This is a genomic window from Leuconostoc garlicum, from assembly GCF_001998805.1.
GTDB classification, from domain to species: Bacteria; Bacillota; Bacilli; order Lactobacillales; family Lactobacillaceae; genus Leuconostoc; species Leuconostoc lactis.
Genome location: NZ_CP016329.1, coordinates 425,344 through 620,000, shown reverse-complemented (window position 1 = coordinate 620,000; position 194,657 = coordinate 425,344). Strand labels below are relative to the sequence as shown.

Below are 194,657 nucleotides of genomic sequence, written 5' to 3'. Positions count from 1 at the left end.
CGCGATTACTAGCGATTCCGACTTCGTGCAGTCGAGTTGCAGACTGCAGTCCGAACTGAGACGTACTTTAAGAGATTAGCTCACCCTCGCGGGTTGGCAACTCGTTGTATACGCCATTGTAGCACGTGTGTAGCCCAGGTCATAAGGGGCATGATGATCTGACGTCGTCCCCGCCTTCCTCCGGTTTGTCACCGGCAGTCTCGCTAGAGTGCCCAACTGAATGCTGGCAACTAACAATAAGGGTTGCGCTCGTTGCGGGACTTAACCCAACATCTCACGACACGAGCTGACGACGACCATGCACCACCTGTCACTTTGTCTCCGAAGAGAACACTTCTATCTCTAGAAGCTTCAAAGGATGTCAAGACCTGGTAAGGTTCTTCGCGTTGCTTCGAATTAAACCACATGCTCCACCGCTTGTGCGGGTCCCCGTCAATTCCTTTGAGTTTCAACCTTGCGGTCGTACTCCCCAGGCGGAATACTTAATGCGTTAGCTTCGGCACTAAGAGGCGGAAACCTCCTAACACCTAGTATTCATCGTTTACGGTGTGGACTACCAGGGTATCTAATCCTGTTTGCTACCCACACTTTCGAGCCTCAACGTCAGTTGTTGTCCAGTAAGCCGCCTTCGCCACTGGTGTTCTTCCATATATCTACGCATTCCACCGCTACACATGGAGTTCCACTTACCTCTACAACACTCAAGTTAACCAGTTTCCAATGCCATTCCGGAGTTGAGCTCCGGGCTTTCACATCAGACTTAATCAACCGTCTGCGCTCGCTTTACGCCCAATAAATCCGGATAACGCTCGGGACATACGTATTACCGCGGCTGCTGGCACGTATTTAGCCGTCCCTTTCTGGTATGGTACCGTCGAACTAGAATCATTCCCTATTCTAGCATTTCTTCCCATACAACAGTGCTTTACGACCCTAAAGCCTTCATCACACACGCGGCGTTGCTCCATCAGGCTTTCGCCCATTGTGGAAGATTCCCTACTGCAGCCTCCCGTAGGAGTTTGGGCCGTGTCTCAGTCCCAATGTGGCCGATCAGTCTCTCAACTCGGCTATGCATCATTGTCTTGGTAGGCCTTTACCCCACCAACTAACTAATGCACCGCGGACCCATCTCTAGGTGACGCCGTAGCGCCTTTCAACTTTGTATCATGCGATACTAAGTTTTATTCGGTATTAGCATCTGTTTCCAAATGTTATCCCCAGCCTTGAGGCAGGTTATCCACGTGTTACTCACCCGTTCGCCACTCGCTTGAAAGGTGCAAGCACCTTTCGCTGCGCGTTCGACTTGCATGTATTAGGCACGCCGCCAGCGTTCATCCTGAGCCAGGATCAAACTCTCAATTTAAATGAATTAAATTCATCGTTTGAAGATGTACTCTTCGATTAAACTGACTAATTGCTATATCTCTATAACGACTATCCGTTTATTGTTTGTTACGAATTGACTTCGCAAATTTGTTTTAGTTATTACTGCTAATAACTAGTAACAGATTCGTTTGTTCAAAGTTTTGTTCAGTTTTCAATGTGCTACTTGTTGTCGCTGAGACAACTATACTATCTTATCACGTGGTTGATTACTTGTCAACACCTTTTTTCAAAATGTTTTTTTGTAATCATCCCCGCTGCGCTTTCGCACCGCTAAGACAACTTTATTATTCTACTACGTTGCGTCTCGCTTGTCAACTACTTCTTTCGAAATTTTATTTCAGAAATTTCTCACTGTAACCGCTTGCTTGTCCGCCGCCGTTAGAACATATACTAATATACCGCCTTTATCTCCCTGCGTCAACCCCTTTTTTACTTCTTTTTTACACGTTCGTTTTATCCCTTTCTTACCCTTTTTGTCGTTTTTTTCGTTCGCTTTTTATCCAGTATAAACTAATAAAACTATCTATAAGTTTGTCTTTGTATAAACGTTGACTAATAAAAAAACCGCCAAAGCGGTTTTACTTGGCGCGATGCCATCGCTGCCCTTGCGGTGTATCTTCTATGATAATACCTAATGTCTTAAGTTGCTCACGTAGCTCATCTGATGTTTGGTAGTCTTGCGATGTCCGCGCAATGGCACGGGCATCAATCAAGCGGCGTTGTTCAGCTGTCAGATCTGACGCTCCTGATAACCCATCAATTCCCAAAACACCCATTAGCGTCTCAATTGTCGTTAACAGTGTTGTCACCGTATCATCGTAAACAGTTGTCGCTTCTGCATACGTATTTGCTAATGTAATCAACTCAAAAATTGCAGCTACGGCATTTGGTACATTAAAGTCATCATCCATCGCTAACTCAAAGGCTTCGACCTGTTGTTGGATGGTTGTTTCTAGCACCGTATCTTGACCAGGGACAGCATCTGCTAAGCGGAATTGTAAATTACGGTATCCTGTCCGAATCCGTTCTAGCGCAGCACGTGCCTGTGCCAATGTGTCCGGCGCATAGTTAATTGGCCGCCGATAATGTGTTGTGGCAAGTAAATAGCGAATTGCCATCGGGTCATCGTAATCCGTCAGCATATCATGCAGGGTGGTAAAGTTCCCTAATGACTTGGACATCTTTTCATTATCAACATTCACAAAGCCGTTATGTAGCCAATAATTCACAAATTTTTGACCCGTCCGTGCCTCTGATTGGGCAATTTCATTTGTATGATGTGGAAACGCCAAATCAATGCCGCCACCATGAACATCAATCGTTTTGCCCAAATATTTTTGTGACATGACCGAGCACTCAATATGCCAACCTGGCCGACCATTGCCCCAAGGCGATGCCCAAGAAATCTCATCGGCATCACGACTAGCTTTCCAAACCGCAAAGTCAATCGGATCTTCTTTGCGAGTTTGTTCGTCATCATCTAAGCGGCCAGCAGCATTAGCAGTCATTTCGGTTAAGTCTTGATGGGCCAAAATACCATAACCCTTGAATTGCTTGGCACGGAAATAAACATCCCCTGCTGATTCATACGCATACCCTTTATCAATCAAATCTTGGACAAAGGTGATGATATCTGGGATGACTTCCGTTGCGCGCGAGCGAATCGTTGCAGGTTTAATGTTAAGTGGCAACGTATCGGCATGAAAAGCATCAGCATATTTGTTGGCAATCGTCATTTCATCAACGCCTTCTTCGCGTGCGCGCTTGATGATTTTATCGTCCACGTCGGTAAAATTCGAGACATATTTGACAGTGTAACCGCGATATTCAAAGTAACGACGAATCACATCAAAAGCAATCGCTGATCGCGCATTGCCAATATGGATGTAGTTATACACTGTCGGTCCGCAGACATACATACTCACTTTACCCGGTGTTAGCGGTTTGAAAACTTCTTTTTCTCGAGACAATGTATTATAAACCTGAATCATACGACACTCCTAAATCTTAGTTGACTTCGTTAGTCCTATTATACATGACATCGTCAAAATTATCCGAAGCCGACCTGATCAAAACCAACTAAAAAAACAGCCGTTTGGCTGTTTTAACGTTTACTTTTCTGTAATTGCGGCAATTCCTGGCAATTCCTTACCTTCAAGGTATTCCAATGAAGCACCACCACCAGTTGAGATGTGTGACAATTGGTCAGCAACACCTAATTGTTGTACGGCTGCAGTTGAATCACCACCACCAACAATTGTTGTACCACCGTTTTCAGTGACCTTCACTAATTCTTCGGCAATAGCCAAAGTTCCCTTAGCAAAGTTAGGCATTTCAAAGACACCCATTGGGCCGTTCCAAACAACTGTCTTAGCACCATCCAATGTGTCTTGGAACAACTTCACTGACTTTGGTCCAATGTCTAGTCCCATGTAACCATCAGGGATACCGGCTGCTGCATCAACAACTTCTGTCTTGGCATCATTTGAGAAAGCATCAGCGGCAACTGAATCAACTGGCAAAACAAGCTTGTCGCCAGCTTCCGCCATCAATTCCTTAGCCAATTCAACCTTATCTGCTTCAAACAATGAGTTGCCAATCTTGTAGCCCTTTGCAGCATCAAAAGTATAGGCCATCCCACCACCGACAATTACCTTGTCGGCCTTTTCAAGCAATGACTTGACGATTTCAATCTTATCTGAAACCTTGGCACCACCAATAATGGCAACAAACGGACGCACTGGGTTTGCCACAGCGTCACCCAAGAACTTGATTTCCTTTTCCATCAAGAAGCCAGCTGCTGCTTGTGACACATTTGCTGAAATACCAACGTTTGAGGCATGGGCACGGTGTGCTGTACCAAAGGCATCGTTGACGAAGATATCATCACCCAATGATGCCCAGTACTTACCAAGTTCATCATTGTTCTTTGATTCATGCTTTGTTTCTTGGCCGTCTGCAACGTCTTCAAAACGTGTATTTTCAACCATCAAAACTTCGCCATCCTTCAAATCTGCAACAGCAGCTTCAAGTTCAGCACCGCGTGTTTGTGGGACAAACTTCACTTCTTGACCCAACAATTCACCCAAACGCTTAGCAACTGGTGCCAATGACAAATCCTTCTTATCGTCTTCAGACTTGATACGACCCAAGTGTGAGAACAAGATCGCACGTCCACCATGCTCAAGTACGTACTTGATTGTTGGCAACGCTGCCACAATACGGTTATCGTTTCCGATAACGCCTGCCTTGATTGGCACGTTGAAGTCAACGCGCATCAATACTTTCTTACCTGAAAGTTCCAAATCTGAAACAGTCAATTTAGCCATGATAGCCTCCAAAATTTTATTCTTACATACCTATTATAGAACAAAATCCCAACGTTGTGTTGGGATATGTGAAAAGGTATTCAAATTGTGACGACTTGGACTTTTTGCAACGGTAATCCTAGGACTTGCAGTGCTTGGTAGTCCTGTTCTGCCACCCGTATCGTGGTCACTGGATGAGTATCATCACGTAAAATATCTGCTAATTGTGCCCGTAAACGCCCTTTGGCATCTAGTACCCCATCTACCAGTGTTAATGTCGTCTGTTTTGGGACAAACGCCAATGTGCGATCTAACTGCGTCACATTAAATTGTGCCTGTGGCCAACGCTGGCACACCGCAGCTAAATAACTAGCAGCAGACGCATATTTTTGATCATACGCATACACAAAATTACGGTGCCCTTCAAAGTAAAAATCACGCACCTGAACAGTTTGTTTGCCAAAATAAAAATCGGATTGTTGCAACTCACCCGCACTAAAATATTGTTTGGCAAATAACGCCCCATTACGCTGGTAGATTTCTTTATAGTCTACTTTACCCGCTAAATCTAGCCAAATCACCGCTTGGACAAACCGTTGCGCATCATTGAACCAACGCACCCGCGCACGATCATAACCGTGACTCACAATATGTTTGGTCCAATCACTATAAATCAAAAATTGCGCATCAGCTGGTACCGGAAAATCCGTCCACCAAATACCCGTCGTGTCATCAATAGCCGTTAAGTACCGTTGCGCATACATATCATAAACTTGCTCTGGCAACAGTCCTAATTTTTTCACAAGATGAACCGCGTCTTCATGCGGTGTTGCCAGCCACAAAGCGTCACTTTTCCCCGTACGTACACGCTCAATTTGCCAAGCAACGCCTGGTACATCACTATAAGTTAAGGCATTAATCATTTCAATCCTCATGTCAAAGCCTCCACTAAACGCCCCCACTGCCTGGCAATATCAGCATTGAGAAATGCACTTGATCGTCGACTAGCACCACGCGATAACGCATCATAGTTATCAAAAATGCGGCGCATGGCCGCAGCCAAATGTGTGATGTTCTGTGCTTCAGCCGTGGTTTGTGGCTCAAAGGCCGCCAAATAGCCGTTCTCGCCGTCACGCACTAAAGTTTGTGCCCCATAGCGATTCGCATAAGTTGCAATTGGCAGTCCTAAACTCATCGCCTCTAGGTAAGCCAGCCCAAAACCTTCGGAATAAGAAGCAGAAACAAACGCATCATACTGCTGCATGTCTGCTAACATATCCTGACTCAACCCTTTTAGCGTCACGACATCTGCTAACTGATGCGTTTGGATGAATTGTGCTAGGGGGGCATATTCTTGTCCCACACCATAAATTGCTAAAGTTAGGGGCATCCCCGCATCACGTAATTGTTTGACGGCCATTATGACATGCGTTAAATTCTTTTCGACGTGTAAACGTGCTGCGGTGACAAATTTAGCCGTGGACCCTTGCCAATGACGCGCCGGCGCAATCGCCGGCACCCCACCAACTGGTATCACCACGATTTTATCAGCAACATCCGACACACCTAGCGTTTGTAACTGCGATAGGATATCTTCACGCTGCTGATGCGTTGAGACAATAATGACATCGACGACAGCTAAATGATCAAATAAGTATTGATAATAAGTATTCCAAAGTGGATGGCCGTTAACAAAACCAACAAAATGCGCCGCATGAATGACCACCCCCAGCTGCAATGGCGAACCGGCCTGCTTCAAACTAATTAAGGCTGCTTCATGTGAGACACCACGATCAACAAAATAAACATTTTGGGTAAAATAACGTTGTAATTCCGCAAAGAAAAAGGTGAGCAACTCTTCCTGCGTTGTGAATAAGTAGTGCTGACCGCGAAAGTTATCGACATGGATATTGACAGGACGCTTACCATTTTCGCCATCATATTGATAATGCCAAGTCACACGATGTTGCTGATTTTCAAGTATCACGCGATCATCAACCACAATATATTCACCGTCTCGTGTCCGACGCTTTCGGCGTTGGATCGTTTCTGTATACCGACCAGTGGCTTGTCTAAACAGTAGTCGTTGTGTTTGCTCAGTATCCCAAAGCGATTCTTCATAATAGACTTGTGGCTGACGCGTCCCCTGTTGTAGATAATCATCTGGGTCATCACTTAACAAATAGTCATAAAGTCCAATAACTTCATGTTCAGCCAGTTGCCATTCTGACATATGTTGATGTAACTGTGGTAAATGGTCAGTAAACACCAACTTAAACGGCAAGCCTTGTTCACGAAAACGGGCCGCACGATAAAACTGGGCATGTTCGACACCACTATTGCTATGGCCAATGCCTTGATTGACAAAAAAATACATGCGTAAATTCACCCTCCTGTCGCTGACTGTGACCCGTACCATATCGGTACACTAGCCCATTATTTTCATTATCATAGCATAAAAGCGACAACCTCTAAAGTCGAAGTTGTCGCTTTTATTTGTGCTTATTGTGTAATTTGCAACACTTGTTTAATCTGATCAACCTGTGCGCGGGCGGCCCGATCTGGGTCTATCTTAGCCAAAGCAGCTAATTCCGCTTGCTTGGCCGCAGCACCAGCTTGTTCTTCTGGTGTCTTAGGTGCCATCTTGGCAGCCAATGACTTCGCCTGATCAGGCGTCATCGCAATCCAAGTTGCCGGCACTTGATAAATCACATGCTTGTGCTTCAACTGGTGATTATTATCTGCCCAACCAAACAAGAACTTGTAAGTGTTGTTACGGTAGACATAACGCGTTGTTTGCACAATTTTATAAGCCTTATCACCAGCAACGGCGACACGCTGAGAGGTCGTCTTCAAATCCGGTTTTGCCAATGTCGTTTTCTTGGCGTCCGGTGAAGCCTTGTAAATATAAACATTTTCTTTACCCGCAGTCCCAACACTTTGATACAAAAGTACCCCAAATTGTTGTTGCGGTGAACCTGCTGAGTAAATTTCAGTTTTAGTCGTTGTCACCACTGTTTTCATACCAAAATGGCTATGCATGTTGGCAACAATCGCAACAACACTCAAAGTCAAACCGATAAACATGACGGTTACCGTCACATAACGTGTCACAGTTGACTTAATCGTCATATTTGCCCAAAAGGCTAGAACAGCAAATACTGCCAGAATAATGATAATCATCTTATGCTGCCTCCTTTGCCGGTGTATTGACCTTACCACTGTGTAGGAAGAACGCAATTAAGATAGCCACAATCGCAAAGCCTGCAGCTAGGAAGAATGAGGCGTGGAAACCAGTTAGCGTAGCATCCAAGGCTTTCTTACCAAACAACAATGGGTCTGCGCCCTTCATAGTGGCTGCTGGCATGTGATTTTGTGTGACCGATTGCATCACTGAAGCCAACACCGCTGTTCCCAAAGAAGACGCCACTTGACGCATGGTATTGTTTGCAGCTGTCCCTTGGGCAGCTGTTTGTGGTGACAAGGCACCCATCGCTGACGCCGTTAATGGCATCATGGTCATGGCAATACCAAACATACGCAATGTATAGAGCGCTGTGATGTAAAGTGTTGGGGTATCAGCAGTTAAATAAACCAATGGTACTGTCCCAATAATTAGGATCGTAAAGCCGGTAATCGCTAAACGCTTGGCGCCATGTTTATCGTAAAATGCCCCAGCAATTGGTGACACAATACCCATCATCAAGGCACCTGGTAACAAGATCAAACCAGAGTGAAGTGGCGTTAAGCCACGGATGTTTTGCATGTAAATTGGCAAAACCATTTCCACACCGATCATGGCCATCATGGCAAGTGATACCAAGATTGTTGTAATCGTAAACTGTTTTGATTTAAAGACGGACATATCCAAAAACGGCTTGTCCATTTTTGATTGATGCCAGATAAATTCGATCACGGTCAAAAAGCCAATGATTAATGGCACAATGACTTGCGCACTACCCCAACCATTTGAGGCAACCATCGCAAAGCCATACAAAACCAACCCAAAACCAAAGGTTGATTCAATTAATGAGCGCACGTTCAACGTCACCTTTTGCGTTGGTAAGACATCATGGAAAATGAAGCATGACGCAATCATAACTACAATGACCACGGGTAGTACCACACCAAAGATAGAACGCCAAGAACTCACTAATGTGACGCCCAATAACGTATGATCCTCTTCAAGAATCCAACCAGATAACGTTGGTCCGATGGCTGGTGCCATACCGATAACCAAGCCACCAAGTCCCATGGCTTTACCACGTGATTCTGCATCAAATAATGATAGCGACACCACCTGCATTAAAGGCATCAAGATACCAACCGCCATGGCTTGCAAGACACGGGCCACCATCAACAGCCAAAAAGCATTAGTTGGCGTCACAAAAGCCACCAAGGTCCCGATAGTAAATAGTCCCAAAGACGAGAGGTACAAAGCCTTCGTTGGAACGCGTGTTGTCAAGTAAGCTGAAACTGGCACCATAATACCGTTTGCCATCAAGAAAATGGTTGTTAACCATTGGACGGTTGAGGCATTCACGTTAAAAGCGGTCATTAACGCAGGTAACGCAGTCCCTAACGCTGTTTGCATCAGCATCACTGAGAACACGCCGACAAGCAAGACCATCATCATCGCCATACGATTGACGGGTTTTCCATGCACGTCGAGAATTTTTTCACTCATATATAACTCCTTTTTTGATCATTATCACATTAATTAGCGTTTTCTAAACGAACGATCCATTTGATCATGTAGAATATCTTACCGCTAACTAAAAAAATTGTCAACAAAGTTGACAATTAATTACAATCATTTTATTGTTATACGGCGAATCTGATGTTCCGAATCCAGACTGACAACAGCATCAGCCTGTTGTTGTGTGGGTAAAATATAGCGATCCAGATTGACTTGATTCGTTTCATCCCAGGTGGTCATCGCTAATTCAGATAATTCAGCAACCGGCATTTGGGCAAATTGATACCGCCATGAGGTCGGATCGTCTTGCGCTTGCGCCGTCATGGCCAATGTTCGCGACAAATACCAAGATTTAATATCCGATAATGATGCATCGAGATAAATTTTAAAATCAAGTGCCGCCAATTGCAGCGCGACAACACCTTCAATAATTAAAATATCTGGACGCGAAATCGTTTGCTGAGCTTGGGCATCAATATCTGCAATATCTTGGCGATAAAGCGGTATTGTAACGGTTGATTGACCAGCTTTAAAAGCCGCAATCATCTGTGCCATTTTGTCCAACCCATACGTTTGCGGGAAGCCCTTTTGATCAAACAAGCCTTGCGCCATGAGCGTCGCGTTAGACATCAAAAAATCATCCGTGCTAACAACAGCGACGTTAACGGCTAATGCCTCAGCCAAATTGGCCGCAAACGTACTTTTCCCAACCGCCACCGATCCGGTAATCCCCACTGTCATGAAGTCACCCTGATAGCGTTGTTGAATCGCTTGCACTAACGTGTTCATGCCTTAACCTCATAGAGGTCTGCCGGCACATCATCCAACAAAACCGTGGCCTGGTCTTGCGCTAGCATCGTCAATTCGTGCATCGCACGGCTCGCTACTGTATATAACAGACGGCGTTCTGAATCATCCCCATAACGGGTATTATCCGCATGCCAAATCACCACTGAATCAAATTCCAATCCTTTAGCTAAGTAAGACGGCACAATAATGGCCCCTTGTGCCAGTCGCTGATTTTCAGACTGAATCAACGTCACCGAACGATCACCCAATTGACGCGCCAAGTTTTGGGCATCTTCCAGTGTTTTGGTGATAATGGCCGTCGATGTTTTCTGCTCAGCATCTACTGCTAACCGTTGACGGAGTTGCGCCAGCATCGCCTCCTCATCAGGTAACACGTACAATTCTGGCTTATTTCCTGCACGGTTAAAGGCATCAATATCCTCACCACCTCGCAAAATGTGCTTGGTAAAGTCAGTAATTTGCTGGGTTGACCGATACGTTTGGGTCAATTTAACCGTTTCAACGCGATCTGAATCAAATAAAGTCGCAAAGTCTTGTTGCAACGTTGTGGCATTATCTTTGGTAAAGATCGCTTGATTCAAATCACCTAGCACCGTGAATTTTGCGCGTGGGAAGCTAAACTTCAAAAAGGCCAGTTGGAAAGGCGTGTAATCTTGTATTTCATCAATAAATAAGAAGCGAATATCACGTTCCCCATTTTTTCCGGTAATCAAATCATAAAGATACAGGTAAATGGTCGTGTCAATTAATGATAATTGCTTATTTTTTAGGGCATCGATCACGCTGTCAACATGGGCTGTCCAGTCCGCCATGGATACCCCAAATTTTGACAAGTCAATATACTCATGAGCATGACGTAAGAAATCAACAAATTGCGCATTGATATTCAAAAAGTTACCCCGTCGAATTTGACGTGCTAATGGCTTTAAGGCACGCGTTACAATTTGTCGTGACAAGAATTGGCGTTCCGCTTTTTCACTCGCAAACTCGCGTTCTTTAGGGCCTTCACCCAGCTGTGCTAAGCGTGTTTTTGCAGCCGCATCTTGCTCTTGATCATCGCCCATCCGGACACGGCCGGCACCAACTAATTCGTCATATTCTTGCTTAGAGAGGTTTTCAATTTCAAGTTCAACCCAGTCTTTGCGCATTTCCGTCCCAATTCGCGCACTTAATAGCCGCATGAGACTATCACGTGTTGCTTCTAACCGTTGACCCAACTTATAGTTGTCGTTATATTGGTAATAAATTTCGGCAATCCGTTCTTTCGTTACCAATGGTTCACCGCGGAACATAATATTACGAATACGCATATCGGCACGGTTCAAATGTTCAGCATACGCAGTAACTGCGTCAAACATTGCCAAACTCCCCTTCGCTAAGTTAATTGCAGCAGAGGTGTGATCGTATTCAAAGCGTTCTTGCAGGGTTTCCACCGCAATCTTTGGTAAACGGCGTGACGCATACTGATAAAATGTCATCTGGACCATATTTTGTTCACCAAGTTCTGGCAAAACATTATCAATATAGTCATTAAACAATTGGTTTGGACTAAATAACACCACTTGCCCAGATGTCAACTTACCGCGGTAGCGGTACAACAAATAAGCAACGCGCTGCAAGACAGCCGCCGTTTTCCCCGATCCGGCAGCACCTTGGACAAATAACAAGTCGGCAGCCGTGTTACGAATGATTTTATTTTGTTCTTTTTGAATCGTTGTCACGATGGACTTCATTTTAGTTGATGATTCACCTGATAAGGCATTCATCAACATCGCATCCCCAATCGCTTCCTCTGTGTCAAAGAGTGTGACAATCACACCATCTTCAATCTGGAATTGTCGTTTCAACGTCACGTTTGCTTGTTGGGTACCATCTGGTGTCAGATAAGAGACGTCACCAATGCCGCCATCATAGTAAATCGACGCCACTGGCGCACGCCAATCATACACTAAAAACTTATGGTCTTCATCACTAAATGACCCAAGACCAATATAAATCGTTTCGGCTTCGCCAGAATCACTTGCTGACTCGCTAAAATCAATCCGCGCAAAGTACGGCCGTTCAATTTGCTTCGTCAACGTGGCAAAACGTTGTTCTGCCCGCGTCTTAGAATTTTCTCGTTCGGAAAGCATTTGTTGCTGTTGCCGAATTGAGGCGGCTGTCTCGACAATCCCAGAATAAGTGTCCGTCTTGAGGCGAACATCCCCCCAATTCTGGGCAACGCTGTTAATGTTTTTATTTGTCCGTTTAATTTCAGCCTCAGTGGTCTGCAATGCTTTGTTCATTGCTGTTAGCGTTTTGTTCAAGTATTTTGTTTCATCAGTTTTAATTTCGTTGGCCAAAATCCGTCTCGCTCTCTTCAAATTCAGTGCTTTAATTATACGCTTTATCCAGCCAGAACACAAAAAAGCACCAACCAACAATTGGTCAGTGCTTTTGGACACATAAAAAGCCGCAACCGAAGTTGCGACTTGATATAGCTCGTGAGAGAATCGAACTCTCGATTCCGCCGTGAAAGGGCAGCGTCTTAGCCACTTGACCAACGAGCCATGGTCAGTGATGTTTGATCTGTATCAAACAACTATATTAGTATAGCAAGAAATCAAAACGCCGTCAACACTTTTTATCAAAAAATGTCATCAATTTTTACAAATTAATTGCCCTCACATTGGTTTATTCAGATTGTGACGCTTTTGGCTTCATCGTTAAGAGTTGGGTTGGCTCAACTGGCCGTGGCGCATTCACAACGTTCTGCTTATAGTATTGCCATGGAACTTTGGGATCAAACTCCGGATCGGTTGTAATGGGCAAACCATTTCTAAAGCGTGTCAGTAACCACTTTTCTAATGGCTTTGGCACTCCTAACAACTCAAAATCAGCTGGTGAAACCGCATACCGAATGGCTTGTATATCATGTTGCGCCACCTTTTGTACCCAGTTTGGTTCTACAATCAATTCACGGCCTAAGGCGGCAAACGTCACCACTTCATCCATCAAACGTTCGACTTGTTCTGGTTGCTTCAATAGCCCAGCCACCATGATCGGAAAGTCTGCTGGTAATGCTTGCTTGTAGTGTGAAATAATCATGGCCGTATCTGTTTTATCTTTAAACGGTGTTTGAAACGCATCTTTCAATGATAAATGTAAATAGTCCACCGGCACTGCTGCAATTTTTTGAGCAAATGCTAACGAATCAGCTAGCGTAATCCCTGGTGTCATCGGTTCTTCCGGCGATTGTCGGTACCCTAACAAAAACGGCCGATCAGCATATTTATCAATCGTTTGTGCCACTTTAGCCGTCACGGCTAAGCCAAAACGCTCACGTTTTTCTAACGAGCCACCCCAAATATCATCCCGTCGGTTACTATCTGGTGAAAAAAACTGTTGCATCAAATATAAGTTCGCCCCATGCAACTCGACGCCATCAAAACCTGCTAAGATAGCACGCCGTGTGGCCTGTGCAAAATCATCAATCGTTTGCACAATTTCATCATGCGTTAATGCCCGTGGTGTTTCGTGATCACCTTTTGGATAAGGCTGCGCTGAAGCCGAAACAGGGGTTTCGCCACGTAAAATCGCACTTGTCGATTGGCGACCAGCAGAAAAAATTTGTAAAATGGCCTTCGCACCACCAGATTGAATCGCACTTGCTAAGCGGCGCAAACCAGGAATATTGTCATCATGCGCCGCTGAAAGGCCGCCCTCCCAACCACGGCCTAATTCGTTCACATAAGCCACTTCGGTCACAATCATCCCCGGCCCTTGTGCACGTAATTGATAAAAATGCAATTCATTATCTGATACACTACCATCTTCTAGTGACGAGCGTAATGTCGTTGGCGCCATCACCACGCGGTTACGCACCGTCATCGCTTTATTTTTAAAGGTATAGTTGTCTAAAAAATCATAATTTATTTGCATAAGTCTATTATACAAGAAAAAGCAATTATCGTACGGCATTGGTGACGAGAATTGCTTTTTCGAAATGGTCAAAATCATGGTACAGTAACTTTTCATAACTGAGCCATTGGTCTGCTGGTTGGATAAAATAAACCAACTCAATTAATTTACTGTACAGCATTTTGGCTGTAGCGGTCTGATCTTGTAAAATAGCTTGGATCACAGCGACAATTTTTTTAATGAATTGAGCATGCCAAGCCAATGCATCAGTTGAAACGGTCGTAATTTGTGTCACAAGTTGCATACTTGTGGTCATATCTTGCTGTTGCAGGGCTGCCATCAACATTTTGTATTGCATTTCAACTAAAAAATTCGTCAAATACGGTGCTACGTCATGACTGTCTGCCAGTCGCTGCGTTAGTGCCGCTTGGGCTTTAGGAAAATTCATTTGTAGTTGGTCATAAGTTAAATGTGGTATCACCACTAAAAAAAGCGCGAGTTCAGTTGCTGTACGGTACGTTGAGGCACACAAAATACCGGTTATTAATGGTAACAACGGCTGAATTTGTGCCCGTTCTTCGTCATAATCAACGGTTTGCTGTATTTGACGTAACACCTGCACCAATGGTGCATAATCATGCACTTGGGTCGCGACTTGTGCAGCTATTTGTAATTGTTCTGATCGTGACAAACCTTGCTGTGTCTGCTTTTTGCCTATTGTTTGGCAAGCTTCTTCTTGTAAGACACGGGCATACATCAAAAAATCAGTCAAATTAACGTGTAACACATTGAGGATAGATAACAACCGCGTCATCCCCAAATCACCCGCGCCGTTAAGATAAGCATAAAAACGACTACGTGAAATATTGGCTTCTGTCAAAATACGCTTAACCGGCACCCGTTTTTCATGCACAAAAAACTTTAATGCCTGATTATAGTATTGGCTCTCTAACATTGTCATCGTTCCCCTCCCCAAAGGCCCTCTTACGTTGATACAAGTATACCGACTTGCTCAAAAGGTGTCAAACAAGTTTAGCCAAAATGGCAACAAAAAAAGATCACCGTAATGATCTTTTAATGTATAAAGTCGGGCGTATTCACGCTAAATTTTAATACCAACCAGTTGCTTGTGAGTGTGCCCAAGCGTTTTCGGCTGTACCATAACGTGCTGCAATATAAGCCTTCATGGCGTTCAATTGGTCGTTATAGTCAGCTGAGTTACCACCGTAAACGGCACGTGCTTGTGCTGACAATTGACCGATACCATAGTATTGACCGTTACGTGCATGCACGTTACCACCAGATTCACGCGCAATCAAAGCGTTCAAAGCCGCTGAAGATGATACTTGTGGTGCAGCTTGGCGAACAGGCGCTGCAGCTGGTGCTTGTTGTACTGGCGCTTGTTGTACCGGTGCGGCAACAGGTGCTGCTGGTGCTTGAGCAACTGGTGCTTGTGCTGGGGCAGCAGTTGCTTGTGACGCAGCTGCTTCAGCAAAAGTCAAATGTTGACCAACAAAGATCAAGTTCACATCAGTGATGTTGTTCTTAGCAGCGATATCTTCAACTGTTGTGTTGTATTCACTTGACAACTTGTTCAATGTGTCGCCAGCCTTAACAACATAGTCTGTTGGGCGGTTTTGTGAATCTGTCGTGTCGGCGCTAGCATGTGATGCACCGAAAGCAAATGCGCTGGCTACACCAGCAGCAACTGTTAATGTCTTTTTAAAACTAAGCATGAAATATATACCTCTTATTGGATTGATTTAAGTTTTTCTTACGATATGTTACGTAGAGTATTCTATGCTTTAAATATAATAAGCAAACATCGAGATGATGTCAGTTATATTACGCACTGTTATTTACTAAACTTTAACAATCCAATTTGTTCAATATTTCAGGTTGAAGGCGAGTTTTGGGGCGGTTGGGAGCTGCTGATGCGTTTTAAAATAGGCCGTTAGCAATTCTTGTACGGACCGATCATCACTAAAAACAGTTGGTGCCTGTTGATAAGCCGCATAATTGCCACCACCAACAGCGCGATAACTATTCATGGCAACGGTTAAGGTATCCTCGTCCTGGACTGCTTGTCCGTTAAAACACATGGCAGTCACCCGTTGCCCAACTGGTTGCGTGACATCAAACGTGTATTGCAATCCATACACCAAATCATAGTTATAGTGTTCAACTTTAGGCTGAAGCCAAGCTGGATTGATCGCCAACTGGCCGTTTCCTTCTAATATAAAGTAGTCTGCGGTATGTTCTAAACTAGCCCGCAACGCACGACCCGTGACCCGCTTAGTGACTAAGGTGTTATCAAAGGGATAGTTTTGCAAAATTTGTCGTAACGTGACGTTGGCCGGTAAACTCATCGGATTGTTGTTTAAACTCACCAGTGTCACATCAGCTTGCGAAGCAGCGAGTTGCACGGCAGCAAGCCATTGCAAAATAGGATGACCAAATTGCGCTAATTCCAAAGGCGTCGCCGATGGTACTGGCGCATTTAATGTCGCAACCGGTTGGTCCAGCCACGCCTCAACTTGTTGTTGTAACGGCGCGAGAGCTGTAACGATGTCTGGGCGGGCGATGTCACCAACTGGTTTCGTTTCAGCAGCAAACTCCCATTGGTCTTGATGCTTTTGACCTGTTACCACTGCAAATTTTTTCGCTTGATTGGGTAGTTGTAGCGTTAACACCCCATTGATCACTTGCGGTTGCACGTCACCATGTTGGTGCGCGGTGAGTAAGATGTCTAAATCAAGCGCTTGCGTTAATGCCCACGCCATATTTTCTGTCGTGTCACTCAGTAATTGACCAGTGGCCAAATCGCGTTCATACCCCCCGTGATAAAGCCCAATCACCACATCAGCATGTGCCCGCAAGTAAGCAACGGTTTGTTGGGCTTGGTACAATGGTGCGGTAATTTTAATGCCATTTAAATGGGCTGGTTGTTCCCAAATATTGATATAATCCGTAACTAAGCCCATTAACCCAATCCGTGTCCCATCCCCTAGCGTTTTAATTTGTGCAGGGTACAGAGTGTGGCCGTTCAAATCCGTCACATTTTCGGCAATCACCGTCGCATCCAGACGCGCTAAATGTTGCTGGAGGGCATCATAACCAAAATTAAAATCATGATTCCCTAGCGTCACATAATCGTAACCCGCCAGATTCATGGCCGTCGTCACGGCATCTTGTGCCGGCTGTTGTTGTAAATATTGCAACATTGGTGAGCCTTGAAACATATCGCCGCCATCAATAATAAGCGTTTGGGCATCTTTTTGAAAATGAGTGGCCGCATTGGCTAAGCCTAACGGCTGCGCACCTGCTTGTATGTAGTCCGTTGGAAGTAAATAGCCATGGACGTCAGATGTATAATACAGTTTAAATTGTTTCATTGTCTCCTCCTAAAAAAAGACGACCTTGGTCGTCTAGGTGTCCTAGCCCCGTAAAATTTTTTGTCGTAATTTGTCCGACAAAATTTCCACAACAAAGACCAAAATGAAGAGTCCGATTAAAATAGCGCCCACTTGATGCCAATGATACGCACTCAAGGCAAAAATCATTGGCGCTCCAATACCACCAGCGCCGACAAGCCCTAAAATAGTCGCTTCCCGTAAATTCATATCAAACCGATACACTAAAATTGAAATAAAATCTGGCCCCAATTGTGGTAAGACGCCATAACGAATTTTCTGGAAAAAAGTTGACCCAAACGCATCCAACGATTCTAAAATACCAGGATCCAAATCTTCAATTGTTTCAATAAATAATTTCGAAATCATTCCAATTGAAACCACCGCCAATGTCATGACCCCCGCAAATGGCCCAGGCCCCGTGACACGAATAAACATCAAACCATAAACTAATGACGGAATGGTCCGAATGGCCATAATGATAAAACGGGTCACAATCACAACTGGTCGCGGCACAATATTCGTCGCTGATACAAATGATAGCGGCACCGCAATCACTGCCCCAACCAAAGTGCCAAGAAACGCAATAGCAATCGTTTGCAAAATTAAGTAGGCCACCCCACTGTCACCTAAGCCAAACAGCAATTGTGTATCTGGTGTGACAAGCCCCGTTAAAATGCTTTGACCAATGTCAAAACCTTTAGCGGTAATATCTGCCCCCTTTAATGCCGGTGACGATAACCCAACCAAAACAAGCAATACCAGCGCAATCAGGGTATATTGACGGCCACGGCGTGGTGCTTGATTGAGAACTGACGTTAATTTTTGATTCATCTGCTCTCTCCTTAACTCAAATAACGACGTAATTGTTGACTAACCATCTCAATCACAATCACAGCGACAAAGATTGCTAGCAAAATCATGCCCACACTTTGAAATTCCCGCCAGCCAATTTTTTCGTTCAAAATCATGCCAATACCACCAGCGCCAACATAGCCTAAAATAGCGGCATAACGCACATTACCTTCAAACGCAAATAACGACGTTGATAAATAAGTCGGTAAAATTTGTGGCAAGATGGTGGTCACAAACGCCCGCGGTGCACTGGCACCAGTAGCGATTAACGCTTCATAGGCCCCCATATTCACCGTTTCAATATATTCAAATAATTGTTTCCCGACAAATGAGAAACTAAAAAGGAAAATCGCCACGGTGCCGGCAAAGGTGCCCAACCCGAAAATATAAGTCGCAATCAAAGCGGCCACCAATGTCGGAATCGTTCGCACAACGGTTAAAATAAAGCGCACCACTAAATTGACTAGTCGATGATTCATCACGTTGTGCGCCGCTAAAATGGCAAACGGCAAAGCCAACGCTGCCCCAAAAAACGAGCCAAAAAATGACATTTGAATCGTGACCAACAACGGTGGCCACACTTGTGAAAAATAGGCCAAATTAGGCGGCCACATGCTCGCCAGAATTTGCCAAAAACCGACAAAATTGGTCACTAAGGTGACCAAACTAAACCCAGTTACCCACACCGAGATACTAATACCAATTAGCAATAACACGATAATGAGTGGCAATCGCGTAAATTTTTGTGAGACCACTTTACCATTAGCTAACTGATAGCTTTCGGCTTCAAATAATTTATCATACCAGCCCATTACTGTCCCTCATCTTTACTGTAGATTAAGTCCAGGGTGGCTTGATTGATGCCGCTAGCTGGGCCATCATAAACAATTCGCCCCGCACGAATTCCGATAATACGCTGCGTATATTCTAAGGCTAAGTCAACGTGATGAATGTTAATCAGCACCGTTTGGCCTAATTCTTGGTTGATCCGCTTAAAGTCATCCATGACTTCGTGCGCCGTCACCGGATCTAACGCTGCCACGGGTTCATCAGCCAAGAGGACGCTTGGGTTTTGCGTTAATGTCCGCGCTAATGACACCCGTTGTTGTTGACCACCAGACAATTGATCAGTCCGCACGAATGCTTTATCTAACATTGACATTCGATCTAGTGCCTCTAAGGCGCGAATCTTTTCTGTTTTGGAAAATACCCCAAACAACACGCGCCAAAATGGCATATCCGGCACCAACGAACTCATCACATTTTTGAGGACTGAGATACGTGGCACGAGATTATACGATTGGAAAATCATGCCTACTTTGCGCCGGTATTGTCGCAAGGCTTGGCCTTTCAAAGTCGAAATTTCAATCCCATCAACTGTGAGTTGGCCTTCGGTAATATTATTCAAGCGATTGATTGTCCGAATCAGCGTCGACTTCCCTGCCCCCGACATCCCAATAATGCCAATAAACTCACCGTCTTGAATTTCTAAATTAATATCTTGTAGCCCCTTAACCCCATTGGGATAGGTTTTTGAGACATGTTCAAATTTGATCATTTTTGCCGTCCTCATTTTCTGTGCCGTGCGCCAGTCTTGCTGTTCTAAAGCAAGAAAAGCGGCGCAAAATTGCGCTGCTTTTCTATGATAGCCACTCACTGTTCTAACACTTTGACTGATGACGCTGTTATCAGCGCCGCTTTATCTTGTGTGTTTACTTTTGTGTTGATTTCAGCAACTTTTGGGCAGCGCGTTCGCCATCATAGTTTGATGACTTCGCTGGCACATAACCTTCATGTGAGTAGATGGCAATCACTTTTTTACCTTCAGGCGTTTTAGCTAAATTAATGAAAGCTTGTGACAAAGCCTTTTGAAATGCCGGTGTCATAATCTTTGACTTCTTTGAAACAGAAATTGTATCGTTATAAATGTTTTGTGACACACCGATGACGTTTGTCTCGGCCCAGATTGATTTTGGTTGTTGGTAATCTGTTGTCCACATTTTCGCAAAGTCACTACGGGCATCGGCATAAGCTGGCAAAATATCAATTTGACCAGCAGCCAAACGTGCCATACCTGAGCCGTATGAATCAACTGTCACGGTATTTTTCAAATCCGCAACCGTTTTACCATAGCGCTTATCCAACCAGAGTGATGGATAAATGTAACCTGCTGATGACGTCGTTGATGACAAGCCCCACTTGGCTGAATTCAAATCATCCCAGGTCAACTTTTCACCAGCATTGACTTTTTTGGCCAACTCTTGGCCCTTAGCTGATGGCCCAGCAATCAAAATTGATCGGTACGTTGACACTTGCTTATCTGTCTTCTCGGTTGGCTTGCCATCATTCCACTTAGCTGCATCAGCAGAATCCTTGTTCAGACCAGCGCGTGTTGCAGTCAACAACGCTTGCGCACCATCTTGGTACATGACATAAGTTCCCCCAGGAATGAAGCCGACATCAGCCGTTCCTGAAGTCAAGGCTTCCCCAGCTGCTTCGTAACTTGTCCCAACTTTGATATCAACGTTTTTAACGTCATAACCTTCTTTTTTCAATTGCTCAATCAGCAAACCTTTTAACGGCTTGGTCATGGTAATGATTTGATCTGGTTGCTTTGATGGCACAAAGTAAACCTTGAGGTCTTGAATCGTCTTTTCTGACGTTGACTTTGACCCTGTATGTGTGAAACCAAAATAGGCTGCAATTGCAATTATCACAACAACAGCGATCCCTGCGAGCGTTTTCGCATTCTTACTCATGGTATTTCTCTCCTTATACCCATCGTGCAATTTGTGTCTCAAATATGACTGTCTTCAGCATACAGAAGCTGTGTCAAAAAACACGGCCTAGTTGCGTAAAGATGGTGTATATTTGCGTTCTTTACAATATAGCAGAAAAACATGGCAGTAATTCTGATTTCAAATTATAATCTTCTCATTTTAAAATGAAACATCCGGAACGTCATGAACATTAAACCAAAATATAGCACTCAATCCGAACGTTTGTATTTTGAACAACGTCTAACATTTAAAAAGACACAAAAAAACCGAACATTACTGTTCGGTTTTTCATGCTTTATCTTACAACACATTACTTGCCTTGCTTGACCGCCGCCACATGGATACGGTTAACGGCACGCATTAAGGCAACCCGTGCTCGTGCCAATTCGGCATCATTTTTATCATCTTGGGCATGCGCAATACGTGCTTCCGCACGTTCTTTGGCATTCTGCGCCCGAGACACATCAATGGTGTCAGAAGTTTCAGCACTGTCAGCAACAACTGTTAACAGGTCATTTGAAAATTCCGCAATACCACCATTCACCGCTAAAAATTCACGTTGATCGCCTTTTTTGATGATTAATTCATCAATGGTTAGCGCAGCGAGTAACGGCACATGCTTTTTCATGACACCAATTTGGCCGCCTTGTGTATTCACAATGGCCAAATCTACGTTTGGTTCATTATATACTTCACCAACAGGGGTCACAATTTGGACTGTAATGCCTGTTGCGGTCTTTTCATCTGCCATCTCTCAATACCCCCTTATTGGGCCATTGTCTTGGCTTTTTCAACAACTTGTTCAATCACACCAACGTTACGGAAAGCATCTTCTGGCAAGTCATCATACTTACCGGCCAAGATTTCCTTAAATGAACGCACTGTTTCTGAAACAGGGACATATTCACCCTTAATACCGGTGAATGTTTCCGCAACTGAGAATGGTTGTGACAAGAAGAATTGGATACGACGTGCACGGTTAACCGTTGTCTTTTCTTCGTCTGACAATTCATCCATTCCCAAAATTGAAATAATGTCTTGCAATTCACGATAGCGTTGCAAAGTCCGTTGTACTTCTGTCGCTACTTCATAGTGTTCTTGACCAACAACTTGTGGGTCAAGCGCTGAAGAAGTTGACGCCAATGGATCCACGGCTGGATAAATACCTTGTTGTGTTAGGGAACGTTCCAAGTTCGTTGTGGCATCCAAGTGCGCAAATGTTGTAGCTGGTGCCGGATCCGTATAATCATCGGCAGGCACATAAACGGCTTGAATAGATGTGACAGAACCCTTCTTGGTTGACGTGATTCGTTCTTGCAATTGACCCATTTCTGTGGCCAACGTTGGCTGATAACCAACGGCTGAAGGAATACGACCAAGCAAGGCTGACACTTCAGAACCGGCTTGCGTAAAGCGGAAAATGTTATCGATAAACAACAACACATCCTTACCTTCGTTATCACGGAAGCTTTCTGCCATTGTCAAACCAGTCAACGCAACACGCATACGCGCACCTGGTGGTTCGTTCATTTGACCATAAACCATGGCTGTTTGGCTCAAAACACCTGATTCAGCCATTTCATGATACATATCGTTACCTTCACGTGTGCGTTCACCGACACCCGTAAAGACAGAAATACCATTGTGACCTTGTGCAATATTATGAATCAATTCTTGAATTAGCACCGTCTTACCAACACCGGCACCACCGAACAACCCAATTTTTCCACCACGGATATAAGGCGCTAACAAATCAATCACCTTAATCCCGGTTTCCAAAATTTCTGTTGAACTTGCCAATTCATCATACTTAGGTGCAGCACGATGGATTGAATGACGTGGTGTATCAGGCGCCACCGGACCATTATTGTCCACTGGTTCACCCAAAACATTGAACACACGACCCAATGTCGCATCCCCAACTGGCACTTGAATTGCAGCGCCAGTGTCTGTTACTGACATACCGCGTTGGAGGCCATCAGTTGAGTCCATCGCAATGGTACGAACCACACCGTCGCCCAGTGCCAATGATACTTCAACTGTCAAAGTTTGACCATTGCCCTTATCGATTTTGAGCGCGTTATTGATTTCAGGGATGACATCTCCTGGTTCAAACGCAACATCGACGACCGGACCAATCACTTGTACGACTTTTCCAGTACTCATTGTCGTTTTCCTTTCAATTTAGCATATGACATCTTTAAATTTGTGCCACACATCACTGCAAACACGCAGCGTTTAATTTGATTAATGGTTACAGTTGGTCGCACCTTACTCAAGCGCTGCCATACCACCTGTAATTTCTGTAATTTCTGTCGTAATTGCTGCCTGACGCGCACGGTTAAACTGCAACTCCAAACCACTGATAAGATCTTTGGCGTTATCAGTAGCACTCTTCATCGCTGTCGATGAAGCTGCATGTTCAGCCGTCTTCGCATCCAGAACAGCCTCATACACGAGACTCTGTGCAAATTGCGGTAACACTACGTTTAAGACAGCCGTCGTATCTGGTTCGATTTCATACGCACTTTGAACGTCTAACTCTGCTTTCGCAGCATCTGTGCCACCCATCGCATCCAACGTATCACCGGTCAAAGGTAAGAGCTGGACATCACGATATTCACTCGTCAAACGGTTTACAAAGTGATTGTACACGACATGCAAAGCATCAAACACTTCTGTTTCATACAAGCTTGTCACCGTTCTAACGACCGAACGAATTTCATTAAATGATGGGATATCAGACACACCACGATGCTCTAAGATCACGTTGAAGCCACGCTTTTTATAGAAATCAGCCCCATTACCACCAACTGCCAAAATCACCGTGTTGTTTTGGTCCAAACCTAAACGCGCCAACAAGGCGTTGGTTTGTTTAATGATATTAGCGTTATAAGAACCCACCAATCCACGATCAGAGGTTACCACAAGAATCCCAGTCTTCTTAATTGGACGTTGTGCAATGAGTGGAATGTGCTTAGCATCAGCATTACGAAACAAGTTCGCTGATACTAAATGTTCGACAACCGCCTCTAACCGTGCAGCGTAGGCTTGATAGCCCGCACTGTAACGTTGAATTTGGTTGAGTTTAGCTGTTGAGACCATTTGCATGGCACTCGTAATTTGCCGCGTCTTTTTTGTGGATGAGATACGACGCTGAATATCTTGCAAAGAAGCCATTGCAGCGTCCTCCTATTATTCTGCTGCTGAACCAGCAAAACCAGCCTTAAAGGCTTCAATTGCTGAATTCATAACAGCTTCATCTGGCAAGTCCTTTGTTGCAACAATTGTCTTAAAGATATCGTCTGCATTGGCTGAGACATAAGCAATCAATTCATCTTGGAAACGTTGAATATCTGCAATTGCCACGTCATCCAAATAACCATGTGTCAAAGCATACAACACCAACACTTGTTGTTCAACCGGCATTGGATGGTGCAATGGTTGCTTCAAAACTTCAACCGTCCGACGACCACGCGCCAACTTAGCTTGGGTTGCCGCATCCAAATCAGAACCGAACTGCGCAAAGCTTTCAAGTTCTCGGAATGATGCCAAGTCCAAACGCAATGTGCCGGCAACCTTCTTCATCGCCTTAATTTGCGCATCACCACCAACACGTGACACAGAAGTTCCCGCATCAATGGCTGGTCGTACACCAGCATAGAATTGTTCAGCATCCAAGAAAATTTGACCATCCGTGATTGAAATCACGTTAGTTGGAATATAAGCAGAAACATCGCCAGCTTGTGTTTCAATGATTGGCAAGGCTGTCATTGAACCACCACCCAGTTCATCTGACAACTTGGCTGCACGTTCGAGCAAACGTGAGTGCAAATAGAAGACATCACCTGGATAGGCTTCACGACCTGGTGGCCGACGTAGAATCAATGACAGTTCACGGTAAGCCGTGGCTTGCTTTGATAGATCATCATACACAATCAACACGTTCTTGCCGTTATACATGAATTCTTCACCCATTGCTGCACCAACATAAGGGGCCAAATACAGCATTGGTGCTGGTTCTGAAGGACCAGCATTCACGACAATGGTATAATCCATCGCACCAAGTTGACGTAATGTTTCAACTTGTGTACGCACCGTTGAATCTTTTTGTCCGATCGCCACATAAATCACGATCATGTCTTGATCTTTTTGATTCAAAATTGTATCCATGGCCAAAGACGTCTTACCTGTCTTACGGTCACCGATAATCAATTCACGTTGGCCTCGACCAATTGGTACAAGGGCATCAATTGCTTTAATCCCTGTCTGTAATGGTTCAGAGACAGACTTACGTTCCATGACACCTGGTGCTTTAACTTCAACCGGACGTGTCTTATCTGTCTTGATTTCACCCATACCATCAATGGGTTGTCCCAACGCGTTCACAACACGCCCAATTAATTGTTCGCCGACCGGTACTTCCATGATGCGGCCAGTACGCTTAACTGTATCACCTTCGCGAATATCGTCATAATCACCAAGAATGATGATCCCGACTTCACTTGATTCGAGGTTTTGGGCCATACCGAACGTGCCATTAGCAAATTCGAGCAATTCACCAGCCATAACATTGGCCAAGCCAGTTGCACGGGCCACACCGTCACCAATATAAGTAACAGTTCCCACTTCTTCTACAGTTAGCGTTGTGTCGAACTTTTCGAGCTGTTGCTTAATTAAAGCAGAAATTTCTTCAGCTTGAATCGCCATTATTCTTCCTCACTAACCTAATAATTGTGCCTTCATTTTGGCAATTTTTGTTTGTAGACTACCATCAATCAAGGTTGACTGTGACTTCAAAATCACCCCACCAAGAATTGTTGTATCCACAACATTTGTCAGATTAACCTGCTTTGCGCCAGTTTTAGCGGCAAAGACATTGGCTAATTTTGATAAACGCGCGTCGTCCAATGCCACAGCTGTTGTTGCTGTCACATCCACGATGCCGTTGGCCTCGTTATAATACTGATTAAACGCATCAACCACTAAGGGCAATACGTTAAGACGTTGATTACGTGCTAATAGTTTCACCAAATTTTGCACGGGTTCAACTGCGCCTTGTGTCAACGTCTGTAACAAATTATCACGGACCTGTGCGTCAACATCATTCGATGTTGCAGCTTGAATAAAATCTGGGCTGTCTGCAAGCACGGCCTTAATCGCACGTAAATCTGCTAGTGTTTCATCAACTATTTGATGGTCACTAGACAAGTCAAAAATTGCTTTAGCGTATTGGTTAGCGACATCTTTAAGATTTTTTGCCATCCCAATACTCCTTATTTAGTTTCTAAATCTGAAATGTAAGCATCAATTAATGCTTGTTGATCATCTAACGAGAGTTCCTTTTGCATCAGCTTTGAAGCAATCGCTACTGAGAGCGCTGCTACATCGTCTTTTGCGTTAGAAATCGCGTCTTCCTTGAGCTTCTCAGCATCTGTTTGCGCTTGCTGATTAATTAAAGTTGCACGTTCAGAAGCAGCAGCAAGTAATGCTTCACTTTGCTTTTGTGCGCTAGCTTTGGCGTCAGCGACAACCTTGGTTGCCTGTTGACGCGTATCAGCTAATTCACTTTGCCGTTGTGCAGCTAATTTTTCGGCTTCTTGACGTGCTTTTTCCGCACTATCAATGTCCGACGAAATTTTCGCAGCACGTTCGTCAAGTACTTTAGTCAACGGCCCGTAAGCCACCTTCTTCAAAATAACCATCAGCACGAGGAATGAAATGATAATAAACAGCATATTACCGAGTGGCAATTGATGTGCTGCTAAGGTTGTTAAACCAAACATGATTTTCCTCCACTCATTCTATATGATTACTTACTCATCAACATAAAGGCGAAGACAATTGACAAAATTGGCATAACTTCGACCAACGCAACACCCAAGAACATACGAGACAACAAACGGCTTTCAAGTTCTGGTTGACGACTCATACCTGCTAAGAATTGTGAAATCAAAACACCGTTTCCAATACCACCACCAATAGCGGCTCCAGCGGCTGCAATACCCGCTGCGATTACACCAAGATTGTGCAAATCCATGAGATTACTCCTTATTCATATCGTGTCGACAGCAGACAATATCCGTCATGTGCCAACAGCAGTCTATTTTTATTAGATGAAACGCTCCCGCGTGTTGTTCGGTAAGAGCAGCGACTCTTACCGTGTACATTTATTCGTTACCTGACAACTGTGCGATAAATACGCCAGTCAAGATTACAAATACGTAGGCCTGTATTCCACCGATAAAGAGTGAAAAGCCTTGCCAGACCATTTCAATCGGCAATGCCAACACTGTCCAGAACCCATTAAAGTGTCCCGGCCAAGCGAGGCTTTTAGCCACGAGTGTCAATAACATTTCACCAGCGAAAATGTTACCAAACAAACGCAGTGATAACGTTAAGAAGTTAGCCAATTGTTCAATGACATTAAGGGGTAGCATCCAAGCATAAGGGGTCAACAACATATTTTTAAGGTAACCCTTAAAACCAAGTTGTTGGACACCCATACCGTGGGCTACCATCAATGTCATCACGGCTAACGTCATCGTCACGATCGGGTCCGCAGTCGGGGACTTAACATAAGTCACCCCATTTGCACCCTGCAATTGCAGCAGCATACCCATTTCGTTTGCCACAATGATGAAGAAAAACAACGTAAATGCGTACAAACCAAATTGGCGTGCCTGTTTCTGTGGCAATTGACCATCCACGATGTTGTTCGTAAAATCAAGTAAGTATTCAATCAAATTCTGTCGCTTACCTGGTCGTATCGACAACTGTCGTGTGAGCACAATTGATACAATCACAACGATTGCCATAGCCAGCAACGTTGAAATTATCGTACCCCAGTCAAACGTGAGGCCAAGAAACTCAAACGGTGCCGTAGGGTCATCCATGCGCCTTCTCCTTTCTCAATAAATTTGGCGAAATGGTCGTAAACGGCTATTCGTCATAACATATAAATCTATAATACGCTTTTCAAAATGAAATACAACCGTTTTACCCCACTTTTTCACAAAGAAAGCGTTTCATTTTTTGAAATCTAGAAAAAATATAATCTTGACGTGATTTGGAGAAGAATTATCAATTTTTTAACGGTATTATAACCCACAAAATAGAGTTATATCTAGGTATAGTCCTGCTCAACCAAAAAATTGCGCGTGGCCTCATAATTTCACCTGTCGGCTCATCATAACTTGACCCAGCGGTTTCTTCAACGCAACCCAGTCGCTATTTTGCATTAAATATCGCGTTTTTTGTGATAAAAAAAACAAGTGGTGACCCACTTGTTACTTTTCACTCGCCGCCACTTTTGGCAACGTTAAATTCAAAATAATACCTAATAATGTTGCAATCGCCACACCAGAAAAATCAACTTGTGGTCCAAGTTGCAAATGGAAATTACCAATTCCAATCACTAAGATTGGCGCTGCAATCATCAAATTGCGCTTCTGCGTGTAATCAATTTTGTTATCAACGATGACTTGCAAACCAGCTGCCGCAATGACACCATACAACACAAAGCCGACACCACCAGTTACCGCGCCTGGAATCGTTGAAATCAAAGCTGATAATTTACCAATGAAACTGAAAACAACAGCAAAGGCGGCAGCACCACCAATAACCCAAACGGAATAAACACGACTCAATTGCATCACGCCAATGTTTTCACCATAAGACGTGACCGCCGGTCCACCAACTAACCCCGCAACAATTGAGGCCGTTCCATCACCAGCTAAGGTACGCTTCAAGCCAGGGTTTTTAAAGAAATCATGTCCCGTCACTTTTGACAACACCATCAAGTGACCCAAATGTTCAGAAAAGGTGACTAAAGCAAGCGGTGCCATACTCAAAACGGCGGCAGGATAGAACTGAAAACCATCTTTGCCAATAAACGTTTCAAAATCTGGTAATTGGAACCAATGTGCGGCAGCAACTGGTGATAAATCAACCAACCCAAAGACCAACGCGACAATGTACCCAAAGATAATCCCTAACAGAACTGATAATAGGCCCAAAAAACCTTTAAGAAACATGTTAAAGGCAATTGTCCCAAGCAATGTGATCAACGCCACCACAAAGATTTTCCAATCATATTTCCCGTTTAACATCGTGGCTGAACTAGCCGCTGAACCAGCCAAACTCAACCCGATCACCACAATGATTGGGCCAACTAATTCCGCTGGGAACAAGCGATCAATCCACCGTGTCCCAATAAAAGTCACGATAGCTGCTACCACAAGGTAGACCAGACCAACAGAGATAATTCCCTGTGCGACCCCAGGATAACCCACTGTTTTCATCAATGACGTCATCGGAATAATGAAGGCAAAACTCGAACCCATATAGGCTGGGATATTCCCACGGGTAATCAGCATGTGGAGCAACGTGCCGACACCCGAGGTAAAGAGCGCAACCCCAGGATTTAAACCAACCAACAACGGCACGAGGACTGTCGCACCGAACATTGAGAATAAGTGTTGCAATGATAGTCCAAACCACGTCCAAAAAGGCGGCTTATCATGGACATCATAAATCGCATTATTTGCTTTTGTCGTCATAATCGTGTTTTGTCAACTCGCGTTAACACATCCTCCTAAATATTCTAAAACCCACAACCAGCGCGAGTTTCAACACTTCCATTATAAACCAAAGAACCTGACTCATGCTATGCATAATGTCAGGTTCTGTTGTATGTAATTATAAGGTTGCGCTGCAAACGCAGATTGAAGCTGAAACATTCACGTTCGGTCATCTTCTCGCTTCTTGCCAATTTATCACCCCTACATTACTTGTCACTATTGTCCAGAAAATATCATCTGCTGTTATGTCTATTTGACGTAGTGGATAAATTTTTATCACGCCGGTTAATGGTTCAAATCACGCTTTGATGTTATCCCTTAGGATGTTATTGTTATTAACCATTGTCTACAAGTTGATGCCCTAACGCTGCAATTTCTGATAAATTACTTTGCGTCATTAATGGCCTCCTCTTTATTTGTTATCTTTATTCTACCACACTATGTAAACGCTTACAATAGGATTATAAATAAAAACAATCACACGTTTTAACTGCGATTGTTTTTGGGATTACATCTTTTCTTCTAGGACAACATCTGGATACTTGTCGTGGAACCAGTTCATCGCAAACTTGTTTTCAAACAAGAAAACGGGTTGATCATAGCGATCCTTCACCAACAAGTTACGGCTAGATGCCATTTTTTCATCTAATTGTTCAGGGCCAATCCAACGCGCCACTTTTGAACCGATGGGTTCAAATTGAATTTCGACGTTATATTCATTTTCCATCCGGAATTGGAACACTTCAAACTGCAACTGACCCACGGCACCAATAATATATTCACTGCCCTGCCAAGACTTGTAGAGTTGAATCGTCCCTTCTTGCACCAATTGTTGAATGCCTTTATGATACGATTTTTGCTTCATCACATCTTTGGCAATCACACGGTTAAAGAGTTCTGGGGTAAACGTTGGCAAATCTGGGAATTGAACCACCTTCTTACCGGCATAAATCGTGTCACCGATTTGGAAATTCCCCGTATCATAAACACCAATAATATCACCAGGTACGGCCGTTTGAACGTTTTCACGTTCTTCCGCCATAAACTGTGTCACATTGGACAACTTCAACTTTTTATTGTTGCGTTGTAAGGTCACGTCCATACCACGGCTAAATTCACCAGACACAATCCGCACAAAGGCAATTCGGTCACGATGGCGTGGATCCATGTTCGCTTGGATTTTAAAGACGAAACCAGTAAATTGCGCCTCTTCTGGTGCAACAACTTGTTCGTCAACCGTCGTCACAGCAGCTGGCGCCGGCGCATAGGTCAAGTAATCACGCAAGAATTCGGTCACCCCAAAGTTAACCAAGGCTGAACCAAAGAAAACCGGTGTCAGGCGCCCATGCGCAATGGCGTCACGGTCAAAGGGATTCCCCGCATCACGCAACAATTCAATTTCATCCATGGTTTCATCCACCACTTCTGGATGTGATGTCGCATTTTTAAACGGTACCATCGTGTCACGTTGCAAGTCATAAATCCCTTGCAAAATCTGCCCTGAACCCACCGGCCAATTCATTGGGTAAGCTTGAATACCCAAAACCGATTCTAACTCATCTAACAAATCCAAGGCTGGTCGCGCATCACGATCAATTTTGTTAAAGAACGTAAAGACGGGAATGCCACGTTGTGCCACGATTTCAAACAGCTTCTTGGTTTGCGGCTCGATACCTTTTGCGGCATCGACCACCATGACAACCGAATCCACAGCCATCAACGTTCGATACGTGTCTTCAGAGAAGTCTTCGTGCCCTGGTGTATCTAAGATATTAATTCGCTTGCCATCATAATCAAACTGCAAGACCGAAGAAGTCACAGAAATTCCACGCTGCTGTTCAATAGCCATCCAGTCAGATGAGGCCAATTTATTTGAGCCACGTCCTTTAACAGTTCCCGCTTCACGAATCACGCCACCATGGAGCAATAGTTGTTCCGTCAACGTTGTTTTTCCGGCATCAGGGTGCGAAATGATCGCAAAAGTACGACGATTTTTTAATTGTTCTTGAAAGTTTTCCATAATCTCTAGTTTACCTGATACAGTGGTGTTTCACAACAAAAAAAGCACCGTCTACGGCGCTTAGTCTTGTCAAATATCACGACCACATAATTATTTTTTCCCAGATACAAATAAAATTTCACGACCAGCTAACGCTTGTACATCACGATAGTTTTCGGGATAGCGCGCATGCAACAAAGCAGTATCTGCGGCTGTCATGCCAATGGGTTGTGCCAAAACGAGCCACGTCACATCTTGACCTAACGGTGGTGTTGTCAAGGAACCCACATAGCGATAATACGCACGATCAGTGGGTAGTAACCCAACGAGTGTTTGTGCGGCCACCGGCCCGTTTAAAATGGCCTGAATAGGGGTTGATGTCACGTCACTTGCGACATCAGCTAAAACAGCTAAGACCAAGACGCGCTCACCTTGTCGACACACAAAATGAATTTCAGCATCATGCCGCTGACCATCAATCAAATGTTCTGCCCCATCATGAAAATGGAAACGTTCTAATTGCCAGGTCTCACCATCCAATTGCAATGTGCCATTCACTAAGAATTGTTCACCCACAATCCGATCATCATAGGTGGTTTGGCCTTGAAATTTTAAGGTCATGGCTGAGGCCATCACTGGCTTACTTTGCTGTTGATTGATATCAATCGGCGATTGAAATGGTGTATCGTCAGCTTGTCGCCAAGTATCTTGCTGACTGTAGTCAAGGTGTTGCATGTGCTGCCTCCAATATATTTACTACCTATTGTATCAAATAAAAAGACGAACATTAACAAGTCAAGGAAATCATATCCCACGATACGCGAATATCCTGTATAATAAAATGCAGATTGAGAAAGAAAAGTGACGCGCATGCAACTTGTAACAGCTGCAGAAATGCAGAAAATTGATAACTATACCGTAGAAACAATTGGGATGCCACAAGACGTACTCATTGAACGCGCTGCAATGGCAGTCCTTGACGTCATTGGCGCTGGCCATTTTAATTTAGATCATATCCTCGTCCTTGCCGGCTTAGGCAATAACGGCGCCGACGGTGTCGCGATTGCCCGCTTGCTTTACGCACAAGGTTTCAACGTTTCCCTACAATTTGTGGGTAACGTGGCACGCGCTAAAGATGCTGTTCATCGGCAACTCGCCATTATCGAAAAGTACGGGTTGGTACGGGCCGAAAAAAGTGACTTTAACCAAGCAACCTTAATTATTGATGCGATTTTTGGGACTGGTTTAAATAATATCCTCCCCGAAGGCTTGCAGAAAATGATTAAAGCAGCCAATCACATCGAAAAAACTGTTATTGCAGTTGATACGCCAACCGGTATTGATGCTTCAACCGGTGAAGTCCGCGGGGCGGCACTCAAAGCCCACACGACCGTCACGTTTGGCTATAACAAACTTGGTCTCACCCAAAAAGTGGGCGGCCATCTCTCTGGTCAGGTTGTTGTCAAAGACATTGGTCTACTGACACCCCCAGATATGACTTTTTCAGTACCTGAACGGCCATAATATGACATTGCTAGGCTAGCAGTCTAGCTTTTATTTACCACAACCAAGAACAAACGTTTGTTAAAACGAACACATGACCCAATAATTTTACAATGACAAGACCAAAATCTCACAAAGTTGCTCTCACCAAAGCACGACGCCAAGAAACGTGGCAACAATTAACCGCTGAACAAAAAGCCGTGCTGATACAACATATTCGCTACCGCCAGACCTCTTTGATGATGGATCGCCAACTTTTCGGTCGCGATGGCCAATGGCTTTTCAAAGCGTACCACTATAACGACGCCTATGATACGCCCACAGAAAAACAACTATACTGTGCATGTAGCCGCCGACTCAAGCATCAATATGTCTTAGAAAATGGCGAAGGCACAGAAATCCGGTTAGGCATCACCCATTTTGCCGATCATCTGGGTATTCCTGAAACCGTTATGCGGCAACTACAAACGCAAATTCATCATATTAACTTCGGCCTCGATGAAATTTTGCAACGTATCCGTCGCCACGCAGGCCTGAACCCCACCATGCAACAATGGTTTATCACCCATCATCACAACTACCCTGATTTACCACCTGATGCCCTTGATTTTGTCAGAGTGGGTTTACCGTTAGAAAAACCCGTTCAAGCCGACATTGTCCGTTACTACAAACAAGCTACCTATTAACCCAAACCACGCCGACCAAAACCGGCTAAACTCTCTCAAAAAGCCTGGGCGGCATTGTTTCAAGACATTTAAAAAAGCTTTCAAACCATCGTTTGAAAGCTTTTTTATTAGGCCATGTGGAGCAAACCAGCAGCACCCAAAATCAAGAAGACGATACCAATCACAATTCGGTACCAACCAAAGGCCTTGAAGTCATTGTTTTGGATATAACGCAACATAAACTTGATGGCAAACAAAGCAACAAGCCATGATACAACGAACCCAACAAAGAGAACGCCGAGCTGACCACCAGTAAATGAGCCACCATGTAGTAAGTACATCCCCACTTTCAAGATTGTCACCCCAAACATCACTGGAATTGACAAGAAGAATGAGAATTCAGCCGCAACAAATCGTGAGGCACCTAGCAAGATGGCACCCAGGATTGTTGCCCCAGAACGTGATGTTCCAGGTACTAGTGAAAGCAATTGGAACAAACCGATGAACAATGCCATTTGATACGTCACCTTGTTAACGTCAGTGACACGTGGCGCAATACCCTTTTGGCGATTTTCAATCACGATAAACGCAATACCGTAGATGATCAACGTCGCTGACACGACCCATGGATTAAGCAAATGCGCATCCATAAAGTCATTCAACAATAGTCCAAACACAATCGCTGGCAAAACACCAACAATCACCTTAATCCACAAACGCCAAGTTTGGAAACGTTCACGTGGCGTTTTTTGCGCTGAGAAAGGATTCAATTTATGGAAGTAAAGTTGAATCACGGCAAAGATTGCGCCGAGTTGAATGGCATAATCGAAAACAGCCGTAAAACTCTTAGTCCAAAGGGCACCACCAGGGATTTGCATTAACGATTCTGCCAAGATAATATGCCCAGTTGATGACACGGGCAAGAATTCAGTCATCCCTTCAACAATCCCAATGATCACTGATTTGATAAAGTCTAACATAGGTTAATCACTGTGTAGCTGATCACTTAACAACTACAATTCCTTCCAATTTAACTTTCTTTATTTTATACTATATTCTTGCAACTCGCCATAAAATGTCAATTTCAGCATTTTTTGCTAAAAAGTGTTGCACAAATTTTAATCCCATGATATTATATTATATGTTGTTTGAAACAATACAACGATATGGACAGTTAGCTCAGTTGGTAGAGCAACGGACTCTTAATCCGTGGGTCCAGGGTTCGAGCCCCTGACTGTCCACTACATTAACAGCACATCAGATCTGATGTGCTGTTTTTCTTTGCATTAAAGCAGCAAAAAAGCAATCATCAACTGATGATTGCTTTTTTCATAGACTGATATAAATACTAGCAAACATTAAGCCAGCGCCACCTAGCACAAAAACATGCCAGTAAACATGACCCATTGGAATTTTTGGTACGAGATAGAAAATTGTCCCTGCTGAATAAGTCAAGCCACCAGCCAGCAACAACCAAAAGGCTGTATGTGACAAAACGCCCCAAAGTACCGGCATCGCTAAGACAATCAACCAACCCATAACCAAATAAATCGTCACGGACACCCATGGCCAACGGCCAACAAAAAATAGGTCATAGATAAAGCCAGCAATGGTCATTGCCAAAATGGCACCCCAGATCGTCCAACCGACCCAACCTTTAATTAATAGCCAAGTATATGGTGTATAACTGCCCAAAATCACTAGGTAAATCCCGGCATGATCAAAGAATTGAAAGGTTTTAGCCGCGCGCGTAAAAACCAGCGAATGGAAAAGCGTGGAAGCTAGTAAGAAGAAGCCCACCGTAGACACATAGATGGCAATAGCCGTGATTTCCAGCCCCGTGACTGGACGCCGCAAGACATGAAAAATTAGCGCAATGCCTGCGCCAACGGCTAACAAAAATCCCAAGCCGTGCGTGACGGCATTTAATACCTCATACGTAATTTGGTATGCTTTCGATTGTTTCATTTAGTCGTCCCCATATATTAATTGTATCGTTCTATTATATCATGTCACACTAAGACACTATGCGCCACAAAAAAATAAAACAGCAGCCAAGGTTACCCTCGACCACTGTCATCATCAGTTATGATTAAATAATATTTTCCCAATCACGGGCCCATAAGACACCCATGGCGCCATCACCTGTATGAACCCCAATATAAGCCCCAATTTCACCACGTTCAAAGGTCACCATTGGATACTCGCTTTGCAAGTCCTTTAACCACTTATCCCCGAGCTTTTGATTATTCCCGTCAACCACAACAGCCCGAACTGGATAATCGACCTGGGTCAAATATTGATCCAATGCGGTTTTGATTTCTTTTAAGGCGCCGCTCATCTTGCGCGCCTTGCCAACGGCACCAATCTTACCTTCACTTTGGACATCCATTGATAAAATGGGCTTAATGTTTAACAAACCACCAACTAGCGCCGCTCCACGTGATAAACGGCCCGTCCGTTGCAAATGTGAAATGTCATTGACAGCAAAACGCACATCAAAAGTCTCACGTAACGTTGTCAAAGCAGCCCAAATGTCATCCATTGAGCGGCCCTTTTCAGCCATATCAGCAGCCATCACGGCTTGCATGCCTGAACCCATCACGGCAAACTTAGAATCCCATACGCGCACATCAGCCATACCATCATACCCAGCCGCCACGGCTTGCGCTGTTTGGAAAGCACCTGACAACCCAGAAGAAATCGGGATAATCAAAGCGGCATCATACCCGGCTGCTTTGGCATCGTTCAAAGCCTCTTCCCAATCGCCAGGTGCTGGTTGTGACGTTGAGGCAATCATTTTCTTGTCTTTCATCATCTTAACTAATTCGCCAAGACCCTGAACGTCAACTGTTTCTTTATACACTTCATCCCCGAAAATAATCGGATCATTCACTTGGAAAATATGATACCGATTACGCAAGGTAGTCGGTATTGTTGAAGCTGAATCACTAATAATTGCTATTTTAGACATTATTTTCTCCCAAACCAGTCGTTAATTAAGGGGACAACGGCCGGTATCTTATTGATTTATTTTAAAATGACAGCCAGTAAGCTACCTAAGACAAAGCTCAACAATCCCGTCGCAACCTGTACGATCAAATAAAGACTTTGTCGCCGTGGCCGTTGGGCACTTTGGGTCATCATGGTACTAAAAGTGGTTAAACCACCAAGCACACCGGTGGCTATTGCCCCATGCCAAACTTGTAAGGTATTAGTGGCAAACATGACACCCATAAAAAAGGCCCCTATCATGTTCACGGTAAAGACAGCGGTTAAATACGTCGTTTGCCACGGCCAAAACGTCAAACACACATAGCGTAACATTGTCCCGACAAAAGAACCGATAAAAATCGCCATTAGTATGGTCATTGCACACCACCTAACCGACGACCGCACCAATGCCCAAAGCGCAGAAAAATCAAGCCACCAACGATTGTCAGTAGCAAATAACCTACCGCCCAAACAAGCGCTATTGTCGTCAATTGGAAATATTGCAAGACCATCGTACTAAACGTGGTATACCCACCAATCACACCCGTACCGATAAACGTTTGCCAACTCGCGAGTCGACTCGCCCTTTGTGCTAGATAGGCACCCAGGCAAGCCAAAAGAAACGTACCCGACCAGTTAATCATCATAGTCATCACTGGTAGGGGGCCAATACCTGGAACAAAGTGCAACAGGTAGCGTAGGCTTCCGCCGATCCCACCACCAAAGCTCACAAGTGCCAGCTCTGTTAAATAATGCTGTTGTTTTTGCATACTCTCTATTCTAACAACTTTGTCGTCAATGAGCAAAAAAGCGACCGTTTACATTTTCAAATCATAGTTATTTTCAGCATTTTCAGCAAATTTTTCTGCTATCACACCACAAATAGTGATGATCCAACGACAGATTAAAAAAACGCCTCAAGAAAAATGTTAAAGTCACTATTGACAACTCATGCACTTCTTAGTATTCTTAAAGCCATAAACAACTCGGAGAAAAAATCATGCAAAATGTGTTAGCACAATTGAACAATGCCTGGTGGCGTCGGTAAGTCAGCTTTTCGGTAACGGATAAAGCTGATGTTTAAAACATTTGTTTTATCCATACCGACGCATTTTGTGTAACATTCGAGTCTGTATGGGAATATGCCATACAGACTTTTCTTTTGACCTTGGAAAGCCCTGTGTGGCCATCCAAGGTCAATTTTATTTTAGAGAGAAATTTGGAGAATTGAAGATGAATAAACGTTTACTAGCTACCATCACGGCCATTGTCGCCTTTCTCGCCGTGGCGTTTGTGACAACTAGTCACCCTAACAGTAGCGCAAAAAAGGCTGACACGGTCCCCACTATCGGGATCCTACAACTGGTAACCCACCCCGCCCTAGATGAGATTCATCGCGGGATTCTCGCTGGCTTAAAATCACAAGGTTATAGCGGGCAGAAAATCAAAATTGATTATCAAAATGCCCAAGCGAACCAGGCCAATTTAAAAACGATGTCACAAAAATTTGCCAATGAAAATGCCGCCCTCACCATTGGGATTGCGACACCAGCCGCTTTGTCATTAGCTAAAACAGCCAACGGTGATAACCCGGTTATTTTAGCCGGTATTACTGATCCGGCTGGCTCAGGATTAGTCAAAACAGCCCAACATCCTGGTAATAACGTGACCGGGACGACCGGTGACTCACCGCTATCACAACACCTCAGCGTAATCCAACAAGCTGTCCCCCACGCTAAAAAATTGGGAATCATTTATACCACGTCTGATCACGGTGGTGAATATAATGCCAAAAACATGGCCAAACTTGCGCAAGCAGCGGGTTACGACGTCAAGCTGTATACCATTTCAACAACTAATGATATGCAACAAGTTGCCGAAACCATGGCAAGTCAAGTGGATGTGGTTTATGCCCCACAAGACAACGGCGTGGCCAGTGCCATGAAGACGCTGATTAACGTGACCAATCAAAACAACATTCCAGTCATTCCAGCAGTTGATACCATGGTCAAAGATGGTGGCTTAGCGACTATTTCTGTGAGTCAATATGATATTGGGTATCAAGCCGGCATCATGGCCGCCAAGGTGCTCAAAGGTAAAGATCCTGCCACCTACCCCGTTAAAACCATTACCCAAGGGGATATGGTCGTGAACTTAAAGCAAGCGCAGCTATTAGGGATTCAACTCCCCGACAGCATGATTAAAGCAGCAGAAACCAAAGGAGAAGTCATCAAATGAGTATGATCGTATCAAGCATTGGCCAAGGGCTACTTTGGGCCGTTCTAGGCGTTGCCCTATTTCTTACCTTCCGAATTTTAAACTTCCCCGACATGACCGTTGAAGGGTCCTTTCCCCTCGGGGCCGCCACTGCCGTGACCATGATTGCGCACGGGTTTAATCCTTATTTAGCCACCCTTGCCGCTTTTGTCGTTGGCACGTTAGCTGGTTTAACCACTGGCTTACTTTACACCAAAGGCCGTATTCCAATCCTTTTGGCTGGTATCTTAGTCATGACAGCGTCATTATCAATCAATTTACGCATTATGGGGTCAGCCAATATTTCCTTACTCAACCAACAATCCATTTTCTCAGCATCCTTTCTCCAACACTTACCAAAATATTTTGATGGCGTTGTCGTCGGCTTTGTAATTATTACCGTCATCACGCTTGGCCTAATCTTCTTTTTGCAAACAGAGCTTGGGCAAGCTTTTATTGCTACAGGGGACAATGCCACAATGGCACAATCTATTGGTATTAAGACCGATCGGATGACCATTATGGGCTTGATGCTTTCCAATGGTTTAATCGCCTTTGGCGGGGCTGTCATCGCCCAAAATAATGGCTATGCCGACATCAACATGGGGATTGGTGTGATCGTTATCGCGCTGGCCTCGATTATCATTGGTGAAGTCGCCTTTGGTGAGTTGTCTTTGAACGAACGCCTCGTTGCCGTCATTGTCGGCTCAATTATTTACCGTCTGGTTCTACTAGCCGTTTTGCAACTTGGCTTCTCAACAAACGATTTGAATTTGATTTCAGCCATTGTCCTCGCTGTCGCCATGATGTTACCACAATTACGTCAGGCTTTACGCTTGGAACACGTCATCAAAAAAGGAGTCACACCACATGACTAAACCGGTATTTTCATTACAAGACATTGTTGTCACTGTTGGTGATAACGTCAAAATCCTTGATCATCTTAACTTTGATATTTATGACGGTGATTTCATTACCGTGCTTGGGACTAACGGTGCCGGAAAATCCACCTTATTTAACACCATTGCCGGTAATCTCCCCGTTGCGTCAGGTACTTTATTGCACAACGGGCAAGATATTACCCATACCACAGCCGTTTCCCGAACTGACACCATCGCACGCGTCTTCCAAGACCCTAAAATGGGGACAACGCCACGGATGACCGTCGCTGAAAATCTGTTATTAGCCGAAAAACGTGGCCAAAAACGGACATTGCGGCCACGCGGACTCACTAAAGAAAAACTTGCTGAATATGCCCAATTGACCAAGGTGATGGGGAACAATTTAGATACCCGCTTGCAAACTGCAACTGGTGATCTCTCAGGTGGGCAACGCCAAGCGTTGAGTTTCCTCATGGCTACCCGCGTCAAGCCGGAATTGTTACTACTTGATGAACACACCGCAGCGCTAGATCCTAAAACTTCTGAACAACTCATGCATGCCACAAACGACCAAGTAGTCAAAAATCACCTCACGGCTTTGATGATTACCCATAATTTAGCCGATGCTTTAAAGTATGGTAACCGATTAATTATTCTTAATGCTGGTCAAATTGTGCTCGATGTCCGTGACGACGAAAAAGCCGCTTTAGATGAAACTAAGATTTTAACTTATTTCATGGCTTAAAAAAACCGCCTTTCGGCGGTTTTTTTAGTTGTTTTTAACACGCAATATACTCAAAACAGTGAGTACAATAAACCATACAATAGCAAAAATAGTTGTCCCCATAGTTGCTGGTGAGCATAGTAAAATCACAAAAATGCCTAACATAAAGGCAATCGTCAAATAATTTGATACAGGTGCCCATGGCATCTTAAAATGTTGCTCGCCTTGTTTAAAATCAGCTGAGCGCCGGTATTTCAGATGCGTCACTAACAAGGCCACATAAATGCCAATAAATGTCGCTGATGCCGTTGACGTCACCAGACTGAACGCATCTTCTGGGAAGACATAGTTCAAACCGATGGCTAACGCAACCAAGATAGTCGATGCTGTGATCGCCCGTAAGGGGATCCAACGCCGATTAACTTGCGCCAAGTAACTTTTTTTCGGTGAAAGTGAGAAGAGCATACGCCCAGTTGTAAACAAAGCACTGTTCAATGACGAAGCCGCGGCCGTCAAAATGACAAAATTGATAATTCCGGCTGCCGTACTAATCCCAATATTTGAAAAGACTTGGACAAACGGTGAGTGATCAGCACTGTAATCTGTCCAGGGTTGAATAACCATAATGGCCAACAAAGCCCCAACATAAAAGATCAAAATACGAATAATAATGGAATTGATTGATTTTGGAATTGTTTTAATCGGATTTTGAGTTTCTGAAGCGGCAATCCCGACAAATTCAACGCCCAAGAAAGCAAAGAAGGCCATTTGGAAAGTTGTCAAGAGTTGACGCCCGTGATCAGCCACTAAACCGTGTGACCACAGTGTTGACAGTTGGGTCACGCCAACGCTTGTCCGGACATGGCCAACAACCATAATGATGCCTGTCAGAATCATGGCTATAATGGCCACAATCTTAATCAACGCGAACCAAAATTCTGCTTCGCCGAAGGCTTTCACCGCCACAATATTCATGGTGTACAATAGCCCCAAAAAGATTAGCTCCCACAGCCATGCAGGCGTTCCTGGCAGCCAAAACTGCATATATTGCCCAATAGCCGTTAGCTCAGCCATTGCAATAATGATCCAACCAATCCAATAAGTCCACCCCATCACGAAGCCAGCGCGTGGCCCGAGATATTTTTTGATAAAGCCAATAAAGGTTGTCTGATCATGATCAGACAGTAGTAATTCGCCAAGCGCCCGCATCATAGCAAAAACGAAGAAACCAGTAATGATATAGACCAATAAAATAGCTGGGCCGGCCTTTTGAATTGAGCCACCCGCACCTAAAAACAAACCGGTACCGATCGTTCCGCCCAGGGCAATCATGTTAATATGCCGGCCTGATAGCGTCCGTGCCAGCTGATGTTTTTGTGTCATGATGCTTTTCCCCTTAAATAACGTCTATATTTATCTTAGAGGATAAGCATCAAGAAATAAAACTAAACTTTTTCATCTTTAGATGAAAAATATTCACGTATCACCTCCCAACCGCAAGGCAATAAAAAAAGCCTGCCAAGACAGACTTTTAACCTAAAAATAGCGTCGTTAAATAAATTGCAATCAAACCGGTAATCACCGAAACCACCATAGAACGGCTCTTATAAGCAACCAAGAAGACGATGACCACCGTCACAACATATGGCCAACGCCATTCAAATGTTGTGCCTTTAATGAACACATCTTTTGCCACTAAAGCCGCAAACAAGGAAATGGGCACATACTTCATCCAGTCGTGGAACCAACTAGGAATTTGCCGTTTTGAAAAATAAAAAATTGGGAGCACCCGCGGTATGTACGCGGCTAAAAACAACCCGAAAATAAGACCGTAAATTGCTAAATCAGACATTCTTATTCCTCCACAGCAACCGCTGGATTAGCGAGCGCCCGGCGCTTATGCTGCCACTGTTCAAAACTATGTCCAGCATAAGACGCAACTAGGGTTGCTAACACAATCCCAAAGGTGTTTTTAATCGTGACCATAAAGAGTACGGCTAACACGGCAGAAACCACCGCGGCCACCAGACGCTTTTTATTTTTCACATGCATCACAAGCATGTAAACAAACATGGCAGTCAGCGCAAAATGCACTAAACTACTATCAATCTTGATAAATTGGGCCCCAAGCGTCCCCACCATGTTCGCTGAGGTCCAAGCGAACATCGACAACCAGTTGACCCAGAGAGCCTTTTGACCGTCCCAAGAACTATCGGTCATAAATTTCAAATGATTGACGGCATAATTTTCGTCATTCATCGATTGTGAAAAAATCGCTAAGAATCCGTTACTTTCATGCTTGAGATAACGTGACAAGGTTGCCCCCAAAAGCGCATAACGTAGTTCTAAAAAGAACACCATCATTAAGATTGTGCTGACACTACTTTGCGTTGCCAGTAGCGCCACCACTAAAAATTGGCCCCCACCTGAAAAAACAAGCACTGAAATCAAGAACGTCTGAAAGACGTTGAAATGTACCGACTGTAGTAAAATACCGCTCGCCAGTCCTAATGGTAAATAACTGACAAAAAGTGGTAGCGCAGCATACCACACTTTGCGGAAATCGGTTTTGGACATCAATGACATGATGAACTCCCTTAATATTTTTAAAGTATCACACAAGGTTCTATTTTATCACAAATCAAACCAATAATTATCACGCAATCGGTGCTTAATCCCACCTATTTCCCCAACTCATTTTTGCAATCAGCAACTTATGATGTTCCACGTGAAACATGAGCAAAATTTGGCGTTTTCCTATAAAAATGTGTATAATCTAATCAATAACACATTTTAAATTCATGAGGTGGTTTTATGCGAAAAATTGGCGTTGTTGGGATTGGTCACGTTGGTGCAACAGTTGCCCATCTGATTGTGAGCCAAGGTCTCGCAGATACATTGGTCCTTGTTGATAAAAACCCTGATAAGTTGGCATCAGAAGTACTTGATTTTCGTGATGCCGCGAGTTTATTACCTCAACACGTGACGGTGACAGCCGGTACAACGGCTGACTTAGGCGATGCTGATGTCGTTATTTCAGCACTGGGTCATATTGACCTCATCCAACCTGGCGGAGATCGTTTCACGGAATTACGCGCCAATACACCAGAAGTGCAACAAGTCGGAACTGACTTAAAACATGCAGGTTTTCAGGGGGTCTTAATCGTCATTTCCAATCCAGTTGACGTGATGACTGGCCTTTACCAACAAGTGACCGGTTTACCCACCCAACAAGTTTTTGGCACAGGGACTTATTTAGACACTGCCCGTTTGAAACGCGCCCTCGGTGACGCCCTGAATATTGATCCGCGCAGTGTCAGTGGCTATATGTTAGGCGAACATGGGGCGTCACAATTTGCCGCCTGGTCAACCGTTCGGGCACTTGGCCAAACCGCAACTGAACTGGCCGCTACCTACCAGCTTGATTTGAATCAAATTGCCGCTGATGCGCGCGATGGTGGCTTTACTGTCTTTGCTGGTAAAAAATATACCAACTTCGCCATTGCCCATGCTGCTGTGGCATTAGCCCAACTTGTGCTGTCAGATGCCCGCCAAGAAGCGATTGTGTCCCATTACGACCACCAATTTGACAGCTATATCTCGACACCCGCTATTATTGGTCGTGGCGGTATTGTCGGGGATTTTTCTTTAGCGCTTACGGCTGTCGAACAGGCCAGCCTCAAGCAATCTGCCGCTGCCATCGCCGAAAAAACAGCGGCCTATCTATAAAAAAAGCGCATTGCTGCGCTTTTTTTGCCTTATGACCAAACAAACAACCCAGCGGCTGCCGCTGAAACCAGTGAAACCAAAATACCCGCAAGCAACATATAAGGAACGCGTGCGCTAAGATAATCATTCTTTTCCTGACTGACCAATCCTTTAAAGGCGCCAATAATCATCCCCAATGTGCCAAAGTTGGCAAAACTCGTCAAGAACACAGTCAAGACAATTCGCGCATGCTCATTGGCAAATAGCCCTTTTTGCGCCATGATGTTCTTAGACACTTCACCCATCACCACAAATTCATTGGTCACTAATTTCGTGCCCATGAACTGGGCAATTTGAAAGGCTTCGTGGGCATTAAAGCCCAGGAGCCATGCAAACGGAAACATGACGACACCAAACATATTTTCTAATGTTAACCAGCGTAGGCCAGTTAAACTCAATAACTGGTCGATCATGGCAGCCAGTGAGACAAAGGCAATAACTGTTGCAGTGATAATCAAGATTAGCTTACCTGCCCCAAGAATCGAATCACCTAGAAATGAGAAGAAGGGCGCTTTTTTATTGTCGCCACCAGCAACACCAACAATCACGTCATCTTCGGGTGCCACTTTGGTTGGATTCAAGATGGCGGAAATAATGATTGCCCCCAAGATATTTAACGGAATCGCTGTTAACACATACTTACCTGGCACCATTTGCGTGTAAGAACCAATAATCGCTGAGGTCACACAGCTCATCGACATCATAGCCAACGTAAAGTTACGGCGGGCTGACATCTGATCAAGCTGCGTTTTTGATACGGCCAAGACTTCCGTGTTCCCCAAAAACATCATTTCAATGGAGAAAAAGGCTTCAAACTTAGGCTGTCCTGTAATCAAGGCCAACCCCTTACCAATCCATTTAATCAACCATGGCAAAAAACCAATATAAGTCAAAATATCAAATAATGGCACAACCAATAAAATTGGTAATAAGGCCGACGTCACAAAGTTAGGGCCACCATTATTAGCTGTCAACCAATCCGGCAAAGCAAAAGCTGTTCCCTCTGCGGCCACGGAAACTAACCAGTTAAAGCCGTCAGCTGCACCCTGAACGGCAATTTGACCCATTTTAAATTGCGTGAAAAACCACGCTAATATTAATTCAATGGCTAACACCGTCACTACTGATCGCCATTGGATATTTTTTTTATCGTTTGAAAACAAATACGCAATCCCAATAAATATGGGAATACTGAGTATGTTCATGATCACAAGCATTTTAATTACCTCTTAACTCTCTCGTATTTCTGCCATGTTGATGCGCCCATCACGCTTCATTAGAAAATTTATGTCTCTGTCTATTGTAACAGGACAGCGATATAACAACAAAAAATGATTATAAATTAAAATCTTATCGCTCACCTTCGGCAGTATATAACCTTATTTTCAGGCAAAAAAAATCCTAGCTGGATCCAGCTAGGATTTTTACCAGTCAGCTTATTTAAGCTGCCTTAATATAGTTGACACCATCTGCCTTTGGCGCACGTGTCTTACCAAAGAAGAAGACAAGCACGATAATCGTCAAGACGTACGGTGCGATTTGTAGCCAAATTGATGGGACGTTCTTCAAACCTGGCAATTGTGCCCCAACCACGGCAAGTGATTGTGACAAACCAAAGAAGAGCGAAGCGCCCAATGCGCCAATTGGATTCCAACGACCAAAGATCATCGCTGCCATCGCCATGAATCCCTGACCCACAATGGTGCTGGCTGAATAGTTCAATGAAATTGATTGTGCCACCACGGCACCACCAACGCCACCAAGCAAGCCTGAAAGCATCACGCCTGAATAGCGCAAACGGGCCACATTCAAGCCTAATGTATCAGCTGCTTGCGGATTTTCACCAACTGAACGCAAACGCAAACCAAACTTCGTCTTGAAAATCACGTACCAAGATAGCACTGCCACCACGATTGCTAGCCAAGCTGGCCCAGAAGTCTTGGCAAAGAAGAGGTCCCCAAGAATCGGAATGTGTGACAAAACTGGAATTGATGTATAACCAAAGTCTTGTGAAATTGGTACAGTTTGTCCCTTACCATAAAGAACTTTAATTAAGAAGACACCCAAGGCTGGGGCCATCAAGTTAATCACAGTACCCGAAATAATGTGGTCCGCACGCAATGTGATTGTGGCCACACCATGTAACAAAGAGAAGAGCAAACCAACCACAGCCCCGGCAAGCAAGCCAAACCAAGGTGTGGCTGAACCTAAAGTGCTAGCAAAAGTCAGGTTAAAGACAACCGCCGCAAACGCGCCCATGCCCATAATCCCTTCCAAACCAACGTTGACGACGCCGCCACGTTCTGAGAACGTGCCACCAATTGACGTGAAAATCAACGGCGTTGAGTAAACTAATGTACTAGAAATTACGAGTGATAACATCGCCATTAATGACATCTTTATTCACCGCCTTTCTGATTTTTACCGGCAACCGACTCGGCTTTGGCTGCCTTCTTAATTGCAGCTGCTTCAGCTGCCTTTTCGTCCATTTCATGGACACGCTTTTGAATCAATTGAATCAAATACTTTGCCCCAACGAAGAAGATAATTGACGCTGTCACAATATCAACCAATTCAAATGGTACACCGGATGACATTGGCATGCCTAGACCACCAATCTTCAACACTGAGAAGATTGCGGCTGATGCTAAGATACCAAGGTATGAGCCACTACCAAGCAACGCAACTGCCATCCCATCAAAACCAATGGCTGGCGAACCATTTTGCGTAAAGAAGTTCAAATAATTTCCAAGACCTTCAATGGTCCCAGCTAAACCGGCTAAACCACCAGAAATGGCCATAGCAATCACGGCATTACGCTTGTCTGACATCCCCGCGTACTTTGCCGCATCCGCATTCAAACCAACGGCACGAATTTCAAACCCAAGTGTCGTCTTAGTCATCACAAACCAGATCACAACAATCATGATCAGAGCAATGAAAATACCCGCTGAAATACTTGAGCCTTGCGTCAAATCAGTCAACCACTTCATTTGCAATGACGCATTGGCACCGACTTGCTTGGTTGTTTCGGCTGATTCTTTAATGCTCTTTGACATCGTATTTTGCAAAATGTTATTCCCTAAGAACAACAAAATATAGTTCATCATGATGGTCACGATCACTTCACTGGCACCAAACTGGGCGCGTAACCAACCCGGAATAGCGCCCGCGATCGCCCCTAACCCAACGCCAAGCAAGATAGAGCTTGGCATCATCAGATAAGCTGGCATATCTGGAAAACTCAACGCATACCAGACTGAACCGACCCAGCCGGCTAAGGCTTGACCAGATAACCCAATGTTAAAGAATCCAGCTGTTTGCGCCACAGCAAAACCAAGCGCTGTTAAAATCAATGGCGTCATTTGAGTCAAGACACCACCGATGTCTTGCATTGAACCAAAGGCTGAACCCAGTAACGCCACATAACCAGAAATCGGATTATACCCGAAAACCAGCATAATAACGGCCCCAATAATCAACCCAAAAAGGACTGAGAATAAGGCCACAGAAAATGAATTTTTTTGTGCTGCCATTAGGCGTGTACCTCTTCTTTAAGCGCTGCACGGGCGTCGGCTAGACTCATCCCTGTCATCAGCAATCCTAATTCTTGTTTATTTGTATCTTTTGCATCAACAATTCCGACAACTTTACCCGCATTAATCACGGCAATACGATCAGACAAATTCAAAATTTCATCTAATTCAAAGCTGACGACCAGCACTGCTTTACCGTCATTACGTTGGTCAATCAAACGTTGATGAATATATTCAATCGCTCCGACGTCAAGCCCACGTGTTGGTTGTGCCGCAATGACTAATTCGTTATCACGATTTAATTCACGGGCAATGACGGCTTTTTGTTGGTTACCACCAGACATCGACCCAGCCAAAACATGAATACCAGCTGAACGCACGTCAAATTCCTTGACCAACTCGTTGGCCAACTTGTCCATTGCATCAGCTTGTAACACACCATGTTGCGACAAAGGCGCCTTATAGTACGTTTGCAATGCCAAGTTTTCTGACAATGTCATATCAACTTCCATCCCAAACCGGAGACGATCTTCAGGAATATGCCCCACACCAGCTTCTGTGATTTGGCGTGGCTTCTTATTGGTAATGTCTTGTCCTTGCAAGACCACCTGACCTGACTGTACTTTGGTCAAGCCAGTAATCCCTTGGATTAATTCTGTTTGTCCATTGCCATCAATGCCGGCAATACCGACAATTTCACCAGCTTTAACATCCAGTGAAAAGTCTTTCACAGCAGCCACACCACGTGCATCATGTATTTCAAGCTTATCAAGGTGCAACACTGTTTCACCAGGTGTCGCATCAATCTTATCAGTCTTAAAGCTCACTTCACGGCCAACCATCAAATCAGCTAATTCTTGTGATGACACACCGGCTACTGGGAAAGTATCAATTGACTTACCGGCACGAATAACCGTCACCGTGTCAGCGGCTGCCCGAATTTCATCTAACTTGTGGGTAATCAAAATAATTGACTTCCCCTCTTTGGCCAAGTTATGCAAAATAGCAATTAATTCTTCGATTTCTTGTGGGGTCAAAACCGCTGTTGGTTCATCAAAAATCAAAATATCCGCCCCACGATAGAGCGTCTTCAAAATTTCAACACGTTGTTGCTGCCCCACGGAAATATCAGAAACCTTCGCATAAGGATCAACTTGCAATCCGTATTGTTCAGACAATGCCTGAATCTTTTTGGCTGCTGACTTGGTGTCAAGTGACAAACCTTTCGTCACTTCAGACCCCAAAATGATATTTTCAGTTACGGTAAACGCGTCAATGAGCATAAAGTGCTGATGCACCATGCCAATACCCAAAGCAGCTGCCTTTGAGGGTGAATCAACGGTAACTTGATTACCATTAATCAAGATTTCCCCTGACGTTGGTTGCAACAAGCCCGTGAGAATATTCATCAGAGTTGATTTCCCTGCACCGTTCTCACCAAGTAACGCGTGAATTTCACCTTGTTGGACTTTTAAATTAATGTCATCATTGGCTGCGAAATCACCAAATTTTTTGACGATGTGACGCATCTCAATGACTGGTAATGATTCGGTCATTTATTTTCTCAGCGCGCGGGAAATGGCAGTATTTGCACATTATCAACCGCGTTTCCACTTTCTGATATATTTTCAAAAAATTCCACGGACAAATGCTGTTCGTGGAAAATTCTTCAAATAATATTATACCATGTTTGCTATCGTGCAATTATTTCAATTGATTTACTATACACACCGCTGTTAAACGTTTTAAAAATCCGTATTGCTTTTGTTCCGCCGCCTCAAAATTACGCTATAATAGAGGCATGTCACGAAAAATTGAACTCCCCACTGCGGCGGAAATGAAAAAATTTCATAATCAATCGCTTCAACGGACATTCTGGTCACGTTTTTCGATGCCCCAACGGCTGACACTTGGCTTTCTATCCGTCATCACAGTCGGCGCACTGTTGTTGATGCTGCCCATTAGTCATTATGGCAATATGCGGCATAGTTTTCTCAATGCCCTATTTACCTCGACATCAGCTGCGTCGGTGACGGGACTCACAGTGGTTGATACGGCCACGCACTGGACACTCTTTGGCCAGATTGTCATTATGTGCTTGATTGAAGTTGGTGCGTTAGGGTTTATGTCTTTTTCTGTGCTATTGTTCACAGCAACCAAGCGACAGATGGACTTACGTAACCGGATGATGATTCAAGAAGTTTATAGTCTTGAAAATCTGTACGATACCCGCGCCGTTTTTGGTTACGTCATCAAGTTGTCCATTATCATTCAAATTGTCGGGGCACTCTGCCTGGCGCCATTCTTTATCAATGATTTCGGTTTCAAAAAAGGGAGTTTCTTTGCCCTCTTCCATGCCATTTCGGCCTTTGGAAATGCGGGGTTCACGACGCTACCTGGTAACGGGGTGGCGTATACAAGTCAGCCTTGGGTGATGTTCATTTTTGCCGCCTTAATTGTGGCCGGCTCGCTAGGATTTTTGGTTTGGCGAGATGTTTTGTTGTATCCACGGACTAAAAAATTAAGTCTCCATTCAAAACTCGCCTTAGTTATGACTGGTGCCCTGATTGTTGGTGGTTGGCTTTTATATGAAATTACGCAAAGTAATTTAGCTATCGCCCACACCCTGTCACCACTCAACCGCGCCTTCAATACGCTTTTTATGTCAATTTCTTATCGCACAGCTGGCTTTTCTCAATTCAGCTTTACCGATATGTCACAAGCCACAATCTTAGTCACGATGATCTTAATGTATGTTGGCGGTACCCCCGGTTCTACTGCGGGTGGGTTAAAAACAACCACTTTAGGTGTTTTATTGCTCAAAACACACGCTGCGTTGCGCGGTAAACAAGATGTGACCTTTGCACATCGCCGTCTTACTGATGAAAACATTACCCGTGCACTACTTCTTGTTTTTGTTTCAATGATATTCCTGGCTGGTCTATCATTTTTGCTCCTCCTCACACAAGGGACCGACGCCCACTTTGGTCTTGAATATATCGTCTTTGAAGTGGTCAGCGCGTTTGCCACTGCCGGATTATCCCTTGGCCTCACACCGCACCTCACGGACTTTGGCCAATGTGTCATCATGCTCACGATGTTTATTGGTCGTGTCGGCGTCTATACGGTGATGTTCTCTGTACTCAATGTGCACACCGAGCACGCCCCTTATCGCTACCCTGAAGAATCCGTCATTATCGGTTAATATTTATTTGAAAGGATAAAAAAATGCGTCAAACCTATGCTATTATTGGTCTGGGCCGCTTTGGCGGTGCCTTACTGGAAACGTTAGTGGCCAATGGCCAAGATGTGCTTGGCATTGATATTAACGAAGAACATGTTAACGATTATCGCGACATCGCCACTCAAGTCGTCATCGCTGACGCCCAAGAAGATGATGTCTTGCGCAAATTAGACATTGCCAGTTTTGACCACGTGATTATCGCCATTGGTCATAATATGCAGGCTAGTATCTTAGCCACCATCAACGCCAAAGATCTTGGGGCTAAAAACGTGATTGCCAAGGCTGAAAATCGGACCCATTTACGGGTATTAACGAAAATCGGGGCTGATTTTGTTGTTCAACCCGAACGTGAAATGGGTGAACGAATTGGCCGTAAGTTACTCGCGCCTAACATGTTAAACTTCATTGAACTATCAGATGATTATTCAATGGCCGAAGTCCAAATTGTGAATCCAGCCTTTGCTGGCAAGACCCTTTCTGAATTGAAAATTCGCAAAAAGTTCGGCTTAAACGTTATTGCTGTGCGCCACGATGGGGAAGTCATTGTGGCACCAGAAGCCAGTTATCGAGTGCATCACCTCGATATTCTCTCAGTTGTCGGACCAAAAGATATGGTGGACGACTTCGACCAAATGACGAATAAATAAAAAAAACACCGGTTCACCGGTGTTTTTTGATGCCCTTAGTCCATTATAAATTGCGCAACTTGTTGGGTCACGGCAGGATTATCTCGCACCTGACTATGTTGGGTTTTTGGCCCGCTAATGGTCACAGACTGATATACTTGCCCTTTTTTCAGCCAAAATTTTAACGCTGCCGAACTAAAATTCGTCACGACGCCATCACTGCCATCCCCAATATTACCCATCACATTTAATATTTTTGTCTGTTCAGGCATATTAGCCCGATGTTGATCAAAGTAACGATAACTCGCATCTTGCAACCGTGGGCGTTTTGTCGCTGAATCAATCGTATTGCGATCAAACGCACGGTCAAAACCACCTGATCCCAACCCAGAATTAAACGGTGCGGCAATGGTGACCAGATGCGTAACAGTTGGATACGTCGTATCTTGGATTGGGTGTGATAATAGCACGCGCAACGCAGCAGTCGCCCCCATCGAGTGCCCAACTAGGACGACTTGATTGACATGGCGCGCTTTGAACGTCTGTAACAAGCGCGCGAGGGCGGCACTCGCTTGCTGAGCAGTTGTTTGTTTATCGGTAAAATTCAATTGATAAATGCCACCTTGTTGTAGTTGGTGAGTCGTTCCCGACAATTTCACCATGCCTTGCGGTGACACGTTGACTTGTTGGCGCCGCTTCAAATGCGTTTGCGTCTGAATCGCGATCGCCAACGCCGTCGTTTCCCGTGCGCTACTCCCATAACCATGCAATAAAATAATGGTTTGACGGGAAGCGGGTCGGGCACGCTGTTGCATTGCAAACCACAAACCCACACTGGTCAATAATCCCAATATGACCGTCACAAGCACAATCCTTTTTACGTGGTACTTTGACATTTGACCACCTCATTTCGGCTAACTCAGGCACTTAATCGATCGGATCGCTTTCATCAATTTGATTAATTTTATCGAAGACACGGAACAAATTATCCATTTCGGTTAATTTATACTTACGTGAGTTACGATCATAGACAATTTCGGATTGAATCGGTTCCCCAATTTGCAGGTCATGCAAAAAATCACGAATTTCAGAGATATCCCGTTGCACAGTCTTGCGGCCAATAAAAAACATGTCTTCGATTTCTTCAATCGACAAGGCCCGATGACTAATTAAAGCCGAATAGAGCCTCAAAATACGCTGTTTATCGTTAAATACTGTTTTCCGTGCTGCCATAATTTTCCCCAGGTTTAAATGTTAAATTTATTGTACCAAATAAAACAGATGTTCGGTACAATAAAGATAAGCAATTTATCACGAAAGGTTGGCCTCATGTCTTTATTTGATTTCTTTAAAAAGAAAGCCACTAATGCGACACCCGAACCCGCCCCAGTCACCGACGACACGCCGATTACTTGGGAAAATACCACTGATCCAGGTGATTTTTTTGAAGGTTATCAGGCCGCTGTGCAAGCCCTAACTGACGCTGGCAAACACGCAGCTGCGGAAACTCTACGAGCTAATGAACCGGCACTTCAACTGGCCTTTATTGAACGATTTGAAGCCAAAACACGCGCTGACATCGCTAATATCAGCGACCTTGATGCACGCACAGCGGCTGTCATTGATGCCGTCAGCACGGTCCGTCGCTATAACCGGCACATGTCCGTCGCCGTTCGCGCCCGTTTGGCCCAAGCCAAGAAAAATTTAATTGGAGAATAACATGCAGCTCACTGTACCACTCGAAAATGGTCTCATTCCCGATAAGTATGCCAAGTTTGCGCCGGCAAAATATCGAACACAAGACATGCCGACCACAAACTTTCCCATCACCATCACGGATATCCCTGACGGCACACAATCACTGTCAATCAGTCTGATTGACTATGACGCCATCCCCGTTGGTGGTTTTCCTTGGATTCATTGGTTAGCCGCCAATGTCCCTGTTGGCAATGTGCCGGAAGACTTGCGCGCAACGGGTCAGGCTGTTTCGGGCACGAACTCAACGTGGCATTTTGTCCAAAAATGCCAACAACCGGCCAATCCAGCGATCAACCAAGCCTACATCGGCCCCATGCCACCAGATACAACGCACAACTACACGCTGACCATCTTTGCCCTGGATACACAACTGGATCTCCAAGACGGCTTCTTCTTAAACGAGCTTCGCACCAAAAGCCAAGGCCACGTATTGGATATGGCAATTGTAGAACTACCCGCCCGCGCTTAACACCTCATTGAGGTGTTTTTTTATGCACTAAATTAGGATTATTCACCGCTTGATTGCATATTTGTTGTATTTAAATTCATGACGCTTTATGATTTAAAGCAACGACTCGGGAGGAAATAGTATGACAGCAACTCAAATTAAAGTGGCCATCGTTGGCGTCACCGGCTATGCCGGAATGGAATTACTACGCTTACTTCACGCTCATCCATACGTGCAGGTCGTCTCAGTTCATCAAACAACTGCGACCCAGGAAACGCTTGACCAAACTTTCCCTCATTTGCAGTCACTGTATAAAATAACACCAACACCCGTTGACCCAGTGCATATTATGCAAAACGCCGATTTAGTTTTCTTCGCGACATCGAGTGGCGTCACCAAAACGCTCGCTGCGCCATTTATTGCGCAACACTTTCCAGTCATTGACTTGTCTGGCGACTTTCGTCTGAACGCCAAAGACTATGCGCAATGGTACCATCAACCCGCCGCACCACAAGCATTGTTGGACCAAGCCAGTTACAGTCTAGCCGACTTTTACACGAATGATAAATCTTATATTGCGAACCCCGGCTGCTACGCTACCGCCACCCTATTGGCTTTAGCACCACTGGCCCAAGCACAGTTACTTGATACGGACAGTATCGTCATCGATGCCAAAAGTGGTCTCTCCGGTGCTGGTAAATCACTCACAACGGCAAGCCATTTCGTCACCGTCAATGAAAATATGATGATGTACAAACCCAACCAACACCAACATTTACCAGAAATCATGCAACAGTTATAACGCTGGCAACCCAGTCTCGCGCATATTCAATTCACCACCTCACTGCTGCCGATTAACCGTGGCATTTTCGTCAGTGCGTATGTGAAATTAAAACAACCCCTCACACCCAAAGCTATTGACGCCCTTTATCACCAGACCTACGCGGACAAGCCGTTCGTCCGCTTGATGCCATTGGACACCTTCCCTGACATCAAACAAGTCGTTGGTACGAATTTCACCGATATTGGTCTTACCTATAATCCCATCACCCACTATCTCACGATTGTCAGCGTGATAGATAACATGATTAAAGGCGCGGCCGGCCAAGCCATTCAAAATATGAATCATCTGTACCATTTTGAGGAAACGACTGGCTTAAATTTGATTGCCCAATACGCCTAACCCAACAGCGAGGAAAAAACATGCCTCAAACACTGACCGCACCATTCACAACCTTATCTCATCCCAGCATTGCCGCGCCAAAAGGCTTTCACGCCGACGGGCAACATGTTGGTTTAAAACACAAAGCTAAAGATTTGGGCTGGCTGATCAGCGACGTGCCCGCTGCGGTGGCCGGCGTGTTTACAACCAACCAAGTCCAAGCCGCCCCCGTCCAAGTGACCAAACAAACCATTCAAAACGGCCAACTACAAGCGATCATCGTCAATTCTGGTAATGCCAATGCGGTAACTAGGCAAATTGGTTTGACGCACGCCAAAATGATGCAAACAACGACCGCGGACAAGTTGGGTATTGCGCCAAACTTGGTGGGAGTTGCATCAACTGGTGTTATCGGGCAAATACTTCCCATTGATACCGTGACTGCAGGTATCCACCAACTTCAGCATGACGGTGACCCCCAAGGGTTTGCCCACGCCATTATGACCACCGATACCAACGAGAAGGCCGTGACGATTCAAGGCACCATTGCAGGCAAGCTCATCACGATGAGTGGGGTTGCAAAAGGTTCGGGGATGATTCATCCCAACATGGCTACCATGCTTGGGTTTATCACCACGGATGCTAATATTACCAGTTCGCTATTGCAACAAGCCTTGTCAGAAGATGTCGAGACGAGTTTTAATCAAATCACCATTGATGGCGATACCAGCACCAACGACATGGTTTTAGTCATGGCCAATGGTCAAGCTGGCAATCCGCTAATTGCCCAAGACGACGCGGCCTACGAACAGTTTAAGGCGATGTTGCATCACGTGACTACGACGCTCGCCATTGCGATTGCCAACGATGGCGAAGGGGCAACGAAACTCATCACCGTCACGGTTTCACACGCCCAATCAGCGACTGCCGCCCGACTCATTGCCAAAAAAGTCGTCGGCTCATCATTGGTCAAAACCGCCATGTTTGGCAAAGACCCCAATTGGGGTCGGATTATTGCCGCCATTGGCGCTGCCGAAACGGCTATTTCCCCAGATACCATTGCCATCAGCATTAATGACTACCCAGTCATGCAAGCTGGCGCCCCTGTTGCCTTTAACCAGACAGCACTGGCAAATTCACTAGAAGACCCGCACATCACGATTCAAATCGACCTCAACAATGGGGCGGCCACCGGTCAAGCCTGGGGCTCAGATTTGACTTATGACTATGTGAAAATTAACGCCCTCTACACCACGTAAGTCACACCAAGGAGCGAAGCGATGACCCAAAAATACATCATTAAAATTGGCGGTAATGCCGCCCAACAGCTCACCCCTGCGTTTTTTGACACGATTAAACAATGGCAAAAACAACATATTCAAGTGGCCATTGTCCATGGCGGTGGCGATCAGATTTCTCATTTGATGACGCAATTCAATGAACCGGTGCAAAAGTTTAACGGTATTCGAGTCACCACCGCGCAAGGCCTTCATATCACACAAATGGCGCTTCTCGGCCAAGTGCAACCAGCGCTAACCGAAGCCTTTCGGCAACACGGCATCGCGGCCATCGGGCTTAATGCCGGTAGCAATCAGCTATTAACCGGCCATGTGTTGGATCAGGCACTTTATGGCTATGTGGGCGTTATTCACCAGGTCAACACCCAGCTCATCCAACAACTTTGGCAGCAAAATTTAATCCCAATTATTGCCCCCCCTTGCCATGACCAATGACGGCCAGTGGTTAAATGTCAACGCTGACCACGCAGCCACCGCCATTGCTAAACAACTCCACGCTGATGCGCTGTATTTACTCACTGACGTTGCCGGGGTGAAAGTCAGTGGTTGCTTATTACAAGTACTTACCCCAAAAACAGCGCAACAATTAACCGCTGATCACCTCGTCACTGGTGGTATGCTTCCAAAAATCAACAGTGCCTTAAGCGCAGTCAAACGCGGCGTCCATCATGTCCATATCACCAACACCGTCACCCAACCGGGCACGGTCGTCACACTTTAACAAGGAGTACCTTATGACCCTCTTTCCTAATTATCACCGTGCACCCGTGACTTTTACCCAAGCGCAAAATGCGACTTGGTTTGACGACCAAGGCCAAGCCTATAGTGACTTAACCAGTGGGATCGGTGTCTACAACATCGGCGCAACCCACCCCAAAGTCGTGGCCGCGCTGACCCAGCAGGCTGAGAAAATGTGGCATCTGCCCAATTTATACCAAAATCCTTTGCAAGAGGCCGTTGCCCAACAACTCGGTGGCAATGATTACACGACTTATTTTGCCAATTCTGGTGCCGAAGCCAATGAAGCGGCGATTAAACTCGCACGTCTGGTAACCGGTAAATCAACGATTATCTCGTTTACCAACTCGTTTCACGGTCGTACCTATGCGGCGATGTCAGCCACCGGACAGGACAGTATTCATGCTGGCCTACCCATGCTGACCGGCTTTACTTACGCGAAATTCAACGATATTACCAGCGTCAAAGCACTGATCACCGACGATACGGCGGCCATTATGTTAGAACTCGTTCAAGGTGAAGGTGGTGTTTTCCCCGCTGATCCAGCCTTTGTCGCTGAGTTAGTTAATTTGGCGAAAACAAATGGCATTTTGTTACTGGTTGATGAAGTCCAGACAGGCATGGGCCGGACTGGCACAAGATTTGCTTTTGAACAATATGGTTTCACGCCAGATATTTTTACCACCGCCAAAGGGTTGGCTAACGGTATTCCGGTCGGTGCCATGTTAGCGAAAAACGACTATGCCGAAGCCTTGGCCTATGGTACCCACGGTTCCACTTTTGGCGGCAATCCCTTAGTCATGTCCGCTGCACAAGCGACCCTGACTGTCTTAGATGAAGTACTCCCAACATTGCCAGAGAAAATCGCTTTATTTTGGGATAAGTTAGCTGAACTTAAAGCATTGAGCGTTGTTGATGACGTCCGCGGTTTGGGCATGATGGCTGGTATGTCACTCACTATACCCGTCGACCAAGTCGTTGCTGATCTTTTGCAAGATCACATCATTGTTTTATCTGCTGGCCACAATACATTACGCCTGCTACCACCGTTGACAATTCCCACCGCTCAACTTTTGGAAACGTTGGATAACATTAAAATTCAACTTGATAAAATTTAGTTGTTGACAATTAATTCTCATGTTGTTATACTTAAATAGTTGAGTAAACAACAAATTGCTCCATAGTTCAGCGGTAGAATAACGCACTGTTAATGCGCAGGTCCCTGGTTCGAATCCAGGTGGAGCAGTACAGAATTAACTTATATTAGAAAGCACATGGTTTAAATCATGTGCTTTTTCTTTTGCAAAATATACTCTCATATTGATTGTATTATTTTTCTAAACGATTATCAAAGTATGCTAGTTTAACACCTAGATGAACAAAAAGAGACTGAGCTAGTAGCTCAGTCTCTTTAAATTAAAATAATAGTAATTTAGCCATTATCTTATAGTGGCACGCAGTCGTGCTCAGAAGTCAATAAATTGGACTATTTTTATTCAGTTAATTAAGCAACATTTGAGATACGATTACTATTATAAAAATTGATATACCAACCAATGGCTGCTTGGACTTCAGTTAATGTTTGGTATGCCTTCAAATAAACCTCTTCACGCTTCAATATTGAATGAAACGCTTCCATACGGCCATTATCGTACGGATGGCCTTTGAGTGAATAAGAATGTTTCAAGCCATAATTTTGACATTTAATATTAAACTCAGCACTCGTGTATTGTGACCCCATATCTGAATGAATAATGAGTGGCTTTCGATGCTTATCTAACGCCATCTGTAAGGCACTTGTGGCTAGCTCGGCTGTCATTGTATCGCCAATTTTAGAGCCCAATACTTTTCTCTTCTCAGGATCCAAAACGGTCGCTAAATAGACCCATCTGTGATTAGTCAACTGAATATAAGTGATATCTGTTTGCCAAACACCGCTTAAATCATGCAAATGTCTAATCAGATTGGGTTTTTGATCAACCGTCACAACAGTTTTGGGTTTGCGATAACGTTTTTGCATGCGTGATCTAATCCCTAATTCACGCATTAATTTGAGTGTCATATATTCAGATATTTTTGGACAGTCATTGTTTAGTTGACTATAAGCAGCAATACGACGATAGCCATAAAATTTAAAGGTTTTCCAAACGTCTAAAATATAAGGTTTTAGGGATTCTCTACGCTTTTCTTGTCGACTGGGCTGCCAATGGCGCCAGTTGTAATAGGTACTAGGTTTGATTTTAAGTGCACTTAAAATACGCACAAGCGCGTAGCCTTGTGCTAAAAATTGATTAACTAGCGGCAATCCCACATTACGGACTATTTTTTGGCTAGTAAGATGGCCGCTCAATGCCTGTCAGGCTATGCGTGATAAAATTTCGTTTTCTTCCTCCAAAATAGCGAGGCGCTTCTCTAGTTGCTTAACGTCTTTTAAAGTCTTTGACTGACCCTTGATCATGATTGGGGTAGCTTGTTTAACCCAAATAGCAATAGAATCTTTTGATGGTCCAAATTCTTCTGCTAATGATTTGAGTGAACGGCCTTCTTGGTGAAGTTTAACCAGTGAATCTTTGAAATCTTGTGAATAACGAATTGACATAAAAATACTCCTATACTTTCATTTTACGGACTGAATAAAAATAGTCCATTTTTTTAGTATAAGAGCAGTCTCTGCCGCATTTATTTCTGCATTGTGGTCGTTCTCTGCCGTTGATATGTCAATCATTTTTCCCTTACTTTTAAGCTCATCATTCAGTCGTTGAATCTCGCTATCTTTTGCTTCAATTTTTTGCTTGACTTGAACCACATCAGAAGTTTGTAATTTCTCTTGTAAAACATTCTCAAGGCTAGCTCTTTGTTCTTTCAACACTTTTATTCGTCTTGCTAACTCGTCAATACTGTTCTGAATCTCACTCCTATGCTGCTTTCCTGTGGAATTTTGCCACAGCTTAAAATTTTCATAAGCGTACGCTGTTCCCCCAAACAAAACCATAGCAAATGCTAGGATTGCGCCAGGTAAAGCGATTTTAGTCACTAAGTTCTTCATAGTTTTACCCTCAACTCTCGATACATTTTTCTGTTTTTAGTTTGTGACATATCACGCAAAATTGTAATCATTCATCATAAATAGCAATAATTTCCCATATAAATAACAATAAATTTCCATAATATGCCATATTTTCAGTTAATATTTTACGCTCTTTTAAAATATTATCAATAATATTGTGTAATTATTTTTGTAATAAAAAGCAGTGACTCGTATCCGTACAGCCCTCAACAACTAAAAAAGCCATGCAGACTAGTCACAAAACTAGCCCACACGGCTCATACTTATTTCACGGCATAATGCGCAGCAGCAGCGCCAAGGTTGAAGCGTGAAATCGTCACCTTTTCAAATCCCACCTGTAATAATCGTTGCCCTAACGTGCGATAATCCATGAACTGTTCAGTGGTCTCATCCAGGTACTTATACTCTTGATACTTCCCTTTAGCAAATAACTTCCCAAACATTGGCATCACTTGTCCAAAATACAATTGCCAGAACGGCTTCACCAATGGGTTATCCGGTTGTGACGTTTCTAAAATCACCAATTGCCCCCCTGGCTTAAGGACACGATACATTTCCTGCAAACCCAGTACTGGATCGGGCAAGTTGCGTAGACCAAAGCCAATCGTCACAATATCAAACGTATCATCGTCAAACGGCAAGGCCATTGCATCCCCTTGCACTAACGTGATTTTATCAAAATAATCGCTGACGTCGACTTTCTTTTGCCCAACGGCCAACATTTCCTCACTAAAATCAAGGCCTGTCACATGGGCAGTTGAATCACTTTTTTCCGCCAAAGCTAACGCCCAGTCAGCAGTTCCAGTCGCTAAATCAATAATGTTGGCACCTTCTGGAAAGGTCATCCGTGCCATCACCTTTTGGCGCCACAACTTATGCGTGCCGAGTGAGATGATATTATTCATCTTGTCGTATTCAGGGGCAATCGTATTAAAAAGTGCCCGCACATCAGTATTTTTTGGTGATTGTGTCATCAGTTTTTATCCGCGAGCTGTATTACTCACGCCTACTCCTCTTTTATTGTAACGCTGTTAATGTCTCGAGTTCCGCTGCGAACAAACGTCGTTGTACCTTGCCACTCGCCGTAACATGCCAAGTATTGGCTTGGTAAAAACGTTGCGGCACCTTATAATGGGCCAACTGTTCGCGACCAAAACGCCGCATTGCGGCCGCAGATAAGTCCGTTCCCATCACAACAGCGACCGGCACTGCCCCCCATTTTTCATCAGGCACACCCACGACAACCATTTTCTGCAGGTCTGGCATGGTTGCATAGGCAGCTTCAACTTCATCGGGGAAAATATTTTCCCCACCAGAACTAATCATATCGCCCTCGCGCCCTTGAATATACAAAAAGCCGTCAGCATCAAGATACCCAAAATCCTCAGTGTTAAACCAGCCTGCCTGCATATTTTTAGCCAACAGTTCAGGTTGGTTTAAATAGCCTGGAGTTAGCGTTGGTGATTTGAGCCAAACAGCCCCAGACGTGCCTGGCGCTACTGGTTTCCCCGTTGCATCACGAATACTCAACGACACGGGAAATAACGGCTTCCCGACTGACCCTAATTTTACTTGGGCATCGGCCGCATCCAACGCCACTACTTGTGACGCCGTTTCCGTCATACCATAGGATTGAATAATAGGAAGTTGATGCGCCGCTGCTTGTTGCAATGTGGCCGCATCGGTTGGCCCGCCACCAAGCAGTAGCGTTCTAAAGTGCGGATTGTACGTCACGCCAGCTGGTAAATCCGCCAGTAATTGTTTAAGCATCACGGGGACGGCCGACATTGTGGTAATTGTATCATGAATCAGTAAGTCATTAATGTGATGCGGATCAAATTTCTCAACCAATACTACCCGCATCCCATAAATTAAACTCCGCATCAAAATGGCAAACCCACTAATATGGAAAATTGGCACCACGGCCAACCAAGCATCCTGACTGGTGAGCCCCAGATTAAGCGCACTGCCCATCGCTGACATCCAATGATTATAATACGTCTGCATCACGCCTTTTGGCTGGCGCGTCGTGCCCGACGTGTACATCACGCTCGTCACAAATTCGTCAAGATACTCAGCAACTGGTGTCACCGGTTTGCCGGCTGGCAATTGCGAAAATTTAACTTGTTGGGCTACGGCTAATTCAGCTGTGTAGGCGTCATCGGTCAATAATAACGAGACACCGGCATCCGCCAATTGGTAGTTAATTTCAGCAACAGACAAGCGCCGATTAATAAAAACAATGGTTTTGCCCAATTGTTGCAGGCCCATAATAACCAAATAACCTTGTAGACTATTGGTCATGATCACGGCCACGCGTGAATTGTCATCCCCTAATGCGGCGATCTGACCTGCGATTTTTTGTGCCGTTTGGGCCACTTCTTGAAATGTTAAGTGTTGTTGTCCAGCCGAAACGGCCACGCGGTTTGGGGTTAACCGGGCGCGTTTCACCAACCAATTTTCCATGTTTTAAACCTCTTTAATCACTATCTATCATACCACGCAGGCTTAAAATAACCTTGCATTTTTTAATTTACAGTTGTAGACTAACAGTATGATCAAACAAACACAAACAATGACAACAAGTGAATGGGAAATTATGCGCGTGATTTGGACGTTAGGAGAAGCGACCAGCCGCCAAATCATTCGAATAATGGCACAGAAAACGGATTGGTCGCCTTCGACGATCAAAACGCTCATTTCGCGCTTACAAGCCAAAGGTTATTTAACCGATAATGGCGCCAGTCGCGACCGCTTGTATCTGCCAACGGTTGCGGAACACGAGGCCATGACGGCAACTTTGCAGCGGACCATCCAGGCCATGTGCGCCATGTGCGTTGGTCACGCCTTGGCCGATGTGTTGGCCACCACGCCTCTGTCTCAAGACGACATCACGCGATTGCAGGCCGTCTTACAGGATAAATATACCCAAGCACCCGACCACATTGCTTGTGATTGCTTACCACATCAAGAAGAGGAGAAGACACCCCATGAGAGATGAACATGAACATCAACACGACCATGAACATCACCAACATCAAGACCATACAGCGATGTCTGGTCACAATATGCATCACGAACACCATGAAATGGCGATGACCCATGATGACCATGGCGCATCATCATATGCACATGTCAGATGATCCTGGCATGGCGCATATGGATATGACCGATATGGCCCGCCGCTTTTGGTGGTCTTTGGCGTTGATGGTACCCATTATTATCATTACACCACTGATGGGCATGACTTTCCCCTTCACCTTGCAATTCCCAGGTGATACTTGGGTCACGGCTATTTTAGCCACGATCTTATATATTGTCGGCACAAAGCCCTTTTTTGTTGGGGCTAAAGCCGAGTTAAAAGCTAAAAGACCAGCAATGATGAGTTTGGTGAGTCTCAGTCTGCTCGTGACATTTTGGTACTCGATTTATGCCTTAGTGGTCAACACTTTTTGGCCAACGGCCCATGTAATGGACTTTTTCTGGGAATTTGCAACCCTGACCGTCATTATGTTGTTGGGTCACCGCATTGAAATGGCGGCTACGATGGAAGCTGGTGATGCCACTGCCAAGTTGCGCGCCCTATTGCCCAACACCGCACACGTGCAGCACGGGGATCACTTTATGGACATGCCGGTTTCAGCATTGAAGCCAGACATGGTCGTGCAAGTCTTAGCCGGTGAAGCTTTCCCTGCCGACGGGGTTATTTTATCGGGCGAAAGTCAAGTCGATGAATCTCTCATGACTGGTGAAAGCCGTTTAATTGATAAAAAGCCTGGCGTCTCAGTTGTTGGTGGCACCATCAACGGTAACGGTACCCTGTTAGTGAAAGTGACCCATGTTGGCGCCCAATCATTTATTGGTAAGCTCCAGTCAACATTAGCCGCCTCACAAAGTGCCAAGTCACGTGTTGAAACGATTGCTGATCAAGTGGCCAGTTATCTCTTTTGGGTCGCCCTCTTAATTGCTGGTCTAAGCTTAATGATTTGGACACCACTACACGGTTTGGGCTTTGCCATTAATATTGCCGTGACTGTATTAGTCATTGCCTGCCCACACGCGCTTGGCTTAGCGGTGCCACTCGTTATTCAACGGACTAAAGCCATTGCCGCCACGCAAGGGATTTTAATTAAGAACCACAAAGCACTGAGTTCAGCTAACCACTTGACTTATGTCTTGATGGATAAAACTGGTACGTTAACCACCGGTCAATTCAAAGTTATGCAAGTTGTGACCGATAACTTTGATCAAAAAGAAGCCTTGGGCATCATGGCAGCGCTTGATGCCCAATCAACGCATCCACTAGCCCAAGGGATTGTCAGCTATGCTAAGCAACAACAAGCACCAGTATTATCAGCCACTGATGTTGAAAACATGGCGGGCTACGGTATTGCTGGGATGGTGAATGACAAACATTACCTACTCGTTTCAGAACGGTATTTGAAGGATCATCATATCCATTACACGCCGTTGGTTGCTGATGGCACAATTTCTTATTTGCTCCAACATGATCACGTCGTGGCGGCCGTCGCCCAAGGTGATGAAATTAAGGCCACTACGCCAACATTTATTAACTATCTGAAGGCACAACATCTCATTCCAATTCTGGTGACCGGTGATAATGCCCAAGTGGCCCAAGCTGTTGCGGATCAACTGGGTATTACCGAAATCCACGCCCAAGTATCACCACAAGAAAAAATTGCCCTTGTCAAAGATTATCAAAAACAAGGTCAGGTTATGATGATTGGTGATGGGATTAACGACGCGCCGGCGTTAGCCCAAGCGGATCTGTCAGTTGCCATTGGCGCTGGAACACAAGTGGCGCAAGCAGCGGCGGACACCGTCTTAATTGCTAATCAACTCCCAACTATTATTGATTTTCTTAAGCTTGCTAAGCGCGCAGATCGCAAGCAAATTGAAAACCTTTGGTGGGGGGCTGGTTATAACATCATCGCCTTACCACTGGCTGCTGGGGCACTGGCAACCTTTGGTATCATGTTAAACCCAATGATCGGTGCGATTTTAATGTCGCTATCAACGGTTATTGTCGCTTTAAACGCGATGACGCTCAAAGCTTAAAAAAACAGCAACCCTATGGGTTGCTGTTTTTTTGTTGCGCATTTAAGGCACTGAGTTGTTGTTGCATTTCACCTAACATTTTGGTTTGTAATGCCTGAACTTCTAGCATATCTGGATAATCCGTTTGAATTAAACGATCAATCTTGGCATGTAACACCCGCATTTCTTCTTCGGTTTTCAAATTCACATGAAAATCGTTATCTGCATGTAGTCGGTCATAATCTGACGACCGGTTTTGACTCATTAAAATTAACGGTGCTTGTAAAGCCGCCGTCATACTCAAAAAGAGATTCAATAAAATAAAGGGATAGGGATCAAAATTTGCGTGGAACACGTGCCAGCCGTTCACCGCAATCCAGACAACCATGGTGATAATCGCCATGATAATAAAGCCCCAACTACCACCAAATTTTGCAACCTTATCGGCCACCCGCTGCCCAAACGTATAGGTCTCGCGCTGGTGCTTCTTAACATTAATGACTTTAAAATTTTTATCCGTCAAAATATGGGTCAGCTTGTGTTTCATCTGACGATTCATCTGTTGATCCGCCAACCGTATGGCATTAATGCGGGCCAAACGATATGGTAATAAATGGGCCAAACAAATAAACGCATCACCCTGATGCTCAGGAAAGTCTTGTTGAATGGCCCGCCGTAAAGTCGGCTCTAATTCAGGCAGTAAAACACCGTCCACAAATGCTGTTGCCGCACCGTCTACTAAACAATGCTGGTCCCTATTTTTGTCAATCAATGCACCAGCCTCCAATCGCTGTTATTTGCCATCATTATAGCATTATTAGCCACATAAAAAGCCTTAAAGCACCTGCTTTAAGACCAGTTAGCCAATATAATTTAAACAAATAGGCTCATAATCAAGACCATCACAAGTCCCACAACGGCAATGATTGTTTCCAACACTGTCCAAATCAAGAGTGTTTGCTTCACGTTCAAATCAAAGTACTCTTTAAACATCCAGAAGCCGGCATCATTCACGTGCGAAGCGGCTAATGACCCTGCCCCAATCACCAAAACCATTAAGGCTGGGTTCACATGCGAGGCAACCATCAAGGGCTGAACTAAACCAGCTGCGGTCAAGGCAGCAACCGTTGCTGAGCCTAACGCGACACGCAGAATCACAGTAATAATCCAAGCTAACAGCAATGGTGAGATAGCTGAATGGATAAACAATTGTGAAATTTGACCAGAAATACCGCCATCAATCAAAATCTGTTTAAAGGCTGCGCCACCACCAATAATCAAAAGTAACATTGCAATGGATTTGATGGCTTCTTCAACGGTAGCCATCATATCTGGTGTTTTACGCCCTTGATGCCAACCCATTGCCCACATCGCAAACACCAAAGAGATAATCATCGCTGCGACCGGATTACCAATCATGGTGATAAATGCTGCCATCCCCGTTGGGTTTTTAAAAGGTTGCCCATCATTGTAAATAATTGTGTACGTTGTTGTGATTCCCATTAACAAAACCGGGAACAATGATGTCAACACAGAAATACCAAAGCTGGGTGTTTCTGACAATACAAATTGCTTTTCTTTACCAAAAGCAGTCAATTGTCGCTTAATCACAAAGGCATCTGGCGCAAATTTTTGGGCCAACTTAGTAAACAAGGGCCCAGCGATAATCGCCGCTGGTACCGCAACAATTAAGCCATAAACCAATACCGTTCCAGGGTTGGCACCCAACGCACCAGAAATCGCCGTTGGGGCTGGATGCGGTGGCAAGAAACCATGGGTGACTGACAAAGCTGCTGCCATGGGAATACCAAGATAAAGCAAGGGTACGGCGGCTTCCAGCGCAATCGCAAAGACGATGGGAATCAACAAGACCATCCCAACTTCAAAGAAGAGCGCAATCCCAATAATAAAGGCCGCAACCATGATGGCCAGTTGGACACGTTGCTTACCAAATTTGTCAATTAACGTATGGGCAATCCGATAAGCCCCACCCGCATCAGCGACCAAACGGCCTAAAATAGCACCAAATCCAAAAACAATCGCCAACTCACCTAAAGATGAGCCAATCCCATTTTGAATTGACACGGGAATCTGTTGGAGTTTCATCCCCAATCCCAAGCCAACAACACTCGCCGTTAAAATCAACGCAATAAACGTATTGATTTTAAACTTAATAATGAGTAACAAAAGGAATAAAATTCCAAGGGCCAAGACAACGAAAGACATCATAATGCTTTCTCCATTCTATGTTCAACACTGTGCCAGAACTTATTTTGAATAACCGCAACCTGTTTTCAGTTGGTTTTCTGTATACTCATTACAAGGGTGTAAGTGCTTTTTATGTTATTGTAAACGCTTTCAACAAAATATATTCTATCACAGGCTGTTATAAAAAACTACTACCTCTGCTGACATTTAATACTTTGCTGATTTTACGGCCTTATTTAAGTGTAATTTAATCTAAAAGTGTATAATAGAATGTGTTGATAATTTTTCATCTAAAATTAAGGAGAACCACACATGCGTAAGTACATCGCAGAATTCCTCGGCACATTTATCCTAGTGGCCGTTGGAACTGGTAGCATTGTTTATTCAGCTGCTACAGCACCATCACCACTCACCATTGCCCTAGCCTTTGGCTTGGCACTAACTGGTGGTATTTATGCCTTTGCACAAATTTCAGGTGCCCACTTTAACCCAGCCGTTTCATTAGCAATGGCCATTCAAAAGCGTCTCTCATGGCTTGAATTTGTTGGTTATGTCATTGCGCAATTGCTTGGGGCTTTGGTTGCTTCACTTGCCGTTTACGGTGGTATCTCAGCCTACTTGAAGTCAGCTACTGTGACGCAAGCATTGTCAGGTCAAAAGATGACTGTGCAACAATTCGTTGACATTGCTGGTTTGGGACAAACAAACTTTGCCAATGGTCAAGCCTTGACAGCCTTCATGTTCGAATTAGTTTTGACTTTCTTATTCGTCCTTGTGATTTTGATTGTCACAAAGTCAGCTAGCGTACCAGCACCCCTTGTGATTGGTATCTTGTTGGCAGCCTTCATTATTGTCGCATTGCCAATTACTGGTGGTGCCCTTAACCCAGCACGTGCTTTGTCACCCGTTATCTTTGTGAAGGGTAACGCGCTTGGTCACGTTTGGGTCTATGTTGTCGCTGATTTGCTTGGTGGTGTATTAGCAGCCTTTGCCGCTAACTACCTCAACAAAGATGTTGACGCAGCCGCTTAAATCAACAATATAAAAAGCAGCGCTTGATGCGCTGCTTTTTATATTGTTCTTAATTGTCTCGGGAAATCTGTCGGGATGGCCCCGCTAATCGTTGTTGTGCCACCATCAAAAGGTAATGGCACAGTGATAGTTGCTGCATGTAACAGCATGCGCGTCGCGGATGTTTCTGGCTGATAAAGCGGATCCCCAATAATGGGATGACCAATGCTTGCCAGATGAACCCGTATTTGGTGCATCCGCCCAGTATCCAATTGCACCCGTAGCAATGAATTTTGATAAACAGTATGGCTTAGTGCCCAATAGGTTCTAGCGGGTTGGGCCGCGATGCCATTGATGACCCGTCGGCGTTCATCGTGTGGATCAATGCCGATCGGTGTTGTGATTTCACCCGCTGGATTGGCAACTGCACCCTGCACCCAAGCCAAATACGTTCGTTTAATCGCTTTTTGCGCGAGTAATCGATTGAGAATGGGCACGACCACAGGATTTTTCGCCACAATCACGGCACCCGATGTATCACGATCAATCCGATGCACCATATAAGGTCGTGCCGGTTGGCCCGCACTCATGAGATGACGTGCTTGGAAGTCTGCGGCCAAATAATTCAGCAGCGTATCCGCTTCATGCGGTGCATGTGGATGCATTTTCATGCCGGCTGGCTTATCGACCACGACGAAATCATCATTTTCAAAAATAATCGGTACCGTTGCTTGGGCATTCGGGGTATAATGCGATTCGCTGGTCCGAAAATCTATCGCATCAAATATTAATTCCAGTTGATCCTCTGCTTGAAACACATAGTTAGTGGACACCGCTTGCCCATTGACGTGAATATGCTGCTTTTGCCGCAAAGCCCCACGTAACCGTTGCGGGATCAACCAAGCTTTTAAAGTGTCTTTTACTGACTGTCCAACGCGTACCGTTGGGACTGTTAGTTGATAAATCCAAGTTGTCATGCCTGATTGTCCGTTTGTTGCGCTGCTTTGTCAGCTGCGACCAGATGATAGACAACTTTCCCACTATCATCTAATGATACATATAATAATTGCGTTTCCTCGGCATCAAAAAAGCCCAGATTGACCATATATTTTCCTTGGTGCGTCTCTAATCCTTGGAAAGCTTTTTTCATAATATGTTGAATCACACCAACATTTTCAATTTGTTCATTAGCGGCCCGTACGGCCTCATGCAACGACTCGCCATCATCTAAGTGTTGCTTGATGATCGTCACCTTGACGTAAGCTGGAAAACCATATAGTCGTGACTCTTGCTCATCGTCACGCGCAATGGCTGATACATAGCCTTGCTTTTCCCAGTAACGCAATTGGCGCGTTGATACGCCCGTCATCCGTGCCAGTTCACCAATTCGAAACTGTAAATTATCAAAGGTTGGTTTCTTAAATTTCCCGATATGCTTCGCATGAGATTCTTCAGTCATGATATTTGCCTCTAAGAGTATTATATTCTTGTCAACTTAGTTGTCAAATTTTTTGCTGAAAGACGGCTTCCCACTGCGCCAAAATTGGCGCAATTTTAAAGTCTTCAACCCGTTGTAAACTTTTTTGGGCATAGGCTGCACGTTGGTCCACATCTTGTAATAAGGGTTCAATCGCAGTATATAATGCATCCACATCAGCATTAGGGGTCAAAATCCCATGTTCCCCTTCGGCTAACACTTCCGCAGAACCTGTATTACGCATCGCTGCAATTGGTAAACCAAAGCTCATTGCTTCGGCCAATACCAATGGCAGGCCTTCCCAGCGTGACGTCTGAACAAACAAACTTGCTTGCCGATAGTGTTCGCGCAAGGCATCATCTTTCAATGGTCCACGATAAATGATTTTATCTGCGACTTGATGTTGATCAATCAGCGCTTCAAATGTTGCCATATCCTCGGCTGAGCCACCACCAGCAATCGCTAACTGCCAATCGGCTGGTAATTTGTCAGCGAGTTTCACCGCAAAATCAATCCCCTTATGCTGAATCGCAATTCTTGCCGTGAAAGCGATCACTTTCTGATTTAGATCAGCTTGCCCACTGGGCGTAATCGTCAAGGGATTCCAAATTTTGACTGTCCGGTTATAAGCAGAAAAACCTGCTAAATCAGAATCCGTTAACGCCACAATCACATCCAAAGCCCGTAATCCTGCATTAAATTCATCCTGCATCGCCGCGTAATATTGCGTTTGATAGGTTGTCACATTATTGTGCATCCAGCCAATCAATTGGGTATTAGGCAACGTTAATTGTGCCGCAAAGCTCGATAATAAGCCCCCTGCCAAAATCACAACATCAAACTGGCGCGCAACCGCTTCAAATTCACGAATTTGTTGCGCAAAACGTTCAAAAGGTTGCGCATCATTATCTAGGGTTACCGGTGTCTCACTCACTAATAACGGCGCCGCCAACGTATAAAAAGGTGGCATATCAGAAAAACTGTAATAGGTGACATCATGGGTTGCTGCTAAGGCATTCCCCACAACGGTTGTTGCCCGCTTCATGCCACCCAAACCAATATTTTCTAAACCAATTAAAATCTTCATCCTATGCCTCCCAATTAACATCATTTCTATTGTATCAAAAAAAGCCCGTTGCGTTATCGTATCGCAATCCGTGGCTTTTTTGTTCGTGATTATTCACTTTGACTCCAGTCATCAGCATTTCGTGGCATCAAACGCGTTGAATCCGTTTTTTCATCGTGGATTTCTGGCGCATCCGTCACATACTGACTCAAAGTTGATTTATTACCATTTTTGGCAAATAGACTCTTTGAAGCTTTGCCTAATGTCTTGTTTTGTTCTTGTAGACGTTTGATTGTCGCACGCTTACTATAGTCAAACTTGTTCGCATCAACTGGCTTAAAGCCTTCTGGCGTGTAGAAGCGCAGCAGGTTCTTCTGGTTAAGACTATCTGACATATCTAATTTTTCGTTAACCGCTGCTTGAATACCGTCTAACGTTTTCTGCAATTCTGGCGCTAGTTCTGTAATCATTTGGTTAGTCTGCACATTCCAATAACGTCCAGAAAGACTCGCATACTGTGGCGTGATCCAATCTTTGTTTCTAAACGCCACAATTTGTTCATGCTGTTTACTCAATAAGTCTTGGCCAAATTGAATATAACGCTGCGTCGTAATGCCGAGTAAATGCTCAAGCGTTGGCGCCACATCGATTTCACCACCAAAGGTATGATCAATATAACCATCCGTCATGCCTGGCACATGGATCATAAATGGCACACGCTGTAAGTTCGCGTTGTCCAAGTCACTCCATTGGCTTTCATCTTTGCCTAAAATTGGCGCTAAATATTTCGCATCCGTGTTTGAGATACCATAATGATCCCCATACAAAACAACCGCAGTATTGTCATACAGGCCTGACTTTTTCAGATAGTCAAAGAATTCTTTCACTGATTGGTCTAAATAGTGATTCGTGATAAAGTAGTTATCGACAATTTTAGACCCACTATTGGTCGTGATAAAGTTAGGATCTTGATCTTCTTTATCTAACGTGAACGGCGTGTGGTTCGTCACAGTGAGGTATTTCGCATAAAATGGTTGCTGTAACTGTTCCAAATAAGGAATCGACTCTTGGAACAACAGTTTATCTTTCAGACCCCAGGTCGTGGCCTTTTGTCCCGTCAAATCAAAATAGTCACCAGAGACCCAGTTTTGATAACCCATATGCTTGTAAACATTGTTACGGTTCCAGAAAGTCCCAATGTTACCGTGGAAGACTGCGCTTGAATAATTCGCCCGCTGATTCAAAATTGCTGGCATCGCTTGGAACGTTTGGTCATTGCCGAGCTTTGAGAACAATGACCCTTGCGGCAACCCAAACGTCGATGTCTCCAGCATATTTTCCGCATCGGAGGTCTTACCCTGCCCCACTTCGTTAAAGAAATTATCAAAGGCCAAGGTACTTTGACTGTGATACAGACTATTCAAAAACGGCGTCACTTCTTGCCCGTTAATCTTTCGATCAATTGACATTTGCTGGAAACTTTCCAAGTGAATGACAATCACGTTTTTGCCTTTGGCACGCCCAAAGAATTGCGGATTGAGGGCCGCATAGTGTTTATTTACATAATTTTTAACTTGTGTAAATTCGGACGGTGTGGCACTTTTGCGCACTTGACTCGTTTGATAAGTATTAATGGCATCATAAATCGTAAACGGTCCTAGACCTAGATATTTAACCATGTACTCCCGATCAAATTGGCGGGTTAACAGTTGTGGCCGATCAATATCGGATAAAAACAAATTGGCCATGAGCACAAACACCCCAACTGTTAGCCATTTAAAGGGTTGAAAACGCGGTAATGGTCGTGGATCCAACTTGATTTTCCGTGCCAATATTAAGCCAAGCAACACCAAAATATCTAACCAAAATAAGATATCATGGAAGCCAAAGGCAATCGCACCCGCTGCTTTGCCACCTTGGTTGACCGTACTATAGCCGAGCATAGTATTGATGGACATGAAATCCGAGAATTCTCGAAAATACACCACATTCAGATACAGCAATAGCGTTAAGACCGTATCTAAAATTAACAGCGTGCCGTAATAGAGCTGCTTGGGTTTAATAAATAACGTCAAACTGAATAAAATCATCGTAAACCCAATTGGATTCACTGACATTAACAACACCTGTAACGGATCTTGGACATGTAACCATTCAAAGTCAACACCGTAGGCTAAAATAGTCTTTAAGGTAAACAGCGTCAGGACCCAAGCAAAAAATCCGCGTCGCGTATTGAGTTGTCGCAGCCAATTTTTTGGCGCTAATGTCGTCTGCCAGAACTGTTTCAAGCTTTTTTTTACACGATTTTTCATAATCTCCATTATACCAATAAAGCGATACACCTTGCGTTAAAACTTGTTATAATACTCGTATGACAATAGAAATCAAACATCAAATTGGGCTAGGTCCCATCCATGACGACGCCCTGACCATTCGCACAACCGTTTTTGTTGCCGAACAAGGCGTCCCAATGCAACTTGAGCTAGACAACCCAACAGTTGAAGCAACGGCCTTACACATTGTGGCTTATGTTGACGGTAAATTGGCTGGTACGGCCCGCGTTTTTGAAGAGCAACCTGGGGTTTGGCATATCCAACGCGTCGCAACCCTTTATCCAATGCGCGGTCAAGGCATCGGACGCCAATTATTCGCCTACATTGAAAAATTAGCCCCAGGTTACCATATCCAAGCCCTTGAACTAGGGGCACAAGTTCAAGCAAAAGGCTTCTACGAAAACTTAGGTTTCCAAGCTTTTGGCGATGAATTCTACGAGGCAGACATTTTACATATCAACATGAAAAAAGAATTGGTGTAAATCAATTCTTTTTTTCGTAGGCTACTTCAACCTGAATCTTGTATGGTTGTTGGACAGCGAGCAACGCCGTGCGCGTCGCAACATGTCCCATGCCACCAGTGATCACAACGGATGACAGCGCTAATCGATAGGTCATCATGGCCTGATGTGTAGGTGTCATACCAACCATGACCAGTGTGCCAAGTTCACGCGCTTGTAATTGGTTAATGCCCCCCATAATTTTGATGTCACCACCGACTTCAACCATATCAAAATAGGGTAAAAGCGTGCCTGGGTGATTCGCAAAAATCACATCGTGCTGTAAAATAATTTGCCGTTGTGCCTGTTCACCAAGATGGCCATAATCTTGTTTCATCAGCCCGAGTTGCATCAACGCCGTGGCTAATTGCGTGATATTGTCTTGCTGCGTGGCATTGACCGTCACTTCACCCAGCATCACATGTTGTCGTTGATACAGCCCATTAGCGGGTACAATGACTTCATGCACAGCCGCTTTCTCTTCCTCCAGCTGCGGGCCGCCTAACACTTTCTCAATTTTTGGCGAAATATCCCATTTGACCACAGTATTTGTAAAATAGTAAATAATATTTAAAACGACAAAATAAGCCAAGATAACAAAAACAATGGCAATCATTGCCCCGCGTAGCCAACGCCCATTGGCCAAAAAACGATAGGCAATATATAACACATACCAGACGCCGATAGCACTAACAGCCGTATAAATCCGATTTTTTGTTTTAGAATTCGTTGAAAAATAGCCCAAATAGCTATTCACTAAATCAAGTAACGTAAACACTTATTGTCCACCTCCTGTCGGCGTTGTCTCAGGAATCGTTGCACTCACCGCTTTGTCTGCTGGTACCTGAGACGTTGAACTGCTGACAGCTGACGACGAAGCCGGCGTACTATTTGCCGAAACGTCAGCTTGTTGCGACGATGATGAGGATGATGCTGGCAACGACGACGTCACAGCCGAAGAGGATATCACGTTAGTTGACGATGATGACGTACTGCTAGGAACCGATTCAGTCACATGAGATGAACTCGTCACCGATGACACCACACTTGTTTGTCGTGGTGCAACTTGGCCACCCTCTTTGGTACCAGTTGCAACATTGACAGCAAGATTCCCCGCACTAATCGCAATAATCAGTGACACAATTGCCGCCGGCGTTAAAAAAGGCGGTGTCCGATATTTCTTAGTCATAATGCCCCCAAAAAAAGCTGCTGATATCAAAACAATCCACGCCACCTCTCGGTAAAAATATCCCTATAAGCAACGAAAACCCGCAACTGCTTGCGGGCGGACATTTTTATAAAATATTTTAGGAGATTTTATTTTTTAGGGAGATTGAGATTGGAGAGAGAGCGTCCGTTGATTCGTTGTTTGATATCAACACTTGTTGATGTATATAATATAACTATTAGAAATTAAATGGAGATTAAAGCAGATGAGACAATATCAGGCTTATTTTATTGATTTAGATGGGACCATTTATCAAGGTACAAGACAATATTCGTCAGGCAAACGTTTCATTGACCGGTTACGTGCGCAACAGATTCCTTACCTCTTCGTCACAAATAACTCAACTAAAACGCCTGAAGCGGTTGCCAACAACCTCACTCAAAATCATGGGATTGTGACAACACCAGATCAAGTCTATACTAGTGCAATGGCAACGGCGGATTATCTCAAGACCCATGTACCTGATCAAGCTAAAATTTTGGTCATCGGCGAAGCTGGTTTGCAAACAGCCATCCAGTCCGCCGGTTACACACTTGTGGCTGATCATCAGGCGGATGTTGTCGTCATGGGCTTAGATCGCCAATTCACTTATGACAAATTGGTTCAAGCCACTTTGGCCATTCAAACTGGTGCACTGTTTATTGCCACTAATTGTGATACCAATTTACCAACTGAAGCCGGTATGCTACCTGGTGCCGGCACATTGGTGAGCGCGCTACAAACAGCAACCCAAACCGCGCCCATTATTATTGCCAAGCCCGAAGCACCCATTATGACTGGCGCCTGCCAACGGCTGGGTGTGGCACCGCAAGACGTCCTGATGGTCGGCGATAATTATCAAACAGATATTCTTGCGGGGATCAATAATGGGATTGATACGTTGCTGGTCTATTCAGGTGTTTCAACCCCTGAACAAATTGCGCAAGTCACACAAAAACCAACCTATGAAGTCGCCTCACTTGATGATTGGCACCTATAAAAAAAGCACTGTTTCACGTGAAACAGTGCTTTTTTACGTTAATTCACTAAACCGTCTGCTGCTATTTGCCGTTTCGCAGGTCGGTAAAAGAGGTAATACAGAATGGCCGAAATAAGCGGTATAATTGCCGCAATGAAATACAAGTCTCTAAATGGCACATACGCATGTAAGGCCCCAAAGGCATAAGGCCCGACACCCAAGCCCAAATCTAAGCCGATAAAGTAAGTCGATAAAGCAATCCCAATCCGACGCGCCGAAACTAACTTCAACGTCACTGCCTGACCATTTGACATAAATGTGCCGTAGCCAAGGCCAATAAATGCTCCAGATAGTAGTAACGTCACGCCATCATGGGTTAAGCCTAAAATAATCAGGCCAATCGTTAAGAAAATATAACTCGGATACATGACCATATTTTCACCAAACCGATCAAAAATCCGCCCAGACATCGGCCGTGTGATCGTGACAATGCCGGCATAGACAACAAAGAAGAAGGAACTAACGGCGACTAGATTCAAACTCTCTGCATACGAGGCCAAAAAGGCTAAAACACTGGAATATGATAGCCCCATCAAAAATCCAATTAAGGCAATTAAGCCAACTTTATACTCAACAAAACTTGAGATTTGCCATGATTTTAATGCTTGACGATGCGCATCAGTAAGCGTCACATTCGTAATTTTAATCATAAATAACGCAACCATTGCGGCAGCAATTAAGGCAACTGACAACAGCACAATAAAGTGAAAACTCGTCGCATTCAACAACATTAAGCCAACAAATGGGCCAATAGCTGCTGCCAAACTTGTGCTCAAGCCGTAGTAATTAATCCCCTCACCACGTCGATTATCTGGAATAAAATCCGTGACAATGGCATTCAGGGCCGTTGAAGTCATCCCGTAAGCAAAACCGTTCAACAAACGCACCGTATCCAGCACCAAGATATTAGGCACAAATAAGTAGGCAATTGTTGTCACGAGATAAAAGACAGCCCCCCAGCGCGCAATTTGGCGACGACCGACTAACTCTAACTCTTTGCCGACAATGAGTCGCGCCACCAACGTTCCAATAATATATATCCCCGATGCCACGCCCGCCTGGCCAAACGATGCATGTAGTTCTTCATGTGCAATCACCGCAATAATGACCATCATTAAGTAATATACAAGATAGACAATAAAATTAATGCTCGTAACTGCTATAAACCCTTTATTAAATAACTTCTCTTCCATTTCCCGTTCCTTTGTTTATCATTGCGACAGTTCAAACCCAGCAAGACAGCTAGGTTGGTGACGGTGATAAACGTAGAACGGTCTTAGCGCCGTCCATGTTACAAAACTCCGTTCAATTTGACACCGTACGCTTGCATGAAAACATTGTAAACGAAAACAGTTGCATTAAGAATACCACTTTTTCACAAAGTACGCAAAAAAATTTTAATCATCTCATAAAATACAAGCATATCTTACGTTAGACGACTAATAATTTTTTAATACGTCCATAAACTTAGTGAAATTTAAGGACAAATTCAACTGAATGAAACTTTCAGAAATATATGACAGTTATTATCAGTCATTTTCCGCAAGAAAAAAGAGGCAGCTTTACGCTACCTCTCTTATTGATGGGCCTGACAGGACTCGAACCTGTGACCCCTGCGTTATCAACACAGTGCTCTAACCAACTGAGCTACAGGCCCCTCTTATGTCTATTCCTAAACATAAAGCGAATGACGGGAATCGAACCCGCATAGCCAGCTTGGAAGGCTGGAATTCTACCATTGAACTACATTCGCAAAGCTTTCTGTCTGATACCTCTGGTATCCATGGCGCTGGACGGAATCGAACCGCCGACACTACGAGCTTCAATCGTATGCTCTACCAACTGAGCTACAGAGCCATCTTAGCACTTTCATACTAAACGGTCACAGCGGGGCTCGAACCCGCGATCTCCTGCGTGACAGGCAGGCGTCCTAACCAACTAGACCATGCGACCAATTGCGGGAGCAGGATTTGAACCTACGACCTTCGGGTTATGGGCCCGACGAGCTACCAGACTGCTCCATCCCGCGATAATATTATGTTTGGTATCTCTACCTAAGGAGAATGTGGGATTCGAACCCACGCGCCGATTTCTCGACCTGACGGTTTTCAAGACCGTTCCCTTCAGCCAGACTTGGGTAATTCTCCATCATCTGTTGCTTTTTCTTGTCCTGCATGGACCTTGTTGGACTCGAACCAACGACCGGACGGTTATGAGCCGTCTGCTCTAACCAACTGAGCTAAAGGTCCTTTTTTCGAGCCTATCGCGGCAGGGGGGATCGAACCCTCGACCTCCCGGGTATGAACCGGACGCTCTAGCCAGCTGAGCTACACCGCGATCGTCTTTGACAAATTTTGGTTTGTCAATCGGGACGACAGGATTCGAACCTGCGACCCCCTGGTCCCAAACCAGGTGCTCTACCAAGCTGAGCTACGTCCCGAAAAGTTCTACGAGAGCTTCTGCCCCTTTAAACTTAAAAAAAGAGTTTGAATTCCTTCAACCTCTATGCACCTAGCAGGAGTCGAACCTGCAACCTCCTGATTCGTAGTCAGACGCTCTATCCAATTGCGCTATAGGTGCATATATGCCGGCGACCGGGATCGAACCGGTACGATATTTCTATCGCAGGATTTTAAGTCCTGTGCGTCTGCCTATTCCGCCACGCCGGCATAGAAGCGGAAGACGGGATTCGAACCCGCGACCCCCACCATGGCAAGGTGATGTTCTACCACTGAACTACTTCCGCATGAACATGCCGACTAAAGGACTCGAACCTTCGACCCCCGCTTTACAAGAGCGGTGCTCTACCAACTGAGCTAAGTCGGCATCGCTTTATCCCGACGTGCCGGTTTTGACTTTCGTCAATGGACGCTACAGGGATCGAACCTGTGACCCCCTGCTTGTAAGGCAGGTGCTCTCCCAGCTGAGCTAAGCGTCCATATGGAGAGGAAGGGATTCGAACCCTCGAAACAATTCCTTGCTTACATGGTTTCCAACCATGCTCCTTCGGCCAGACTCGGACACCTCTCCGAAATCTTCCGTTCTCTCTCTTTATATAAAGCAAAAGCACTCTTCTCAGAGCACTTCCTATGTACGGCATCGCATCTTCCTATCCTCGCAGCCAGCGATCCGGCAACTACTTTCGGCGTGATAGAGCTTAACTTCTGTGTTCGGAATGGGAACAGGTGTGTCCTCTATGCTATCGACACGACACCTTTGAGTTATTCACTCAAAACTAAATAGTATCAAATTCTTCTTTTAAATTGAACCACTCATAATCTTGCTTGTTGTACATTCCTGTACTAGACTTTGGTTAAGTCCTCGACCTATTAGTACTAGTCCGCTACATACATCACTGTACTTCCACTTCTAGCCTATCTACCTCATCATCTCTAAGGGGTCTTACTTCATAAAGAATGGGAAATCTCATCTCGAGGCGAGTTTCACACTTAGATGCTTTCAGCGTTTATCTCATCCAAACATAGCTACCCAGCGATGCTCCTGGCGGAACAACTGGTACACCAGCGGTTTGTTCACCCCGGTCCTCTCGTACTAAGGGCAACTCCTCTCAAATTTCCTGCGCCCGCGACGGATAGGGACCGAACTGTCTCACGACGTTCTGAACCCAGCTCGCGTACCGCTTTAATGGGCGAACAGCCCAACCCTTGGGACCGACTACAGCCCCAGGATGCGATGAGCCGACATCGAGGTGCCAAACCTCCCCGTCGATGTGGACTCTTGGGGGAGATGAGCCTGTTATCCCCAGGGTAGCTTTTATCCGTTGAGCGATGGCCCTTCCATGCGGAACCACCGGATCACTAAGTCCTACTTTCGTACCTGCTCGAGTTGTAACTCTCGCAGTCAAGCTTGCTTATGCCTTTACACGCTACGAATGATTTCCAACCATTCTGAGCAAACCTTTGAGCGCCTCCGTTACCTTTTAGGAGGCGACCGCCCCAGTCAAACTGCCCGCCAGACACTGTCCACGATCGCGATAAGCGACCAGTGTTAGAATGTTCATACAACGAGGGTAGTATCCCACATTTCGACTCCGTCTAGACTGGCGTCCAAACTTCTTCGTCTCCTACCTATTCTGTACAAGCAGCACAAACATTCAATATCAAGCTACAGTAAAGCTCCATGGGGTCTTTCCGTCCTGTCGCGGGTAACCCGCATCTTCACGGGTATTTAAATTTCACCGAGTCCCTCGTTGAGACAGTGCCCAGATCGTTACGCCTTTCGTGCGGGTCGGAACTTACCCGACAAGGAATTTCGCTACCTTAGGACCGTTATAGTTACGGCCGCCGTTTACTGGGGCTTCAATTCGTACCTTCGCCGAAGCTAAGCACTCCTTTTAACCTTCCAGCACCGGGCAGGCGTCAGCCCCTATACTTCATCTTACGATTTTGCAGAAACCTGTGTTTTTGATAAACAGTCGCCTGGGCCTATTCACTGCGGCTCATGTTGCCATGAGCACCCCTTCTCCCGAAGTTACGGGGTCATTTTGCCGAGTTCCTTAACGAGGGTTCTCTCGCTCACCTTAGTGTTCTCCACTCGACTACCTGTGTCGGTTTGCGGTACGGGCAGTGTAATACTTCCTAGAAGCTTTTCTCGGCAGTGTGACGTCTCAGACTTCTCTACTTTATTTCGATCCGCATCACAGCTTGTCCTTATAGTAGAAAGCATTTCACTCTCTACAAGACTTACTGCTTGCACGCACATATCCATCAGTGCGCATCTGGTAGCCTCCTGCGTCCCTCCATCGGTCAAACGCATTACTACTGGTACAGGAATCTCAACCTGTTATCCATCGACTACGCTTCTCAGCCTCGCCTTAGGTCCCGACTAACCCTGGGTGGACGAGCCTTCCCCAGGAAACCTTAGTCATTCGGTGGACAGGATTCTCACCTGTCTTTCGCTACTCATACCGGCATTCTCACTTGTAAGCGCTCCAGCAGTCCTCACGGTCTACCTTCATTGCCCTTACAACGCTCTCCTATCGCGCACTTACGTGCACCCGCAGTTTCGGTAATATGTTTAGCCCCGGTACATTTTCCGCGCAATGGCACTCGACTAGTGAGCTATTACGCACTCTTTAAATGGTGGCTGCTTCTAAGCCAACATCCTAGTTGTCTATGCACTATCACATCGTTTTCCACTTAACATATATTTAGGGACCTTAACTGGCGATCTGGGCTGTTCCCCTTTCGACGGTGGATCTTATCACTCATCGTCTGACTCCCATTCATACATATCTGGCATTCGGAGTTTATCAAACTTTGGTAACCCGAGGTGGGCCCCTAGGCTTAACAGTGCTCTACCTCCAGTATGCTAATAATGAGGCTAGCCCTAAAGCTATTTCGGAGAGAACCAGCTATCTCCAAGTTCGTTTGGAATTTCACCGCTACCCACAGTTCATCCGAGCATTTTTTAACATGCACCGGTTCGGACCTCCAGTAAGTTTTACCTCACCTTCATCCTGACCATGGGTAGGTCACCTGGTTTCGGGTCTACAGCATCGTACTATTCGCGCTATTCACACTCGCTTTCGCTGCGGCTCCGGTCTTTCCACCTTAACCTTGCACGATACCGTAACTCGCCGGTTCATTCTACAAAAGGCACGCCATCACCCATTAACGGGCTCTGACTTCTTGTAGGCGTCGTGGTTTCAGGAACTATTTCACTCCCCTTCCGGGGTGCTTTTCACCTTTCCCTCACGGTACTGGTTCACTATCGGTCACTAGGGAGTATTTAGCCTTACGGGATGGTCCCCGCAGATTCCGACCGGATTTCACGTGTCCGGCCGTACTCAGGATACTGAAAGGAGGGTGCTTTATTTCGCGTACGGGGCTATCACCCTCTATAGCCAAGCTTCCCAGCTTGTTCTGCTATAAAACACTTTTGTAACTCCTATATATCAGTCCTACAACCCCAGAGTGCAAGCACTCTGGTTTGGGCTCTTCCCTTTTCGCTCGCCGCTACTTAGGGAATCGATTTTTCTTTCTTCTCCTGCTGCTAATGAGATGTTTCAGTTCACAGCGTGTTCCGTCATTATCCTATGTATTCAGATAATGACAACTCTCTTCGAGTTGGGTTTCCCCATTCGGAAATCTCTGGGTCATAGCGTACTTACCGCTCACCAAAGCTTATCGTAGTTAGTCACGTCCTTCATCGGCTCCTAGTGCCAAGGCATCCACCACGCGCCCTTATTAACTTAACCTATACAACCGTAGTTGTGGTTTAAGTTTATGAGTTGGTCTTTTTTCAGACCTGCGATTAAACCGTTCTTTATTAAAGAACTTTTTTGTGTTGTTTCTCGGTTCAATTTAATTAATTTTTCAATTATTTAAAAGAATTTGTTACTATTCAGTTTTCAATGTACAACCCCGACAACCTTTCAGTTGTCTATGGAGAATAGCGGGATCGAACCGCTGACCCCCTGCTTGCAAAGCAGGTGCTCTCCCAGCTGAGCTAATTCCCCATAGGATCATTTTTGACCATGATACCTATTACAGTACCACACTCAAAACTAAACAAAACTTTGAACTCCCAAATTTACAATCTAATGTACTGTCACTTTCCGATTATCCTTAGAAAGGAGGTGATCCAGCCGCAGGTTCTCCTACGGCTACCTTGTTACGACTTCACCCTAGTCATCTGTCCTGCCTTAGACGGCTCCCTCCATAAGGTTAGGCCACCGGCTTTGGGCATTACAAACTCCCATGGTGTGACGGGCGGTGTGTACAAGACCCGGGAACGTATTCACCGCGGCGTGCTGATCCGCGATTACTAGCGATTCCGACTTCGTGCAGTCGAGTTGCAGACTGCAGTCCGAACTGAGACGTACTTTAAGAGATTAGCTCACCCTCGCGGGTTGGCAACTCGTTGTATACGCCATTGTAGCACGTGTGTAGCCCAGGTCATAAGGGGCATGATGATCTGACGTCGTCCCCGCCTTCCTCCGGTTTGTCACCGGCAGTCTCGCTAGAGTGCCCAACTGAATGCTGGCAACTAACAATAAGGGTTGCGCTCGTTGCGGGACTTAACCCAACATCTCACGACACGAGCTGACGACGACCATGCACCACCTGTCACTTTGTCTCCGAAGAGAACACTTCTATCTCTAGAAGCTTCAAAGGATGTCAAGACCTGGTAAGGTTCTTCGCGTTGCTTCGAATTAAACCACATGCTCCACCGCTTGTGCGGGTCCCCGTCAATTCCTTTGAGTTTCAACCTTGCGGTCGTACTCCCCAGGCGGAATACTTAATGCGTTAGCTTCGGCACTAAGAGGCGGAAACCTCCTAACACCTAGTATTCATCGTTTACGGTGTGGACTACCAGGGTATCTAATCCTGTTTGCTACCCACACTTTCGAGCCTCAACGTCAGTTGTTGTCCAGTAAGCCGCCTTCGCCACTGGTGTTCTTCCATATATCTACGCATTCCACCGCTACACATGGAGTTCCACTTACCTCTACAACACTCAAGTTAACCAGTTTCCAATGCCATTCCGGAGTTGAGCTCCGGGCTTTCACATCAGACTTAATCAACCGTCTGCGCTCGCTTTACGCCCAATAAATCCGGATAACGCTCGGGACATACGTATTACCGCGGCTGCTGGCACGTATTTAGCCGTCCCTTTCTGGTATGGTACCGTCGAACTAGAATCATTCCCTATTCTAGCATTTCTTCCCATACAACAGTGCTTTACGACCCTAAGGCCTTCATCACACACGCGGCGTTGCTCCATCAGGCTTTCGCCCATTGTGGAAGATTCCCTACTGCAGCCTCCCGTAGGAGTTTGGGCCGTGTCTCAGTCCCAATGTGGCCGATCAGTCTCTCAACTCGGCTATGCATCATTGTCTTGGTAGGCCTTTACCCCACCAACTAACTAATGCACCGCGGACCCATCTCTAGGTGACGCCGTAGCGCCTTTCAACTTTGTATCATGCGATACTAAGTTTTATTCGGTATTAGCATCTGTTTCCAAATGTTATCCCCAGCCTTGAGGCAGGTTATCCACGTGTTACTCACCCGTTCGCCACTCGCTTGAAAGGTGCAAGCACCTTTCGCTGCGCGTTCGACTTGCATGTATTAGGCACGCCGCCAGCGTTCATCCTGAGCCAGGATCAAACTCTCAATTTAAATGAATTAAATTCATCGTTTGAAGATGTACTCTTCGATTAAACTGACTAATTGCTATATCTCTATAACGACTATCCGTTTATTGTTTGTTACGAATTGACTTCGCAAATTTGTTTTAGTTATTACTGCTAATAACTAGTAACAGATTCGTTTGTTCAAAGTTTTGTTCAGTTTTCAATGTGCTACTTGTTGTCGCTGAGACAACTATACTATCTTATCACGTGGTTGATTACTTGTCAACACCTTTTTTCAAAATGTTTTTTTGTAATCATCCCCGCTGCGCTTTCGCACCGCTAAGACAACTTTATTATTCTACTACGTTGCGTCTCGCTTGTCAACTACTTCTTTCGAAATTTTATTTCAGAAATTTCTCACTGTAACCGCTTGCTTGTCCGCCGCCGTTAGAACATATACTAATATACCGCCTTTATCTCCCTGCGTCAACCCCTTTTTTCACGATTTTAAAATTACAGGCCAATCCGTGTCCGGATTGGCCTGTAATACTACCGTTTAGTGCGTTTTAAATACTGATAATTCGCCAATGCGACGTGCGGCTTCAACTAACCGTACTGTATCAGTCGTCAGGCTGACTCTCACGTACCCCGCTCCTGCATCCCCGAACCCCGACGCATCAGCCACTGCCACATTGGCTTCTTCCAAGAGTAAATCAGCAAAGCTTGCAGATGTATAACCCGCTGGTACTGGCATTAGGACATAAAACGCCCCCTTAGGGACATACGGTTCCCAATTATAGGTGCGAACAGCTTGGATAAAAGCATCACGCCGTTGTTGATAGACTTGTACCAAATTGGCAACCGCACTATTTTGATCATGATAGTGTGCTAATGCCGCAATCGCTGCATCTTGAACAGCCGGAAATAGCGAGACAAACAAATGATCTTGCAAGACATTAATAGCGTCAATCATGTCAGCATTCCCAACCGCAAAACCGACACGCCACCCAGCCATATTAAATGTTTTTGAAAAGGTATAGGTTTCAATACCAACAGTCTTTGCGCCCGGTGTTTGCATAAAGGATCGTGGTTGATGCCCATCAAACCCAATAGCCCCATAAGCAAAGTCCGATATAATCCCAACCTGGTTTTGCTTTGCAAAGGCGACTGTTTGCTCATAAAAGTCTGCCGTTGCTACAGCCCCCGTTGGATTATTCGGATAGTTCATATAAAGAAACTTTGCGCGTTGTGCGACATCAGTCGGAATGTCATCGTAGTCAATTAAGAAATCATTCTCTCTTTTTAATTCAACTTGTTCAACCGCGACACGACCTAACGCTGCCCCCGACCAATAATCAGGATAACCAGGATTTGGTAACAACAAGGTTTCGCCTGGATTCATTAGAGCCAATGGCAATTCAACTAAACCAATTTTGCTCCCTGCTAACACGGCAACTTCTGTTGCGGGATCCAAAACCACGCCATAAGTATCAAAATAAAATTGCGCAATAGCTGTTTTAAACCGCATCTCACCACGAAATGCAGAATATTGATGGTCAGCTGCCACGGCTGTTGCCTGTTGCATCGCCTGGACGATGTAATCTGGCGTAGGTAAATCTGGGTTCCCTTGCCCGAGATTAATCACGTCAGCACCAGCTGCAATTTTAGCGTTTACTCGACTCACCAATGAGGCGAAAAACTGTTTTGGCAGTGTTTTAAGTAAATCTGATTGTTGAAAATGCATAATCTCTCCTAATAATACAATTCAGGGCGCCGATCATGAAACACCGGAATCTGGCCACGTACTGTCTTTTCGTCGGCTATATCAATTGTCACAACAAGTAGGGCTTCATCCGTATCACGCGCTTGTGCCACAATTTGACCCAGTGGATCAATCACCAACGATCGACCACCAAATTGATTGTCTGCGTCACGCCCAACCCGATTAGCAGCAACCACAAAGGTTTGATTTTCAATGGCACGCGCTTGCAATAAAATCTGCCACTGGTCAATGCGTTGAATTGGCCACTCGGCTGCGACATAGAGAATTTGTTGTGGTCCCTCGGCCATCATGGCCCGTAGCCATTCTGGAAACCGAATATCATAACAAATTACCCCAGCAGCGGACACACCCGCTAATTCAAAGGTATTTTTGTGATCACCCGCAGCAATATATTGTTCCTCAGCCATTAACCCAAAAAGATGCGCCTTATGATAGGTACTGACAAGCTGGCCCATTTGGTCCACCACATACATCGTGTTATAAAATTGTTCCCCTTGTTGTGTGGCAACCGAGCCGCCCACAATATTCAAGTGATATTTTTTAGCGAGCTGTGCTAATAATTGCTGCGTACTCGCACCGCCACGATCTGCTAATGTTGGCAACTGATCTAATGCATACCCTGTCTGCCACATTTCTGGGTAAACAAGGACATCAACGCCAGCAGCAGCGGCCCGTTGGGCATACTGCGCCACCGTCACTTGATTTATCTCCGGTTGTCCTAAAGCAATGTCCATTTGGGCAATAGCAATTTTTAACGTCATGATTGATCCTCTTATCTGTTATTGTGCATTATATGAGATTTTTTGTCAAATATTTTTCATTTAAAACTCATATTTAACAATCAAAATACACGGTTGCCAGCTTTTTTAACAATCTTAACGCGCAAAAAAACACCACAACTTCATGTGGTGTTTTTTCGTAACAGGCAAACCAGCTGGGTTCGCCATTATGATTTATGGAAACTTTGGATATTGATCAAAGTTTGGTGTCCGCTTTTCTTTAAAGGCATCACGGCCTTCTTTGGCTTCGTCAGACGTATAATACAGCAGTGTGGCATCACCAGCAAATTGTTGTAAGCCAGCCAAACCGTCAGTATCCGCGTTCATGGCCGCTTTAATAAAGCGCAAAGCAGTTGGCGATTTAGTGAGCAGTTCGTCAGCCCAGGCCATTGTGGCGTCTTCAACTTCAGCAAGTGGCACCACTTTATTAATCCAATTCATGTCATAAGCTTCTTGCGCTGTATAGAAATGATTTAAGAACCAGACTTCCTTGGCGCGCTTGTGGCCAATGACACGGGCAAGATAGCCTGAGCCATAACCCGCATCAAAAGACCCAACCATTGGGCCAGTTTGGCCAAACTTAGCGTTGTCAGCCGCCACGGTTAAATCGGCCACTAGTTGCAAAACGTTCCCGCCACCAACTGACCAGCCTTTAACCATAGCAATGATTGGCTTTGGAATAATCCGCATTAAGCGTTGCAAATCTAAGACATTCAAACGTGGAATGCCGTCGCCACCAACATAACCACCATTACCACGTACCTTCTGGTTCCCACCAGAAGAAAAGGCTTCATCCCCTGCACCAGTCAGGATAATCACCCCGATGCGGGCATCGTCACGCGCAATCGTGAAAGCATCGATCATTTCAGCCACCATGCCAGGGGTAAAGGCATTATGTGTGCTAACATCGTTCATCGTGATTTTTGCAACCTGCCCAGGATTTTTCCCGTCAGCATTCGTTTCAAATAAAATTTCGTTGTACGCTTTTACGGCGTGCCAAGTTGTCATATGTTATACTCCATTCAGAAAGGGGATTTTAGTCCTATGAACATTATAGAACTTTTAGGTTTAAAAACCACATTATTATCGGCAGAAAAAACAATCGTCACCGTCGACGTGACAAAACAACTGATGCAACCTTACGGCCTTGTGCACGGTGGCGTGAATGCCCTTTTGGCTGAAACCGCCGCTTCACTAGGGGCCAATGCCACGCTCCCTGAAGGGCAAGTCGCTGTTGGTGTGGCCCTCAATACCCATCACCTCGCCCCTGTCTCTCAAGGCACCCTGGTGGCCACCGCTACGCCGATTAGCGTTGGGCACCGCTTACAAGTTTGGCAGGTTACCATTCATGAAGCCCAGACAAACACGCTCACAAGTACGAGCACCGTTACCCTGACAACCAAAACACGCACGATTTAACACGCCAAGCAATTTGGCGTGTTATTTTTTATTTTTGGTAAAAAATTGCGTCAAACCACGTTTCTTAGGATGTGCCGCATCATATACTGCTTGACGGCGCACCTCTTCTGGGGTTGGCGTGTCATAGTGCAACGCATCTAACCGTTCATATGCTGGATGCGGTAATAACACCGGCGTATCCAAATTGGGCGCAATGGGATGTCCTAAATAACTTACCCGCGTGACCGTCCGCGCAATCTTAAGTGCTGGCGTCGGTGCCAAATTGACATCGTCACTAATAACTGCCGCACTGCCTTTAATCTGACTTTGATAGTAGAGTGCTGCATAACTTGAAATTGGTCCATAGCCGACAAACTCAATGTGACGGGCGCGGACTTTGCGACGGGTCGCTTTCACATTCGCAATTATCGCTGCTTCATGTTGCCGATAAAACGCTGCTTGCGGCAAACTGCTGGCAATGTATTGAACTGCTTGCTGCGTTGTTTTAATCCAACGCGACATGTAATCCGTCACACCACGTTCAGGCTCTGAAAAAACAACCCGTAGCGTTTTAGACGTGACAACTTTTGGAATTTGCACATCGCTATAAAAACGTGGGGCAATCTCCGTATCACTGTCACGTAAGATGCCATTTGTCTTTGGGCGAATCAAAATATCATGAAAAGTGAAATGCCCAGCTCCAGCAGCATGCAACCCAATCGTGTAAAAATCATAGTTCTCTGGCACCGTCACAGTGATTTCATCTTGGTTTTGGCTATTGTGCAATAACACTTGGTGTTGTTGATCATAAAAAGTGACGACTAAATAGGCAAACATTCGCTCACTATTTTCAATGTGGCGTGTTATCGTATACGTTTCACCGGGCACCAGTTGTGGCAAGTCAGCTAATTGTTGCTGCTTATCATAGGTTTGTTTTGAATGCCAGGTCACAACGGCTTGCCCACTTGGCAAGAAGTAGTGTTCATAAAACACAGTGTCCAAAGCGCGAAAATCAACGGTTGCTCCTTGTAATTCTAACAAGTGCGTTTGTGGCGTCCAATAAATTTGATATTGCATAAGTCTTATTGTGCCTCCTGTCGGATGATATCACGCCACTTGGCTAGCGCTGCCGTCATAAATTGAACCATTTCGGGGATTTTAGCCGTATGTGTCCCAATCTCTTGTTCGTGTGTTAATGGTGTATCGCGTGACTGAAAGAAAGCCAACAATTCCGGCAAACTCTGTCCGTCATATTCATCATCTGTCATGGTTAACAAATCTACCGCAATTTTTGACCAATCGACATTTTGAATATGTTCCCAAAAAATCTGATTCAACGGTTCTGTATCTTCCGGTGCCATGCGACCAGCTAAATAACGCCGGACATCCAACGTCCAATCTTGATTATAGCCGTGAGGGAAATCAGGATTAGCCGTAAATGTCCCCAGATTAATAATGGGTTTGGCAATCACGACGGCACGCGGCTTAATATCAGCCGCGTAATACATCGCTGGGAAGCTTCCCATTGAATAACCCGTTAAAATAACGTCTTCTGGCTTTAAATTCAACGTCGCCATTGCCCGTTTAATCGTTTCAATCACAGTTTTTTCATATAATTCGGTCCCAATATCAAACGCACCACCTTGCATCCGCGTATCCGTAAAGAGCAAATACGGCGTCCCAAGTTCACGCAGTGGCCCGCGCATTTCAAAGCCATCCACATGCAAGCGAATACCAGAAAAATTCACAATTAATGGTGCCTGACGGTCACCTGGGTCGAAATAACTTAAAATTTCCTCGTTTTCAGCCGTTAATTGCCAATCATCCCCTGGCATCAACACCCCTACGCCGTGGCGTGATCGCCGTTGGTGTAGCACATGCAAATCCAAAACACCGTGTCCCCGTGCTAAAACAATAATTTGATAATTATCGTAGTCCTGCAAACCACCAACCGTCGTTAATTGACGTAATTGGTCCCCAGTAACGGTCTGGCGTAATTGAATATGCCCATCACGAAAGAAAATAAACTGCAACTGAACTTCCGCCGTGCCACTTTGTTCATAATCTAACCACACCACGTTCTCTGTCGTCGCTGCAAAATCGGCGGCAAATGTTTTTAACGCCCCAATTTGTTGCCACGCATCCCCAAAATCACCACTAAAACGCGCTGAAAACCGGCCTTGCCGTTCAAAGTGCGTTGTTTCTGGTGGCATTGGGATAAACTGTGTTTCACTAAAACGGGTTGAAAACCCGATTTGTTCAAATTGAAAATCGCTTAAAATCCGTTCAGCGACTGCCTGAGGTGTTTTTTCGGCAATACGAAAAGCCTGACGTTCGTCTAAGATCGCTTGAAATTCTGGGGTGATCTGTTGTGCAAAATATAAAACGCGTCGCGCTGGCCAGTCACTGATCTGACTTGATAACAACGTACTGTCAAGCGTCTCATCGGTTAGCACAACATAGGTTTGTTCTAAAACATACGGATCCTTTTGCAAGGCCAGTCGGGTGGGTAAATCTAAAATTGTGGTATATTGCCAATCAATTTTGGCTGTTTTAATTTGTGGTGTCCAATCCTCGGCACCAATTTGAAGTACTGAAATTTCTGCCATTTATCCTACCTTGCACGATGCCACAGTGTCATCATGATGACTGACGCTGCTGCTTGATTTTATTAAAGACTTGTTGCCACTTAATCCATAGATACTCATCACTCATTGTTTGCCCTAATTCTCGAGCCGTTTCTTTCACAACCTGATCGCGTTGTGACGCTGTTAAGTAGCCTTGTAATGCCGCTACTAATTCCGCCTGATCTGTCACAATTTGTCCATTTTTTTCTGGTAAAACATACTCGGTAACCGTGCGGTTAATTTGCGGTACGGCATAAGCGAGGGCGGCCGTTTGCATAAATTGGTCGGGCGTTTCACCAAGATCAAGCAAAACCCGTGTGTTAGACATATATTGCAAACGCTGTGTTTCATCTTGTGGTGGTATAAACTGGAAACGGCCTTGATAAGCCGCTTGACTGGCTTCATCGACTAAGCCATGCGCATTCGTTGCGGTTTGACTCGCAATTTTAATTAACGCATCAAATTCGGTATGCGGTTGCGCCGTTTCAATGAAAACAATGGCCTCTGGTTGTCGCGTCATGGCGATACGAACTGCTTCAAAATCGGCCTGATTTAAATCTTCGGCCACCCAATAGATAATTGCAATTGGCAATTGTAGGTTGGGCAGTTCCGCTGTTTGCACAGGAAATGGTGGAATAATTGCCAATTGCTCTGGATTCGCCAATTGGGCCACAATCTTATCATATTGGGCTTGGGTATCCGTCACGGCGTGTGACACGATACCAGTGATTTGTAATAACAAAGCTTGCGCTAACTGCGGATTCGTTCGTTGTGCTTGATAACTCAATATCACCGGCTGCTTGGGTGAGATTTGACTAATTAAAAACATTGACCGTTGACTCTGGGCGATAATCAAGTTTTCTTCCGCGGGGACGTTATCTAAATGATGTGCTAATGCCGCCACCACGAGTTCTGCCATATTTTTAAATTGTGTTTGCGCAGTCCAGTCTTGCTGCGTGGTCACCGCCCCAGAGACACAATCTTCTTGTACGGCAACTGCACCACTAGGCGTTAAGTAATCTTGACGTATTTTGTCACCTTGCGCATTAAATGTCGTTACCCGTGAGACAAAACCACGGTAATCAATCAGCAATTGTTGGGTGCGTTTATCGTCGGTCCACAAATCAATCGCCACAATGCGCGTACGCCATGCTTGATCTAACCACACCGTTGCATAAAGTTGATCATCAACTTGCACTAAAATGCGATCCGGCAAATAAATAAATTGTGCCTGCGCTGGCCAGGTAAAATCAGTGACCGCCACTGGGCGATCAGCAGTAAGTCTTACCCGCTGCAACACATCATGCACCGCCCAAACTTTGGTTTCAGTCAATGCCGTGTGCAATAAAATCTGGTTTAAATGTGGTAAAAAATCAATCACAATCAACTCGACTGCTTGACCTTGCGACAGAAAAAGTTGTGCTTGATGCACACTATCATTGAATTCAGGTAAACGTCTGGCGTAATCTTGCCAATCCGGAATAATATGTATTGTCACGGGGCTCTCCTTTCTCATGGCCAGTACGACGTGTCTCATCAACCTATCGGCCGTCATAAGAAATTTATCATTGTTCCTATTATACCAATTAACCCGAGACATTAACAAAACAGACACGTTGCAAAATAGCGACGTGTCTGTTTTGTTAAGTCGTTTAAACTTGTCGGACCAACGCCCAAGACTTAACTTGGGTTGTTTGAAAGGCGAGCAAGCGCTCACCAATCACTTGAAAAGCATTTTTCTGATAAAATGCCACGTTACGTGCCGTATTGGTAATTAATGATACCTGTTGGCCACCGTGCTTTTTAACATATGGTAAAACAAATTGGGTTAATGTTTTTGATCCAATTTGCTGACCTTGGTGTGCTGGATTGACTGCTAATAAATTAACATGCCAATTGACCTGCTGATCTTGTTGTGGGACTTTTTCGGCATCATCTAACATCTGTAAAAATCGGCCCAATTGATGGGTCAAGACATACGGCAATAATTTTAAACCGCCATATTTCAAATACTGCCAAATACTGGCGGTGGGTAATTGCGGCGAATCTAAAATGACCACCGACACAATTTGTTGCTGCTCTTCAACAACAAACGCTTTTTTAAGGTGAACGTTGACGGCAACATGTACCGCGTGTAATTGATGAATAAAGCGCTGATAGTCTGCCTTTTTTGTAAAAGTTTGTCCAATCGTTTGTTGGTATAACGCATAATGCTTAAAGGCGTCGGCAACTAACGTCGATAAATAATTAATTTCTGGCACAACTGCTAATCTAAAATGCATGGCTTGCTCCTTTAACCGTGGTTTGAAAACTTAGCTTATCCCCAGTCTATCGCGCCGAATGGCATGTTACAATAAACACATCTCGTTGATGTGTCGCTTATCGCACACATCTCAGCCAATTGAGGAACAACAGGTCATGGATCGCAGACAAATCAAAACGCAAGCGCAAATTAAACAGGTCTTTATTCAGTTATTAGCCCAACAGCCCCTTGATAAAATCACCGTGGCGCAATTAGCCGATACTGCCAATATTAATCGTGGTACTTTTTATCGCTATTACCGCGATATGTATGATCTCCATGATCATCTTGTAGCGAGTTTAATCAGCGATATCACCCAAATTTTCAGTCAAAATTACCCGACAACAACAGAAAACCATGCGATCCTCAAAGCATTAAGTCATCAGCTTGTGGCCTACATTGGCAGTCACCAAGACACAGTGGCTGTTTTGTTACGTCAGCCAACCATTGGCGCCGCTGTTTTCCAGCAAGTGAAAGTTGCCTTTATTCAAAAAGCTTGTGCGCTCGAAGCTACTTTACCCAACAATAGCCCCGATACGATTGAAATCAATTTTATTGTATCCGGCATCATGGGCTTGGTGATGGACTTTGTAACACAAGACCTAGCTATTTCAGCCGCAACACTTGACCAAAACATTTATGCCTTACTCCGTAAATTTTAATCATGCGGCCGCATAGACACATCCCCTCTTCTTTATTCACAAAAAGCGCAGCGGTTAACCGCTGCGCTTTTTGTGTTTCACGTGAAACATGTTTATGACTCGAATTCAACTTGCCCATCTCGAAAGGCTTTGATCCGCGCTAAACTGACTACCGGCAAACCACGGTCATCTAACAATTGCCGACCCTTTTGGAATGATTTTTCAATCACAATCCCAGCACCTACTGCAACTGCTTGTGCTTGATCAACAATATCAAGTAACCCAGCCACGGCTTGCCCATTCGCCAAGAAATCATCAATAATCAACACACGTTCTCCGGCACCAAGAAAACGCTGATCAATCATCACGTGATTAGTTGTCTGCTTCGTATACGAATAAACGTCAGCTGTCCAAACCCCGTCGGGTAATGTCAACGACTTATTTTTGCGCGCAAAAACCACCGGCACGTGTAAGGCCAAACCGGTAAAGACAGCCGGTGCAATGCCTGATGACTCCACCGTCAAAATTTTATCAACCTGGTCATTTTGAAAATGTTGCGCAAAAGCTGCCCCAATCGCTTGCATCAATTCAGGGTCAATTTGATGGTTCAAAAAAGCATCGACCTTCAAAATATCATCGCCAAGTACACGACCTTCTTGTTTAATCCGTTCTTCTAACTGTTTCATGCGTTATCCTTATTTTCTGAAAAAGCCGTTCAATGCTAACAACAGACTCACAAGTCCCATTAACACCAATGTAATCAAAATGGAAATCCACCAACTATTTTGCATATCGGCAAACGGTAACCATTTGACATTTTCACCATAAAAACCACTCACAATCGTTGGTACCGTCAAAACAATTGAATAGACCGTGAGGAGCTTCATGGTCCAATCCAAATCACGACTACTCAAGTTACCATAGGCGTCAACGACCGATGCAATCACTGCTACCGCCAAATCAGCCATGTGCTCCGCTTGACTAATTTCGACGCGGACATCGTCAATATGCTCAATTTCAAAATTAGATAACCTATCTTCAAAGTCGAGCTTAAAGGTATCTAACATCACATGATTATTAGCCAGTGAGTTTTAGATATAAATCATCTGAGTCTGCAAACGCAACAAGTCATTCATTTGCTTTGTTGTGCGTTTTTGATGCCCAAATTGTGATTGAATTACCCGCCGCTTGCGATTAATTTCAGTAATTTGTTCGACATAGCGCATCATCAGTGTATATAAGCCCGTCATCACAAAATCAATGGCCGTAATATCCGTGTCAGCAACTCGTCCTTGACGATTTTCCGGCGCTAACAGGACCGCTTGCACATAATCAGTCACCGTGTGCGAAAAGGTATATAAATCACCATGGGCAAATAAGATCCCAATGGGCCGCGTTTCCACCACATCATCATGATACGAAATCACGTCAATCACCATTAATGCTTCTTCAGCCGCGGCGTCATATTCCATCCGAACAGCTTCATTATGATCCACAGCATACCCAATCATTTCATGGGTTAAGTCGTGATCTGCGACTAGGGTCTTGGTATCTTCAGGGGTTAAATTCGATATATGATGCCACGTAAAGCGGCTAAATTTTTTAACTGTTTCGATCATCTCTATACGTCACATTGCTTGGTTGCGCAAGATTATCGCGGGCGATGATACGAAAACCTTCACGTTCATAAAAGCGTTGTGCTGCCACATTAGCCTGCACAACTTTCAGTTCGAGTGGCCTTTGCACTTGCTGCCGCGCCCAATCCAGTAAGGCTTTGCCCACGCCTTGTTGCTGCCAACCAATTTTCACAAAAAGTAAATGCAAAAAACTATCCCATTCAGATAAGGCTGCAAAGCCGACAATTTCATCAGCCACAACAGCGACTTGCACCAATTCACCCACACTCACCCGCTCAAAATCCGCATACTGTGGCTTTTTTACCCATGGAAAATAGGCCTGCCGGCTAGCGAGATAAATCTTGGCCACACTAGGCACATCTTGTGGTCGCATTGGCCGTAAGTGTACCGTGTGATCTGGAGAAGTTGTTGCATCTTGTGCCATTCAATGTTTGACTACTTTCATTAAAATTCAACGACTAACCATTACGATAATAATCATTAGCGCATAACAGCATTTATTATAACAGTTTTTCTGTGTGACTGTAACCGTCTCTAACGACACAAAAAAGAACGACTTTCTAGTAGAAAGTCGTTCTGCTGTAAGCATTGTTTATCGGCGCGTACCGCGCTTTGCTTTTTTAATTTTACGTTGCAATTCACGTTCTTTTTGCTTGAGCAATTCACGTTCACGACGAATCTTAAACGGATTTTGCAAGAAGAATGTTTGAATTGTCTGGAAGACGTTACCTACAACCCAGTAAAGTGACAAAGCACTTGGTACCGCAATGGCTGAAAAGAAGATCACCACGGGAAAAATATAAGGCATCGCCTTTGTCATCCCGTTTTGTTCTGGTGTTGACTGCATTGACAACCATGATGAGGCAAACGTAAAGACTGCCGCTAAGATTGGCAAAACATAGTAAGGATCATGACTACCCAATTGCAACCACAAGAACTTACCTGACTTCAACACAGGTGATGTGTAAATGGCTTGGTACAAAGCAATCAAAACTGGCATTTGTACAATTAATGGTAGCAATGACGCAAATGGGTTAACCCCAGCTTCTTTATACAAAGCTTGTTGCTCTGCCATCATTAATTGACGGCTTTCAGTATCCTTACCTGGATACTTTGCTTGCAACGCTTTCAATGCTGGTTGTACCCCTTGCATTTTCATCATTGAATGAACTTGATAAACCATCAATGGCAAAATCAAGAAACGAATCAAAATGGTGAAAATAATGATCCCCATGCCGTAGTTGTTGCCAAACCAAGCGGCTGACCCCAAAATAGCTGATGTAAAGGCCGCAACAATTGCACCCCACAGCCCATTAGAAGCAACATGCCCGTGAAAAGAGGCACTGGCAATAACAATAATCACTAACGCCACGGCTGCTAGGATAAGGGGTAACGGGCCAATCTTTTTTAGAATATTTTCAAAACGTTTCATCGGTCTTCTACTTTCAAAATATTAGCTAATTTTAGCACATGTGTGATTTGTTCTTTGATGAATTTTTGGCTTTTTTTGGCAACAGTTGGGCGCGCAATAATTAATAAGTCCAACTCTTGCGGTAATTGTGGTTTCAGTTCTAAAATACTTTGTCTAATGCGCCGCTTGACCCAAACACGATCATGCGCCTTCCCAACCTTCTTACTCACTGACAAACCCAAACGAAAATGCTTTTGCTCAGGCTTTTGGAGCTGGTAAAGAATAAAATATTTATTTGCGACAGACTGATGCTTATTAAAAACGATTTGAAATTCAGCCGGTTTTTTTATTCGGAAAGTTTTTCTCATTAGATTTAGTCTCTCTTGAGGGATATGTACGCGGTTTTGGCCGCATCGCGATGCCGGCCTACCCTAGCAGTCCTCACGCTTTTAAAAAAATAAAAAAGCCACTGCATAGCAGCGACCTTGTTAGGCTGATAGAACCTTGCGGCCCTTTGCACGACGGCGAGCCAAAACTTTACGACCGTTGCTCGTGCTCATACGCTTACGGAATCCGTGTACGCGTTCACGATGGCGCTTCTTTGGTTGGTATGTACGCTTCATGTGTGTTCACCTCCATTCGCGATTTTTACCTGCAAAAACTTTGCAATTCGATTTTAATCATATCATGGATCACATCTATAAGCAAGCGTATCCGTGTAAATCAATCGCTGATTCATGTGTGACTCAATCCAATATGACCATTGTACGCTATCTCAGCATTTTGAACAACAAAAAAAGCCATCGACTGATGGCTTTTTCATCCCCTGCTTAAAGCGCAACGTTATGATGTACCTTTTGGACATCATCATCAGCTTCAAGGGCATCCACGAGCTTTTCAAATGTTGCCAAGTCTTCGCCTTCAAGCGTGACTTCGGCTTGTGGTAGCATCGTAATTTCTGTCGTTGAAAATTCTGACACACCGTTTTGACGAAGGGCCTCAATTGCCTTATGCAAATCAGCTGGTTCGGTATAAACAACCACTTGATCGTCTTGTTGTTCCGCATCACGGACATCAACTTCGGCTTCTAACAACGTTTCCAATACGGCATCCGCATCATCACCTTCAAAGACAACAACGCCAGTTTCATCAAATAAGTAGCTGACAGAACCAGCGGCACCGTAAGTCCCACCGTTCTTGTTAAAGGCTGTGCGAACATTCGTGGCTGTGCGGTTAACGTTAGATGTCAACGTATCAACAATCAATAATGACCCATTTGGCCCAAAGCCTTCATAGCGCCCTTCGATAAAGGTTTCATCCCCTGAACCCTTGGCCTTTTCTAACGCACGTTCGATCACATGCTTTGGCACTTGTGCTTGCTTGGCACGTTCAATGACGAACTTTAACGTTGAGTTTGCTTCTGGATCAACACTGTTGCCTTGCTTGGCAGCCGCGTAGATTTCGATCCCATACTTACTGTTGACTTTGGCGGCAGCCCCATCGGTCTGCGCCTTTTTCATCTTAATGTTTTCCCACTTACGTCCCATGGTCTCACCTCATCTGTTTTTGTTTATCTCTTCAATATTATCACGGTTACACCGCACTTTGTACGATAAAATACGCGCTGCTTCATTTAATCACGCGATATTCACCTGGCTTTAAATCCGCCAAATGATAGTCCCCAATGTGCGTCCGAATCAAACGCAAAGTTGGCAGCCCTACCGCAGCAGTCATCCGACGCACTTGCCGATTACGGCCTTCCTTAATCTTAAGTTGAATAAAACTTGTGGGTTGGTTTTTACGCACTCGAATCGGATTCTCTCGTGGCCATAGCCATTTTGGATACGGGATGCGCTTGACTTTTGCCGGTAGTGTCCAACCATCCTTTAATTCAACCCCATTTTCGAGTTGTTTTAATTGCGCCTTGGTTGGCACGCCCTCAACTTGCACCACATATGTTTTATACGCCTTATTCTCCGGATCAGTCAAAGCATGGTTCAACTTGCCACTGTCGGTTAACAGCAACAAGCCTTCACTATCCATATCCAAGCGACCAGCCGCATAAACACGTGGGATATCAATATAATCTGCCAGCGTTGGCCGACCATCAGCATCTGTGAACTTCGTCAACACATTATAGGGTTTGTTAAAAAGTACGATCATACGCTTAATTATAGCAAACATCCTAGGTAAAAACAGGCGTTTTTTTGAAGGCCTTAAACTTTTCTTTAGAATTCACAAAGTTGTCCAAAACAAGTTACCAGCCTGTGCAGGATCAACGTTTCTGAAAACATTAATCACAGGGGTGTTCACAAGTTATCCACATATCCACAGGTTGTGGTTGCAAAATTGTGGATAATGTTTATAACAAACCTCAAATATTGTCCTTACACACTTTTACATGTGTACAACATTGTTTGTTTGTGGATAACTCGTACATTTGTTCGTTATAGTATCCACATCACCTCATTTCTTTTGTCCACACCTGTTGAAAGGTCGTAAAATTGTCTTTTGCTTGTGGAAAACTCAATTTCTTACTGTTATAATTAGTTTTGCTACTTCTTCTTTAAATATAGAAAAGTTGATCGGCACATCACGGCAAATGGACTATTTGTCGTTATTTTGGCATTGTGTCGAATATATAGGAGAGATTTTCGTGACAAAACCCATTACAAAAGAGGAATTATGGAATCAGGTCAAAGCTAAGTTCTATCAAGAAATTGGTCCTGTTTCATTTGATACCTATATCGAACCCTTAACACCCATTACCTTAACTGAATCACGGATTGTTTTGGAAGTGCCGGCAGAAGAAAGTGCCGACATTATTGACAACTGGAATAAATCTTATGCCATGAGTTTTGTGCAATATGCCATGGAAATTGCCGAAGGCTTTATTAAACCAGAACTCCGCGTGGCTGAAAGTCTACCAAAGTCAACGCCAATTCAAACGGAAAACCTCACATTTACCCGCGAATCCGATCTCAATGAAAACTTCACGTTTGATAAATTTGTTGTCGGCGCTGGTAATGAGAATGCTTATGCGATTGCGCGCGCTGTCGCTGAAGATCCCGGCCGTGTTTATAATCCGTACTTGATTTACGGTGGGGTTGGTTTGGGCAAAACCCATTTGATGCAAGCCATCGGGAATGCCTACTCCAAAACAACGCCATCAGCCCGGATTAAGTACGCCACGGCGGAAGACTTTTTGAATGATTTCACTGAATCATTGCGGGCAGGTGAAGGGGCAACGGCAGCCTTCAAAAAAGAATACCGGACTGTTGATCTCTTATTAATTGATGATATTCAGTTCTGGTCAGGCAAAGAAAAGGTGCAGGAAGAATTCTTTAACACCTTTAATGTCTTAACCAAAACTGGCAAGCAAATCATCATGACCTCCGATAAGCTACCAACAGAAATCGTGGATTTGCAATCACGGCTGACGTCGCGCTTTGAAGCGGGGATCTCAATGGATATTCAAAAGCCTGATTTACCAACGCGAGTGGCCATTCTCAAGAACCTTGCCGAAACCGATCATTTAACCATTCCAAATGACGTGTTGGAATTAATCGCTGACAAAATTGATTCTAATATTCGAACACTAGAGGGGACATTCCATCGTTTTGAAGCGATGTTGCGTTTCCGTAATAAGCCCGCAACAAAAGAAACCGCCCAACAAATTTTAGGCGATTTAAATATTAATCAAGGGTTTAAAATCACTGTCGAACGCATTCAACAAGTAGTGGCCGATTATTACATGCAAACCATTGATGACCTGAAGAGTACCAGCCGGAAAAAGGATTTAGTGACTGCCCGGCACGTTGCGATGTATCTAACTCGGACACTCACCAACGAAAGTTTGCCTGATATTGGCCGTGCTTTTGGCGGACGGGATCACTCATCGGTCTTGCATGCGACTAACAAGATTACCGAAAAGGCTGAATCTGACGCACGTACAAAAGAAATGCTGGATGCCTTAACGGATGAGATCAAAAACGGTAAATAACGTGTGTGGATAACATAGCATAACTCGGCTGTTTTTCCCACAGCATTGTGAACAACTCATTACGCGCTAGCAGTTACCCACATAGTGTTTTCCACAACTTAAACACCCCTTATTATTACTACTAGATATCTTTATTTAACTTATTTAAAAAGCTACCCAGCTAAGGGCTAAAAATAGAGGAGCATAATTATGCAATTTTCAATTAATCGCCAAGTGTTTATTAAGTCACTTAATGATGTTTCTCGTGCGATTTCATCACGCACAACAATTCCTATTTTGACCAACATCAAAATTGTCTTGTCGCAAGATGAATTGATTTTGACGGGATCAAACAGTGATATTTCAATTGAAACGCGAATTGAACAATCTGATACGTCTGCACAATTAGTTATTGGCTCAACGGGTGGGATTACCTTACCAGCAACTTTTTTTGCCAATATTGTTAAAAATCTTCCAGCTGATGATTTAACGTTGGCCGTTGATGGGTTACGGGCAAGTATTACGTCTGGGGCTTCAGCCTTTACGATTAATGGGCAAGATGTCCGTAACTACCCACAATTGCCAGAATTAGATGACGTGCAGAGTTTGAGTGTTTCCGCAGCACAATTGGTAGATATCATTTCACAAACTAAAATCTCTGCCTCAACACAAGAAAGTCGGCCGATCTTAACAGGGATTCATTTGGCCTTAAATGGCAATGATGTGAAGGCCGTGACAACAGATTCTCATCGTTTGTCACAACGCATTGTGACGTTGACGGGGACTGATGCACAAGTGAACGCGGATGTGATTATGCCAGCGAAGTCTTTCAATGAGTTGCAAAGTCTCTTAGAAGGGCAAGACCGCGTCGACATTAAGTTGGCCAAAAACCAAGCAGTCTTTGATCTTGGGCATACAACGTTTTATTCACGCTTGCTGGAAGGGAACTATCCAGAAACGGATCGGTTAATTCCAACTGAAAGTACGACGCAATTAACCATTGATGCGGGCACCTTACTTGGGGCCATTAACCGTGCGAGTCTGTTGAGTCACGAAAGTCGTAATAACGTGGTCCAATTGACCATGACCGATGGTGTTGTTACGCTGACTGGAACGTCACAAGAAGTGGGGCAGGTGCAAGAAGAATTACAGACAACGTCAGTTGAGGGTGAGAATTTAGAAATCTCATTTAACCCCGACTATGTCCGTGATGCGCTCCGTGTCTTTAACGGTAAGTTAGTTGATTTGAAGTTTACCACGAATTTGCGACCATTCACGGTCACGCCAGCTGGAGAAGTGGATAATAAGCAGTTGCAACTTATTACACCAGTGCGAACGTTTTAATTCGTGATATGCGTTTTAAATAAAATTAAGTCAAAGTAAACCATTACCCTTAAAACGACCTAAAATCGCTTAAAGCCGATTTTAGGCCGTTTTTTTAAGAATTAGCGGTGAAAAAATGGTATAATACAAAGGTAACCGATATGACGAAAACGATAGAAATTACAACTGAATACATCACACTCACACAACTGCTAAAAGAAGAAAATATTATTTCTTCAGGTGGTCAAGCAAAATATTATCTGATGGATTTTCCCGTCTTACTCAATGGTGAACCGGAAAATCGTCGGGGAAAAAAGCTATACGACCATGATGAAATCATCGTTGATGGCGAAACCTATATTATTTCGTTGGCTGAAAATGCGGATGAATTAATTGCCCAGGCACAACAAGAAAAGGATGAACGTGCCCTGGCCGCTAAGAAAACAGTCCGCGATGATCGCATTAAAGCACAAAAAGCAGCAGTGGCAAAGGCGCGTAAAGAGGCACGTTTTGCTGAGTTGCGTAAACAAAACAGCTCACGTGCCGGTGGTTTTGGGCGACCAAAACCAGGACGTCGCAGTAACGGGCCAAAAGGACCGGGTTCTTGGAACTCACATCGTTAACGCTCGCGAATTACCGGAATTATGCTGATTTGACGCTTGATTTTAGTGCGGGTGTGAATGTGTTTTTAGGTGAGAACGCGCAAGGCAAGACGAATTTGTTGGAAAGCATCTACGTCTTGGCTTTAGCGCGTTCTCATCGTACGAGTAGTGATAAAGATTTAATTCGTTGGCAAGCCAATTCGGCCACGATTAGTGGTCGCGTCAAGAAAAATGTCAGCGACATACCGTTAGCTTTGCATTTTTCGACTAAAGGCAAAAAAGCACGGGTGAATCATTTAGAGCAATCAAAGCTATCACAATACATCGGCCAATTAAATGTCATTTTGTTTGCACCGGAAGATTTAGATCTCGTTAAAGGTGCGCCCAGTGTGCGGCGGCGTTTTATTGATATGGAGTTTGGGCAAATGAACCCGCTGTATCTCTATAACACAACGCAGTACCGGCGTATCTTAAAGGATCGAAATGCGTATCTTAAACGTTTGCAAATGAAACAAACGACCGATAAGGTATTTTTGTCGGTTTTGACAGCGCAATTAGTCGATGTTGGGGCGCAAGTTTTGCTCGCGCGTCGCGGATTTTTAGAACGGTTGCAAGCAGCGGCCCAGCCGATTCATGCAGAAATTTCTAATCAACAGGAAACGTTGACGCTAGCTTACCAAACTGGGGTTGCCTTTGAACGCGATGATGATCTCGAAACGGTTAAGGCAGCGTTTGAAGCGGCATTAGCGCGTCAAGAAGCCCGTGAGATTATGCAGGGGACCACCTTAGTGGGGCCACATCGCGATGACATTAAATTTATTGTCAACGAGAACGATGTTGCCGTTTTTGGCTCACAGGGTCAGCAACGCACAACAGCATTAGCGGTTAAATTGGCCGAAATTGACTTAATGCAAGAGGAGACGGGTGAATATCCTGTGTTGCTCTTGGATGACGTGTTAAGTGAACTAGACGCTAATCGACAAACGCATCTCTTATTAGCTATTCAAGATAAGGTGCAGACGTTTATTACGGCACCGACATTGAGTGATGTGGCGCGACAATTGATTCATACCCCGAAAGTGTTTCACGTGCAACATGGTGAAATTACGTTAGAAAAGCACGCTGAGTAATCAGCAGGTACATAAAGGATTTATTATGTCTGAAGAAAACAAGCATGATGTAGAAAATATTGACGGAATTGTCACAGATGACGAAGAAATTCGCAGTGCAAGCACGGTTGATGCGAATGCTGGTGATTATAATGCAGACCAAATTCAAGTCTTAGAAGGCCTTGAAGCCGTTCGTAAGCGTCCGGGGATGTACATTGGGACAACAACGGCCCAAGGCTTGCATCATTTGGTCTGGGAAATTGTGGATAACGGGATTGATGAAGCCTTGGCAGGCTTTGCCTCACATATTACCGTCACGATTGAAAAAGATAATTCAATTACCGTCACGGATGATGGCCGTGGGATTCCAGTTGACATTCAGACTAAAACTGGTAAGCCAGCGCTAGAAACGGTCTTTACTGTTTTGCATGCCGGTGGTAAATTCGGCGGTGGCGGCTATAAAGTTTCTGGTGGGCTACACGGTGTTGGGGCTTCGGTTGTGAATGCCTTGTCGACGAATTTAGACGTTCGGGTTGTGCGTGATGGCCAAGTTTATTACATGGACTTTCAAGTTGGCCGTGTGAATACCAACATGGTGAAACTAGATGAAGTGCCAACCATTGAACGTGGAACGATTGTGCACTTTAAGCCAGATGCCGATATCTTCCGTGAAACAACGGTCTATAATTACAACACGTTGTTAACGCGTGTGCGCGAATTGGCTTTCTTGAACAAGGGGTTGCGCATCTCGATTACGGATAAGCGCCCGGAAGAGCCAGTCACAGAAAGTTTCTACTTTGAAGGTGGGATTAAAGAGTACGTCGACTATTTGAATGCCGAGAAAACGGTTGTTTTCCCTGAACCAGTCTATGTTGAAGGGGAAGAAAATGGCATTGTTGTTGAAGTCGCCTTACAGTACACGACTGACGTCAAGGATAGTCTCCGGACGTTTACCAACAACATTAACACCTATGAAGGTGGGACCCATGAAACCGGCTTTAAAACAGCGCTAACGCGTGTGATTAACGATTATGCGCGTAAGAATGGGCAGTTAAAGGAAAACGCTGAAAGTTTGACAGGTGAAGATGTCCGTGAAGGGATGACGGCCATTGTCTCAATCAAGCATCCCGATCCACAATTTGAAGGTCAAACTAAGACAAAACTTGGTAATTCTGATGCGCGTCAGGCTACTGATCGTATGTTTTCTGAAACCTTTAGCCGCTTCATGATGGAAAACCCATCGGTGGCCAAGCAAATTGTTGAAAAGGGTATTTTGGCGCAAAAGGCTCGCCTTGCGGCTAAGCGTGCGCGTGAAATGACGCGGAAGCAATCCGGCTTAGAAATTGGTAATCTACCAGGTAAATTGGCCGATAATACGTCAAATGACCCAGCGATTTCTGAATTATTTATTGTCGAGGGTGACTCGGCCGGTGGTTCAGCCAAGCAAGGGCGTAATCGTTTGACGCAAGCGATTTTGCCAATTCGTGGTAAAATCCTGAACGTTGAAAAAGCAACCTTAGATAAGGTGTTGGCTAACGAAGAAATTCGTACCATTTTCACTGCAATGGGTACTGGTTTTGGGGATGAGTTTAACGTCGAAAAAGCGAATTACCACAAAGTCATTATCATGACGGATGCCGATGTCGATGGGGCCCATATTCGAACGTTGCTATTAACGTTGTTCTACCGTTATATGCGGCCATTGATTGATGCCGGCTATATTTATATTGCCCAGCCACCTTTGTATGGCGTGGCTTTGGGGAACTCAAAGACCCGAGAATATCTTGACTCAGATGAAGAGTTAGAGGACTTTTTGGCACAATTACCTGCAAATATTAAGCCAAAGGTTCAACGTTATAAGGGACTTGGGGAAATGGATTTTGATCAGTTAGCTGATACAACCATGGATCCCTTGCACCGGCGATTGTTGCGGGTTGATCCTGCCGATGCCGAAGCAGCCGATAGTATCTTTGATATGTTGATGGGTGACGATGTCGCACCACGTCGTGAATTTATTGAAGAAAATGCTGTCTTTGTTGAAAACTTAGACATTTAATTCATGCGTATTTGGCGGTCATAATAGCTTAAAACGCTATGGCTGCTTTTTGCAGCATCATGCTATCGCAGAAGAACTTTACAAGGAGTAAACAATGTCTGAACAAAATGACGCGCGTATTCGTAATGCGAATTTGTCAGAACAAATGAAAACATCATTCCTGTCATACGCTATGTCAGTAATTGTGGCGCGTGCCTTGCCTGATGTCCGTGATGGTATGAAGCCAGTTCATCGTCGTATTTTGTATTCAATGATTGAACAAGGTAACACGCCCGATAAGCCGCATAAAAAATCAGCGCGTATTGTCGGGGATGTCATGGGTAAATATCATCCGCACGGTGATTCAGCGATTTATGAATCAATGGTGCGCATGGCACAACCATTTTCATACCGACACATGCTAGTCGACGGCCACGGTAACTTTGGTTCTGTCGATGGTGATGGTGCTGCGGCGATGCGTTATACCGAAGCCCGTCTGTCAAAAGTGGCAATGGAAATGGTCCGTGATTTAAATAAAGACACGGTCAACTTCGTTCCCAACTATGATGGTGAAGAACGTGAACCAGAAGTCTTGCCAGCTCGTTTCCCAAACCTGTTGGTCAATGGGGCAACAGGTATTGCGGTTGGGATGGCGACCAATATTCCAACGCATAATTTAGGGGAAGTAATTTCAGCTATTCATGTCTTAATGAATAATGCTGCGGCCACGACCTCAGATTTGATGGAAGCTTTACCAGGGCCTGATTTCCCTACTGGTGGGATTGTGATGGGCAAGTCTGGTATTCGTCGGGCCTATGAAACTGGTCGCGGTCGAGTGACTGTTCGTGCCAAAGTGGATATTGAGCAGACAAAGACTGGTAAAGAACAGATTATCGTGACGGAATTACCTTATGCCGTCAATAAAGCGCGTTTAATTGAACGAATTTCCGAATTGGCACGTGATAAGCGCATTGAAGGCATTACGGGAATCCGTGATGAATCAGATCGTGACGGGCTACGGATTTCAATTGACGTGCGTCGTGATGCGTCAGCCAGTGTTATTTTGAATAACTTGTACAAGGAAACGTTGCTGCAAACGAACTTTAGCTTCAATATGTTGGCGATTAATGGTGGTAAGCCACAAACCATGAGTTTGAAGGCTATTTTGGAGGCTTACCTCACGCACCAACGTGAAGTCATTCGCCGTCGAACAGCCTTTGACTTACAAAAGGCCCAAGCACGCGCCCACATTTTGGAAGGGTTGCGTATTGCTTTAGATCATATCGACGCGATTATTACGATCATTCGCTCATCAGCGACTTCTGAAGAAGCCAAGACCCGTTTGATTGATGGGTATGCGCTGACAGATAAGCAAGCGCAAGCGATTTTGGATATGCGTTTGGTCCGTTTAACGGGCTTGGAACGTGACAAAATCGAAGATGAGTATCAGAAATTAGTCGAATTAATTACTGATTTGAAGGATATTTTGGCGCATCAAGAACGTGTTGATCAATTGATTTATGATGAATTGCTCGACATTCAAACGAAGTTTGGTGATGAACGTCGCACAGAACTTCAAGTTGGGGATGTGACGACCCTAGAAGATGAAGATCTGATTGAAGAAGAAGACGTGATTATCACGTTGACGCGTAATGGCTACATTAAGCGTGTCCCACAAGCTGAATTTAAGGCACAAAACCGTGGTGGTCGTGGTGTGCAAGGCATGAATGTCAATGATGAAGACTTTGTTGATCAAATGGTTGCCACATCAACGCATGATACGCTACTATTCTTCACCAATAAGGGTAAAGTTTACCGGATGAAGGGGTATGAAGTGCCAGAATATGGCCGTCAAGCCAAAGGGATTCCGGTCGTCAACTTATTGCACTTTGAAGGCGATGAAAAGATTCAAACCCTCATCAATGTGCATGGGGAAGCAACTGACAGTCATGATTATTTGTTCTTTGTAACACGGCTAGGTGTCGTGAAGCGAACGGCGGTGTGTGAATTTGCCAATATTCGGACGAACGGTTTAAAAGCCTTAACGTTACATGACGATGATGAAGTTTTGTCTGTTCAAATTACGGATGGGACACAAAGTGTGTTAATTGCCACAAAGGACGGTTATTCTGTGCGCTTTGTTGAAGCAGATGTCCGAATCATGGGCCGTGCTGCTGCCGGTGTGCGTGGGATTCGTTTGCGCGAGAATGACTTAGTCATTGGCGCAGACGTCGTGGACGACACCGAGAACGTGTTGGTCATCACGGAAAAAGGTTACGGCAAGCAAACACCGGCCACTGAGTATCCAATTAAGGGTCGTGGCGGTAAAGGGATCAAAACAGCAAATATTACGGATAAAAACGGTGTGTTAGCTGGAATGACGATCGTCCGCGGTGACGAGGATATTATGGTGACAACGACACAAGGCGTGATGATTCGCTTTGCCGTGGCATCCGTGAGCCAAACTGGTCGTGCAACCCTAGGTGTGCGTTTGATTCGCTTAGAAGATGGTGCCAAAGTGGCAACATTAGCAAAGGTTGAACACGAAACAACGGAAGATGTTTCACGTGAAACAGAAGAAGTGATTGAACAAACGACGCAAATCGTTGAACAATTAACGGATGATTTAGAAGATTAATCAAGCATTATCCAGACATACAAAAAGCCCGCTGATGATCATCAGCGGGCTTTTTGTGCGCTATAAACAGTGTTTATGCGCTTGTTAACGGGATACTAAATGATACGAGACAATGACCGTTTACACACACCAATTAGTCATCATCTGGGGTAACGTCACGCCGTGCCCCTGTTTCATAAGTATGATAAGTGGTTTGCCGTGGTCCATCGGGGATGATAATCCAAGCCAAAAGATAGAAAATAATGCCTGGAAAGGCCATCAGAGAGATGATCACGTAAATAATACGGGTGAGGGTGACATCCCAACCAAAATATTCGGCAATCCCACCTAGAACGCCGCCAAGAATACGGTTTGAACGAGAACGTGTTAAATGCTTCTTTTTTGACATGATAGGTCTCCTTTTATTGAATGAAAAATTGTACGATGACAGTGATAATGTGCAGCATTAGTAGACTTTGATAGTACCTAAATCTACTGAGGCCGCAATGGTAAATTCTGGCATTTGACCAGTAAAGCCACGCTTTGTCTGCGGCGTATTGTGGTTAAAATGCATATCAGGTCGGTTAGGCATGGTCACACTGCCTGATTGTGATGAGAGATCGAAATAGTAATCTTGCGTGTCAGGCATCGTTAGACGAATGTCATTGCTGAGGGCTTGTAATTGCAAGTCGTGCGTGAGTGTCTGAACTTTGAGGCGCAAAGTACCAGATGTCGTGTTAAATTGCCCGCCACCGATAAAATGATCAACTTTAATTGTGCCAGACGTTGCGTTGATTTGACTGTGTGGTAACGTGACATGGTCAAGTTGGATGCGACCAGCTTGATTGGTCATCTTAGCGTGCGCAATTGTGATATCTCGGCCGCTGACATCACTGGCTTTGAAATCCCAATTGGCTTCATGGGCTTGAAGGTGCTTGATGTGAAAGCTACCTGCCGTCAGGGTTAAATTAAAGGTTTTCAGGGTGAGGTTTTTTGCGGTCACTTGACCGGTGTGATTTGTAACCGTCAGATGACCATCGGAAAAGTTTTGTGGTAAACCGATATTCACATGGACTTTTACTTGAAAAAGTCGTGGTGTATCACCTTGGGTAACCACCACTTGATCCTGCGTTTCGGATACTGATGCAAAATAACGTTGATTATCGCGACTGAAAAATTCATCAATGGTTACGAGATCCGTCTTATCGTTACGATAAAAATTTAAGGTAGCGTTTTTATAATTCAAAACGAGTGCTTGATCGGTAACGGGCAGCTGGATACTGTGATGTGCCGCAGTCCAATGTGGCGAGTTTGTTGATGCCTGTTCGGTAAAGGTTGCGGTATCGTCGTCAGTGGTATCAAAGGCGTAGAATTTACGACCGACGCGTGCCCCAGCGCGGTCGACGTGCAGCCAATCACCAAATTGTACTTTATTATTTTTACCATCAAGGATAATATCGTCACCTAAGCGGACGCCTTGACCATTAATGTGTAGATTACCAAGGCGCAAGCCATCATCTGACAAATCAAAGAAGCGGTCTGTCGTATCTTGGGCTGTCTCATCATCAGACGCAGTTTGTTGGGTATGTGAATCACTCATGTCTTGTAAAATAGCGTCAATATCCCCTAACTGCGCAAAGGTGTCATCGAGTGCTTCTTCATGTGATTTGTCTTGTTGGGCAAAATCTTGATAGGCATCCAGCAAATCAGCCACGAGTTCTTCTTTAAATTCAGTAAGTTGCGGATTAGGCGTATATTTTGAAAAAATAACGTCTAGGCGAGTACGTATCGCGAGTTCAATTGAAGTCATTATTTGTCTCCTTCTGCAATCGTGCCAGTGATGAGCTGGCTAATCACATCTTTTGCAAATTGCCAGTCAACAATCGCTTGTTGGAGGTGTTGTTGGCCAGTAGCAGTAATCTTATAGTATTTCCGGCGAGCCCCTTGGGTTTCATCGCCCCAATAACTGGTAATATCACCACTTTTTTCTAAACGCCGAAAAGCCGTGTATAAAGTTGCTTCGTTCAGTTCATATTGTTGCTGGCTGAGTAAGCGAACTGATTTGGCGACTTGATAACCATAAGAATCCTGCTGTTGGAGAATATTGAGAATCATGGTATCAATGTGACCACGAATAAGGTCTTTAGAAATTGACATCTTATTGTCCTCCACTTAATCTTGAGTTCATTATAGGAAAAATTACTGTGTTTGTCAAAGTAATTTGTCAAGCAGAGTAAAAAAGACAACCAAGCAATGGTTGTCTTTTTTAACTTAAGGTATGCCACAAGGCGAGTGGCTGGCTTGTCAAAGCACGTAACCGTTTTTGATAATCAGTTAAGGATTCCGGCTTTTTTTGGCTCATCCAAACCGAGATAAAGCCAGTTAAGGTTTCGATGTAGTATTCCGTACCCAGGACATCTTGAGCCGCCCGTGGTTGATATTTAATCAAAAGGGACTTATATTTGGCTTTCAAGAATTGTACCCACACCCCACGAATATAGGGTCGCGTATATAAGATATGGAGAACTTTGTGTTCTTGATAAAGTAAGGGCGTCATATCATTGATAAAAACCGTTAAAATATCAGGTTCAACGGCTAACCGCGACTCGATTTTGGTTTTAATATTATCATCGACAGCATTAATCGTGGCATAAGCTAAATCATCGAACGTTGGGAAATAAGCCATGACGCGTTCAATGGATAGGCCAGCCAATTGGGCAATGGTTGCCATTGTCGGGATTTTATCAGCACTCGCGCGCATACTTTTAATGAAGGCGGCTAAAATGAGTTGTTCGTCATCGAGATCTTGACTGTTTTGGTCGCTGGGCATAAAAAAATTCAGCGGTAAATGAAACGTTTCAATGATGGTGAGCATCATTTCAGCGGTAGGATGGCTTTTAGCCCGTTCCCAGTTGGAAACGGATTGATAGGAAATAAACAGTTTGTCAGCAAATGTTTGTTGGGTCAAGCCAAGTGATTTTCGTAGCGCTTTAATTTGGTTACCAATCGCCATTATTTTTCCTCAAATTTTATCTTTTAAATGATGCAGGGCATGTACTAAACACGTTCATCATACACTAACTGGTTTAAAAAACCTAGTCGTCAATCGATTAATTGTGCCATTACGGCCTGTAGACGTTGCTTTAATAGGGTATCATCCGCGGGAAGTTGCGAATAGCTTAAACGGACATGGTTACTGTGACAACCAAATAAGAAATCTGGTAAAACCAGCAGTTGCTGATCGAGAAACACTTGATAATCAGCGCGGGTCATTGTCGATTTGGTTAAAATATGAAGCCACAGTGTATTGCCTAAAGTCGGGATTTGATAAGCCAATTGGCCTTGTGCCACAAAGGGTGCGAGCAGGCGTAACAGCCGTTGACACGCATGCGCTAATTGGTGTTGCTGCTGGGCGACCAAGTCGGCTAAGTTGGGTTGGCTCAAGAGTTGGGTTGCCAGATACTGGGAAAAAATACTGATGCCGGATTCCATTTCTTGGCGAATTTCTGATAAGCGCGTAACGATGGCCGGTGGGGCAATCAACCAACCAATTCGGGTGTCAGCACCACTAAACTCAGAAAGGGAACCGATATAGATCACATTATTGGGGTCCAATTGCTTAAGCGTGGGGATACTTTGCTGACTAAGCGCGAGTGTGAAGCCAAAAGGATCGTCTTCAACAATGGGTAAATTGAGTTGCCGGCACCGCGCAATCAGGGCGTGCCGTTCGGCTAATGGCATGGTTTGGGTCGTTGGGTTTTGATTGGTTGGATTGACGAAGACGAATTTTAAATGGTGTTGGTAATATAAATGTTGCAAATCGTCGAGGGATAGCCCGCCATTTTTGGTGCGTGGCACGCCAAAAACCCGAATACCGGCGACTTGAAATAAGGCGAGTTGGTACAAATAAGACGGCGATTCAATGGCAATGGCATCACCATAGGATAATAATCCTTGGGCAATTAAGAAAAAGGCTTGCTGGGCACCAGCAGTAATCAGGAGTTGCTCATCTGGCAGGGGTTGGTTGAGATAGGGGTGCAAGTGTCGCCTGATTTGTGCTTTTAATGCGGGACTACCACTCATTGCGTTGGCGGTGTTTTGTTGCAGTAGCGTGGCCATGGCGATACTTGGGAGTGCTAGCTGACGTAAAGGCGCATTTTCGGTCTGACTGTCGGCTAAATTTAAAACTTCCGGCTGTTGTCGTAATTGTTTGAGTTGCACCATAAAGCTTTCCGGATCACTTAAACGATCCGTTGTAAAATAGTTTCGCCAGTTGACATGTGCCGATAAAACACCCCATTTGCCCGAGTTAACCCAAGTGCCACTCCCTTGTTGCCGCAGTAAAATTCCTTGGCTGACTAATTCATTGAGGGCGTGTTGGACGGTTGAACGGTTGACGCCTAAGTCATGTGCAAGTTGGCGTTCTGGTGGCAGTTGTTCACCTGGTAGTAAGGCGCCTTGTTCAATCCCTTGTAAAATGACATTAATCAGCTGCAAGTAGACGGCCTTTTTGTCGTGTGATGGTAGTTGCCAGCGCAAGATCGGTGCTCCTTTTAAATTGGTTGGTCAAAAATTAAACCAATTGGTTGTTCTCAGTCAATTCAGCATAACTTAAAATAGAATGAAATTCAAATCACAAACATTAGAGGAGTATGAATCATGGAAAAAGGCACCACATTGGTTAAGCGCGGGATGGCACAAATGCAAAAAGGCGGCGTGATTATGGACGTTGCCAACGTCGAACAAGCAAAAATTGCTGAAGCAGCTGGTGCTGTAGCTGTCATGGCCCTAGAACGTGTCCCATCTGATATTCGCGCTGCTGGCGGTGTCGCACGCATGTCTGATCCAGCCATGGTCGAACAAATTATGGCCGCCGTAACAATTCCGGTGATGGCAAAAGCACGCATTGGACACTTTGTTGAAGCACGTGTGTTAGAAGCGGTTGGCGTGGATTACATTGATGAAAGTGAAGTGCTAACCCCAGCAGATGACACCTACCACATTGATAAAACGGCCTTTGAAGTGCCGTTTGTGTGTGGTTGCCGTGATCTTGGCGAAGCCTTACGCCGAATTGGTGAAGGGGCTTCAATGTTACGGACCAAAGGCGAACCAGGGACAGGTAATATCATTGAAGCGGTGCGCCATATGGAGAAGGTCAACGAACAAATTGCGCAGGTACAAGCAGCCAATCCGAATCAATTAATGACGATTGCGCGTGATTTGCGGGCACCGTATGATTTGGTGACCTACGTTCATGAACATGGCAAGCTACCTGTCATTAATTTTGCTGCGGGCGGTGTGTCTACGCCAGCAGATGCTGCCTTGATGATGAACCTTGGCGCTGATGGGGTGTTTGTGGGTTCAGGCATTTTCCACTCCGAAAATCCTGAAAAATTTGCCAAAGCCATCGTGGCCGCAACGGCACATCCCACTGATTACGCTTTGATTGCCGAAGTGTCAAAAAATATTGGTAAGCCTATGAAGGGGATTGAAATAGCCACGCTTTCAGAAGACCAAAAAATGGCCAGTCGTGGCATCTAAGGGAGAATGGGAATGATTGTTGGCGTATTGGATTTACAAGGGGCAGTCAGTGAACATGTTGACATGTTGACTAAGTGCCAAGTTGATGCAAAATTAATCAAAAAAGCTGCCGACTTATCGGGCATTGATGGGCTTATTATTCCCGGTGGGGAGAGTACAGTGATTTACAAATTGCTCGTACAAGAACAACTACTTGAGCCGTTAAGACAGTTGATTCAGGCTGGCTTACCAGTTTTTGGCACCTGTGCCGGAATGGTGCTTTTAACCCAAGCAAAGGCATTTGGCGCGTTACCAGCAACGGTGGTGCGTAATGGCTTTGGCCGGCAAAAAGATAGTTTTGAGCAAGCCATTTCGGTGGTTGGATTTGATGAACCGTTTCATGGTGGTTTCATTCGGGCGCCGTATCTGACAGCTGTTGATGAATCGGTAACGATTTTGGCCACAATTGATGACGAAAAGGTGATCGCGGCGCAATATGCACATATTTTAGTGACCGCTTTTCATCCAGAATTGACAGCTGATACACGTTTTCATGAAAAATTTATTCAGTTAATTGCGAATAAATGATTTTATATAACACAATTGTTATAAAAAGTCACGCATATATTTTACGCAAAAAAATAGCGTTATAAATTGAATTTTTTAAGCCGACAATTTGATAGAATACTAGGTGAGGCTGTTACATATTGAAACAGAGTTCTCAAACTAGGGGTACCTATGCTAAACATCTAACTTAAGACAGACTTTAGGTCAGGGTAGTGATGAGTGGTGTAGGTTTTTTATTGTCTAAAATTAAAAAATCCCAGGTACCGCTATACGCGGTGCCTGGGATTTTACTGTGGCCAAGATTGCATAGGGATGCGGGTAAGATGCTGAATACGCCGTTGAAAAGTTGCCAATGGTTCGGGGTGTACGGCACTCAACCACACCGAAATGAATGTAATGAGCACGTCAAGCATGTAGGTGGCGTCGATGGCTTTTGGTTGCCATTGTTGGATAAGTTGTTTGTAGCGTCCTTTAATAAAGCGTAACCAAGTGTCTTTCAAGTAGGGACGGGTGTATAACAGGTGCAATTTCTGCCGTTCGGCATATAAGCGTGGCGCCATATGGGTTGAAAAAATTGTGATCAAATCTTCGTGTGCGATAAGATGCAGTTCAACGGTGGGTTTAATCTGGTCGTCAACGGTGACCATAAACTGATTAACGAGTGCATCATAATCGGGAAAGTGTTGGCAAATTTGCGTGATTGAGAGATTTGCAAACTGGGTAATTGTGGCATAACTTGGCGGTTTACTGGCACAATACATGAGACTCTCCAAAAAACCACGTAAGATTTGTTCTTTTTCTTGCGTGCAGTGTTGTTGACTTGATTGGGTGATGAAAAAGTCATGTGGTAAGTGATATTTTTCAAGGATGGCAAGCAACATATCAGCTGTAGGCTGACTTTGATGGCGCTCCCAATTGGAGACAGCTTGATAGGAAATATAAAGCGTATCTGCCAAATCGCGTTGGGTGAGCCCTTTTGACTGTCTTAGCAATTTAATCTGGTGACCAATTGTCATAATTTTCTCCAAGCGTTTTGATGCGATCTTCGTACAATGATAGTATTGGCAGAAATCCAATAGTACATGTCGTGGTAGGCAGACGAAAATAAGGAGAAAATGATGTTGAATCAGACACGTTATCAGCAAATGACCATTGCACAGTTAAAGCAAATTACTGGTGGCCATCAATTACCTCAAAATTTAACAGCACTTAGAACCGGGGCGCGACTTAGCCGTCGGGATTTGGCGGACAAGTTAAATGTTTGTACCTCAACCATTGCGCGTTATGAAGAAGGTAAGCGGGTACCCGATGTTGATCTCATTATTCAAATGGCGGAGCTGTTTAACACAACTTGTGACCGTATGTTGAAATAATGACCATGACTAATCTAAAACCTATTATAAACGGATAAAATGATAAGCAGCGTGCCGATATGGTATTGGCTAAAACATAAGATGACACAACCAAACTTCCAATATATTGCACAAGAAGATGAAATGGCTTGTGGACTGGCAGCCCTAGCCATGGTTATTGCCCACTATGGGACATCTCCAGCGCTGTCACGGCTACGCCAATTGACGCAGACTAATGCGTTAGGCACAACAGCCTATGGGTTATTGTCAGCAGCGCAAACGCTTCATTTTGACACGTTGGCTCTGCAAGCAGATCAGACGTTATTAACCCAACCTGATTTACTGTTGCCATTTATTGCCCATGTCCGACAACTCACTGGCGACTATCATTATGTCGTGGTTTACGGGCGAGCTGGGCAGGACTTATGCATGGCAGATCCAGATCCTGCAGTGGGGAAAATTAAGCTGTCGCTATCAGCATTTAGTCGTATGTGGACTGGGGTTGCTTTGTTCATCACACCACCGTCGGCAAGCACCTGATGGCACAAACAAACTGCCAAAAGACAGGCAGCTTGTTTTCGGATGGGCTTATTCACGAATCGCCAGCATAATAATGCCACCTACCATCAACGTCAACCCTAACAGTTGGCTTGGCGTGGGGAGCGCATGGCCAAGAAACATGAGGCTAAGGAGCACGGAAAACACCACTTCCATGGATTGGGTCGCTTCAACGGCGGCTAATTCTCGCATATTATGCGATGCGAGTTGGGTCGCTTTAAAAAAGAGCACGGTTGCAATAACACCAGAAGATAAGGCGACGACAAAGGTATTGATGACTTGACCTATATGTGGCAAGCCGACCTGATGATAGGAAAGTCCGGCAATTAACAGCCACACAGGATAAGAACAAATCAACATCGCCAGCACTTTTTCAGTTGCCGTCATGCTTGGCTCAACCACTGCCATAATTTTACGGTTCCCCAGCGGATAAGCGACAGCGCCAAACATGATGGCCCCAATTGCCATCAGCATGGGCGTGATATGTTGTAAGTGATAAAGAAAAGCGGCGACGGTTAGCAAAACACCTAGTAAAATGACCAACATCCACGGCAGTGATGCCAGTGGGATTTTTAGTGCTTGTTTTTGCCCATTTGGTCGTGTGACTTTAACCAATGGGGTGGTTAATACCCCAAAGATAATCGTGAGTTGCCAAGTTGCTGAAATCAGCCAACCAGGGAGATAATCAACCGCCCAACTCAGGGGCACATAAAACAACACAAAGCACACTTGTGACCAGATGAGCCACGCCATTAAGTTTTGTTTGATGAAGGCCAGGACGCGTGCCAAATTGGAACCCAAATAATGGTTCACAATCAGCATTAAGGGCAGCATCCAAAGATAACGTAGGGCAGCCGTATAGCCCCAGTAGCCTTTGGCATTAGCCATGACTTCGTTAACGATAAATGTGATCGAAAAGAAAAAAGCGGCCACAATACCGATACTAATGGCTTTTAAACGGTTTGACATCGCAACCTCCAAAAAGTAATTTAGGCGATATAAGGCCATTCTACCAGAGAAAATGGGGATAACTGGAAATGATGTGAGTGTTGCTGTCATGGACGAAGCATTCATGCCGTAATTCTGATAAAAATCACATATTGATCAGATTATCTGATATAATAAAAACATCATCAGTTGATAAAGACACAGATTGGCGCGTCAAAGAAAGTTAGTGGGTGCTGTGAACTAGCCCGCCCCTGTGCTCGAGTTACACAACATTAAGTAGTATGACGTCTGCCGCGATAAGGCGTAATAAGTGGTAGGTCCGATGACTTACAATTTAGGTGGTACCACGGTTAAAACCGTCCTATAGTTGCTATAGGACGGTTTTTGCTATTTTAACGACAACAAAGGAGAGACAGATGAATTTTATTGAAGATTTAAAATGGCGTGGCGCGTTAAACCAGGTCACAGATGAAGCAGGGTTACTAGAAGCAATGGCCGATGGCAAGATTGGTGCTTACGTTGGGACAGACCCAACTGCTGATTCTTTGCATCTTGGACACCTCATTCCATTTATGGTGTTAAAGCGTTTCCAAAACGCTGGTGGTAAGGCTGTGATTATTGTTGGTGGGGCAACTGGGGCCATTGGCGACCCACGGCCTACAACAGAACGTCAACTTTTGACGCCTGAACAATTGGCTGAAAACGAAAAGGGCATCACAGTGCAAGTAACAAAACTCTTTGGTGATGATGACACCCGTATTGTGAATAACAATGATTGGCTAGGAAAGTTGACATTGACAGACTTTTTGCGTGATTATGGGAAGTTATTCTCAATTAACGTGATGTTGAAAAAGGATGTCGTGGCGTCACGTTTGGAAACAGGAATTTCATTTACTGAATTTACTTACCAAGTGCTACAAGGGATTGATTTCCATGAATTGTGGCGTCGTGAAGACGTTAAGTTACAAATTGGTGGGTCGGACCAATGGGGTAACATCACGTCGGGAATTGATTTGATTCATTCGTTAGAGGGAAATGACGCTAAAGCGTTTGGGCTCACCATTCCTTTGATGACAGATTCAACGGGCAAGAAGTTTGGTAAATCTGAAGGGAACGCGATCTGGTTGGATCCAAAGAAGACCTCACCTTATACTTTCTACCAATTCTGGTTGAATCAAAGTGATGCTGATGTGGTGAAGTACTTGAAGTATTTCACTTTCCTAAGTGTAGATGAAATTGAGACGTTGGCGAAGGCCGTTGAAACTAACCCAGGTGAGCGTTTGGCACAACGTCGTTTGGCACAAGAAGTGACGAAGTTTGTCCATGGTCAAGCAGCCGTTGAAGATGCAGAAAAGTTATCAGCTGCCCTCTTTAGTGGGGATGTGGCAACGCTTTCGGCTGCGCAAATCGGGGATGCCTTTGGTGGTGTGCCAAGCTTTGACACACCTAATGAAATCAAGAATGTGGTTGACTTCTTGGTTGAAGGTGGTGTGGAACCCTCAAAGCGTCAAGCACGCGAAGACGTGACGAACGGCGCTATTACAATCAATGGTGAAAAAGTGACCGATGTCGCAGCTGAAGTGGATCCTTCAACACACTACGATGGACAATTTGTATTGGTCCGTCGTGGGAAGAAGAAGTATTTCCTCGGCAAAGTAAAATAATCAAAAAGCACGCTTTTAGCGTGCTTTTCGTTTACAATAAATATGAGTATCATAAGAGAAAGGTGAGCAAAATATGAAAATACTCATGTACAATACAGTTCCCGAAGAACAACCTTTTGTGACTGCCTGGATGGCCAAAACAGGGCACGAAGTGGTCACATTATCAGAACCATTAACGGTTGACAATGCGGGACAAGCCGCAGGATTTGATGCGGTTAGTACGCAACAGACAACGGCAATGCCAGCGCCAGTCTATCAGATACTTGCTGAAAACGGGATTAAACAAATTGCCTTGCGCCAAGTTGGCTATGATGTTTTTGATGTGCCCGCGGCCTTTAGTCAAAAAATCCGACTTTCTAATGTTGCGGCCTATTCACCACGGGCAATTGCCGAATATACCTTGACCCAGTTATTTAATATTTTACGGCATAACAAGCAATTTGAGCGGGCCATGGCCACCGGCGATTACACATGGGCAGCTGGTGGCCAAGCACGGGAAATTTATCAGTTAACAGTTGCTATTATTGGTGTTGGTCGCATTGGCTCAGCTTTTGCGCAAATGTTGCATGCTTTGGGAGCCAAAGTGTTAGGCGTTGATCCAGTTTATCGTGCGCAGAACGAAGTATTTGTTGAATACACAACATTAGATGATGCTTTAGCACGTGCCAATGTGATTAGCTTTCATACCCCTTTAAATGAGGAAACACGCAACTTAGCGGATCAAGCCTTTTTTGACAAAATCCAACCAGGTACCATCCTATTAAACATGGCCCGTGGAGAAATTGTGGATATGGTAGCTTTAGAAACCAGTTTGAATACCGGTCAATTATACGGTGCAGCGGTTGATGTGACGCCCAATGAAAATGCGTTTATGAACCAAAAGCAGGCAGTGACAGATTTACCAGAAAATATTCAACGACTAACGCAATTGGATAATTTTTATTTATCACCACACATTGCTTTTTATACGAATACAGCCATTAAAAACATGGTTGAAATGGCGTTAAACGATGCGGTGACCCTTGCTAATGGTGGGTATACGGATAATGAAATTCTACGGTAGAGTGGGTCATTTATCTGGTGGGCGTTACAAAGAAAAATATTAGAAAAAAATCAGGTAAATTTTCTGAAAAAACAACCAAATGACGGTTGTTTTTTTTAATGGTCTGATTGATAATAAAGGTTATGTAATAACTATGTTGGCAATCGTATGGCAATTGTTGAGGGAGAAGCAATATGAAGATTGGCTTTGTTGGAACGGGCGTCATGGGCACTGGCATGATTAATAATTTATTAGCCGCCAAGCACGACGTGATCGTGTATAACCGAACACGTGAGAAGGCGGACGATGTGATTGCCAATGGCGCACGTTGGGCAGATTCGCCAGCTGCAGTTGCTCAGGCTGCTGACATAACATTTACCATGGTTGGCTATCCAAAAGACGTGGAAGCGGTGTGGACTGGTCAAGACGGGCTATTTTCTGGCGATATTTTGGTTGATATGACGACCTCTACACCTAAATTAGCTGAAAAGCTTGCCAGAATGGGGCAAGAACTTGGCATTGGCGTGCTTGATGCGCCGGTTTCAGGTGGTGATATTGGGGCTAAAAATGGGACACTATCCATTATGGTTGGTGGGGCATTGGCCACGTATAACCAAGTATTGCCGATTTTCCAAGTGATGGGGCAAAACATTGTGCTTGCTGGTGATGCCGGTAAGGGTCAGCACATGAAAATGAGCAACAATATTGGGGTTGCTGCAACAGTTATTGGGATGGCAGAGTCTATGGCCTATGCTGAGGCGGCAGGCTTAAATCTTGACGCTGCTTACAATATCTGGCGGAACGGTGCAGCAGGCTCATGGTCGGTCACCAATTATATGCCACGGATTATGGCAGATGATTTTGCGGCTGGTTTTTATGTGAAACATCTATTAAAAGATTTGCGTATTGCATTAGATGCAGCCGCTGAGATGGCTATTGACCTACCAGGCACAGCACTGGCAGAGCAATTGTTTGCCAAACTCAATAAAACCCATGGCGATGAGGGTGTACAAGCCATTGTCAAATTATGGGCAGCATTTGCGTCAGCGTAACAGCATGTTTCACGTGAAACGTCGTTTGGAGAGCAACTCAAAATTCAATTTTGATTGTAAGGGAGATAATATATGGCAATTAAAAGGAACATGATTTTAGGGATCGTGGCCACATTCATTGTGTCAGTTATTGCAAAATATTTATCTGTCTGGCTACCTTTTCTAGGGGGCGAGGCGATTGCAATGCTGATTGGTATTGTGCTCGGTAATACCATCTTGCGTCACGAAAAATTTGCCCCAGGTATGAAGTGGGCGGAAAAGTATCCGATTGAAATCGGGATTGCGTTGATGGGATTAACGGTTACATTGAGAACCATTGAGAATCTTGGTTTAAACGGTATTGTGTTCATCTTAATTCAAATGGTTTTGACAATTGTTGTTGTCCTTTGGATGGGGGGCCGCTTGTTTAAAGTTTCCGATAAGTCAGCGATGTTGATGGGCGCTGGAAACGCCGTTTGTGGTTCAAGTGCGATTGCTTCTGTGGCGCCAGCCATTGGGGCCAATGATGACCAACGCCGCACGGCCGTGGCCACAGTTAGTTTGACTGGTGTTGTCCTCTTGCTTTTGCTACCAGTGATTGGCCCTGACTTGGTTGGTAATAACAATCTTTTGTTGGGTGCCTTAGTCGGTGGTACTTTGCAGTCAGTTGGTCAAGTAGTTGGAACGGCCACTTTGATTAACCAATCAGTTGTCACGTACGCTACGTTGTTCAAGATGCTACGTGTCATTCTGTTAACCGTTGTGGTCGTGATCTTTGCCAAAATGGCACAACGCAGTGATAAGAGCATCGAAGCGGCTAAAGGCGTTTCTGTCCCTTGGTTTGTCATCGCCTTCTTGGCATTCTTGCTCTTGGCTAGTTTTGTGAAGTTGCCGGACGTTGTGACACACTCGGCCCATGAAATGGCTAGTTTCTTCGGTGTTGTTAACTTGGCTGGTATTGGTTTGAACCTTAAGTTTGAAACCATTAAAAATTCTGGTGGTAAGTTCTTGTCTTATGGCTTACTGACCGGTGTAGCACAGGTTGTCTTAGCCGTGGCTTTGATTAAGGTACTATTCTAATTATCTTGTCCACTTTTAAGGCAGACACATCAAAAATACGCGACCAATTGCGGTCGCGTATTTTTTTTGATAATTGGCGTAGTGATTAGGGCTGATTTGCGTTAACATCTGATTTGTTTTATTATAGTTATTATAAAATGATGAAGATGACATCAACGTGAGAAAAATGATAATTGGCCAGCGATTGGCGAATGATGAATTTAAGCGTGACAAGTCACCACTGATCATGACACGCATCAAGGTGACGCACGGAGGAGTGCCATGCTAACAATTTTGTCATATATTAATTTGCTGATGCAACCACTGGCGTCGACGATTGCGGCGGTTGTTTGGTTTGGTCTATTATTGGGACAACCTCAGGTAGCACGTCGGACGATAGGGCAACTTTTAGGCTGGTTAGTCATCGTGACAGCGATCAGCCGTTGGCTGGTGCCAACAGCTTATCAGGTTAGCGTGACCTCAACACTACTCATTGTGAGTTTAGTTTATGTTGGGCGACGAATACAGCAAGCAACACCGCTTGGTGTGTTGTTACTGGATGCCATTGTGAGTTCGTTACTGGCTGCTTGGGTGTACAATGTCGCATTGGCCATATTGTCACTCCTGACGCTCCCCTTAGTCATTCAGTTACTCGGTTATTTAATGGCTGGGGTTGTGACGATTGTGGTCGCGATTGTACCATATTTATATCATTTCAAATGGTTAACCACCAGCTTTTTTCAACGCCATCCCCGGCAACTCGGCGTTTTTTTAATGATTGGGTTTGGCATGCGTGGTTTAAACGATTATTTAGCTTATTTGTGGCATCATACAGCGTACCAAGGATCAGTGATGTGGGAAATATTATCGCTGGTGGGGGTGCTGCTGATTATCGGGCTGCCCGCATTGCGACATCAATATGACCTATTAACGTGTAAATTACAGCAACGTGATCACATGTTAGCTGCAACACAGCAGTATACGAATCAGCTGGAAAAGCAATATTTGGCGTATCGCACATTTCGACATGACTATAAAAATATTTTAGCGAGTTTGGCTTACGGTATCCCAAATGGCAATATGGCGGATGTGCAATACGCTTATGAATCTGTGATTGAAACGAGCCAGCAGACCTTGCCAGAGACGCAGGTCTTGGCACTCCATTTAATTGCTAATGTGAATTTGCGTAGTGTGTTATTAGTGAAATATCAACAAGCATCGCAGCAAGGGGTGCAGTTTACCATCGATATTCACCAAGTTTTTCAACCGGTTGACTTTAAAGTGGATGATGCATTTTATCGCGTTTTTGGTATTTTGCTCGATAATGCGATTGAAGCCGCTGTTGATACACCAGAAAAGTTGGTGACGGTTGTTTTCGTGGCTTCCGAACAAGTAGCAATCATCAATAGTTGTTTACATCAAATTGATTTACCAGTGGCTAAGCAGCTTGGTTATTCATCAAAACGAGGGCATGCGGGACTTGGTTTATATTTTGTCCATCAATTTTTGGCCCAACGACGTGATATTGAATTAGTGACGGTGACTGAAAGCCGTCGTGTCAGGCAAGCATTAACGTTTGGGGGTGCAAATTGACCCATTATTATGTTTTAGAAGACCACCCACAGCAACAACAGCGGCTACAGCAAATTATTGGTGCGTGTCAGTTATTTGATCAACCGGCACCATTATTAGCCGCGTTACAAGCAGATCGCCAACCGAAAGTCATTTTAATTGATTTAGCGTTGCATCATGTCGTGCATGCCGGCCTTAATGTTGCCCAGGCCATTCGTAGCTTTGACAGTTTATCGCCGATTATTATTGTTAGTACGCATACTGAATTACTAGCGATGAGTTATCAATATCAAATCGGTGCGTTAGATTTTGTGGACAAATCATTGTGTGAAACGAAATTTAAGCAACGCATTCGCTCAGCTATCCGTGTTGCCAATCGCCATTTGGCGCTGCAAACGCAACAAACACCCGAAATTGTCACTTTGCCCAGTAGTCATCAGCGGGAAATTGTGGATGTGAATGACATGATTTATATTGCCAGTAATGTTATGGCCAGTCATCGGGCAACGATTTATTGTGAACAGCGCCAAATCGACTTGCGCGCGACAATGAAAACGTTGGCTGATTTGAGTGATAAGTTAATTCAAATACATGCGGCGTATGTGATTAATCGTGATAAAATTTGTCATTTAGATCGCCGCAATCATACCGTGATATTAGATACTTGTGTGGCGTTACCCTATTCAAAGCGGCATTTTAAGCAGCTTCAAGCGCTGTTAAAGTCGTCTATTGACAAAATGTAAGTTAAGTTTTTGAAAACGCGGTTAAAACCGACTATAATGGAAACTAGTTTACAAAATAATGGATAAGACGTTTTGATTAACGCTTTGGAGAATATAGATACATGCAAGTTGCAATTATTGGTGCTGGCCCTCGTGGTCTGGCTGTCGCAGAGCGACTTATCAATCTCGCTGAGGATGATACCAAGCTCGATATTCAAATTTTTGATCCCTATGCAATTGGTGGTCGTGTCTGGGATCCATTCATACCACAAAATCAGCAGTTTTTAATGAACACCGTGATTGATCAAATTACATTATTTAATGATGACTCAATCGAAAATGGTGGGAAGCCCTTACCAGGACCAAATTTACGACAATGGCTAGCAGGACAAGCGGCAACATTTTTAGCAGCTCACCCCGAATTTGCGCCATTTTACCAGCAAGAAGTTGCCCGATTAAAGCAACCAGGTGACTTTGCCTCGCGGGGCATGATGGGCGTCTATGCGGCTTGGTTCTTTGAATGGTTAACGCAACGTGTACGTCAAAACCAAACGCTGACCTTTACACAACAAGCCGTCACCCAGGTCACGCCAATTGGTCAGAAATTCCAATTGACGTTAGCTGACGGCATGCAAATTTTATCAGATCAAGTGGTGATGGCGTTAGGGCATTCCGATGATTATTTATCAGAAGAAGAGGCTGGTTTTAAAACATTTGCTGCGGAAAATCACCTTAAATACGTTGCGCCAACGCATCCAGCAGAAGCTGATTTATCAGTATTTGATGAAAATGATACCATTATTGTTCGTGGTCTCGGCTTGAGCTTTTTTGATTACTTGTCCGCTTTGACTGTGGGGAAGGGCGGCCAATTTGTCCGGAATGCTGCCGGTGAACTAGACTATATCCCTTCGGGTCATGAGCCACATGTGATTGCGGGCTCACGTGGCGGGTTCCCACTACATGCACGCGGTGTCAATGAAAAGGACACGAGTGAATTATACGTACCAAAGTTTTTCACGTTACCAGCTTTAGACGCTTTGCGGGCAGCGGGTGGCGGTCATTTACAGTATGACGATTTTGAAAAATTAATAGTAAAAGAGCTTACTTACAAATACATTTTAAACCAACTGGCAATTATGCCTAATCGCTTACCTTATGATCAAGCCGAAGCCTTACGCCAGGCTTTGTTAACTAGTGATGATTTAATGGCGACAGCAAAAGCATTTGGCTTGGATGATATACCAGCATTTGATATTGATCTCATTCGTAATCCAGCCCGTGATTTAGATGCTGCAGTTGACTACGCAACGTGGTTTAAAACGTATTTGCGAGCAGATATTGCCGATGCCAAATTGGGGAATAAGCACGCACCTTTTGCTGGAACATTTGATATTATGCGCGATGTGCGCGATCGGATTCGTTATGTGATTGAACATGATTATTTTGACGCAGACGCGTATGAAAAATTCTTGCGCCAATTCAAACCATTCGATGTGTCAGTGTCAGTTGGACCACCGCTTGAACGAATTGAACAACTACTGGCTTTGATAGAAGCAGGGGTCTTTGAAGTGACAGCGCCACAAATTCATGTTGACACTGAGGGCCAACAATTTGTTGCCCGCGACGCCCGCCAACAAGAATTCCGTGGGAATGCCTTGATTGAAGCACGCTTGGGGGCAACAGATATTGGGATCTCAAGAAATCCAGTTATTGAAAACTTGCGCCAACAAGGACTGCTCGTGCAACCAACTCGGACACGCGCAGACGGGTCAACTTATCAGTTAGGCGCTGCGACATTTGATCGCCAAACTTTTGAAGTGATTGACCAAAATGGCAATAAAGTGCCACATTTGTATATTTATGGTATTACGCTTGAAGGCCTCAAGTGGTTTGGGACGGTGATTCCACGTCCTGGCGTCAATACGGTCATTTTACGTGAGGCTGCTTGGATTGCCCAACGTATTCTAGCGTATGCGTAAGTACTTAGTCACATTTGTCATGATATAAATGTGGTAAACTAAAAATAGACATAGACGACTGCTAGAGAGCGAAAAAATAGAAGCGGAATACACGACTCATGGCAAACATTCAGCTGATTGCAACAGATTTAGATGGGACATTCTTAGCGGATGATAAGACGTTTGATCATGCGTTATTTCGGACTGTCCTCACGCAACTTAAAGCCCAGCATATTGCCTTTGCGATTGCTACCGGTGTCCATCAGACACGCATTAATCGCATTATGGCAGGCTTTTTAAATGACGGCATTAATTTTGTATCAAATAATGGTGCGCGGGTTGTGACTGGTGATGGCCAAGTGTTATATGAACGGGCGATCCCGCGCGCAACGTTAGCGCAAATTGCCACCTTAATTGCTAACTTTGAACCAAAACCGGACCAAGGGGTGGTTTACTCCACGGATGATACGGCTTATATCCCACGTGCATTTGCCAATGTTGTCATGGATAAGCACCTGAAGTATTTTCAACATATTGTCATTTTTGACGATGTTGCCGACATTGCGGAGCCAATCTTTAAAGTCACGATGAATTGGCGTGACTTTGATGAATTACAGTTTTATACTGCTGCTAAGCAAGCATTGGGACATGCTGTCCATGTGACCGAAACTGGCACAGGGGCGATTGATATTGTGCCTGCTGGTGTGAATAAGGCGGTAGGGTTGCAAGTCTTAGCGGATCACTTAGGGATTGAGATGGCCCATGTTGCTGCGTTTGGTGACGGAGGTAATGATGTTGAGATGTTAACGCATGTGGGTTATCCTTTCATCATGCCCAAAACGACTTTAGTGGGGGACTTTTTACCGGTTGTGGCTGATAATAACCATGACGGTGTCTCACGCACAATTTTACAATTATTAGCAAAAAACGACGCCTAGTATGAGGCGTCGTTTTTTGGTGTTGCTGTGATAAAGGCGTACTTTTGTTGATAGATGGCATCGGTATCATAATCAGTTGGGCCGTGGACACCGCCAGGCACCCAAAGGGTTGTGGCTGGGCGCAATGTGGCGGCTTGGTAACGTTGCGCGAGATCGACACTCTGTAAATAAGGGACGACGGGATCTTTCTTGCCGGCAATTAAGAAAAGCGGTGGCATTTTTGGTGTCAAATACGTCGCAGGATTCGCCTGTTTAACAAGAGCCGGAGCCGTTTCTGGTGCGTGATGGTCTAACATGATGCCTTCAAAGGCATCAGCTGTACCGGTTTCTGGAAACTGGGGGGTTATGCCGAGCTGTTGGAACTGTTGCGTCATTTGGTCGACTTGATAAGGGCCATATAGACCAATGACACGCTTGATTTCCGGTAAAGTCGCAATATCTGCTGATGATAGGGTGCCTAATGGCACACCGGCTGAAAAACTGGCAGCAGCAAGCACGGCTAATTGGGCGCCACTGGATTCGCCAATGAGCGTGAGGTGTGTCATATCTAATTGATAATCTGTTGCCTGTTGGGCCAAAAAATGAATGGCAGTACTAATGTCGGCAATTTGTTCAGGGAACTGATTATGTGTAGCGGTGTTGAGGCGATAATCCATACTAACCACCGCAAAACCAGCAGCTAAAAAGCGTAAACTGGGGTTGAGTTTAAAAGAGGATTTTTGGCCGCGAAGTAAGCCACCACCATATAAATCAAGAATAACTGGGAAATCTTGCTGACCAGCAGGCAAATAGATGTCTAACTGTTGTCGCGAATCGGGGCCATAAGCCACGTCGCGAATAACAGTATGCGCTGACTCAGGCACCGTGGCGGGGATGAAGTGATAAGGTTTGTCTTTGAATTGCATCATACACCTCTAACGTTTAGTTGTTACGCTCATTATACAGAATGCGTCTACTGTGCGACAAGATAAACGCATTGGCAAACAAAAAAGACCCCAGAGGGTCTTTTTAAAATGGCTTAAAGTCCTAGTTGACTTTAATATCGTTATTGAGGAAAGGAAACTTTGAACGAAGGAATGGTGTTACCCAGTGATCCAAGCCAATCTTACCTGCATTGTAACCAGAAACCAAGAGCAAGCTGCCGATTAAAATATAAGTTGGGTTGACTGAGACAACACCAGCACCAAGATATGAGAAATTCATAACAAGTGCAAAGAAGCTAGCAGCGATCGTCAATGTCCCGAAAATGAGACCAAGGCCAACCAATAGTTCACCCCAAGCAACTAAAAATGAAAAGAATGCTGTGTTGTGACCGTTATTGGTGAATGTTGACAAGAACCAGTCATACCAAGGGAATGCCTTTGCACCACTTGGATCGGTGACGGGGTGCTTAATGGCACTCATAATCAAGCCTGATGCATCGAAAGACTTAGGGCCAGTAAGCTTTTCAAACCCGTCTTTTGCCCAACCGAAACCGAGGTAGATACGTAGTATCGTTAATCCCCACATTGCCACTTTTGAGTGACGTAACCAAAAAATCATAATCTTCTCTCCTTTATTGTGTCACGATTGTTCGTGATGTTTATTACAATAAGTAAGTACATACGTTTGTTTGTGAAAAGTCAAACAAATAAATTGATTGCTTAAAACTTTAATTAGCCACTGTGTCCCCAATCAAAAAAATACGTTAATCGGAACCAGTTATTGGTCACGAAGTTAAAATTACTTATTGCGTTGAGAAAAAATTACTGGTATGATAGTTGACGGTGTATTTAAGCCAAGCTTGGCAAAACACAAATAATTTCTATATATACAGAGAGATATATAGTCGGAGGAAAATTAAATGAAGCGTTCAACATTGATTGGTGGCCTGGTCGCCGCTGTTGCAGTTATTGGTATTGGCACATCTGTTGCTATGAATTCAGGGGCAAAGAAGAAGGATGTTTATTCGGTTGCCTTAGTGACAAGTACTGGCGGTGTCGACGATAAGTCGTTTAATCAATCAGCCTGGACTGGTATCAAGCGTTATGGTGAAAAGAACGGCTTAAAGCAAGGGGCGAATGGTTATACTTATTTTGTCTCAAATGACAATTCGGAAATCAAGTCAAACTTGCAACAAGCCGTGAAAGCAAACTATAAGTTGGTTGTCGGTATTTCATTCATGGGTGGTCCTGCGATGAATCAAGTCGCTAAGGCTAATCCGAAGACTAACTTTGCGATGGTTGAAGCCAAAGTTCCAACTAAGAATGCCGTTTCAATTATGTTCCATTCAGAACAATCATCTTATCTTGCAGGTGTCGCCGCAGCGACCGTGTCAAAGACAGGTAAGATTGGTTTCGTTGGTGGTGTGAAGGGCGAAGTTGTTGAACAATTCGAAGCTGGCTTTAAGGCTGGTGTGTTAGCAACAAATCCAAAGGCAACATTCGTATCACAATATGCGAATACCTTTACTGATGCAGCTAAGGGTAAGACAATTGCCGCAGCAATGTATGCCAGTGGCGTTGATGTGATTTTCCAAGCTGCTGGGGCAACTGGTAACGGTGTCTTTGCCGAAGCGAAGGCTATCAATGAAAACACCACAGCAGACAATAAAGTCTGGGTCATCGGTGTTGACATGGATCAAAAGCAAGATGGTAACTATACAACTAAGGATGGCAAAAAGGCTAACTTCACGTTGGCATCTGCCATTAAGCGGGTTGACAACGCCATCGAACTGGTCGCCGAAGACGGTAAAAAGGGTAAGTTCCCTGGTGGCCAAACTGTAACGTATGGCTTGAAGCAAAAGGGTGTTGATATTGCCCGTGATTCAATGCCAGAAAATGCTTGGGCCGCAACACAAGCAGCTAAACAAGAAATTTTAGATGGTAAAATTACCGTGCCAACAAAGTTAAGTGAAGTCAAATAACAAAGGAAACGTCACAAACTAGTCAGTCTAGCTTGTGACGTTTTTTAGTTATCAAGGGCTGGGTTATGACATTTTAAAGGATTTAAGTCAGTTATTTTAAACTAAATTTAATCTTAGGTCTTTATAATAAAGTTATTGATAAGCAACAAGAAACTTATTAATTAAGAACGAAACCCTGTAAATACTGGTGGATTTTCAATTTATTCTCTCTCCTAAAAAATCTCTTCTCTTCTCACTCTTAAAGATATATAATCCCCCGTATTGTAAGCAGATACGGGGTTTCGTTTGTCAAAAAAGCACTGCAACAATCATGTTGCGGTGCTTTTTTGCGTTGTTTATGAGGCAAAAGTGGCCAGCAGTAAGCTTGTCACGTGTTGACACATTCAACTGTACTATGTACAATAGTACACGTAGTACAGTTGGTTGGGTTTGGCATGACGAAAAGTGCGGTTATCGCAAATTAAATAAAAAGAGGTGGCGTGAATGGGACAAATTCAGAGGCATCAGCCATTGTACGAACAGCTCATGTGGCGGATTAAATCACAAGTCGCATCTGGGGCGTTGCGCCAAGGTGATAAGTTACCATCTGTGAGAGAAATGGCCCTCATTGAAGGGCTCAATCCTAATACAGTGGCAAAAGCGTATAAGGCCCTAGAACAGCAACAAGTGATTGAAACGGTTGCTGGTAAGGGGGCATTTGTTTTGGGACATGAAGCAACGGCCACGGATGAGCGCTTGCTGGTAAGTATTCAACAGCGACTGGATGAAGTTATCATTGAGGCGAAGCGGGCGGCGATTCCGCGGTCGCAGCTGCAGCACTGGATTGATTTGGGCTATGGCGTACAAGGGGAAGAACACGAGGAGGAAGCATGACGTTAGTGGTTGAAAACATCTCGAAGAAAATTCAAAAACAGGATGTTTTAAAAAATGTGAGCTTTGAGTTACATCAGGGCGAAATTGTGGGGTTAGTTGGCCGAAATGGTTCTGGGAAAACCACGTTGTTTGATACGATTTCAGGTGAATTATTGCCGGATTTTGGGCGGATTGGCTTAGACGGCTTGGATTATGTGAAAACCATTGATTTACATGATCAATTATTTTACGTGGATATGCCGGAAAATTGGTTGAGTTACTATTCTCCCAAAAAAGTGAAAGCGATTCTAAAAGTGGCGTATCGTCACTTTGATGAGACTTGGTATGATGCCGAAATTAAACGTTTTGGGCTAAATAATAACAAGCGTATCCGGACTTATTCAAAAGGTATGCGCGCGTTATTTGTGATTATCGCAAGCTTTGCGAGTCGGGCACGTTATGTCTTATTGGATGAACCATTAGACGGACTCGATGTGTTAATTCGCGATCAAGTGAAACAACTTATTGTCGATCAAGTCACGGCGCACCAAACAACGGTGTTGATTGCCTCCCATAATTTAGTCGATTTAGATACCCTAGTGGATCGTGTTTTGCTCCTCAAAGATCATACGATTGATCGGACGTTTGCCATTGAAGAAAATAAAAATATTAGAAAATATCAATTAGCCTTTGCTGGTGATGAACTGCCAAGTTTCTTACGGGAGAGCGGGACAATTATTGCGCAAACGGGCCATATTGTGACGATTGTTTTCAATGATTTCACGGAAGACATTGGGATTCGATTAGCAGGACAAGATTTCAAATTTGTGGAAGAACTACCTGTTGGGAGTGAAGATGTTTTTCGAGCGAGCTTTGCAGAAGAAGCCTATGCTTGGCAGCAAGAATTGGAGGTGGCAGAATGAAGCAAGCATTACAACTGTATGCGCACATTAAAAAGGATCAAATGCTGTTAGCGTTCATTTTGGGATTGGGGCTGATGGGACTACAAGTCGGCTCATTCCTTTGGCAACATCAATTGTCAGCTATTGCTGAAAGCGGCATCTTGCTCACTGGTGGTTGGTTGATTGTGGCTTTTCTCTCGTTATTGTTAGACCAGTCACGCCGGTTGGATGTGTGGCTCTATACGCAACGCGTTTCCCGTGGTGAATTGTTTCTCTCGCGGGTACTCTTATTAGTTGTTTTGCCAATTGTCGTCGGCTTTTTGGTGACGATTGGGATGTTGTTCGTGATACAACCAGTTAATATGACAGGCTTGATGACGACAAGTTTGAATTTTGCCCTGGGTTATTTCTTTTTTGCTAGTATTGCCGCCATTATCTATACCGTGATTGGGCCTAATTGGATGAAGGTTGTGGGGCTGTTATTTACGGTGGCTGTGATGGGGCAACCACTCAGTACCATTGAAACTTATTGGCAGAAGAATATGTTGTTGGATTTGACCATCAGGTTACTGGCTAGCTTGGTATTGTTTGGTATTGGGTATCTGTTGGCGAAAAAAATTAGTGGTGAAACAACCGAAGAAGCTGTTCGGATTCGTTATTTGCGTTGGCCAATTGTTATTTTTGTGTTTGCGGCAACGGAATTGACAACCTTGATGAGCCATGTTGGGTCTATTGATGTGAAGGTGGTCATCAGCACCATGATTATACCGGTCATTTTGGCAGGTATCACGTTTGCATTTGTCTTTAAGCCAAGATTTAAAATGACTTGGGATCGCTAATTAATTGCAGTATTGAGGGGGAAAAATGGCATTATTAGAAGTTAAAAATGTTAATAAGCGTTATGGTAAGAAAATGGCGATGACGGACGTCAGCTTTCAGGTAGAAGCTGGCCGGATTGTCGGTTTGATTGGCCCAAACGGTGCCGGTAAATCAACGACCATGCGCGCGATTACTGGCTTGATGCGTTATGATTCAGGCAGTGTTATGTTTGATGGGCAACCCATTACGTTTAGTCATCATCAAGCCTTGGATAAAATGGGGAACTTAATTGAATATCCCGCTATTTATCCTAATTTAACCGCATTAGAGCACTTAAAGCTCTATGCCATGGATACCAAAACACCGGCAGATTTCCAGGATTTGATGCGGAAAACACAAATTGACGGGCCTAATTTTGGTAAAAGAAAAGCCAAGCAATTCTCTTTGGGGATGAAGCAGCGCTTGGGGATTGCAATCGCACTTATTCGTCATCCAAAGTTGGTTATTTTAGATGAACCCATGAACGGTTTGGATCCGCAATCAGTTCATGATTTGCGGCTTTTGATTCGCACATTGGCAGACGAAGGGGTTGCCTTCTTAATTTCCAGTCATTTGTTAGATGAACTACAAAAACTGGTGGATGATGTGGTCATCATCAACAACGGTAAAATCATTGAAACGGCCACAATCACGGCATTTTTCGACCAAGACCAGACACGTTGGTTGTTTGATACCTCAGATAACCAAGCTGTGGGTGCGTTAATTGCGGCAAAAGGTTGGACGGCAACAGCTGTTGATGGGCAAATTGAAATTGCAGGGGCGGAGACATTGCAGCAAGTCATTACGGCTATCAATCAATCCGGCATTAGTATTACGGCGATTCAAACCGTTACGGGTAATTTGGAACGCACCTTGTTGGACAAATTGGCGCATGACGAGAAGGGGGAATAAGAGATGTTAACATTGATGAAACAGGAGTATTATAAGGCATTTAAACAGAATCGCCTGTATATTTGGTTAGCCTTGAGCTTTCTTTTCCCGTTGGCAGTCATGGGTATTTTTAAAACACAACGTACAGGTGAGGTCGTGGCAAATTTTGGGCAGGCAACAGTGTATATCGTCTTTGATGGGATTATTATTACCGCTTTAAGCGTGTCACAAGAGTTTGGCTTTGGGACGATTCGCCCCTTACTCTCACGGCGTTTTAGCCGCGGGCAAATCTTTGCCAGCAAACTATTGTTAAATCTCAGTGTTTATTTAGGGTTGTTTGTCACGGCGTTTCTAGGGACGATGTTGGCCAAAGTAATTTTCGTTCCTAAAGTGAACTTGCAGGCCAAGTTAAACGACATGGGAACCGGTTGGCAAGTGATGGGGCAGACATTTGTTATCACGATGCTACAAATCATATTTATTGCGGCCTTAGTGTTGCTCATTACAAACCTCGTCAAGAGCTCTGGCGCAGCCATTGGCTTGGGTGTGGTCATGATTGTTGGGACACCGATTTTGACGAGTTTATCGGCGTTGTTGATTGAAATGGCGCCAATCATGAAGTGGAATCCGTTTAATATTTATCTCGGTATTGCGATGCTTGAATTGCCAAAGACGGCATTCAAAGACCTCGTCCATTTGCCACAAACAACCGTACTTTGGGTTTATTTGATTGATATTGTGCTGATGTATGGTGTGGCGTATTGGATTTTCAAAAAGCGCTCAGTTTAAGCACAGCTTATAAAAAGGCGGACGACCAATTGGTCGTCCGCCTTTTGCGTTGTTTCACGTGAAACAACTGTAGGTTAATCGGTTAGAAATTTGCTGTATCAGGCTCTGTGTGCGCGCCGCCAACACCCTGTAAGGCATCTAATGTGGCCATGTCTTCTGGAGTGAGACTAAAGTCAAACACGTCTAAGTTAGCTTGAATGTAAGCTTGGTGCGTTGATTTTGGTAAGGGCAAGAAGCCTTTTTCCAATGACCAACGAATCAAGATTTGTGGCACAGATTTGCCGTACTTAGCGGCCAAATCAGCAACTTGTGGTAAGTGTACCAGCTTACCGGTGCCTAATGGTGAGTAAGCTTCGTCTAAGATATTATGCGCTTTATCATAAGCGACCAATTCAGCTTGTTCATCAGAAGGGTTCAAGAAGCTCTGGTTCACCATTGGCGCGATCTTTTGCGTTTTCGCTAGTGCTTCCAAATGATGAATTTGGAAGTTGGATACGCCAATTGCGCGAACTTGTCCGTCAGCGTAGGCTTCTTCCATGGCGCGCCAAGTCTCCGCATTGGCTTGTTCCCAAGCTTGCGGCCCTTGTTCTTGCACCGCGGCTGGATTAGGCCAGTGAATCAGATACAAATCAACATAATCCAAACCAAGGGTTTCTAATGATGTGGCCAAAGCGGCTTTGGCTGCCGTGTAACTATGGCCATCGTTCCAAAGTTTTGTCGTGACAAACAGTTCGTCACGGGCAATCCCAGAATCCTTGATTGCACGGCCAACAGAAGCTTCGTTGCCGTAAATTGCGGCTGTATCAATGTGTCGATAACCAGCTTCCAGTGCCCATTTGACTGCGTCGTAGGCGACATCACCGTCCGCTGATTGCCAGGTACCAAAACCAATAACTGGGATTTGAACCCCATTGGCCAATGTATAAGTCTCTGTCAGTGCCATAAACATTACCTCCATGCATAGATGCTACCAAACCACGTCAAATTCGTATCAAATGACGGGACTATTTTTGCAAAAGTTAGCAAAGCTTTTGCACTCAATGGTAGTATAACACTTTTTGAACAACTGTTCGTAGCACGGTTGTGATGTTATTTCATGATGGCTTCAATTTGTTTGAGTTCTGCTAATTTCCAACTGACGTAGTGTTCACCATTTGGAATAGTTTCTGTGACGTTGACAACTGGAATATGGTTAGCCTTAGCGAGATCGATAATGTTGCTTACCGTTGAGCTAGTTGTTTGTTTGTTATTGACAATGAAGGCAATTTTGTGTGACGTAATCGCTGTTTTCAAAGCAGATAAGGTTGCCGGTGAAGGGTCGTTACCTTCTTCAATCGCTTCAGAAAAATCATTATCCATGACGTGATAACCGAGGGCATCTAACATGTATTCAAAGACTGGTTCCGTCTGGGCCACGTCTTGTTGGTTAGACCTGGCTTTCAGCTGGGTCACTAAATCAGTGATGGGTTGCAAGCTGGCGATATATTTCTTAGCGTTGGCTTGATAGTCTGCCTTGTGGGCGGGATCTTTTTTAGATAAAAGATCTGCTAAATAGTGAGCTGATTGAATCATCGTGTTGGGATCATTCCACAAATGGGGATTTTGCCCCATTTTGTCGTGTAAAACATCTTCACCAACCTCAACGAGTTGCGACTTTGGCGATGATTTGGCTAATTTTGTCAACCAAGCATCATACCCTAAGCCGTTAGCAATCACAATGTCAGTCCCGTTGACTTTTTTGGCAACGGCTGTTGTGGGTTCATAGTCTTCGGGGGAAATGTTATCGTGCTTGATAATGGCCGTTGCTGTGCCGTGATCACCAACAACGGTTTGCGCAAGCTCGGCGTAAAAATCAGTTGACGTGATAATGCTAATTTTATTCGTGGCCTTTTGAGGGGTTTCGCTACCTTTAAAGGCAGCAAAACCAACAATGGCAATGACAATAACTGCCAACACGGCAATGAGTTTTTTCATGATCGGTTATCCTCTAGTTGATTAATTTGTTTGAGAAAGTGAATAATGGTGGCTTGTTGTTCGGGTGTAAAAGTCGCAATCGTGGCATCAATGTCTTCGTGTAAGGCTTGATGCGACTGTTCATGTTGGCGCGCCAACTTAATACCAGCAGGGGTTAAAGCGTAATTCACACTGCGCTTATCGCTGGCATCTTGCGATGAAATGACGTAGCCGTGGGCAATCAAATTTTTAACGGCCTTTGTGATGGCTGGCTTAGATAAGTTCATCTTATTCGCCAGATTGGCATTGGTTGCATTTTCTTCTTGCAACAGCATCAGTAGATGCGCTTGTGTGGCGTTGATTTTTTGAGCCGTCGTTGTTTTGATAAATTCAGAGCGCGCGGCGTAAGTTTGCACAAAAGTATTGAGTTCATGAATAATTGTATTGGATTCAGACATCTGTCACCTCGATAGTTTACTAGTTAATTAACCAGTAAACTATATCAAGAAAATAATAGCCTGTCAAGCTATCTGAGGGGTCGACCAAACAGTATTTTAGTTATAAAATCCTCATTTATCTAAATATGTAGAATTTTTATCGAAGGCGGCAACCTGATGTAACGTGGTGATTTTAACCAATTTATAATAATTTATATCATTAAAACCTCACAAATAATTAGCAATTTATAATAAAAAGGTGTATGATTATTATCAACGCGACAATCGATCATTAAAATATGATGATTATAATTTAATTGATGTTTGAGGAGAAACTGTCTTTATGGGGAATTTGTTGTTAGATGCAAAAGATGTATCTGTCCAATTTAAAATTGCTGGCGATTATCAAACAGCCCTACACCGCGTTAATTTATCGATTGCACGTGGTGAAGTGTTGGCGCTTGTCGGCGAGTCTGGTTCAGGGAAGTCAACCTTTGCGATGAGTGTCATGGGGTTGCATAACCCAGATCAAACACAGGTCACGGGGTCGATTCGCTTACTCGGTGATGAATTGATTGGGTTATCTGAACGGCAGTTTGATACGTACCGTGGGGTATCGGTGGGGATGATCTTTCAAGATCCGTTATCGAGCTTAAATCCACTGATGAAAATTGGCGATCAAATTGCTGAAGCCATTACCGTGCATGATAAACATGCCAAGGCTGTCACAACACGCGTGCAAAAATTATTAACGGATGTTGGAATTACGGATACGAAGCGCGTCGCGCAACAATATCCGCACGAGCTATCTGGTGGGATGCGACAACGAGTGATGATTGCGATTGCCCTGGCCAATGAACCGGATTTGATTATTGCGGATGAGCCAACAACGGCGTTAGATGCCACCATACAAGCACAAATTCTAGACTTAATTAAAGAAATTCAACTCAAAAAGAATGCCGGTATTTTACTCATTACGCATGACTTAGGTGTCGTGGCGGCGATGGCCGATAAAGTGGCCGTGATGTATGCCGGGCAAATTGTTGAAGAAGCGCCGGTTAATGACTTATTTACGCAACCAACGCACCCTTACACACGCTCGCTGTTACGAGCGGATCCGTCAGATGTTGCCCCTGGGCAGGCGTTGTATGCAATTCCAGGTACTGTACCAGCTTTGAAGGACATGGATCATAGTAAAGACTTGTTCCTACAACGTTTGCCATGGCTTGATGACGACGTCGTCAATGCACCTGTGGCTGACACGTTGCATGAAGTTGGCCCCAATCATTTTGTACGAGGGACGGCTTGGCAAACATTTGAATTTACGGATGATTTTAACAAGGTAGGTGAGGTATGAGTGAGCTGGTTAAAATTGAGCATTTGAAAGTTTACTATCCGATTCGCTCAGGTTTTTTTAATCGGGTAACAGGTAACATTAAGGCGGTAGATGACGTTTCTTTTACCATTGAAGCAGGGAAAACGTATGGCTTAGTTGGTGAATCTGGTTCGGGGAAGACGACGATTGGCAAGGCGATTGTTGGGCTAGAAAATCCAACCAGTGGCAAAATTTTATTTGATGGCCAAGATGTGACAACGATTAAGCAAAAAAAGCATCTGCATTACAACAAAGATGTACAAATGGTGTTTCAAGATAGTCAATCTAGTCTGAATCCGCGTAAAACAATCGGTGAAATTATTGCGGAGCCGTTAAAAAACTTTGGTGTGCCACAGACAATTGGCGCTGGAGCGAACGGTGAACGACTCTTTACGCAAGAAGCGATTGATGCGCGTGTTTTAGAATTATTGGCCATTGTTGGCCTGCCAGAACGGACAGTGACACAATATCCGTTCCAGTTTTCTGGTGGTCAGCGGCAACGAATTGGCGTTGCACGGGCCTTGGCAACCAATCCACGTTTGATTGTGGCTGATGAACCAGTATCGGCGTTGGATTTGTCGGTGCAAGCGCAAGTGCTGAATTTTATGAAGAAAATTCAACGTGAATTTGGGATTAGCTTTTTGTTTATTTCCCATGATTTAGGTGTGGTGAAATACATGACGGACTATATTGCCATTATGCACCAAGGGCGCTTTGTCGAAATGGGTACAACGGCCGATATTTTCGAGCATCCGCAGCATATTTATACAAAACGCTTACTCTCAGCTATTCCAAGTTTGGATGTCAGTCAACGCGATGCCAACCGTGCACGTCGTACGGCGCTTGAAGCGGAGTTTGAGGAAAGCAAGTTGGATTATTACCGCGAACAAGGGCAATTATTGCGTGCCTTTGATTTGCAGGCTATTACAGATACCCACTTTGCTGCTGTGAAAAAGGAGGCACGATAATTATGCTACAAACAATACTACGCCGTGTCTTGATTATGATTCCGCAGATGATTTTGGTGTCGATTTTGATTTTTATGTTGGCACAATTGATGCCGGGAGATCCGTTTTACGGGAACCTGAACCCAAATTCTGATCCAGCGACAATTGAACGGATGCGACACGCAGCCGGGCTTGATTTACCTTGGTATGAGCAATATATCCGTTGGGTCGACCATGTTTTGCATGGTGATTTAGGCACCTCTTATACGGTTAATAAGGGCTGGTCAGTCACGCGCTTGATTGAGCAACGCCTTTGGCCAACCCTATCGATGGGTATCTTAGCAACAATTCTCACGTATTTATTAGCGATTACGCAAGCGTTGCTCGCTGCTCGTCACGAAAACAAATTGATTGATCGGGCGTTAATTGTTTGGAATACATTGACGTCAGCGGTGCCGTCCTTTGTGTTCTACTTCATCATGATGATTTTATTTGTGTATATTATTCCGATTTTCCCAAGTTCAGGGACAGGAATTGATGACACTAAGAATTTTGCGGTGAATTTTTTCAGTAACTTACGTTATGCCTTTTTGCCTGGCTTTACGATTGCCCTCTTTAGTACGAACGGGGTATTTCAATACCTCAGATCGAATTTGTTAGATCAGCAAGCCCAAGACTATGTGCGGACAGCACGTGCCAAAGGGGTGCAGATTAAAGATGTTTTCCGCAAGCACATTTTAAGAAATGCCTTTTTGCCAATTGCTTCCGGTATTGGTTATGCCATTACGGGCGTGTTGGCTGGGGCGATGTTTGCGGAAACCGTCTTTGGTTATCCAGGGATTGGGGCCTTATTCGTGCAAGCGTTGAGTGGTCGTGACTACACGGTGATTACCGCATTAATGCTGTTACAAGGCTTCTTAGCCCTTTTGGGTGGGTTGTTATCTGACATCATTTCTGCGTGGGTTGATCCGCGTATTCGTGTGAAATAAGGAGGCGCTATGGCAACGAAAAAAAGTCGTTTTGGCGAAAAATTTTTGAAAAATTTTTGGCGTGAACTAGAACGTGATGGACTGGGCTTGACTGCTCTAATTTTACTCATTGCGTTATTCTTATTTATTTTTATTGGGCAATTTTTTGTGCCGAGTGATATTGGGACGATGAGTAGCATTTTAAATGCGAACTTACCGCCGTTAACCAACGGGCATATTCTCGGTACCACGGATTCTGGAGCTGACTTTATTTTGACATTAATTGCCTCAGCGAAGAATTCCATCATTATTGGGTTCGGGGTAGCGACGTTGATTTCCGTGATTTCAATTGTTTTTGGGATGATGATTGGTTATTTTGGCGGTTGGGTCGATTGGATTGCAATGCGTGTGATTGATTTTTGGCTGATTATGCCGTTAATCATGGTGTTGGCGATTATCTTTGCCACGGCTAAAGGGGTGTCGATTTGGAGCCTGATTATGATTTTGTCCGTCATTAGTTGGCCGGCCAACGTTCGCTTGGTACGGACGTTAACATTGTCGGAAGTCAATCGTGATTACGTTGAAGCAGCCAAAATTTCAGGAACACCCTGGTATAAAATTTTATTTTCGGGTATTTTGCCCAATATTTCATCAACCATTATTTCGGATTATGCTTTAACACTGGCGGGGTCAATCGGGATTGAAACGGGATTGACATTCTTGGGCTTTGGTTTGAAGCAAGGGACCAGTTCGCTAGGGTCGATGTTGATGGTCTTGAATGGGTCTGCTTCAACGATTTATGTGCGGTGGTGGTTATGGGTGCCGGTCACACTTATCCTCATCATACTCACATTTGGTTTTGTGGTTTTGGGACAAGTTGCGCGTCGCGCAATGGATCAAAGACAAGCATTGAATTAAAATATAATTAAAATAAAGTGTTGACAATATGAAAAACAGTGATATATTTATAATAATTGTGACACGAAACATCTTGTTAACGGTCTAAAAATGAATGAGGAGAGAGATATGGTAAGTACAGGAAAAAAAGTCGCCTTTGGTGTCGGTGGTCTTGTTGTTGTTGCGGGAGCCGGATTTGCTATTCTAGCCAGCCAGTCAAATCAAAGTGCTACGACGAGTAAAGCCGTCAGTGTTGGGTCGTTTAAAGGGGATTATAAGAACCCGAAGTCACCAATGAAGGGTGGTAACCTGTCGGTTACAATACCAGGTACTGCATCTGATCCAGTCAGCTTTGCAGGGTATTCAGAATTTGCACAGTGGTCATCAGTACAACAAGAACTTGGTCCTGCTGGTGGTAACTCACTTTTCTATACTGACAAGCATGGTAAAATCATCAACGGTGGTCCAGCTGACTATAAGGCTGATAAGGACAATAAGACCGTAACGATTACGTTACGAGATAACCTTAAGTGGTCTGATGGGAAGCCGGTAACTGCCCAAGATGTATTGTTCTCATTACAAACTTTAGCAACTAATGAAGTCGCTGCCGGTAGCTTTACGAGCTCTTATTTAAACATTAAAGGGTTAGCTGACTACCAAAATGGTAAAGCAAAAGATATTTCAGGTATTAAACTTAATGATGGTGCCGATGGTAAAAAGTTGACCGTGAGTTATACGAGTTTACCAGCCGCAGCTGATTGGGGTGATGGTGTTCCAGCTTACGCCATGCCATATCATGACTTGAAAAATGTGGCGTCAAAAGACTTAGCAACTTCAGAAAAAGTAACGAAGACGCCATTGTCATTTGGACCGTTTAAGGTCGCCTCAGTATCAACTGATTCAACGGTTAAGTACGTTCGTAACAGCGAATATTGGGGTAAGCCAGCGCGACTTGATTCAATTAATTTCTACGTTAACCAAGATAAGTCTAAGTTAGAAAACGATCTGGCAAAGCAGAAATTTGATATTGTCAAGAGTGTCCCAATCTCACTTTGGAAAAATGGTGATCAACCACAATTGTCTAAATACGACAACGCCAAGGGTTATGCCGCTACTGGTAATTACGATTCGGGCTATTGGGAACTTTACTTTAACTTAGGCCATTTTGACAAGAAAACGAGCACCAACGTCCAAGATCGCCAAACACCTTTGCAAGATGCTAATGTGCGTAAAGCGGTTGGTTATGCAATGAACGTCGGTGATGTGACAAAGAAGTATAGCAATGGCTTTGATCAACCAGCTAAAACGTTGATGTCTAAAGATCCAGCGAAGGAAGAATTCTACAACAATGCAATCAAGAGCTATCATGACAAATCTGGTGGTGATCCAAAGAAGGCTGGCGAGTATCTGGAAAAGGCCGGTTATAAGAAGGGTGATGATGGTTACTATGCCAAGGATGGCAAGCATTTGACGCTAACTTACTTGGCCCGTTCTGGTAGCACGACAGCTGAAGCGAAAACAAAGGCCTACATTGCTGCTTGGAAGGCTGCCGGTATTGATGTGAAGTTGTACCAAGACAAGTTAGTTGATTCTGCTACTTGGCAATCAATTATCCTAGCAGGTAACAACAATGATTGGGATTTGACAGATGGTGGCTGGTCAGAAGGGACAGTGCCAACATTTGACCAACTTTGGGCTAAGTCAGCACAATATAACTTCGGTCACGTTGTGTCAGATGCTTTGACCAAGAATTTGACAGAGACGCAAGACTCAAAGTCAGCAGCGGAATTGGCTAAGAATATCAAGGCCTTCCAAAAGTTGGTGGTTGAAGATCAAGCTTACACCATTCCAACAACTGTCGGCATTGCTGCACAATTTGTGAATGGTCGTGTGACGGGTTGGACAACAGCACCAACGAATGATTTGTATGCACAACTGGGTGTTTCTCAAGATAAGCCAGTGACATCTGGTAATCCAAGAAAGTAAGTTCGTGCTCGTGCAACGGAAGTCTGAGTAGCAGTATCCTCCCAATACCATGTCTCAATAGTTCGTTGCACTATAAAACCCGATGTGATCAGTTGACCACTGATCACATCGGGTTTTGCTTTGGTTAATGCAAAAGTGACGATGCTTTGAGGTGAGGAGTGCCGATTTGGCAATGATGTTAATAAAATGTGATATTGATGTTATCATGACTATATTTATAAAAAACGAGTGATTGGAGCGGTAATGGTCATTATATTGAAAGTTATATTAGGCAGTTACGCCATTTTAATGTTGGTTGCTGCTTGCCAAAATTTCTTAGTGACATATCGTTTGACCAACATGATCATTGGTTTGAGTAGCCTTATGATGCTAGGTGCTTTGTTGTTGTCTGAAACGCTATTTAGATCGATGACTATCACTGCGTTAATACTATTTCAATTGATGGCTTTTTTAAACGGTTATCAGCAGCAATTTCATCTGGTTCACCACATCGTACGTTTGATTATAACGATGTTTCTCGTTATTGCTATTCTGACGTTATCGTAAAGTAGCGAAAGTAGTGCTTCACTTTTTCATCTGAACGATGGCTCTTCATTTGTTTGTATAACCTGATAACAAGTAGACAAAAAAGGTTGACGCATTTGCGTCAACCTTTTTAGATGTGAATTAACTTTTAGCCCTTAAAGACCCAAGCATCACCGTTATTTGCCAACAACTTGTCAGCGGCGGCTGGTCCCATTGAACCAGACTTGTAAGTTTCAAGTGGTGCCTTATCAGCGGCGTAAACAGCTGAGATCGCATCAACGAACTTCCAAGCAATGGCAACACCGTTCCAATCGGCGAAGTTTGAACCATCACCGTTCATCGTGTCATGAATCATACGTTCGTATGGTTCAGGTGTGTTAAGCTTGTCTTCTTCTGACACTTGCCAATCAAGACCGATGAGACGTGTGTTAAAGTCGTCTTCAACTGACTTTGAGTTGATCTTGAATTCGATACCACCTGTTGGATCAACCAAAATTGACAAGATAGCTTCTTGGGCTTCTTGCGCTGCGCCAAATTGGAAAGTACCAGCCTTGAAGACGATATCAATACGTGTTTGCTTAGCAGCTAGGCGCTTACCTGAACGCACGTAGAATGGCACACCTTCCCAACGTGGCAAATCAAATTGCAATTCACCAGCGATGTACGTATTGTTCTTTGAGTCAGCTGGCACGTCCATTTCTTCAAGGTATGGCTTGAATTCAGCAGAATCACCACCTACATATTGGCCATGCACGAAGTACTTGTTCACTTCTTCTTCGTTGTAAATCTTCAAAGCGTTGAAGGCAGCATTCTTAGCGGCACGGATGTCCTTGTCAGTGAATGAATCAGGCTTTTCCATGGCCAACCAACCAACGATTTGCATCGTGTGGTTTTGGATCATGTCAAGCAAAGCACCGGCTGTATCGTAGTAACCAGCACGTTCTTCAACACCCAAGACTTCTGACAATGTCACTTGTACGTTCTTGATGTAGTCCTTATTCCAGGCTGCATCAAAGATTGGGTTACCAAAACGCAAAGCCGCAATATTTTGGACCATTTCCTTACCAAGGTAGTGGTCAATACGGAACAATTGGTCATCATCAAAGGCGTTTTCTAATTCGCTTTGCAACTTTTCAGCTGTTTCGTATGATGTCCCAAATGGCTTTTCAATCATCAAACGGTTATAACCAGTTGTGGCCAACAAACCTTCTGACTTCAAATACTTGGCAATTGTTCCAAAGAAACGTGGGGCAACAGACATATAAAAGATACGGTTACCTTCAATACCAAACTTGTCAGAAGCTTCTTCGATTGCTGACTTCAAAACGTCGTATGACGCCGCATCCGTGACGTCGTGGGCACGATATGAGAAGTGTTCGATGAAGGCTTCGGCTTGTGCCTTGTCTTCTGCTGCGCCAGCGATTGAGTCGCGCACCAGTTGCTTGAATTCATCTTCAGTCAAGTCTTGACGGGCTGTTCCAACAATGGCGAAGTGTTCTTGCAAATAACCTTTCTTGAAGAGGTTAAAAACTGATGGGTAAAGCTTACGCTTTGCCAAATCACCAGTAGCACCGAAAAATGTGACTAACGTCTTGAGTTCTGAAACCATGATGTTCCCCTTAATATTATAATTAAATTCATCTACCATTATAACGCAAAACGGGGTGAAAAGTACCTATTTCACAAACAGATTCATCGCGTGATACATCATCTCAAACGTTCCAACTAGTTGATATGTGGCATTGAAAAGATTAAGCGACACACCACGATATGCCAAATTGGTTCGTGTTCAGTCGCAGCATTAAAAAAGCTTCTGGCATTGCCGGAAGCTTTTTATCGTGGGTTAGGCGAGCAAATCCTGCACAAAATCGGCAAAGGATTTTTCGCCAATCGGCGTTTTCACCACAGTAAACCCGTGATAAGCGGCTGGATAACGCGCAACGGTGATGCGCACATAAGCCGCCACAAGATGTTGGGCAAAGGTTTCCGCTTCATCGCGCAGGCTATCAAATTCAGCCGTGTGGATAATGGTTGGCGGAAAGCCCGTGAGTTCCGCTTTGGTTGCGACAATAGGCGACACGAGTGGATTGTGTCGCGTTTTGCCGGTAGTATCTTGGAGATAAAACTGATTCATCAGACGGGATTCGTCAATGGCAATCCCTTGGCCGTCGGGATAATTTTTATCTTTGGGATCGGTATCTAAATCAAGCACTGGAAAGTCAAGCATCAGCTTATCGGCTAATTTCAAGCCGTGGGCTTTGGCTTGCAGTTGCGTTGTCACGGCTAAATTACCGCCGGCGCTATGGCCCATCACAATCAATGGGTGACCCAGTGGGGCAAAACTACTGAAGTGCTCTAATACATAAACGTAGGCACCAAATGCTGCATCAACCGCTGCTGGAAAGGGGTGTTCAGGTGCAACCGGATAGTCGACATCCACCACCGTGTAATTGGTGGCAAAGACTAACGATTTGGCAAAGGCAAAGTCCCCTTGCGTCCAAGGATACATAAAGCCAGAGCCGCGGAAGTTTAAAATGACCCCTTGACTGGGTAAGTAACTCGGTGCATAAATATACAGTTTGACAGGCGCTTGGTCAGCAACGTCAATGGTGAGCGTTGATTGATGCAGGCCGGTCTGAAGTGATTCGGGCAAAGGCACATCATAAGCCTCACTGCGTTTGCGTAAAACTTTGGCTTGGGCGAGTAAATCATCTTGTGTCATCGTATCATCCTTCCGTCGTGGTGAGCCAAGTAAAGGCGGCTGCGAGTTGTTGATCCCAGAAATCCCAATCATGATCACCAGGTAAACTTGTCCAAGTGTAGTGATCGCCAAATGTCGCTTGTAGTTGGTGACTGAAAGCAAGATTAGGCGCATAAAGGGGATCTTGTTCACCACAAGCGGTGTAGATGTCTAGGGGCCATCGCGCGCTATCATATTGCGCCAGTGTGGCGTCTAAAGCTAATGGCTTGGCGTGGATATCTTGCCCGTCAAACACTAAATTAAAATCAGGCATGGCAAAGATAGCACGTTTTTCGTAGAAATCTGCTAAATCGACCACAGCAGATAAGGCCACAATTCGGCTAAAATGTTGTGGTTGATTCAGTCCCCATTTTAAGGCGCCATAACCACCCATCGAATTTCCCATCACGACATTGTCCTCGCGGGCGCTACTCAGTGGGAGCAGGGCGCGTAGGCGCTGGGGTAATTCTGCCGTGATAAAGTCCCAGTAGCGTTGGCCGTGGGCCATGTTATTGTAAAAACTGCGATCGGCATTTGGCATGACCACCGCGTAACCAGTGGCCGTGGCATAACGCTCTAAGCCGGTCATGCGGTACCAATCAGTTGCGTCGCCAGACAGACCATGCAGTAACCAGACGGTTTTTAGCGGTTGGGCATGCAGTTGATCATAAGCGACCGTGCCATCAGCCTCGCGTCTTTCCGGTACAATGATGTTGACTTCAGTCATTTTATTGAGCGTATTTGAGAAGTAATGCAGGGTCATAAAAGCCATAATTTTCTCCAAATGGTGTGATTAAACTTAAACGGTGACGGGTAACGTAGGTGCTTTTTTGGTGTGATCCGCTAAAAATGCCAACACAATTGCTTTGGCTGCCGGCGACCAAAAGGCATCCGTGCCATGGTTGCTGCCTTGCATCGTGACAAATTGATTCGGCACGTTCACGGCATCAAGTGCCTTTTTGAGGAGGACGCTTTGCTGGAAGGGCACAATCATGTCTAACGTACCATGAAAAATTAAAAATGGTGGCAGGCCAGCGTGCAGATGCGTGACGGGATCAGCTTGTTGCATGATATCAGCGGTTGGATCGATGGCGTGATGGCCAAAGTAGGCGCCCACCCAGCTATCGGCGGAACGATGTTCCTGAATAGATGGTGCCAAATCCAAGTCTTGTAAGCGGGTTGGGCCGTAAAAGTCAATCACCGCCTGGAATGTGCGGTTTTTTGGCGCTGTTTTAAAAAAAGCCGCATCATTTTGAGTCGCGGCCGTCATAATGGCAGTGTAAGCCCCAGAGGATTCACCCCAAAGTACCAGTTGGTCAGGATCAATATGGTAGTCTTTGGCGTGAGCCACAAGAAAATCAATGGCGGTATTCACATCCTGAATCGTGGACGGGAAAGTCCCACCTTTACCACTACCCTGATAGGCCACCGCGGCGACAACATAGCCTTGTTGGGCAATGTCGACCAAGTGGGGTAAGTGTAAGCCAATTTCTTGGGTAGCAAAGGCTGAGCCTTGAATCCAAATAATTAAAGGGAATTGCCGCTGATCATTGACGCCAGTTTCGGGGATATAGACCGGTGGGACAAGAATATCTAACACCAAGCCAGGTTGGCGATCGTCATAGACGATATTCGTGAAACACATGGGCATTTTTGGTGTGTCATCACCGATTAAGATTGTGGCGCCAGGGACCAGCGTCTGATCTTCAGGGAAATGATGCACTGAAAATGGGGCAAGATACTGTGGTTGGGTAGACAATTGACTGACCTCCAAATCATCGTTAAGTTTATCGCAATTATAATACGACTTCATAGTAAACGCGTTGTCATAATATGTCAAGCGCAAACCATATTTTTTTATGTTTCTTATAATGGAAAAATAAATAGTTCATGACATATTTATGGCGTGCGCTTGACATAACAAAATATCGCGATTAAAATAAGGGCGGTTAAAAATGTAAGCGTTTTCGCTGGCCTTGATTGAGGAGGATACTCAAATGGAACAGAAATTAACCGTCGCAAACAAAGTTGCTTATGGTATGAGTGATTTTGGTAATAACTTGGTGTTTGTCGCCGCGACAAACTACCTGATGTTTTACTATACGGATGTCGCCAGTATTAGCTTAGCGGCAACCGGTATTTTATTTTTGGTGGTTCGGATTTTTGACGCCTTTGCCGGTCCTATCTTTGGTATCTTAGTGGATAAAACGCAAACCCGTTTTGGTAAAGTTCGGCCGTGGTTCTTATGGATGGCCGTGCCATACGCTGTGTCAGCCGTACTGCTGTTCTCCATTACGTTTTTCCCAGTCAATGCGCGGTTGCCGTTAGCGTATGCCACGTATGCTATTTTCACCATCTGCTTTGCTGGCTTAGGCACGGCGATTAACGCCATTTTGCCCAGTCTATCGGGGGATGCCAATGAGCGTGCCTCAGCCAATATGTTCCGTAACGTACTGGGACAATTTGGTGGCTTGATTTCTGGCTTGGCCATTTTACCGCTAGTATCGCTGTTTGGTGGTCTTAATAGTCCAAAAGGGTTTACGATTGCAATGGGCATCTTTGCGGTGATTCTTGTCATGGCTGAAGTGTTCACGTTTACCAATGTGCGCGAGAACGTGACGCCCGCACAAGAAAAGCCGGTACCATTGCATGATAGTATTAAGGCGCTGCTCCCTAACGGTCCTTGGTGGACTATTATTATCACCAATATCATTATCTTCATTGGTGTGGTGGTCAAAAATTCTTCAACGGTTTACTTCTTTAAGTATGTGTTGCACAATGAGGGGATGTCAGCGATTGCTAATTTGCTGAGTGCGTTGGCCATGATTATTGGCGCTATTACGATTCCGTTTTTGATTCGCCATTTCCAAATGCGCACCGTTGTGGTTGGGAATTTGGGTGTTGCCATTGTTGGGCAGGGTGTCTTATATGTTGCGGCCCAACAAGCAACCATGGGCGTGGCCCTATTAGGAGTTGCCGTTTCGGCCTTTGGTCTCGGTGCGGCGCAGAGCTTGATGTTTGTGATGACTGCTGAAACGGTGGATTATGGCGAATGGCGCTTTGGCGTTCGCGCCCAAGGTTTGCTAACGTCTGTTTCGGCCATTGGTGCCAGTATTGGTGCCGGACTGGCTGGCGTGATCAATAGTGACATTTTGGCACATTTCCATTTTGTCCCCAATATGACCCAGACAGCTTCAGGTATCATGGGGATTAATGTCTGCTTTGTGTATGGCCCAGCCTTGATTGATGCCATTTGTATCATCAGTATTATGTTTTATGGTTTGGATAAACTCAGTGCCAAGATGCACGCCGATTTGCAGGCGAAACGCCAAGATGAAATGAACGAAGGAGTCATAAATTCATGATTAAGTATGTCAACACCACCATTAATGGGTTAACTTTGCGAGGAACAGCCCATGTGCCAGAAGGCGTGACCGGTCCAGTGCCCACAGTGCTGTTATTTCACGGCTTTGGCGCAGTACGAGATGAATATTTCTGTTCGTTTGTCCAAATTAGTCGGCAACTCGCCAAACGTGGGATTGCTGCGATTGCCTTTGATTTCTCGGGTCATGGTGAAAGTGATGGTGATTTCATCGACTTTACGTTTAGCAATGAAGTCTATGAAGGCACGCAATTAGTGGCCTTCGTGAAGACTCTCGATTTTGTGGATGAGAAACGGGTGGCGTTGCTGGGGATGAGTCTAGGGAGTGTCGCGGCTAGTATGGTTGCTGGACTGGTCGGTGATGCGGTGATGCGGTGATGGGGTTGTGCCTATGGTCACCGGCCGCTGTTTTCCAAGATGAAATCGTGAACAATCACACCCTACAGGGTAAGCCGATTGATACGGTCGCTGAAAAAGGGTATTTTGATTTTAATTCGATGAAGTTAGGCTCACAATTCTTTGAGGATGTGAAGACGGTTGACATATATCCAACTGCCAAACAATATCTTGGGCCGGTTAAGATCATCCATGGTGCCGACGACACGATTGCCCCAGTGAGCTATGCGCAAAAGTACGTTGACACTTACCAACAACCCGTTGACTTAACAGTGGTTCCGGGGGCTGATCATAGTTGGGGGGATGTGCCAACTCGGGAATCATTATTTAACGCAACCTTGGTATTCTTTGATAAACTATATAAATAGAAAAGAGTCATTTGAACCGAGGGTAGATAAATTGGGTTATACGTTAAAAGATGTGGCAGAACGCGCGGGCGTTTCTCTGACAACAGTGTCACGTGTGATTAACAAGCGTGGTTATTTTTCCGAACAAACAGAAGCGCGCATTTATGCGGCGATGCAGGCATTAAATTATCAGCCAAATTCAGTCGCGCGGTCGCTGTCAGGGAAAAAAACGAAGCTTATTGGGGTCATTTTAACGAATACACAAAACCCATTTAATGCCGAATTACTGGAAAAAATCGAGGCCGAGTTATTTGAACGGTCTTATAAAGTGATTATTGCTAACAGTTCCGATAATCCTGAAAAAGAGCGTGCCTATATCAGTATGCTCCAATCAAATCAGGTGGATGGCTTGATTACGGCGTCGCATAATATGATTATTGATGCCTATCACGACTTGAATCTGCCGGTGGTGTCACTTGACCGTTACTTTGGACCGCAAATTCCGACCGTCAGTTCGGATAACTTCTCTGGCGGTCAAATGGCTGCCCAAAACCTGATTGCTGGTGGCGCTAAACGGTTACTCGTCTTTTCGGGTGAAATGCACGATATTAACCCAACGGTTGACCGTACCAATGGGTTCATGGTTGCAAGTCAAAAACAGGGGCTGACGCCAGTCGTCCAAGTGCTACCGAGTGATGCCACGGTGAATTTCCGGAAGATGTTAATGCATCAAGCCATTACCGAACAGCAGCCAGATGGCATTATGGCCACTGATGACGCGACAGCGCTGTTAGTGCTTGAAGTATTGCGCACGATGGCCTTACGTGTGCCACAAGATGTCCAAGTCATCGGGTATGATGGGAGTGCGTTTGTTTTACAAAGTTTTCCAGAACTATCAACAGTAGTGCAACCAATTGCCGATTTGGCCAAGACGTTAGTTGATGTGTTGATTGCTAAAATTGAACAACCAGAACGCTCACAAGAACGACAATATATGTTCCCAGTTACTTTTCATCGCGGAACGACCACGAAATAATATGATCAGAAAAAACAGCCGCGACTAAATAAGTCGTGGCTGTTTTTGTTTTTTGGTATACGGTAGTAGTCGCCATAATTATCTCAAAAATCGCAGATTGTAGAGGATACCCACGAACCAATCTTTTTGATGTAATTTTTTGAGCAGTAGGAGACCGTCCGTAGATAACTTACCGTTAAGCGATAGGATCTGAAGCGAATGTGTTAAAAGTCCCATTTCTCGATACTGCGATACATGCTGATCATTTAATTGATTAAGTGTTTTAGAAATAATGTTTTTTTCAGCATCAGTTAAATTGGCGTGGTTTGATACGAAAGACATTAAAAATTTCTGGTCATTGTTTTTAAACATAGTCGTCCTCTGGTGACAAGCAAAAAAGTTACAACAGGTTAAGATAATTAATATTTGAATTGATTAATGATAACACACTGAGAATAGTAACACCATTTTATTTATCAAAAGTAGTTATTTTGGTGATTGAAGATAAAGCATGACCGGTACGGCGCAAAATAAAAAGGCTGATGTCTCGGGAGGAAGTCAAAAGCCTTTTTATGTTAGCGTTACGCTTATTAATAAAGAGAAGAGGAGATATAGCCAGTTGGTTAGGTTGGCTATGTCTTAAATATTACAGTTAAAAATTTAAATAAAAATATAACCTGGATAAAATGAAAATAAAATTTTGGGGATATGTGGGAGAAAAAACGCCCGATAATGAAGAGGCGGGCGTTTTAGGAAGGAGATATAAAAAAGAATGTTACCACGGTTACGTGATAATAAAATTGTATCAAGAAGAAAATGATCCGTCATGGTATAAATCGCAAAAAATAGTATAAATATGCATATTTTGATAAAAAATGGCAGTTATCTCTGAATGCATATGTTAGCGTGCAGTTTGATAAAGTATCATCATGTTGACAGCCTACGCAAGGCATAGTAAACTAAGACTACTTGAAATTAGCACTTATTTGAGTAGGATAAACATTCGGCGTGAAGAGAAGCAGTGGTTGGTGAAAACTGCACAGGTGTTACTATCCGAAATACAGCTATCGATTTAAGCGTGGCAGCACCATGTTATCAAATGCCAAAGTGATGCGTTTTTTAACGCGTAAGCTGGGTGGTACCACGGATTTTTAATTGTCGATTCGTCCCTTCTGTCAAAGTGACAGCAGGGACTTTTTTATTGTAAAAAAACATCAGGTAACTGATGACGACAGGAGAAAAAATATGGCAAAACAACTCAGTACCAAGTTGTCAGCTTTTTTGTTATTAGGAACGGTGATTATTTTGGCGGTGGGTGTGATTGGCTTTGGCCTCATGCCAATTGCCCCAATTTTAGCCGTGATTGGTTTAATCATGGTTGTGGCACGCTTGCGCGGCGTGTCATGGGTAACGAGTCAACGTGAACTGGTGAAAGGGATTGAATCAGGACTGACACCATTATTCCTTTTCTTACTGATTGGCGCTTTAATTGCGCTGTGGCTGGCGACTGGCGTGATTCCCACGATGATTTGGGCGGGCTTTAAAATTTTAACCCCAGCATTTTTCTTACCAACAGCGTTTGTCACCACCTCGCTGGTGGGTGCTTTGATTGGTAGTGCCTTTACAACCTTATCGACGATTGGCGTCTCGTTGATGGGTGTTGGCACGTTGATGGGGATGAATCCAGCGATTGTGGCGGGAATTGTCTTATCAGGCGCTATTTTTGGTGATAAGAGTTCACCTTTGTCAGAATCAACGAATTTGGCCAGTGCCATTTCAGGGACGGATCTTTTTGCCCACATTAAAAATTTGATGTGGACAACTGTGCCGGCTTGGGGCGTGACGTTTATCGTGAGTGTGATTTTGAGTGTGGGGTACCGAGCAGACGCACAGGCGACCCAAAAGATTGCCGCCTTATTACCTTTGCTACAACCGACATGGTGGGCACTTGTGCCATTAGGTTTGCTGGTGGTGACGGCTTGGTATAAAGTACCCGCCATTCCGGCGTTGATGCTCAATATTTTAGTCACGAGCGTTGCCTTTTTATGGCAACATAATGTGCCGGCGCTGGCAGATTTGGTTGTCAATGGCTTTAAAACGACCAGCACCAACCCAACATTGATGGCCTTGCTCAATCGTGGCGGTATGGCTGCGATGATGTCAACGATCATGATGATTATGTTGGCCTTGGGACTTGGTGGCCTGTTGAGTGGTTTAGGGATTTTAAATGCGGTCATGCAACCAATCGTGTCGCATCTCAAGACCCAACGTGCCATTATTTTGGCAACCTTGTTCACGGGGATTGGGGCGAACTTTTTGGTGGGCGAACAGTATCTCGCCACAATTTTGCCTGGCCAGTTGTTTAAGAAAAGCTTTGAGACGGTTAAGCTCTCGCCATTGGCGCTGGGACGGACGATTGAAGACTCGGGGACGGTCATGAATTATTTGGTGCCTTGGGGGGTTGCCGGTGGTTTTGCGGCGCAAACACTGGGGGTTCCCGTATTGGCTTTTGCACCATTTACCTTGTTTGCCTTACTCTCACCGGTGATGTCGATTTTGTCAGCCGTGACGGGGATTGGCTTAAAACAAGCCGATAACTAATTAAAAAACGCGTGACACCACTGAGTGGGTCACGCGTTTTATTGTGGGATGCTTGGTCAAGGGGACGTGGTATAATCGAGTAAATAAGGCATGGCCGATATGACTGAAATCGGGTGGTGCGTTGGTGATAAGGGAGCAAGCTATGATTCGTGATATGGTACGTGCAAAACCGTTGAGTTGGTTATTATTTATTTTGGGGTCCGATATTTTGACCGCTTATTTGCTTAACCTTTGGCACCAACAACCATTTAGTGCGCCGCAAGACTACTGGACTATTTTGAAATTAGTCAGCATGGATATGATCAGTTTTGTGTTTATCATGTTGTTTTTGGATTGGTTACATGTGAATTTTTTTGCTGGGCAACCAGAGAATTGGTTTGACAAAACGACTCGCATTGGCGGAAATATTTTAGCGGCCTATTTTGGATGGTTTAGTGTTCTCTATATTGGCGTCCAAGGGATAATTTTGTCATTGCAGCAGACGCAAGCATTCCAAAGTGATGATCTTTTGGTATTGGCGGTGGTAGCTGGTCTGCTAGCTGGTTTGCATTACATTTTCCGGCAATATATTCCGTGGTCATTTCAATTGAATCCGTTTTGAATCCTGATGATTCATAAGACACGTTGCGTAAACAGTGTCTTTTTTTGTTAAAAAATACAGAGACGCGTAAAATAGAATTTAAACAATGGTTTTGTGATATGTGACAACAATGAGGAGGCGTTAGCATGAGGATATATGCAGTACGACATGGTCAAACAATTTTTAATTGGTTAGACAAAGTTCAAGGTTGGGCGGATACGCCCTTAACACCAAAAGGCGAAGCAGATGGCCGTGCGGCCGGTCAACGCTTGAAAAATGTGCATTTTGATGCCGCTTTGTCATCAGACACGTCGCGGGCAATTCATACGGCGGAGTTTGTGTTGGCTGAAAACTTGCAAACACCACCAGCGTTAGTCAGCACACCCGAATGGCGGGAATATTTTTTTGGTAGTTTTGAAGGTGGGGGTAATCATGACATGTGGTCTGCTGTAGCGGCCGCGTTAGGGCTGGTGACAGATGATCCTAGCGAAATTGCTGAACATGCGGACATGACAACGATCATGGATACGATTTATCAACTGGATCCTCAACATCTCGGTGAAAATGCGGCCGCCTTTTGGCAACGCATTGATCAAGCCTTGGCCAACTTACTAGCAAAATATCCGGCTGACGCGACAATTTTGCTCGTGACGCACGGGCAACTCATTGGCAATTTGGCACAACATTACGGCCAGCTAATGACAGCGCAACGGCCACAAAACGGTTCGGTGGCTATTTTTGATCTAAGTGCCACCGGTGCTTTGCAAGTGCAAACGGTTAATGATTTGACGACGGTCTTTTAACTGTCCATCGGTTGACGCAATAGCTTATAATAGAATTATGCAAAAACCGCGTGAAATTTTAAAAGAAGTCTTTGGTTACGATGATTTTCGTACCGGACAATTAGATATTATTGAAAAAGTCTTAGCACACAAACATGCGCTAGCGATTATGCCAACTGGTGGTGGGAAATCCATCACGTATCAGCTACCGGCTGTGATGTTTGAAGGGATTACCTTGGTGGTCTCGCCGTTAATTTCGCTGATGAAGGACCAAGTCGATGGTCTGAATGCGATGGGGATTGACGCGACCTTTTTGAACTCAACTTTGACAGGTCAAGAACAGGCGCAACGCATGTCAGACATTCGGGCAGGCTTTTATAAAATGTTGTATGTGTCACCTGAACGCTTGGAAATTCCGAGTTTTTTTAATTTTGTCCAGCAACTGCCGATTGAATTAATTGCCATTGATGAAGCCCATGTTATGTCACAATGGGGGCATGATTTCAGACCCAGTTACCTAAATATTTTACCGTTACTCGCACAAATTCCAGGCCAGCCAGCAGTACTTGGTTTGACGGCGACGGCCACAGATCGTGTCCGTCAAAATTTGCAGCAATTGCTGGCGGTTAATGATGAAGACACTGTTTTAACCGGCTTTGCGCGTGATAACTTGGCCCTTAAAATTGCCCATCAAGTTGATAAACGCCAATATGTCCAAGATTATTTGCGTTCTAATGTTGGAAAAAGCGGCATTATTTATGCGGCAACGCGTAAACAAGTTGATGAATTGTACGACTTTTTGGCTAAAAAAGGCGTCAAAGTTGGGCGTTATCATGCTGGATTACCAGAAAAAGAGCGTCAAGCGATGCAGGAAGCCTTTTTATATGATGATGTCCAAGTGATGATTGCCACCAATGCTTTTGGTATGGGGATTAACAAGCCGGATGTGCGTTTTGTCATTCATTACGCCGTGCCAGGCAACATTGAGGCTTATTATCAAGAAATTGGCCGTGCGGGCCGTGACGGGTTGCCGTCAGAGGCAGTTTTATTGTATGCACCGCAAGATATTCATTTGCAGGAATTTTTTGTGCAGAAGTCTGAAGGAACCGAAGCGCATAAGCAAAATGAATACAATAAAATTCGGGAAATGAATGCTTTTGCTAATACGGAAACCTGTTTACCGCGGTATCTCTTGAGTTATTTTGGTGAATTGGTGACCGAAGATTGTGGTCAGTGTTCGAATTGTCTGGATGCGCGTGAGCGGGTGGATGTGACAACCGATGCGCAACGGGTCTTGGCCAACGTTGTGCGGATGAACCAAAGTTTTGGGAAAACTTTGGTCGCTAAAGTTCTCAAAGGTTCACGGGATGCCAGTGTGCAAAAGTATGCGCATTTAACGACATTACCCACATTTGGCTTGATGAAAGAGCGAACGATTAAAGACATTAGTCGTTTTATTGATTATTTAACGGCCGACGGCTATCTGCGGATTGAAGGCGGCGAATTTCCCGTCTTAAAGCTGACGGATCGTGGCGTGCAGGTGCTCAAGGGGCAATTAAAAGTGACCAAGCGGGTGAACCAGCAAGTTATTGCTCAACGGCAAACCAACGTGGCGACTGACGGCTTAAAGTTATCGGATGAGGATAACCAGTTATTTGCTAAGTTAAAGATGAAGCGCTTAGCGCTTGCGCGTGAAGCAGGCTTGCCGCCATTTATGATTTTCTCAGACAAAACACTGATGAATATGGCCGTTCTCCGACCAAAAACAGCGGCTGAATTTTTAGCTATTTCTGGTGTTGGTGAGAAGAAGTTTGAAATTTACCATGATGACTTTGCGGCGGTACTTGCCGAGGCGTAAGATAACCTCAATTGTTTAAAAGATGGCAGTTGCCATCTTTTTTTGTGGCCTAAAAGTGTTAACTGTTGGCACAATGGGTAACGCAGGTATTTTAGGGTCATTTAAAAAATAACAAAAAAATTTACGTTAGTTAGTTGCGCGAACAAACCAACCATGATATAGTAACACTATAAAAAAGAAATGTTACCGCTTTCAAAAAATTACAAGCGACGTTAAGCAAGTTGAATTTTGGAATATGGTGACACAGTATAACATAATTTGTTAGCAATAGAAGGAGAAGAAAGATGGACGGAAGTGTTCACAAGAATAATGAATTTGCTAAGCTCACGACGTGGGATCGTGTGAGTTATGGATTGGGCGATTTTGCTCAAAACTTGGTGTTCGGTACAGTCGGTGGTTTCTTACTATTTTACCTGACGAACATTAACGGTATTTCTGCTGGTGTTGGGGCAACAATCTTTTTGGTTGTCCGTTGGATTAACGTCGTTTGGGATCCTTGGGTCGGCACGGTTGTCGATAAAGCTCGGGTGACAAAAAACGGGAAGTATCGCCCATTCCTGCTCAACTTTGGGTTGCCATTGGTTATTTTGGCAGCGTTGCTCTTCTTACCAGTCGCTAAGGTGCTTGGTGCTGGAACAGTTGCCACAACAGCCTATGCAACGGTTTCATATATGGCAACGGCCTTGGTTTATTCATTTGTTAATATTCCTTATGGTGCTTTGAACGCCTCATTGACACGTGATGAAGCAGAAATCGGTAAGTTAACATCAACGCGTATGATGTTGGCCAACGTGGGTAACTTGTTGGTGTACACACTGTTCCCATTGTTTGTGCAATTGGCTTCACCAAACGCGAAGTTAACAGACACAGGCTTGTTCGGTTTGAAGTTGAATTTGGGTAATTATGCTGCGCCAGAAGCAGCGGGTGCTTGGTTTAAAGTATATGGCATCTATATGTTGATTGGGGCAGCGAGCCTATTTGTGGCTTACCGCAATACGAAAGAACGTGTGTTACCTGCAGAAACAGCAGGTGATCAAGTTAAATATACGGATCTCTTTGCAGAATTTAAGCGTAACAAGGCCCTACAAATCTTAGGTATGTTCTTCCTCGTTGGCTTTACCTTGATGTTCTTTGGTAACACTGTATGGCCATACTTTATGCAATATAACTTTGGTGCTGAAGGTGGTAAGTCAGCTTTGATGGCCTCAATTGGTTTGATTGGCTCAATTCCAGGTATTTTCTTGGTTGTCATGTGGCCACGACTACGTGCGACATTAGGTAAGAAAGGTTTCTTCTACACATTCTTGAGTATCTTCATTGTTGGTCAGTTGTTGCTCTTTGCTTGGTCAAAGAACCCATCAGCAGACTGGCTTGGCTTCACGGGTCGTTTCTTGCAACAGTGGGGATTGACATCAGCAACTGGTTTCATGTGGGCTTTGGTACCTGAAGTGGTTGCGCATGGTGAATATATTTCTGGTAAGCGTGTCGTCGGCATCATCAACGCCATCATGGGACTTTTCTTCAAGATTGGTTTGGCTTTGGGTGGTATTATCCCAGGTTATTTGCTTCAAATGACTGACTTCAAGTCAGGCGCTTTGACACAATCAGCCCTTGCCCAGACAGGTATTGAATGGTCAATGATCTGGTTACCAGCTATCTTGGCACTCTTGGCAATGTTTGTGATTAGCCGTTATCCTTTGTCTGACGCTTATGTTGATGAAATGAATGACGCGCTCAAAGAAAAAAATAGTTAATTATTGAAAAATTGAAAGATTAAGTTAATAGGAGAAAATTATGCAGATCCAGAATCCTGTATTACCCGGTTTTAATCCGGATCCCTCAATTATTCGGGTGGATGATACTTACTACATCGCCACGTCAACATTTGAATGGTTCCCAGGAGTACGCATTCATGAATCAAAGGATTTGGTTCACTGGAATTTAGTTAAGAATGTCCTCGATACGACTGACATGCTTGATATGAAGGGGAATCCATCTTCTGGCGGTATTTGGGCACCAGACCTGTCGTATGCGGATGGTAAGTTCTGGCTGATTTTCACGGATGTGAAAATCACAGATGGTAACTTCAAGGATATGAAGAACTACCTGACAACGGCTGAAACGATTCAAGGCCCATGGACAAAGCCAATTTTGATTAACGGTGTTGGCTTTGATGCGTCACTATTCCATGATGATGACGGTCGCAAGTATTTGGTACAACAAACATGGGATCACCGTGAATATCGTCATCCATTTGATGGGATTACGTTGACAGAATTTGACACTGACACGATGCAGTTGAAGCCAGAAACGGCACGGACGATTTTTGCCGGCACCGATGTGAAGTTAGTCGAAGGCCCACATTTGTATAAGATTAATGGTGAATACTACTTGTTCACGGCAGAAGGTGGCACAATCTTTACGCACCAAGAAGTGGTATCACGTTCAAAGACATTAGATGAACTATCATTTGTCGTGGAACCGGATGGGCCATTTATCACCAACTTTGATACGCCAAATTCTTATTTGCAAAAGCAAGGCCATGGTGCCTTGGTCTCAACACCAGGTGGCGAATGGTACTATGCTTCTTTGACGGCGCGTCCATGGCATCATGCCAACGAAAGTGCCACAGATCCACGTGGTTGGTCAACGTTGGGTCGTGAAACAGCGATTCAAAAGGTTGAATGGGACGATGCAGGTTGGCCTCGGATTGTCGGCGGTCATGGTGGGCAAACGTTTGTTGACGCACCAAAGGATGCGATTGTGACAGATGCACCAGCAGATCATTCACAACATGACGAATTTGACACACCAACGTTGGATATTAACTGGAACACGCTACGTGTACCATTTACTGACAAGATGGGGCATACGGGTGATGGCAAGTTAACCTTGATTGGACAAGGTTCACTGGCCAATACGTTTGATTTGTCCTTGATTGCCCGTCGTTGGCAAGCCTTCTACTTTGATGCGGAAACAAAAGTTAAGTTTGACCCGTATTCTTATCAAGCAATGGCTGGGTTAACGAATTATTATAACCATTCACACTGGTCATGGATTTTCATTACCAAAAATGATGCCGGCCAAAATGTCATCGAAGTGGCCGAAAACAAGGGTGGTCTTCGCAACGGCAGCTACACGTCATATTTGCGTGATCAAGCCCCAGTCATTCCTGACGGGACAGAATACGTCTACTTTAAGTCGGAAAACCGTAAGGAAACGTATACGTACTACTACTCATTTGATGGGGAAACTTGGCATGCAACCGGCGTTGAATTAGATGCTGCGGTGCTATCAGATGACTATGTTGTCCGCGAATACGGCGGCTTCTTTACGGGCGCCTATGTTGGTTTGGCCGCGGTGGATTATTCAGGCTACGGTTCAACAGCAGAATTTGCGTACTTTGATTACAAAGAGCTGGGAGATCGTGTGCTGGCTGATGGCTCGTTCTCATGGGAAAAGTCAGAACAACGTTTTGATTAAGGCAGTTAAATGGATCTTCACAGAAGATCCATTTTTTATTGGTCACAAAACGTGCAGGCGTGACGTTCAAGGTACGGCTTGATGGATAGGTTGTGTTCACGTACAATAGAATCAATATATAATCGAACAAGTCGTGTAATGACTGCTGATAACGCGTTGTCGTGACTTGGTTATCCGACGACGCTGGTCGCAAAAATAGTGATTTGTAACATCAGTCCTTTGAAATGGAGTGTTAGCCAACATGGATAAATCAGATCAACTCACCATGAGAGATCACAATCAACGCTTAGTGCTGCAAGCGTTATTTAATGCGAAGGAAACGTCACGGGCGCAATTGGCCGTCGATTTAAACCTGCATAAATCAACCATTAGTTCAATTTACCGTGATTTGGATAAATTAGGGTTTATTGAGGACCTGGGTGAAGGCACCACCACTGAGACTGGTGGGCGTAAAGCCAAAATGATTCGGTTTAATCGGCAATATGGCTATGTGATGAGCTTTGATATGGGGCGTTATCATTTGCGCATGGCTTTAGTCCGCCTTAGTGGTGAAGTCATTTCTCAGAGTGCAGAATTAGTGGATGGGCGGGCCGTTGATGAAGTGCTCGCACTGATGAGCCAACACGTGAAGGCCCATAAAAATAAAAAGCATGGCACCCAAGAAGGTTTAATGGGGATTGCTGTGGGGATTCACGGCGTGGTGAATGATAATCAAGTTGTGTATTCGCCGTTTTTTGATTACCGTAACGTCGATATTGCGGCAACGCTTGAAAAAGTCGGTGGTGTGCCGGTGATGTTAGAAAATGAGGCGAATTCAGCTGCTGTGTATATTCGTGATTATCATGATTATTATCGGACAGCCCAGTATGATAATTTAGTCGCCTTGAATATCCATTATGGTATCGGTGCTGGTATCATTATTGATGGCCAGCTTTATCGCGGGATGCAGGGGGATGCCGGTGAAGTCGGGCGCAGCATTGTGGCCATGGCACACAATGCGCCGATTCGTGTCGAAGATTTATATTCCGAAGATGCGATGCTGGCCCGACTCGCAGCCCTGACGGAAGAACCAGTGGCCAATCGCGATGCGTTTGTTACTTTTGCTAACCAGAACAATGCGGTGAGCACGCGATTGTTAGAGGATTGGGTGATTGGTATTGCCCAAGTGGCCTATAATATTATTCAAACGACTGCGCCCCAAGCTTTGTTTATTCATTCGCGGTTTATTGCGGAAATGCCTAATTTACTTGGTCGTGTGATTGAAGCGTATCAACATATGAACCCAACCAATGAGAGTGAAATTTTATTTGCCAATCGCTCGGTCTATGAAGCCACCCTACTTGGTGGTGCGGCCGCGATGACGCGGAGAATCCTTGATTTAGAGGAACTGCCATTAATATTCACACACTAAAACCCAGTCATGGGTTTTTTTGGTATCTCGTAAAATTTAATGGGATAAATTTACACAAAAAGGGTTGCGCTTAGAAATGAAAGCGTATACAATATAGTTGTAAGTTGGTTGGTTAAACCAACCAACGTAAGATTAAATGGTTAAGGACGTTAATGTCCAGAAGGAGTATTACATGTCAGAATTGTTTTCATTTCCAAAAGTGACTTATGTTGGCAATCAGTCACTTACAGCTGGTGATGGCTACCATTACTATAACGCTGATGAAGTTGTTGCCGGCAAGAAGATGAGTGAATGGCTCAAGTTTTCAGTGGCTTACTGGCACACAATGGATCAACGTTTGACGGATCCGTTTGGTGAAGGCACAGCAGTACGCCCATGGGATAATGCGGGTGACGGCGATGAAATGGCCGCAGCGTTGGCAAAAGTCGACTACATGTTCGAATTTTTGGACAAGACAGGTATCGAATATTTTGCTTTCCACGATCGTGACTTGGCACCAGAAGGTAAGACATTAGCCGAAACAAATGCGAACCTTGACAAGGTGATCGACAAGATTGAACAAAAGATGCAAGAAACTGGCAAGAAGGTGCTTTGGAACACAGCCTCACTCTTCACTAACAAGCGTTTCTTGGCTGGTGGAGCAACCACACCATTTGCCGAAGTCTTTGCTTACGCCGCTGGTCAAATTAAGCACTCACTTGATATCGCTAAGCGTTTGGGTTCAGAATCTTATGTTTTCTGGGGTGGTCGTGAAGGTTATGACTTCCTTTTGAACACGGATACAAAGCGTGAATTAGACCACATCGCTGCCTTCTTCAAGTTGGCTAAGGACTATGCTGATGAAATTGGCTACACAGGTCAATTCTTGATTGAACCAAAGCCAAAGGAACCAACACAACACCAATATGACTTTGATGTGCAAACAACGATTGCGTTCTTAAAGACGTATGGCTTGGAAGACACATTCAAGTTAAACTTGGAAGGTAACCACACTTACTTGGCTGGTCATACTTATGAACACGAAGTGCGCTTTGCACGCGAAGCTGGTTTGTTGGGATCACTTGATGCCAACATGGGTGACAAGCTCACTGGTTGGGATATCGATGAATTCCCAAATGACATTTACGAAGCCACATTGGTCATGTATGAATTCTTGAAGAATGGTGGTTTGCCAACAGGTGGTTTGAACTTCGATTCAAAGCCACGTCGTCAAAGCTTTGAATTTGAAGATCTCTGCTATGCACACATTGCTGGTATGGATACGTATGCTGCTGGTTTGAAGGTGGCAGCTAAGTTGATCGAAGATCAAGTCATCGAAAACATTTTGAAGGAACGCTATGCCTCATTTGATTCAGGTATCGGCGCAGACTTTGAAGCTGGTAAAGTGACATTGAAGGATTTGGCTGCCTATGCGGAAAACAAGACAGATGACGAAATCAATGCAACATTGAAGTCAGGTCGCCAAGAACAAATTAAGGCCACATTGAACAACTACATTTTCTCAGTGTTGGGCAAGTAAGCATTTAAATTAATCCGATTATATATCCTCCCAAAAAATAATCTCCTCTCCTTAAATTAAATTTCCAACCAAAATTAACATATACCGATTTAACCACCAACGCATTGAACTGGTTGTGTGGAAAAAGGCATCGTAACGGACGTTGCGATGCTTTGTACATAGCATGCAGGATAATATTGATGATCATCGTCAGTGATACTGCATGCGAATAATTTTAGTCATGAAAGTCAATTGGAGAAAAAGTATGACACAAGTTGTATTAGGTGTCGATCTTGGCACATCATCTGTTAAAGTTTCTGCTGTGGATCGTGAGGGTCAAATTGTTGCGCAGCAAAGTTTTGATTACCCACTGTCACAGCCACATCCTGGCTGGTCTGAACAAAATCCTGAAGATTGGGTGAATGGCACAACAGTTGCCATTGTGAACTTAATTTTAAAGGACGGCATTAAGCCAGAAGACATTGCGGGGATCTCTTATTCTGGTCAAATGCACGGGCTGGTCTTGTTAGATGAACATCATCAAGTGTTGCGGCCAGCAATTTTGTGGAACGATACCCGCACGACCAAGCAAACGCAAGAAATTGCGGATAAGATGGCAGACAAGTTTGTCGCCATTACGCGTAACCATGCTTTGGAAGGGTTCACATTACCTAAGATTCTTTGGGTTAAAGAAAATGAACCAGAAATTTTCAAGCAAGCGACAACATTCTTGCTCCCAAAGGATTATCTACGTTACCGGATGACGGGTAAGTTGGCGATGGATTATTCAGACGCAGCCGGAACAGTCGCGCTGGATGTCGCCGGCAAGACATGGTCACAAGAAGTCCAAGAAGCATTTGATCTACCAGCGTCATTCTTCCCAGAATTAATTGAATCAACAGATTTGGCGGGTAATATTTCAGATTCATACGCCTCATTCTCTGGTCTAACAACCGCCACAAAGATGTTTGGTGGGGCAGCCGACAATGCAGCGGGTGCTGTAGGAGCTGGTTTATTGCAACCTAATATGGTGATGTCATCGATTGGGACATCAGGCGTGGTGGCTAAATTTGAAGCCCAGCCAGATGTTGATTATCGCGGTGATATCCACTTCTTTAATCATGCGATTCCCAACACTTTTTATTCAATGGGTGTGACCTTAGCAGCCGGGGATGCTAACGCTTGGTTCAAGTCTGTCTTTGGACAAGATATCCCATTTGCGGAATGGGTAAATGCTGCAGCAGAGTCATCAGTTGGGGCGAACGGGTTGATCTTTACGCCTTATATTTCTGGTGAACGGACGCCTTATCCAGATGCTGATATTCGTGGTAGCTTTACGGGCATTGATCGAACCCATCAACGCGCCGACTTTATTCGCGCCGTGTTGGAAGGCATTATTTTCAGCTTTAAAGACATTATGACGATTTATGATCGTGAAGGCGCTGAATTTGATACGGTCGTCGCCATTGGCGGTGGGGCCAAGAGTCCTTTGTGGTTGCAAATCCAAGCCGATATCTTTAACAAGAAGGTGGTCACACTGGCCAACGAACAAGGCCCAGGATTAGGGGCTGCCATGATTGCGGCAACTGGACTAGGTTGGTATGACTCAGTTCAGCATGCGGCGCGTGAAATTATTTCATTTGGCGCAACCTATGAACCAAATCCTGAAGCGGTAGCTAATTATGAGCAAGTCTATGCGATTTACCAACAAGTCTATGCGGCAACAAAGACTATTTCACATGATCTTATGGCTTATCGACGCCAACTTAAAAACGCCTAAGAACGGGCTCATTAGCCTACGGTATCAGTCATTGTCACTTGAGTAACGTGATCATCGTGCGCAAATCTATGAAAACGCTTGATACTATCAGCTATGTCTGGTATGATAGTATCTGTTATGGAGAAGTACTCAAGCGGCTGAAGAGGCGCCCTTGCTAAGGGTGTAGACGTGTTAAAGCGTGCGAGGGTTCGAATCCCTTCTTCTCCATTTAGCATTTCATGGCGTTGCATAAGGTTGCAAAAACCTTGATGTAGCGCCTTTTCTTATGAAAAACGTTGCACTGTATTTCATAGCATTTCACACAAAATGGGAAACTTTTTGGGAAACATTTTAAATAAGCAAGTAAGCAGTGTAACGGCGTTTAAGCCGTTTTTTTTTTGCAAAAGTGGGAAACAACAGCACATAAACTAAAATGTGGTACATAATCAGCATATATACATTTAAATATAAATATATACAGTATAATAGTCATATCTCATAAAGTAGGTGGACTAATGAAGATAGACATGAGTAATCGTGAGTTATTGGTTTATTATTTTTCAGGTGCGTTGGAGGATTATTTAGATTATCTCAAACCAAAAGGCGCAACAAATAAATACAGGTCGGACACTATCCGTTTCATATGTGATGTGAAAGACAGACTGGATCCATTTAAACAAAAACTAACACCAGAGTTAAAAGACATGTACAAGCTCAAATATCGAGAAAAGGAAGCATTTGGAGAGTTCTACAATGTTGTAGCACCAACTAACTATATTGTGGCATTAAATAACGAATTAAATGCCATAGTCAGTAAGATAGAGCGACCACATGCAAGATTGTATAATGAGTGAGTCGATAAAGTAGCATGAATTCAGTCGTGTTAGAACATCACAAAAATTAATTTCAAGAATAAAGAAGTCAAATTTAACTAAATAATCAAATTTGATTTGAACATCAAAAATATGATATAGTAAATGTAATTAAATTTGAACGGTTGGGCGTAAGCTTCAAGAATGGTTAGTCGGGGAACTAGCTATTTTTGAGGCTTTTTAATGTTAGGAGAAAAAATGGAGTATCTATTAATTTTGTTGCTTGTTATAATTACGGTTATACTTGGGAAAATAGGCACTTGGTTTGGGTTGTCCGAGGTTGTTGGACAATTATTGTCTGGAATCATTTTAGGAACCAGTGGTTTAAATATAGTAGAACCAAGTTATTTCATTCACTTGTTTGCTGAGACAGGTATTTTCTTGTTAATGCTAAACTCGGGCTTAGAGTCTGATTTAAAAGAAATGAAGAAATATATTAAGGCCTCATCACTTATTGCAACCATGGGGGTGATATTACCCATAATTGCTTTCCCGATTGCGTTTTTATTGCTCGGATATAATATACAAGCTTCTATATTTGCTGGTGTTGTTTTCTCTGCAACTTCTATTTCCATCACATTGGCTGTATTAGCTGAACAAAAAAAATTAGCTACTTCAATGGGGGCAATTATGCTTTCGGCGGCGGTATTGGACGATATAATTGCTTTGTTTGCTGTAACGTTGTTCTCTGTCTTTGTAGGTGGCGGTACATTAGGGATAAATAGTTTATTGCCCTTATTTGCTTTTGCGTTAGGAATAGTATTGAGAAAATTTGATTTTTCTGATAAGGTTGGCGTTTTAAGTACAAAAATTGGTAATTGGTTATTCTATCCTGTATTTTTTGGATCTATTGGCCTTGGAGTTGCAATTCAAGGATTAGGAAACAAGCTAACAGCTATTATAATATTTAGTGCGTTGGCTGTTGTTACCAAATTTATCGGATCTGCGTGGGGTGCAAGGTTTTCAGGTTTAAATGTTAATGTTGCAAACGCAATAGGAGCGGGGATGATTTCTAGAGGCGAGATGGCTCTTGTAATTATTCAAATAGGCATATCATCACAGATTATTAATGAGGATACGTCAGCTGAGTTTGTTATTGCCGTAATTATTTCAACGATAATAGCACCCATAATTATGAAACCATTATTTAAAAAGGTCTGATATACCGATTTATAAGGACCAAGAGTCAAATTTGATTGAATGGCATCATCATTTTAAAGCCTCTAGCACATAACAGTGAGTTTAGTCATTTAAGACATCGTGCATTGCAGTAAAAGCAGTGCTTTTTGTTTGTAATAAAGAAACCTGATGAACGATAGGAAGAAGATTTATTGTTGTCAGATTCAAAGAAACTTTTTATTGTTATCTTGGTTGATTTGTTTCTGACTGATATTCGTTGTTGATAATTGAATACTTTGACAATGATTTGATGCTGAAAGAAAACACAAATGTAACGCACTAAACAAAGAAATAAGTTGAAATTCAATAAGTGATTTATGAAAATATAGAAATTTTTGGATCACATAAAGTCATTACCAATGTCGTTAGGATTTATAGGGGTGGTAAATTAGTTGACCAGTTTGCTAAAAAAGTATGATATATTACTAAAAAATCAGGTACATATGCCCCTAATATTTGTGTTTATAAAACGCCCCCGCCCATGGTGTTGGAGGGGAGCGTCACAAGGTGGCGTCCTGAAATCTTACGAATGCAAAAATCAAAACTTTTTATAAGGCGTTTTTAGGATATAGAATGCTGATATAAAGGCATTTTTAACTAAAAATATACGTTTAGGGGTAGCACAAACATACCACTAAATTGTTGATTTTGATGTAATATTTTGTTTTGGAGAGGACACGCATATCTATAAAAGTAGGGTAGGAATAAGGGGTACTTTTTACGGTAGTTTTAATGTAATGGGTGTTAAACCCTTGTGGCAATAGTGTTGAAAGTCCGTTTTTTTAGAAATTAACATGCTAAAAACATTGATATAACAGTATTCTTAAAATTTTATCAAAAAAACAGAATGCCTATATATCAACGTTTTTAGGGTATCCCCCCTATAAAAAAAAGTTTTCAAAATTGAACATTTTTACAAGATGACGATATGTGAGCGCTCTCCCAGATAGCAAAGTGGGGCGGGGGTGTAAATTATATAAGACAACAAGTGTAAACTAAATTATTTATTACTGATTCATTTATCGTTGAGTATGCACTTTGTTTCAGAGTGCTAAAATGGGTCACAAATATTTTGCTATGCTTTTGAAGAGGAATGGTAGTTAGATAGTTCGAGGTCATTTGAAACGACCACGAGCGGAGTTGGTTATAAATTTGATTGATAACGGATATATTTTCATCCCCGTATCAGTGATTAAGATATAACTTGTGTATTTGTTTCAAAACTAGCTAGATAGCGTGTAAATTTGCGTTTGATATATTGATGAGTGTATTATACTAGACAGACATTAAACGCTTAAAATGGCTGTAACAGCGTAATGAAATGCATAACAAAAGGCACGGAATAGATTATATAAGTTCATGCCTTTTATGTTTATGCGGATGTGTAATTTAGGGGATGATATACAATAATTTAATGTTAAAAAATAGAGTCATAAAGAAAAACATTGAGCACGACAATCTGATAGAAATTACTTAAAATTCTGAATTCACAACGGGTTTCATGTCTTTCAATAGAATTTTATTGTATGAGAACCAAGCAAATCCGTTTCTATCTTTTCCAGACTGTTCTTCAGGTAGTTTATGGTAAAAGTCATAACAACATATTGCAGCACGTGAAAGAGAATGTTTGTGTCCGCAACGACATAATACTTGGTTTTTGCTGTCAATCACAGTAACCTCTATTTTAGGATCATCTTTGAACTTTAGTTTTGCACCCACGGGAATGGATAAATAATGAAAACTTCTATTAGGACGTTGTCCTGTTTTGCGTACAACATTTGGCTTGTAAATTCCAGTTATTCTCGCATTGTATTCATTCGGTTTGACATATTCAGCATGAGGGTCATTAAACAATAATAAATCAAAAACACTTTTAACTTGATTAAAGTTCGCTTTAAAGTACTCTTTTGACAAACTGTCGCGTTTATCAGCAAGGGACTTATGCAATAGTCTTTCAGCTTTTTTAAAGTTCGTTATTTTTAGAGCAAATAGTAGCAATGTAGGCTTACTATCTGGAATACCCGTGTTATTAAATTGCTTTAGCCTGTTGTCAAGATTGGTAGTTTGACCAATTTTGATGTAGCCCGGAAATGATTTGTTTTCAAGGGCGTATACGTAACCAATATCTGTCATAGCAAGAAATACTTTCCAAACTTTTTAACGTGAACGCTTGGCACGTATGTACGCACTCTGTGAGTGCTTTTTTATTGTTTTATTGGCGCAGTGGCGACGATTGAATAGGTGGGCATCCATGGACCAGTCCACCAACCAATAATGCCATAAGTCTTATGTTTTTGAATGCTGTAACCATTAGATTGTAGCACTGAGATATATTCATTTTTGTTATGTCCTGTATCAACAATTATCAGCATTCCGCCAGACTTTAAGACACGATCTGCTTCATTCAAAGCGTCTTTACGTGCTGAAGCAGGTTTAATATTATGAAGTGCTAAGCTTGTGACAACAAAATCATATTGGTTTTCTTCAAAAGGTAGATCTAACATGTTCGCTGTTTGAACATCTGCTACCCGTGATAACTTTTTTGATTCGATGATGTCATTTGTATTTTTCAGGCTATTATTTGATTGATCTTTATTAAGCCATAAGTCAATACCCGTTGCATGTCCTTTTTCTGATAGATGTTGCGCAAATTTCAACAGCACAAGGCCATGTCCAGTCCCTAAATCCAGCACCTTACTATTTTCGGGGATAGTTAAATCAGCAATGATGCTGTCCCATATCATGGATTTTCCACGTATTGAGGTGTGTATGAATATCAAGCCGCCCAAAACCATGATGATACCGTAAAAAAGAGTCCATAGATAACCGCTATAGTTGCTAAATAAAGCAAATAAGCAAGCTAGCAAACCAACAATAATATAAAGAATTGGCACCAATGGTGCATCTAATCCCTGCTTTTTTAGTTTATTCATTTTCATCCCCCAAAAAGACGATATTAGTTTAAATTTGCACTTATGTAAGCACTCACTGAGAGCTCTTTTAATTTTGGATAGATTTTAAGAAGTAATTTATTTGTCTATTGTTTTTTAAAATCACAACATTTTTTGTATTTTGAACAGCAGCAAGCATTTTGATTATTGCAGGCTTTCGTTTCTTGTTAAATGTCCATATCCAACGCACAAACTCAAAGTCAATTTTTTCAGGGCAGTTATCGTGCATGTCTGGTCGAGAGCGCCCCTTATAGTGAATATATCTTTTCAACACGTTGTACAGACACATTACTCTACTACGATCTATAAAAATAATGGTGTCGGCTTTAGCTACTCGCATATCAAGCGTGGCGCTATAATTACCGTCTATAATCCATTGGTCTTTATCTAAGACATTGTTAATGATATGGCGTTGTTCATCTTTACTGCTCATTTCCCAGTTATCATGCCATAAAAGGGCGTCTAAATGGAAAACTGGAACGTCCATTTTGTCACTAAGTTTTCTAGCTAAAGTTGATTTACCAGAACCACCACAGCCTATAATCATAATCTTGTTGTGTGTCGTCATTTGAAGTATCCTTGTAAGTCATCCCCGCCCATAGTTGGAACAGGGAAACAATTCACAGAGTTGGCTTTCTCGTTAAAATAACGAGTTATTTTTTCGTTTTCAGTCGCTTGCTGATAGTAGGTGTCTTTTTAACTGTCAGCTTGGATAATCTGTTAATGGTTAAAAAGTGCTATTAATAGATTGATTACTCCGGTTGCAGTAAGTAGTACGCCCGCAATCTGATATCGTTTGTTATTGTCTCGCTTAGATAGCGTAATAAAAGTTGTACCAGAAAAAAGAAACGTTAGTGCTAGAAAAAATACTGACATAGTGTCAACTCCTATATATTCTTCAAAACAGCACTTTCAAGCGACATAGGAATGCCAAAGTAATCCATGAAGTCATAAAGCTTGCTGTATCTGTCTGTATTCTCGTCAAAGTAGAAATCAGCTAACATTTTAAACGCATAAGCATTAGCGCTAATTTCAGCATCATTTTTAGCTAAAGGTGAGAACGCATAAGTTTTGTGTTGTTCGCCATTTAGAACGTGTTGTAACTCATGAAATTGCCTAAAAGGGAGTGAAAATTTTGTTTGAAAGTTAGGGTTGATAATAATTACGTTGTCAAAAGGGGGTGCAACATCTGGATCTGATTCTTGGCCACACACTTCAAACATTCTTATTTGACAATCAGGCGGACGTTTAGCATTGTATTCAATCACTACATCTTCAAAGAATTCAAGTGGGGAAGTATAGTCTAAATATTCATACATTTATTTCTTACCCTCACGCATAGTCCGTAGGGTCGCGATAATTGCTTGTTTATACTCCTCTGATAGTTCTTTACCCTCAAAAGACATAATTAACTCATCATCAGCTAAATCTACGTGCTTAACTTTGGTGTCTCCATCAGTAGATCCATTGAGAGTCGTTTTCAGCGCGTTATCTGTTTTACCTTGTAAATACTCTACTGTAGTATCTAACGCGTCAGCAATCAATGAGAGCATGGCAAAAGAGGGAGTATATTTATCAGTTTCAATTTGTGCAATGCTAGAACGTGAAGAATTAACTAATTCAGCTAGAGAAGTCTGAGTTAGTTTTTTTATTTTGCGCTGTTCTTTCATGCGTTCTGATGTTACAGACATATTGGCACCTCGATTAAATGTTAAGGATTTATAAAGTGCTTAATCAAAAATGAAACTCAATTAAGAAACTTTAAAGTGTATTGTACAGTTAACTAACAAAAGTTATGGTTTAATTATTTAATGTTAGTTAAACGAACAAAATGTATTTACTTGTACAGTGAATACACACATATCATACCAGACAATACAGGTCAATTAAAGGTAAATAGAGACATTTAAGTGCAAGAGTGAACCACTATAAAAGCAACGAGATAGGAGAAATATCATGACAGTATCAAACGCATTGTTAACAGAACAGGAAGTTATCAAGGACACGAATAGCGCATTGGAATAAATCCAAGAAACGTTAGCACTCTCATTGGTTGATAGTTTGAAAGCAGGCGACCACATCACAACACCAACAGTGATTAACATGTTGAAAGATTTGGAAGACATGCAACTCAAATATTATGAACGTCTCGAAGATAACGAGAAGGTGCAAGGCGATTTAGAAAATCAAGCACAAGCAGAACAGGAGGAACAAGTATGACATTATGGGTAGCACAAGTAATCGGACTTGTCTTTGTAGTTGTTAGCGCATTTATTATAGGCGTTGTCGTCGGCGACAGTTTAAAGGAGGTACACAAGGTATGAGCAACCTGTATGTGAGAACTTTAGAACGCATATACAAGCCACTGATTGATATTGCTAACAGTGACAGAGTATCAGGGAACGAACAGGCACAGTTTGAAATCATGCAAGCTTATGAGCTGTTAGACAGAGCAACAACACGGCTAATTATTAGGAGATGATATGGCAGTAACGAATGATGACTTAATGGAAGAATTGGCAGAGCTATCTTTTCAACTAAGACAACATAATCATGTCTGGAAACGAGCTGAGAAAGTGGCAGAGCATTTTGATGTAAGTCTAGGCACGGTTAAAAGTTGGAAACGGCAGGGACTGATCACAGGCTATAAGCACGATAAGATTGTGATTTATGATATTACCGCCATTGAACGTGAGTTGTTTAAAGTGAATAAATAGAAAGGACAGCAAAGCATGAAAAAGGGCACAAAAAAAGTTATCACATCCCCGCCAAGGAAACAGTGATAACCGACCACAAACGCCCATATCATGGCTTTTGCTATACACATTTTAACATGAATAAAGATAAATTACTAAAAGTTTGGAATTTAGATCTACAAACATTATCGGGCGAGGCACAAAGAATACAAGCGTTAGCTCATACACTTAATAAAGCTATTGAGGGCGGAGAGCTTGATACCGAGTACATTACGGATGTTGTCGATATTATGGCAGGTTTTGCGATTGATATTGTGAACAAAGCTGGTGAGCTGGAGGTGGGACAATGACAGACACACCACTATCAAACATTGAGCAACAGATACTCAATACATTACCCGCAGGACGAGCGCAAGCAATCACATTGGAGAAATTAGCTTACTTATTGCAGATTAACAAAAAGCGTGTGAGTGATATTGTCGCAGATTTGCGTAAGCGTGGTTATTTAATTGGTAGTAACCGCCAAGCGCATGGTGGCATGTATCTCATTGTCACAAGTAACGAGTTTTGGGAGACAGTCAACACGTTACAAAAGAGCGTTAATAGTCAACAGACAATCATTAATGCGTTGTTGAAGCACGAAGAAAGATTTGCGAGGGTGTAATCATGGATAAGTGGTCATATACCAAACAATATCAACAGGCAGGCGCTTATATTTTTATGGCGCTACCTTATCAAAAGCATAATGCGGTCGCGGGTGGCTTTCATAATAGTTTTAACAGTGAAAATGAATTAAGTCAGTGGATCAGTCAATACCCAGAATATTTGAGTGGCAACGTGGGTTGCTCTTATACTAAAAAAATGGACTATTTTTATTCAGTCCGTAAAATGAAAGTATAGGAGTATTTTTATGTCAATTCGTTATTCACAAGATTTCAAAGATTCATTGGTTAAACTTCACCAAGAAGGCCGTTCACTCAAATCATTAGCAGAAGAATTTGGACCATCAAAAGATTCTATTGCTATTTGGGTTAAACAAGCTACCCCAATCATGATCAAAGGTCAGTCAAAGACTTTAAAAGACGTCAAGCAACTAGAGAAGCGCCTCGCTATTTTGGAGGAAGAAAACGAAATTTTATCACGCATAGCCTGACAGGCATTGAGCGGCCATCTTACTAGCCAAAAAATAGTCCGTAATGTGGGATTGCCGCTAGTTAATCAATTTTTAGCACAAGGCTACGCGCTTGTGCGTATTTTAAGTGCACTTAAAATCAAATCTAGTACCTATTACAATTGGCGCCATTGGCAGCCCAGTCGACAAGAAAAGCGTAGAGAATCCCTGAAACCTTATATTTTAGACGTTTGGAAAACCTTTAAATTTTATGGCTATCGTCGTATTGCTGCTTATAGTCACCTAAACAATGACTGTCCAAAAATATCTGAATATATGACACTCAAATTAATGCGTGAATTAGGGATTAGATCACGCATGCAAAAACGTTATCGCAAGCCAAAAACTGTGGTGACGGTCGATCAAAGGCCCAATCTGATTAGACACTTGCATGATTTGAGTGGTGTTTGGCAAACAGATATCACTTATATTCAGTTGACTAATCACAGATGGGTCTATTTAGCGACCGTTTTGGATCCTGAGAAGAGAAAAGTATTGGGCTATAAAATTGGCGATACAATGACAGCCGAGCTAGCCACAAGTGCCTTGCAGATGGCGTTAGATAAGCATCGAAAGCCACTCATTATTCATTCAGATATGGGATCACAATACACGAGTGCTGAGTTTAATATTAAATGCCAAAATTATGGCTTGAAACATTCTTATTCACTCAAAGGCCATCCGTACGATAATGGCCGTATGGAGGCGTTTCATTCAATATTGAAGCGTGAAGAGGTTTATTTGAAGGCATACCAAACATTAACTGAAGTCCAAGCAGCCATTGGTTGGTATATCAATTTTTATAATCGCAATCGTATCTCAAATGTCGCCTAATTAACTGAATAAAAATAGTCCAATTTATTGACTTCTGAGCATCTTGGCGTGGTTCATAGATTTTGGCATGCTTTACATTATTTTAGAGGGGTTGGGTGGCGTACGGTATCGGCAAGTCGTCTGCACACATGACGTCAAGACACAGTGTCTAGTGAAACCACTGACCGTTGCGGTAGTCGTGCTTTTTGGGGAAGCGCGAGGTGATCATGTTTACTATCTTACCATAGTTTTTAAGCCTAAAAGTATGATTAAGAACTTGGTGATGCCACAGTAAATACGTTTTATTTGGTTGTCTTATGAGTAGGTGTTGTATCGTCTCAAAACTAAAAAACACCAAAAAAATTGGTGTTTTTTAGTGTCATTGTTAATTTATCTGGGGGTTTGAATTTTTAACCCCAAAAATAATCAGTGCCATGGCTACCAATAGTAGGCCGACAAAGAGGCCGAAAACGCCACTGATGCCAAAATTGGCATCGAGTAGCCAACCGACCAAGAATGGTCCAATAGTTGCCCCTAAACGGCCAACGGATTGAGCTGACCCCATCGCAGTACCACGAATGGCTTGGGGAAAGAGGCTAGGCGTTAAGGCAATCAGAATGCCCCAAGCGCCAAGATCAAAGAACGATAGCCAAGCACCAGCAATCAAAATGACTGGTGTGCTGTGTGCCAGACCAAAAACGAGACTGGCAACGATTGTGCCCAGCAGATAAATACTGAGTAATTTTTTTAAGTTCATTTTGGTTAAGAGATAGGCAGCTAAATAGTAACCAGGCAGTTGGGCAATGCTCATCCCTAAAGTATAACCCAGTGAGCGTACCACGGAAAAGCCGCGTAAAACCAACACACTCGGCAACCAGAGGAAAATTCCATAGTACGTCAACATGATGATAAACCAGACGAGACTGATATTAAGTAAAGGCCAGCGGTGTTCGGGTGACCATAATGTCCGGAAAGCTGGCGTTGCTTGTTGCTTGGGCGTGATGGCATCTTCTGGGAGATGATGCCTGAGATACCAGGCATAAAGCGACAAACTAGCGGTTAAGAGTGCCGCCGTGCGCCAACCGAAGTGGGGAATCACTAAAAACGCGATCAGTGAAGCGATAATCCAACCATAAGCCCAAAAACTATCCACCAACACCAGCATTTGATGGCGTTTTGTGCCGGTATAGTGATCGGCAATCAAGGCGGCTGCAACGGGCAGTTCACCACCCAAACCAACGCCGGTAATAAAACGAATCACCATAAACCAAGCAAGATTTGGCGCAAAGGCCAGCGCTAAATTACTCAAAGAAAAGAGGACGAGCGTCCACATCAGGACGCGTCTGCGCCCAAAACGATCCGATAATTTACCACACAACAACGCACCAAGCATCATCCCCACAGACGTAATGGCGCCGACTAACCCAAGCTGGGTTTCGTTTAGCGTCCATTCTGCCTTCAATAGGGGCATCATAAACGACAATAAAGCGACGTCTAGCGCATCGATCATCCAGGCAGTGCCGACGACGAACAACAGACGTTTTGAATTGACCATGACAAAATCTCCTTCTTTGTTAATAAAAGTAAAAATAACTTTTATTAATTAAGGCGATTGTACACTAGCATTATTGAATAAGCAACTGATATTTTTTAGCTGGACGACCGGGGCGATTTTGGCTGCTGGAACCAAGTGGTCGTAGTAAGTGTTGATGATTCCGTAAAAAGTTAGAATTATCAGGCTCTTTTTTACCAAAACTTTCAAAAACATGGCGCGCCATTTTGAGTGTAAAGGCCGGCCCTAGGATCAACAAAATGGTCGGTTGATAGTCTAATTTATTGATAATGCGCTGGGTAGCGACGGTGAGTATCCAGTTATGATCAAACGCGAGGCGCTTGGTTGGATCTTGGTGGGTGATGTAGTCATCGGCAACAAGTGTTTGGAAAGCTAAATCTTGATATTTGAAGCTAAATAAGCCTGACGGGTGTTTTTTGAGTGTAAACCACTGGGCGTCTAGTGCACCTGGCCCCGGCTGGAGTGTCGGATAACTTGGTAAAAAGGTCATATAGCTGAGTGACAAGGCCCGCTCACCAGGCGAGCGGTTCGGCTCGGTAAATGTTGCGAGTTGTTCGGCGTGCACATTTGGCAAATCGAGACCAAGTTTTTCTTTGACAAGGCGTAAAGTAGCCTCGTGGGCACTCTCGTTGACACGTAACCAGGTCTCAGGCAAAGCCCAAAAATTCTGGAAAGGTGTATCAGCGCGTTTAACTAAAAGGAGTTTCACCGCTTGCGTCTCGGGGTCGAGACTCCAGATAACATTTGTGATGGTAATACGTGGTTTTTCAATTGGCGTTGTGGTCATAGTTGCTGCCTTTGGTTGTGTGATTTTGTTTATAGGGATTATCTTCATATTTTAACATTTTATCTCGGTTAACCGCAGCTTATCATGACGGGCTGCGGTTGAGATCCTGTGAACAAGGTGAATAAACTATTGAAAAATTTTTTTAATTTTTTAAGATATGGTAAGATTGATAGCAAGCTATCAAAGGGGGAAATAGGTAATGACAGCGTGGGGGGCCTTAGCTGACTTTTTTAAGCAGTATACCAATTTTCGTGGGACGAGTTCACGTCGTGCGTTCAATTGGGTTGTGTGGTTTTGGGGGAGTGTGTCTGTTATTGTGGCCAGCATCATCGTGGTAGTCGCTCGGCTGGGTGCTTTTTTTGGCCGACAAGCTGCAGCACAAACGGAAACGAGTGCGGTTGAAGCAACGGTGATGCTTGTTATGATGGTATCGTGTTTTATGTCAGTTATCGTTGTTTTACCAACCGTGGCGTTATACACGAGAAGGTTACACGATATGGGTTATTCCGGGTGGTGGCAAGTTGGGCCGTTGAGCCTGAATATTTTATTTATCAGTCTATCGTTAATCAGTCATTTGCAATCACCAATCTTGATGAAAACGTGGTGGTTACCAGTAATGGTGAGTTTATTACTGACGGTTTGGCTGTCGCTAGGAAAAACTAGCACCAGTCAACGTTATCGTTAATACAAAAAGCAACGACCATTTTGGTCGTTGCTTTTTTAGTCACCACGGACATCGCCGTGAACAAGATGTTTAAAGATATGGCGGTCAGCCCAAGCGATGTTACGACCTTGGAAAAAGAACGAGACAAGGGTGACTAAGCCAAGCGCTACAATTTGATGGCTAATGAGAAAGGCCACGCATGAAATACCAATCGCGACGATGAAATTGCTCATCTGGGCTTTTGACGCATCACCATGAAAATAGTCAAAACGCAAAATGTTTGTTAAGTCGTCTAGGGGATGTAAAACCCAATTTACGCGTTGATAAATGGAAATGGCAACACCAATCGTCCAAATGGCAAAAATATCGAGCAATAAACGCCAATACCAAGCAATGGCATCAACCCCTAATTTAACGAAAAAAGCCGCAAAGATGCCGACTAATAAACTAAAAGATAGCCCAAAAAGGACATTTCCTGTAAAACGGATCCAATTAAAATTCATGGCGAGAAACATATTTAAAAAAGCAATCGATGTGGCAAATAAGGCGAGAAAAATGCCGATTTGCCAGCCGGTGAGATGCGCCAGATTAGCCGCACCAGCCGTCCACGGTGCAGAACCCATGGCCGTTGCGACGCTTAACCCATTACCAAACGAATTAAGCATCAGGGAAATGGCAAAGAAACTGATTTTTTGCTTCAACCCAAGTTGGTAAAATTGACCGTCCAGATAATACATACATTTCTCCCGTTAATTGTCTTGCATTTATTATAGCAGTAACAACATATAAGCGTAATTGTTTACAAATTCACATATAAGGTGTATATTGTTTGTGAAATAGTTATCAAGAGGAGGGTATTAAAAGATGACGAAAGTAGCATTAGTAACAGGCGCTGGACAAGGTATTGGCCAAGCGATTGCGGAACGATTGGTTAAAGATGGCTTTAAGGTTGCCGTAGTTGGCCGTCATTTAGACAAAGTACAAAAAGTAGCGGATAAGATTAACGACAACGGTGGCGAAGCCATTGCGATTCAGGCAGACGTAGCAAAACGCGCGGAAGTTTTTGCAGCAGTTGCTGAAACAAAAGAAAAATTTGGCGAATTCAATGTTATCGTCAATAACGCAGGCGTGGCACCAACAACGCCAATTATGTCGGTTACTGAAGAAGATATGAACTGGACTTGGGGGATTAACGTGAATGGTGTGGTCTGGGGGACACAAGCAGCCGCAGATGCCTTTATGTCACTTGGACACGGCGGTAAAATTATTAACGCAACATCTCAAGCTGGCGTACAAGGTAATCCTAATTTGACAGCGTATGGTTCAACGAAATTTGCAATTCGTGGTATTACGCAAACGACAGCTAAGGAATTAGCTGAATTTGGTATCACGGTGAATGCTTTTGCGCCAGGTATTGTTAAGACACCAATGATGTGGGACATTGCGCATGAAGTCGGTCAAAATGCTGGTCAAGATGATGAATGGGGAATGGCACAATTTTCTGATGGAATTACGCTTGGTCGTTTGAGTGAACCGGAAGATGTTGCTAATGTCGTGAGTTTCCTAGCTGGAGACGATTCTAATTATGTGACTGGACAAACAATTGTTGTTGACGGTGGTATGGTATTCCATTAAGCATAGATATAAAAAAGCGTAGCGTTAAATATGTGGTGTACCCAAAAAGTTAAAGTAAAATATTTTAGCTAATCAAGCGGCCAGTTGTCGGTATTCTACCGGTGAGTGGCCGTTTAATTTTGTTTGGATGCGTGTGTTGTTGTAATATAGTATCCAATTATTGACGGCATCTATCAACGCTTTAGCTGATGAATACTTGTTTAGTGGCCCGATTTCAACTTTAAGCTTATTAAAGAAGCTTTCCATAACCGCATTGTCTAGAGCAGTCGCACGACGCGACATGCTTTGGATAATGCGGTTTTTCTTTAGTGTTTTACGCCATGTTCTATGGCGATATTGCCAGCCTTGATCAGTGTGAATTGTTGTACGATACGAAAGTTTTGGCAATTGCGCTACGAGCTGATTAAGCGGTTGTAAGGTAAAGGCGAGATCTGGACGCGTGCTAATGGCATAGGTAAGAATCTCATTGTTATACATATCAAGAATCGGTTCTAAATAGACCTTTTCACCAGTCGCTGAAATCTTAAATTCAGTAACATCGCTAGCTAATTTTTGTAATGGCCGATTAGTCTTGAAACGACGGTGAAGCTTGTTCTTCACACGTTTTCCTTCAGGTCCTTTGGATGAATCATACTGACGTGATTGCTTATTGTAGCCAACACCCTTTAGCCCCATTTCATGCATTAGCCGTTGTACTTTCTTGTGATTTACCGCTTTAAACGCTGGTTGTTGACGTAACTTTAAATACACTCTTCGCACACCGTAGTGATTATCAGCTTCCCAGATTGTCCTAATAGCCGCACGAAGGGGTGCATCAGGGTCATCATTTTTAAACTGTCGTTTCCAGTAATGCACTGTACTTTCTGCGATTGGCAGAACCTTTAGGATAGCCACCAATTTAAATTGCGCCTCGAGCCGGCAAGCTACTTCTGCGAGTTGTCGGTTCGTTGCTGAATCGAGGCTAATAATTTTAACGCTTCATTTTCAATCTTTAGTCGTAGGTTTTCGTCTTCTAGTTGGGCAATGTGTTTTTCAGTTTCTGTGAGCTGTTTTACTTGCTTAGGTTTCTTATTAGCCATTCTAGGTGATCGTCCTTTTTGAATAGATAATAACCCATTTGGCCCTAGTTGTGAATAGATCTTCTTCCACGAAACAATTTGGGCAATGCCTGTATAGCCGAACTTAGCAGCCACTTGGCTATGAGAAGCGTTATTTTGAATGGCCCATGATGCCACTTTAATCCTAAATTCAGGTGTGATTGCTGGTGGATTAAATAATATATCTGATCCAAAACTTTTGTATGCGGCAATAAGCATGCGAAAGACACTGTTAGCAATACCATATCGAGCAGTAATGCCACGTATGGAATATTTTCCAGACAGATAATCTTGAATTGCCTGAAGTTTAATTTGTTTTGAAATTTTAGTCATAAATAAAACCCCGAAAGTTGCTTTAACTTTCGGGGTACACCACATTTAGCGCTACGCTTTTTTTATATTGTTTTCAGCATTGATTTTTGTGATCAATTCACCGTTTTGACCAACATTGTATATAAATACACAAAAATATAATAGCAATGAAACTGTTTTAAAACGTTGACTAATCAACGTTTTAAAAAATATTCCTAAAAAACTTGCATTTTAAACCAGGCTGTTATATACTTAGATTGTTAATAAATGAGCAAACGATAAAAGGAGTAGTCATTATGGTAGACGCAAATGAAAAGAAGCCTGCAAAGAAGGCTTTGACGCCAGAAGAAAAGGCGGAATTACAAGCACAAGCTGAAAAAATGACAGCAGAATTGGTTGAAAAGTCTCAAAAGGCTTTGGCTGAATTCTCAACATATACACAAGAACAAGTTGATAAGATTGTTGCAGCAATGGCCTTGGCTGGATCAGAAAACTCATTGCTATTGGCGCACGAAGCACACGACGAAACTGGTCGTGGGGTTGTTGAAGATAAGGATACAAAGAACCGTTTTGCTTCAGAATCTGTTTATAACGCCATCAAGTTTGATAAGACAGTTGGTGTGATTAGCGAAGATAAAATCCAAGGAAAGGTTGAAGTCGCTGCACCACTTGGGGTATTGGCTGGTATCGTGCCAACAACTAACCCAACGTCAACAACAATTTTTAAGGCTATGTTGACAGCAAAGACGCGTAACACGATTATCTTTGCTTTCCACCCACAAGCACAAAAGGCTTCAGCACACGCTGCTAAGATTGTTTATGAAGCAGCGGTGAAGGCTGGCGCACCTAAGAACTTCATCCAATGGATTGAAACACCATCAATTTATGCGACAACAGCCTTGATCCAAAACCCTGGTATTGCCTCAATTTTGGCTACTGGTGGCCCATCAATGGTTAACGCAGCCTTGAAGTCAGGTAACCCTTCAATGGGTGTTGGTGCCGGTAACGGTGCGGTTTATATCGATGCAACTGTTGATACAGACCGTGCGGTATCTGACTTGTTGTTGTCAAAGCGTTTTGACAACGGTATGATCTGTGCCACTGAAAACTCAGCGGTTATCCAAGCCCCTGTTTATGATGAAATTTTGCAAAAGTTGCAAGAACAAGGTGCTTACTTGGTACCTAAGAAGGACTACAAGAAGATCGCTGACTTCGTCTTCAAGCCAAATGCAGAAGGCTTTGGTGTTGCTGGTCCAGTTGCTGGTATGTCAGGTCGTTGGATTGCTGAACAAGCTGGTGTTAAGATTCCTGAAGGTAAGGATGTCTTGTTGTTTGAATTAGACCGCAAGAACATCGGTGAAGCCTTGTCATCAGAAAAGCTTTCACCATTGTTGTCACTTTATAAGGTCGACACACGTGAAGAAGCTATCGACACAGTACAAGCACTCTTAGACTATCAAGGTGCCGGACACAACGCGGCTATTCAAATCGGATCACAAGATGATCCATTTATTAAGGAATATGCTGATGCTATCGGTGCATCACGTATCTTGGTTAACCAACCAGATTCAATCGGTGGTGTCGGTGATATCTATACAGATGCTATGCGCCCATCATTGACGCTTGGTACCGGATCATGGGGGAAGAATTCATTGTCTCACAACTTGTCAACATACGATTTGCTTAATATTAAAACAGTGGCGCGTCGTCGTAACCGGCCACAGTGGATTCGTTTGCCAAAGGAAGTTTACTACGAAGCTAACGCCATCACTTATTTGCAAGATTTGCCATCAGTTAAGCGTGCCTTCATCGTGGCCGATCCAGGTATGGTACAATTCGGCTTCGTTGGTAAGGTTTTGAGTCAATTAGAATTGCGTCAAGAACAAGTTGAAACATCAATCTATGGCTCAGTACAACCAGACCCAACATTGTCACAAGCGGTTGAAATTGCACGTCAAATGGCTGACTTCAAGCCTGATACTGTCATCTTGCTTGGTGGTGGTTCAGCACTTGATGCCGGTAAGATTGGTCGCTTCTTGTACGAATACTCAACACGTCACGAAGGTATTTTGTCAGACGAAGAAGGTATCAAGGAATTGTTCATGGAATTGCAACAAAAGTTCATGGACATCCGTAAGCGTATCGTGAAGTTCTACCACGCACGTTTGACACAAATGGTTGCCATTCCAACAACATCAGGTACTGGTTCTGAAGTGACACCATTCGCCGTTATTACAGACGATGAAACACACGTGAAGTATCCATTGGCCGATTACGAATTGACACCAGAAGTCGCTATTGTCGACCCAGAATTCGTCATGACTGTGCCAAAGCGTACAGTTGCCTTCTCAGGATTGGATGCTTTGTCACACGCCTTTGAATCATATGTTTCAGTAATGGCGTCAGAATTCACACGTCCATGGGCTTTGGAAGCTATCAAGTTGATTTTTGAAAACTTGACAACATCATACAACTACGATCCAAAGAACCCAACAAAGGAAGGTCAAAACGCACGTACGAAGATGCACTATGCTTCAACACTTGCTGGTATGTCATTTGCCAACGCCTTCCTTGGTATCAACCACTCACTTGCACACAAGATCGGTGGTGAATTCGGTTTGGCTCACGGTTTGTCAATCGCGATTGCTATGCCACACGTGATTAAGTTCAATGCTGTGACAGGTAACGTGAAGCGCACACCATATCCTCGCTATGAAACATACACAGCACAAAAGGATTACGCTGATATTGCCCGCTACCTTGGCTTGAAGGGTAACACAGATGCTGAATTGGTAGAATCATTGATTGCCGCAGTGAAGGATTTGGCTAAGTCAATTGACGTTGACTTGACATTGTCAGAAAACGGCGTTACCGAAGCTACTTTGATGAAGAGTGTTGATCAATTGACAGACCTTGTCTACAACGATCAGTGCACGCCTGGTAACCCACGCCAACCAAGCTTGGCTGAAATCAAGCAACTTTTGATTGACATGATTTAAACTAAATAGCAATGACAGGAAAGCAAAAGAAATTTTGCTTTTTTTGTTTGCAATTCGTCTTATCCGTGTATATAATATATCCATAGATAAAAAAGTACACGAAAAAGAGGCAGCGCATGAAGTTTTGGCAAAGTGAAGAATGGCAGCGAATTGGTAAGCTGCGTGGATTAAAATTATTATTAGTTGGAATTGCCATGATTCCAAGTATTTATGCTGTAATTTTCTTGTCATCGTTGTGGGATACCTACGGTAGATTAGATCATTTGCCAGTGGCTATTGTGAACAATGATCAGCCGGCCAAGATCAACGATAAGACGCAACATTTGGGACAAGACTTAACGGATAAGTTATTGCGAGAACAACCGTTAAAGTTGCGGGAAGTCTCTTCGCAACAGGCTCGGGATGGCTTAGCATCTGGTCGTTATTATATGACTATTACCATTCCTAAAAACTTTACACGTAATGCGGGGACATTACTAAGTGATCAACCAAAGTATGCTAAAATTGCCATTGCCCAAAATGCCGGCCAAAGTTTTATTGCAGAAAAGATGACGAGTTCGGCGGCGGTTAAGATTCAAGATAGTGTCAACCGCTCACTGCAAAGTGTCTATAACAAGACAATTTTGTCAGCAACAGCAGCTTCTCAAAAAGGCTTTCTGGCTGGTTCGGATGGTGCTCGTCAGCTCAATAATGGTTTGGGTCAATTAGCTGACGGTAGTCGCCAGCTCAACAATGGGGCGCAAGTCTTATCACAAGGCACTTCAACTTTGGCAACAGGTCTAGCACAGTACACACAAGGTGTCGTCCAAGCTAATGGTGGTGCTGGTCAACTTGCTAGTGGTGCGGCAACAGCTGCTAATGGTGCCAATCAATTAGCGGCAGGAACGTCGCAATTAGCGCAAAATGCACCAAAGTTAGCAGCTGGAAGCCAACAAGTTGCGGATGGCGCACAACAATTAGCCACTAAGTTACAAGAATTGAGTGATGGGATTGTCAAAGGGCAAACGACAAGTGCGCCTAAGTTAGCTGAATTAGAAAAGGGGTTGGCTGAGTTGGCTAATGCTGTCAATGCCATCACATTACCTGATGTCCCTGATACTCAAGCGATGACGCAAGCCGGGCAAGACTTACAGGCTGGCTTGACGGGGGCAAGCACAGATGCAGCGCAACTAGGTAAGTTAGCAAACGATCCAAAATTCCAAGCTTTTCTAGCCGCCAATCCAGAGATTGCCCAACAGTTTATTGCCACAACTAATGACCTGAAAGGTCATTTAACGCAGAGTGGCCAAGCTGCAGCCAGTCTAGCAAACAGTTTGGCGCAACTCAAGGCGCTGCTCCCACAACTTGATGGTTTCAAAACGAAATTAGTGCAATTACAAGCCGGGGTTACGCAAGCACAAGCCGGCAATAAAGCGGCCATTGATGGCTTAAACGGTAGCTTAACGCAAGTCAGCCAATTATTATCACAACAATTTGTGCCAGCAGCGCAACAATTAGCAACTGGTGCTGGTCAAGTTAATGCTGGTCAACAACAAGTCACGACAGCAGCTGCACAGTTGCAAGCTGGTGCTGGTCAGTTGGCACAAGGAAATGGGCAACTTGCTGCTGGCGCCACGCAATTAAATCGTGGTCTTGGGCAACTGACAGCTAAAAATGGTCAGTTGACGACGGGTGCCGGTCAATTGGACCAAGGCGCGCAACAGCTAACGACGGGTACTGCCCAAGCAGTTTCTGCTTTGGGACAAGCGCAAGATGGCACGATGACGTTAGCAGCCAAGCTTGCGGATGGAGCTATTCAACTTGAGCAGATTCATAGTCAACCAAGTAACGTGAAGGCCTTGACACAACCTGTTAAGCAAACCCAAAAGAACTACTCGAATGTGGATAATAACGGGACAGGGATGACGCCTTATATGATGTCAGTTGGCCTCTTTGTCGGTATGATTACGTTTAGTGCAATTTATGACTTTGTGACAGTTGCTAAGAAGCCACGCAGTGGCTTTGCTTGGTGGGCCGATAAACAAACGGTGAATATCCCCGTTTGGATTGCGCAAGCGCTTATTATTACCACATTATTGCTGTTGGTAGATGGCTTACATCCAGAAAACGTGGCCATGCTATACGTTGTAGCCTTAGTAGTCGCGTTCGCCTTTAATCAATTTGTCTTGCTCTTTAGTATTATGTTTGGTAAATTAGGTTCTGGTCTCATGATTGTGGCGTTGGTGCTACAATTAAGTGCGAGTGCTGGTTCATATCCAATCGAGTTATCAAATGGCTTCTTCCAAGCCATTCATCCATGGATGCCGATGACTTATTCAGTGCATGCCTTCCGTGAAGTCATTTCAATTGGCGGTCATGTTGGTGGCGATTTAGCGGTGCTATTAACTATTGGTGTCGTGTCAATGGTGCTGACATGGGGCGTTTACCATTGGAAGCTACAGCACAATGCGCTGATTTGGCCAAACCAAACGGAAACAACAAACTAATAGTTGCCGGTTGTGGAGAGCCGGAATTTTTGGGGGAGATGGAGAGAATTATGAAAATGTCAAATGCAGTGGAGCAAAGCTTAGTGGTATTAGTCATGTTAGCTTTGCAAAAAGGCGGTTTACCAGTGAAAAGTTACTTATTGAGTAATCGCCTAGAAGTGTCAGAATCTTATTTGAAGAAGACGATGCGTAAGCTCGTGGTGGCAGGCATTGTTGAAGCAATTGCGAGTAAAGAGGGTGGCTTTAAGTTAGCGCGACCGATTGCTGATATTACGTTACTTGATGTTTATGAAGCAATTGAGGGTGATGGCAGTTTCATTCATTCGACACAACTAGCGGATCGTATTTTCTTAAGTCAAGCATCGGAGCAGCCGACAGTAGCAGTGCAACAAGCACTGGATGTCGCGGTTGACGACGTGTTGAGTGTCTTTAACGAGGCAGAACAGGACTTTAAAAATCGCTTACAGAATTATACAATTGCTAAATTATTGCGTCACGTAAACGCAGATAATTTTGAAAAAATTGACTGGCGACAGATTCATCTCACATAACGACGTTTGTCGTTATTTTTTTTGTCAAAAATGCGGCATATTGGTCGTGTTAGGGTGTATTAAGTTCATAAATTGACGATTTTAGCCGCAAAAAGTTGGATTTCTCTTTATTGAAAGCGCTTACAATTATAGGTAGTAAAAGCTTTAGGAATAGAGGAAGAAAGATGGCTAAATATACAGAGTTAGCTGAAGATATTTTAGCGCATGTTGGCGGCAGTGAAAATGTGGATGGTCTGCGGCACTGTGTAACGCGCTTGCGGTTTAATCTCAAAGACGAAAGTCTGGCTGATACCGAATATTTGCAACAACGTGACGGTGTTGTCACTGTGGTAAAAGCTGGCGGTCAATATCAAGTTGTGATTGGGAATCAAGTGCCGGATGTTTACGATGAAGTCGTCAAGGTGGGGCATCTCCCCGTTGGTGGGGACACGGCAGCTGATACCGAAGACACTGCAGGACCAAAGGGGAATTGGTTTGATCGCTTTATTGATGTCGTGTCAAACCTGTTTCAACCTATTTTGGGCGCGTTGGCCGCTGCCGGTACTTTAAAAGGCATTACGGCGATTTTAGCCGCTGCTGGCATGCCAAAGACTGATAGTGTCTATGTGGTGATGAATGCGATTGGGGATGGCCTATTCCAGTATCTCCCAATATTTTTAGCCGTTACGGCTGCAAATAAATTTAAAATGAGTGTTTACACGGCGTTGGCTATTGCCGGGGCGCTCGTTTATCCAGGGTTGCCGCAGTTGTTAGCCGCTGCCAAACCATTTATGGGCTTGACGATTCAAATACCAGCGGGTGGTTATTATAGTACGGTTTTGCCAATTATTTTGGCAATTTATGTTGCTTCAAAAATTGAACACTTTATGAAGCGCCACACCCATGATAACGTGAAGATGTTCTTTGTCCCAATGGTGACGATTTTTGTCACGTTGTGGTTGACGTTCTTAGTTGTTGGACCAATTGCTAATACGGCTTCTAACGCCGTCGGCGCTTTCTTTGTCACTGTTTATAACATGAGCCCAATTCTGTATGGTTTTGCCATGGGTGCGGGTTGGCAGATTTTGGTCATGTTTGGCTTACATTGGGGTATTGTCCCATTGATTATCACGCAAATTGCAACAACGGGTTATTCACCATTGATGGCGGCCGCTGCTTTACCAAACTTCACTCAAACAGGTGCATTAACTGGTGTTTGGGTTAAGACAAAGGAAAAGAAGGTGAAGACAGGGGTTATCCCAGCTATTATTTCATCCATCTTTGGGGTGACAGAACCGGCGATTTACGGTTATTCATTACCTATGAAAACGCCATTTATTGTTTCTATTATTTCTTCAGGTATTGTCGGGGCCTATCTTGGTTACTTTAAGGTCTTGACTTACATCAACGGTGGCCTGGGTATCTTCATGTATCCATCTTATATTGGACAAAATGGTAGTTTGACGGGTGTGATGCACATGATTATTGGCACCATTTTGGCGATTGTCCTCAGCTTTGTGGGGATGATGTTTGTCAAAGTGCCAAAGCTTTACGATAAGTCAGTCCCAGCCACTGCCGGTACGACGTCAAGTACTCAAGGGACATCAGCTCAGGTCGAACTACAGAGTGAAACAATCAAGAGTCCGTTGGCTGGTAAGACAGTTGCTTTGGCAGACGTAGCCGATGAAGTCTTTGCTTCGGGAGCAATGGGACAAGGGATTGCTATTGATCCGAGCCAAGGAGAAATTGTGGCACCAACAGCAGGTGAAGTAAAGATTTTGTTCCCGACCAAGCATGCGATTGGCTTTGTCACAGAAAATGGTGCTGAATTGTTAATCCATATTGGCATGAATACCGTGGAATTAAATGGCCAACATTTCACCGCACACGTTGCTCAAGGCGATCACGTGAAAGCAGGTCAAAAGCTAGTATCATTTGACGTTGCGGCCATTCAAGCTGCGGGCTATCCGGTGGTAACCCCAGTTATTGTGACAAATTCGCCACAATATGTCGCAATTGAAACGACCAATGAACCGACTGTCACGACAGCAAGTGACTTAATTTTCCTGAAAAAATAAGGAGGCGTTAATATGCAAGCGAAACAATTTCCGACAGACTTTCTCTGGGGTGGCGCCACCGCGGCCAATCAATTTGAAGGCGGCTGGCAAGATGGTGGGCGTGGGCCGGCCACGTCGGATACGGCGGTAGCCATTGATCCCAAGGATCGTAAGACCGCACTCGATTTTACAGCACCAATGAGCAAAGAAAAGGTCTTGGCAGCTTTAAATGATGCAGAGGGACGCTATCCCAAGCGTTGGGGTTCAGACTTCTATCATCGCTACAAAGAAGATATTGCGTTATATGCAGAAATGGGACTCAAGACGTTTCGACTGTCGATTGCTTGGTCACGTATCTTTCCTAATGGGGATGATGCGGCACCCAATGAAGCTGGCTTACAATTCTATGATGCAGTGTTTGATGAATTACGCAAATATAATATTGAACCGTTGGTCACGCTATCGCACTATGAAACGCCGATTGGGATTGCGTTAAATTATGGTGGTTGGCAGAATCGCGCGGTAATTGATTTATTTGTCAAGTATGCCAAAACGGTAATCACGCGCTATCAAGACAAAGTGAAGTACTGGTTAACTTTTAATGAAATCAATGTTATCGGGGTGTCTGGTTACGTGGGCGGTGCTTTACTGTCAGATGATGACGCGTATACCCTACAAGATCGGTTCCAAGCAGCGCACCATCAGTTTGTCGCTTCTAGTTTAGTGACACAATTTGCGCATGAGCTGAACCCTGATTTGAAAATTGGGATGATGCTGGCGCGAATGCAAGCTTATCCGGCAACACCTAATCCACTAGATGTCTTGCAAGCCTTAAAGTTGGATCACGAAAATCTATTTTATTCAGATGTTCAGGTACGTGGTAAGTATCCTGCCTATGCTAAGCGTTTCTTTGCTGAAAATGGCATCAATTTGCAGATGGCACCTTCAGATGAGGCAATATTGGCGGCTAATCCAGTTGACTTTATGTCATTTTCATACTATATGAGCACGGTGGCGCGTCCTGAGCCAGGCGCAAATATTGAAAAAACATCGGGTAATTTTGTTAACGGTGAGGCCAATCCGTATTTAGAGAGTTCAGATTGGGGCTGGCAGATTGATTCGGTTGGCTTGCGCATCACGTTAAATTATTTGTATGATCGTTATCAAGTACCGCTGTTTGTTGTCGAAAATGGTTTAGGAGCGCTTGATACGGTGACAGCTGATGGTCAGATTCATGATGAGTATCGCATTGATTATGTGAAGCAACATATTCAACAAATGTATGAAGCCATTCAAGATGGCGTTGAACTTTTGGGTTACACGACTTGGGGGATTACTGATTTGGTGTCAGCAGGGACATCGGAGTTTTCTAAACGCTATGGTTTTGTTTATGTTGACATGGATGACCAAGGTCAGGGGACATTTGACCGGCGACGCAAAGACAGTTTTTATTGGTATCAACACGTGATTGCGACGCGTGGTGCGGCCGCATTTGATTAAGAAGTGAACCGAGGGTGATGCCTCGGTTTTTATGTAACCGTTTTCAAATTGTGATATGATAGATAAAATTGTGCGAAAGAGGACAGCAAATGAGGTCGCAAGCTAATCGTGACATGGGCGAACCGTTTACACATGAAATTGTCAAACCGGTAGCGCTGAACTTGCCAGTGTATTGGATTATTCATAATGCGAAAGAACAGCAACATGCAGTACCACGGCATTGGCATGAAGAATTAGAATTGAATTTAACGGTGAGCGGGCATATTGACCAATTTGCGATTGATGGTCAGACTTTTGATACGCAGACCGGAGATGTGTTAGTGATTAATTCAGGCAGTATCCATACGATTCCGTTGCAAAAAGTTGGTAGTGAAGCGATGACCTTATTTTTTAATAATGACTTTTTGCGGACGGCCTTACCCAACATTTCTGAACTTGTTTTTGTTACCCATCCTAATGGAATTGATCGTGTGACGAGTACGGGATTGGTTGACTATTTTTATGCGATGCACCATACGGTGAAAAATGATCCAACAAACTACCTACGGATTACGCGTTTAGCTTATGACATTTTAGATAAATTAGTGCTACATTTTTCCAACCATGATTTTGGTGTGAATCCGCATTTGATTCAGGCGAAGGACGACAAATTATATCAAATTTTGTGGTATATCAAAGCAAATGTCCAAAACGGTCTGACGGTTTCAGCGCTAGCGGCGCATTTTGGTGTCTCCACAAGTTATTTGTCCCGATATTTTAAAATGAAGTTACAGATGACACCACTTGAGTATTTACAGACGATTCGGTTGCATAAAGCCTATCAATACCTCATGAATACCAATAAATCAATTAGCTGGATTTCCGACATGACAGGTTTTGGTGACGTCAAATCCTTTGAACGATTATTTAAAAACACGTATGGTATGTCACCCAAAAAATATCGGCAACAGTTCACAAACTGACTTAAAAAAAGACGATAATTGCGTCGTTTCTAGAAAGAAAGCGCTTACAATATAAGATATTGAAGCGCTTTTTAAATGATAGAAATGAGGTTATCGGATATGGATTCATCGGTTCAAAACGCTAGGTTATTCAAACTGGCGATTCTCTCAATTTCATTAGTGTTAACGGTGACGACTGCTGTCTCAACTGCCTTGCCGGCAATGATTACGGCGTTTAAACAATATCCACCGACACAAGTGGAGATGCTCACAACGTTACCAACCATTTCACTACTTATTACCGTGTTGGCCAGTTCATGGATTGTCAAACACATTGGTGCGCGTCACGCAACCTTGATTGGTTTAGTATTAGCACTGCTGGCGGGCTTGGTACCAGTCTTTGTGACACAATATCCGGTGATTTTTATCTCTCGTCTCTTGCTGGGCGTTGGCGTAGGGCTGTTTAATAATTTGGCCTATAGTTTAATCATGGCTGTTTATGACGGGGAAGAACGGCAGACGATGCTAGGTTTTCAATCCGCTGTCGGTACAGTCGGTAATGCCGCAGCGGCATTTGTTGTTGGTTTGTTAGTCACGAGTGGCTGGCAAATGGCCTTTAATGTCAACTGGCTGTTTGTTGTACCGCTAATCTTGTTTGGTTTATTTGCTGGGAAAATTGATCAACTGACTAAGGTTGCGGTAGTGGCTGATAACACACAAGCATCCGTCAAAAAGAAAGCAACAACGAATGTTGCGGTTCTTGGCTATGTTGTCCTAATTGCAACTTTTTTCGCCTTTTACTTTGGCTTAATGCTCAAACTAGCTGGTTTCTTGGTTGAACAGGGACTAGGAACTGCTGCTACAGCGGCTGCCCAACTTAGTGTGATGTCTTTGCTTGGTTTGGTGCCCAGTCTCTTGTATGGGAAAATCTATAAGCATTTACGGCGGCTCACGATTCCGACTGGTTTAATCTTTGCTGGTCTGGGGCTATGGGCGATTGTCTCAGCCAATACAGTGGTGATGGTCTGGATCGGTGTGAGTCTTGTGGGTTTGGGATTACCTATTTTCATGCCGGCCGTCTTTGGACGGGTAGCAGAAGTACAGCCCGTGGGAACTTCAAATTTATCGTCGGCGCTGATGTTGGTCGGCATTAATGTGGCTGTTTTCTTGTCACCACAGATTTTAGCTTTGGTCACACCATTAACGGGCCAGACAACAAATAAAGCAACACTGTTAGTGGCCACGTTGATGATGTTCTTATTGGCTGCGATTCAGTTAGCGTTGGTAATCTACAAGCGGCCAACCATAAGGCATCATAGGAGGATGGGACTTTGACACAATTTAACACACAAATCGATCAGACGAATGGCGTCGTCATTAAATTAGTGCCAGATACGCAAACAGGTGGGGTCTTAGATCCCAAGGCACGGGCTGAATTAGTGGCGGCCCAAACGCAAACTGTCGATCAGCAAGACATGACACCCCAAGATATTGCCACGCATGAGTTAACCGTCGTGGATACGACTACGGCCTATGGTGTACCATTGCGAACGTATGTTAAGACAGGTTTGGTCGACCAAACATTACCTGTTATTTTCTTCTATCATGGTGGTGGCTTCTTTGGCGGATCTTTGGATAATGTCGATAAGCCAGCACGGGCCTTAGCTGATTTGGGTGATATACGGGTGGTTTCAGTGGATTGGGCCCTAGCACCGGAGCATCCTTACCCAGAAGGTTTTTTGGAAGCCTATCAAACAATTGCTTGGACACTCAATCAGAGTGGTTGGCCGATTGATACCACAAGGGTATCCGTATTAGGGGACTCTGCTGGTGGCGGTTTTGTTTATAGCTTAGGTTTGTTAGATCGTGCATTAGGTGTTAACGCGATTACCAAGATGATTGCTTTTTATCCAGTGACCTATCAAGCACACGATCCACGGTTGGCTGCGTGGCTGAGTGATGTGCGGCGCTATCCCATTGCTGTGGCTGATGAGGCATTGTTATTGCCCTACTTACAAGGCTTTTTTGCTGGCGAGGGTTTAATTGACAAAATTTATATTCGGGAAAGTGATGCCACGAGCGTTTATCTATCACCTTTGTTAGCGGATACCGTGGCGCTAGCGCAATTACCGTCGTCGCTGACTGTGATTGGGGAGTATGATCCATTACGTTTTCAAGGTGAGGCGTTTATCCAAAAAGTGCGAGCAAGTGGTGGGCAAGCAACATATCTACGCTACAACGGCATGACGCATGCGTTTATGGATAAAGTTGGTGATTTCGCACAAGCCGAGGATGCATTGCGTGAAGCAGTCGCGTTTGCTGTTAAAAAGGAGTGATAAAATGGATCGTAATTATTTGGCCATTGACATTGGTGGGACGAATTTAAAGTATGGCATCGTTAATCGTGCGGGTGAATTAATTGAAAAACATAGCACGCCGACCGTCACGACGGATTTACCGGCATTTATGGCGCAATTGACGGCTATTGTAGCGTCGTATCAAGACCAAATTAAAGGCGTTGGCATTGCGGTACCAGGCAAGGTTGATCATCATGATGAAACGATTTATGGTGGTGGGGCTTTACAGTTTTTAGACCAAGTGAATTTACCGGCAGCCTTACAGTTAGCCGTGCCAGTTAGTGTTGAAAACGATGGGAAAGCGGCAGCATTGGCAGAATTATGGC

At 44.0% G+C, this 194,657-nt stretch carries 175 protein-coding genes, 20 tRNA genes, 4 rRNA genes and 4 pseudogenes (2 of these 203 only partly in view); 86 read left to right on the top strand and 117 right to left on the bottom strand.

Annotated features, from left to right (window positions below; all coding sequences use genetic code 11):
- From A9176_RS03120 to A9176_RS02980, 29 genes are all read right to left on the bottom strand, one after another.
- Positions 1–1,363: ribosomal RNA gene (locus tag A9176_RS03120) — 16S ribosomal RNA — on the bottom strand (it extends 187 nt beyond the left edge of the window).
- Between the two features lie 601 nt (positions 1,364–1,964).
- Entirely contained in the window at positions 1,965–3,377 is a 1,413-nt protein-coding gene (cysS, locus tag A9176_RS03115) for a cysteine--tRNA ligase (protein WP_077282111.1), read from the bottom strand.
- Between the two features lie 120 nt (positions 3,378–3,497).
- On the bottom strand, positions 3,498–4,715 hold the full coding sequence (locus A9176_RS03110; RefSeq protein ID WP_029509993.1) for a phosphoglycerate kinase: 1,218 nt from the start codon (positions 4,713–4,715) through the stop codon (positions 3,498–3,500).
- 80 nt (positions 4,716–4,795) lie between these two features.
- Complete coding sequence (locus A9176_RS03105; RefSeq protein WP_077282110.1) at positions 4,796–5,629, bottom strand: glycosyltransferase; 834 nt, start codon at positions 5,627–5,629, stop codon at positions 4,796–4,798.
- Positions 5,626–7,071, bottom strand: a complete 1,446-nt coding sequence (locus A9176_RS03100) for a glycosyltransferase (RefSeq protein ID WP_077282109.1) — start codon at positions 7,069–7,071, stop codon at positions 5,626–5,628. Before A9176_RS03100 ends, A9176_RS03105 begins: the two co-directional genes overlap by 4 nt.
- 125 nt (positions 7,072–7,196) lie before the next feature.
- Positions 7,197–7,877, bottom strand: a complete 681-nt coding sequence (locus A9176_RS03095) for a DUF4811 domain-containing protein (protein ID WP_077282108.1) — start codon at positions 7,875–7,877, stop codon at positions 7,197–7,199.
- 1 nt (position 7,878) lies between these two features.
- Positions 7,879–9,381: an MDR family MFS transporter gene (locus tag A9176_RS03090; RefSeq protein ID WP_029509997.1), complete on the bottom strand. Its 1,503-nt coding sequence runs from the start codon at positions 9,379–9,381 to the stop codon at positions 7,879–7,881.
- Between the two features lie 126 nt (positions 9,382–9,507).
- A complete protein-coding gene (locus A9176_RS03085; protein ID WP_077282107.1) occupies positions 9,508–10,182 on the bottom strand; it encodes a type I pantothenate kinase in 675 nt (224 codons plus the stop codon).
- Positions 10,179–12,545, bottom strand: coding sequence for an RNA polymerase recycling motor HelD (gene helD, locus A9176_RS03080; RefSeq protein ID WP_077282106.1), 2,367 nt, complete (start codon positions 12,543–12,545; stop codon positions 10,179–10,181). The genes A9176_RS03085 and helD overlap by 4 nt, the downstream gene beginning before the upstream one ends.
- A 135-nt stretch (positions 12,546–12,680) precedes the next feature.
- Positions 12,681–12,752: transfer RNA gene (locus A9176_RS03075), tRNA-Glu, on the bottom strand.
- Positions 12,753–12,876: 124 nt separating this feature from the next.
- Positions 12,877–14,124 carry an NADH-dependent flavin oxidoreductase gene (locus A9176_RS03070; protein ID WP_077282105.1) on the bottom strand — a complete coding sequence of 416 codons (1,248 nt, stop codon included), beginning with the start codon at positions 14,122–14,124 and terminating at the stop codon, positions 12,877–12,879.
- A gap of 25 nt (positions 14,125–14,149) precedes the next feature.
- Positions 14,150–15,064, bottom strand: a complete 915-nt coding sequence (locus tag A9176_RS03065; RefSeq protein WP_156765829.1) for a hypothetical protein — start codon at positions 15,062–15,064, stop codon at positions 14,150–14,152.
- A 148-nt stretch (positions 15,065–15,212) separates the two neighbouring features.
- Positions 15,213–15,839 carry a LysM peptidoglycan-binding domain-containing protein gene (locus tag A9176_RS03060; protein ID WP_029510002.1) on the bottom strand — a complete coding sequence of 209 codons (627 nt, stop codon included), beginning with the start codon at positions 15,837–15,839 and terminating at the stop codon, positions 15,213–15,215.
- Between the two features lie 150 nt (positions 15,840–15,989).
- Entirely contained in the window at positions 15,990–17,498 is a 1,509-nt protein-coding gene (locus A9176_RS03055; RefSeq protein ID WP_077282104.1) for a bifunctional metallophosphatase/5'-nucleotidase, read from the bottom strand.
- 42 nt (positions 17,499–17,540) lie between these two features.
- Positions 17,541–18,350, bottom strand: a complete 810-nt coding sequence (gene phnE / locus A9176_RS03050; protein WP_029510004.1) for a phosphonate ABC transporter, permease protein PhnE — start codon at positions 18,348–18,350, stop codon at positions 17,541–17,543.
- A gap of 11 nt (positions 18,351–18,361) precedes the next feature.
- Positions 18,362–19,183 carry a phosphonate ABC transporter, permease protein PhnE gene (gene phnE, locus A9176_RS03045; RefSeq protein ID WP_068851458.1) on the bottom strand — a complete coding sequence of 274 codons (822 nt, stop codon included), beginning with the start codon at positions 19,181–19,183 and terminating at the stop codon, positions 18,362–18,364.
- The gene (phnC, locus tag A9176_RS03040) at positions 19,183–19,929 is read right to left on the bottom strand and encodes a phosphonate ABC transporter ATP-binding protein (protein WP_077282103.1); all 747 of its coding nucleotides are present in this window, start codon (positions 19,927–19,929) and stop codon (positions 19,183–19,185) included. Before phnC ends, phnE (A9176_RS03045) begins: the two co-directional genes overlap by 1 nt.
- Positions 19,930–20,083: 154 nt before the next feature.
- Positions 20,084–21,130, bottom strand: coding sequence for a phosphate/phosphite/phosphonate ABC transporter substrate-binding protein (locus A9176_RS03035; protein WP_029510007.1), 1,047 nt, complete (start codon positions 21,128–21,130; stop codon positions 20,084–20,086).
- Positions 21,131–21,461: 331 nt separating this feature from the next.
- Positions 21,462–21,902, bottom strand: coding sequence for a F0F1 ATP synthase subunit epsilon (locus A9176_RS03030; protein ID WP_077282102.1), 441 nt, complete (start codon positions 21,900–21,902; stop codon positions 21,462–21,464).
- Between the two features lie 14 nt (positions 21,903–21,916).
- Positions 21,917–23,317 (bottom strand): F0F1 ATP synthase subunit beta, encoded by a 1,401-nt coding sequence (gene atpD / locus A9176_RS03025; RefSeq protein ID WP_010001517.1) that lies wholly within the window; start codon positions 23,315–23,317, stop codon positions 21,917–21,919.
- Positions 23,318–23,422: 105 nt separating this feature from the next.
- Positions 23,423–24,331, bottom strand: coding sequence for a F0F1 ATP synthase subunit gamma (locus A9176_RS03020; protein ID WP_010002737.1), 909 nt, complete (start codon positions 24,329–24,331; stop codon positions 23,423–23,425).
- A gap of 15 nt (positions 24,332–24,346) precedes the next feature.
- The gene (gene atpA / locus A9176_RS03015; RefSeq protein ID WP_048700452.1) at positions 24,347–25,861 is read right to left on the bottom strand and encodes a F0F1 ATP synthase subunit alpha; all 1,515 of its coding nucleotides are present in this window, start codon (positions 25,859–25,861) and stop codon (positions 24,347–24,349) included.
- Positions 25,862–25,873: 12 nt separating this feature from the next.
- On the bottom strand, positions 25,874–26,416 hold the full coding sequence (gene atpH, locus A9176_RS03010; RefSeq protein ID WP_029510009.1) for an ATP synthase F1 subunit delta: 543 nt from the start codon (positions 26,414–26,416) through the stop codon (positions 25,874–25,876).
- 11 nt (positions 26,417–26,427) lie between these two features.
- The gene (atpF, locus tag A9176_RS03005; protein WP_029510010.1) at positions 26,428–26,937 is read right to left on the bottom strand and encodes a F0F1 ATP synthase subunit B; all 510 of its coding nucleotides are present in this window, start codon (positions 26,935–26,937) and stop codon (positions 26,428–26,430) included.
- 26 nt (positions 26,938–26,963) lie between these two features.
- On the bottom strand, positions 26,964–27,191 hold the full coding sequence (gene atpE / locus A9176_RS03000) for a F0F1 ATP synthase subunit C (protein ID WP_010001510.1): 228 nt from the start codon (positions 27,189–27,191) through the stop codon (positions 26,964–26,966).
- A 130-nt stretch (positions 27,192–27,321) separates the two neighbouring features.
- Complete coding sequence (atpB, locus tag A9176_RS02995) at positions 27,322–28,047, bottom strand: F0F1 ATP synthase subunit A (protein WP_077282101.1); 726 nt, start codon at positions 28,045–28,047, stop codon at positions 27,322–27,324.
- Between the two features lie 393 nt (positions 28,048–28,440).
- Positions 28,441–29,712, bottom strand: coding sequence for a uracil-xanthine permease family protein (locus A9176_RS02990; protein ID WP_077282100.1), 1,272 nt, complete (start codon positions 29,710–29,712; stop codon positions 28,441–28,443).
- Between the two features lie 529 nt (positions 29,713–30,241).
- A complete protein-coding gene (locus A9176_RS02985; RefSeq protein WP_077282099.1) occupies positions 30,242–31,753 on the bottom strand; it encodes a peptide chain release factor 3 in 1,512 nt (503 codons plus the stop codon).
- Between the two features lie 90 nt (positions 31,754–31,843).
- Positions 31,844–32,467 carry a carbonic anhydrase family protein gene (locus A9176_RS02980; RefSeq protein WP_077282098.1) on the bottom strand — a complete coding sequence of 208 codons (624 nt, stop codon included), beginning with the start codon at positions 32,465–32,467 and terminating at the stop codon, positions 31,844–31,846.
- 135 nt (positions 32,468–32,602) lie between these two features.
- Here A9176_RS02980 and A9176_RS02975 point away from each other — a divergent pair, with 135 nt between their 5' ends.
- Together A9176_RS02975 and A9176_RS02970 are read left to right on the top strand one after the other, a co-directional pair.
- Positions 32,603–33,256: an NAD(P)H-hydrate epimerase gene (locus A9176_RS02975; protein ID WP_029510015.1), complete on the top strand. Its 654-nt coding sequence runs from the start codon at positions 32,603–32,605 to the stop codon at positions 33,254–33,256.
- 92 nt (positions 33,257–33,348) lie between these two features.
- Positions 33,349–33,921 carry a hypothetical protein gene (locus tag A9176_RS02970; protein WP_242943239.1) on the top strand — a complete coding sequence of 191 codons (573 nt, stop codon included), beginning with the start codon at positions 33,349–33,351 and terminating at the stop codon, positions 33,919–33,921.
- Between the two features lie 107 nt (positions 33,922–34,028).
- Here A9176_RS02970 and A9176_RS02965 read toward each other — a convergent pair whose 3' ends face one another.
- Complete coding sequence (locus A9176_RS02965; protein ID WP_068851445.1) at positions 34,029–34,880, bottom strand: undecaprenyl-diphosphate phosphatase; 852 nt, start codon at positions 34,878–34,880, stop codon at positions 34,029–34,031.
- Positions 34,881–35,068: 188 nt separating this feature from the next.
- On the opposite strand from A9176_RS02965, the gene A9176_RS02960 reads away from it, so the two are divergent.
- Positions 35,069–35,141, top strand: a tRNA-Lys gene (locus A9176_RS02960).
- 88 nt (positions 35,142–35,229) lie between these two features.
- On the opposite strand, the gene trhA is transcribed toward A9176_RS02960, so the two are convergent.
- From trhA to A9176_RS02940, 4 genes are all read right to left on the bottom strand, one after another.
- Complete coding sequence (trhA, locus tag A9176_RS02955; RefSeq protein WP_029510018.1) at positions 35,230–35,868, bottom strand: PAQR family membrane homeostasis protein TrhA; 639 nt, start codon at positions 35,866–35,868, stop codon at positions 35,230–35,232.
- Between the two features lie 124 nt (positions 35,869–35,992).
- Positions 35,993–36,874: a DegV family protein gene (locus tag A9176_RS02950; RefSeq protein WP_077282097.1), complete on the bottom strand. Its 882-nt coding sequence runs from the start codon at positions 36,872–36,874 to the stop codon at positions 35,993–35,995.
- Positions 36,875–36,930: 56 nt separating this feature from the next.
- Positions 36,931–37,272 carry a fluoride efflux transporter FluC gene (locus A9176_RS02945; RefSeq protein ID WP_019041690.1) on the bottom strand — a complete coding sequence of 114 codons (342 nt, stop codon included), beginning with the start codon at positions 37,270–37,272 and terminating at the stop codon, positions 36,931–36,933.
- Complete coding sequence (locus A9176_RS02940) at positions 37,269–37,664, bottom strand: fluoride efflux transporter FluC (RefSeq protein ID WP_077282096.1); 396 nt, start codon at positions 37,662–37,664, stop codon at positions 37,269–37,271. The genes A9176_RS02945 and A9176_RS02940 overlap by 4 nt, the downstream gene beginning before the upstream one ends.
- A 463-nt stretch (positions 37,665–38,127) precedes the next feature.
- On the opposite strand from A9176_RS02940, the gene trpX reads away from it, so the two are divergent.
- Genes trpX through A9176_RS02925 form a run of 3 tightly spaced genes read left to right on the top strand, consistent with a single transcriptional unit; the run spans position 38,128 to position 40,776 of the window.
- Positions 38,128–39,132, top strand: coding sequence for a tryptophan ABC transporter substrate-binding protein (gene trpX / locus A9176_RS02935; RefSeq protein ID WP_077282095.1), 1,005 nt, complete (start codon positions 38,128–38,130; stop codon positions 39,130–39,132).
- On the top strand, positions 39,129–40,028 hold the full coding sequence (locus A9176_RS02930) for an ABC transporter permease (RefSeq protein ID WP_010005833.1): 900 nt from the start codon (positions 39,129–39,131) through the stop codon (positions 40,026–40,028). Before trpX ends, A9176_RS02930 begins: the two co-directional genes overlap by 4 nt.
- Positions 40,021–40,776, top strand: coding sequence for an ABC transporter ATP-binding protein (locus A9176_RS02925; protein WP_077282094.1), 756 nt, complete (start codon positions 40,021–40,023; stop codon positions 40,774–40,776). The genes A9176_RS02930 and A9176_RS02925 overlap by 8 nt, the downstream gene beginning before the upstream one ends.
- 24 nt (positions 40,777–40,800) lie before the next feature.
- On the opposite strand, the gene A9176_RS02920 is transcribed toward A9176_RS02925, so the two are convergent.
- From A9176_RS02920 to A9176_RS02910, 3 genes are all read right to left on the bottom strand, one after another.
- Positions 40,801–42,138 carry an amino acid permease gene (locus A9176_RS02920; RefSeq protein WP_068851422.1) on the bottom strand — a complete coding sequence of 446 codons (1,338 nt, stop codon included), beginning with the start codon at positions 42,136–42,138 and terminating at the stop codon, positions 40,801–40,803.
- A 148-nt stretch (positions 42,139–42,286) separates the two neighbouring features.
- Entirely contained in the window at positions 42,287–42,607 is a 321-nt protein-coding gene (locus A9176_RS02915; protein ID WP_029510026.1) for an AzlD domain-containing protein, read from the bottom strand.
- A 2-nt stretch (positions 42,608–42,609) separates the two neighbouring features.
- Positions 42,610–43,341, bottom strand: coding sequence for an AzlC family ABC transporter permease (locus A9176_RS02910; RefSeq protein ID WP_077282093.1), 732 nt, complete (start codon positions 43,339–43,341; stop codon positions 42,610–42,612).
- Positions 43,342–43,569: 228 nt separating this feature from the next.
- Between A9176_RS02910 and A9176_RS02905 the strand changes: the two genes are divergently transcribed.
- Positions 43,570–44,484, top strand: coding sequence for a lactate/malate family dehydrogenase (locus A9176_RS02905; RefSeq protein WP_077282092.1), 915 nt, complete (start codon positions 43,570–43,572; stop codon positions 44,482–44,484).
- 29 nt (positions 44,485–44,513) lie between these two features.
- Here A9176_RS02905 and A9176_RS02900 read toward each other — a convergent pair whose 3' ends face one another.
- The 4 genes from A9176_RS02900 to A9176_RS02885 all read right to left on the bottom strand — a co-directional run bounded on the left by A9176_RS02900 (position 44,514) and on the right by A9176_RS02885 (position 49,615).
- A complete protein-coding gene (locus A9176_RS02900; protein ID WP_029510029.1) occupies positions 44,514–45,740 on the bottom strand; it encodes a NupC/NupG family nucleoside CNT transporter in 1,227 nt (408 codons plus the stop codon).
- Between the two features lie 223 nt (positions 45,741–45,963).
- A complete protein-coding gene (locus A9176_RS02895) occupies positions 45,964–46,920 on the bottom strand; it encodes an ABC transporter permease (RefSeq protein ID WP_029510030.1) in 957 nt (318 codons plus the stop codon).
- 2 nt (positions 46,921–46,922) lie between these two features.
- Positions 46,923–48,059 (bottom strand): ABC transporter permease, encoded by a 1,137-nt coding sequence (locus tag A9176_RS02890; RefSeq protein ID WP_029510031.1) that lies wholly within the window; start codon positions 48,057–48,059, stop codon positions 46,923–46,925.
- Complete coding sequence (locus tag A9176_RS02885; protein WP_077282091.1) at positions 48,059–49,615, bottom strand: ABC transporter ATP-binding protein; 1,557 nt, start codon at positions 49,613–49,615, stop codon at positions 48,059–48,061. Before A9176_RS02885 ends, A9176_RS02890 begins: the two co-directional genes overlap by 1 nt.
- 245 nt (positions 49,616–49,860) lie before the next feature.
- On the opposite strand from A9176_RS02885, the gene A9176_RS02880 reads away from it, so the two are divergent.
- Together A9176_RS02880 and A9176_RS02875 are read left to right on the top strand one after the other, a co-directional pair.
- Complete coding sequence (locus tag A9176_RS02880) at positions 49,861–51,264, top strand: TrkH family potassium uptake protein (protein ID WP_029510033.1); 1,404 nt, start codon at positions 49,861–49,863, stop codon at positions 51,262–51,264.
- Between the two features lie 23 nt (positions 51,265–51,287).
- Positions 51,288–51,950, top strand: coding sequence for a potassium channel family protein (locus tag A9176_RS02875; RefSeq protein WP_019040086.1), 663 nt, complete (start codon positions 51,288–51,290; stop codon positions 51,948–51,950).
- Positions 51,951–51,985: 35 nt separating this feature from the next.
- On the opposite strand, the gene A9176_RS02870 is transcribed toward A9176_RS02875, so the two are convergent.
- Together A9176_RS02870 and A9176_RS02865 are read right to left on the bottom strand one after the other, a co-directional pair.
- Positions 51,986–52,825 (bottom strand): alpha/beta fold hydrolase, encoded by an 840-nt coding sequence (locus A9176_RS02870; RefSeq protein ID WP_077282090.1) that lies wholly within the window; start codon positions 52,823–52,825, stop codon positions 51,986–51,988.
- Between the two features lie 31 nt (positions 52,826–52,856).
- Entirely contained in the window at positions 52,857–53,162 is a 306-nt protein-coding gene (locus A9176_RS02865; protein WP_010001397.1) for a helix-turn-helix domain-containing protein, read from the bottom strand.
- Between the two features lie 96 nt (positions 53,163–53,258).
- On the opposite strand from A9176_RS02865, the gene A9176_RS02860 reads away from it, so the two are divergent.
- The 7 genes and pseudogenes from A9176_RS02860 (at position 53,259) to A9176_RS02830 (ending at position 58,579) form a co-directional block, all read left to right on the top strand.
- A complete protein-coding gene (locus tag A9176_RS02860; RefSeq protein WP_077282089.1) occupies positions 53,259–53,648 on the top strand; it encodes a GTP-binding protein in 390 nt (129 codons plus the stop codon).
- A 1-nt stretch (position 53,649) separates the two neighbouring features.
- The gene (locus A9176_RS02855) at positions 53,650–54,156 is read left to right on the top strand and encodes a YbhB/YbcL family Raf kinase inhibitor-like protein (protein ID WP_077282088.1); all 507 of its coding nucleotides are present in this window, start codon (positions 53,650–53,652) and stop codon (positions 54,154–54,156) included.
- Positions 54,157–54,277: 121 nt separating this feature from the next.
- Positions 54,278–55,318: pseudogene (gene argC / locus A9176_RS02850) on the top strand (N-acetyl-gamma-glutamyl-phosphate reductase).
- A 20-nt stretch (positions 55,319–55,338) separates the two neighbouring features.
- Positions 55,339–56,556, top strand: coding sequence for a bifunctional glutamate N-acetyltransferase/amino-acid acetyltransferase ArgJ (gene argJ, locus A9176_RS02845; protein ID WP_077282087.1), 1,218 nt, complete (start codon positions 55,339–55,341; stop codon positions 56,554–56,556).
- Between the two features lie 21 nt (positions 56,557–56,577).
- A pseudogene (argB, locus tag A9176_RS02840) lies at positions 56,578–57,316 on the top strand (acetylglutamate kinase).
- A 13-nt stretch (positions 57,317–57,329) separates the two neighbouring features.
- The gene (locus tag A9176_RS02835; protein WP_077282086.1) at positions 57,330–58,451 is read left to right on the top strand and encodes an acetylornithine transaminase; all 1,122 of its coding nucleotides are present in this window, start codon (positions 57,330–57,332) and stop codon (positions 58,449–58,451) included.
- Between the two features lie 56 nt (positions 58,452–58,507).
- Positions 58,508–58,579, top strand: a tRNA-Asn gene (locus A9176_RS02830).
- A gap of 258 nt (positions 58,580–58,837) precedes the next feature.
- Here the strand turns inward: A9176_RS02830 and A9176_RS02825 are convergent.
- The 5 genes from A9176_RS02825 to A9176_RS02805 all read right to left on the bottom strand — a co-directional run bounded on the left by A9176_RS02825 (position 58,838) and on the right by A9176_RS02805 (position 62,866).
- On the bottom strand, positions 58,838–59,644 hold the full coding sequence (locus A9176_RS02825) for an IS3 family transposase (RefSeq protein ID WP_198150936.1): 807 nt from the start codon (positions 59,642–59,644) through the stop codon (positions 58,838–58,840).
- A 45-nt stretch (positions 59,645–59,689) separates the two neighbouring features.
- Complete coding sequence (locus tag A9176_RS02820; protein ID WP_004912700.1) at positions 59,690–59,932, bottom strand: transposase; 243 nt, start codon at positions 59,930–59,932, stop codon at positions 59,690–59,692.
- An 18-nt stretch (positions 59,933–59,950) separates the two neighbouring features.
- Positions 59,951–60,379: a hypothetical protein gene (locus tag A9176_RS02815; protein ID WP_077282084.1), complete on the bottom strand. Its 429-nt coding sequence runs from the start codon at positions 60,377–60,379 to the stop codon at positions 59,951–59,953.
- Between the two features lie 284 nt (positions 60,380–60,663).
- Positions 60,664–61,374, bottom strand: a complete 711-nt coding sequence (gene ubiE / locus A9176_RS02810) for a bifunctional demethylmenaquinone methyltransferase/2-methoxy-6-polyprenyl-1,4-benzoquinol methylase UbiE (protein WP_077282083.1) — start codon at positions 61,372–61,374, stop codon at positions 60,664–60,666.
- Between the two features lie 43 nt (positions 61,375–61,417).
- The gene (locus A9176_RS02805) at positions 61,418–62,866 is read right to left on the bottom strand and encodes an o-succinylbenzoate--CoA ligase (protein WP_077282082.1); all 1,449 of its coding nucleotides are present in this window, start codon (positions 62,864–62,866) and stop codon (positions 61,418–61,420) included.
- An 88-nt stretch (positions 62,867–62,954) separates the two neighbouring features.
- Here A9176_RS02805 and A9176_RS02800 point away from each other — a divergent pair, with 88 nt between their 5' ends.
- Both A9176_RS02800 and A9176_RS02795 read left to right on the top strand, forming a co-directional pair.
- Positions 62,955–63,401, top strand: a complete 447-nt coding sequence (locus tag A9176_RS02800; RefSeq protein WP_077282081.1) for a CopY/TcrY family copper transport repressor — start codon at positions 62,955–62,957, stop codon at positions 63,399–63,401.
- Positions 63,402–63,468: 67 nt separating this feature from the next.
- Positions 63,469–65,479: pseudogene (locus A9176_RS02795) on the top strand (heavy metal translocating P-type ATPase).
- 13 nt (positions 65,480–65,492) lie between these two features.
- Here the strand turns inward: A9176_RS02795 and A9176_RS02790 are convergent.
- Both A9176_RS02790 and A9176_RS02785 read right to left on the bottom strand, forming a co-directional pair.
- Positions 65,493–66,230: a DUF1003 domain-containing protein gene (locus A9176_RS02790; RefSeq protein ID WP_077282080.1), complete on the bottom strand. Its 738-nt coding sequence runs from the start codon at positions 66,228–66,230 to the stop codon at positions 65,493–65,495.
- 101 nt (positions 66,231–66,331) lie between these two features.
- Positions 66,332–67,687 carry a gluconate:H+ symporter gene (locus tag A9176_RS02785; protein WP_048700237.1) on the bottom strand — a complete coding sequence of 452 codons (1,356 nt, stop codon included), beginning with the start codon at positions 67,685–67,687 and terminating at the stop codon, positions 66,332–66,334.
- A 291-nt stretch (positions 67,688–67,978) separates the two neighbouring features.
- On the opposite strand from A9176_RS02785, the gene A9176_RS02780 reads away from it, so the two are divergent.
- A complete protein-coding gene (locus A9176_RS02780) occupies positions 67,979–68,698 on the top strand; it encodes an MIP/aquaporin family protein (protein WP_029510047.1) in 720 nt (239 codons plus the stop codon).
- 38 nt (positions 68,699–68,736) lie between these two features.
- On the opposite strand, the gene A9176_RS02775 is transcribed toward A9176_RS02780, so the two are convergent.
- From A9176_RS02775 to A9176_RS02760, 4 genes are all read right to left on the bottom strand, one after another.
- Positions 68,737–69,654 (bottom strand): RluA family pseudouridine synthase, encoded by a 918-nt coding sequence (locus A9176_RS02775; protein ID WP_077282079.1) that lies wholly within the window; start codon positions 69,652–69,654, stop codon positions 68,737–68,739.
- On the bottom strand, positions 69,651–70,136 hold the full coding sequence (locus A9176_RS02770; protein WP_048700245.1) for a MerR family transcriptional regulator: 486 nt from the start codon (positions 70,134–70,136) through the stop codon (positions 69,651–69,653). The genes A9176_RS02775 and A9176_RS02770 overlap by 4 nt, the downstream gene beginning before the upstream one ends.
- A 43-nt stretch (positions 70,137–70,179) precedes the next feature.
- Entirely contained in the window at positions 70,180–71,241 is a 1,062-nt protein-coding gene (locus A9176_RS02765) for a glycosyltransferase (protein WP_077282078.1), read from the bottom strand.
- A gap of 89 nt (positions 71,242–71,330) precedes the next feature.
- Positions 71,331–73,532, bottom strand: coding sequence for an LTA synthase family protein (locus A9176_RS02760; protein WP_431739658.1), 2,202 nt, complete (start codon positions 73,530–73,532; stop codon positions 71,331–71,333).
- Between the two features lie 59 nt (positions 73,533–73,591).
- On the opposite strand from A9176_RS02760, the gene A9176_RS02755 reads away from it, so the two are divergent.
- The gene (locus A9176_RS02755; protein ID WP_077282076.1) at positions 73,592–74,035 is read left to right on the top strand and encodes a GNAT family N-acetyltransferase; all 444 of its coding nucleotides are present in this window, start codon (positions 73,592–73,594) and stop codon (positions 74,033–74,035) included.
- A 1-nt stretch (position 74,036) separates the two neighbouring features.
- On the opposite strand, the gene A9176_RS02750 is transcribed toward A9176_RS02755, so the two are convergent.
- Positions 74,037–74,831, bottom strand: coding sequence for a DUF6681 family protein (locus A9176_RS02750; protein ID WP_077282075.1), 795 nt, complete (start codon positions 74,829–74,831; stop codon positions 74,037–74,039).
- A complete protein-coding gene (locus A9176_RS08710) occupies positions 74,832–75,242 on the bottom strand; it encodes a hypothetical protein (protein WP_051660673.1) in 411 nt (136 codons plus the stop codon).
- Between the two features lie 244 nt (positions 75,243–75,486).
- Here A9176_RS08710 and A9176_RS02745 point away from each other — a divergent pair, with 244 nt between their 5' ends.
- Positions 75,487–76,260 (top strand): TIGR01457 family HAD-type hydrolase, encoded by a 774-nt coding sequence (locus tag A9176_RS02745; protein WP_077282074.1) that lies wholly within the window; start codon positions 75,487–75,489, stop codon positions 76,258–76,260.
- A gap of 38 nt (positions 76,261–76,298) precedes the next feature.
- Here the strand turns inward: A9176_RS02745 and A9176_RS02740 are convergent, their stop codons facing one another.
- The 23 genes from A9176_RS02740 to menB form a co-directional block, all read right to left on the bottom strand.
- Entirely contained in the window at positions 76,299–77,492 is a 1,194-nt protein-coding gene (locus A9176_RS02740) for an MFS transporter (RefSeq protein WP_077282073.1), read from the bottom strand.
- 390 nt (positions 77,493–77,882) lie between these two features.
- Positions 77,883–77,956 (bottom strand) — tRNA-Ile (locus A9176_RS02735).
- Positions 77,957–77,981: 25 nt separating this feature from the next.
- Positions 77,982–78,052, bottom strand: a tRNA-Gly gene (locus A9176_RS02730).
- Between the two features lie 31 nt (positions 78,053–78,083).
- Positions 78,084–78,156 (bottom strand) — tRNA-Phe (locus A9176_RS02725).
- Positions 78,157–78,178: 22 nt separating this feature from the next.
- A tRNA-Asp gene (locus A9176_RS02720) sits at positions 78,179–78,252 on the bottom strand.
- Positions 78,253–78,254: 2 nt separating this feature from the next.
- Positions 78,255–78,328 (bottom strand) — tRNA-Met (locus A9176_RS02715).
- 28 nt (positions 78,329–78,356) lie between these two features.
- Positions 78,357–78,446 (bottom strand) — tRNA-Ser (locus A9176_RS02710).
- A 28-nt stretch (positions 78,447–78,474) separates the two neighbouring features.
- A tRNA-Ile gene (locus A9176_RS02705) sits at positions 78,475–78,548 on the bottom strand.
- Positions 78,549–78,562: 14 nt separating this feature from the next.
- A tRNA-Met gene (locus A9176_RS02700) sits at positions 78,563–78,636 on the bottom strand.
- 29 nt (positions 78,637–78,665) lie between these two features.
- A tRNA-Pro gene (locus A9176_RS02695) sits at positions 78,666–78,739 on the bottom strand.
- Positions 78,740–78,805: 66 nt separating this feature from the next.
- Positions 78,806–78,879: transfer RNA gene (locus A9176_RS02690), tRNA-Arg, on the bottom strand.
- A gap of 5 nt (positions 78,880–78,884) precedes the next feature.
- Positions 78,885–78,968: transfer RNA gene (locus A9176_RS02685), tRNA-Leu, on the bottom strand.
- A gap of 5 nt (positions 78,969–78,973) precedes the next feature.
- A tRNA-Gly gene (locus A9176_RS02680) sits at positions 78,974–79,045 on the bottom strand.
- Positions 79,046–79,052: 7 nt separating this feature from the next.
- A tRNA-Thr gene (locus tag A9176_RS02675) sits at positions 79,053–79,125 on the bottom strand.
- Positions 79,126–79,164: 39 nt separating this feature from the next.
- Positions 79,165–79,237: transfer RNA gene (locus A9176_RS02670), tRNA-Val, on the bottom strand.
- A gap of 3 nt (positions 79,238–79,240) precedes the next feature.
- Positions 79,241–79,329, bottom strand: a tRNA-Ser gene (locus A9176_RS02665).
- A 66-nt stretch (positions 79,330–79,395) separates the two neighbouring features.
- Positions 79,396–79,512, bottom strand: a 5S ribosomal RNA gene (gene rrf / locus A9176_RS02660).
- A 96-nt stretch (positions 79,513–79,608) separates the two neighbouring features.
- A 23S ribosomal RNA gene (locus A9176_RS02655) occupies positions 79,609–82,519 on the bottom strand.
- A 188-nt stretch (positions 82,520–82,707) separates the two neighbouring features.
- Positions 82,708–82,780 (bottom strand) — tRNA-Ala (locus A9176_RS02650).
- Between the two features lie 113 nt (positions 82,781–82,893).
- Positions 82,894–84,443, bottom strand: a 16S ribosomal RNA gene (locus A9176_RS02645).
- The 16S, 23S and 5S rRNA genes sit together here with 16 tRNA genes alongside, the layout of an rRNA operon.
- A 510-nt stretch (positions 84,444–84,953) precedes the next feature.
- Positions 84,954–86,141: a pyridoxal phosphate-dependent aminotransferase gene (locus tag A9176_RS02640; protein ID WP_077282072.1), complete on the bottom strand. Its 1,188-nt coding sequence runs from the start codon at positions 86,139–86,141 to the stop codon at positions 84,954–84,956.
- An 8-nt stretch (positions 86,142–86,149) separates the two neighbouring features.
- Complete coding sequence (locus A9176_RS02635; protein WP_077282071.1) at positions 86,150–86,941, bottom strand: carbon-nitrogen family hydrolase; 792 nt, start codon at positions 86,939–86,941, stop codon at positions 86,150–86,152.
- A 192-nt stretch (positions 86,942–87,133) separates the two neighbouring features.
- Positions 87,134–87,967 (bottom strand): 1,4-dihydroxy-2-naphthoyl-CoA synthase, encoded by an 834-nt coding sequence (gene menB / locus A9176_RS02630; RefSeq protein ID WP_010002553.1) that lies wholly within the window; start codon positions 87,965–87,967, stop codon positions 87,134–87,136.
- 36 nt (positions 87,968–88,003) lie between these two features.
- Between menB and A9176_RS02625 the strand changes: the two genes are divergently transcribed.
- On the top strand, positions 88,004–88,378 hold the full coding sequence (locus A9176_RS02625; RefSeq protein ID WP_048699954.1) for a PaaI family thioesterase: 375 nt from the start codon (positions 88,004–88,006) through the stop codon (positions 88,376–88,378).
- A 21-nt stretch (positions 88,379–88,399) separates the two neighbouring features.
- Here the strand turns inward: A9176_RS02625 and asp3 are convergent, their stop codons facing one another.
- The 4 genes from asp3 to A9176_RS02605 all read right to left on the bottom strand — a co-directional run bounded on the left by asp3 (position 88,400) and on the right by A9176_RS02605 (position 93,266).
- Positions 88,400–89,434, bottom strand: coding sequence for an accessory Sec system protein Asp3 (gene asp3 / locus A9176_RS02620; protein WP_077282070.1), 1,035 nt, complete (start codon positions 89,432–89,434; stop codon positions 88,400–88,402).
- Positions 89,435–89,439: 5 nt separating this feature from the next.
- Positions 89,440–90,966: an accessory Sec system protein Asp2 gene (asp2, locus tag A9176_RS02615; RefSeq protein ID WP_077282069.1), complete on the bottom strand. Its 1,527-nt coding sequence runs from the start codon at positions 90,964–90,966 to the stop codon at positions 89,440–89,442.
- Between the two features lie 31 nt (positions 90,967–90,997).
- Positions 90,998–92,482: an accessory Sec system protein Asp1 gene (asp1, locus tag A9176_RS02610; RefSeq protein ID WP_077282068.1), complete on the bottom strand. Its 1,485-nt coding sequence runs from the start codon at positions 92,480–92,482 to the stop codon at positions 90,998–91,000.
- A gap of 154 nt (positions 92,483–92,636) precedes the next feature.
- Positions 92,637–93,266, bottom strand: coding sequence for a GNAT family N-acetyltransferase (locus tag A9176_RS02605; protein WP_077282067.1), 630 nt, complete (start codon positions 93,264–93,266; stop codon positions 92,637–92,639).
- Positions 93,267–93,402: 136 nt separating this feature from the next.
- Between A9176_RS02605 and A9176_RS02600 the strand changes: the two genes are divergently transcribed.
- Positions 93,403–93,948, top strand: coding sequence for a TetR/AcrR family transcriptional regulator (locus A9176_RS02600; RefSeq protein WP_077282066.1), 546 nt, complete (start codon positions 93,403–93,405; stop codon positions 93,946–93,948).
- Between the two features lie 92 nt (positions 93,949–94,040).
- Here the strand turns inward: A9176_RS02600 and A9176_RS02595 are convergent, their stop codons facing one another.
- The 8 genes and pseudogenes from A9176_RS02595 to A9176_RS02560 all read right to left on the bottom strand — a co-directional run bounded on the left by A9176_RS02595 (position 94,041) and on the right by A9176_RS02560 (position 99,138).
- Positions 94,041–94,613, bottom strand: coding sequence for a xanthine phosphoribosyltransferase (locus tag A9176_RS02595; RefSeq protein WP_077282065.1), 573 nt, complete (start codon positions 94,611–94,613; stop codon positions 94,041–94,043).
- 9 nt (positions 94,614–94,622) lie between these two features.
- Positions 94,623–95,546 (bottom strand): annotated as a pseudogene (locus tag A9176_RS02590) (magnesium transporter CorA family protein).
- On the bottom strand, positions 95,530–95,988 hold the full coding sequence (locus A9176_RS02585; RefSeq protein ID WP_068851283.1) for a GNAT family N-acetyltransferase: 459 nt from the start codon (positions 95,986–95,988) through the stop codon (positions 95,530–95,532). Before A9176_RS02585 ends, A9176_RS02590 begins: the two are co-directional and overlap by 17 nt.
- A 168-nt stretch (positions 95,989–96,156) precedes the next feature.
- Positions 96,157–96,996: a YidC/Oxa1 family membrane protein insertase gene (locus A9176_RS02580; RefSeq protein WP_010000016.1), complete on the bottom strand. Its 840-nt coding sequence runs from the start codon at positions 96,994–96,996 to the stop codon at positions 96,157–96,159.
- Positions 96,993–97,343 (bottom strand): ribonuclease P protein component, encoded by a 351-nt coding sequence (gene rnpA, locus A9176_RS02575; RefSeq protein WP_077282064.1) that lies wholly within the window; start codon positions 97,341–97,343, stop codon positions 96,993–96,995. Before rnpA ends, A9176_RS02580 begins: the two co-directional genes overlap by 4 nt.
- A gap of 120 nt (positions 97,344–97,463) precedes the next feature.
- Positions 97,464–97,598 carry a 50S ribosomal protein L34 gene (gene rpmH / locus A9176_RS02570; protein WP_002816117.1) on the bottom strand — a complete coding sequence of 45 codons (135 nt, stop codon included), beginning with the start codon at positions 97,596–97,598 and terminating at the stop codon, positions 97,464–97,466.
- A 207-nt stretch (positions 97,599–97,805) separates the two neighbouring features.
- Positions 97,806–98,522: a YebC/PmpR family DNA-binding transcriptional regulator gene (locus A9176_RS02565; protein WP_010004821.1), complete on the bottom strand. Its 717-nt coding sequence runs from the start codon at positions 98,520–98,522 to the stop codon at positions 97,806–97,808.
- A gap of 82 nt (positions 98,523–98,604) precedes the next feature.
- Positions 98,605–99,138, bottom strand: coding sequence for an rRNA large subunit pseudouridine synthase E (locus tag A9176_RS02560; protein ID WP_077282063.1), 534 nt, complete (start codon positions 99,136–99,138; stop codon positions 98,605–98,607).
- 493 nt (positions 99,139–99,631) lie between these two features.
- On the opposite strand from A9176_RS02560, the gene dnaA reads away from it, so the two are divergent.
- The 6 genes from dnaA (at position 99,632) to gyrA (ending at position 108,664) form a co-directional block, all read left to right on the top strand.
- The gene (gene dnaA, locus A9176_RS02555) at positions 99,632–100,978 is read left to right on the top strand and encodes a chromosomal replication initiator protein DnaA (protein WP_029509934.1); all 1,347 of its coding nucleotides are present in this window, start codon (positions 99,632–99,634) and stop codon (positions 100,976–100,978) included.
- Between the two features lie 189 nt (positions 100,979–101,167).
- Positions 101,168–102,301 carry a DNA polymerase III subunit beta gene (gene dnaN, locus A9176_RS02550; protein ID WP_010004852.1) on the top strand — a complete coding sequence of 378 codons (1,134 nt, stop codon included), beginning with the start codon at positions 101,168–101,170 and terminating at the stop codon, positions 102,299–102,301.
- A gap of 140 nt (positions 102,302–102,441) precedes the next feature.
- A complete protein-coding gene (yaaA, locus tag A9176_RS02545; RefSeq protein ID WP_010000003.1) occupies positions 102,442–102,903 on the top strand; it encodes a S4 domain-containing protein YaaA in 462 nt (153 codons plus the stop codon).
- The gene (gene recF, locus A9176_RS02540) at positions 102,885–104,012 is read left to right on the top strand and encodes a DNA replication/repair protein RecF (RefSeq protein ID WP_029509935.1); all 1,128 of its coding nucleotides are present in this window, start codon (positions 102,885–102,887) and stop codon (positions 104,010–104,012) included. The genes yaaA and recF overlap by 19 nt, the downstream gene beginning before the upstream one ends.
- Before the next feature lie 25 nt (positions 104,013–104,037).
- The gene (gyrB, locus tag A9176_RS02535) at positions 104,038–106,047 is read left to right on the top strand and encodes a DNA topoisomerase (ATP-hydrolyzing) subunit B (protein WP_068851274.1); all 2,010 of its coding nucleotides are present in this window, start codon (positions 104,038–104,040) and stop codon (positions 106,045–106,047) included.
- Between the two features lie 94 nt (positions 106,048–106,141).
- On the top strand, positions 106,142–108,664 hold the full coding sequence (gene gyrA / locus A9176_RS02530; protein WP_077282062.1) for a DNA gyrase subunit A: 2,523 nt from the start codon (positions 106,142–106,144) through the stop codon (positions 108,662–108,664).
- Between the two features lie 133 nt (positions 108,665–108,797).
- Here the strand turns inward: gyrA and A9176_RS02525 are convergent, their stop codons facing one another.
- From A9176_RS02525 to A9176_RS02505, 5 genes are all read right to left on the bottom strand, one after another.
- Positions 108,798–109,052 (bottom strand): PspC domain-containing protein, encoded by a 255-nt coding sequence (locus A9176_RS02525; RefSeq protein WP_010005492.1) that lies wholly within the window; start codon positions 109,050–109,052, stop codon positions 108,798–108,800.
- Between the two features lie 57 nt (positions 109,053–109,109).
- The gene (locus A9176_RS02520) at positions 109,110–110,453 is read right to left on the bottom strand and encodes a DUF4097 family beta strand repeat-containing protein (protein ID WP_077282061.1); all 1,344 of its coding nucleotides are present in this window, start codon (positions 110,451–110,453) and stop codon (positions 109,110–109,112) included.
- The gene (locus A9176_RS02515; protein ID WP_009999995.1) at positions 110,453–110,800 is read right to left on the bottom strand and encodes a PadR family transcriptional regulator; all 348 of its coding nucleotides are present in this window, start codon (positions 110,798–110,800) and stop codon (positions 110,453–110,455) included. Before A9176_RS02515 ends, A9176_RS02520 begins: the two co-directional genes overlap by 1 nt.
- 109 nt (positions 110,801–110,909) lie before the next feature.
- Positions 110,910–111,656 (bottom strand): helix-turn-helix domain-containing protein, encoded by a 747-nt coding sequence (locus tag A9176_RS02510; protein ID WP_029509939.1) that lies wholly within the window; start codon positions 111,654–111,656, stop codon positions 110,910–110,912.
- Positions 111,657–111,745: 89 nt separating this feature from the next.
- Positions 111,746–113,182 (bottom strand): PLP-dependent aminotransferase family protein, encoded by a 1,437-nt coding sequence (locus A9176_RS02505; protein WP_077282060.1) that lies wholly within the window; start codon positions 113,180–113,182, stop codon positions 111,746–111,748.
- 117 nt (positions 113,183–113,299) lie between these two features.
- Here A9176_RS02505 and pdxS point away from each other — a divergent pair, with 117 nt between their 5' ends.
- Both pdxS and pdxT read left to right on the top strand, forming a co-directional pair.
- The gene (pdxS, locus tag A9176_RS02500) at positions 113,300–114,184 is read left to right on the top strand and encodes a pyridoxal 5'-phosphate synthase lyase subunit PdxS (protein WP_202975984.1); all 885 of its coding nucleotides are present in this window, start codon (positions 113,300–113,302) and stop codon (positions 114,182–114,184) included.
- A gap of 12 nt (positions 114,185–114,196) precedes the next feature.
- Complete coding sequence (gene pdxT / locus A9176_RS02495; protein WP_077282058.1) at positions 114,197–114,751, top strand: pyridoxal 5'-phosphate synthase glutaminase subunit PdxT; 555 nt, start codon at positions 114,197–114,199, stop codon at positions 114,749–114,751.
- Positions 114,752–115,017: 266 nt separating this feature from the next.
- Here the strand turns inward: pdxT and A9176_RS02490 are convergent, their stop codons facing one another.
- The gene (locus A9176_RS02490) at positions 115,018–115,746 is read right to left on the bottom strand and encodes a helix-turn-helix domain-containing protein (RefSeq protein ID WP_077282057.1); all 729 of its coding nucleotides are present in this window, start codon (positions 115,744–115,746) and stop codon (positions 115,018–115,020) included.
- A 99-nt stretch (positions 115,747–115,845) separates the two neighbouring features.
- Here A9176_RS02490 and A9176_RS02485 point away from each other — a divergent pair, with 99 nt between their 5' ends.
- Together A9176_RS02485 and A9176_RS02480 are read left to right on the top strand one after the other, a co-directional pair.
- On the top strand, positions 115,846–116,103 hold the full coding sequence (locus tag A9176_RS02485) for a helix-turn-helix domain-containing protein (RefSeq protein ID WP_077282056.1): 258 nt from the start codon (positions 115,846–115,848) through the stop codon (positions 116,101–116,103).
- Positions 116,104–116,184: 81 nt separating this feature from the next.
- Positions 116,185–116,622 carry a cysteine peptidase family C39 domain-containing protein gene (locus A9176_RS02480; protein ID WP_181407079.1) on the top strand — a complete coding sequence of 146 codons (438 nt, stop codon included), beginning with the start codon at positions 116,185–116,187 and terminating at the stop codon, positions 116,620–116,622.
- Positions 116,623–116,670: 48 nt separating this feature from the next.
- Here A9176_RS02480 and A9176_RS02475 read toward each other — a convergent pair whose 3' ends face one another.
- Positions 116,671–117,699 carry a multidrug resistance efflux transporter family protein gene (locus A9176_RS02475; protein WP_242943238.1) on the bottom strand — a complete coding sequence of 343 codons (1,029 nt, stop codon included), beginning with the start codon at positions 117,697–117,699 and terminating at the stop codon, positions 116,671–116,673.
- Positions 117,700–118,004: 305 nt separating this feature from the next.
- Here A9176_RS02475 and tyrS point away from each other — a divergent pair, with 305 nt between their 5' ends.
- From tyrS to A9176_RS02430, 8 genes are all read left to right on the top strand, one after another.
- The gene (gene tyrS / locus A9176_RS02470; RefSeq protein WP_077282053.1) at positions 118,005–119,252 is read left to right on the top strand and encodes a tyrosine--tRNA ligase; all 1,248 of its coding nucleotides are present in this window, start codon (positions 118,005–118,007) and stop codon (positions 119,250–119,252) included.
- Between the two features lie 73 nt (positions 119,253–119,325).
- Entirely contained in the window at positions 119,326–120,315 is a 990-nt protein-coding gene (locus A9176_RS02465) for a D-2-hydroxyacid dehydrogenase (protein ID WP_068851242.1), read from the top strand.
- 173 nt (positions 120,316–120,488) lie between these two features.
- Positions 120,489–121,346, top strand: a complete 858-nt coding sequence (locus tag A9176_RS02460; protein WP_077282052.1) for an NAD(P)-dependent oxidoreductase — start codon at positions 120,489–120,491, stop codon at positions 121,344–121,346.
- A 72-nt stretch (positions 121,347–121,418) separates the two neighbouring features.
- Positions 121,419–122,405 carry a YeiH family protein gene (locus tag A9176_RS02455; RefSeq protein ID WP_077282051.1) on the top strand — a complete coding sequence of 329 codons (987 nt, stop codon included), beginning with the start codon at positions 121,419–121,421 and terminating at the stop codon, positions 122,403–122,405.
- A 261-nt stretch (positions 122,406–122,666) separates the two neighbouring features.
- Positions 122,667–123,977 (top strand): GHKL domain-containing protein, encoded by a 1,311-nt coding sequence (locus A9176_RS02445; RefSeq protein WP_077282049.1) that lies wholly within the window; start codon positions 122,667–122,669, stop codon positions 123,975–123,977.
- Positions 123,974–124,699, top strand: a complete 726-nt coding sequence (locus A9176_RS02440) for a response regulator transcription factor (RefSeq protein ID WP_077282048.1) — start codon at positions 123,974–123,976, stop codon at positions 124,697–124,699. Before A9176_RS02445 ends, A9176_RS02440 begins: the two co-directional genes overlap by 4 nt.
- Before the next feature lie 101 nt (positions 124,700–124,800).
- Positions 124,801–126,657 carry an FAD/NAD(P)-binding protein gene (locus tag A9176_RS02435; protein WP_077282047.1) on the top strand — a complete coding sequence of 619 codons (1,857 nt, stop codon included), beginning with the start codon at positions 124,801–124,803 and terminating at the stop codon, positions 126,655–126,657.
- A gap of 98 nt (positions 126,658–126,755) precedes the next feature.
- Positions 126,756–127,574 carry an HAD-IIB family hydrolase gene (locus A9176_RS02430; protein WP_068851223.1) on the top strand — a complete coding sequence of 273 codons (819 nt, stop codon included), beginning with the start codon at positions 126,756–126,758 and terminating at the stop codon, positions 127,572–127,574.
- On the opposite strand, the gene A9176_RS02425 is transcribed toward A9176_RS02430, so the two are convergent.
- Both A9176_RS02425 and A9176_RS02420 read right to left on the bottom strand, forming a co-directional pair.
- Entirely contained in the window at positions 127,571–128,479 is a 909-nt protein-coding gene (locus tag A9176_RS02425; RefSeq protein WP_077282046.1) for an alpha/beta hydrolase, read from the bottom strand. The genes A9176_RS02430 and A9176_RS02425 overlap by 4 nt on opposite strands.
- A gap of 121 nt (positions 128,480–128,600) precedes the next feature.
- Positions 128,601–129,116, bottom strand: coding sequence for a DoxX family membrane protein (locus A9176_RS02420; protein ID WP_077282045.1), 516 nt, complete (start codon positions 129,114–129,116; stop codon positions 128,601–128,603).
- Positions 129,117–129,417: 301 nt separating this feature from the next.
- Here A9176_RS02420 and A9176_RS02415 point away from each other — a divergent pair, with 301 nt between their 5' ends.
- From A9176_RS02415 to A9176_RS02390, 6 genes are all read left to right on the top strand, one after another.
- Positions 129,418–130,479 (top strand): BMP family lipoprotein, encoded by a 1,062-nt coding sequence (locus A9176_RS02415; protein ID WP_010006252.1) that lies wholly within the window; start codon positions 129,418–129,420, stop codon positions 130,477–130,479.
- Between the two features lie 483 nt (positions 130,480–130,962).
- On the top strand, positions 130,963–131,352 hold the full coding sequence (locus A9176_RS02410) for a GntR family transcriptional regulator (RefSeq protein WP_077282044.1): 390 nt from the start codon (positions 130,963–130,965) through the stop codon (positions 131,350–131,352).
- Positions 131,349–132,254 carry an ATP-binding cassette domain-containing protein gene (locus A9176_RS02405; protein ID WP_010006258.1) on the top strand — a complete coding sequence of 302 codons (906 nt, stop codon included), beginning with the start codon at positions 131,349–131,351 and terminating at the stop codon, positions 132,252–132,254. Before A9176_RS02410 ends, A9176_RS02405 begins: the two co-directional genes overlap by 4 nt.
- A complete protein-coding gene (locus A9176_RS02400; RefSeq protein ID WP_077282043.1) occupies positions 132,251–133,072 on the top strand; it encodes a hypothetical protein in 822 nt (273 codons plus the stop codon). Before A9176_RS02405 ends, A9176_RS02400 begins: the two co-directional genes overlap by 4 nt.
- Positions 133,073–133,097: 25 nt before the next feature.
- On the top strand, positions 133,098–134,003 hold the full coding sequence (locus A9176_RS02395; protein WP_077282042.1) for an ABC transporter ATP-binding protein: 906 nt from the start codon (positions 133,098–133,100) through the stop codon (positions 134,001–134,003).
- 3 nt (positions 134,004–134,006) lie between these two features.
- Positions 134,007–134,771 carry an ABC transporter permease gene (locus A9176_RS02390; protein ID WP_077282041.1) on the top strand — a complete coding sequence of 255 codons (765 nt, stop codon included), beginning with the start codon at positions 134,007–134,009 and terminating at the stop codon, positions 134,769–134,771.
- Positions 134,772–134,853: 82 nt separating this feature from the next.
- On the opposite strand, the gene A9176_RS02385 is transcribed toward A9176_RS02390, so the two are convergent.
- The 3 genes from A9176_RS02385 to A9176_RS02375 form a co-directional block, all read right to left on the bottom strand.
- Positions 134,854–135,714 carry an aldo/keto reductase gene (locus A9176_RS02385; protein ID WP_077282040.1) on the bottom strand — a complete coding sequence of 287 codons (861 nt, stop codon included), beginning with the start codon at positions 135,712–135,714 and terminating at the stop codon, positions 134,854–134,856.
- Between the two features lie 146 nt (positions 135,715–135,860).
- The gene (locus A9176_RS02380; protein WP_077282039.1) at positions 135,861–136,745 is read right to left on the bottom strand and encodes a metal ABC transporter solute-binding protein, Zn/Mn family; all 885 of its coding nucleotides are present in this window, start codon (positions 136,743–136,745) and stop codon (positions 135,861–135,863) included.
- Complete coding sequence (locus tag A9176_RS02375) at positions 136,742–137,182, bottom strand: MarR family winged helix-turn-helix transcriptional regulator (RefSeq protein WP_029509964.1); 441 nt, start codon at positions 137,180–137,182, stop codon at positions 136,742–136,744. Before A9176_RS02375 ends, A9176_RS02380 begins: the two co-directional genes overlap by 4 nt.
- A gap of 322 nt (positions 137,183–137,504) precedes the next feature.
- Between A9176_RS02375 and A9176_RS02370 the strand changes: the two genes are divergently transcribed.
- From A9176_RS02370 to A9176_RS02350, 5 genes are all read left to right on the top strand, one after another.
- On the top strand, positions 137,505–138,518 hold the full coding sequence (locus tag A9176_RS02370; RefSeq protein ID WP_029509965.1) for an ABC transporter ATP-binding protein: 1,014 nt from the start codon (positions 137,505–137,507) through the stop codon (positions 138,516–138,518).
- Complete coding sequence (locus A9176_RS02365) at positions 138,515–139,504, top strand: ATP-binding cassette domain-containing protein (protein WP_077282038.1); 990 nt, start codon at positions 138,515–138,517, stop codon at positions 139,502–139,504. The genes A9176_RS02370 and A9176_RS02365 overlap by 4 nt, the downstream gene beginning before the upstream one ends.
- Positions 139,505–139,506: 2 nt before the next feature.
- The gene (locus A9176_RS02360; RefSeq protein WP_009999951.1) at positions 139,507–140,472 is read left to right on the top strand and encodes an ABC transporter permease; all 966 of its coding nucleotides are present in this window, start codon (positions 139,507–139,509) and stop codon (positions 140,470–140,472) included.
- Positions 140,473–140,481: 9 nt separating this feature from the next.
- A complete protein-coding gene (locus tag A9176_RS02355) occupies positions 140,482–141,369 on the top strand; it encodes an ABC transporter permease (protein WP_068851187.1) in 888 nt (295 codons plus the stop codon).
- 108 nt (positions 141,370–141,477) lie between these two features.
- Positions 141,478–143,334, top strand: coding sequence for an ABC transporter substrate-binding protein (locus A9176_RS02350; RefSeq protein ID WP_068851185.1), 1,857 nt, complete (start codon positions 141,478–141,480; stop codon positions 143,332–143,334).
- Positions 143,335–144,007: 673 nt separating this feature from the next.
- Here the strand turns inward: A9176_RS02350 and zwf are convergent.
- The 4 genes from zwf to A9176_RS02325 all read right to left on the bottom strand — a co-directional run bounded on the left by zwf (position 144,008) and on the right by A9176_RS02325 (position 148,412).
- Positions 144,008–145,468: a glucose-6-phosphate dehydrogenase gene (gene zwf / locus A9176_RS02340; RefSeq protein WP_077282036.1), complete on the bottom strand. Its 1,461-nt coding sequence runs from the start codon at positions 145,466–145,468 to the stop codon at positions 144,008–144,010.
- Between the two features lie 234 nt (positions 145,469–145,702).
- Positions 145,703–146,581 carry an alpha/beta hydrolase gene (locus tag A9176_RS02335; protein WP_077282035.1) on the bottom strand — a complete coding sequence of 293 codons (879 nt, stop codon included), beginning with the start codon at positions 146,579–146,581 and terminating at the stop codon, positions 145,703–145,705.
- A gap of 4 nt (positions 146,582–146,585) precedes the next feature.
- The gene (locus A9176_RS02330; RefSeq protein WP_077282034.1) at positions 146,586–147,371 is read right to left on the bottom strand and encodes an alpha/beta hydrolase; all 786 of its coding nucleotides are present in this window, start codon (positions 147,369–147,371) and stop codon (positions 146,586–146,588) included.
- A 27-nt stretch (positions 147,372–147,398) separates the two neighbouring features.
- Positions 147,399–148,412 carry an alpha/beta hydrolase gene (locus tag A9176_RS02325; protein ID WP_077282033.1) on the bottom strand — a complete coding sequence of 338 codons (1,014 nt, stop codon included), beginning with the start codon at positions 148,410–148,412 and terminating at the stop codon, positions 147,399–147,401.
- 184 nt (positions 148,413–148,596) lie between these two features.
- Between A9176_RS02325 and A9176_RS02320 the strand changes: the two genes are divergently transcribed.
- The 16 genes from A9176_RS02320 to A9176_RS02245 all read left to right on the top strand — a co-directional run bounded on the left by A9176_RS02320 (position 148,597) and on the right by A9176_RS02245 (position 167,744).
- Positions 148,597–149,964 carry a glycoside-pentoside-hexuronide (GPH):cation symporter gene (locus A9176_RS02320; RefSeq protein WP_077282032.1) on the top strand — a complete coding sequence of 456 codons (1,368 nt, stop codon included), beginning with the start codon at positions 148,597–148,599 and terminating at the stop codon, positions 149,962–149,964.
- Complete coding sequence (locus tag A9176_RS08880) at positions 149,961–150,359, top strand: alpha/beta hydrolase (RefSeq protein WP_242943237.1); 399 nt, start codon at positions 149,961–149,963, stop codon at positions 150,357–150,359. Before A9176_RS02320 ends, A9176_RS08880 begins: the two co-directional genes overlap by 4 nt.
- A complete protein-coding gene (locus tag A9176_RS08875) occupies positions 150,359–150,745 on the top strand; it encodes an alpha/beta hydrolase family protein (RefSeq protein WP_242943236.1) in 387 nt (128 codons plus the stop codon). Before A9176_RS08880 ends, A9176_RS08875 begins: the two co-directional genes overlap by 1 nt.
- 31 nt (positions 150,746–150,776) lie before the next feature.
- A complete protein-coding gene (locus A9176_RS02310) occupies positions 150,777–151,760 on the top strand; it encodes a LacI family DNA-binding transcriptional regulator (RefSeq protein WP_065423682.1) in 984 nt (327 codons plus the stop codon).
- Between the two features lie 1,224 nt (positions 151,761–152,984).
- Complete coding sequence (locus A9176_RS02300; RefSeq protein WP_077282030.1) at positions 152,985–154,340, top strand: Na+/H+ antiporter NhaC family protein; 1,356 nt, start codon at positions 152,985–152,987, stop codon at positions 154,338–154,340.
- A 142-nt stretch (positions 154,341–154,482) separates the two neighbouring features.
- The gene (locus A9176_RS02295) at positions 154,483–154,941 is read left to right on the top strand and encodes a Tellurite resistance protein (protein WP_077282029.1); all 459 of its coding nucleotides are present in this window, start codon (positions 154,483–154,485) and stop codon (positions 154,939–154,941) included.
- A gap of 125 nt (positions 154,942–155,066) precedes the next feature.
- On the top strand, positions 155,067–155,723 hold the full coding sequence (locus A9176_RS02290) for a histidine phosphatase family protein (RefSeq protein WP_077282028.1): 657 nt from the start codon (positions 155,067–155,069) through the stop codon (positions 155,721–155,723).
- Positions 155,724–155,760: 37 nt separating this feature from the next.
- A complete protein-coding gene (gene recQ / locus A9176_RS02285) occupies positions 155,761–157,560 on the top strand; it encodes a DNA helicase RecQ (RefSeq protein WP_077282027.1) in 1,800 nt (599 codons plus the stop codon).
- A 284-nt stretch (positions 157,561–157,844) separates the two neighbouring features.
- Positions 157,845–159,314 (top strand): MFS transporter, encoded by a 1,470-nt coding sequence (locus tag A9176_RS02280; protein ID WP_077282026.1) that lies wholly within the window; start codon positions 157,845–157,847, stop codon positions 159,312–159,314.
- A 40-nt stretch (positions 159,315–159,354) separates the two neighbouring features.
- Positions 159,355–161,043, top strand: a complete 1,689-nt coding sequence (locus A9176_RS02275; protein WP_029509980.1) for a glycoside hydrolase family 43 protein — start codon at positions 159,355–159,357, stop codon at positions 161,041–161,043.
- Positions 161,044–161,284: 241 nt separating this feature from the next.
- Positions 161,285–162,454 carry an ROK family protein gene (locus tag A9176_RS02270; RefSeq protein WP_077282025.1) on the top strand — a complete coding sequence of 390 codons (1,170 nt, stop codon included), beginning with the start codon at positions 161,285–161,287 and terminating at the stop codon, positions 162,452–162,454.
- 172 nt (positions 162,455–162,626) lie between these two features.
- Positions 162,627–163,973 (top strand): xylose isomerase, encoded by a 1,347-nt coding sequence (gene xylA / locus A9176_RS02265; RefSeq protein WP_048699850.1) that lies wholly within the window; start codon positions 162,627–162,629, stop codon positions 163,971–163,973.
- A gap of 244 nt (positions 163,974–164,217) precedes the next feature.
- Positions 164,218–165,732, top strand: a complete 1,515-nt coding sequence (gene xylB / locus A9176_RS02260; protein WP_077282024.1) for a xylulokinase — start codon at positions 164,218–164,220, stop codon at positions 165,730–165,732.
- A gap of 119 nt (positions 165,733–165,851) precedes the next feature.
- A tRNA-Ser gene (locus A9176_RS02255) sits at positions 165,852–165,939 on the top strand.
- A 299-nt stretch (positions 165,940–166,238) separates the two neighbouring features.
- The gene (locus tag A9176_RS02250) at positions 166,239–166,565 is read left to right on the top strand and encodes a hypothetical protein (protein ID WP_227784021.1); all 327 of its coding nucleotides are present in this window, start codon (positions 166,239–166,241) and stop codon (positions 166,563–166,565) included.
- Positions 166,566–166,781: 216 nt separating this feature from the next.
- A complete protein-coding gene (locus tag A9176_RS02245) occupies positions 166,782–167,744 on the top strand; it encodes a cation:proton antiporter (protein WP_077283224.1) in 963 nt (320 codons plus the stop codon).
- Positions 167,745–169,235: 1,491 nt separating this feature from the next.
- On the opposite strand, the gene A9176_RS02240 is transcribed toward A9176_RS02245, so the two are convergent.
- The 5 genes from A9176_RS02240 to A9176_RS02220 form a co-directional block, all read right to left on the bottom strand.
- The gene (locus A9176_RS02240; protein ID WP_009999924.1) at positions 169,236–169,895 is read right to left on the bottom strand and encodes a GIY-YIG nuclease family protein; all 660 of its coding nucleotides are present in this window, start codon (positions 169,893–169,895) and stop codon (positions 169,236–169,238) included.
- Positions 169,896–169,966: 71 nt separating this feature from the next.
- A complete protein-coding gene (locus A9176_RS02235; RefSeq protein WP_077282022.1) occupies positions 169,967–170,695 on the bottom strand; it encodes a class I SAM-dependent methyltransferase in 729 nt (242 codons plus the stop codon).
- A 67-nt stretch (positions 170,696–170,762) separates the two neighbouring features.
- Positions 170,763–171,281, bottom strand: coding sequence for a DNA topology modulation protein (locus A9176_RS02230; RefSeq protein WP_077282021.1), 519 nt, complete (start codon positions 171,279–171,281; stop codon positions 170,763–170,765).
- A 319-nt stretch (positions 171,282–171,600) separates the two neighbouring features.
- Positions 171,601–172,032, bottom strand: coding sequence for an ImmA/IrrE family metallo-endopeptidase (locus A9176_RS02225; RefSeq protein WP_077282020.1), 432 nt, complete (start codon positions 172,030–172,032; stop codon positions 171,601–171,603).
- Positions 172,033–172,404, bottom strand: coding sequence for a helix-turn-helix domain-containing protein (locus A9176_RS02220; protein WP_048801799.1), 372 nt, complete (start codon positions 172,402–172,404; stop codon positions 172,033–172,035). It abuts the gene before it with no gap.
- A 370-nt stretch (positions 172,405–172,774) separates the two neighbouring features.
- On the opposite strand from A9176_RS02220, the gene A9176_RS08870 reads away from it, so the two are divergent.
- The 7 genes from A9176_RS08870 to A9176_RS02180 all read left to right on the top strand — a co-directional run bounded on the left by A9176_RS08870 (position 172,775) and on the right by A9176_RS02180 (position 175,414).
- On the top strand, positions 172,775–172,933 hold the full coding sequence (locus A9176_RS08870; RefSeq protein ID WP_242943235.1) for a hypothetical protein: 159 nt from the start codon (positions 172,775–172,777) through the stop codon (positions 172,931–172,933).
- A gap of 263 nt (positions 172,934–173,196) precedes the next feature.
- The gene (locus A9176_RS02205; protein ID WP_077282018.1) at positions 173,197–173,430 is read left to right on the top strand and encodes a hypothetical protein; all 234 of its coding nucleotides are present in this window, start codon (positions 173,197–173,199) and stop codon (positions 173,428–173,430) included.
- Between the two features lie 116 nt (positions 173,431–173,546).
- Positions 173,547–173,759, top strand: coding sequence for a hypothetical protein (locus A9176_RS02200; protein ID WP_143472697.1), 213 nt, complete (start codon positions 173,547–173,549; stop codon positions 173,757–173,759).
- The gene (locus A9176_RS02195) at positions 173,756–174,073 is read left to right on the top strand and encodes an Rrf2 family transcriptional regulator (protein WP_077282016.1); all 318 of its coding nucleotides are present in this window, start codon (positions 173,756–173,758) and stop codon (positions 174,071–174,073) included. Before A9176_RS02200 ends, A9176_RS02195 begins: the two co-directional genes overlap by 4 nt.
- 2 nt (positions 174,074–174,075) lie before the next feature.
- On the top strand, positions 174,076–174,309 hold the full coding sequence (locus A9176_RS02190) for a hypothetical protein (RefSeq protein ID WP_077282015.1): 234 nt from the start codon (positions 174,076–174,078) through the stop codon (positions 174,307–174,309).
- A gap of 10 nt (positions 174,310–174,319) precedes the next feature.
- The gene (locus tag A9176_RS02185) at positions 174,320–174,562 is read left to right on the top strand and encodes a transposase (protein ID WP_004912700.1); all 243 of its coding nucleotides are present in this window, start codon (positions 174,320–174,322) and stop codon (positions 174,560–174,562) included.
- A gap of 45 nt (positions 174,563–174,607) precedes the next feature.
- Positions 174,608–175,414: an IS3 family transposase gene (locus A9176_RS02180; RefSeq protein ID WP_198150931.1), complete on the top strand. Its 807-nt coding sequence runs from the start codon at positions 174,608–174,610 to the stop codon at positions 175,412–175,414.
- 364 nt (positions 175,415–175,778) lie between these two features.
- Here the strand turns inward: A9176_RS02180 and A9176_RS02175 are convergent, their stop codons facing one another.
- Complete coding sequence (locus A9176_RS02175) at positions 175,779–176,948, bottom strand: MFS transporter (RefSeq protein WP_029509986.1); 1,170 nt, start codon at positions 176,946–176,948, stop codon at positions 175,779–175,781.
- Positions 176,949–177,018: 70 nt separating this feature from the next.
- A complete protein-coding gene (locus tag A9176_RS02170; RefSeq protein ID WP_077282013.1) occupies positions 177,019–177,753 on the bottom strand; it encodes an NUDIX hydrolase in 735 nt (244 codons plus the stop codon).
- 199 nt (positions 177,754–177,952) lie between these two features.
- Here A9176_RS02170 and A9176_RS02165 point away from each other — a divergent pair, with 199 nt between their 5' ends.
- Positions 177,953–178,438: a DUF805 domain-containing protein gene (locus A9176_RS02165; protein WP_029509988.1), complete on the top strand. Its 486-nt coding sequence runs from the start codon at positions 177,953–177,955 to the stop codon at positions 178,436–178,438.
- Between the two features lie 35 nt (positions 178,439–178,473).
- On the opposite strand, the gene A9176_RS02160 is transcribed toward A9176_RS02165, so the two are convergent.
- Positions 178,474–179,154, bottom strand: coding sequence for a hypothetical protein (locus A9176_RS02160; RefSeq protein WP_029509989.1), 681 nt, complete (start codon positions 179,152–179,154; stop codon positions 178,474–178,476).
- Between the two features lie 127 nt (positions 179,155–179,281).
- Between A9176_RS02160 and A9176_RS02155 the strand changes: the two genes are divergently transcribed.
- Complete coding sequence (locus A9176_RS02155) at positions 179,282–180,052, top strand: (S)-acetoin forming diacetyl reductase (protein ID WP_029509990.1); 771 nt, start codon at positions 179,282–179,284, stop codon at positions 180,050–180,052.
- Positions 180,053–180,124: 72 nt separating this feature from the next.
- On the opposite strand, the gene A9176_RS02150 is transcribed toward A9176_RS02155, so the two are convergent.
- Positions 180,125–180,946: an IS3 family transposase gene (locus A9176_RS02150; RefSeq protein WP_242943223.1), complete on the bottom strand. Its 822-nt coding sequence runs from the start codon at positions 180,944–180,946 to the stop codon at positions 180,125–180,127.
- A 29-nt stretch (positions 180,947–180,975) separates the two neighbouring features.
- Positions 180,976–181,482 carry a transposase gene (locus tag A9176_RS02145; RefSeq protein ID WP_077281831.1) on the bottom strand — a complete coding sequence of 169 codons (507 nt, stop codon included), beginning with the start codon at positions 181,480–181,482 and terminating at the stop codon, positions 180,976–180,978.
- A gap of 275 nt (positions 181,483–181,757) precedes the next feature.
- Between A9176_RS02145 and adhE the strand changes: the two genes are divergently transcribed.
- From adhE to A9176_RS02105, 9 genes are all read left to right on the top strand, one after another.
- Positions 181,758–184,460 (top strand): bifunctional acetaldehyde-CoA/alcohol dehydrogenase, encoded by a 2,703-nt coding sequence (gene adhE, locus A9176_RS02140; RefSeq protein WP_029510057.1) that lies wholly within the window; start codon positions 181,758–181,760, stop codon positions 184,458–184,460.
- Between the two features lie 116 nt (positions 184,461–184,576).
- Entirely contained in the window at positions 184,577–186,946 is a 2,370-nt protein-coding gene (locus tag A9176_RS02135) for a YhgE/Pip family protein (RefSeq protein WP_029510058.1), read from the top strand.
- 50 nt (positions 186,947–186,996) lie between these two features.
- Positions 186,997–187,497, top strand: a complete 501-nt coding sequence (locus A9176_RS02130; RefSeq protein WP_029510059.1) for an RrF2 family transcriptional regulator — start codon at positions 186,997–186,999, stop codon at positions 187,495–187,497.
- 164 nt (positions 187,498–187,661) lie between these two features.
- Positions 187,662–189,554, top strand: a complete 1,893-nt coding sequence (locus A9176_RS08705; protein WP_157093693.1) for a beta-glucoside-specific PTS transporter subunit IIABC — start codon at positions 187,662–187,664, stop codon at positions 189,552–189,554.
- A 12-nt stretch (positions 189,555–189,566) separates the two neighbouring features.
- The gene (locus tag A9176_RS08700; protein WP_157093692.1) at positions 189,567–191,033 is read left to right on the top strand and encodes a glycoside hydrolase family 1 protein; all 1,467 of its coding nucleotides are present in this window, start codon (positions 189,567–189,569) and stop codon (positions 191,031–191,033) included.
- Between the two features lie 89 nt (positions 191,034–191,122).
- Positions 191,123–191,995 (top strand): AraC family transcriptional regulator, encoded by an 873-nt coding sequence (locus A9176_RS02120; protein WP_077282012.1) that lies wholly within the window; start codon positions 191,123–191,125, stop codon positions 191,993–191,995.
- 99 nt (positions 191,996–192,094) lie between these two features.
- On the top strand, positions 192,095–193,309 hold the full coding sequence (locus A9176_RS02115) for an MFS transporter (RefSeq protein ID WP_029510063.1): 1,215 nt from the start codon (positions 192,095–192,097) through the stop codon (positions 193,307–193,309).
- Positions 193,306–194,310 (top strand): alpha/beta hydrolase fold domain-containing protein, encoded by a 1,005-nt coding sequence (locus A9176_RS02110; protein WP_077282011.1) that lies wholly within the window; start codon positions 193,306–193,308, stop codon positions 194,308–194,310. Before A9176_RS02115 ends, A9176_RS02110 begins: the two co-directional genes overlap by 4 nt.
- 4 nt (positions 194,311–194,314) lie before the next feature.
- Positions 194,315–194,657 carry the start of an ROK family protein gene (locus A9176_RS02105; protein ID WP_029510065.1) on the top strand. The gene runs 563 nt beyond the window's last position, so the window shows 343 of its 906 coding nt (coding positions 1–343); its start codon is at positions 194,315–194,317; the stop codon falls past the right edge of the window.

Bases quoted from the DNA above. Each gene is read 5' to 3' on its own strand.
- cysS (WP_077282111.1), bottom strand. From the start codon at position 3,377: ATGATTCAGGTTTATAATACATTGTCTCGAGAAAAAGAAGTTTTCAAA.
- A9176_RS03110 (WP_029509993.1), bottom strand. From the start codon at position 4,715: ATGGCTAAATTGACTGTTTCAGATTTGGAACTTTCAGGTAAGAAAGTA.
- A9176_RS03105 (WP_077282110.1), bottom strand. From the start codon at position 5,629: ATGAGGATTGAAATGATTAATGCCTTAACTTATAGTGATGTACCAGGC.
- A9176_RS03100 (WP_077282109.1), bottom strand. From the start codon at position 7,071: ATGTATTTTTTTGTCAATCAAGGCATTGGCCATAGCAATAGTGGTGTC.
- A9176_RS03095 (WP_077282108.1), bottom strand. From the start codon at position 7,877: ATGATTATCATTATTCTGGCAGTATTTGCTGTTCTAGCCTTTTGGGCA.
- A9176_RS03090 (WP_029509997.1), bottom strand. From the start codon at position 9,381: ATGAGTGAAAAAATTCTCGACGTGCATGGAAAACCCGTCAATCGTATG.
- A9176_RS03085 (WP_077282107.1), bottom strand. From the start codon at position 10,182: ATGAACACGTTAGTGCAAGCGATTCAACAACGCTATCAGGGTGACTTC.
- A9176_RS03070 (WP_077282105.1), bottom strand. From the start codon at position 14,124: ATGCAAATAAATTATGATTTTTTAGACAACTATACCTTTAAAAATAAA.
- A9176_RS03065 (WP_156765829.1), bottom strand. From the start codon at position 15,064: ATGACAATGTTAGAGAGCCAATACTATAATCAGGCATTAAAGTTTTTT.
- A9176_RS03060 (WP_029510002.1), bottom strand. From the start codon at position 15,839: ATGCTTAGTTTTAAAAAGACATTAACAGTTGCTGCTGGTGTAGCCAGC.
- A9176_RS03055 (WP_077282104.1), bottom strand. From the start codon at position 17,498: ATGAAACAATTTAAACTGTATTATACATCTGACGTCCATGGCTATTTA.
- phnE (WP_029510004.1), bottom strand. From the start codon at position 18,350: ATGAATCAAAAATTAACGTCAGTTCTCAATCAAGCACCACGCCGTGGC.
- phnE (WP_068851458.1), bottom strand. From the start codon at position 19,183: ATGGGCTGGTATGATAAATTATTTGAAGCCGAAAGCTATCAGTTAGCT.
- phnC (WP_077282103.1), bottom strand. From the start codon at position 19,929: ATGATCAAATTTGAACATGTCTCAAAAACCTATCCCAATGGGGTTAAG.
- A9176_RS03035 (WP_029510007.1), bottom strand. From the start codon at position 21,130: ATGAGTAAGAATGCGAAAACGCTCGCAGGGATCGCTGTTGTTGTGATA.
- A9176_RS03030 (WP_077282102.1), bottom strand. From the start codon at position 21,902: ATGGCAGATGAAAAGACCGCAACAGGCATTACAGTCCAAATTGTGACC.
- atpD (WP_010001517.1), bottom strand. From the start codon at position 23,317: ATGAGTACTGGAAAAGTCGTACAAGTGATTGGTCCGGTCGTCGATGTT.
- A9176_RS03020 (WP_010002737.1), bottom strand. From the start codon at position 24,331: ATGGCTTCTTTGCAAGATATTCAGCGTCGTATCTCATCCACAAAAAAG.
- atpA (WP_048700452.1), bottom strand. From the start codon at position 25,861: ATGGCGATTCAAGCTGAAGAAATTTCTGCTTTAATTAAGCAACAGCTC.
- atpH (WP_029510009.1), bottom strand. From the start codon at position 26,416: ATGGCAAAAAATCTTAAAGATGTCGCTAACCAATACGCTAAAGCAATT.
- atpF (WP_029510010.1), bottom strand. From the start codon at position 26,937: ATGTTTGGTTTAACAACCTTAGCAGCACATCAATTGCCACTCGGTAAT.
- atpE (WP_010001510.1), bottom strand. From the start codon at position 27,191: ATGGATTTGCACAATCTTGGTGTAATCGCAGCGGGTATTGCAGCCGCT.
- atpB (WP_077282101.1), bottom strand. From the start codon at position 28,047: ATGGATGACCCTACGGCACCGTTTGAGTTTCTTGGCCTCACGTTTGAC.
- A9176_RS02990 (WP_077282100.1), bottom strand. From the start codon at position 29,712: ATGACGACAAAAGCAAATAATGCGATTTATGATGTCCATGATAAGCCG.
- A9176_RS02985 (WP_077282099.1), bottom strand. From the start codon at position 31,753: ATGGAAAACTTTCAAGAACAATTAAAAAATCGTCGTACTTTTGCGATC.
- A9176_RS02980 (WP_077282098.1), bottom strand. From the start codon at position 32,467: ATGCAACACCTTGACTACAGTCAGCAAGATACTTGGCGACAAGCTGAC.
- A9176_RS02975 (WP_029510015.1), top strand. From the start codon at position 32,603: ATGCAACTTGTAACAGCTGCAGAAATGCAGAAAATTGATAACTATACC.
- A9176_RS02970 (WP_242943239.1), top strand. From the start codon at position 33,349: ATGACAAGACCAAAATCTCACAAAGTTGCTCTCACCAAAGCACGACGC.
- A9176_RS02965 (WP_068851445.1), bottom strand. From the start codon at position 34,880: ATGTTAGACTTTATCAAATCAGTGATCATTGGGATTGTTGAAGGGATG.
- trhA (WP_029510018.1), bottom strand. From the start codon at position 35,868: ATGAAACAATCGAAAGCATACCAAATTACGTATGAGGTATTAAATGCC.
- A9176_RS02950 (WP_077282097.1), bottom strand. From the start codon at position 36,874: ATGTCTAAAATAGCAATTATTAGTGATTCAGCTTCAACAATACCGACT.
- A9176_RS02945 (WP_019041690.1), bottom strand. From the start codon at position 37,272: ATGACCATACTAATGGCGATTTTTATCGGTTCTTTTGTCGGGACAATG.
- A9176_RS02940 (WP_077282096.1), bottom strand. From the start codon at position 37,664: ATGCAAAAACAACAGCATTATTTAACAGAGCTGGCACTTGTGAGCTTT.
- trpX (WP_077282095.1), top strand. From the start codon at position 38,128: ATGAATAAACGTTTACTAGCTACCATCACGGCCATTGTCGCCTTTCTC.
- A9176_RS02930 (WP_010005833.1), top strand. From the start codon at position 39,129: ATGAGTATGATCGTATCAAGCATTGGCCAAGGGCTACTTTGGGCCGTT.
- A9176_RS02925 (WP_077282094.1), top strand. From the start codon at position 40,021: ATGACTAAACCGGTATTTTCATTACAAGACATTGTTGTCACTGTTGGT.
- A9176_RS02920 (WP_068851422.1), bottom strand. From the start codon at position 42,138: ATGACACAAAAACATCAGCTGGCACGGACGCTATCAGGCCGGCATATT.
- A9176_RS02915 (WP_029510026.1), bottom strand. From the start codon at position 42,607: ATGTCTGATTTAGCAATTTACGGTCTTATTTTCGGGTTGTTTTTAGCC.
- A9176_RS02910 (WP_077282093.1), bottom strand. From the start codon at position 43,341: ATGTCATTGATGTCCAAAACCGATTTCCGCAAAGTGTGGTATGCTGCG.
- A9176_RS02905 (WP_077282092.1), top strand. From the start codon at position 43,570: ATGCGAAAAATTGGCGTTGTTGGGATTGGTCACGTTGGTGCAACAGTT.
- A9176_RS02900 (WP_029510029.1), bottom strand. From the start codon at position 45,740: ATGCTTGTGATCATGAACATACTCAGTATTCCCATATTTATTGGGATT.
- A9176_RS02895 (WP_029510030.1), bottom strand. From the start codon at position 46,920: ATGTCATTAATGGCGATGTTATCACTCGTAATTTCTAGTACATTAGTT.
- A9176_RS02890 (WP_029510031.1), bottom strand. From the start codon at position 48,059: ATGGCAGCACAAAAAAATTCATTTTCTGTGGCCTTATTCTCAGTCCTT.
- A9176_RS02885 (WP_077282091.1), bottom strand. From the start codon at position 49,615: ATGACCGAATCATTACCAGTCATTGAGATGCGTCACATCGTCAAAAAA.
- A9176_RS02880 (WP_029510033.1), top strand. From the start codon at position 49,861: ATGTCACGAAAAATTGAACTCCCCACTGCGGCGGAAATGAAAAAATTT.
- A9176_RS02875 (WP_019040086.1), top strand. From the start codon at position 51,288: ATGCGTCAAACCTATGCTATTATTGGTCTGGGCCGCTTTGGCGGTGCC.
- A9176_RS02870 (WP_077282090.1), bottom strand. From the start codon at position 52,825: ATGTCAAAGTACCACGTAAAAAGGATTGTGCTTGTGACGGTCATATTG.
- A9176_RS02865 (WP_010001397.1), bottom strand. From the start codon at position 53,162: ATGGCAGCACGGAAAACAGTATTTAACGATAAACAGCGTATTTTGAGG.
- A9176_RS02860 (WP_077282089.1), top strand. From the start codon at position 53,259: ATGTCTTTATTTGATTTCTTTAAAAAGAAAGCCACTAATGCGACACCC.
- A9176_RS02855 (WP_077282088.1), top strand. From the start codon at position 53,650: ATGCAGCTCACTGTACCACTCGAAAATGGTCTCATTCCCGATAAGTAT.
- argJ (WP_077282087.1), top strand. From the start codon at position 55,339: ATGCCTCAAACACTGACCGCACCATTCACAACCTTATCTCATCCCAGC.
- A9176_RS02835 (WP_077282086.1), top strand. From the start codon at position 57,330: ATGACCCTCTTTCCTAATTATCACCGTGCACCCGTGACTTTTACCCAA.
- A9176_RS02820 (WP_004912700.1), bottom strand. From the start codon at position 59,932: ATGTCAATTCGTTATTCACAAGATTTCAAAGATTCACTGGTTAAACTT.
- A9176_RS02815 (WP_077282084.1), bottom strand. From the start codon at position 60,379: ATGAAGAACTTAGTGACTAAAATCGCTTTACCTGGCGCAATCCTAGCA.
- ubiE (WP_077282083.1), bottom strand. From the start codon at position 61,374: ATGACACAATCACCAAAAAATACTGATGTGCGGGCACTTTTTAATACG.
- A9176_RS02805 (WP_077282082.1), bottom strand. From the start codon at position 62,866: ATGGAAAATTGGTTGGTGAAACGCGCCCGGTTAACCCCAAACCGCGTG.
- A9176_RS02800 (WP_077282081.1), top strand. From the start codon at position 62,955: ATGATCAAACAAACACAAACAATGACAACAAGTGAATGGGAAATTATG.
- A9176_RS02785 (WP_048700237.1), bottom strand. From the start codon at position 67,687: ATGATGTCTTTCGTTGTCTTGGCCCTTGGAATTTTATTCCTTTTGTTA.
- A9176_RS02780 (WP_029510047.1), top strand. From the start codon at position 67,979: ATGCGTAAGTACATCGCAGAATTCCTCGGCACATTTATCCTAGTGGCC.
- A9176_RS02775 (WP_077282079.1), bottom strand. From the start codon at position 69,654: ATGACAACTTGGATTTATCAACTAACAGTCCCAACGGTACGCGTTGGA.
- A9176_RS02770 (WP_048700245.1), bottom strand. From the start codon at position 70,136: ATGACTGAAGAATCTCATGCGAAGCATATCGGGAAATTTAAGAAACCA.
- A9176_RS02765 (WP_077282078.1), bottom strand. From the start codon at position 71,241: ATGAAGATTTTAATTGGTTTAGAAAATATTGGTTTGGGTGGCATGAAG.
- A9176_RS02760 (WP_431739658.1), bottom strand. From the start codon at position 73,532: ATGAAAAATCGTGTAAAAAAAAGCTTGAAACAGTTCTGGCAGACGACA.
- A9176_RS02755 (WP_077282076.1), top strand. From the start codon at position 73,592: ATGACAATAGAAATCAAACATCAAATTGGGCTAGGTCCCATCCATGAC.
- A9176_RS08710 (WP_051660673.1), bottom strand. From the start codon at position 75,242: ATGACTAAGAAATATCGGACACCGCCTTTTTTAACGCCGGCGGCAATT.
- A9176_RS02745 (WP_077282074.1), top strand. From the start codon at position 75,487: ATGAGACAATATCAGGCTTATTTTATTGATTTAGATGGGACCATTTAT.
- A9176_RS02740 (WP_077282073.1), bottom strand. From the start codon at position 77,492: ATGGAAGAGAAGTTATTTAATAAAGGGTTTATAGCAGTTACGAGCATT.
- A9176_RS02640 (WP_077282072.1), bottom strand. From the start codon at position 86,141: ATGCATTTTCAACAATCAGATTTACTTAAAACACTGCCAAAACAGTTT.
- A9176_RS02635 (WP_077282071.1), bottom strand. From the start codon at position 86,941: ATGACGTTAAAAATTGCTATTGCCCAAATGGACATTGCTTTAGGACAA.
- menB (WP_010002553.1), bottom strand. From the start codon at position 87,967: ATGACAACTTGGCACGCCGTAAAAGCGTACAACGAAATTTTATTTGAA.
- A9176_RS02625 (WP_048699954.1), top strand. From the start codon at position 88,004: ATGAACATTATAGAACTTTTAGGTTTAAAAACCACATTATTATCGGCA.
- asp3 (WP_077282070.1), bottom strand. From the start codon at position 89,434: ATGCAATATCAAATTTATTGGACGCCACAAACGCACTTGTTAGAATTA.
- asp2 (WP_077282069.1), bottom strand. From the start codon at position 90,966: ATGGCAGAAATTTCAGTACTTCAAATTGGTGCCGAGGATTGGACACCA.
- A9176_RS02605 (WP_077282067.1), bottom strand. From the start codon at position 93,266: ATGCATTTTAGATTAGCAGTTGTGCCAGAAATTAATTATTTATCGACG.
- A9176_RS02600 (WP_077282066.1), top strand. From the start codon at position 93,403: ATGGATCGCAGACAAATCAAAACGCAAGCGCAAATTAAACAGGTCTTT.
- A9176_RS02595 (WP_077282065.1), bottom strand. From the start codon at position 94,613: ATGAAACAGTTAGAAGAACGGATTAAACAAGAAGGTCGTGTACTTGGC.
- A9176_RS02585 (WP_068851283.1), bottom strand. From the start codon at position 95,988: ATGGCACAAGATGCAACAACTTCTCCAGATCACACGGTACACTTACGG.
- A9176_RS02580 (WP_010000016.1), bottom strand. From the start codon at position 96,996: ATGAAACGTTTTGAAAATATTCTAAAAAAGATTGGCCCGTTACCCCTT.
- rnpA (WP_077282064.1), bottom strand. From the start codon at position 97,343: ATGAGAAAAACTTTCCGAATAAAAAAACCGGCTGAATTTCAAATCGTT.
- rpmH (WP_002816117.1), bottom strand. From the start codon at position 97,598: ATGAAGCGTACATACCAACCAAAGAAGCGCCATCGTGAACGCGTACAC.
- A9176_RS02565 (WP_010004821.1), bottom strand. From the start codon at position 98,522: ATGGGACGTAAGTGGGAAAACATTAAGATGAAAAAGGCGCAGACCGAT.
- A9176_RS02560 (WP_077282063.1), bottom strand. From the start codon at position 99,138: ATGATCGTACTTTTTAACAAACCCTATAATGTGTTGACGAAGTTCACA.
- dnaN (WP_010004852.1), top strand. From the start codon at position 101,168: ATGCAATTTTCAATTAATCGCCAAGTGTTTATTAAGTCACTTAATGAT.
- yaaA (WP_010000003.1), top strand. From the start codon at position 102,442: ATGACGAAAACGATAGAAATTACAACTGAATACATCACACTCACACAA.
- gyrB (WP_068851274.1), top strand. From the start codon at position 104,038: ATGTCTGAAGAAAACAAGCATGATGTAGAAAATATTGACGGAATTGTC.
- gyrA (WP_077282062.1), top strand. From the start codon at position 106,142: ATGTCTGAACAAAATGACGCGCGTATTCGTAATGCGAATTTGTCAGAA.
- A9176_RS02525 (WP_010005492.1), bottom strand. From the start codon at position 109,052: ATGTCAAAAAAGAAGCATTTAACACGTTCTCGTTCAAACCGTATTCTT.
- A9176_RS02520 (WP_077282061.1), bottom strand. From the start codon at position 110,453: ATGACTTCAATTGAACTCGCGATACGTACTCGCCTAGACGTTATTTTT.
- A9176_RS02515 (WP_009999995.1), bottom strand. From the start codon at position 110,800: ATGTCAATTTCTAAAGACCTTATTCGTGGTCACATTGATACCATGATT.
- A9176_RS02510 (WP_029509939.1), bottom strand. From the start codon at position 111,656: ATGGCGATTGGTAACCAAATTAAAGCGCTACGAAAATCACTTGGCTTG.
- pdxT (WP_077282058.1), top strand. From the start codon at position 114,197: ATGATTGTTGGCGTATTGGATTTACAAGGGGCAGTCAGTGAACATGTT.
- A9176_RS02490 (WP_077282057.1), bottom strand. From the start codon at position 115,746: ATGACAATTGGTCACCAGATTAAATTGCTAAGACAGTCAAAAGGGCTC.
- A9176_RS02485 (WP_077282056.1), top strand. From the start codon at position 115,846: ATGATGTTGAATCAGACACGTTATCAGCAAATGACCATTGCACAGTTA.
- A9176_RS02480 (WP_181407079.1), top strand. From the start codon at position 116,185: ATGACACAACCAAACTTCCAATATATTGCACAAGAAGATGAAATGGCT.
- A9176_RS02475 (WP_242943238.1), bottom strand. From the start codon at position 117,699: ATGACAGCAACACTCACATCATTTCCAGTTATCCCCATTTTCTCTGGT.
- tyrS (WP_077282053.1), top strand. From the start codon at position 118,005: ATGAATTTTATTGAAGATTTAAAATGGCGTGGCGCGTTAAACCAGGTC.
- A9176_RS02465 (WP_068851242.1), top strand. From the start codon at position 119,326: ATGAAAATACTCATGTACAATACAGTTCCCGAAGAACAACCTTTTGTG.
- A9176_RS02460 (WP_077282052.1), top strand. From the start codon at position 120,489: ATGAAGATTGGCTTTGTTGGAACGGGCGTCATGGGCACTGGCATGATT.
- A9176_RS02455 (WP_077282051.1), top strand. From the start codon at position 121,419: ATGGCAATTAAAAGGAACATGATTTTAGGGATCGTGGCCACATTCATT.
- A9176_RS02445 (WP_077282049.1), top strand. From the start codon at position 122,667: ATGCTAACAATTTTGTCATATATTAATTTGCTGATGCAACCACTGGCG.
- A9176_RS02435 (WP_077282047.1), top strand. From the start codon at position 124,801: ATGCAAGTTGCAATTATTGGTGCTGGCCCTCGTGGTCTGGCTGTCGCA.
- A9176_RS02430 (WP_068851223.1), top strand. From the start codon at position 126,756: ATGGCAAACATTCAGCTGATTGCAACAGATTTAGATGGGACATTCTTA.
- A9176_RS02425 (WP_077282046.1), bottom strand. From the start codon at position 128,479: ATGCAATTCAAAGACAAACCTTATCACTTCATCCCCGCCACGGTGCCT.
- A9176_RS02420 (WP_077282045.1), bottom strand. From the start codon at position 129,116: ATGATTTTTTGGTTACGTCACTCAAAAGTGGCAATGTGGGGATTAACG.
- A9176_RS02415 (WP_010006252.1), top strand. From the start codon at position 129,418: ATGAAGCGTTCAACATTGATTGGTGGCCTGGTCGCCGCTGTTGCAGTT.
- A9176_RS02410 (WP_077282044.1), top strand. From the start codon at position 130,963: ATGGGACAAATTCAGAGGCATCAGCCATTGTACGAACAGCTCATGTGG.
- A9176_RS02405 (WP_010006258.1), top strand. From the start codon at position 131,349: ATGACGTTAGTGGTTGAAAACATCTCGAAGAAAATTCAAAAACAGGAT.
- A9176_RS02400 (WP_077282043.1), top strand. From the start codon at position 132,251: ATGAAGCAAGCATTACAACTGTATGCGCACATTAAAAAGGATCAAATG.
- A9176_RS02395 (WP_077282042.1), top strand. From the start codon at position 133,098: ATGGCATTATTAGAAGTTAAAAATGTTAATAAGCGTTATGGTAAGAAA.
- A9176_RS02390 (WP_077282041.1), top strand. From the start codon at position 134,007: ATGTTAACATTGATGAAACAGGAGTATTATAAGGCATTTAAACAGAAT.
- A9176_RS02385 (WP_077282040.1), bottom strand. From the start codon at position 135,714: ATGGCACTGACAGAGACTTATACATTGGCCAATGGGGTTCAAATCCCA.
- A9176_RS02380 (WP_077282039.1), bottom strand. From the start codon at position 136,745: ATGAAAAAACTCATTGCCGTGTTGGCAGTTATTGTCATTGCCATTGTT.
- A9176_RS02375 (WP_029509964.1), bottom strand. From the start codon at position 137,182: ATGTCTGAATCCAATACAATTATTCATGAACTCAATACTTTTGTGCAA.
- A9176_RS02370 (WP_029509965.1), top strand. From the start codon at position 137,505: ATGGGGAATTTGTTGTTAGATGCAAAAGATGTATCTGTCCAATTTAAA.
- A9176_RS02365 (WP_077282038.1), top strand. From the start codon at position 138,515: ATGAGTGAGCTGGTTAAAATTGAGCATTTGAAAGTTTACTATCCGATT.
- A9176_RS02360 (WP_009999951.1), top strand. From the start codon at position 139,507: ATGCTACAAACAATACTACGCCGTGTCTTGATTATGATTCCGCAGATG.
- A9176_RS02355 (WP_068851187.1), top strand. From the start codon at position 140,482: ATGGCAACGAAAAAAAGTCGTTTTGGCGAAAAATTTTTGAAAAATTTT.
- A9176_RS02350 (WP_068851185.1), top strand. From the start codon at position 141,478: ATGGTAAGTACAGGAAAAAAAGTCGCCTTTGGTGTCGGTGGTCTTGTT.
- zwf (WP_077282036.1), bottom strand. From the start codon at position 145,468: ATGGTTTCAGAACTCAAGACGTTAGTCACATTTTTCGGTGCTACTGGT.
- A9176_RS02335 (WP_077282035.1), bottom strand. From the start codon at position 146,581: ATGACACAAGATGATTTACTCGCCCAAGCCAAAGTTTTACGCAAACGC.
- A9176_RS02330 (WP_077282034.1), bottom strand. From the start codon at position 147,371: ATGGCTTTTATGACCCTGCATTACTTCTCAAATACGCTCAATAAAATG.
- A9176_RS02325 (WP_077282033.1), bottom strand. From the start codon at position 148,412: ATGAAGTCGTATTATAATTGCGATAAACTTAACGATGATTTGGAGGTC.
- A9176_RS02320 (WP_077282032.1), top strand. From the start codon at position 148,597: ATGGAACAGAAATTAACCGTCGCAAACAAAGTTGCTTATGGTATGAGT.
- A9176_RS08880 (WP_242943237.1), top strand. From the start codon at position 149,961: ATGATTAAGTATGTCAACACCACCATTAATGGGTTAACTTTGCGAGGA.
- A9176_RS08875 (WP_242943236.1), top strand. From the start codon at position 150,359: ATGGGGTTGTGCCTATGGTCACCGGCCGCTGTTTTCCAAGATGAAATC.
- A9176_RS02300 (WP_077282030.1), top strand. From the start codon at position 152,985: ATGGCAAAACAACTCAGTACCAAGTTGTCAGCTTTTTTGTTATTAGGA.
- A9176_RS02295 (WP_077282029.1), top strand. From the start codon at position 154,483: ATGATTCGTGATATGGTACGTGCAAAACCGTTGAGTTGGTTATTATTT.
- A9176_RS02290 (WP_077282028.1), top strand. From the start codon at position 155,067: ATGAGGATATATGCAGTACGACATGGTCAAACAATTTTTAATTGGTTA.
- recQ (WP_077282027.1), top strand. From the start codon at position 155,761: ATGCAAAAACCGCGTGAAATTTTAAAAGAAGTCTTTGGTTACGATGAT.
- A9176_RS02280 (WP_077282026.1), top strand. From the start codon at position 157,845: ATGGACGGAAGTGTTCACAAGAATAATGAATTTGCTAAGCTCACGACG.
- A9176_RS02275 (WP_029509980.1), top strand. From the start codon at position 159,355: ATGCAGATCCAGAATCCTGTATTACCCGGTTTTAATCCGGATCCCTCA.
- A9176_RS02270 (WP_077282025.1), top strand. From the start codon at position 161,285: ATGGATAAATCAGATCAACTCACCATGAGAGATCACAATCAACGCTTA.
- xylA (WP_048699850.1), top strand. From the start codon at position 162,627: ATGTCAGAATTGTTTTCATTTCCAAAAGTGACTTATGTTGGCAATCAG.
- xylB (WP_077282024.1), top strand. From the start codon at position 164,218: ATGACACAAGTTGTATTAGGTGTCGATCTTGGCACATCATCTGTTAAA.
- A9176_RS02250 (WP_227784021.1), top strand. From the start codon at position 166,239: ATGAGTAATCGTGAGTTATTGGTTTATTATTTTTCAGGTGCGTTGGAG.
- A9176_RS02245 (WP_077283224.1), top strand. From the start codon at position 166,782: ATGGAGTATCTATTAATTTTGTTGCTTGTTATAATTACGGTTATACTT.
- A9176_RS02240 (WP_009999924.1), bottom strand. From the start codon at position 169,895: ATGACAGATATTGGTTACGTATACGCCCTTGAAAACAAATCATTTCCG.
- A9176_RS02235 (WP_077282022.1), bottom strand. From the start codon at position 170,695: ATGAATAAACTAAAAAAGCAGGGATTAGATGCACCATTGGTGCCAATT.
- A9176_RS02230 (WP_077282021.1), bottom strand. From the start codon at position 171,281: ATGACGACACACAACAAGATTATGATTATAGGCTGTGGTGGTTCTGGT.
- A9176_RS02225 (WP_077282020.1), bottom strand. From the start codon at position 172,032: ATGTATGAATATTTAGACTATACTTCCCCACTTGAATTCTTTGAAGAT.
- A9176_RS02220 (WP_048801799.1), bottom strand. From the start codon at position 172,404: ATGTCTGTAACATCAGAACGCATGAAAGAACAGCGCAAAATAAAAAAA.
- A9176_RS02205 (WP_077282018.1), top strand. From the start codon at position 173,197: ATGGCAGTAACGAATGATGACTTAATGGAAGAATTGGCAGAGCTATCT.
- A9176_RS02200 (WP_143472697.1), top strand. From the start codon at position 173,547: ATGAATAAAGATAAATTACTAAAAGTTTGGAATTTAGATCTACAAACA.
- A9176_RS02195 (WP_077282016.1), top strand. From the start codon at position 173,756: ATGACAGACACACCACTATCAAACATTGAGCAACAGATACTCAATACA.
- A9176_RS02190 (WP_077282015.1), top strand. From the start codon at position 174,076: ATGGATAAGTGGTCATATACCAAACAATATCAACAGGCAGGCGCTTAT.
- A9176_RS02185 (WP_004912700.1), top strand. From the start codon at position 174,320: ATGTCAATTCGTTATTCACAAGATTTCAAAGATTCATTGGTTAAACTT.
- A9176_RS02175 (WP_029509986.1), bottom strand. From the start codon at position 176,948: ATGGTCAATTCAAAACGTCTGTTGTTCGTCGTCGGCACTGCCTGGATG.
- A9176_RS02170 (WP_077282013.1), bottom strand. From the start codon at position 177,753: ATGACCACAACGCCAATTGAAAAACCACGTATTACCATCACAAATGTT.
- A9176_RS02165 (WP_029509988.1), top strand. From the start codon at position 177,953: ATGACAGCGTGGGGGGCCTTAGCTGACTTTTTTAAGCAGTATACCAAT.
- A9176_RS02160 (WP_029509989.1), bottom strand. From the start codon at position 179,154: ATGTATTATCTGGACGGTCAATTTTACCAACTTGGGTTGAAGCAAAAA.
- A9176_RS02155 (WP_029509990.1), top strand. From the start codon at position 179,282: ATGACGAAAGTAGCATTAGTAACAGGCGCTGGACAAGGTATTGGCCAA.
- A9176_RS02145 (WP_077281831.1), bottom strand. From the start codon at position 181,482: ATGACTAAAATTTCAAAACAAATTAAACTTCAGGCAATTCAAGATTAT.
- adhE (WP_029510057.1), top strand. From the start codon at position 181,758: ATGGTAGACGCAAATGAAAAGAAGCCTGCAAAGAAGGCTTTGACGCCA.
- A9176_RS02135 (WP_029510058.1), top strand. From the start codon at position 184,577: ATGAAGTTTTGGCAAAGTGAAGAATGGCAGCGAATTGGTAAGCTGCGT.
- A9176_RS02130 (WP_029510059.1), top strand. From the start codon at position 186,997: ATGAAAATGTCAAATGCAGTGGAGCAAAGCTTAGTGGTATTAGTCATG.
- A9176_RS08705 (WP_157093693.1), top strand. From the start codon at position 187,662: ATGGCTAAATATACAGAGTTAGCTGAAGATATTTTAGCGCATGTTGGC.
- A9176_RS08700 (WP_157093692.1), top strand. From the start codon at position 189,567: ATGCAAGCGAAACAATTTCCGACAGACTTTCTCTGGGGTGGCGCCACC.
- A9176_RS02120 (WP_077282012.1), top strand. From the start codon at position 191,123: ATGAGGTCGCAAGCTAATCGTGACATGGGCGAACCGTTTACACATGAA.
- A9176_RS02115 (WP_029510063.1), top strand. From the start codon at position 192,095: ATGGATTCATCGGTTCAAAACGCTAGGTTATTCAAACTGGCGATTCTC.